This is a genomic window from Vibrio nitrifigilis (genome assembly GCF_015686695.1).
Lineage (GTDB): Bacteria > Pseudomonadota > Gammaproteobacteria > Enterobacterales > Vibrionaceae > Vibrio > Vibrio nitrifigilis.
Map to the genome: position 1 here is coordinate 1,903,161 of NZ_JADPMR010000001.1, position 230,686 is coordinate 2,133,846.

The 230,686-nt window shown below is 42.6% G+C and carries 195 protein-coding genes, 3 pseudogenes and 1 riboswitch (2 of these 199 only partly in view); of the genes and pseudogenes, 89 read left to right on the forward strand and 109 right to left on the reverse strand.

Features of this window, described 5'->3' with window-relative positions; all coding sequences use genetic code 11:
- The 5 genes from I1A42_RS08515 to I1A42_RS08535 all read left to right on the forward strand — a co-directional run.
- Nucleotides 1-1,027, forward strand: the 3' portion of a protein-coding gene (locus tag I1A42_RS08515) for an L-serine ammonia-lyase (RefSeq protein ID WP_196123218.1). It extends 335 nt beyond the left edge of the window; 1,027 of the gene's 1,362 nt are visible here — the last part of the coding sequence; the start codon falls outside the window, past its left edge; its stop codon occupies nt 1,025-1,027.
- 193 nt (nt 1,028-1,220) lie between these two features.
- Nucleotides 1,221-2,405: a macrolide transporter subunit MacA gene (gene macA, locus I1A42_RS08520; RefSeq protein WP_161155753.1), complete on the forward strand. Its 1,185-nt coding sequence runs from the start codon at nt 1,221-1,223 to the stop codon at nt 2,403-2,405.
- Nucleotides 2,405-4,363, forward strand: a complete 1,959-nt coding sequence (locus I1A42_RS08525; protein ID WP_161155751.1) for a MacB family efflux pump subunit — start codon at nt 2,405-2,407, stop codon at nt 4,361-4,363. Before macA ends, I1A42_RS08525 begins: the two co-directional genes overlap by 1 nt.
- 10 nt (nt 4,364-4,373) lie before the next feature.
- Nucleotides 4,374-5,795 carry an efflux transporter outer membrane subunit gene (locus I1A42_RS08530; RefSeq protein WP_196123805.1) on the forward strand — a complete coding sequence of 474 codons (1,422 nt, stop codon included), beginning with the start codon at nt 4,374-4,376 and terminating at the stop codon, nt 5,793-5,795.
- A 187-nt stretch (nt 5,796-5,982) separates the two neighbouring features.
- On the forward strand, nt 5,983-8,346 hold the full coding sequence (locus tag I1A42_RS08535; RefSeq protein ID WP_196123219.1) for a LuxR C-terminal-related transcriptional regulator: 2,364 nt from the start codon (nt 5,983-5,985) through the stop codon (nt 8,344-8,346).
- Between the two features lie 72 nt (nt 8,347-8,418).
- Here the strand turns inward: I1A42_RS08535 and I1A42_RS08540 are convergent, their stop codons facing one another.
- From I1A42_RS08540 to I1A42_RS08565, 6 genes are all read right to left on the reverse strand, one after another.
- A complete protein-coding gene (locus tag I1A42_RS08540) occupies nt 8,419-10,002 on the reverse strand; it encodes an ABC transporter substrate-binding protein (protein ID WP_196123220.1) in 1,584 nt (527 codons plus the stop codon).
- 85 nt (nt 10,003-10,087) lie between these two features.
- The gene (locus I1A42_RS08545) at nt 10,088-11,167 is read right to left on the reverse strand and encodes a DUF917 domain-containing protein (RefSeq protein WP_196123221.1); all 1,080 of its coding nucleotides are present in this window, start codon (nt 11,165-11,167) and stop codon (nt 10,088-10,090) included.
- Between the two features lies 1 nt (nt 11,168).
- Nucleotides 11,169-12,734 carry a hydantoinase/oxoprolinase N-terminal domain-containing protein gene (locus tag I1A42_RS08550; RefSeq protein WP_196123222.1) on the reverse strand — a complete coding sequence of 522 codons (1,566 nt, stop codon included), beginning with the start codon at nt 12,732-12,734 and terminating at the stop codon, nt 11,169-11,171.
- Nucleotides 12,735-12,751: 17 nt separating this feature from the next.
- Entirely contained in the window at nt 12,752-14,434 is a 1,683-nt protein-coding gene (gene nikE, locus I1A42_RS08555) for a nickel ABC transporter ATP-binding protein NikE (RefSeq protein ID WP_196123223.1), read from the reverse strand.
- 2 nt (nt 14,435-14,436) lie between these two features.
- The gene (locus tag I1A42_RS08560; RefSeq protein ID WP_161155738.1) at nt 14,437-15,351 is read right to left on the reverse strand and encodes an ABC transporter permease; all 915 of its coding nucleotides are present in this window, start codon (nt 15,349-15,351) and stop codon (nt 14,437-14,439) included.
- The gene (locus I1A42_RS08565) at nt 15,348-16,373 is read right to left on the reverse strand and encodes an ABC transporter permease (RefSeq protein WP_161155736.1); all 1,026 of its coding nucleotides are present in this window, start codon (nt 16,371-16,373) and stop codon (nt 15,348-15,350) included. The genes I1A42_RS08560 and I1A42_RS08565 overlap by 4 nt, the downstream gene beginning before the upstream one ends.
- A gap of 276 nt (nt 16,374-16,649) precedes the next feature.
- Between I1A42_RS08565 and I1A42_RS08570 the strand changes: the two genes are divergently transcribed.
- Together I1A42_RS08570 and I1A42_RS08575 are read left to right on the forward strand one after the other, a co-directional pair.
- A complete protein-coding gene (locus tag I1A42_RS08570) occupies nt 16,650-17,828 on the forward strand; it encodes a pyridoxal phosphate-dependent aminotransferase (RefSeq protein WP_161155734.1) in 1,179 nt (392 codons plus the stop codon).
- 232 nt (nt 17,829-18,060) lie between these two features.
- Entirely contained in the window at nt 18,061-19,017 is a 957-nt protein-coding gene (locus I1A42_RS08575; RefSeq protein ID WP_196123224.1) for a transposase, read from the forward strand.
- Nucleotides 19,018-19,392: 375 nt separating this feature from the next.
- Here the strand turns inward: I1A42_RS08575 and I1A42_RS08580 are convergent, their stop codons facing one another.
- Both I1A42_RS08580 and I1A42_RS08585 read right to left on the reverse strand, forming a co-directional pair.
- Nucleotides 19,393-20,679, reverse strand: a complete 1,287-nt coding sequence (locus I1A42_RS08580; protein WP_196123225.1) for a histidine-type phosphatase — start codon at nt 20,677-20,679, stop codon at nt 19,393-19,395.
- Nucleotides 20,680-20,699: 20 nt separating this feature from the next.
- Nucleotides 20,700-21,389, reverse strand: a complete 690-nt coding sequence (locus tag I1A42_RS08585) for an oligogalacturonate-specific porin KdgM family protein (protein WP_196123226.1) — start codon at nt 21,387-21,389, stop codon at nt 20,700-20,702.
- Nucleotides 21,390-21,977: 588 nt separating this feature from the next.
- On the opposite strand from I1A42_RS08585, the gene I1A42_RS08590 reads away from it, so the two are divergent.
- A complete protein-coding gene (locus I1A42_RS08590) occupies nt 21,978-23,942 on the forward strand; it encodes a TonB-dependent receptor domain-containing protein (RefSeq protein WP_161155726.1) in 1,965 nt (654 codons plus the stop codon).
- Between the two features lie 171 nt (nt 23,943-24,113).
- Nucleotides 24,114-25,115, forward strand: a complete 1,002-nt coding sequence (locus I1A42_RS08595; protein ID WP_196123227.1) for a LysR family transcriptional regulator — start codon at nt 24,114-24,116, stop codon at nt 25,113-25,115.
- A gap of 105 nt (nt 25,116-25,220) precedes the next feature.
- On the opposite strand, the gene I1A42_RS08600 is transcribed toward I1A42_RS08595, so the two are convergent.
- The 3 genes from I1A42_RS08600 to I1A42_RS08610 form a co-directional block, all read right to left on the reverse strand.
- Nucleotides 25,221-27,137: a RecQ family ATP-dependent DNA helicase gene (locus tag I1A42_RS08600; RefSeq protein WP_196123228.1), complete on the reverse strand. Its 1,917-nt coding sequence runs from the start codon at nt 27,135-27,137 to the stop codon at nt 25,221-25,223.
- Between the two features lie 129 nt (nt 27,138-27,266).
- Nucleotides 27,267-27,686 (reverse strand): GNAT family N-acetyltransferase, encoded by a 420-nt coding sequence (locus I1A42_RS08605; RefSeq protein WP_196123229.1) that lies wholly within the window; start codon nt 27,684-27,686, stop codon nt 27,267-27,269.
- Between the two features lie 315 nt (nt 27,687-28,001).
- Nucleotides 28,002-29,102 carry an alkene reductase gene (locus I1A42_RS08610; protein ID WP_196123230.1) on the reverse strand — a complete coding sequence of 367 codons (1,101 nt, stop codon included), beginning with the start codon at nt 29,100-29,102 and terminating at the stop codon, nt 28,002-28,004.
- A 253-nt stretch (nt 29,103-29,355) separates the two neighbouring features.
- Here I1A42_RS08610 and I1A42_RS08615 point away from each other — a divergent pair, with 253 nt between their 5' ends.
- Nucleotides 29,356-30,258 carry a LysR family transcriptional regulator gene (locus I1A42_RS08615; RefSeq protein WP_161158468.1) on the forward strand — a complete coding sequence of 301 codons (903 nt, stop codon included), beginning with the start codon at nt 29,356-29,358 and terminating at the stop codon, nt 30,256-30,258.
- A 127-nt stretch (nt 30,259-30,385) separates the two neighbouring features.
- On the opposite strand, the gene I1A42_RS08620 is transcribed toward I1A42_RS08615, so the two are convergent.
- From I1A42_RS08620 to I1A42_RS08655, 8 genes and pseudogenes are all read right to left on the reverse strand, one after another.
- Entirely contained in the window at nt 30,386-30,898 is a 513-nt protein-coding gene (locus I1A42_RS08620) for a Ppx/GppA phosphatase family protein (RefSeq protein ID WP_196123231.1), read from the reverse strand.
- A gap of 84 nt (nt 30,899-30,982) precedes the next feature.
- The gene (locus I1A42_RS08625; RefSeq protein WP_196123232.1) at nt 30,983-32,086 is read right to left on the reverse strand and encodes a mechanosensitive ion channel family protein; all 1,104 of its coding nucleotides are present in this window, start codon (nt 32,084-32,086) and stop codon (nt 30,983-30,985) included.
- Nucleotides 32,087-32,226: 140 nt separating this feature from the next.
- Entirely contained in the window at nt 32,227-32,799 is a 573-nt protein-coding gene (locus tag I1A42_RS08630; RefSeq protein ID WP_161158471.1) for a histidine phosphatase family protein, read from the reverse strand.
- Nucleotides 32,800-33,062: 263 nt separating this feature from the next.
- A complete protein-coding gene (locus tag I1A42_RS08635; protein ID WP_196123233.1) occupies nt 33,063-33,521 on the reverse strand; it encodes a YehS family protein in 459 nt (152 codons plus the stop codon).
- 121 nt (nt 33,522-33,642) lie between these two features.
- Nucleotides 33,643-34,176, reverse strand: a pseudogene (locus I1A42_RS08640) (GNAT family N-acetyltransferase).
- Between the two features lie 40 nt (nt 34,177-34,216).
- Nucleotides 34,217-34,636, reverse strand: coding sequence for a bleomycin resistance protein (locus tag I1A42_RS08645; protein WP_161158473.1), 420 nt, complete (start codon nt 34,634-34,636; stop codon nt 34,217-34,219).
- A gap of 131 nt (nt 34,637-34,767) precedes the next feature.
- A complete protein-coding gene (gene nqrM / locus I1A42_RS08650) occupies nt 34,768-34,968 on the reverse strand; it encodes a (Na+)-NQR maturation NqrM (RefSeq protein ID WP_161158474.1) in 201 nt (66 codons plus the stop codon).
- 127 nt (nt 34,969-35,095) lie between these two features.
- Nucleotides 35,096-36,289 carry an MFS transporter gene (locus I1A42_RS08655; RefSeq protein WP_161158475.1) on the reverse strand — a complete coding sequence of 398 codons (1,194 nt, stop codon included), beginning with the start codon at nt 36,287-36,289 and terminating at the stop codon, nt 35,096-35,098.
- Between the two features lie 175 nt (nt 36,290-36,464).
- Between I1A42_RS08655 and I1A42_RS08660 the strand changes: the two genes are divergently transcribed.
- A complete protein-coding gene (locus I1A42_RS08660; protein ID WP_196123234.1) occupies nt 36,465-37,355 on the forward strand; it encodes a LysR family transcriptional regulator in 891 nt (296 codons plus the stop codon).
- Between the two features lie 73 nt (nt 37,356-37,428).
- Here I1A42_RS08660 and I1A42_RS08665 read toward each other — a convergent pair whose 3' ends face one another.
- Nucleotides 37,429-37,779 carry a putative quinol monooxygenase gene (locus tag I1A42_RS08665; protein ID WP_161158477.1) on the reverse strand — a complete coding sequence of 117 codons (351 nt, stop codon included), beginning with the start codon at nt 37,777-37,779 and terminating at the stop codon, nt 37,429-37,431.
- A 544-nt stretch (nt 37,780-38,323) separates the two neighbouring features.
- Here I1A42_RS08665 and I1A42_RS08670 point away from each other — a divergent pair.
- Nucleotides 38,324-39,733, forward strand: coding sequence for a family 43 glycosylhydrolase (locus I1A42_RS08670; protein WP_202436554.1), 1,410 nt, complete (start codon nt 38,324-38,326; stop codon nt 39,731-39,733).
- Nucleotides 39,734-39,907: 174 nt separating this feature from the next.
- Here I1A42_RS08670 and I1A42_RS08675 read toward each other — a convergent pair whose 3' ends face one another.
- The 3 genes from I1A42_RS08675 to I1A42_RS08685 form a co-directional block, all read right to left on the reverse strand.
- Entirely contained in the window at nt 39,908-41,044 is a 1,137-nt protein-coding gene (locus I1A42_RS08675; protein WP_196123235.1) for a glycerate kinase, read from the reverse strand.
- A gap of 12 nt (nt 41,045-41,056) precedes the next feature.
- Nucleotides 41,057-42,325 (reverse strand): GntP family permease, encoded by a 1,269-nt coding sequence (locus I1A42_RS08680; protein WP_161158380.1) that lies wholly within the window; start codon nt 42,323-42,325, stop codon nt 41,057-41,059.
- A 138-nt stretch (nt 42,326-42,463) separates the two neighbouring features.
- Nucleotides 42,464-43,579, reverse strand: a complete 1,116-nt coding sequence (locus I1A42_RS08685) for a CdaR family transcriptional regulator (protein WP_196123236.1) — start codon at nt 43,577-43,579, stop codon at nt 42,464-42,466.
- 302 nt (nt 43,580-43,881) lie between these two features.
- Between I1A42_RS08685 and I1A42_RS08690 the strand changes: the two genes are divergently transcribed.
- A complete protein-coding gene (locus tag I1A42_RS08690) occupies nt 43,882-44,925 on the forward strand; it encodes a purine-nucleoside phosphorylase (RefSeq protein ID WP_161158378.1) in 1,044 nt (347 codons plus the stop codon).
- 63 nt (nt 44,926-44,988) lie between these two features.
- Here I1A42_RS08690 and I1A42_RS08695 read toward each other — a convergent pair whose 3' ends face one another.
- The gene (locus I1A42_RS08695; RefSeq protein WP_196123237.1) at nt 44,989-45,729 is read right to left on the reverse strand and encodes a dienelactone hydrolase family protein; all 741 of its coding nucleotides are present in this window, start codon (nt 45,727-45,729) and stop codon (nt 44,989-44,991) included.
- Between the two features lie 222 nt (nt 45,730-45,951).
- Between I1A42_RS08695 and I1A42_RS08700 the strand changes: the two genes are divergently transcribed.
- The 4 genes from I1A42_RS08700 (at nt 45,952) to I1A42_RS08715 (ending at nt 50,549) form a co-directional block, all read left to right on the forward strand.
- The gene (locus I1A42_RS08700; RefSeq protein WP_161158375.1) at nt 45,952-46,338 is read left to right on the forward strand and encodes a universal stress protein; all 387 of its coding nucleotides are present in this window, start codon (nt 45,952-45,954) and stop codon (nt 46,336-46,338) included.
- A 401-nt stretch (nt 46,339-46,739) separates the two neighbouring features.
- Complete coding sequence (locus I1A42_RS08705; RefSeq protein WP_161158374.1) at nt 46,740-47,453, forward strand: gluconate 2-dehydrogenase subunit 3 family protein; 714 nt, start codon at nt 46,740-46,742, stop codon at nt 47,451-47,453.
- A gap of 2 nt (nt 47,454-47,455) precedes the next feature.
- Complete coding sequence (locus I1A42_RS08710; protein WP_196123238.1) at nt 47,456-49,228, forward strand: GMC family oxidoreductase; 1,773 nt, start codon at nt 47,456-47,458, stop codon at nt 49,226-49,228.
- Between the two features lie 13 nt (nt 49,229-49,241).
- Nucleotides 49,242-50,549 (forward strand): cytochrome c, encoded by a 1,308-nt coding sequence (locus I1A42_RS08715; protein ID WP_161158372.1) that lies wholly within the window; start codon nt 49,242-49,244, stop codon nt 50,547-50,549.
- A 173-nt stretch (nt 50,550-50,722) separates the two neighbouring features.
- Here the strand turns inward: I1A42_RS08715 and I1A42_RS08720 are convergent, their stop codons facing one another.
- The 3 genes from I1A42_RS08720 to I1A42_RS08730 all read right to left on the reverse strand — a co-directional run bounded on the left by I1A42_RS08720 (nt 50,723) and on the right by I1A42_RS08730 (nt 53,650).
- Nucleotides 50,723-51,562, reverse strand: a complete 840-nt coding sequence (locus I1A42_RS08720; protein ID WP_161158371.1) for an alpha/beta hydrolase — start codon at nt 51,560-51,562, stop codon at nt 50,723-50,725.
- A gap of 231 nt (nt 51,563-51,793) precedes the next feature.
- Complete coding sequence (locus I1A42_RS08725) at nt 51,794-53,032, reverse strand: MFS transporter (protein ID WP_329604811.1); 1,239 nt, start codon at nt 53,030-53,032, stop codon at nt 51,794-51,796.
- Nucleotides 53,033-53,317: 285 nt separating this feature from the next.
- A complete protein-coding gene (locus I1A42_RS08730) occupies nt 53,318-53,650 on the reverse strand; it encodes an ATP synthase subunit e (protein WP_161158369.1) in 333 nt (110 codons plus the stop codon).
- Nucleotides 53,651-53,878: 228 nt separating this feature from the next.
- On the opposite strand from I1A42_RS08730, the gene I1A42_RS08735 reads away from it, so the two are divergent.
- Nucleotides 53,879-54,838 carry an alpha/beta hydrolase gene (locus I1A42_RS08735; protein ID WP_196123239.1) on the forward strand — a complete coding sequence of 320 codons (960 nt, stop codon included), beginning with the start codon at nt 53,879-53,881 and terminating at the stop codon, nt 54,836-54,838.
- Between the two features lie 153 nt (nt 54,839-54,991).
- Here I1A42_RS08735 and I1A42_RS08740 read toward each other — a convergent pair whose 3' ends face one another.
- The 3 genes and pseudogenes from I1A42_RS08740 to I1A42_RS08750 form a co-directional block, all read right to left on the reverse strand.
- Nucleotides 54,992-55,360: a VOC family protein gene (locus tag I1A42_RS08740; protein ID WP_196123240.1), complete on the reverse strand. Its 369-nt coding sequence runs from the start codon at nt 55,358-55,360 to the stop codon at nt 54,992-54,994.
- Between the two features lie 155 nt (nt 55,361-55,515).
- Nucleotides 55,516-55,745 (reverse strand): annotated as a pseudogene (locus tag I1A42_RS08745) (type II toxin-antitoxin system RelE/ParE family toxin).
- Between the two features lie 53 nt (nt 55,746-55,798).
- On the reverse strand, nt 55,799-56,080 hold the full coding sequence (locus I1A42_RS08750; protein WP_196123241.1) for a type II toxin-antitoxin system Phd/YefM family antitoxin: 282 nt from the start codon (nt 56,078-56,080) through the stop codon (nt 55,799-55,801).
- Nucleotides 56,081-56,527: 447 nt separating this feature from the next.
- Here I1A42_RS08750 and I1A42_RS25315 point away from each other — a divergent pair.
- A pseudogene (locus I1A42_RS25315) lies at nt 56,528-56,770 on the forward strand (hypothetical protein); the annotation flags it as partial.
- 167 nt (nt 56,771-56,937) lie between these two features.
- Here the strand turns inward: I1A42_RS25315 and I1A42_RS08755 are convergent.
- From I1A42_RS08755 to I1A42_RS08770, 4 genes are all read right to left on the reverse strand, one after another.
- Nucleotides 56,938-57,540, reverse strand: a complete 603-nt coding sequence (locus I1A42_RS08755) for a hypothetical protein (protein WP_196123242.1) — start codon at nt 57,538-57,540, stop codon at nt 56,938-56,940.
- Nucleotides 57,541-57,783: 243 nt separating this feature from the next.
- A complete protein-coding gene (locus I1A42_RS08760) occupies nt 57,784-58,404 on the reverse strand; it encodes a hypothetical protein (protein ID WP_196123243.1) in 621 nt (206 codons plus the stop codon).
- Between the two features lie 452 nt (nt 58,405-58,856).
- Nucleotides 58,857-60,842 carry a methyl-accepting chemotaxis protein gene (locus I1A42_RS08765; protein ID WP_196123244.1) on the reverse strand — a complete coding sequence of 662 codons (1,986 nt, stop codon included), beginning with the start codon at nt 60,840-60,842 and terminating at the stop codon, nt 58,857-58,859.
- 41 nt (nt 60,843-60,883) lie between these two features.
- Nucleotides 60,884-61,834, reverse strand: coding sequence for a substrate-binding domain-containing protein (locus I1A42_RS08770; RefSeq protein ID WP_196123245.1), 951 nt, complete (start codon nt 61,832-61,834; stop codon nt 60,884-60,886).
- Nucleotides 61,835-62,444: 610 nt separating this feature from the next.
- Between I1A42_RS08770 and asnS the strand changes: the two genes are divergently transcribed.
- The 5 genes from asnS to I1A42_RS08795 all read left to right on the forward strand — a co-directional run bounded on the left by asnS (nt 62,445) and on the right by I1A42_RS08795 (nt 69,352).
- Nucleotides 62,445-63,845: an asparagine--tRNA ligase gene (gene asnS, locus I1A42_RS08775; RefSeq protein ID WP_161158129.1), complete on the forward strand. Its 1,401-nt coding sequence runs from the start codon at nt 62,445-62,447 to the stop codon at nt 63,843-63,845.
- 309 nt (nt 63,846-64,154) lie between these two features.
- Nucleotides 64,155-65,345 carry an amino acid aminotransferase gene (locus I1A42_RS08780; protein ID WP_196123246.1) on the forward strand — a complete coding sequence of 397 codons (1,191 nt, stop codon included), beginning with the start codon at nt 64,155-64,157 and terminating at the stop codon, nt 65,343-65,345.
- Between the two features lie 206 nt (nt 65,346-65,551).
- Nucleotides 65,552-67,441, forward strand: a complete 1,890-nt coding sequence (locus tag I1A42_RS08785; RefSeq protein ID WP_161158131.1) for a DUF294 nucleotidyltransferase-like domain-containing protein — start codon at nt 65,552-65,554, stop codon at nt 67,439-67,441.
- 14 nt (nt 67,442-67,455) lie between these two features.
- Complete coding sequence (locus I1A42_RS08790; protein ID WP_161158132.1) at nt 67,456-68,172, forward strand: 3'-5' exonuclease; 717 nt, start codon at nt 67,456-67,458, stop codon at nt 68,170-68,172.
- A 223-nt stretch (nt 68,173-68,395) separates the two neighbouring features.
- Nucleotides 68,396-69,352, forward strand: a complete 957-nt coding sequence (locus tag I1A42_RS08795) for an endonuclease/exonuclease/phosphatase family protein (RefSeq protein WP_161158133.1) — start codon at nt 68,396-68,398, stop codon at nt 69,350-69,352.
- A gap of 47 nt (nt 69,353-69,399) precedes the next feature.
- Here I1A42_RS08795 and I1A42_RS08800 read toward each other — a convergent pair whose 3' ends face one another.
- From I1A42_RS08800 to I1A42_RS08810, 3 genes are all read right to left on the reverse strand, one after another.
- Nucleotides 69,400-71,283 (reverse strand): methyl-accepting chemotaxis protein, encoded by a 1,884-nt coding sequence (locus I1A42_RS08800; RefSeq protein ID WP_196123247.1) that lies wholly within the window; start codon nt 71,281-71,283, stop codon nt 69,400-69,402.
- A gap of 392 nt (nt 71,284-71,675) precedes the next feature.
- The gene (locus I1A42_RS08805; protein ID WP_196123248.1) at nt 71,676-73,559 is read right to left on the reverse strand and encodes a methyl-accepting chemotaxis protein; all 1,884 of its coding nucleotides are present in this window, start codon (nt 73,557-73,559) and stop codon (nt 71,676-71,678) included.
- A gap of 252 nt (nt 73,560-73,811) precedes the next feature.
- A complete protein-coding gene (locus tag I1A42_RS08810) occupies nt 73,812-75,383 on the reverse strand; it encodes a BCCT family transporter (protein ID WP_161158136.1) in 1,572 nt (523 codons plus the stop codon).
- A gap of 383 nt (nt 75,384-75,766) precedes the next feature.
- Between I1A42_RS08810 and I1A42_RS08815 the strand changes: the two genes are divergently transcribed.
- Nucleotides 75,767-76,243, forward strand: a complete 477-nt coding sequence (locus I1A42_RS08815) for a MarR family winged helix-turn-helix transcriptional regulator (RefSeq protein ID WP_161158137.1) — start codon at nt 75,767-75,769, stop codon at nt 76,241-76,243.
- Nucleotides 76,244-76,537: 294 nt separating this feature from the next.
- On the opposite strand, the gene I1A42_RS08820 is transcribed toward I1A42_RS08815, so the two are convergent.
- Nucleotides 76,538-76,927: a MarR family transcriptional regulator gene (locus I1A42_RS08820; RefSeq protein WP_161158138.1), complete on the reverse strand. Its 390-nt coding sequence runs from the start codon at nt 76,925-76,927 to the stop codon at nt 76,538-76,540.
- Nucleotides 76,928-77,159: 232 nt separating this feature from the next.
- Between I1A42_RS08820 and I1A42_RS08825 the strand changes: the two genes are divergently transcribed.
- Nucleotides 77,160-77,834: a DUF2982 domain-containing protein gene (locus tag I1A42_RS08825; RefSeq protein ID WP_196123806.1), complete on the forward strand. Its 675-nt coding sequence runs from the start codon at nt 77,160-77,162 to the stop codon at nt 77,832-77,834.
- 27 nt (nt 77,835-77,861) lie between these two features.
- On the opposite strand, the gene I1A42_RS08830 is transcribed toward I1A42_RS08825, so the two are convergent.
- The 5 genes from I1A42_RS08830 to gyrA all read right to left on the reverse strand — a co-directional run bounded on the left by I1A42_RS08830 (nt 77,862) and on the right by gyrA (nt 84,945).
- On the reverse strand, nt 77,862-78,515 hold the full coding sequence (locus I1A42_RS08830; RefSeq protein WP_161158139.1) for an MBL fold metallo-hydrolase: 654 nt from the start codon (nt 78,513-78,515) through the stop codon (nt 77,862-77,864).
- Nucleotides 78,516-78,649: 134 nt separating this feature from the next.
- Entirely contained in the window at nt 78,650-80,221 is a 1,572-nt protein-coding gene (locus tag I1A42_RS08835; RefSeq protein ID WP_230389360.1) for a L,D-transpeptidase family protein, read from the reverse strand.
- 368 nt (nt 80,222-80,589) lie between these two features.
- The gene (locus tag I1A42_RS08840; RefSeq protein WP_230389361.1) at nt 80,590-81,234 is read right to left on the reverse strand and encodes a GTP cyclohydrolase II; all 645 of its coding nucleotides are present in this window, start codon (nt 81,232-81,234) and stop codon (nt 80,590-80,592) included.
- Between the two features lie 357 nt (nt 81,235-81,591).
- Nucleotides 81,592-81,780, reverse strand: coding sequence for a hypothetical protein (locus tag I1A42_RS08845; RefSeq protein ID WP_161158141.1), 189 nt, complete (start codon nt 81,778-81,780; stop codon nt 81,592-81,594).
- Between the two features lie 510 nt (nt 81,781-82,290).
- Nucleotides 82,291-84,945, reverse strand: coding sequence for a DNA topoisomerase (ATP-hydrolyzing) subunit A (gene gyrA, locus I1A42_RS08850; RefSeq protein WP_161157264.1), 2,655 nt, complete (start codon nt 84,943-84,945; stop codon nt 82,291-82,293).
- Nucleotides 84,946-85,316: 371 nt separating this feature from the next.
- On the opposite strand from gyrA, the gene ubiG reads away from it, so the two are divergent.
- From ubiG to yfaE, 4 genes are all read left to right on the forward strand, one after another.
- The gene (gene ubiG / locus I1A42_RS08855) at nt 85,317-86,024 is read left to right on the forward strand and encodes a bifunctional 2-polyprenyl-6-hydroxyphenol methylase/3-demethylubiquinol 3-O-methyltransferase UbiG (RefSeq protein WP_161157265.1); all 708 of its coding nucleotides are present in this window, start codon (nt 85,317-85,319) and stop codon (nt 86,022-86,024) included.
- 447 nt (nt 86,025-86,471) lie between these two features.
- The gene (nrdA, locus tag I1A42_RS08860) at nt 86,472-88,757 is read left to right on the forward strand and encodes a class 1a ribonucleoside-diphosphate reductase subunit alpha (protein ID WP_196123249.1); all 2,286 of its coding nucleotides are present in this window, start codon (nt 86,472-86,474) and stop codon (nt 88,755-88,757) included.
- Nucleotides 88,758-88,878: 121 nt separating this feature from the next.
- Entirely contained in the window at nt 88,879-90,012 is a 1,134-nt protein-coding gene (gene nrdB / locus I1A42_RS08865; RefSeq protein ID WP_161157267.1) for a class Ia ribonucleoside-diphosphate reductase subunit beta, read from the forward strand.
- A complete protein-coding gene (gene yfaE / locus I1A42_RS08870; protein WP_161157268.1) occupies nt 90,012-90,290 on the forward strand; it encodes a class I ribonucleotide reductase maintenance protein YfaE in 279 nt (92 codons plus the stop codon). Before nrdB ends, yfaE begins: the two co-directional genes overlap by 1 nt.
- Before the next feature lie 88 nt (nt 90,291-90,378).
- Here the strand turns inward: yfaE and I1A42_RS08875 are convergent, their stop codons facing one another.
- A complete protein-coding gene (locus I1A42_RS08875; RefSeq protein WP_161157269.1) occupies nt 90,379-90,633 on the reverse strand; it encodes a 30S ribosomal protein S6 modification protein in 255 nt (84 codons plus the stop codon).
- A gap of 270 nt (nt 90,634-90,903) precedes the next feature.
- Nucleotides 90,904-92,139: a CinA family nicotinamide mononucleotide deamidase-related protein gene (locus tag I1A42_RS08880; protein WP_196123250.1), complete on the reverse strand. Its 1,236-nt coding sequence runs from the start codon at nt 92,137-92,139 to the stop codon at nt 90,904-90,906.
- A gap of 533 nt (nt 92,140-92,672) precedes the next feature.
- Between I1A42_RS08880 and I1A42_RS08885 the strand changes: the two genes are divergently transcribed.
- Nucleotides 92,673-93,188 (forward strand): glycine cleavage system protein R, encoded by a 516-nt coding sequence (locus I1A42_RS08885; RefSeq protein WP_161157271.1) that lies wholly within the window; start codon nt 92,673-92,675, stop codon nt 93,186-93,188.
- A gap of 351 nt (nt 93,189-93,539) precedes the next feature.
- A complete protein-coding gene (locus tag I1A42_RS08890) occupies nt 93,540-95,150 on the forward strand; it encodes a methyl-accepting chemotaxis protein (protein ID WP_161157272.1) in 1,611 nt (536 codons plus the stop codon).
- 80 nt (nt 95,151-95,230) lie between these two features.
- Here I1A42_RS08890 and nspC read toward each other — a convergent pair whose 3' ends face one another.
- The 7 genes from nspC to I1A42_RS08925 all read right to left on the reverse strand — a co-directional run bounded on the left by nspC (nt 95,231) and on the right by I1A42_RS08925 (nt 107,084).
- Entirely contained in the window at nt 95,231-96,364 is a 1,134-nt protein-coding gene (gene nspC, locus I1A42_RS08895; protein ID WP_161157273.1) for a carboxynorspermidine decarboxylase, read from the reverse strand.
- Nucleotides 96,365-96,453: 89 nt separating this feature from the next.
- Nucleotides 96,454-97,704 carry a carboxynorspermidine synthase gene (locus tag I1A42_RS08900; protein ID WP_196123251.1) on the reverse strand — a complete coding sequence of 417 codons (1,251 nt, stop codon included), beginning with the start codon at nt 97,702-97,704 and terminating at the stop codon, nt 96,454-96,456.
- A gap of 14 nt (nt 97,705-97,718) precedes the next feature.
- Nucleotides 97,719-100,607, reverse strand: coding sequence for a pyridoxal phosphate-dependent class III aminotransferase (locus I1A42_RS08905; protein WP_196123252.1), 2,889 nt, complete (start codon nt 100,605-100,607; stop codon nt 97,719-97,721).
- Nucleotides 100,608-101,312: 705 nt separating this feature from the next.
- Complete coding sequence (gene nhaA, locus I1A42_RS08910) at nt 101,313-102,482, reverse strand: Na+/H+ antiporter NhaA (RefSeq protein ID WP_161157276.1); 1,170 nt, start codon at nt 102,480-102,482, stop codon at nt 101,313-101,315.
- Nucleotides 102,483-102,833: 351 nt separating this feature from the next.
- Nucleotides 102,834-103,958, reverse strand: a complete 1,125-nt coding sequence (locus I1A42_RS08915; protein ID WP_196123253.1) for a lipocalin-like domain-containing protein — start codon at nt 103,956-103,958, stop codon at nt 102,834-102,836.
- Entirely contained in the window at nt 103,958-106,432 is a 2,475-nt protein-coding gene (locus tag I1A42_RS08920) for an ABC transporter permease (protein WP_161157278.1), read from the reverse strand. The genes I1A42_RS08915 and I1A42_RS08920 overlap by 1 nt, the downstream gene beginning before the upstream one ends.
- Nucleotides 106,413-107,084: an ABC transporter ATP-binding protein gene (locus tag I1A42_RS08925; protein ID WP_196123254.1), complete on the reverse strand. Its 672-nt coding sequence runs from the start codon at nt 107,082-107,084 to the stop codon at nt 106,413-106,415. Before I1A42_RS08925 ends, I1A42_RS08920 begins: the two co-directional genes overlap by 20 nt.
- 418 nt (nt 107,085-107,502) lie before the next feature.
- Between I1A42_RS08925 and I1A42_RS08930 the strand changes: the two genes are divergently transcribed.
- The gene (locus tag I1A42_RS08930; RefSeq protein ID WP_196123255.1) at nt 107,503-108,954 is read left to right on the forward strand and encodes a DUF2867 domain-containing protein; all 1,452 of its coding nucleotides are present in this window, start codon (nt 107,503-107,505) and stop codon (nt 108,952-108,954) included.
- A 129-nt stretch (nt 108,955-109,083) separates the two neighbouring features.
- On the opposite strand, the gene I1A42_RS08935 is transcribed toward I1A42_RS08930, so the two are convergent.
- The 3 genes from I1A42_RS08935 to rsuA form a co-directional block, all read right to left on the reverse strand.
- A complete protein-coding gene (locus I1A42_RS08935) occupies nt 109,084-109,743 on the reverse strand; it encodes a DUF2913 family protein (protein WP_196123256.1) in 660 nt (219 codons plus the stop codon).
- Complete coding sequence (locus tag I1A42_RS08940) at nt 109,743-110,942, reverse strand: Bcr/CflA family multidrug efflux MFS transporter (RefSeq protein WP_161157282.1); 1,200 nt, start codon at nt 110,940-110,942, stop codon at nt 109,743-109,745. The genes I1A42_RS08935 and I1A42_RS08940 overlap by 1 nt, the downstream gene beginning before the upstream one ends.
- A gap of 310 nt (nt 110,943-111,252) precedes the next feature.
- The gene (gene rsuA / locus I1A42_RS08945; RefSeq protein WP_196123257.1) at nt 111,253-111,948 is read right to left on the reverse strand and encodes a 16S rRNA pseudouridine(516) synthase RsuA; all 696 of its coding nucleotides are present in this window, start codon (nt 111,946-111,948) and stop codon (nt 111,253-111,255) included.
- A gap of 85 nt (nt 111,949-112,033) precedes the next feature.
- On the opposite strand from rsuA, the gene I1A42_RS08950 reads away from it, so the two are divergent.
- From I1A42_RS08950 to I1A42_RS08965, 4 genes are all read left to right on the forward strand, one after another.
- Entirely contained in the window at nt 112,034-113,791 is a 1,758-nt protein-coding gene (locus tag I1A42_RS08950; protein ID WP_196123258.1) for a DEAD/DEAH box helicase, read from the forward strand.
- A gap of 134 nt (nt 113,792-113,925) precedes the next feature.
- The gene (locus tag I1A42_RS08955) at nt 113,926-114,318 is read left to right on the forward strand and encodes a PepSY domain-containing protein (protein ID WP_196123259.1); all 393 of its coding nucleotides are present in this window, start codon (nt 113,926-113,928) and stop codon (nt 114,316-114,318) included.
- Nucleotides 114,319-114,321: 3 nt separating this feature from the next.
- Nucleotides 114,322-114,981, forward strand: a complete 660-nt coding sequence (locus I1A42_RS08960) for a response regulator transcription factor (protein ID WP_161157286.1) — start codon at nt 114,322-114,324, stop codon at nt 114,979-114,981.
- Nucleotides 114,971-116,329, forward strand: coding sequence for an ATP-binding protein (locus tag I1A42_RS08965; protein ID WP_196123260.1), 1,359 nt, complete (start codon nt 114,971-114,973; stop codon nt 116,327-116,329). Before I1A42_RS08960 ends, I1A42_RS08965 begins: the two co-directional genes overlap by 11 nt.
- Before the next feature lie 136 nt (nt 116,330-116,465).
- On the opposite strand, the gene I1A42_RS08970 is transcribed toward I1A42_RS08965, so the two are convergent.
- A complete protein-coding gene (locus tag I1A42_RS08970; RefSeq protein ID WP_196123261.1) occupies nt 116,466-117,200 on the reverse strand; it encodes a glycosyltransferase family 2 protein in 735 nt (244 codons plus the stop codon).
- Between the two features lie 375 nt (nt 117,201-117,575).
- On the opposite strand from I1A42_RS08970, the gene rplY reads away from it, so the two are divergent.
- From rplY to I1A42_RS24705, 5 genes are all read left to right on the forward strand, one after another.
- Nucleotides 117,576-117,854, forward strand: coding sequence for a 50S ribosomal protein L25 (gene rplY, locus I1A42_RS08975; RefSeq protein ID WP_196123262.1), 279 nt, complete (start codon nt 117,576-117,578; stop codon nt 117,852-117,854).
- Between the two features lie 654 nt (nt 117,855-118,508).
- Nucleotides 118,509-118,685 carry an Hcp family type VI secretion system effector gene (locus I1A42_RS24690; RefSeq protein WP_230389363.1) on the forward strand — a complete coding sequence of 59 codons (177 nt, stop codon included), beginning with the start codon at nt 118,509-118,511 and terminating at the stop codon, nt 118,683-118,685.
- Between the two features lie 26 nt (nt 118,686-118,711).
- Nucleotides 118,712-118,981, forward strand: coding sequence for a type VI secretion system tube protein TssD (tssD, locus tag I1A42_RS24695; protein ID WP_230389453.1), 270 nt, complete (start codon nt 118,712-118,714; stop codon nt 118,979-118,981).
- A complete protein-coding gene (locus I1A42_RS24700; RefSeq protein ID WP_230389364.1) occupies nt 118,978-119,232 on the forward strand; it encodes a hypothetical protein in 255 nt (84 codons plus the stop codon). The genes tssD and I1A42_RS24700 overlap by 4 nt, the downstream gene beginning before the upstream one ends.
- Nucleotides 119,233-119,247: 15 nt before the next feature.
- Nucleotides 119,248-119,694 carry a DUF4225 domain-containing protein gene (locus tag I1A42_RS24705; RefSeq protein ID WP_329604829.1) on the forward strand — a complete coding sequence of 149 codons (447 nt, stop codon included), beginning with the start codon at nt 119,248-119,250 and terminating at the stop codon, nt 119,692-119,694.
- 683 nt (nt 119,695-120,377) lie between these two features.
- On the opposite strand, the gene I1A42_RS08990 is transcribed toward I1A42_RS24705, so the two are convergent.
- Together I1A42_RS08990 and I1A42_RS08995 are read right to left on the reverse strand one after the other, a co-directional pair.
- Nucleotides 120,378-122,207: an FG-GAP repeat protein gene (locus I1A42_RS08990; RefSeq protein ID WP_196123263.1), complete on the reverse strand. Its 1,830-nt coding sequence runs from the start codon at nt 122,205-122,207 to the stop codon at nt 120,378-120,380.
- A 256-nt stretch (nt 122,208-122,463) separates the two neighbouring features.
- Entirely contained in the window at nt 122,464-122,733 is a 270-nt protein-coding gene (locus tag I1A42_RS08995) for a DUF968 domain-containing protein (RefSeq protein ID WP_230389366.1), read from the reverse strand.
- Nucleotides 122,734-122,909: 176 nt separating this feature from the next.
- On the opposite strand from I1A42_RS08995, the gene I1A42_RS09000 reads away from it, so the two are divergent.
- Nucleotides 122,910-123,407 carry a hypothetical protein gene (locus I1A42_RS09000; protein ID WP_196123264.1) on the forward strand — a complete coding sequence of 166 codons (498 nt, stop codon included), beginning with the start codon at nt 122,910-122,912 and terminating at the stop codon, nt 123,405-123,407.
- Nucleotides 123,408-123,542: 135 nt separating this feature from the next.
- On the opposite strand, the gene I1A42_RS09005 is transcribed toward I1A42_RS09000, so the two are convergent.
- The gene (locus I1A42_RS09005) at nt 123,543-125,510 is read right to left on the reverse strand and encodes a hypothetical protein (protein WP_329604812.1); all 1,968 of its coding nucleotides are present in this window, start codon (nt 125,508-125,510) and stop codon (nt 123,543-123,545) included.
- An 819-nt stretch (nt 125,511-126,329) separates the two neighbouring features.
- Here I1A42_RS09005 and I1A42_RS09010 point away from each other — a divergent pair.
- Nucleotides 126,330-127,613 carry a diguanylate cyclase gene (locus I1A42_RS09010; protein ID WP_230389367.1) on the forward strand — a complete coding sequence of 428 codons (1,284 nt, stop codon included), beginning with the start codon at nt 126,330-126,332 and terminating at the stop codon, nt 127,611-127,613.
- Nucleotides 127,614-128,380: 767 nt separating this feature from the next.
- On the opposite strand, the gene I1A42_RS09015 is transcribed toward I1A42_RS09010, so the two are convergent.
- Nucleotides 128,381-130,579, reverse strand: a complete 2,199-nt coding sequence (locus tag I1A42_RS09015) for a TonB-dependent receptor (RefSeq protein WP_196123265.1) — start codon at nt 130,577-130,579, stop codon at nt 128,381-128,383.
- Between the two features lie 660 nt (nt 130,580-131,239).
- Between I1A42_RS09015 and I1A42_RS09020 the strand changes: the two genes are divergently transcribed.
- Nucleotides 131,240-131,980, forward strand: coding sequence for an NADPH-dependent oxidoreductase (locus tag I1A42_RS09020; RefSeq protein ID WP_161158171.1), 741 nt, complete (start codon nt 131,240-131,242; stop codon nt 131,978-131,980).
- 237 nt (nt 131,981-132,217) lie between these two features.
- Nucleotides 132,218-132,439, forward strand: coding sequence for a hypothetical protein (locus I1A42_RS09025; protein ID WP_161158170.1), 222 nt, complete (start codon nt 132,218-132,220; stop codon nt 132,437-132,439).
- 37 nt (nt 132,440-132,476) lie between these two features.
- On the opposite strand, the gene I1A42_RS09030 is transcribed toward I1A42_RS09025, so the two are convergent.
- Entirely contained in the window at nt 132,477-132,686 is a 210-nt protein-coding gene (locus I1A42_RS09030; RefSeq protein WP_161158169.1) for a TOBE domain-containing protein, read from the reverse strand.
- A gap of 365 nt (nt 132,687-133,051) precedes the next feature.
- On the opposite strand from I1A42_RS09030, the gene I1A42_RS25190 reads away from it, so the two are divergent.
- Nucleotides 133,052-134,110, forward strand: a complete 1,059-nt coding sequence (locus I1A42_RS25190; RefSeq protein ID WP_196123266.1) for a GGDEF domain-containing protein — start codon at nt 133,052-133,054, stop codon at nt 134,108-134,110.
- On the opposite strand, the gene I1A42_RS09040 is transcribed toward I1A42_RS25190, so the two are convergent.
- A complete protein-coding gene (locus I1A42_RS09040; protein WP_196123267.1) occupies nt 134,079-135,014 on the reverse strand; it encodes a DMT family transporter in 936 nt (311 codons plus the stop codon). The genes I1A42_RS25190 and I1A42_RS09040 overlap by 32 nt on opposite strands.
- A 239-nt stretch (nt 135,015-135,253) precedes the next feature.
- On the opposite strand from I1A42_RS09040, the gene nikA reads away from it, so the two are divergent.
- From nikA to nikR, 6 genes are read left to right on the forward strand one after another with little or no spacing between them, the layout of a single operon-like run.
- Complete coding sequence (gene nikA, locus I1A42_RS09045) at nt 135,254-136,795, forward strand: nickel ABC transporter substrate-binding protein (protein WP_196123268.1); 1,542 nt, start codon at nt 135,254-135,256, stop codon at nt 136,793-136,795.
- 4 nt (nt 136,796-136,799) lie between these two features.
- Nucleotides 136,800-137,747 carry a nickel ABC transporter permease subunit NikB gene (nikB, locus tag I1A42_RS09050; RefSeq protein WP_196123269.1) on the forward strand — a complete coding sequence of 316 codons (948 nt, stop codon included), beginning with the start codon at nt 136,800-136,802 and terminating at the stop codon, nt 137,745-137,747.
- Nucleotides 137,744-138,577 carry a nickel ABC transporter permease subunit NikC gene (gene nikC, locus I1A42_RS09055; RefSeq protein ID WP_196123270.1) on the forward strand — a complete coding sequence of 278 codons (834 nt, stop codon included), beginning with the start codon at nt 137,744-137,746 and terminating at the stop codon, nt 138,575-138,577. Before nikB ends, nikC begins: the two co-directional genes overlap by 4 nt.
- A complete protein-coding gene (locus I1A42_RS09060) occupies nt 138,574-139,347 on the forward strand; it encodes an ATP-binding cassette domain-containing protein (protein WP_196123271.1) in 774 nt (257 codons plus the stop codon). Before nikC ends, I1A42_RS09060 begins: the two co-directional genes overlap by 4 nt.
- A complete protein-coding gene (gene nikE / locus I1A42_RS09065; RefSeq protein WP_230389368.1) occupies nt 139,344-140,141 on the forward strand; it encodes a nickel import ATP-binding protein NikE in 798 nt (265 codons plus the stop codon). The genes I1A42_RS09060 and nikE (I1A42_RS09065) overlap by 4 nt, the downstream gene beginning before the upstream one ends.
- A gap of 11 nt (nt 140,142-140,152) precedes the next feature.
- Nucleotides 140,153-140,557, forward strand: a complete 405-nt coding sequence (gene nikR, locus I1A42_RS09070; protein WP_196123272.1) for a nickel-responsive transcriptional regulator NikR — start codon at nt 140,153-140,155, stop codon at nt 140,555-140,557.
- Between the two features lie 64 nt (nt 140,558-140,621).
- Here the strand turns inward: nikR and I1A42_RS09075 are convergent, their stop codons facing one another.
- Nucleotides 140,622-140,780, reverse strand: coding sequence for a hypothetical protein (locus I1A42_RS09075; protein ID WP_161158161.1), 159 nt, complete (start codon nt 140,778-140,780; stop codon nt 140,622-140,624).
- A gap of 531 nt (nt 140,781-141,311) precedes the next feature.
- Between I1A42_RS09075 and cspE the strand changes: the two genes are divergently transcribed.
- Complete coding sequence (gene cspE / locus I1A42_RS09080) at nt 141,312-141,524, forward strand: transcription antiterminator/RNA stability regulator CspE (RefSeq protein ID WP_161158160.1); 213 nt, start codon at nt 141,312-141,314, stop codon at nt 141,522-141,524.
- 90 nt (nt 141,525-141,614) lie between these two features.
- Here the strand turns inward: cspE and I1A42_RS09085 are convergent, their stop codons facing one another.
- The 9 genes from I1A42_RS09085 to rhaB form a co-directional block, all read right to left on the reverse strand.
- The gene (locus I1A42_RS09085) at nt 141,615-142,169 is read right to left on the reverse strand and encodes a DUF3750 domain-containing protein (RefSeq protein ID WP_196123273.1); all 555 of its coding nucleotides are present in this window, start codon (nt 142,167-142,169) and stop codon (nt 141,615-141,617) included.
- Nucleotides 142,170-142,246: 77 nt separating this feature from the next.
- A complete protein-coding gene (locus I1A42_RS09090; RefSeq protein ID WP_196123274.1) occupies nt 142,247-142,579 on the reverse strand; it encodes a hypothetical protein in 333 nt (110 codons plus the stop codon).
- Between the two features lie 108 nt (nt 142,580-142,687).
- Nucleotides 142,688-143,665, reverse strand: coding sequence for a calcium/sodium antiporter (locus I1A42_RS09095; RefSeq protein WP_196123275.1), 978 nt, complete (start codon nt 143,663-143,665; stop codon nt 142,688-142,690).
- Nucleotides 143,666-143,999: 334 nt separating this feature from the next.
- Nucleotides 144,000-144,809 carry a helix-turn-helix domain-containing protein gene (locus tag I1A42_RS09100; protein WP_196123276.1) on the reverse strand — a complete coding sequence of 270 codons (810 nt, stop codon included), beginning with the start codon at nt 144,807-144,809 and terminating at the stop codon, nt 144,000-144,002.
- A 223-nt stretch (nt 144,810-145,032) separates the two neighbouring features.
- A complete protein-coding gene (rhaD, locus tag I1A42_RS09105) occupies nt 145,033-145,836 on the reverse strand; it encodes a rhamnulose-1-phosphate aldolase (RefSeq protein WP_196123277.1) in 804 nt (267 codons plus the stop codon).
- Nucleotides 145,833-146,147, reverse strand: coding sequence for an L-rhamnose mutarotase (rhaM, locus tag I1A42_RS09110; RefSeq protein WP_161158155.1), 315 nt, complete (start codon nt 146,145-146,147; stop codon nt 145,833-145,835). Before rhaM ends, rhaD begins: the two co-directional genes overlap by 4 nt.
- 12 nt (nt 146,148-146,159) lie before the next feature.
- Nucleotides 146,160-147,188, reverse strand: a complete 1,029-nt coding sequence (locus I1A42_RS09115) for an L-rhamnose/proton symporter RhaT (RefSeq protein WP_161158154.1) — start codon at nt 147,186-147,188, stop codon at nt 146,160-146,162.
- Nucleotides 147,189-147,282: 94 nt separating this feature from the next.
- Entirely contained in the window at nt 147,283-148,542 is a 1,260-nt protein-coding gene (locus tag I1A42_RS09120; protein WP_196123278.1) for an L-rhamnose isomerase, read from the reverse strand.
- Between the two features lie 13 nt (nt 148,543-148,555).
- The gene (rhaB, locus tag I1A42_RS09125) at nt 148,556-149,995 is read right to left on the reverse strand and encodes a rhamnulokinase (RefSeq protein ID WP_196123279.1); all 1,440 of its coding nucleotides are present in this window, start codon (nt 149,993-149,995) and stop codon (nt 148,556-148,558) included.
- Nucleotides 149,996-150,276: 281 nt separating this feature from the next.
- Between rhaB and I1A42_RS09130 the strand changes: the two genes are divergently transcribed.
- From I1A42_RS09130 to I1A42_RS09140, 3 genes are all read left to right on the forward strand, one after another.
- Nucleotides 150,277-151,479 (forward strand): DEAD/DEAH box helicase, encoded by a 1,203-nt coding sequence (locus I1A42_RS09130; protein WP_196123280.1) that lies wholly within the window; start codon nt 150,277-150,279, stop codon nt 151,477-151,479.
- A gap of 374 nt (nt 151,480-151,853) precedes the next feature.
- The gene (locus tag I1A42_RS09135) at nt 151,854-153,110 is read left to right on the forward strand and encodes an aromatic amino acid transport family protein (protein WP_196123281.1); all 1,257 of its coding nucleotides are present in this window, start codon (nt 151,854-151,856) and stop codon (nt 153,108-153,110) included.
- Nucleotides 153,111-153,592: 482 nt separating this feature from the next.
- Nucleotides 153,593-153,811 carry a hypothetical protein gene (locus tag I1A42_RS09140; RefSeq protein WP_161158149.1) on the forward strand — a complete coding sequence of 73 codons (219 nt, stop codon included), beginning with the start codon at nt 153,593-153,595 and terminating at the stop codon, nt 153,809-153,811.
- 117 nt (nt 153,812-153,928) lie between these two features.
- Here I1A42_RS09140 and I1A42_RS09145 read toward each other — a convergent pair whose 3' ends face one another.
- Nucleotides 153,929-154,177, reverse strand: a complete 249-nt coding sequence (locus tag I1A42_RS09145; RefSeq protein WP_161158148.1) for a DUF1289 domain-containing protein — start codon at nt 154,175-154,177, stop codon at nt 153,929-153,931.
- Nucleotides 154,178-154,332: 155 nt separating this feature from the next.
- Here I1A42_RS09145 and I1A42_RS09150 point away from each other — a divergent pair, with 155 nt between their 5' ends.
- Together I1A42_RS09150 and I1A42_RS09155 are read left to right on the forward strand one after the other, a co-directional pair.
- Complete coding sequence (locus tag I1A42_RS09150) at nt 154,333-154,764, forward strand: META domain-containing protein (protein ID WP_196123282.1); 432 nt, start codon at nt 154,333-154,335, stop codon at nt 154,762-154,764.
- 173 nt (nt 154,765-154,937) lie between these two features.
- Nucleotides 154,938-156,110 carry an ABC transporter substrate-binding protein gene (locus tag I1A42_RS09155; protein WP_196123283.1) on the forward strand — a complete coding sequence of 391 codons (1,173 nt, stop codon included), beginning with the start codon at nt 154,938-154,940 and terminating at the stop codon, nt 156,108-156,110.
- On the opposite strand, the gene I1A42_RS09160 is transcribed toward I1A42_RS09155, so the two are convergent.
- From I1A42_RS09160 to I1A42_RS09180, 5 genes are all read right to left on the reverse strand, one after another.
- Nucleotides 156,099-156,767 (reverse strand): adenosylcobinamide amidohydrolase, encoded by a 669-nt coding sequence (locus tag I1A42_RS09160; RefSeq protein WP_196123284.1) that lies wholly within the window; start codon nt 156,765-156,767, stop codon nt 156,099-156,101. The two genes, I1A42_RS09155 and I1A42_RS09160, sit on opposite strands and share 12 nt — an antisense overlap.
- A 51-nt stretch (nt 156,768-156,818) precedes the next feature.
- Nucleotides 156,819-157,430: a hypothetical protein gene (locus tag I1A42_RS09165; protein ID WP_196123285.1), complete on the reverse strand. Its 612-nt coding sequence runs from the start codon at nt 157,428-157,430 to the stop codon at nt 156,819-156,821.
- Between the two features lie 306 nt (nt 157,431-157,736).
- A complete protein-coding gene (locus I1A42_RS09170; protein ID WP_196123811.1) occupies nt 157,737-158,672 on the reverse strand; it encodes a class I SAM-dependent methyltransferase in 936 nt (311 codons plus the stop codon).
- Between the two features lie 57 nt (nt 158,673-158,729).
- Entirely contained in the window at nt 158,730-159,428 is a 699-nt protein-coding gene (locus tag I1A42_RS09175) for a TIGR01621 family pseudouridine synthase (protein WP_196123286.1), read from the reverse strand.
- Nucleotides 159,429-159,586: 158 nt separating this feature from the next.
- Nucleotides 159,587-160,921, reverse strand: coding sequence for a sodium-dependent transporter (locus I1A42_RS09180; RefSeq protein WP_161157651.1), 1,335 nt, complete (start codon nt 160,919-160,921; stop codon nt 159,587-159,589).
- A gap of 433 nt (nt 160,922-161,354) precedes the next feature.
- On the opposite strand from I1A42_RS09180, the gene cls reads away from it, so the two are divergent.
- Nucleotides 161,355-162,809, forward strand: a complete 1,455-nt coding sequence (gene cls / locus I1A42_RS09185; RefSeq protein WP_196123287.1) for a cardiolipin synthase — start codon at nt 161,355-161,357, stop codon at nt 162,807-162,809.
- Nucleotides 162,810-162,884: 75 nt separating this feature from the next.
- Complete coding sequence (locus I1A42_RS09190; RefSeq protein WP_196123288.1) at nt 162,885-164,072, forward strand: cystathionine beta-lyase; 1,188 nt, start codon at nt 162,885-162,887, stop codon at nt 164,070-164,072.
- 428 nt (nt 164,073-164,500) lie between these two features.
- Here the strand turns inward: I1A42_RS09190 and I1A42_RS09195 are convergent, their stop codons facing one another.
- The 4 genes from I1A42_RS09195 to pspA are packed head-to-tail and all read right to left on the reverse strand — an operon-like array spanning nt 164,501 to nt 166,393.
- Nucleotides 164,501-165,079: a DNA-3-methyladenine glycosylase I gene (locus I1A42_RS09195; protein WP_196123289.1), complete on the reverse strand. Its 579-nt coding sequence runs from the start codon at nt 165,077-165,079 to the stop codon at nt 164,501-164,503.
- A 17-nt stretch (nt 165,080-165,096) separates the two neighbouring features.
- Nucleotides 165,097-165,477: an envelope stress response membrane protein PspC gene (gene pspC / locus I1A42_RS09200; protein ID WP_196123290.1), complete on the reverse strand. Its 381-nt coding sequence runs from the start codon at nt 165,475-165,477 to the stop codon at nt 165,097-165,099.
- Nucleotides 165,470-165,703, reverse strand: coding sequence for an envelope stress response membrane protein PspB (gene pspB / locus I1A42_RS09205; RefSeq protein WP_161157656.1), 234 nt, complete (start codon nt 165,701-165,703; stop codon nt 165,470-165,472). Before pspB ends, pspC begins: the two co-directional genes overlap by 8 nt.
- A gap of 9 nt (nt 165,704-165,712) precedes the next feature.
- On the reverse strand, nt 165,713-166,393 hold the full coding sequence (pspA, locus tag I1A42_RS09210) for a phage shock protein PspA (protein ID WP_196123291.1): 681 nt from the start codon (nt 166,391-166,393) through the stop codon (nt 165,713-165,715).
- A 223-nt stretch (nt 166,394-166,616) separates the two neighbouring features.
- Between pspA and pspF the strand changes: the two genes are divergently transcribed.
- From pspF to I1A42_RS09250, 8 genes are all read left to right on the forward strand, one after another.
- Nucleotides 166,617-167,711: a phage shock protein operon transcriptional activator gene (pspF, locus tag I1A42_RS09215; RefSeq protein ID WP_196123292.1), complete on the forward strand. Its 1,095-nt coding sequence runs from the start codon at nt 166,617-166,619 to the stop codon at nt 167,709-167,711.
- A 169-nt stretch (nt 167,712-167,880) separates the two neighbouring features.
- On the forward strand, nt 167,881-169,464 hold the full coding sequence (gene sapA / locus I1A42_RS09220) for an ABC transporter substrate-binding protein SapA (protein WP_408063529.1): 1,584 nt from the start codon (nt 167,881-167,883) through the stop codon (nt 169,462-169,464).
- Complete coding sequence (locus I1A42_RS09225) at nt 169,464-170,426, forward strand: ABC transporter permease (protein WP_161157660.1); 963 nt, start codon at nt 169,464-169,466, stop codon at nt 170,424-170,426. The genes sapA and I1A42_RS09225 overlap by 1 nt, the downstream gene beginning before the upstream one ends.
- Nucleotides 170,413-171,300, forward strand: coding sequence for an ABC transporter permease subunit (locus tag I1A42_RS09230; RefSeq protein WP_161157661.1), 888 nt, complete (start codon nt 170,413-170,415; stop codon nt 171,298-171,300). The genes I1A42_RS09225 and I1A42_RS09230 overlap by 14 nt, the downstream gene beginning before the upstream one ends.
- The gene (locus I1A42_RS09235; RefSeq protein ID WP_161157662.1) at nt 171,300-172,286 is read left to right on the forward strand and encodes a peptide ABC transporter ATP-binding protein; all 987 of its coding nucleotides are present in this window, start codon (nt 171,300-171,302) and stop codon (nt 172,284-172,286) included. The genes I1A42_RS09230 and I1A42_RS09235 overlap by 1 nt, the downstream gene beginning before the upstream one ends.
- 5 nt (nt 172,287-172,291) lie before the next feature.
- A complete protein-coding gene (locus tag I1A42_RS09240) occupies nt 172,292-173,086 on the forward strand; it encodes an ATP-binding cassette domain-containing protein (protein WP_161157663.1) in 795 nt (264 codons plus the stop codon).
- Between the two features lie 229 nt (nt 173,087-173,315).
- Entirely contained in the window at nt 173,316-174,068 is a 753-nt protein-coding gene (locus I1A42_RS09245) for a substrate-binding periplasmic protein (RefSeq protein ID WP_196123294.1), read from the forward strand.
- A gap of 519 nt (nt 174,069-174,587) precedes the next feature.
- Nucleotides 174,588-175,385, forward strand: coding sequence for an ABC transporter permease (locus tag I1A42_RS09250; RefSeq protein ID WP_161157665.1), 798 nt, complete (start codon nt 174,588-174,590; stop codon nt 175,383-175,385).
- Nucleotides 175,386-175,759: 374 nt separating this feature from the next.
- On the opposite strand, the gene focA is transcribed toward I1A42_RS09250, so the two are convergent.
- Nucleotides 175,760-176,605 (reverse strand): formate transporter FocA, encoded by an 846-nt coding sequence (gene focA, locus I1A42_RS09255; RefSeq protein WP_161157666.1) that lies wholly within the window; start codon nt 176,603-176,605, stop codon nt 175,760-175,762.
- Between the two features lie 639 nt (nt 176,606-177,244).
- Here focA and I1A42_RS09260 point away from each other — a divergent pair.
- Entirely contained in the window at nt 177,245-177,475 is a 231-nt protein-coding gene (locus tag I1A42_RS09260; RefSeq protein WP_161157667.1) for a TIGR02647 family protein, read from the forward strand.
- A 231-nt stretch (nt 177,476-177,706) separates the two neighbouring features.
- On the opposite strand, the gene I1A42_RS09265 is transcribed toward I1A42_RS09260, so the two are convergent.
- Entirely contained in the window at nt 177,707-179,056 is a 1,350-nt protein-coding gene (locus I1A42_RS09265; protein ID WP_161157668.1) for a DNA repair protein, read from the reverse strand.
- Nucleotides 179,057-179,478: 422 nt separating this feature from the next.
- On the opposite strand from I1A42_RS09265, the gene I1A42_RS09270 reads away from it, so the two are divergent.
- Complete coding sequence (locus I1A42_RS09270; protein ID WP_196123295.1) at nt 179,479-180,309, forward strand: NAD(P)H-binding protein; 831 nt, start codon at nt 179,479-179,481, stop codon at nt 180,307-180,309.
- Entirely contained in the window at nt 180,302-180,949 is a 648-nt protein-coding gene (locus tag I1A42_RS09275; RefSeq protein ID WP_161157670.1) for a YdcF family protein, read from the forward strand. Before I1A42_RS09270 ends, I1A42_RS09275 begins: the two co-directional genes overlap by 8 nt.
- Before the next feature lie 71 nt (nt 180,950-181,020).
- Here the strand turns inward: I1A42_RS09275 and I1A42_RS09280 are convergent, their stop codons facing one another.
- Together I1A42_RS09280 and aspS are read right to left on the reverse strand one after the other, a co-directional pair.
- Nucleotides 181,021-181,599, reverse strand: a complete 579-nt coding sequence (locus tag I1A42_RS09280) for a thymidine kinase (RefSeq protein WP_161157687.1) — start codon at nt 181,597-181,599, stop codon at nt 181,021-181,023.
- Between the two features lie 195 nt (nt 181,600-181,794).
- Entirely contained in the window at nt 181,795-183,573 is a 1,779-nt protein-coding gene (gene aspS, locus I1A42_RS09285; protein WP_196123296.1) for an aspartate--tRNA ligase, read from the reverse strand.
- Nucleotides 183,574-183,856: 283 nt separating this feature from the next.
- On the opposite strand from aspS, the gene I1A42_RS09290 reads away from it, so the two are divergent.
- The 7 genes from I1A42_RS09290 to I1A42_RS09320 all read left to right on the forward strand — a co-directional run bounded on the left by I1A42_RS09290 (nt 183,857) and on the right by I1A42_RS09320 (nt 191,589).
- Nucleotides 183,857-184,732 carry a DUF72 domain-containing protein gene (locus I1A42_RS09290; RefSeq protein WP_196123297.1) on the forward strand — a complete coding sequence of 292 codons (876 nt, stop codon included), beginning with the start codon at nt 183,857-183,859 and terminating at the stop codon, nt 184,730-184,732.
- A gap of 269 nt (nt 184,733-185,001) precedes the next feature.
- Nucleotides 185,002-185,733 carry a carboxy-S-adenosyl-L-methionine synthase CmoA gene (gene cmoA / locus I1A42_RS09295; protein ID WP_161157673.1) on the forward strand — a complete coding sequence of 244 codons (732 nt, stop codon included), beginning with the start codon at nt 185,002-185,004 and terminating at the stop codon, nt 185,731-185,733.
- An 88-nt stretch (nt 185,734-185,821) separates the two neighbouring features.
- Nucleotides 185,822-186,793: a tRNA 5-methoxyuridine(34)/uridine 5-oxyacetic acid(34) synthase CmoB gene (gene cmoB / locus I1A42_RS09300; RefSeq protein WP_196123298.1), complete on the forward strand. Its 972-nt coding sequence runs from the start codon at nt 185,822-185,824 to the stop codon at nt 186,791-186,793.
- 188 nt (nt 186,794-186,981) lie between these two features.
- Complete coding sequence (locus I1A42_RS09305) at nt 186,982-187,743, forward strand: ATP-dependent zinc protease family protein (RefSeq protein WP_196123299.1); 762 nt, start codon at nt 186,982-186,984, stop codon at nt 187,741-187,743.
- Between the two features lie 9 nt (nt 187,744-187,752).
- Nucleotides 187,753-189,261, forward strand: coding sequence for an inactive transglutaminase family protein (locus I1A42_RS09310; protein ID WP_196123300.1), 1,509 nt, complete (start codon nt 187,753-187,755; stop codon nt 189,259-189,261).
- Between the two features lies 1 nt (nt 189,262).
- Entirely contained in the window at nt 189,263-190,243 is a 981-nt protein-coding gene (locus I1A42_RS09315) for an alpha-L-glutamate ligase-like protein (protein ID WP_230389370.1), read from the forward strand.
- A gap of 494 nt (nt 190,244-190,737) precedes the next feature.
- Nucleotides 190,738-191,589 (forward strand): SDR family oxidoreductase, encoded by an 852-nt coding sequence (locus I1A42_RS09320; RefSeq protein ID WP_161157678.1) that lies wholly within the window; start codon nt 190,738-190,740, stop codon nt 191,587-191,589.
- A gap of 76 nt (nt 191,590-191,665) precedes the next feature.
- On the opposite strand, the gene I1A42_RS09325 is transcribed toward I1A42_RS09320, so the two are convergent.
- From I1A42_RS09325 to cmoM, 5 genes are all read right to left on the reverse strand, one after another.
- Complete coding sequence (locus I1A42_RS09325) at nt 191,666-192,283, reverse strand: YagU family protein (RefSeq protein ID WP_161157679.1); 618 nt, start codon at nt 192,281-192,283, stop codon at nt 191,666-191,668.
- Between the two features lie 275 nt (nt 192,284-192,558).
- Entirely contained in the window at nt 192,559-197,013 is a 4,455-nt protein-coding gene (gene mukB / locus I1A42_RS09330; RefSeq protein WP_196123301.1) for a chromosome partition protein MukB, read from the reverse strand.
- Nucleotides 197,010-197,726, reverse strand: coding sequence for a chromosome partition protein MukE (gene mukE, locus I1A42_RS09335; protein WP_161157681.1), 717 nt, complete (start codon nt 197,724-197,726; stop codon nt 197,010-197,012). The genes mukB and mukE overlap by 4 nt, the downstream gene beginning before the upstream one ends.
- Entirely contained in the window at nt 197,707-199,044 is a 1,338-nt protein-coding gene (gene mukF / locus I1A42_RS09340) for a chromosome partition protein MukF (protein ID WP_196123302.1), read from the reverse strand. The genes mukE and mukF overlap by 20 nt, the downstream gene beginning before the upstream one ends.
- A gap of 11 nt (nt 199,045-199,055) precedes the next feature.
- Complete coding sequence (gene cmoM / locus I1A42_RS09345) at nt 199,056-199,838, reverse strand: tRNA uridine 5-oxyacetic acid(34) methyltransferase CmoM (RefSeq protein WP_196123303.1); 783 nt, start codon at nt 199,836-199,838, stop codon at nt 199,056-199,058.
- 115 nt (nt 199,839-199,953) lie between these two features.
- Here cmoM and elyC point away from each other — a divergent pair, with 115 nt between their 5' ends.
- Nucleotides 199,954-200,790, forward strand: a complete 837-nt coding sequence (elyC, locus tag I1A42_RS09350) for an envelope biogenesis factor ElyC (protein WP_161157684.1) — start codon at nt 199,954-199,956, stop codon at nt 200,788-200,790.
- Between the two features lie 79 nt (nt 200,791-200,869).
- Here the strand turns inward: elyC and torR are convergent, their stop codons facing one another.
- The gene (gene torR / locus I1A42_RS09355; protein ID WP_161157685.1) at nt 200,870-201,568 is read right to left on the reverse strand and encodes a two-component system response regulator TorR; all 699 of its coding nucleotides are present in this window, start codon (nt 201,566-201,568) and stop codon (nt 200,870-200,872) included.
- A 1,100-nt stretch (nt 201,569-202,668) separates the two neighbouring features.
- On the opposite strand from torR, the gene purR reads away from it, so the two are divergent.
- From purR to I1A42_RS09370, 3 genes are all read left to right on the forward strand, one after another.
- The gene (purR, locus tag I1A42_RS09360; RefSeq protein ID WP_196123304.1) at nt 202,669-203,676 is read left to right on the forward strand and encodes an HTH-type transcriptional repressor PurR; all 1,008 of its coding nucleotides are present in this window, start codon (nt 202,669-202,671) and stop codon (nt 203,674-203,676) included.
- 153 nt (nt 203,677-203,829) lie between these two features.
- A riboswitch (cyclic di-GMP riboswitch) is annotated at nt 203,830-203,928 on the forward strand.
- Between the two features lie 113 nt (nt 203,929-204,041).
- The gene (locus I1A42_RS09365) at nt 204,042-204,629 is read left to right on the forward strand and encodes a TfoX/Sxy family DNA transformation protein (RefSeq protein ID WP_196123813.1); all 588 of its coding nucleotides are present in this window, start codon (nt 204,042-204,044) and stop codon (nt 204,627-204,629) included.
- A 632-nt stretch (nt 204,630-205,261) separates the two neighbouring features.
- Nucleotides 205,262-205,588 (forward strand): putative signal transducing protein, encoded by a 327-nt coding sequence (locus I1A42_RS09370; protein ID WP_196123305.1) that lies wholly within the window; start codon nt 205,262-205,264, stop codon nt 205,586-205,588.
- 23 nt (nt 205,589-205,611) lie between these two features.
- Here I1A42_RS09370 and I1A42_RS09375 read toward each other — a convergent pair whose 3' ends face one another.
- The 4 genes from I1A42_RS09375 to topA form a co-directional block, all read right to left on the reverse strand.
- Nucleotides 205,612-206,406, reverse strand: coding sequence for an alpha/beta fold hydrolase (locus I1A42_RS09375; protein WP_196123306.1), 795 nt, complete (start codon nt 206,404-206,406; stop codon nt 205,612-205,614).
- Nucleotides 206,407-206,615: 209 nt separating this feature from the next.
- The gene (gene glgA, locus I1A42_RS09380; RefSeq protein ID WP_196123814.1) at nt 206,616-208,070 is read right to left on the reverse strand and encodes a glycogen synthase GlgA; all 1,455 of its coding nucleotides are present in this window, start codon (nt 208,068-208,070) and stop codon (nt 206,616-206,618) included.
- Nucleotide 208,071: 1 nt separating this feature from the next.
- Nucleotides 208,072-209,289 carry a glucose-1-phosphate adenylyltransferase gene (gene glgC / locus I1A42_RS09385; protein WP_196123307.1) on the reverse strand — a complete coding sequence of 406 codons (1,218 nt, stop codon included), beginning with the start codon at nt 209,287-209,289 and terminating at the stop codon, nt 208,072-208,074.
- Nucleotides 209,290-209,773: 484 nt separating this feature from the next.
- Nucleotides 209,774-212,398 carry a type I DNA topoisomerase gene (topA, locus tag I1A42_RS09390; protein ID WP_161157959.1) on the reverse strand — a complete coding sequence of 875 codons (2,625 nt, stop codon included), beginning with the start codon at nt 212,396-212,398 and terminating at the stop codon, nt 209,774-209,776.
- Nucleotides 212,399-212,728: 330 nt separating this feature from the next.
- Here topA and I1A42_RS09395 point away from each other — a divergent pair, with 330 nt between their 5' ends.
- Nucleotides 212,729-212,974 carry a YciN family protein gene (locus I1A42_RS09395; RefSeq protein ID WP_161157958.1) on the forward strand — a complete coding sequence of 82 codons (246 nt, stop codon included), beginning with the start codon at nt 212,729-212,731 and terminating at the stop codon, nt 212,972-212,974.
- Nucleotides 212,975-213,105: 131 nt separating this feature from the next.
- Here the strand turns inward: I1A42_RS09395 and aroA are convergent, their stop codons facing one another.
- Entirely contained in the window at nt 213,106-214,386 is a 1,281-nt protein-coding gene (aroA, locus tag I1A42_RS09400) for a 3-phosphoshikimate 1-carboxyvinyltransferase (protein WP_196123308.1), read from the reverse strand.
- A gap of 163 nt (nt 214,387-214,549) precedes the next feature.
- Complete coding sequence (locus I1A42_RS09405; RefSeq protein WP_196123309.1) at nt 214,550-215,017, reverse strand: outer membrane lipoprotein; 468 nt, start codon at nt 215,015-215,017, stop codon at nt 214,550-214,552.
- 30 nt (nt 215,018-215,047) lie between these two features.
- On the opposite strand from I1A42_RS09405, the gene aat reads away from it, so the two are divergent.
- The 3 genes from aat to infA all read left to right on the forward strand — a co-directional run bounded on the left by aat (nt 215,048) and on the right by infA (nt 216,785).
- Nucleotides 215,048-215,767: a leucyl/phenylalanyl-tRNA--protein transferase gene (gene aat, locus I1A42_RS09410; RefSeq protein ID WP_161157955.1), complete on the forward strand. Its 720-nt coding sequence runs from the start codon at nt 215,048-215,050 to the stop codon at nt 215,765-215,767.
- Nucleotides 215,768-215,781: 14 nt separating this feature from the next.
- Nucleotides 215,782-216,483, forward strand: a complete 702-nt coding sequence (locus tag I1A42_RS09415) for an arginyltransferase (protein ID WP_161157954.1) — start codon at nt 215,782-215,784, stop codon at nt 216,481-216,483.
- A gap of 83 nt (nt 216,484-216,566) precedes the next feature.
- Nucleotides 216,567-216,785: a translation initiation factor IF-1 gene (infA, locus tag I1A42_RS09420; protein WP_027252769.1), complete on the forward strand. Its 219-nt coding sequence runs from the start codon at nt 216,567-216,569 to the stop codon at nt 216,783-216,785.
- Nucleotides 216,786-216,922: 137 nt separating this feature from the next.
- On the opposite strand, the gene clpA is transcribed toward infA, so the two are convergent.
- Nucleotides 216,923-219,193, reverse strand: coding sequence for an ATP-dependent Clp protease ATP-binding subunit ClpA (gene clpA, locus I1A42_RS09425; protein WP_161157953.1), 2,271 nt, complete (start codon nt 219,191-219,193; stop codon nt 216,923-216,925).
- 46 nt (nt 219,194-219,239) lie between these two features.
- A complete protein-coding gene (gene clpS, locus I1A42_RS09430) occupies nt 219,240-219,560 on the reverse strand; it encodes an ATP-dependent Clp protease adapter ClpS (protein WP_161157952.1) in 321 nt (106 codons plus the stop codon).
- A 498-nt stretch (nt 219,561-220,058) separates the two neighbouring features.
- On the opposite strand from clpS, the gene cspD reads away from it, so the two are divergent.
- Nucleotides 220,059-220,280, forward strand: a complete 222-nt coding sequence (cspD, locus tag I1A42_RS09435) for a cold shock domain-containing protein CspD (protein WP_161157951.1) — start codon at nt 220,059-220,061, stop codon at nt 220,278-220,280.
- Nucleotides 220,281-220,630: 350 nt separating this feature from the next.
- On the opposite strand, the gene I1A42_RS09440 is transcribed toward cspD, so the two are convergent.
- Entirely contained in the window at nt 220,631-222,856 is a 2,226-nt protein-coding gene (locus tag I1A42_RS09440; RefSeq protein ID WP_196123310.1) for an NADP-dependent isocitrate dehydrogenase, read from the reverse strand.
- Between the two features lie 525 nt (nt 222,857-223,381).
- On the opposite strand from I1A42_RS09440, the gene rluE reads away from it, so the two are divergent.
- Nucleotides 223,382-224,077, forward strand: coding sequence for a 23S rRNA pseudouridine(2457) synthase RluE (gene rluE / locus I1A42_RS09445; protein WP_196123311.1), 696 nt, complete (start codon nt 223,382-223,384; stop codon nt 224,075-224,077).
- 52 nt (nt 224,078-224,129) lie between these two features.
- On the opposite strand, the gene hisIE is transcribed toward rluE, so the two are convergent.
- The 8 genes in view from hisIE to hisG are tightly spaced (at most 52 nt apart) and all read right to left on the reverse strand, a layout consistent with a single transcriptional unit that may run on beyond the window.
- On the reverse strand, nt 224,130-224,762 hold the full coding sequence (gene hisIE, locus I1A42_RS09450) for a bifunctional phosphoribosyl-AMP cyclohydrolase/phosphoribosyl-ATP diphosphatase HisIE (protein WP_161157948.1): 633 nt from the start codon (nt 224,760-224,762) through the stop codon (nt 224,130-224,132).
- Complete coding sequence (hisF, locus tag I1A42_RS09455; protein ID WP_161157947.1) at nt 224,759-225,532, reverse strand: imidazole glycerol phosphate synthase subunit HisF; 774 nt, start codon at nt 225,530-225,532, stop codon at nt 224,759-224,761. The genes hisIE and hisF overlap by 4 nt, the downstream gene beginning before the upstream one ends.
- On the reverse strand, nt 225,514-226,251 hold the full coding sequence (gene hisA, locus I1A42_RS09460; protein ID WP_196123312.1) for a 1-(5-phosphoribosyl)-5-[(5-phosphoribosylamino)methylideneamino]imidazole-4-carboxamide isomerase: 738 nt from the start codon (nt 226,249-226,251) through the stop codon (nt 225,514-225,516). Before hisA ends, hisF begins: the two co-directional genes overlap by 19 nt.
- 41 nt (nt 226,252-226,292) lie before the next feature.
- Nucleotides 226,293-226,904, reverse strand: a complete 612-nt coding sequence (gene hisH, locus I1A42_RS09465; RefSeq protein WP_196123313.1) for an imidazole glycerol phosphate synthase subunit HisH — start codon at nt 226,902-226,904, stop codon at nt 226,293-226,295.
- Nucleotides 226,905-227,978, reverse strand: a complete 1,074-nt coding sequence (gene hisB / locus I1A42_RS09470) for a bifunctional histidinol-phosphatase/imidazoleglycerol-phosphate dehydratase HisB (RefSeq protein ID WP_196123314.1) — start codon at nt 227,976-227,978, stop codon at nt 226,905-226,907. It lies immediately after the preceding gene.
- A 52-nt stretch (nt 227,979-228,030) separates the two neighbouring features.
- Complete coding sequence (gene hisC / locus I1A42_RS09475) at nt 228,031-229,071, reverse strand: histidinol-phosphate transaminase (RefSeq protein WP_196123315.1); 1,041 nt, start codon at nt 229,069-229,071, stop codon at nt 228,031-228,033.
- A 2-nt stretch (nt 229,072-229,073) separates the two neighbouring features.
- Entirely contained in the window at nt 229,074-230,369 is a 1,296-nt protein-coding gene (gene hisD, locus I1A42_RS09480) for a histidinol dehydrogenase (RefSeq protein ID WP_196123316.1), read from the reverse strand.
- Between the two features lie 4 nt (nt 230,370-230,373).
- Nucleotides 230,374-230,686: the end of an ATP phosphoribosyltransferase gene (gene hisG / locus I1A42_RS09485; protein WP_161157941.1), read on the reverse strand. The gene runs 584 nt beyond the window's last position; only the last 313 of its 897 coding nucleotides appear in the window; its start codon lies beyond the right edge, outside the window — the gene reads right to left on this strand; its stop codon occupies nt 230,374-230,376.

A 230,686-nucleotide genomic window follows, 5' to 3' on the forward strand; every position in this document is an offset into this window, starting at 1 on the left:
CATGAACTTCCACACCTCCAATTTGTCTCTGCACGAAAACGGCATGCAAATTCATGCATGGAAAGAAGAACAGTTACTGTATTCAAAAACCTATTACAGTATCGGTGGTGGTTTTATCGTGGATGAAGAGCACTTTGGTCAATCGCTTGAAACCGATGTCGCACTTCCTTACCCGTTTAGCAGCGCCGAAGAGCTCGTGAACCAATGTCATGAACATGGTTTATCGATCAGCACTTTGGTTATGAATAATGAAAAAGCCATCTATCAAGACCACGAAGTTAAAGACTATTTTGCCGCTATCTGGGACACGATGAAAGCATGTATTGAACGTGGGATGACCACCGAAGGCATTCTTCCAGGTCCATTGCGTGTGCCGCGCCGTGCTGCTGCCTTACATCAACAGCTGTTAACGTCAGAAAAGCTGACTAACGATCCGATGGCGGTGGTTGACTGGGTGAACATGTACGCCTTTGCGGTGAATGAAGAAAACGCAGCGGGTGGCCGAGTCGTTACGGCCCCCACCAACGGTGCTTGTGGCATTATTCCTGCTGTACTCGCTTATTACGATAAATTCATCCAAACGGTGAGTGAAAAAGACTACATCCGTTATTTCGCTGCGTCAGGCGCTATTGGCGGTTTGTATAAACAGAATGCCTCTATCTCCGGTGCAGAAGTAGGTTGTCAGGGTGAAGTAGGCGTTGCCTGTTCTATGGCAGCAGCAGGCCTTGCGGAATTGCTTGGCGGTAGCCCAGAGCAAGTCTGTATGGCGGCTGAAATTGCAATGGAGCATAACCTAGGGCTCACCTGTGACCCGGTTGCTGGCCAAGTTCAAGTACCTTGTATTGAGCGTAACGGCATTGCCGCCGTAAAATCCATTAACTCGACTCGTATGGCCCTTCGCCGCTCTTCGGCACCGCGTGTTTCGCTCGATAAAGTCATCGAAACCATGTTTGAAACGGGTAAAGACATGAACGCCAAATATCGCGAAACTTCTCAGGGTGGCCTAGCTGTCAAAGTCATTTGTTAAACCCACGTCATTCCTAGCCTAGTTAAGGTTAAAATTGAGTTAAAAAGCCTGAAATATTTCCTTTCAGGCTTTTTTTTCTTAGTGTATGTGCGATTTACCTAGATTTACCTCTAAAAAGGTTTGTTTATCTAGTCATTCGTTTTATAACTAATGTGTTGTAAATGCATTCACTTGAATTAGTTGACATTCCCTTATGCCTAAAATTTTAAAACCCAAGACTCTTGTCTCGATAGTTGCCCTACTGGCCGTTGCCGGTGGCGCAGCCTATTACTTTTACCCAAAACCTGAAGCGCCACAATTTGCGACAGAAGCAGTCCAGCGTGGCGATATCGAAGATAGCGTTATTGCGACCGGCATGCTTCAAGCGTCCAAATTGGTTGAAGTGGGGGCTCAGGTTTCTGGCCAGATTCAAAACCTTCCCGTTAGCCTTGGCGATGAAATAAAAAAAGGGTCGCTCGTTGCACAAATTGATAGCCTGACACAACAAAACAGTTTGAAAGAGGCAGAAGCGTCTCTCGCTAGCTTGAAAGCACAGCTAAGAGCCAAACAAGCTCAGATTCGTCAAGCTCAAGCAGAGTATAATCGTCAAAAAGCAATGCTCAATGATAATGCGAGTTCACGTTCTGATTACGAATCCGCAGAAGCTGATTTGTCAGTATACAAAGCCGAAGCTGATGAGCTCGATGCAGAAATTTCGCAAGCAAAAGTCAGTGTAGATTCCGCTAAAGTGGATTTAGGTTATACAACCATTACCGCACCGATGGATGGCACGGTGGTATATACAGCCGTTTCAGAAGGTCAAACCGTTAACTCCAACCAAGAAACCCCAACCATTATTGAACTGGCTCAACTTAACAAGATGACTGTCAAAGCTCAGATTTCTGAAGCTGATGTCGTCAATGTTAAACCAGGGATGGACGTGTATTTCACCATCTTGGGTAAACCGAATAAACGCTACCATGCAACGCTGAAAGCCATTGAACCTGGCCCAACGCTAATGGATGGTGATGATAGCGATCTCTCTGTCGACGACGACGAAGCTATCTATTACTACGGTTTATTTGATGTTGATAACCCAGACCGCGTACTACGTATCGGCATGACAGCCCAAGTCTCGATTATTCTCAAACATGCCGACAATGCCCTATTAATTCCAGCGCAAGCACTCGTGAAAAAAGCAGGTAAAGATGGTAAAAACCAATATCAAGTTCCTGTTTTAGAAAATGGCAAAGCGGTATATCGCAACGTAACCGTTGGCATTAACAATAAAGTTAACGCTGAAATCACTTCAGGTCTTAAAGAAGGCGACAAAGTCATTTTGGGCACCCCATCCGGTGATACCTTTACTTCGAAAATGCGCGGCCCAAGGATGTTTTAATGTCTGAAGCTTTACTTGAAATTAATCACGTATATCGATCGTTTGCCGCTGGTGAAGAAGAACTCACCGTCTTAAAAGACGTTAGTTTGAGTATCGAGCGTGGCGAAATGGTTGCGATTGTCGGTACATCAGGTTCTGGCAAATCAACCTTGATGAACATTTTAGGCTGTCTTGATCAACCTTCAAAAGGTGAATATTTCATCAATGGTCAAGACACGTCGAAGATGGATTCCGATCAACTTGCTCGTCTGCGCCGCGAATATTTCGGTTTTATTTTCCAACGCTATCACCTGCTAGGTGACTTAACTGCGATTGGTAACGTTGAAGTCCCTGCGATCTACGCTGGCTATGACAAGAAATCTCGCGCTGAACGCGCCTCCTCTCTTCTCACACGCCTTGGCCTTGATGATCGCATGGATCATAAGCCAAACCAGTTGAGTGGTGGTCAGCAGCAACGTGTTTCTGTCGCCCGTGCGTTAATTAATGGTGGTGATGTTATTCTTGCCGATGAACCTACAGGGGCATTAGACAGCAAGAGCGGTGAAGAGATGATGGAACTGCTGCAAGAGCTCCATCAAATTGGCCACACCATTATCATCGTTACCCATGATAAGAAGGTAGCGCAGTACGCCGATCGTATTATTGAAATCAAAGATGGCGAAATATTAAGTGACACCGTCACTCAAAAAACCGAGGTCGATTTAGACGCGGATACTGGGCCGGGTCATACACAGACAAACACGCTGAACTCAAGCAAACGTCTCTTTGATGGTTTCTGGGAAGCACTGAAAATGGCGCTCCTTGCCATGTCTAATCACCGTTTGCGTACCTTCCTTACCATGTTAGGCATTATTATCGGTATTGCCTCTGTGGTCTCAGTGGTGGCATTAGGTAACGGTTCACAACAAGCCATTTTGGCGAATATCAAGTCCATGGGGACCAACACTATTGATGTGAACCCCGGTACAGGCTTTGGTGACAGGCGTTCTGGGCGAGTGCGAACTTTAACCGATAAAGATGCGGCTGCACTGAAAAACCTCAAGTTTGTCGACAGTGTCACGCCATACATGAGCACCTCAGTGACCATTCGCCACTCGAACAAAGCCATTACTGCCACGGTACAAGGCGTGGGGCCAGAATACTTTCGTGTGCGAGGTTATGAGCTCGCCTACGGTCAATACTGGGACGATGATAGTGTCACCGCACTGGCTCAAGAAGCAGTCATTGACAACAACACATTGAAAGAGTTGTTCCCACATAGTAATCCGATCGGTCAGGTTATTTTTGCCGGTAATTTGCCCGTGCGCATTATTGGTGTGACGAAACCGAAAGAGAGTGCTTTTGGTAATAGCGATTCACTGAATATTTGGTTGCCCTATACGACGGTGAGTTCGCGTATGTTAGGCCAACACTACTTAAATCGTATTTCAGTGCGTATTGACGAAAACACACCAAGCGCTGCGGGTGAACAAGCCATTATCTCGCTGCTTAAAATGCGTCATGGTACGCAAGATTTCTTTACTATTAACACCGATACCATTCAACAAAACATTACTAAGACCACGCAAACAATGACGCTACTGATCTCAGCCATTGCGGTGATTTCATTGGTTGTCGGTGGGATTGGTGTTATGAATATCATGTTGGTTTCTGTCACAGAAAGAACTCGAGAAATTGGGGTACGCATGGCGGTGGGCGCGCGCCAAGCAGATATTCTGCGTCAATTTTTAATTGAAGCCGTTCTGGTGTGTCTCTGTGGCGGTGCGTTAGGTATCGCGCTCGCTTATTTAGTAGGTGTAATTATCTCTGCCAGCGGGAGTAGCTTTTCAATGGTTTACTCGACTACGTCAATCGTATCGGCATTTGTCTGCTCAACCTTAATTGGTGTGCTGTTCGGTTATTTACCAGCACGTAACGCAGCGCAACTTAACCCTATCGATGCATTGGCTCGGGAGTAAAATGATGACAATGAATACAATGAAAATCACGACCCTCGCCTTAACCATCGCGTTGGTCTCTGGGTGTGCCAACCACACCCAATTTTCGGTTCCAGACAGTCAGGTTCCGAATCAATGGCAACACACCAAAGAATCTTCACAAAAAGCCATTACCGATCAATGGTGGAAACAGTTCAATGATCCTCAACTTAACCAGTTGATTGAACAAGTGTTGAATACCAATAATGATCTTGCGATTGCCGCTTTAACGCTGCGTCAAGCTCGCTTAGAAGCTCGGTTAGACGAAAGCGATCTTTACCCTGATTTATCATCGACCACGTCGGTAGGAAAAGATAAATATCTTGATAGCGGTCAATCGTCCAAAAGCTATTCGACCGATCTCAGTGTCAGTTATGAACTCGATTTATGGGGTAAGCTTTCACGAGCTGCTGATGCCAGTGAATGGTCGGCGATGGCAAGTCGTGAGGATTTAGAATCAACCGCACAAAGTCTGGTTGCCACCACCGCTCAGCTCTATTGGCAGGTGGGTTATCTCACCGAGCGCTTGCAACTGAGCGCGAGCGATATCAAAGATGCTAAAGAGACATTGGCTTTAACAAAAAGCCAATATAAAAACGGCTCGGTATCGCGGTTAAATATTCTCGAAGCTCAACGTGCGTTGTCAGCGTTAGAAGCCACCCACAGTGATTATGTGCAGCAATTAACCGAAGCACATAACGCCTTGGCCATTTTGTTTAATCAGCCTCCACAAAAAATGGGGTTAGATATTCAAGCCTTACCTGATGGCAGCTTACCAGATATTGAGCCGGGAATTCCCGCGGAGTTACTGACTCGTCGTCCAGATGTAAAATCGGCTTTGTATAGCTTAAAATCAGCGTTAGCAACACAAGATTCGACTAACGCTTCCTACTTTCCCGATCTCACACTGACTGGCGCTTTAGGGGGTTCATCAACACAATTGCGTCATTTATTAAGCGACCCAATTGGTAGCCTAGGTGCAGATTTAACCTTGCCCTTCCTTAACTGGAATGAAATGCAAATTAATAAAGACATTGCCAAAGTGAAATACCAGTCTGCAATTGTCACGTATCGAAAAACGCTTTATGAAGCATTTGAAGATGTCGATAACGCTCTGTCGGCGCGTATCAACTATCAAGTCCAACAAGGCAAACTGCAAGAGCAGTACAACGCATCAGCCGAAGCCGAACGTATTTATCGTAGCCAATACCAACATGGGGCTATCGGCATTACCGATTTGCTCGACGCACAAGAAAACACACGTAGTGCCAAAGCGTCTCTACTGGAAAACCGCTACAACCAATTGGTTAACTTAACCACTATTTATCAAAGCTTAGGCGGCCCAGATGTAGTGAAAAGTGATAAAACGTTACTTAAAAACACCGCAACGCTCAAACCCAAGACTGATGAATAAATAATCACCCATTGTCTTATACCCCAATGACCTCAAGATGAAGTTTTGAAACAGTATCTTGAGGTTACTTGGGTATATAAGGTCACTCGGATATGTAAGGTCACTGAGGTGGCCTTTTTCGATCGCTCCTCACTCAACATTCATGCTAAATTAACGCCTTCACGGATGAAAGTTAGTTTATTACACCATGTTTTTAAGAATCCCTTTGCTGCATAAGCTCAGCACCTTTACTACACCTGTGGTTTTACTCAATGCCCTGCCCGGTTGTGGCAAATCCACGCTGTTAAAACAGCTAGCCGAGCAGCGTAGTTGTACGGTTTCCCATCACTTGCCCGATCCCGTTGACCATCCGATTGGAGAAGTACTGTTTTGGGACCCAGCAGGTTCTGGTTTATCCCAACATTTACAGCAGGTCATGGCGATAGCCCCGCAATTAGAACAGCGCCAGCAAACCCTATTTATGAGTGGTGCTTGGATCGGCAATAATGCGTGGATATCAGACGGATTACTCTATCAAAAGCTGACTCTGATAGAACAATCAGAACTGATGATGAGTGAACATGAAATCGCAACGTTTTACCCACAATCCGATGCAGAAACGATCTGGCGTCAAACAGCAGGTTGGCCTGTATTAGTTGCTAACTGGGATCGCATTCAAGATGAACGCTTCACACTGTCTTGGACCGATTATTTGCATAACCGTGTGTTACCGTTATTGCCTTTTCATACCCAACGTTTATTAGTCGCGCTCGCGTATGAAAACGTCATAACACAAGAAGCCATTACCAATGAACTCGAGCTCATCAGCGCGATAGAGCCACTAATCGAACTCAATGCACACGGTGAGTATCGTCTAGGTGTGCCGTTTTTACGACCAATATTACAGAGTATTGCGCAGCAAGAGCCGCGTCTATATCAAGACTCGATGCGCATTGTTTCTCGCCACCATCATAAGATGGGCCAACGTATGCGTGCTATCAATATCGCTCTTGAGTCCAGTAATGTAGATTTAGCGTTGCGCTGGTTTAAACAAAACGGCGGCGGTGTTTATGGATACCATCATGGCTTTGATGAACTAGAAAACATTCTTAGCCACTTTCCCACCATCATGCTGAGTCAAGATCTCCACTTAGCATGGGCAAATGTGATTTTGCTGTTTAAGCGCCAGCGCTTTTTGGCCGCTCGAAGTTTCATTGAAAATCTGCCCCAGCAACATAAAAACAGTTTTGAATCCGCAGAAGAGCGTGGCATTTTCACTCTGATCAAAAGTAAATATTTCGCCTATTTTCGCTCCCAAACTGAAGACAGCCAGCTTAAACAATTTAGCCGATTAGAGAGCCTGTTAAGTGATAACCCCGGGGCATTAATGAATTATTACGGCACCTTATCTATCTATCACAATAACTTAGGTGAATGGTTCCAAGCGGCAATATTGCAAGATAAAGAACTGACACTAGCAACGCGCTATGAAGTGCCTTATCTCATTTTTTATTGCCATTTTAACCTGACTCGTCTCAATTTGCGGATGGGTTATCCAGTCAAATCTCTACATCATATTCAACAAGCAGATATTGCACTAAAACGGACCAGTTTTCGCTCACACCTTACCTACGAATTAAACTTTGTCACCCTAGCTCAAGGTATGATTGCGATGTACCAAGGCGATGTCGTCACGGCACAAACGTATTGGAATCGCGTAGAGGTTCTACGTGCTAATTCAGAGATTTGGCCGGAATTTTTATCGCAAATTCATACCTATGGAATTATGACCTTCTTATTGCGTGACGATATTGATCGAGCCTATACGCTGCTCGATGAGTTGCGTTATGAATACTTCACAAGTTTTGCCGATGAACAAGCAGCCGTATTTTATAACCTGCTTACCGTTTTGATTTTACAACAACAAGAACGCTGGATTGATGCCCAAGAACATCTGCAAGATATTATCAACACCAACGATACCGTTCCCGGTAATTATCAAGCCATGTTTCAGTGGTTAACGGTTCGCAATAACGTGGGATTAGTGTGCATCCACCAGCATAAAAGCGGTCAAGAGATTCGAATTAAACACTCTCACTCCTACCCTTATCACGAAATACAGCACCAAGTGCAACAGTTGAAACTGCAATGGCACAAACGTGAATATGCTCAGATGACACGGTCACTCATTCACTTAATGCAGCGTTGCCATCAGTTGCAACTTTGGAGCCCAATGATGCTTGAACAACATTGGTTAAATAGCGCCATTCAGTGGGTATGGAAAAAAGAAAAGTATCGTTATACCAACACGCCATTTGAACATGCCGTAAAACATTGGCAACAACTCGAACAACAAATCACCCAACACCAGCAAAGCGACGAGTTAACCAACAAGCAATTACAGATTGTACAACGCTTAGCAGAAGGGTTATCGAATAAACAGATTGCCCAATATTGTGGGATCAGTGAAAGTACGGTGAAATTCCATCTGAAAAATTTATTCAAAACGTATGAAGTAAAAAATCGCCAAGCCCTACTCGGGCTGGCGAGGATCAAAAAGTGGATCAAATAACAGGAATAATGGCGTAACGACTTCAACCCCTTACCTCACGCCATAAAGAGATAAGGGGGTGGGACACCGGCACTATTTACGGGTTGGTACGCACTTCCAGTTGTATTTAGAAAAGTCGTAATAGAAACTCTGAATTGGAACAAACTGCATATCACTTAAACAGTTATTTACCGCCATGCGATAACGAGTCGTTTGTAAAAACGCATCAACTTGATTATCCACAATGTACTTTTGCAGTTTGTGATAAATCGCGTTACGTTTTTCAGTGTTCAGCTCACGACCCGCATCATCAATCCATTGATCGACCTTTTTGTCGTTGAGCCATGACATGGATGCCCAAGAGCCCGCAGATTTAGATGAATATTGGTTATAGAATACCGACTGCGGTGACGCATAAGTGGGACCAAAGAAAATTTGGTTCACATTTGGTGTCGTTTCTGGTTTCGAGGCAATCTGAGTGATGCGGCTCCACGGGTCGCCTTCAAGCTTCACTTTAAAGCCAATGGATTCCAAATTCGCTTGCATCATCAACGAAATTTCTTCTTCGTATGCAGAGCCCGCCACGTAACCTAACGTAATCGGAATTTTTTGCCCCGCATATTTAGAGAGTTTCACTTCCGCGGCCGCTTTTTTCAGATCATAGGTAGGGGTTTGCAATGAATCTAAATAAGCACCTTTGAAAAGTGACGATAATGGGCCACTCATTGTGTTGCCTGGGTAAAGCTCTTTATTGACTAGATCATAATCAATCGCTAGCGCTATTGCTTTACGAATATGTACATCATCGGTTGGCGCACGTTGGTTATTAAACTTAATGTAATAGCCCGTCGCACTGCCTAAATCTTGGATATGGTAGTTGGGTAGTTTACCAATCGCTTTGAGCGTTTCTTCCGCTTGGTAATCGCTACTTAAGTCAAGCTCACCTTTGTTAGCCAGCGCTTTAATGGTGGATTCGTCCGACGTCACCAACACACGCACTTTTTCCAGTGGGTGCTCAGGGAAGCCATAGAAATAATTATGGTTACGTTTAAAGACAATACGGCTACCGCGTTGCCACTCATCTAAGCTATATGGACCGGTACCTTCTGCGTGAGCCGCGAGGTATTTTTCTGCCCAACCATTTTTACCTTTATGCTGATCCGCAACACTCTTATCAACAACAAACAATAATGGGCTCATGCCCAAAAATGCCGAAGACGCTTCTTTAAGTTTGAATTGCACCGTGTGCTTGTCTACCGCACTCACCCCTTTCGGTTCTAGAATACCAGAAAAGAAGCCCGAAGGGCCTTGATTCAGTGTTAGCATACGTTGCACGGAGTAAACCACATCATCAGACGTGACAGCGTCACCATTTTGAAACTTAGCATCCGGAACGAGATGGAATGTAAAAGTTTTACCGTCTTTGCTGATATCCCAGCTTTTAGCCAGTAATGGAATAATTTTGCCGGTTTTATCGGCGGTAGTGAGGCCATCATAGAGGTTCACCGCCATCATGTATTCGGTGTAATCCGTAATTTTAGCCGGATCGATCGTACCGATTACTTGAATGACGTTCATTGTCGCCGTCAGATCATCATACTTTGTTTTCGTTGTGTCCGCGTACGCACTCTGAGCAACAATGGCAGCTAATGCCGTTACCATTAACGCTTTTTTCATAACAAACTCCCTTTGTTAACATTGGCCACAGCACCTCTTCATGGGCTGTGACCAGATAAATTGTCATGCCGTATAACGACATCAATTAATAAATTTCAAATGGCTTGTATTCTATATCTGGATAACCAAAGGCTTTCGGACCTACCACTTCCAACGCTCGGGTAGAACGCAGTAATGGGTGACAAGGAATGCCCAACACTGCCACTTTCTGTCCATAACGCAGTACTTCGGTTGTGATCGCGTGACCTGTTTCCACATCCAAAATAATGATGAGATCGGGCACCGAACATTTCACCTCTTCGCCAATACGAAACACCAGGTTTTCATTCTGAATATCAACAGACCCCTGTTGCTCAGCAAAATCACCAAAACCCTCTAATGAAGCGATACCGCGGGTAAAACCGGCGGCCATCTTGCGCTCAAGATCGGTGATCTTGCCGGTAAAGAGCACTTGACCATTTTCTTGACGACAAATCTGCTCAATAGGATCTAACTTCTGTTTGTTCGCATCCATCACAGCCAGACCTAAGTTGGTCGCTTGGGTGACTGTCCCCGGAACGGCATAACGTTTTACATAAGCGCCATTCATCGGCGCTTCCACCATACCTGCACCGCCTCCCATCTGAACAACACAAGCACGAGCTAAGCGTTCAAGCCACACTTCATCGATTAGATCTTTGAAAATAACCGTATTGCCATGCGAGTCAGACATCGCCGCTGGCATACTACAATGCCCGTAGATACTGAACGTGGTCATCTGCATTTCTGGGAAAGCGCGGCCCATCCCATCACCATCGACCATAGGTAGACCTGTAATCGCGGCAATGGCAGCCGGTCTTAAACCATTTGCTCCGCCAATTTCCACCGGAATAATCGCATCGACTTTTTTGCCGGTATTCTCTTCGATGGCTCGAATCGCACGAACAATCTCGTTACCTTCACAGATTTTTTCCATCGATACAGCCGGCGCACCAATATTACCCACGGAAATAACAACTGCGTCATCGTCGAGCTCATCTAAGCTGATCAAGCGCACTTTGGCACCTTGGCGCATTTCGTTTAAAGCGTGAAGTTTGCCGTAATAAGGATTACCGCCGCCGCCAGTACCCAAGATACCCGCACCGATTTCCATCGCTTCAATGTCTTTTTCTGTTAATTCTCGCATCTTAAAACTCCAAATCACCGACGACTTTGACACGAATACGCGTCGCATTCCCTGGCAAGTACGCTAGAGGGATATCTTCTTGATCAACAAGGCTAATTGTTTCTGCTTTTGCGCCTGCTGCTACTGCTTTTTCTGTTGCTGCTGCACGAGCTTGTGCGAGTGCATCTTCGCGCGTCATTTCAGCCAGACTAAAGATTCGATCGACTTCGCCACTCACTTGAGCAATCGCGGCACCGACTGCGTTCGCCACAGAGAAATGATTTGGTCGAATCGTCGTAAGGTCGCCAATCTTCTCAGGCGCGAGGATCGAGCCACCACCCACCACAATGACAGGAATTTGTGCGGCAGACAGGCGGTTTTTCTCAACCGTATCCGTGATCAGTTGATCGATACCGCTTAACGCTTTATTAAGGAGCGCTTTATCAACATCTTGCACATGGCTTACCTCTCCGACTTGCGCACGGCCACTTGCCACAGCGATATCCGTCGCTGTTAAAGTATCGCCACCAAACACCAAGGCTTTTTCAGTAATGCGATACCCTACGCTTTCTGGACCAATTTTGATGCTCGGTTCAATGCCTTCGTCATTGCTGGCGATTATCGTACCGCCCCCAAGACCAACACTGACCATATCTGGCATGCGGAAGTTAGTGCGAATACCACCCACATCGACTGACATTGCTGCCTGACGGGGGAATCCTTGCTGGACTAAACCAACATCAGTCGTCGTACCACCGATATCGACCACGATCGCATCCTGTTCACCTGACAAGAACACTGCGCCACGCATTGAGTTGGTTGGGCCGCTGGCAAAGGTTAAGACCGGGAAACGTTCAACGAACTCTGCACTCATCAAGGTGCCATCGTTTTGCGTAATGAAAAATGGACAAGTGAGGCCACGCGTTTCTAACGCGTTACCAAATGCCTGCACCGTTTTACGACTTAACGTGCGTAAGCTGGCGTTCAAGACTGCTGCACTTTCACGTTCAAGCAGACCAACACGCCCAACTTCACTGGATAACACAACGTCACATTCAGGATGCTCTGCGGCAAGCAATTCTCGTACGCGTTTTTCTGTATCATCATTGACCGGACTGAACACACAGTTCACAGCCACAGAAGTGATTTGCTTGTGTTTTAGCTCTTGGGCGATACGAATAATTTCTGGTTCGTCTAATGGATTAATTAATCGACCATCAAACTCATAACCGCCTTTGACCAAATAGCGGCCACCATCAACAAGCTCAAGAATGTCAGAAGGCCAATCAATAAAAGGAGGCACACTCAATGTTGCTGGTAGACAGACGCGAATCACTGCTGTTTTCGTTAAATGCTTACGTTCGACGACCGCATTGGTAAAGTGGGTCGTACCGATCATTACTGCTCGAACATCGCTATGCGAGATCCCAGACTCATTTAATACCGCTTGCAGCGCCTGTTGCACGCCAGTGGTCACATCTTCTGATGTTGGCTGTTTGGTGGCAGCTAGCACGGTATCATCGAGCATAATGACCGCGTCAGTGTTCGTCCCACCGACGTCGATACCGATTCGATAATTGGCACTCATATTCTACTCCTTGTCCATTACGCTGATTGCAGCATTACCGCTGCCTCACCGTCGCTTAAATGGGGTTTATGTTGTTCTTCCTCATCACTGATCACCGGAATGGCGCGAATCAATGTGCGGGTATAATCAGTTTTAGGGTGACGAAAGACTTGCTCTGTCGTGCCCTCTTCTAGTAGCTCACCGCGATACATCACGGCAACGCGATTACAAAAATGACGCATTAAGCTCAAATCATGAGAAATAAACAGATACGTTAGGCTCAATTCCCGCTGCAGTTTTTCCAGCAACTCAATAACACTTTTCTGCACCGACACATCCAGCGCGGACGTCGGTTCATCGAGCACTAAAATTTTTGGATTTGCCGCTAATGCACGCGCTATCGCGACCCGTTGTTGCTGACCGCCCGACAAACTGGACGGATACATCTGCGCGTACTCTTCGGGTAATTCCACCAGCGCCAATAACCGTTTTACTTCAGCCTCTACATCTCCCGTGTGGCCGATAAACTTCAGCGGCACCGTCAAGGTTTGCGCCACAGTACGTCTCGGGTTTAACGAGCTGGACGGATTCTGGTGTACCATTTGAATCGAATGGCGGTTTGCCACTTTACTGCGCCAAGTCTTAAGTGGTGTACTTTCAAGCAAAATATTGCCTGATGTGGTGTCGATAAGGCCCATAATCATTCGAGCTAACGTTGTTTTGCCTGAACCTGATTCACCGGCTAAGCCGTAGGTATCGCCTTGATAGATACTCAGCGATAACGGTTTCACCGCTTCAACACTTTGCACGGGTCGTTTACGCCAATCACGTTTGGTGACAAATGTTTTGCTTACCGACACCGCCTTGACCATGACTTTGTCGCTGCCCTGAGCCGGTTTTTGCTCTGAAGTGTCGTCATAAAGCTTGGGAACAGAATCGAATAAACGCTGAGTGTATGAATGCTGCGCGTTATCAAAAATTGCCGCTAATGAGCCAGTTTCTACCATGCGTCCGTGTTGCATTACATACACACGATCTGCCGTTTGCCGCACAACGCCTAAGTTATGCGTAATCATTAACAGCGCTAACTGCTCATCTTTCACCAATTGGTTAATCAGTTGAATGATTTCATCTTGCGTGGTGACGTCTAACGCGGTACCGGGCTCATCAGCGATCAGCAACTTAGTGGGATGTAAAAGAGCCATCGCAATCAATACGCGTTGGCGCATTCCACCAGAGAGTTGCCAAGGATACGCGTTATAAACCCGCTCAGGATCTGGTAATTTAACTTTACTAAGTACTTCAAGAATATGATGTTTACGCGCAGCTTTCGTGCGTTTTTGACCTGATGTTTGCTCCACAAACTTCATGATATCTATTAGATGGTCACGAATACGAAACACTGGATTGAACGATGTTTGCGGGTCTTGCTGAATCATAGACATCACATGCCCTTTCAACCCTTCTCGCTCTGGAGTACTCATTTGGGAAATCGGCTTACCTTCAATGAAGATATCCCCGCTTAAGATTTCCACCTGATCCATATTCAAGGTGCCAATCAGCATTTTACTGGTGACACTTTTGCCAGAACCCGATTCACCAATCAGTGCGACCCGTTCACCCGGTTGAATGTGCAGATTGATATGGTGCAGCACCTGACGTTGACCACCATACATCTTAAATGCGAGGCTAAAATCTTTAATCTCAACTAATGCTGTCATGCTTAGACCTCCACATCGAAAAAGTCGCGTAAACCATCACCAAGCAGGTTAAATCCTAAAATGGCGTATAAAATGGCAAGACCAGGCATTAAGGCTTCCCACCAAGATTCCGGCATGTAAGACGCCCCGGTCGAGACCATCGTGCCTAAATCTGGGGTTGGCGGCTGAACACCCAAGCCTAAAAAGCTTAACGTCGCGCCAAACAGGATGACGAAACCGGCATCCAACGTCGTTTTCACACTGATGGCCGCAATACAGTTAGGTAGTATTTCTTTCACCACAATGTGCCAATGACTCGCACCAGAGAGGCGTGCTGCTTCGACAAAATCTTCGGTCACGATACTTTTCGCTAAGCGATACACTAACCGGCAGTGCCAGTTCCACCATAAAAAGGCAATCGCAATCATGGCATTCACTAAGTTCGGCTCAAGAATGGAGGTGATGGCGAGTGCCAACGCCAAAGGTGGCACAGCAAGTAACATGTCGTTAAAACGCATGATTACCTGTTCAATCCAACCACCCGCGTAAGCTGCCACAATTCCTAAAATAACTCCGATAGGTACAGACAGTGCTAGCACACCCACAACCAATGACAATGAAATTCGATAGCCAAAGATAACTCGCGATAAAATGTCTCGCCCTACGTTGTCTGTCCCCATTAAATATTCAAGGCTCGGCGCGTGATGACGGGCGCGAAAGTTAACAAAGGTGCCTACATGTTCTGGATAAGGCGCAATCCAAGGAGCAAATACCGCGAGAATCACCACGCTTAACACGATGAGCAAACCGATCACTGCGGTTGGATTGCGTGAAAAGCGATACCATGCCTTTTGCAAGTTGGAATACTGTTTATCTGCTTTTGCCGGTGAAAATTCCTGCTCACCATTGGGTAGTTGGGTTGGTAATACTTGGCTCATGATGACAGTCCTTTTAATTTCACACGCGGGTCAACAAGACCGATGACAAAGTCGATCAACAGGTTAATCACGATAAAGAACACACCGGAAACCAGCACCACACCGATGACCGCATTAAAATCTTTGTGCAAAATAGAACGCACGCCATAGCTGGCAACACCCGGCCAAGAGAACACCATCTCCACCACAAAAGCGTTACCGATTAACGAAGCAAACTCCAACCCCAGAATGGTAAGTGGCGCGGACGCCGAAAGGCGCAGTAGATATTTAAAATTCACTTTTCGTTTTGAAACACCGCAAGCCCGCAATGTTTCAACGTGCTCACGATGACTAAATTCAATCATTGAAGAGCGAGTGATCCGCATCACCTGACTGATACCTGCGGCAGAAAGCGCGATGGCAGGCAGTAAGATATGTTGCAGCGCGTTAAGCCAGACATCCCAACGACCTTGTAGTGCACTATCAATGAAAATCAGGCCAGTACTACCTGGGTGATAATTAAGTGAAGCAGAGACACGTTCGGTGACCGGAAGATCGATCCAACCTAAGCTTGCAATCAGTTGTAGCACTAAGGCAATTAAAAATGACGGCGTCACTACACCAACGAGTGAGAATATTCGTGAGAATTGATCAAATACACCATTGGGTTTATAAGCCGCTAGAATCCCCAGAGGCATTCCGATAAAAGCAGTAAAGAATACTGAAATGATAACAAGCTCTAATGTTGCTGGAAGCGCTTGAATAATATCAGTCAAGACAGGGCGATCGGTTACCGTTGATTGGCCCATATCACCGTGAAATAGGTTAGTCACATAATCGAAATACTGTACAACTATCGACTGATCGAGACCCATTTTGATATGCAGAGCCTGCACCTGCTGCGGTGTGGCTAACGGTCCGAGGGCAATACGCGCTGGATCGCCGGGTACGAGACGAGCGACGACAAAAATAATGATCGATAATCCGACCAGTACCAGCAACAAACGCATAAAGCGCAGCCATAGGTAATAGGCTTGGTCCATGTATCTATCCTTGATAATCATTCCTTGCCTATTAAATCATCATAGCCACGCTCGACTCACAACCCCATAAAAGGGTAGTTTTTCGATTTTATGAGATAGTTTATTAATCAGAATTGCGTATTATTTAAGTATTTTAGTGTTTGCTTTTGTAACTAATTTGCTTTGACTACCCGTAAATAGGGTAAAACCATCCCTATAAGTTAAATACTTTTCTCATATCCCGTGAGATAGTAGACTCACTGCATAAAATACAGAAGAAAGGGAGGTATTCTTCACATGAGTTCATCTGCTGATCTCGACATTAGTCCAATTGCCCAGGGGCTATCTGAATCATCTATCCGTACCGTCGCAAACTACGGTATGACACTGCCTGACGTAGTACCGCTTTGGTTTGGCGAATCTGATATTCCAACGCCGAAATTCATTTCTGAAGCAGCGATCGCGAGCCTGCAACGCGATGAAACTCGCTACACTCCCAATAATGGTTTACCTCCACTTCGCCAAGCGTTGAGTGATTACTCCAACCGCTTATACGACCAAACATTTACCCCCGATAATATTGTCGTCACCGTATCGGGGACAGACGCCGTAATGCTCGCGTGCCAAACCTGCTTATCTGCTGGTGACAAAGTCGTGGTTATCACCCCCGTGTTTCCTACGTTATTTGCGACACCAGAGCTTTTGGGCGCTAACGTGGTTCCTTTTGCTCTAGAACAGTCCGAAAATCGCTTTGTATTAAATTTGAATGCTCTATTCGCAGAAGCTAAAGACGCCCGTGCGATTGTAATTAATAGCCCTAATAACCCAACGGGCTGGGCGGCATCGCAAGATGAAATCAAAGCCATCATGGAATTTTCTCGTGCCAATGGTATTTGGATCATTTCCGACGAAGTGTATAACCGTCATAGTTACGAGCAGGACTGTGCACCTTCGTTTGCAAATGAAATGCAAGAAGATGACAAGTTGCTTATTTGCAACAGTTTTTCTAAAGCGTGGTGCATGACTGGTTGGCGTTTAGGCTGGCTAACCTTGCCACAGCAACTCACACCCACCATCACGAAATTAATTGAATTTAACGTGTCATGTGCCCCTGCTTTTGTGCAACACGGTGGTCTTGCTGCAATCACTCAAGGTGAAGCATTTGTTCATCAAACTCTTGAGCGCTTTCGTCAAGGTCGCGACCTTGTACAACAATACCTTGGTGATATCGACGGCGTGACTTTGTATGACATGCCAGCAACCTTTTACGCCTTTATCAAAGTCAAAGGGTTAACAGACAACAGTCAGCCCGCTATTTTAGAGATGATCGAAAAACACCGTGTCGGCGTCGCCCCAGGTGAAGCCTTCGGCGCAGCTGGCGCCGGCCACTTGCGTATTTGTTATGGCAGTCATCCAGACAAACTCGAACAAGGCCTAGCCGGCATCCGAGACTATCTCATCAACTTCACCAAATAACCCCCAAAATCCCGCCCCGCGGGATTTTACCCCCTAACGGGGACAGGCACTTTAAGCCCCCTCCCTCTTATAAGGGCAGGCACCGCAATAGCCAAGTTGAGCTCGCCACTCCTCCTTTATAAGGACAGTCACTGTAATTATTGAAATGGCTCGCATTTAGCTACCTCATTTCTACCTTTTGTCGTTATTGCAAGACAGTATGAATCTCTCCCTCAACGACACAGAGTTCGTAATGACAATAGCCAGAAGCCAACAAGTCGACGTATCGATTACACCCTACTATCACTGTGTGTCACGCTGTGTTCGTCGCTCGTTTCTTTGTGGGGTAGACTCAATTACTGGGAAAAGTTATGAACATCGCCAACGTTGGGTAGAGCAAAGAATTCAACAGCTTGCAGTCATTTACTGTATCGATGTCTGCTCCTACGCAGTGATGTCTAATCACTACCATCTCGTCGTCCATATCAATCGAGAAAAAGCGCTCTCATTATCGAATAGAGAAGTCATTATGCGCTGGAGTCGTGAACATCAACTTCACCCTCTGATTATCAGATACTTAAACAACGACAAGTTAGATAAATCCAGTTTAGATAAATGCCATGAAATTACTGCCTGTTGGCGGGAACGCTTATTTTCTCTTAGTTGGATGATGAAAGAACTCAACATGTCGATTGCAGTCAAAGCGAATAAAGAAGACGATTGCACCGGACATTTTTGGGAGGGTCGATACAAATCCCAAGCTTTGTTAGATGAAAAGGCACTACTCGCCGCAATGACCTATGTTGATCTCAATCCAGTGCGTGCAGGAATTGCAACTACCCCCGAACATTCCAACCACACCTCCATTAAATTACGGACTTTGGCGGTAAAGACGCAAGTACCTGAGCGGTGCTTGTTTAAATTTACTGGTAATCAAGCCGCCAATTCACATCAAGGACTTCCCTTTTATCTGCACGATTATCTTCAGTGGGTCGATTGGGTTGGCAAAAACATACGCAAACCTAACTCCGCTTCGATTCCATCATATGAGCCAGGTATTTTACAAAGATTAGGTTTAGAACCACACGCTTTTATGAGTCAGTGTCTAGCCATAGAACAACGTGGAAGGCTATGGATAGGTCAAAAAGTTCAGCTAACTGCAGCGAAATCGAAACTCGGTAAATCGAGAATATGCGGTCTAGTTATTTGACCCACTATCTCATTTATAAACAATACCAGCCCCTCTTCTTTCGTAATCAGTTATACAGATTAGACCAATCATTTTTACTCTCTGGGCAGAAAATCGTTTAGAAATGCCCATTGATTAAAATCTTTTTACATTAGTAACGTCGATATTCATCGTGGTTTGCACTAAAAAATAAATAACTGCAGCTCTTGTCAGTTAGCTCACTCCCAATGGATATCGTCATTTCGCTTATTATGCCTGTCCTTATAAATTAGCCGATTAAAGTGTCTGTCCATTTAACAAGACCCTTACTATTACGCGCTAAACAAACAAAAACAGGCACTGCTAAGAGTGCCTGTCCTTATAAAGGTTTTTTTAATGTTTTATCAAGCTTGGGAGCTAAGATTTAAATACCGGTAGCTCTGAGCCATCTTTGACTAATAAATGCGTTGCTCGTTTTACAACCGCATCGATTGGGCAAAGTACACCGACATCGGTACTTTCACAGCCTTTGAAATTTAAATCAGCGTACGGTAGCGGATTACTGGCATTTAATGGAGCTAATGAGCGCCATTGGTCCAACGTTCTAGCGGTGAAGCGCACTCGTACAAACTCTTTATCACTGCCAGACTTGTGGAAACGAGCCATGCTCAATGTACCACCAGGAGGAATATCATTACTTGGGTATTGCGGTAACGACCAGCTAAAACCAAGCATGGTTTGGATCTCAGCAATATTACTGTCATGTCCGACTAACATGACAAGTGGACGCTCCAAGCGTTTATCACCGTGCCACTGTTTTGCCAATGGTGTGCCAGCAGCAATAGCAGACACCATTTGCTTCATCAGTAAAGAGCCACTATGAGCAGCAAATTCAGGCGTAGTCAGGGCTAAATCGTATTGAGCGGCATGAATACCCATTAACGCTTTGACTGACGCTGCATCTTTTCCATGACCAAATGCCACATCTTTAATTGGTAAGTTGTCGCTGTATTGCAGACGAATAGTTTCACCAATTGTCGCCCCAACTTTACCAGGACCTTTTAATGACGGCTTACCTGTATCTTTGAATTTTATGCCCCATTTTTTATCTAAAAACTCGCAGCTATATTGAGCGCAGACAGTGTGTCGTAGAGCTTCCACATCTTTTTGATATTTTTCAGCTGCTTGCTTAGGGTCACCAATGCGTGCCATGATCTGTTTTTTCATGACCGCAGGATCGGCATGCATCGCATGCAAATGATACAGTTCAAACAGTGGGCCATATTCCGCATTAACATGAAGCGGCGCGATACCACAGCCTGGGAACATTCCATCCGCCATCGCTTTACCCGTTGCAATAATACGTTGCGATGGGCTGGTCCAAAGGAAAACTTGCTCCTGTGACGAACAGTGATGAGTGATATTTAACCCTTCATCATTCCACTGCTTAAGCTGATATTTTGCCTGCTGCCAAATACCTGTATATCCATGGCCAGTCAGAGTGCCATCGGCCACTTCAAACTTAGGCCATGATTTACCAGTGGCTTTATCAAGCTTTTCAGTATTAGTTTGTGGCCGCACGCCATGGCGAGATAAAGAAACAACTTTATCCAGTGTCCATTCACTTGCAGATGCCGAAGAAATACTGCCCATTAGGCCCATCAGTAGCGCAGCTGCGATAGGCATTGCTTGCTTTATACTCATCAATTCAGTCCTGTTCTAGCCTAAATCTTATATTTCATACCAACTTCAAATTCAGTTTGACGTTGATCGCTGTCGTCACTTACTGATTTATTGGTAAAAGAAACAAATGGTGAGAAACGTTTCGTCACTTTATATTGAAATTCGACTTCTTGTTGATAATCATTTTTCTTATTATCAAACAACTCAGAATCACCACGATAATAGGTGTAGGTGTAACTGACTTTCAAATCATCGAACTTACGACTAAGGCCCGCATCAAAACGATTCTTATGGCGCGTTTCTTTATAGGCATAGTCTGTGATTTCATAGCGGTAGCGAGATGATAACTCCCAATTAGGCGCAAATCCGTATTTCAGTTTCAAATACGGTTTGTATTTGTATTTGTCTTGTTTTCGTGCCCAAGAAAAACCTGGTTCAATAGAAACTGTATCAGAAACATCGTAAGAATAATTCAACCCAATTGCCGTTTCATCCCAACGTAAATCATGGAATGCAATCCCTGCATCACCACTTTCTTCTTCTGCAGGTTGAAACTTCAATTTTAAAGAAGCACCAATACCGGAATCAAAATCTTGGCTCAATTTCACTTCATCGGTATGACCTTTCGATACATCTTCGTATTTATGACCATAAGAGAAGCTTGCTGCTTGTACTGATGAAGCCGCTGCCATTCCCAATAGCGCAATTGCTAACACGTTATATGGTTTCATTCTTTTTCCTTTTTGAATACACACCCTTTTCATTGCAAAGTTGATGAAAAAGAGAGTTAAACGGGCATACGCCCAACGCCTACATTTAAATTGCAATCAGGTGCTTATAAGAATCACCAAATTACATGAATTTTAATTATTAAAAATCATATAGTTAATTAGATAACCTCTGATTTATGGCGCTATTCTAGGTAGGTGATATGACAAAGCAGTGACAGATTTGCACATATGTGCAGAACTTTTTATGACAGAACCGTGACAGATACCGTCTCTGTATCGATGAAACAACTATATAAAATGCCGTAATTTTCTCCCTCTTTAGCGCTAACCGTCCACGTTTTTGCCAGCTCTCTTTTCGTCAATGAACAGTGCCTATCAATCTAAAAATGAAATACGGGAATAACAAATAACACTTAACTAATTGAGATTTATAACTTAAATTTCCACTCTAAGAATAGATGCATTTTTCAATTCGATTCGTGAATATGGAGTATTCATAAATCGAATGAACTTTTGATTGAGTTTCTAATCGTCATTCTTTCTAATGAAAATGAAATTGAGAACGATTCTTACTTAATGGATTCATAAATGCACCTTAATTCCCCTTTTATTCGTACCCCTTTAGCATTAGCGATCGGTTCGCTGATTGCCTCTGTCTCTTTCAACGCTCTAGCGGCTGATGATGCAAAAACGTCTGACAACGACAACACTCAAGAAGTCGTTAAAGTCTGGGCAACAAAAATCAGTAATGATTCATCACTGCTAACCGATGATATTGAAGCAAAACAAGCCGACCACTTAAGTGATTTATTACGTGATCAACCCGGTATCGATGTCGGTGGCTCGCACTCAACAGTGCAGTCATTGAACGTACGTGGCGTGGATGAATCAGACCTAGATATTACGATTGATGGTGTGACTCAAGCGAACAACATGTTCCACCACACGGGTAACCTTTTAATCAACGCAGATATTTTAAAAGCAGTTGATATTCAACTCGGTACAAACTCTGTTCTGACTAATGGTCTTTCAGGTGGCGTTGCTTTTGAAACTAAAGACGCGAAAGATCTCCTTCGCCCCGGCGAGAAATTTGGCGCTCGTCTGCACGGTAACTACGGAAGTAACGACTACTTTGCATCTTCTGTGACCTTGTATTCACAGTTGAATGATCAATTTGATGCAATGGCATACTACACACTAACAGACAAAAACAATCCGGATAATGGTGACGGCGATACCATTGAAGGTAACGAAGGTAAGATCAAAGATGGTGTGATCAAGCTGGGTTGGGATATTAACGACACTAACAGAGTAGAACTCAGCTACGACAAATATAAAGATAAAGGTGATTATTACCTACGCTCAAACTTCGGCAGTTCCTTTAACGTTGCTCGTGGTACGGCAACACAAGAGATTGAGTACACTCGTGAAACCATGTCTTTAGCGTATGAAATTGATCATGGCGACGCACTGAACTTACGTTCAACTTTCTACAACAACAAAATAGAATACGCGCCATCTTCTACCTCATCTGGTATTTCTGAACATACTGGTTTTAAAGTTTTGGCGGAATCAAATCTCACCCTGGCAGAGATGAACCACGATTTACGTTATGGGTTAGATGGCAACCACCAAACCTCTTACAAAGACAGTTCGACATCGACTGGTCAGAAAGACCGTGCAAACTCGTTTGCTATGTATGCTGAAGATGATATTCAACTGGCAGAGGGCTTTTATCTAAAACCAGGTGTGCGCTTTAACTATTACAACGTTGATATGTATTCAACCGATTCAGTAGAAGGCCTAGATAAAACTTATCAGCACTTCACGTTCGGTTTAGCCAGCCGTTACTTACTGAACGACCAATGGACAGTGAAAGCAAGTTCTACTCAGTTATTTAAAGGCCCAGAGTTACGCGAAAGCTTTGTGAAAGGTAATACCTCGATTGACCAAGATGTTAAAGCAGAAACAGGTCTTAACAATGAAGTCGGCGTTGCGTTCCAAGACAACGACCTATTCTGGATGGATCGTGTCGGCTTCTCGACTAACCTGTTCCGCACTCACATCAAGAACTACATTCAAGATTGGGCGAGCGGTAAAGGTGAATACACCAATGATGGCGACTACACCATTCACGGCTTCGAATCAGAGCTATCAGCACGTAAAGGCAACCTGTCAGCACGTCTAACCTATTCACACTCAAACTCTCGTAATGATGAGACTGGCGAGTCACTGCTTTACGAAGTGGGCGACAGCATTTCATTCGGTTTGAACTACCTGATTCCAGAGTACGATCTAACGGTTAACTGGACGACAATGATGTCTCTTGATCTGAAACCTGACACTGACGACGACACATTCAAAGAAGGTTACGATGTTCATGACATCTCGGTTACTTGGATGCCAGAACAATATGATCGCCTATCGGTCACTGCAGGTGTTGAAAACATCTTCAACGAACTGTACTACTCACAAGCTTCATACACTTCTGGTTCAATTAAAGATTACGAACCAGGCCGAAATGTAAAAGTATCTGTGGCATACACGTTCTAAACCACCGTTTTCTAATATAAAAGTCAGGCTAACTTACTGAAAGTGAGCCTGACTTTTTTATTTTGTAGCACTTTATTACAAATGATAATGGTTATTATATACATTATGCTTTACAGCATAATTCAGCCCGCTAAACTACGTCCGTCTCAATAAATTCATATTATTATAAAAATGATCAATCGTATTGATATCAACTTATTAGTAGTTCTAAATAAGTTATTAGAAGAAAAACACGTCTCCAACACCGCTTTTTCACTGAATATGAGCCAACCTAAAGTCAGTCGCTCATTACAAAAACTACGCGAACTCTTTGGCGATGAACTGCTTGTACGTACATCAAATGGCTATGAGTTAACCCCCAAAGCGGTAAACATTCAAAGCAATGTCAGTCACGTATTACACAATTTAAATTCACTTTTTCAAACAGATACGTTCATACCCGCAGAGAGTGACGACAAAATTCGCTTGTATGCGCTGCCTTCTACATCCAATTTGGTTATCCCTGATGTGGTTGCCAAAGCCAATCAGCTCGCCCCTAACATGGTGCTAGATATTAATTCTACGGCTAAAGATCACTTTGCAGCCCTGCTCTCAGGAGATATTCATTTTGCCATCTCGACCACAACACCTAAAAGTGGCGAACAAGATCTCTATCGCATTCCCTTATTTAACTGGGATCACTGCTTATTGATGCGTGAAGATCACCCGTTAGCACAGCAAGAATTGACAGTGAATAACCTGCTGGATTACCAATATGGACACATTTCTGTCAACAATACCTGTAAGTATTCGTTTGAAAACCAATTCAGCGAGTTAGGGTTATTAACTGGGCAACGTCAATTTAAGACGGTCATTCAATTAACCGATTTTGTCTCAGCGGCAGGAATCGCAGAAAAAACCGATATTCTGTTCTATGTGCCGCACCGATTGGCAGAGCAAGCTTGCATAGGAAGAAAACTGATCACCAGAAATGTCCCTGAAACGCTCAACTATCCAAGTGAGTCTGTCTATCTATATTGGCACAAGCGTTATCACAGTGATCCCATGTGTATTTGGTTTCGCTCGCTATTTAAAAAGCCAACTGAAAGCGAGCCACTGACCGTTGAACCGCAATGGAACGACATCAAATCTGATCACCACTTTATCTATTCGAGCAAAATAGCAAACGCTTAACGCCTAACTAAGATTTACATTATTCGCCTTTAAACAATGCCTTGCGGTTAATTGGGTATAAAAAAGCCGCTTGAATTAGCGGCTTAATCGTACATTATGGAAAAGTTAGCTCATCAATTGCTCTACAATTTGATTGACCTCAGCAAAAGGATATCGTTCCAGTTGACCAAAGCCATCCATTTTACTGGCTTTTAATTTTGTAATGAGTGGGTTACTAATACCACATAAGAACCGACTCACAGCTTTAGCTGACAATGGTTCATCACTGGCCGCCACAAACAATGGCTGAACCCATTGTTGTACTTGGTTAACATCAATATCAGGCAAGGTTTCGCGGGCCAATTTAGCCACTCGTCCGCTGCAGACGGAGCAATGACCACACTGCCGTGGCGCTTTATCATCCGAAAAGTAGCTTGCTAAGGTGTAACTTAAGCACTGCTCAGATTCAAAATAGCCCAGCATTGCTTGAATACGTTCAATTTCACTATGTTCTTTTTGCGTAAATAAGTGATATAAACGTTCAACGAGCTCGCTTTTTGGGATCTGTGTATTAAGCACTTGATAAACATCAGTAACTTGCTTGCTCTCAAGTTCAATCCACCCCTGCTCATGAAAATAATCGATAGCAGCAACAACTCGTTTGCGCTCCGCTTGATGTCCCATCCATAATGCATCGAAATCAACCGTCGACCACGTTTTTGCGCGAACAGAACACTGAAATATGGCTTCGACAAAACTGCGTCTTTCACCTTGGAAACGATGTATGATTGCCTCTGCCGTCTCAATAAATTTAAAGCGGTAGTTAGCAAAATAACTGTATTGAGATCGAATAACCTGATTAAGCTCAAGATAAACCAGTAACGTCTTGAGTGGTAACTGCCTTATATTACTTTCTCGAGACAGGCTATTCATCATAACCTCCCACTGCGCACCACTGGCATAAATTTCATCCACCACTGTAGCAATGGACGATTTATCTGGCGTATCACCATACACAAAGTTTTCTAACACATTGACATGATCAGTATTCGCCAACGTGATACAGCGTGAAGGTAAACCATCACGTCCAGCACGCCCGATTTCTTGCGAGTAGTTTTCAATCGATTTTGGCAGGTCAAAGTGAATCACACGGCGAATATCAGACTTATCAATTCCCATGCCGAAAGCAATGGTGGCGACGATACAGTTGCTCTCCCCTATCATAAAGCGTCGCTGAATATCTTCACGCACGTCACTTTTTAACCCTGCATGATAAGCCAGTGCTTTCACACCAGTATTGGCTAGTTGTTGAGCAACCCGTTCAGCGGTTTTTTGCAGTGTGACATAAACAATCGTCGGAGCTTGTGTATCGTCTTGAATTAGATGAATTAATTGATTGAGTTTATCCTGTTCACGGCAAGGAATAACGTCCAATTCAAGATTGTTACGATAAAAGCCAGTCACAGTGATGGCATCTTTACTGATGGCAAATTTATGGCACATGTCCTCAATCACTTGAGGCGTTGCCGTCGCAGTCAACAACAACACTTGCGGGATATTCAGTAGTTGACGATACTCAGGAAGTTTAAGATAGTCCGGGCGAAAATTGTGTCCCCACTCAGAAATACAGTGCGCTTCATCCACCACAAGTAATGAAATAGGTACGTGAGAGATGAATTCTCTAAAGCGTTCATTTTTCAGTCTTTCGACAGAAATCATCAGTATCTTCAATTCACCATTACGCACTTGCTGCATGACCGCTTGCGTCGTTGCTCGATCCTGAGTTGAATCAATACTGGCGGCAGCAATTCCTTTACTGTGTAGAAAATCCAGCTGATCTTTCATTAAAGCTAACAGGGGGGAAATCACTAAAGTAAGATGAGGTAACTGCAATGCAGGCAGTTGATAACACATAGATTTACCAGAGCCGGTAGGAAAAATTGCAGCCGCAGATTGACCATTAACAACATGCTGGATCACCTCATTTTGCCCCGGTCTTAACGAGTCAAAACCAAAATATTGTTTGAGTGTCTGTTCAATCATTGTCCTAACCTACTTATTTTCAATTCACTGCTGGCAATTGTAACAACTCTAAGCGTTAGCAGGCGACCTTAGACTGGAAAATGTATCGCAATACCACCACAAATGCCGACAATCTGAGTACTTTCCCTTTTAAGCCAGACACTTTTCCATAGATAGGTGCACAATTCCCGCTTCAACAAATTCATCGCCAAACGGTAAAAAACCAAGTTTAGTATAAAAATCAATGGCATGTTTCTGCGCACCTAAATACACACGCGGATAATCATGGCTCGCAGCATACTCGATTAACGAACTCACGACTTTCGCCCCGATACCAGATCCTCGATAGGCTTTTTTCACCGCGACTCGGCCAATATGACCATCACTCAGCATCCGCCCAGTAGCCGCAGGCTCGCCATCAACAATAATTAACGTATGGACCGCTTGATTGTCTAAACCATCAAACTCAATATCCGGATCAATTCCCTGCTCTTGAATAAAAACCTCATCACGAATGTGACGAATAAACGGCTCAGCATCCTGATCATATTGCACAATATTTACCTGCAACTTTTTAATCCTCAATGATTTATAACGAAGTAACCCCACATTAACACATAACTTCCGTTACAGGGACAGACACCTTAAAAATTGGCATTGTTGAATGACATTTATAAGGACAGACACTTTTACATACCCAGAATTTTAAATTTTCTAATAGGGACAGACACAATAACCAAACCATAAAAAAGCAGCTTACTTCTTAGTAAGCTGCTGATTTAACGAATGGCTAATAGTGCCTGTCCTTATAAGAAGAAACTGATTTATCAAACGACTAACAGTGCCTGTCCCCGTAATCGCGTCGCAAAAGCGTCGTAATCGCCTCTATTGGTCGAGGCGAGGATAATCGGTATAACCAATGTCGGTTCCACCGTAGAGGTTGTCACTCTTCACTTCGTTGAGCGCGAGATTATTAGCTAAACGATAAGGTAAATCGGGGTTAGCAATATACGGACGGCCAAAGGCCACTAAATCGGCGTAACCTTTATCTAATACCCAATCAGCCCGCTCCTTGGTGTAGTTACCTGCCACGATAATCATATTAGGGAAAATAGCGCGAGCGAGTGCGCGAAATTCCTCAGGGACATCAGGTTCTGCATCCCAATCCACCTCAGCAAAATGGACAAAACCAATATTAAGATCTGCCATTTTTTTCATTGCCAAAAGAACAGTCTCTGGCGTATCAGGATCATCCATACCGCGAGCTTGATTATGCGGAGCAAAGCGAACACATATATTGGATGGCGGAAAGACATCGACTAAACGAGCCAAAATTTCAGTGACAAATCGAATGCGATTTTCAGGAGAGCCACCATATTCATCCGTGCGTTGGTTAGAACTTTTACGCAGGAATTGGTCGATGAGGTAACCATTGCCGCCATGCAACTCTACCCCATCAAACCCAGCCAATTTTGCATTTTGAGCTGCTTTAACAAAATCATCTTGTACACGATGAATATCATCAATGGTCATTTCTTTTGGTGGTGTACATTCATGCTCTTGGCCGCCAATACCATTTTCATTAGCAATCCAAACACCAATCCCTTTTGGCGTTGGAATTGCAGAAGGAGCCAATGGAGCTTCGCCATGGTGAAACGTTTTGTGAGACATGCGACCGGTATGCCACATTTGTAGGAAGATTTGGCCGCCATTATCATGCACCGCTTGGGTCACTTTCTTCCAACCGTCGACTTGCTCATGAGAGTGCACGCCGGGAGTAAATGAATACCCTTGCGCATCTTCAGACACTTGTGTGGCTTCAGCAATCAGCAACCCCGCTGAGGTGCGCTGGGCGTAGTAGTCCGCCATTAATTGCGTCGGAACATTACCCGGCTGCGCTGATCGGCAGCGAGTCATTGGCGGTAATACAATTCGATTTTTTAAATTCAACTCACCAAAAGTGAGTGGTTCAAATAAATTACTCATATTTTTACCTTATTGGATGAGTCAGCCGAACAGATGGATTCACATAGCCAGCGACTGTTGTCTTTTCACACTCATACCATTAAATGTAATAAGTAAATCAAAATGATAACGACAAGAATTCGTCGATATATGCCGTTATCTTTGAACTTAAGCCCATTTAATCGTATGAATAAGTAAGTTTTAGTGTAATTAATTTTGCATATATTGATAATGGACAATATCACTAAGTCTGTATTTGGGATTTCTTAATAATATGGTGGAGTATATTTCGGATTTACGACTATTTTTAACCATAAGCCGTACTCTAAATTTTCGTGAAGCAGGTGATCGCTTAGGCTATTCGCCTGCAGTTGTGACCACTCGCATGCAACGCCTTGAATCTATGACAGGTAAAACTCTGTTTATTCGGTCAACTCGACACATCAAATTGACCGAAGAAGGTCATCAAATGGTTCGCTACGTTGAACAACTGTTAGATTTAAGCGAACTCATTAGTCGTTCTGATACCGATCCTGACGATACAAGCAATTTAAAAGGCTTGGTTCGTGTCACTGCGCCTCATTCATTTGCTAGAATTTTTTTACTCAAGCCAGTGCAGTTATTAATGGAGACCCACCCAGAGCTCACCATTGAGCTTATTTTGGAAGATAAGTTAAGTAAGATTGTTGAAGAAGAAATCGACATTTGTTTTCGAGTGGGAGGAGATCTCGAACCCCATATTGACAGCATTGACCTTTTCGCTGACAAGCGCATTTTAGTTGCATCGCCCAGTTATATTGAGAAAAATGGTGCTCCCCAAACGATTGGTCAACTTAACCAACATCAATGTTTGGGCTATCCACACGCAAAGTTTCTGACATTATTTGATAAGCAGCAAAAGCCAACTCGCGTTCCTTTATCAGCAGTATTAACCTGTAATACGGGAGACTTTTTGCGCCAATTAACCGTTGAAGGCACGGGCATCACCACGAAATCATCTTGGTCTATCTGCGATGAACTCTCATCCGGCCAATTAGTTCGTGTGCTTCCTGACTATACGGTTGATTCACAACGTATGGTACGTGCTCTGTTACCAAAACGAGATTACACCCCTACTCGGGTAACCCATGTACTTAACACGATTAAAGCCTATATCGATCAGCAAGGTATTGATTGAATATATATACCCAAACAACTTCAAGATACTGAAACTTCATCTTGAGGTTACTTGGGTGTAAAGCATATCGAGCATCACTATTATTAGCGCGCCTTTCCTTATAACGAAGGAATAAACTGGGGTAATGTCATTTTGAAATGATCGTGATCCGCTCGAATTTAAGGTGATGAAAATATTCACGAAAAATCAATAACTGCGCATAAAACACTGGCGATATATCAGGTTCATAAGAACGTGGCGGTCGCCCGGTGATAATTTCTGCGTATTCACCGAACAGACGTTCTAAATCGACACGGTTTAGAACCATAGTCTCAGCCTCTTTGACGAAACATTGCATGGCAAAAGAGCGGACAAACGCTAAATTCGTTACCCACTCAACCCCGAGATGAGGAATATTCGCTGCAACTTTCATGATTTCGTCTTCAATATAGTTAATCGCATATTCCAATTCGTCGGTAGTTGGCGGCTCTTGTGTAAAAAAGCGTTTCGCGACGAGTTGATATCCCACAGGAATAACAACACGTGTTGCCTTATCTTGTGCAGTGAAAAGAAATTCAGTTTCATCGCCCCCTATCGACATAACGACAGAATCACTATGCTGCTGCGCATAGTTCTCAAGAGGCGCACCTATTAATGTCATCTAACTTTTCCCATTGATTAAGTTCGATTTTTATTTTAGCACTTCGATAAGCTGCACTTTGCTATTCATGCAACATAACGCGATTTAATCAGGCTTAACCAGAGGAAACGCATGTTCATCTATTTCAGCTCGAACACGGGGTAAGCTAGTGGGATAGTGTTGTTGAATAAAATCAATCATTGCCTCACGCACCAAACAGCGTAAATCCCATGCCGTTGGTGAGTTTTTTGCCGTCATGAGTAGACGAATCGTCATAGTTCGCTCAGAGCAGTCCGTCACCTGAAATGCTTTGCCATCTCTATCCCAAAGGTCACAACCATCGAGTACCCGATCAAACTCTTTGCGTAATGGTTCAAGAGGTAATGTGTAGTCAACATATAAGGTCACTGCGCCCAGTATTTGAGCCGTAGTACGAGTCCAGTTTTGAAAGGGATGCTCAGTGAAATAGGTAATCGGCAACACCAATCGGCGCAGGTCCCAGATTTTGACTACGACATAAGTGAGGTTAATTTCTTCAATCCAACCCCACTCCCCTTCAACCACCACTGCATCGTCAATTTTAAATGGTTGAGTAAAGGCGATTTGGATACCAGAAAAAAGATTACCTAAGGTTTTTTGCAATGCGAAACCAATAATAATCCCAGCGACACCTGCCCCGGTTAAAATCGTGGTACCGTATTGACGCACACTATCAAAACTAAGTAGCACCGATCCGGTCGCGATAATCGAGATGATCACGACCGCAACCTTTTTGATGTACATAATTTGCGTACGAGCTTTACGGGCTTTGAGATTATCAGCGGGAGAAATATCGTAGCGACGATAAAGCATGTCTTCAACCACATTCACCAAACGAGCGATAATGAGCGCGATCGAAATAATGATAACAATCTGTAATCCTTGGCGAATTCTATCTATGGTTTCTGGGGAAAAGGCCAACCAGCCGACACTGATATGCAAAAGTATTCCGGGAATAAACAATAGCCACCGACCTTTCAAGTGACGTTGTAATGACTTAAAAAGTAAACGGTCGCGCTCTAGTGGTGTGTTTTCTTTAGCAGTATTGTACTTAAAAAATAGCAAGAGTAACCAGCGAGCGAGTGCGCCCACCAGCAAAGCAACGACGACGAGTGCGATTGCTGATAGGATCGGATAGGTTGAGAAATATAGATTCGGATCAAATTGCATATTAAAAGCGTACGCAACGAACAAATATTAATCAAATTGAGCGCCAAATATTGGGCATAATTTCACCCAATATTGACCTAACTGTTCACAACTTACTATTCCGACAGTACAGAAAATAAAGCAGAGTATTCATTTCTAACCTATTGAGTCACATCGATCATACGCACAAATTTGAACTGCTTATTTTCGTAGGTATATTGAAAAATGGCACAGTTAGGTATGCCATTTTTAATCACTTCACGATAATTGTCGTTCCATTGAATCAAAAACTGCTTGCAAGACCCCGAGTGCGATACGGCTAAAACGCATTCATGCTCAGGACGTTCCATTATGTCTGTACACGCTTGTACTACTCGCTCACGAACCTGTATTTTAGATTCACCGCCAAATTGCAGATAATAATCTTCCCGCATCTGCTCATTTGGGTGTAAATCTTCACTTTCGCCTTCATAAGTACCAAAGTTGATTTCTTTCAATCCCTTAATACGCTCATAAGGCATTTTATGTTGTGTGGCAATTTCTGCAGTATCACAAGCACGTTCAGAGGTTGAACTATAAAGGTGGTCGATATCTATATTGGCGAAAAATTTTGCTGCCGATTCCGCCTGAGTAATACCTTTTTCTGTCAGTGGCGAATCGCACCAACCTTGAATTTTTCGACGTAAATTAAACAGGGTTTGTCCATGACGCATGAGGTAAAATGTTTTAGCCATCGTTATTATTTCTCCTTATATGACTAGAAGTTACTCAAGATGCTGTTCAGCAAGAATGGTTTCGCTCTTAGGCAAAGCGATAATGTGAAGATAGAGTGATCGCTACGCTGAAAATCAGTCACACCACATCGGTGTGAATAAACTTACCATCTTGGGGTTATCTTTAGATTAACAAACCCTTGGTCCATCACCAATAAATAGTCACCAAAGTGAATAAAAAAACGCCGCTCAATGGCGACGCTCTTCATTTCGGTTGCAATGCATTACAGCAAACGCTGCCCTTCAACCCCGGTTAAGAAATCTTGTAAAATCTGGTCAGGGCAAGGACGGTAGTGCTTATTATCTGGCTTGCGGAAAAATGCACTGAGTTCATATTTAGTCAGCTCAACCCCCACCAATTCAAAAATATTCAAAATATCTTCTGTTTTTAAATTCAATGCAATACGTAATTTTTGAAACACCATATTATTGGTAAGATTAGCCTCTGGCTTTGGCTGCTCTCCATCGCGCTTACCACGTTTTTGGTTGATGAACCCATTAAGAAATGTAGAAAGTTCGACATCTTTCAGCTTCTTCGCGCCTTTTGCACTCTCATCTGCCAGCCACGCTTGGACTTGTTCCGGCGTTACGGTTGTCTCTGCTTGGGCAAAGATGGCAATGATCTGTTTATCTTTTAAATTAAAAGTGGTGCGCACAAGACGCAAAACGTCATTATTGTTCAAAATGGATCCTGATCTTAGGTAAGCCAGCATAATCAACGTGATTTCTGGAGTGCGGCGATAATAGCAAACTTATTGATGAAGCCCAATCTCTATCCGTTCTACCGATCCAACACATCAATCGCTAGTTATTTTTAAACAGCCCATACACTGCATGGTTAACGATACGCCCATTAAGATTTTCTGCGTTTGTAATTACCCCCTCAAGGGTAAAACCTAAACGTTCACACAGTGCGCGACTCGGCTGGTTTCCTTCTGCGGCATGAATTTCTACTTTTTCTAAACCGTATTGTTCAAATGCCAAGGCAATCATTTTCTAGACTGCACGCGTCATAATACCTTTGCCTTGCCAGTCATGACTCAACCAATAGCCAATTTCGGCTTTCTTTAATGAACGATGAATAGCATTAAAGGAAATATTGCCCACCAACTCATTTTGGTAAAATACTGAGCAGGTTAAAGACTTACCTTCTGCGTAATCTTGTAGTGAAGATTTAATAAAACTCAGAAAAAACTCTTCACCATACGCATTTTGTGGCCATGCCAGCCATTGGCTCAAATACTCGACTTGAGCACTAACAACACGATAGATCTCTGGAGCAAATGAAGGTTGCACCAACGCCAAACTGATTTCGTTATCGACCTTTAAACTGAACACATGAATTCCTTTTTAGTTTCTATTACAACTATTCACACGCCTATTTTCGTTTTTCACCAAGATACTGGCTAAATCGTAATAAATAGCCATCTGGGTCTTGAACCAAAAATTCTCGCTGCCCCGATAGCATTGCGCCAGTGTCATACCAGGTATCGCTTATAGAGCGAAACAAGGTGCAATTAGCAGCGACAAGTCGTTCATATACGGGTGTAATGTCTTCAAGCTCGATTTGAAAGTTTACCCCACGCCCTAACGGATAAGTAAGATCTGCTGTATTCCAACCCTGAGCATGAATTTCTTCTAACATGATATGGACTTGCCCATACACTAAATAAGCAAAGTGTGGGTTATCTCTTTGATTGCGAATCGAGAAACCAAGCACATCACAATAAAACTGCATTGAGCGCGTAAAATCCGTGACAGATAGCTCTGGTACCATAGGATTCCAATACTCTTCCATTTCTGTTTCTCTTTTGATGACTCGACCATTCATCCTACTTATTTTTGCAGACAATGACGAGGGGAATTTCTATTAAATAAAATATTAAGATATTGATAAATAGAAAAAAGGTGGAAAACCACCTTTATAACTCAGCAAGATTTCGTGGGCTCTTGTATCTGGTACAATTGGCGATGCTCATCACAAACATCTTCACACTGACACTCACGTTCAATTCCTAGGGTAGCCAACCCACCGCAACTCCCTTTGATACTCTTTCTCTTCATCAATACACCGATCGCCATCAGCGCTATTACCGCGAGAAAGACCAAAAATGTTATCAGATAAACCATAGTAACCTCCGTCATCATCAATTACGCCAAAGTTTATAGCATATGCTAATTACCAGCAACTAAAAAAAGGCAAACACAATACGGTTTGCCTTTCTCGATGCTCTTGCAGTGAGAATTTACAACAGACTTAAGATGTCACGTGAGAATGACGATGAGCCCCCAGCCATTGATACATCACAACGCACGCAATACAAATAGCCAATGCAATACGTGTTGCTCCTAATACACCTTGCCACCCCATGCTGCGATAGAAAGGCTCAAGCAAGAACACACCAAGGCTCGCACCTGAATAATAAAACAGACTGTATAGCGCTTGCGCACTTCCTTTTGATTTTGTCGCCGTTCGGCCGACTAAAGTACTGGCTTGAGCGTGACAGAAGAAAAAACCGAATGATACCAATACCATACCAATAATCATGGTGTATAAATTAGCCCAACTCATTAAAAAGTTTGCCAGCAGCATGATGCCAATACCCACAGAAATACCAGCAATTTGACTGTGCTTTTTCGCGAATTTACCCGCCAACGAAGAGCTCATGGTGCCACCAAGCAAGGTTAAGAACATGAAGCTACGAATATCACTCGGTAAATGATATGGATAGTCACTTAACACCATCATTAAGTAATTGGATAGATTAACAAACGTACCAAACGCTAAGCATATGAGAAGGTAAATAACCAATAATTGGGGTTTTCTTAAATGATGGCCAAATGCTTTGATACTTTTGCCTAATTTTAGTTCGGTCTTTTTAAAGTGACGCTGTTGCGGCAACAGATAATACACCACACCGTAGAGCACAGCCGTTAAACCCGCGATAACAAATCCACCATTTTCCCAACCAAAATGTTCTGCACTAATTCCACCTAACAGTCGGCTACATAATCCACCTAAGGTATTAGATGCAATGTAAAAGCCCACTGCGCCGGCAAGCCAGCTTTTACGTAACTCTTCCCCAAGAAGAGGCACGGCTAACGCGGGCGTTACCGCTAAAAAGACACCTTGGAGAAACCGCACCGTAAGAAAAAGTGGGTAATTTGAAATCAAAGGTAAAGCAAGAGATAAGACTAAGCCGATTGCCGTTCCACCCAGCAATATTTTGCAACGCCCAACCGCATCAGACCAACTGGCGAAAACAACTAATCCAACACCCATTCCCAGTAGAGGTGCTGACATGGCGAAGTTAGCGGCCAAAGAGCTAACACCGAAGTCTGCTCTTAAGACTGGTAGCAGTGGTTGCAGCCAATAAATGTTGGCAAAAGTGATCACGGAGAATAAACAAACACAAATAACAAAACGGGTGTAATGGGATAAATTTTTCACTGCTCTAGACTATAAATTATTCAAAGGGTTTAAAGTTCGACTGTTTACAAAGCAAAGAATAACCAGCATGCAACAATAAATAAAATATGTTGTATTTATCTTATCCATCGATAAAATTTATACCCTAATCATTGCTATTGACAAATCACAAAAAACAAGGATTAAACGCTTTCATATGGAACTTCGACAACTGCGTCATTTCGTCACAGTGGTAGAACACGGCTCAATTTCAGCTGCTGCTCGAGAACTGAACCTTGCCCAACCTGCAATAAGCAGCAGCATTAAAAAGCTTGAACAAGAATTGAATATGCCACTCTTCAATCGCCGAGATCGTGGTATAGATTTGACGATTGCGGGTCAGAAGTTTGTACCCCATGCCCGACAAGTATTAAGCCAAGCTCATGACGCAAAGTTAGCGATGCAAGCATTAGAAGGCCTAGACCATGGACAAGTAGACTTAGCCGTACCCAGTATGTTGGGTTCCTATTACTTTCCACCGCTACTCATGGCGTTTCGTCATCAATACCCCAACATTGAACTGAATATTTTGGATACGGGTACGCGCAACATCAAGCGCTTGTTATTGGAGGGAGAAGTCGAACTTGGTGTAGTGGCCAGTAAGGACTTAACACCTGAACTTGATAGCGGCCCGCTAATTCGTGAAAAAATGGTAGTGTGCATGGCGGTGGATCATCCACTCGCAGAAAAAGAAGAGATAGAGTACAGCGATTTCCTATCGCACGATTTAGCCCTATTTCGCCGTGGCTATTATCACCACCTACTCCTTGATAGGATCAGTCGCAAAGAAAATATCAAACCAAAAATCGCGTTTACCAGTAACCTATTGCCACTGATAAAAACCGTGATACGGCGTGGTTATGCCATTTCTCCAATGTGGCAGGTCGCCATTCAAGACGACGATGAAATTATCACTCGTCCTTTTGCAGATTCTTTTGAAGTTGATGTGAGTCTCGCATGGAGAAAAAACAGCTACTTATCACGAGCCAACCAAACTTTTCGTGACTTCGTATTGGATCAAGTGAACAGCCAAGAAGCGGCTCTGTAGTCATCATCAAACATAAAAAATCCCGCTTGATGCGATTGAATCATCAAGCGGGATCGTTATTAAGATGAGATATCTATTCAAACACTGGCGCGTCGTAATCGTAACCTTCATCGGTATAAGCGGTGACCTTAGCGTCTACAACTAAACCCGTTTCCGCCGCAACTTGAGTCTCAAAGAATTGCTGAATCTGCTTACGACGACCATGGGCAGCCCACGCAGCAGCATTTTGCCAAATTTCATTGAATACAATTGGATAATCGTTACGCGTGGCACTTGGGTGATCAATTTGGCGAGTCACCGTATATTGAACACACCCTTCTTCGCGATGAGCATCCGGTTCTAGTGCTTTCAATACTTCAAACAACTCCGCTTCTTTACCTTCTTTAGGTTTGAATTGCGCGAATACATACACTCGACTGGACATAACGTTTCCTTCTAATCTTCGTTGTTAAGCGGTGCTGATGGTAATCGAGTTGATTGTAATCCCATACACATTGCAGTCAAAGTTGTGATATTGATTCGGTTATGCCCTAGTAACCTGAAGATGCTGTTTCAGAGAGAATATATTCGCAGTTATCCCTGAGTGATATCCATATTAGCGATCACTATTCCAGCTTATATTGTAATTTAATACTCTAATACATTTATTTTGCATAAAATACCTACAAATATAAGAAACGATATCCGATAAAAATAATATTTTTATATAATAAAATAATTAAATATAGATAAATTAACGTCTTATGCTAGGACGCGACATGTCCACATTCAAATAAACTTGATATTAAAGTACATATTAATCATAAAGTTATTGAATCATCATCTCAGTTAATATGAATTTATTGATTTATTATGAAAAGAATCACTTTCTGTTAAATAAATAAGGAATATTATTTTAAAAATAATAAAAAATTTAATCATTTTATTTTAGCTAATTTAATACAAACGAGTTATACAAGGGAAACACAATGAAAACAATATATAAGGGTTTATTGCTATCCACTGCGGTGCTCACCACCCCGTTTGCGATGGCATTAGATAATGGGGTGTATACAATCACCTCCAAATACAGCAGTAAGTTATTGGAAACAACCAGCTGTCTAGAAGATGATGGGGATAACGTTGGTGTCTGGGAATCAACAGGTTACGACTGTCAAAAATGGCTCATCACTAACCAAGGTGATGACCAATATGCCATTATTAACTTAAATAGTGGCAAAGCGCTTGAAGTGTATGAATTTTCCGACGATAACGGCGCCAATGTTGATCAATGGGAATTCCATCATGAAACTGGCCAATTATGGACAATCGAAGAGAATGACGGCTATTACAGTTTTGTCAACGTAAGCAGTGGCAAAGCTCTAGACCTCTATGACTTCGATACCTCTAATGGTGCCAATGTTGACCAATGGACCTACACTGCCAACGATGCCCAATTGTGGACATTAGACAAAACCAAGGCGGTAGAATCAGAACCTTACGACCCTTCCGAAACCGGTGGTGATACTGACCACTGGGATTTATCGGGTAGCTTAGTCACTCACGATCCAACATTAACTTATGAAGATGGTATCTGGTGGGAATTCCAAACCAGTGATACAGGGATTGCAGGCAAGTATTCAACAGATGCATTAACTTGGTTTACTGCTGAAAACATCTTCGCTGATGGATTGGACTGGTGGACAACTTATGTGCCAGACAATGACGGTTTGAACGTATGGGCGCCAGATATTAAGTTCTATAACGGTACAGCGTGGATGTATTACGCCATTTCTACCTTCGGCTCCAACACATCTGCGATTGGTTTAACCTCGACAGACAGTATCGCAGGTGGGGACTGGGAAGATGACGGTATGGTCATCAATACCACAGAAGACGATGACGACTATAATGCGATTGACCCAGATTTGGTTGTTGCTCGTGATGGTTCACCTTGGTTAGTCTTTGGTTCATGGTTCTCAGGGATTAAACTCACCCGTATTAACCCTGAAACAATGAAACCATTTGGTCCCCTGTATGACCTTGCCTATCGTTCTGGTGGCATTGAAGCGCCAAGTATCATTTACCGTCAAGGCTACTATTACTTGTTCGTTTCGATTGGTATTTGTTGCCAAGGTGTTGATAGTACTTATCAAATTGCTTATGGCCGCTCAAAATACATCACAGGTCCATATGTCAATAAAGATGGCGATGAAATGCTAGATGGTAATGTTGAGATCTTCGACTCTGGTAACGATCGTTGGGTTGGTCCTGGCGGTGAGGATATCTTAAATACTGACGTCATCATCAGACACGCTTATGACGCTGATGATAGTGGTATCGCGAAAATGCTCATTAGTAAATTGAACTGGGATTCTGATGGTTGGCCAACATACTAACTCATGGTAAACCAATCCCCCCGCTACTTACTGTGATTAGAGGGCTCGCAATTCCATTTCGTTCCTAGCAGTAGTAACGACGTTTGAGAGTTAGGTTAGTGTTGCTTAACTCTCCTTTTTATTAAAAAAATGGGCGTCTTGTATAGCAAGACGCCCATTCATTATTAGCAATAATTAACGCTTAAATAGCACCATCATCGCAGCGATATTACGCGCGGTAAGTTCTAGGTTAGCCGCTGCATCTTTTAATGCTGTCGCCAAATCTGTTGCACCAGGAACGACATCAAATACCGCATCGATGCCGTGTTCATGCACAACACCACAGTCTTGTGACAAACATCCAGCCACACCGACTACTGGGATATTGACACTTTGGCATAGCTTAGCAACACCACTTGGTGTTTTACCGTGAATCGTTTGGCTATCGATACGGCCTTCACCAGTGATAACAACATCTGCACCTTCAATAGCTTGCGCTAGTTGAACCGCTTCGACAACGATATCAATCCCCGACTTCATGGTTGCTTTTAACAATCCATATAGAGAGGCCCCAAGACCACCAGCCGCACCAGCTCCAGGTACATCTTTCACATTCACATCAAGCTGATGCTGCACAATATCAGCAAAATGATTGAGGTTAGCGTCCAACGTTTCGACCATCTCTGGTGTTGCCCCTTTTTGCGGACCAAACACATGCGATGCACCTGTAGGACCACACAGCGGGTTATTCACATCACAGGCAACATCAATCGTTATATCAGCCAAACGAGGGTCAAGCGCAGATAAATCGATCTTAGCTAACTTATTCAGTTCACCACCGCCGAAACCTAACTCTTCACCCTGCTCATCAAGGAATTTGATCCCCAACGCTTGGCACATACCAACACCTGCGTCGTTGGTTGCACTACCACCAATACCAAGAATGATGTGTTTAACATTTAAATCTAATGCCGCTTTAATCAACTGGCCAGTACCATAACTGGTCGTTTTGAGTGGATTGCGTAACTCACCCGTCGCAAGATGAATGCCCGACGCAGAAGCCATTTCAATCACAGCGGTTACACCGTCGCCCATCAAACCGTATTCTGCCGCCACATCTTGACCAGTAGGGCCAAGCACGGTTTCAGTACGCAATGTTCCTTGGCTAGAATCAATTAAAGATTGCACCGTTCCTTCGCCGCCATCAGCCATTGGTACCTTTACAATCTCAGCATCAGGAATCACTTTACGGATGCCTCGTTCTATGCTGTTGGCGACTTCTAACGCAGTCAAACTTTCTTTGAACGAATCGGGTGCAATAACAATTTTCATTTTTCTCTCCAATTAAAGTCCAAATACGTTAAACACACCGAATAGCAATACAGACACGATAGTCATTACTAAACCGACTAATGATTCGTATGGGACCAATTTTAAACGTTGGCCAATGTTCATGTTCACAGCACCGCCCGTCGCGTGGAAGAAGCTACCGTGAGGCATGTGATCTAATACCGTTGCACCGGCATGAATCATTGCAGCTCCCGCTAACCCTGGGACACCTAGTTCTAAAATAGTAGAACTAAATACGTTGGATGCGACAGCCGTACCTGCAGTCGTTGACGCTGTAGCTAACGACATCATGGCACCAGAAATTGGAGCTAATAAATAAGAAGGCAGGCCTGAGCTAGTTAGAAGGTCAATCAAACCTGATTTTAAACCTGAATTCGCGATGATACCGGCCAGTGTCCCCGTACCCATCAACATAATCGCAACCGGTGCCATGCGAGACAGACCAGAGACAGCGAAGTTATTAATTTCTTTTGTCTTCTTCATGGCGATAGCACCAACCAAACCACCAAGCGGTAAGGCAATCATAGGATCCACGTTGATACCAGCAATTGGACGCAGTGACAATGTCACAATAGCTACAAGCGGTGCTAAAATTGAGCATGCGAAGCTTGGTAAGTCACCATGGGTATGAGCAATCACTTCTTGTTCTTGAACTTTATTACCGTGATTAACCAAACGGCGAGATAACCAGTACGCAAAAATTAAACCACAAAGACCCGGAATAACCCCTGCCATCATGACTGATGTTAAAGGAACATGGAATGCATCTGATGCTGCGATTGCATTTGGGTTTGGTGACATAATGTTACCCGCTTTACCACCACCGATCATCGCTAGCAAAATGGCTGTTTTCGATAAGTTAGCACGACGACCAATAGCAAGCGCAATTGGAGCAACTGTAATAACAGCAACGTCAACGAATACACCAACCGCAGTTAAAATCATGGTTGCGATGCCTAACGCAAGCAAAGCGCGTGTTTCACCGACTTTTCTTACGATAGTTTCCGCGATACGAGTCGCAGCACCAGATTCGATAAGAACACCAGCAAGAACACCGGCTGCGAGAATGCGCAATACGGCTGTCACAATGCCCTGAGCACCGTGAATCATTAGCGTCACCGTATCAGTCAGTGAGACACCGCCCACGATGCCGCCGACAAGCGCACCTAAAATCATGCCGTACGCAGGTGGAACTTTCTTCAATATCAATCCAATAGCAACAACAAGAGCAGCAAACGCTCCCAAGGTAGAGACTTCGGTCATGATTCTTTCCTTATTTTTATATTTAGGGATTTATGCGGGCGATGATATTGATTGGCTTATGGGAGCTCAATGTCAAAATTGACAGTAAGGGATGCATATTCACAACGCATTTTGTGCACCTGCACAAAATGCTGTGCTTTATGAATAATATGTTATCGCAGTGTAAATCTTAAATAAGTCATCTAACCTATTGAAATCTAAGGATATAACACTTTCTATTTTGGCTAAACGATAACGTAATGTATTACGATGAATACCAAGTTGTTTACACGTTTTAGGTTGATCACAATTCTGGCTTAAGTATGTCTTCATCGTGAGGATAAGCACCAAGTTGCTATCAACATTTTCTAATTGTGTCAGGGGTAAACGTAACTGATGACGTACCCACTCTTTGTCTTCTAGAGTACAAAATTGGTACTTGAAGACATTGTCATCGTACATCACCACTTTTTTACGAGAATCAATACGATTATCAAGCGCTAAACGCGCAGTCTGGTATGAAAGCGCAATGCCATTTAACCCAGGGAAAACACTGCCAAACGCCCCTCTGATCGATAGCCCCTTGTGATTTTCAAGATAACGAACCAACTCTTTTAGCCAAGTGTGTTTGTCTTTGTCATCATTTTTTAAAATCACAATTTCACGCTGAAATACCGACAATGTACTGACCAGTAGGCTTTTTTCATAGAGATAGATTTCCTCCACCAGCTCTTGAAACAGCGCTGTTGAAATAGGATCGGAACTGTTTATTTTTAATATTCCAACCACCTTAGCAGGTGAGAGATCGTATTTTACAAAGTCGGCAATATTGCTAACGTATTCTTTATCAGCATGTTTTTCTTGAATTAATAGTTCTAACAGGTCTTCTTTGTGTTTACTGACCGTATGAATTTTTGACATCAAATCCAAGTTTTCCAGAATGAGCTCGGTTGCCATACTCACTAAATGAGCGAGCTCTTCCACGACATCTAACGGACCATTAACCCCGATAACGCCAATAATGTCGCGTTTAAAATAGATGGGGATATTAATTCCCTCTTTGGCACCTTTACGTAACAACGCAGTATCACTGCTTAGTTTAACGACTTTTCCTGTCATCAATACTTCGAGTGCGCCGTCATGAAAAGTATGAACTCGGCTCACATCTGAAGAAGCAATAATCACCCCTTCATGATTCATCACATTAATGGGCAAGCCAACAATGGAATAAGACCGTTCGACAATTTTATTGGCCGTGTACTCATTTAATTGCAAAACAAACTCCCATTATGGTGGTAATACGTCGAACAGAGGATCGTTGTTCCCTGTCAAATCTGAGCGGCTGATAATATACGTTTCACTTGTGATAACCAATCTTATCCGCCCAATAACTGAGTAGTTTCTCATTTGTCTTGTTCATTTGGGAGATAAGTTCTCTGGTCTGGAACCTAGTTTGGGCATTTTTATTTGTTCGGACTTGTATTCTCCCTATTGAATATCGACACCGAACCATTCAAAATCAATTTATCAGTCAGCATGTTACGTGGTTAGCACCACTGCTTTTTAATAGGGATATTATGACATTTACATTTTCTAAACTTTCTCGAGCACTGTTTACCGTCGCCACTCTTTCTTCCTGTGCGGCTTTTACTGCAACGGCCGCACAAACGATCCCGACCATTACACCCAAGGTATTAGTTGTCACCATGTTCGGTAGTGAGGCGCAGCCTTGGTTAGAACATCAGCAACTGACGCAAAATTACGAGATCCCGGGTTTAAGCCGAGAATATCCAGCGTTACATTGCAACGAAACAGGGTTGTGCATGGTGACAACCGCGATGGGGTATGCCAATGCCTCGGCAACACTCACCGCTTTAGAATTCGCACCGCAAGTCGACCTCACAAACAGCTACATCATTATTGCTGGCATCGGTGGTGTCGACCCAGATCAAGGAACCCTTGGTTCCGCTCACTGGGCTCGCTACGCAATTGATGGCGGACTGACTCATCGCATTGACGCACGCCAAATGCCAAAAGACTGGACCACCGGTACATTTGCTCTCGGTTCCAATAAGCCCGGTGAAAAGCCGAAATGGAGCGCAGGGACTGAAGTTTTTCATCTTAATGATGCGTTAGTTGATAAGGCGTATGCCCTAAGTAAACACGTTGCCTTATTAGATTCTGATGCGGCTGATAAAGATCGCCAACAGTTTACCGATTCAGCCAAAGCTCAAAGTAAACCATTTGTCTCTATCTGCGATACAATCTCTAACGATACGTTCTGGGTGGGCTCGAAGATTGCGAAAGCGATGGACAATTACGCAGCAACCCTAACCGATGGCAAAGCGAATGTCTGTACCACCCAAATGGAAGATAACGCATCATTAACCGCTCTGCAGCGCGGGGCAGATGCAGATAAATTGGATTTTAATCGTATACTGGTGTTAAGAACGGCTTCAGATTTTGACCAAGAAGCACCGGGTCAAACACCAATTGAAGCGCTTGCAGCCAACGGTAGTGGCTATGAGCCAGCCGAGGTTAACGCTTATCGAGTTGCTAATGCTGTCGCAAGCAATATCATAATTCGCTGGGACGAGTGGCAAAATGGCACGCCCCAATAAATCTTAGCCATTAAACAATAACGAGGAGCCCTAGTGGCTCCTTTGATGATTAACTCGTCCTAGCTATGCTTTCGTCTGCGTAGATAAAAATCTCGTCAACGCCTGCCAAGATTTCTTATCCGCATCGGCTCGGTAACGATCACTACCAAATACAGTAAATGCGTGCGGTGCACCGCTATAGGTAATCATTTCATGCGGAACATGGTTTTGTTCTAATTCAGTGGCTAATTGAGCAAACTCCGACATAGGGATCGCGGTATCTGCGCTGCCATGTAATATCATAATGGGCGCTGTCGTGTTGGCATAGCTTTGTCCTTTGGGTGTGGCTAGCCCACCATGGAATGTGACAAAACCTTGCGCTTTCATGCCCGCTCGCGCCGATTCTAATACTGCAGCACCACCAAAGCAGTATCCCATCACCACCATATTATTGATATTACCGCCAAGCGCCGCAGCCTTTTCAACACCAGCGTTCATTAACGCTCTAAGCTTATCGCGGTTAGTATAAAGCTCTCCGGTATGTTGACGCTTGTCTGCCACCTTAGTAGGGCGAACCCCTTTGCCAAATAGATCTACTGCAAACACGTTGTAACCCAACTCATTCAACATCTTCGCTCGTTTCTCTTCATATTGAGTCAATCCATCCCAATCATGTACTAACACAACCAGAGGGGCATCATGACTTACTTTTGCCCAGTACCCTTGATACTGTTTACCATCCACTTTATACACCACATTTTCCCCAGCCAAAGCTAGTCCACTGATACAGGCAAGTAAGGTGATTGCAAATAATCGCAGTTTCATAATGACATCCTTAGTCTAACGAAGCGTATTGGTAATACGAGATATACCAAGAATAGCGCAGTGCAGTGATGACACAAGATGAGAACAAATCCATTGGTGTTTCGTGTTTGATCTTTACCGCTCACCGATCAACATCACTAATTAATGAGCACTTTCTGCATAAGTACCTCTTAATGACTAGACTCTAATTACGCACATAACATTCTCACTAGGAGACTCGTAATGAGCTATCAGCACATTTTAGTCGCGGTCGATTTAACCGAATCGAGTAAAAAACTCATTAGCAAAGCCGTAGAACAAGCCAAACCTCATCAAGCAAAACTCTCGATTGTCTATGTCGACATCGACCATATCATCAGTAACCCCAAGGAAGAACAGCACTACCTTCAACAATTAGATGAGCTTGTTGCTCATTGTGATTACCCGATTGCAGAGACATCTGTCGTCATTGGTGAACTGCATATGAAGGTTGCGGGGTTAGTTAAATCAGACAATATCGATTTGGTCGTCTGCGGGCATCACCATACATTAATGAGTCGCATGTTCAGCTCTGCCCCCAAATTGGTGAATAACGTCGATGCGGATTTATTAGTCGTTCATTTAGACTAAAAGCCACACGCATCGGCGGCGGCAATATAATTCGCAGTACGTAATAGCTCATCGGCCGAAACAACAGAGGAACGACGAGTAAATTCACTGAGTTGATGACGTTCCATCTGCCTAATAAGTCGGTGTGCGTTCGTGTGCCTGTCCTTATTAAAGCGATATCTCCCTTCTTTTATTCTCAATATAAATTCATTTACAAACTTATTATTCACACAAGAAATAACTAATTGAAATAATGTTAAATAGTTATTTATTTTGTATAAAATTTGTGACGAGTAGTTAATAGGCTTGAGTAAAATTGCGTTACCGTACTCCCACAGCGCAATGTTGATGTCGTCAATATTGGTCCGCTGAGATTCTACTATTTCTATAAAAATACAACTAAATACACTGGGAGTTATGAGATGAATTCTTCATCAACAGATACGTCCCGTCGTCGTTTTTTAAAAAATGCAATTATCACGGTATCAGCAACCGCTATCGGACCCAGTCTGATTTTTCCGGCCCTTGCGGATCCTATTACGCAAATTGACCTCGACGCATACAAACCTATTTTCTTTAGTGGTGACGAATGGACCTTCTTACTAGCAGCAGTCGATAAACTGATCCCTGCTGATGAGCATGGTCCTGGCGCATTGGAAACCAATGTGCCGATTTTTATTGACCGACAAATGCAAGGTCGTTTTGGTCAGGCAAAAGACTGGTACATGCAACCCCCCTTTGCCCCCAACGCGGCGCCAGAATTTGGCTATCAATCCCCTTTAACGCCCGCGCAAACCTACCGCCTCGGCATAAAAGCAACCAATCTCTACTGCCAACAACAGTGGAATAAACCCTTTGCTAAGTTAGCCGCCGCCCAGCAAGTTACGGTACTGACTAACCTGCAAAAAGGCATCATCAAATTTGATGATGTCAGTGCTTCTCAATTCTTCGCGTTTTTGTTGCAGAACACAAAAGAAGGCTACTTCGCCGACCCAATTCACGGTGGCAACAAGCATATGGCGAGCTGGAAAATGATCGGCTTTCCTGGTGCACGCGCCTCATATAAGAAATGGGTGACCCAACCTAACGTCGAATACCCGCTAGGCCCAGTTAGCATTGAAGGAGAGAGAGGATAATTATGGCACGTCAGGAAAAACCCGTAGATGTGGTAATGGTCGGTCTTGGCTGGACCAACTCTATTATGGGAATGGAATTGACCGATGCAGGGTTAGATGTACTTGCACTGGAACAAGGCGATGATCGAGATACTGTTCCCGATTTTTCATATCCAAAAATGGCCGATGAGCTCACCTACGGCGTACGTTATAAATTAATGCGCAAACCCGCACTCACGACCGTTACCGTGCGCCACTCTATCGATGAAGAAGCGTTACCCTATCGTCATCTCGGCTCATTTTTGCCTGGAGATGGCGTTGGCGGCGCAGGATCGCATTGGAATGGCCACTCTTGGCGTCCAATGCCAGAAGAGCTACGTTTACGTAGTTATGTTGAAGAAAAATTTGGTCAAGACATTATTCCCAAAGACATGACGATTCAAGATTTTGGCGTCACGTATGATGAACTTGAACCTCACTTTGATTTCTTTGAAAAAGTGATGGGGGTATCAGGCCAGGCCGGTAACATCAAAGGAGAGATTCAGCCCGGAGGCAACCCATTTGAAGGGCCGCGGCGAAATCCGTATCCATTACCGCCATTAGTTCGTACATTAAACGACAGCATGTTCGCGGCCGCTGCCAAAGAAAAAGGCTTTCATCCTTTTCCTCTGCCAGCAGCCAATGCATCTGAAGCATACACGAACCCTTATGGAATGCAGCTTGGGCCATGTAACTTTTGTGGTTTTTGCGAACGTTATGGCTGTATCAACTATTCCAAAGCATCACCACAAACCTGTGTGCTTGGCGCATTGAAACAACGTAAAAACTTTCACTACCGCACCCAATGTGAAGTGACCAAGGTTAACCTCGATAAATCAGGTAAAAAAGCGGTAGGAGTCACTTATATCAACGGTGAAGGCAAAGAAGTTTTTCAACCCGCTAGCATGGTGATTGTCGGAACTTTTGCCTATAACAATGTTCGCTTATTGTTACTTTCTGGTATCGGTCAACCTTACGATCCGGTCCGTAATACTGGTACTGTTGGTCGCAACTATGCCTATCAAATGACCGGTGGTGCAACCTTGTTTTTCAAAGATAAAGAATTCAACCCCTTTATCGGTGCTGGCGCAAACGGCGAGATCATTGACGACTTTGCTACTAACCGTATCGATTTTCGCAAAGAGGGCTTTATCGGTGGCTCCTATATGAATGCTGGAATGACGAATGGGCAACCAATTCGTAGTATGCCTTTGCCAACTGGAACTCCAAGTTGGGGGTCTGAATGGAAAAAAGCAGTGAAAGAAAACTATGGCCACGCGATGAGCATTGGTTCTCACGGCTCGAATATGTCGTATCGTGACTGCTATTTAAGCCTAGACCCTACCTATAAAGACCGCCATGGTTTGCCACTGCTACGTATGACATTTAACTGGAAAGACAACGACATCAAAATGACCCAATTTATGAAACGCCAAATTGAGTCGATTGTGGACGTTATGCATCCTGATAACGTGAAATACAGCTTTAAAGATTTTGGGGTTAAATACGATGTCCGACCTTACCAAACCACTCACAACGTGGGTGGCGCAATCATGGGAACGAATCCTAAAACCAGCGTGTTGAATCGTTACCTTCAAAGTTGGGATGTACACAATGTGTTTGTGATGGGTGCCAGTGCCTTTCCACAAAACATTCAATACAACCCTACTCTATTAGTTGGTGCACTTACTTATTGGTCGGCCAAAGCGATTAAGGAAAAATATCTGCCTAATCCTGGCCCACTGGTTCAGGCATAAGGAGGAACGACATATGAAAACACTCATTACATTAGGGTCGTTACTTTCTGTTCTTTCTGTGGCTAGTTATGCAGCAAGCCCAACGAATCCGGATAACCAGCAGATTAACCAAGGTGAATACATAGCGCGAGCCAGCGATTGCGTCGCTTGCCATACTGCAGAAGGTGGCAAGAATTTTGCCGGAGGTCTTGCTATTGAAAGCCCGTTTGGCAAAATCTATTCCACTAACATTACCCCTAGTAAAACCCATGGGATCGGCAATTATAGCTATGCACAATTTGAACAAGCGCTACGCCATGGTGTAAGAGCTGATGGCTCACATCTCTACCCTGCCATGCCTTATCCTGATTACGCTAAGCTTAAAGATGATGATGTAAAAGCATTGTACGCCTATTTCATGCATGGGGTTGATCCTGTCGATGAAGATGCACCGAAAACCGATTTAAGTTTTCCGTTTAATCAACGTTGGGGCATTCGTTTTTGGAATTGGGTTGCAGCCGATGCCTCGCCTTATCAAAATGATGCGAAACAATCAGAAGCATACAATCGCGGCGCTTACCTCGTACAAGGGCCTGGCCACTGTGGCAGTTGCCATACACCGCGCGGTTTAGTATTTCAGGAAAAAGGGTATGACCACAAAGGTGGGGATTTCCTTTCTGGCGGTATGATCGGCATTTGGCATGCACCAGATTTACGTGCAGGTAAAGGCGGTGCCCTAGAACACTGGTCAAAAGAGGATATTGCAGAGTATCTAGCCACCGGACGTAATGTTCACTCTGCCGTTGCAGGTGAAATGACATCGGTAGTCGAGCACAGTTTAAGCTATCTAAACGACAGTGACTTAGATGCAATCGCTACTTACCTCAAAACTCTCCCAGGCGATGGCACGACTAAAGCGATATCAACTAATGAAGATAACGCTACCACGGCCAAGCTGGTTAGCGGTAAATACCCAGTTAATTCAGGAGAACGGCTGTACGTTGATAACTGCAGTGCCTGTCACTTCAGTAATGCCAAAGGTGCACCGAGAGTCTTTCCTGCTCTTGACGGTAATTCGTTAGTCAATGCGCAAGACCCAAGTGGTTTGATTCACGTCATTCTTGCAGGGTCAACGCTGCCTTCAACACCTAAAGCTCCAGAAGCACTGGCAATGCCGGGATTTGGCTGGCGTTTAAGTGATGAAGAAGTAGCAAAACTTGCCACTTTCCTACGAAGTGGTTGGCATAATAAAGCCCCGTCGGTCAGTGCGGATGATGTAGCGACGATTCGTAAAACCATCCCTAAATCAGTATTAGAAGCCGATAAGCCCAACGTCGAATAGGTTTGCATCTAACGTAATAAAAAAGGACACACAACGTAAATAGTGTTGTGTGTCCTTTTTTATTTTTGTTAAGTATCTGTCCCATTGATGTCTATTTCGCTTTATTTCGTTTGCCCTACATTTGTAAGTACAGATAACTTAGCCATAAACACGGCACCATAGAGGTAATGTATTCAATGTATAAATTCAGTCATATCATTTAAAGCTGTCGCCTTACCCGGATAAAACCACATTTGGTTAGCCAAAATATCCACATGTCCAACCCCCGAGTAGATTTTGCTTTCTACAACAACGCCTTTTTGACGACACTTTTTAACAAGGGCATCAAGATTTTGCCGACCCACTTCTTTATCTTTATCCCCCCAAAGTAACAACATCGGCGGTTCTCTACCATCTATAAACGTCGTAACCTGCATTTGGGAATATTGCTCCGGTGGTGCAAAGATGGCTTTTAAATCATCAGCTTTAGGTACAAAATCGTAAGGTCCCGCTAGGCCAACAAATGCTGTAATGACCGAATGATGTTTCCCTAGGGCTTCTAAATAACGCTCATCAGCCGTAAGTAACGCTCCTATGTGGGCTCCAGCAGAATGACCAGCCACAACAATTTTGTTCCGATCGCCACCATATTCTTGGATATGATCATCGACCCAAGCTAACGCTTTCGCTCCATCTTGCACAAAGACCGGAAATCGCACTTGCGGATATTTACGATAGTCTGCGATCACTGTAACGAACCCTTTATTAGCGAGTTTATTTCCAAGGAATGCATACATATCCTTTGAACCCGACTCCCAACGTCCGCCATAAAAAAACACAATGACGGGGTAAGGAGACGATTCTTGTTTAGCTGGGATATAAACATCCAGCTTTTGCTTAGATGCATCGTCAAAAACGATATTTTTTATGATGCGGTTATCACTGAACTTTGCAGGAAGATTTGCCAACTGCAACCCCACCTTTGTACATGCAGAGAGCATTAATACGCTCATCACAATAAAGATTGCCCTCATATAACCCAACCATCTCCCATTGATAGCAGCCCGAACAGCACCCATCGCAAATGCCATACTAAGGTAATAGCAGACAATACCCCCAAATGCATCAACCACCTTTAATAAAATAAAAAAGACACACAATGTAAATGATGTTGTGTGTCCTATTAAAATCAACAAATTGGCTTTGATGTTAGAAAAATTTAAGACGGAACAAAAACGTGACTGTTCCGCTTACGTAGCTTGGGGTTAACTGACCAACACTTTTTCTTCACGCTGATGAATAGACACTATCGCAAACAAACTGACGCCAGAAATAAGGCCCAATAATGCTAAACATCCACTAAAAATACCCATTGAAAAGCTGTCTAAACTCAAATACCAACCGGTAATCCAATTACCAAGGAAAGCCATAACGCCACCAGCACACGCATAGAGCCCATAATAACTGGCCATTTCACGGCGAGGAGCGAAGTTCGGAATATAGGAATACATCACGGGAAACGAAAGCATAGTGCCAAAACTAAATAACGCCGCATACAAAATAAAAGGCAGTGCTAACATAGGTTCGTAATGCCACTGCAATGCCAAATAAGCACACCCCATCAAACTCATACCTATCCCCATCGAAGGCGCATCCCCAAGCCTGGTGACAATCCATTTACTCACCGGCAATTGGCAGAACACACCTAATATTGAGGTGGTCATAAATACCATGGTTAAGATCGATTCATTTCCTGTCATTACATGAATTTGATGCGGTACACTTAAATAGAGTTGATGAAACAAAATACTGTTAACAGAAGCGGCTAAAATAAACTTCATGAACATCGGCTTACGAATCATGCTGCCCCATTGTCTCCAAAAGGCAAAATCCGCGGTTTCCTCTTCACTCTCGGCACTAACCCGCTGCTCGGGTAAATAAAACCACTGTAATACCAATAGCAACGCAAAAATCGCAGCTGCAGATAAACCGATCGACATAAAACTCCAGCTTAGCAGAGTAAGGCCCGCCAACGGTCCTAATAACATTCCGCTTTCTCCGGCCATCTTTTTCAAGGAAAAGACTTGATTACGCACTCGAGCATCAGGATATTCCGAGGCCAAATACGCATCGCTGCTTGGAGTGAACAGAGCGCCTGCAAATCCAGTAAACATTGCGCCGAGAATTAACCATGCAAAGGTTTCGCCCATACCTAGCATGATAAACCCGAGAATACGCACCGAACATCCGAGTAGAATCAGAGGCTTGTATCCAAAACGGTCGCCTAATGTCCCGCCAATAAGAAACAGCCCCTGTTGGCTTAAAACACGTAAGCCAATAATGATTCCGACATGCCAGCTAGTCAGCCCTAATTGGTAGAGATGATCGGCTAAATATGGCAGTAACATATAGAAACCGAGATTAAAGGAAAAAGAATTAATAATCAGAACCTTAGAGGGTGCTGTTAGAAGAGAAAATGCGCTTAAGCGACGCAAGGAGAACACAATATAACCTCGGGATTAAACATGGTGCATACAATCGTACGCTGGGCCGATAATCATTGAAGTATTAATCAAGTGTAAACCAACGTAAAGGCCTGATGATAAAAATAATTTGCTCGTGATTAATCTAAAGTACCCGAGAATAAAATGGGGCTATAAACTGATATACCAAACTTCTATATAGGCTTGCATTTCTTATAATAAAAATGTGCAATAAAAAGGACACACAAGGTAAATGATCCTTTTGTGTCCTTTCTATATTCAATTTACATTGGCGAGTATGTGCGCTTAGGATTTCACTTTTTTCTTTTTGCCGTATTTAGCGTTATAGGCTTTTTTACTTAACTTTTTATCTTGCTCTATTTGATCGTCTTTGGATGCACGTTTTTTCAAGCGTGACCATTGGAACAGGCCATATAGCACACCACACAAAATCCAAATGATGGAAGCTTTAAGTAAATAGATACCAGTGAAAATGTTTTCAACATCCATGGTGTAAGTCAAAATGGTTTCCATGATAAAAACCGGTACGGTAAACAACAAAATACCACGGATGCCAATAAATTTATAAATACCTTGCTGCTTCGCTTGTGCCCAGCGTAATTGATCTGGCGTTTTCATCTTCTAGATATTCCTAACATCATAATTTATCGTTAATTTACCTCATCAACATGAAAAATTTAAGAGATAAGATCAAACATCTGCACATTGTAGTGCGTTTAAACGCGATTATTTTTTGCAATAATTACGAGCACATTTCCTTTGTCGTTCAAAAAGGGAATGTACCTAACACATTTATAGGGCGCTCTTTGTTAACGTAATCCTCTTCCTTTTGGCCGAGTAAATAACATGAAAACCCACCAGATAATTCGATGTTTAGGCTATACGATAACATTGGCAGCAAGCGCTTTGAGCTTACCTGCCTCGGCAGCAAACTTAACGGTATCGCAGCACTTTTCTATTTGGCCAAGCACGACTGCAAATACTACTACGACAGAAACGGTGATTGAACGTAGCAAATCCCCTTCCGTCCATGACCGTGCTTGGATCAATATTAACAAGACAGAACTTCTCTCATTTCCGACGCAAAAACCGAGCAGCTGCAGCATTATTATCGCCCCTGGTGGTGGCTACAAACGAGTGGTATTTGATAAAGAAGGTATCGATATGGTGCCCGATCTTAACCAGCACGGGTTAAACGTATTTATCTTGAAATATCGGCTTCCAAGCGACTCCGCTTCTGATCGTGAATGGCAACCGCTGGAAGATGCACAACGGGCGGTGCGTTATATTCGCGCCCATGCGAAAGAGTGGCAACTGAATAATCAATGTGTGGGTGTGTTAGGCTTTTCTGCGGGCGGACAACTAGCCTCTAGTTTAGCAACTCAATTTACCCGAAAGGTTTATCAACCCATCGATACCATAGATACTTTTTCTGCTCGGCCTGATTTTGTCGGCTTAATGTATCCCGTCATTACCATGGAAAAGAAATACGCTCACAACAGCACTCGCAAAATATTGCTCGGGAAGTCGCCAACCACAACACAAATTGACGATCACTCTGCTGAAAAATGGGTTAGTGACGCGACTCCCCCAACCTTTATTGGATTGGCGAACGATGACAAATCGGTGAATCAAATGAACAGCATTCTGTATTATGAAGCGCTTCATAAGCACCACATTCCAGTTGAAATGCATATCTTTCAGAGTAGTGGTCACGGGTTTGGTATTCGCAATGCCAAAGGAACCGCTAAAGAGTGGCTACCCTTGTTTAACCAATGGTTAAAACAAAACCATTTTGTTGGCTGATGAGCATGCCGGTTGTGTTATTGATATCAAAGCAACCAACTGGGAATAATGCCCCTCTCTTAGATTCATTATTCGACTAAAAGTAGGGGTGGATAATTTCTAGCATGGTATCGCTTTGGTTAGGAGATTAAAGATGAGTGTGCTTCTTATTTTTCATTGAAATTTTTGTTCGGTGACATTGCTGCGTAGACCAATTAAGTTTCCAAACGGATCTTCCAATTGGCACATAACTAGCCCATTTTCAATATCCATAGGGCCGCGATAAAGTTTTGCCCCTAGAGATTCAAAATGTTTGAGCGTCGCATCTAGTTCGAGTACCGACCAATATAGAACGGTTCCATATTTCCCAGCCCCAACCTTCTCATCAGCTTGAACTATTTCGAGCGAAAAACCGTCAAGATCAAGTGCAGTAAAGTCTGAGTCTGAATAATAAATAGGGATCGCAGACGGAAAGGCTTTTTTATACCAAGCGAGTCCCTGCGCTACATTTGGGACATGGATGAGAATAGCAATTGGATTCAAGTTTTCCTCCTGTCACCTAACGCAGCGTTAATAAGTAGTGAGCAACACTAACACTTTACCTAATCCATTGTACCGTAAACACAAAACCCAACGATGGAATGAAAATACATCAAACATTTAACGCTTGACGCCATAGTCTCTTGTTGAACACAATGTTACACGTCATCTTCCGACAACATTTGACGGCAATTACGAACTGTCGATATGCGGATTTCATGGCTTAAGCTATAGATAATACGATAGTGACCAAAAATGATTTCACGATAGTTAGTATTGGGCATTTCAGGAACAAATCGCCCATTTCAGGCGAACTTCCAAGTAGTTCAGTTTTATCAAAAACTTCGTTTACCCACATCTCTGCTGCAGCTGGATTATCCAAAGAAATAAATTCCGCTGCATCACCTAGCTTCTAAAGCGCTAATGGAGACCAAACTACTTTCATTTCTTAATGCGCCCCAATACTTGAGCACGAGCATCATCATTTGACACACCAAGGTCTGAAGCTAATTGAGCTTCAGCTGTACGCATTTCTTCGAATAACTCGATCTTCTCTTGCATTGCTTCATACTCTGCAACATCGAGAACAACAACTACACCTTTACCACGCTGTGTGATGACCAATGGACGGCGAGTCTCATTAATTTGTTTGATGTAAGAAGCTACACCTGCGCGAAACTCAGATAACGGCTGAATATCTTGATCGAAATGAATACGGCTCATATTGGACTCCATTTAGTACAAAATTACGTACAATAAATAGTTCAAATAGCCGTTTTGAGCAAGGAGTTGATTCTGTGCTAATCGCGGTAGGGCCCCCCATTACTGGGTTGAACCCGCACAGATCCAGACGTGCGGAATTACCGCATCCGGCTCCTCAGTGATACATACACTCGTGTAGCAATAACAGCCAATAAAACAGTCTTTATCCAGCAAGACTCGCTCCTTTATCGTTAGTTAGCTCGAAAAAAGAGCTCCGCTACATGAGCAACACTCAATACAGGTAGTTAACTAAACCCTTACTTGGTAAGCGCCCCAAACACGCTCATGATTATTATCTGTATCGAACAATTACGTCTGCCCATTAGAGCTATTACCGCCATTGATAAAGACAGTGCTATTTTCGATAGCTTCCCTGGTGCTGGCCCTCAATGAGCCCCAAGATTACTCGTCGCATTTGGGTCTAACAGACAACGATACAATAATACCGCTGAGCTACAAAAATATGCCGGTATTACCCCTGTAATTGAACGCAGTGGAAAAAATCATGGACTCACTGGCGATACTGTTGCCCTAAATTTTTGCGACAAACGTTTATCGAATGGGCAGGGCTTTCTGTCCGTTTTTCATTTTAGGCAAAAGCGTTTTATCAGCAACAAATCGAAAAAGGGAAACCACATAATACAGCGATAAGAGCACTCGCTTTTAAGTAAATTAGAATTGCTTTTCGATGCTGGAAAACCAGTACACCGTATGACGAAACTAAGTATTTAGAGTCTTTAAAAGCAAAGGGATCACAGCTTCTCACTTACGCATTAAAAGGCAATATTTTTACTTGTTGTCCATCTCAGGGCGTGTTGCTAGCTGTCGTCTCCCTCCCCCATTAATCTATTCGCAGCATTTAGATGACTATATTCTTGAAGACATAAGAATGCCATGAACCCAAATGAAGAAAGCCAAATAAAAACCACAAGTAACGAAGATAGTGATTTATCCGTAATATTTGAAACAAAAATGATTGGAAGAAACGCCAATGACGCATAGAAAACATAACCAATTAAATTCACCCACTTCACATTTTTCCTCTTTTTTTCATTGAAATATATCTTAAATCTTATTTTCGTTTTTTTAACGCCTTCTTCATCTACTTCATAGCACTCGACGTATCTAGTAGCTTTTTTATAGTCTTGAAACTTCGATAGAGGGTTTTTTGAGGTTAGTAGAAACCTAATCTCCGTAGCTTTAAGCTGAGTCCCAGATAACGCCCAGTACCCTCGTTCTAATAAGAAATCGTGCATATTTTTCCATTTATTATCAGCAATGATTTTTTCTGCAAAATCAAAATCAGATCTAAGCTTATCCGTTTTTCTCGAGGTTAGTTCATTAAATGCTTTAAAAGTTGCAAATAAACTGGCAATAAGAGCGATCAATTTCCCTGTCGATTCTAGTGAAATAATATCCATTTTCCCCTCAAAATTTTTATATTGTATTTTTACCAAAAATTTATATATGTAGCATAATTTAGTTTATGATAAATTATATTTTCAACAAGTTCCGAAAAATGCTTATAAGTAGCAACTAACGCCCAATTAAGTAGTGAGCAACGCACTACAAAAGCTACCGTATTACGCCATAAACGCAAAACTCACAGCAAACTAAAACTACCACGTGTTGCGAATCTGCTTAAATTTTTTGTTAAAAAGAGGCTACTCGATCCCCAACCCTCTTTTAAGAACAGCTTTTTGGCTAGCGTGTATGTTATTAGCATCAATCAATTTAAAAGCACAATTACCAAAACCTGTAAATTTATAAATCCAAGTTTGTTTGAACGCTAAAGCTGAAAATTCATCTTTAAATAAAAACTTTTTCTTTTCTTCGATCACAAGTATGACATTGGCAATGTTTATTAATGTATCAACAACAACTTTTGCACAGTTTTCTATTTCTTCGCTTTTAGAACACCTTTCGAAATGACAGTCATTAATTGCCTCATAGATACTCTTACCATTAAGTTTACGAGCAGGTTTATTGATCATACTTTCAAATTGCTTGGATATATTTTCCAAGTCTTCTGTTCTCATTTTTATCTCATCAAGCTTTTGAGAGTACTCATTAGCAATTTTCTGATTTTGCAGTGTTTCAGAAACAGCGATTAGTGCCAGAGCAGATAGAATTGGCCCCAAAACGCCTCCAATAAAGCAACCAAAGTCTGACCATTTTTGCGAATCAATAACGAATTTTTGATGTGAATAAAAGTAGAAGAAATATAGATATGTACCAAAAGTAACCAAAATCACCAATACCGCCATCGCTAAATACTTTCGCATATATCCTTACCTCTTTTTAACAGTTCTTATACAGAACCGCTCTCTCAGAAAGGCTCTGTATAATCTTCCTTCCCTACACGGTAGATAATTTAAGCATCCTTATTTCAAATCGCTATCGAACTCATTATCCACGTAAGTAAAAAATACCGAATAGTTCTTTTTTATCTATCCACAGAGCCCAGTTTTAAGTTTTGTATACAAGAACCATATAATTTGCTCGTTCACGCTACCTCATGTTTCAATTAAGAAAATGCTTATAAGCGCATACCGTTAACTTGCATATCGTTACATACTATTGACAGAAAACATATAGTATTTTTGCGTATTAGCAACCGCATGGCATTCATTTAATCAATACCGGACATAAATTGGGGGTTGAAGGGAAGTGCAGGCAATAAAAAGGAGCCATGATTGGCTCCTTGGTGGGGTTGATAAAGGTAGAATGCACGTGCTTACACGTGGAACTTCTCGATAAGCCCAAGCTGAGTTCTTGCTTGATCTTTTAGCGTTTCACTTGATTCCGCGTTGCTCACTGCACCGCGAGCCGTTTCTTCTGCTGAATCACTGATATGTACCACGCTTTGGCTGATCTCTTTCGCTGTAGAACTTTGCTCTTCTGTTGCTGTAGCTATCTGCATGTTCATTTCTACGATTTGGCCAATCAACGAACTCATTTGCACCAAGCCTTGGTCGGCTTGTTCGGCCACAGCAATGTTGGAATCATTTTTACTCAAGTTCACGTTAATGACATCCACAACTGCACGAATCAATTTTTGCATAATTTCAATCATGCTCTGAATCTCTTCAGTGGATTTCTTAGTTCGACTTGCGAGGTTACGGACTTCATCGGCCACCACTGCGAAGCCGCGCCCTTGTTCGCCAGCACGGGCCGCTTCGATGGCCGCGTTCAGTGCCAATAGGTTGGTTTGCTCTGCAATGTCTTGAATGGTTTCGATGATACTATCGATTTTTTCACCATACTCATTCAATTCAATTGCTGTGCGTGATGTTTTCTCAATCTGTTCGGCCTGCTCTTTAATGTTATCAATTGCTTGTTTAATACTTTGACCAACATCCGTAGTTTGCTCATGTGCTTGTTCTGCTGCCATCATGGTATCTTGGGCACGTTGCGCGACTTCGGCAACCGAGCTTTCCATTTCGGTCATGGCTGAAGCAGTGGTTTCAAGCAAGGTACGTTGGCTCGATACCGCAGCTGTTGTTTGATTGCTAATGGTCGCATTACTGTCCGCCACTTGGGTCAACTCTTGGGCAGAGCGACTTAACCCAGAGAAAGTCTCGCGCAAGTTACCTGCTAACCCATTTAAATAGCTACCAAGTTCACCAAACTCATCTTTTGTTTTTTGCTCAAATTCGACCGTTAAGTCACCTTTCGTCATTTGAATCAACGCTTGTTTAAAGTTCTTCAATGCTTTACGAACTGAAGAAGCAATCCAAGCCGGCACAAAAATCGCGATGGCCAATGCGATCGCACTGACGATAAACATGGTTTCTTTAATTAAGTTGATGCTTTCTTCACTGCTTTGACGTGCTTGAGCAACAATCTTATCCGACTCAACAATAAACTTGTCTAACGAATCTTGTAGTGCGGAGGTATTCGCTTTAATCGTTGCCATATTTGTATCAGTTTGCTCTTTGAGATCGTGGCGCACTTTGTAATAGGCAAACAGGCCATCAGGATTTTGTATTTCATCGACTAATGGGTTGATCATTAAGCTAAATAGCTTGCCTTTATCTGTGTCATAACGCTGGATTTCATTAAAGCGGTTTTTGAGGACAACACTCATCCCTTCCAAACTGCTCTCCAACATTTTTAAATTTTTACTCACCAAATAATGGTTAAATGCATTCAGTACTTGCTTGGTTTCACGCTGTAAACCAACAATGGTTAAGTTAAACTGTGGGTCGTCGGTAAAACGTCCAGTCGAATACTTCTGCAAGTAATAGGTTAAGCGTCTTTCTACGTTACTGATGGTTTTAAGATGCTCATCGATTTTGGCTTCATTAATCAGTGTCTTACGACGGATATCCATCAAATTTTTACCCGCGTTTGTGTAGCTTTTACGCAAGTTGGTGATTTGATCAATATCAGCAGCAAATGCACCACCTTTATTCAGGCTTGAATTACTGATGTCATTGATGGTGGACTCAATTTTTCCGTTCATGCCGGAAAAATCCTGCTCTAATTGGCTAATTTGAGCCGCATCATCGACCGCAAACACGCTGACCACGTAATTGTTTTGCTGCAAAACATCCGTTTTCAACGTGCCTACTGCTTTAGAGAGCGGTAAAGTTACACGTGTTACTTCTGATATATCCGTATTGATTTTATCGACCGAGAAGTAGTTTACGGCAACAAGAATTAACAGGAAGACCACCAAGACTGCGAAGCCGCCTATAATCCGAGAAACTAAAGACATAATATGTTACTCCAAAACCGTTATTACTGGCTTAAGCTTGGTTAATCTTTAACGAACTGTTGGTAGTTATCTTTGGTCACCAATTTAAATGGTACCCAGTGCGGCGATTTAACGCGCTCACCGTTTATCATTTTATAGGCCATTTCAACTGCAGCTCGCCCCTGTCCGACAGCATCTTGTAATACGGTCACGTCTAGATCACCTTTCGACATATCGATTAGCGCATCTTTGGTCGCATCAACGCCACCGGTTAAATATTTTTTCGGGTCTTTACCGGCATCACGTAAAGCCATAATTCCGCCAATGATCATTTCATCGTTGTTGCCCAATAAAATGTCAAAGTCGACTCCTTGTTTGATCCAATCAGAGACTATTTTATAGCCTTTATTACGCTGCCAGAATCCAGATTCACGTTTAATGACCGTCAGGTTTGGATATTTTGCTACCACGTCGTCTACATCTTGGGTACGAGTACGCGCCGCTTTATGATTCATATCCCCCATCATTAATGCGATTTTGCCTTTGTAACCCGCTAATCGCGCCAACTCTTCCATTTGCATCGTGCCGGATTCAAGTTCGTTAGACCCGACGTAAATCGTGTTACGCGGCATACCTTCGAGATCGTCAGTTGGTTCGGTGTTAATAAAAACCAGTGGCACTTTCTCAGCATATTTAAACAGGGATTCGTTTTGTTCCGGGGTACCACAAGGGAATATGATGATGGCATCCGCCCCTGCTTTAATGTAACTCTCTATCTGTTGCACTTGGACGGCAAAATTATTTTCTGCCGAGTCTATGTAAACGTCATCACGTCTATCATCGACCGCTTTTTCAATACTAGAGGACAATAAGTTACGAAAGTTATCTTCGGAACTTACGGTGACTGCGAGGAATTTGGCATTGGCCATTGGCACATGGAGCAACATACCACCGAGCAATAACGCGGCAGCAATATGAATTCCATGCTTAAAACGCAGTTTAGAACGATTCATAAAGTTCAACTCCATGTTTCCTAACTCACGGCTAAAAACTTGAAATAAGTATAGACGGCTTCTTCAAATAGCCAATTTGGCACGTGTTACAAAAAAACCTAACTTTTACAGAAACAAAATCAACAATAACAATGCCTTAACAATCTTTTTATGAATAATTCAGTTTATGTCGAAAGAATAAAAACAAGATCCAGATTGCAATTATTAAAATTGATTATTCACTCAGTTAAGTGATTTATTTTGAATAATTTATCCTCTGCCACTTTCGAGTAATCATCTCACTGCACATCCATTTTCTCTGTTTTGATGTGTATTCCTCTACTTCGATAGAACAGCGTTGGCATTTATTCCTTCACCTCCGCTAAATTTGCTGCTTTTTTTCTATTCGAAAAACCCTCCTTTTTATGATTTTTTACTCATCTAGAGAGCATTCGGATAAATATTGTTCACTTTCGGCACATTAAGGGTTGATGCTCGCAAATTGACAGGTAATATGTGGACTTGAAACTGTAAAATTCTCTACAACTGAATGTTTCGACTGTTTTTTGTTCAATGTTGAACAAATCGGGCATTGGGTTGAATTTTTACTTCTATGGAGACAAAACAAAACATGACTTACGCGCCTGTAACAGACGTATTAAGCGGAAAGCTCGCAGTAGACAGTGAAGTCACTGTTCGCGGCTGGGTTCGCACACGTCGTGATTCCAAAGCTGGAATCTCTTTCCTTGCCATTTATGACGGCTCTTGTTTCAACCCGATCCAGGCCGTGGTTCCTAATAATCTAAATAATTACAACGAAGAAGTTCTTAAGCTGACTACAGGTTGCTCTGTAGAAGTTACAGGTACTGTTGTTGCGTCTCCTGCAAAAGGTCAAGATTTTGAACTCGCTGCAACCAACGTAAAAGTAGTTGGTTGGGTTGAAGATGCTGATACTTACCCAATGGCGAAAACTCGTCACTCAATCGAATACCTACGTGAAGTCGCTCACCTACGCCCACGCACTAACGTAATTGGTGCTGTAGCGCGCGTTCGTAACTGCCTGTCACAAGCCATTCACCGCTTTTATCACGAGCAAGGCTTTAACTGGGTTTCAGCACCGCTAATTACTGCTGCAGACGCAGAAGGCGCTGGTGAAATGTTCCGTGTATCGACACTGGACCTAGAAAACCTTCCGCTAACTGATGAAGGCAAAGTGGACTACAACGAAGATTTCTTCGGTAAAGAAACCTTCCTAACGGTATCTGGTCAGCTAAACGCAGAAGCATACGCATGTGCGATTTCTAAAGTGTACACATTTGGCCCAACGTTCCGTGCTGAAAACTCAAACACAAGTCGCCACCTTGCAGAATTCTGGATGGTTGAACCTGAAGTCGCATTTGCCGAACTAGACGATGTTGCGAAACTGTCTGAAGAGATGCTGAAATATGTGTTTAAAGCTGTGCTTGAAGAACGCCGTGATGATCTTGAATTTTTCGCACAACGTATCGACAAAGAAGCCATTACTCGTCTAGAGAAATTCGTGGATTCTGATTTTGCACAAGTTGATTACACAGATGCGATCGACATCCTGATCAAATCAGGTAAAGAATTCGAATTCCCAGTTGAATGGGGCATTGATTTAGCTTCTGAGCACGAGCGTTTCCTCGCTGAAGAACACTTCAAAGCACCAGTGATTGTTAAGAACTATCCAAAAGACATCAAAGCGTTCTACATGCGTCTTAACGAAGACGGCAAAACTGTTGCTGCGATGGACGTTCTTGCTCCTGGCATTGGTGAAATCATTGGTGGTTCACAACGTGAAGAACGTTTAGACGTTCTTGATGCACGTATGAAAGAAATGAACATCGAACCAGAAAGCATGAGCTGGTACCGCGACCTACGCCGTTACGGTACTGTTCCTCACGCCGGTTTTGGTCTTGGTTTCGAACGCCTAGTGTCGTACGTAACAGGTATGGGTAACGTTCGTGACGTGATTCCATTCCCACGTACACCACGTAACGCAAACTACTAAGTTTCGTACTAGGTTCAATATTAAAAGAGTCATCTTCGGATGGCTCTTTTTGTGTTCTGGCAACAGATTTTAACGTACAGCTCATGCTATTTTTGGATGTGATTTAGCGTGAATTCCTTATGGTTAAATCCTCTATTGGATTACTGTAAATGCAGTTTTTTTGCATATTAACAACTAGGTATTCAACAGCTGTAACAGGTAAACAAAAGAAATTTGAATTTTTATGTTATGCCCTGTTGTCTCTCGTTAGCCAGACAGGTATAAATAGTAATTAATCACTTTCCACCCAATTACACATGGACGACCACTATGTTTGAAAAAATTGTCGCAGCACCTGCAGACCCTATCCTTGGCTTAACGGAAGAGTTCAAAAAAGATACTCGTACCGATAAGATCAACCTTGGTGTGGGTATCTACAAAAACGAAGCAGGTGAAACCCCTGTACTTGCGACAGTCAAGAAAGCTGAAGCAGCCCTACTTGATTCGGAAAAAACTAAATCTTATTTAAGTATTGAAGGGACTGCTGATTACGGTCTAGCGGTACAAAAGCTGCTTTTTGGTGCTGATGCGGATATCGTCGCTTCACATCGCGCTAAAACGGCTCAGGCTCCTGGCGGTACCGGCGCACTGCGTATTGCAGGCGAATTTATCAAACGTCATCTCGGTGATGTCAAAGTGTGGATCAGTAACCCAACTTGGGCAAACCACCATGCGGTATTCAATAGCTCAGGTCTAGAAACAGCTCAATACACGTACTACAACGCAGAAACTCACGATAAAGATTTTCCAGCGATGCTTGCCGATCTTGAAGAAGCGCAAGCCGGTGATGTGGTATTACTCCATGGGTGCTGTCATAACCCAACAGGGATTGATCCAACTAAGGATGAGTGGGAAACATTGGCAAAATTGGTTGCAGCAAAAGGCTTACTGCCTCTATTTGACTTTGCATACCAAGGTTTTGCCAACGGTGTAGAAGAAGATGCTGCGGGTCTGCGTTTGTTCACTCAATACAACTCTGAGATTTTGGTAGCAAGTTCGTTCTCGAAAAACTTCGGCTTATACAATGAACGTGTCGGTGCGTTTACTTTGGTAGCGAAGAATGAAGATACGGCAACACAAGCTTTCTCTCAAGCGAAGAAAATCATTCGTGCTATCTACTCTAACCCACCATGTCACGGTGCTGCGGTTGTTACTCATATCCTAAACGATGCCGCACTGCGCGCTGAATGGGAACAAGAAGTAACCGAAATGCGCGAACGTATTCATGAAATGCGTAGCCTGTTCGTGCAAACCTTAAAAGAACAAGGTGTGACTGAAGACTTCAGCTTTATCGAACGTCAAAATGGCATGTTCTCATTCTCTGGTTTGAACAAAGAGCAAGTACAACGTTTGAAAGAAGAAATGGGCATTTACATTGTTGGTTCTGGCCGCATTAGTGTGGCAGGTATGACGAAATCTAACATGCTACCGCTATGTAAAGGTGTCGCGGCTGTTCTTTAATAGCGAGTTCTAGCACATACCATGCGATAAATAATTGAAAACCGAACCGTTGCGTTCGGTTTTTCTTTTTTGATCGTTGGCACGATAAGCGATTTCCACCTATGCTCGAATCTGCGTAAACCAACAAAATAGTGTAAAATGCGCGTTCCCCAAACGCCATGCTCTGTCAATACACAGCATAAAAGACGTAACTTAAGGAGCCTTCAATGGAAGCTGAGCTGCTAGAAATAAAAAACTTTCTCAGCCAATATCCCCCTTTTAACGAGATGCCAGAGGAATCTCTGGATGAAATCGCGAGCCAAATTGAGATTGGCTACTACCGGGAGGAGACTCCGATTATCCATTTCGGTGATTACATCGAAGATTTATACATGATTCGCAGTGGCACGGTTGAGCTCTATCGCCGAAAAGGTGAATTGTATAACCGCCTGTCTGCGGGTGATTTATTTGGCCAAATGGGCCTACTGACCAACAATAAAGTTCGCTTTCCTGTGACAGCGGTTGAAGATACGCTGGTGTATTGCATTCCAGGCGAGCTATTTCAAAAATTGTACGACGAATACGATGTATTCGCCGACTTTGTCGAAGTAGCAGATAACGCCCGTTTACGTAATGCAGTATCAAGCAAAGCGGAAGAAAACGATCTTACGACCGTTAAAGTAACCAGCTTATTGACGCATGAGGCGGCATTTGTATACAAAAATGCCACTATCCAAGAAACAGCGATCAAAATGGCGGAAGAAAACATCTCGGCCTTGCTGATTATAGATCCAGAAATAATGGCTGATAATGAAGATGACGACTCCCCTATTTTGGGCATAATCACCGATCGCGATCTGTGTCGCCGCGTACTTGTCACAGGAATGGACCACGATTCTTGTGTCACTGAAGTGATGACAACAGATGTCATCTCGCTTGATTCAAATGCCTATGTATGGGAAGCCATGCTGACCATGTTGCGCTATAACGTGCACCATCTACCGGTAATTAAAGAGAAAAATCCTTTAGGTATTATCGAGATTTCCGACATTGTTCGTTACGAATCGCAAAACTCACTACTACTTGTGAGCAGTATTTTCCAACAACAATCAGTCGATGATCTCGCGCAAGTAGCATCACAGCTTAAAGATAGCTTTTTACGCATGGTTAACGAAGACGCCAACTCACATATGATCGGCACCGCAATGTCGACCATTGGCCGCAGTTTCAAACAAAGAATTCTTGAGCTGGCAGAAGAAGAGTTTGGCCCTGCCCCAATTCCATTTTGCTTCCTTGCTCTGGGTTCAATGGGACGCGACGAACAGCTCGTTGTTACCGACCAAGATAACGCTATCATTTTAGATGACAGCTATGATGAAACGCGCCACGGTGAGTACTTTGAAAAACTAGCCAAGTTTGTTTGTGATGCGCTCGACCAATGTGGTTATACCTATTGTACCGGCGATATTATGGCAACAAACCCAACTTGGCGTATGACTCGCCGTGAATGGGAAGAATGCTTCGCTGATTGGATTGATAATCCGAATCCAAAAGCCTTACTTAATGCTTCAATTTTCTTCGATCTTGATGGTGTGTATGGTCGCTTAAAATGGGCGGAACAACTTAACGGCTTTATTGTTCGTCGCGCTCGCCGTAATAATCGCTTCTTAGCGTGTTTGGCTCGTAATGCTTTAAATCGTACGCCACCACTGGGCTTCTTTAAAAACTTCGTGATGGAAAAAGATGGTCGTCATAACAACTCTATCAACCTGAAACGTCGTGGCACAGCGCCATTGGCGGATTTGATTCGTGTTCATGCACTTGCTGTGGGTTCTCGTTCGAAGAATTCATTTGAACGTTTAGACGATATCATTGATGCCGGGATTCTACCGAAAGGACGCGGCCATGACCTGCGCGATGCATTGGAGTTTATCTCTATGGTTCGTATTCGCCACCAAGCGATTGATATTGAGCAAGACCAAGAGCCAGATAATAACATCGAGCCTGAAAACCTATCGGACTTCGAACGTCGTAACCTCAAAGATGCTTTCCAAATCTTGAGTAACGCACAGAACTTTCTGAAATACCGTTACCAAGCGGGTAATAGCTTCAAATAATAGATGGGGTGACAGTGAAACAGATGTTTAAAACACCAAGCGTGGATTGGCCATATAAATTCAAAGCGAAATTGAAAGTCACCAAGCATCCGATGCTACGTGATTTTTACTCAGCAGAGTTGCCGGCAAAAAATACACCGATTGGCGAAGTCGAATTTCTCGCCATGGATTTTGAAACAACCGGTCTTGATACCAATAAAGATGAGATAATCACCATTGGTATGGTTCCTTTTACGCTCAATCGCATCTATCTTAACCGAGCAAAGCACTGGACTATTCGGCCAAGACAAAAGCTCAATGATGACTCAGTGGTTATCCATGGTATTACCCACAGCGATATTAATAATGCACCTGATTTATCTGAAGTAATTGAAGATGTGTTGCAAGCTATGGCTGGTAAAATCATGGTGGTACACTATCGTAAGATCGAGCGTGAGATGCTAGATAAAGCACTAAAGCGGCGAATAAAAGAAGGGATTATTTTTCCTGTGGTCGATACCATGGAATTAGAGAGCCAGATTCAACGTTATATATCTGGTGGATTGTGGAATCGCTTAAAAGGTAAAAAGCCCGGTTCAGTGCGCTTAGGGCAATCACGAGTACGCTATAGTCTACCAGCTTATACTCCGCACCATGCATTAACGGATGCCATCGCGACCGCTGAGCTGTTACAAGCTCAAATCGCTCATCATTTTTCAGATAAAGACCCGCTGCAAAACTATTGGTTATAACCCGTTATTTTCTCTGTTAAGCCATCTCACGATGGCTTATTGGGTTTAGCTCATCCCTATTTCATACTCATGACTCACTAATGACACATTCCGCGCTCACACTCAGATAATATACAACCAAGTGCATTATTGTTTTAATCGGTCCCTCACTGTATCTGCGGCTTATAACGGCATAAAAGCCATTAGTGCTGGGTCATATGATAAATCGAGTTAGGAGATTAGAATGGCTTCGCAAATCAGTTTCGCTTCATTTAATTTACAGAACTTTCAGGCCCCAAAACAAAACGTTTATCAAAAGCCAGTATCACAGCCTTTTTATGATAAAAAACTGGCGTGGACTGAGAGTATGTTTGCTCAGATCGATGCAGATATCATTGCATTTCAAGAACTGTGGAATAAGCAGTGTTTGTATGACGTTTTAAAAAATCATCCTGATTATACGCCCGTATTTATCGGAGATGAGTGGTACAACATCGCGGTTGCGCTCGCTGTTCGTGAGCCTTGGGTGGTGAAAAAATCTGAGGTAATCAAAGCGTTTCCCTTTGAACAACTCGTGAAAGTGGATGATAACGATGGTGAAGATGATGAATTCTCTCTGCAAATCAAACAGTTTTCTCGTTCGATTTTAAAAGTAGAACTGGAGAATAAACATTCCACTACCACACCCAATATTACCGTGTTCGCCTGCCACCTAAAATCTAAATTACCTAGCCAAACCCAGGGATTTGCCAGCCAGTATCAAACAGCGATTGGCAGTGCGATGTCAACGGTACGTCGCACTGCAGAAGCGGCCGCTCTGAGAATGATGTTAATTGATCATATGCGCCATAATGACCAACCCACCGTCGTGATTGGCGATTTTAACGATGATCCTCAAAGCAATACGCTCAGTATTGTTACCGATCAGCCCACCATGACGGCGGCATCGCGTGGGGTAGATTCAGGTCTATATAGCGCACTTTATCTTCAACAATTACAATCATTTCGTAACGTGTATTACACCTATGACCACCAGCACCATCGCGATGTGCTCGATCATATTTTAGTTTCTAAAGAGTTTTTTAATTATGCAAAAGATTCGATATGGGGATTAAAAGAAGCACGAGTATGGAACGACCATATTGATGATGGGCTTGATTACAGTACGGACCACGGCATTATTAAAGCAACGTTTAAATAAACAAAAACACCATGCCAAGGCATGGTGTTTTTTGTCTTCGCAGCAAATTACAGTTTAAAGCGGCTGATTTCACTGTGCAGTTGATGGGACAGCTCTGATAGGCCAGCGGCTTGTTCCGCCGCTTCATGGGCATCCGTTGCTAACTCTTCAGAGACATCGCGAATACCGGACGTATTACGAGTGATCTCTGAGGTCACCGAGGATTGTTCTTCAGCAGCTGAAGCAATTTGTGTCGCCATGTCGCTGATCATTTCTACGGCTTTTTGAATTTGAGTCAGGCTTGCTGCCGCCTCAGTTGCATCATCTACCGAAGTATCAGAAAGCTTACGGCTGTCGTTCATAATCCCCACTGCTTTGGTTGTGGTAGATTGTAGCGTTTCAATCATAGCCTGAATTTCTGTGGTCGAATGGTGAGTTCGTTGGCTCAATATACGAACTTCATCGGCCACGACTGCAAAGCCACGTCCTTGCTCGCCAGCACGCGCTGCTTCAATGGCTGCGTTCAATGCTAACAAGTTCGTTTGTTCAGCAATATCTTGGATAGTCGATAAAATGGTATTGATATTATTGGAATGAGTTTGCAACTCTTCAATCACCCCAGTTGCCACTACCACTTCATCGGATAAATTTGCAATCGAGTGTTGCGTTTGCGTTACTTGGCCAGAGCCATGTTTCGCAGCATCAACCGCTTCATTCGCACTACTTGCAGTATGATCAGCATTACCTGCAATTTCTTTGGTTGCTGCAGCCATTTCATTAATCGCCGTTGCCACCATATTGATTTCATCTTGCTGAACTCGAATACGTTGACGACGTTCTTCTGCATGCTCTGCTGTCGAATGCGCTTGAGTATTTAGTGATTGCGAGATTTGGCTTAAGGTCGTAATCATTTGATGCATGTTACTCACAAACACATTAAAGTTTTTCGCTAAACGCCCCACTTCATCATGGCTATCTGTGTTAATGCGCTGCGTTAAATCACCATCACCAGAAGCAATTTCTTCTAGTGCATCAGATACTCGCAGCAGATCTTTGGTTAATACGTTCACTAACCAGTACACACAAATAATCACTAATAAGGTAATGATGACACCAGTCCAGATTAAGCGAGTTAACATCTCGTGATAGGCGGAATATTCACTGTCATAATCAAGAGCCACAGCAAGTACCCAAGGAGTATCTGCCACAGCAGCAAAGTAGACGAGCTTATCGTGGCCATTAATATTGAGTTGCACCACGTCACCGCTGGCAATAGCCTGCTGAATATGTGCGATCGTCATATTCTGATCAAAATCAGTCGTCGATTTCAGAATTAAGTCTTTATTCGGGTGAGCTAATAATGTGCCATTGTTCCTGTCAATTAAAATAGCTTGCGCATTGTTACCCGCCTTGATGTTGATGACATTGGAAACCAGTTGGTCAATCAATACATCACCACCAAGCACACCTTGTAATCGACCATTGTGTTTGATTGGTTCTGCGACGGTCACCATTAACGCTTGGGTAATCGCATCACGGTAAGCGCCTGTAATGACTAATTTATTGGCATTAACTGCGTCTTGATACCAACCGCGAACTCTAGGATCATAACCGGCTTGATTACGTTCAGTTAACGAGCGGTGCATGTCTCCGTTAACCGTACCAAAGTACGCATCATCAAACCCACCCGCTTTGCGGGTTTGTGTTAAGAAGGGAAGCCAACCTTCATGCCCGACATTGTCTTCCGCCGCTTGCAGCACATCGATACGCTGTTCAATCCAATCGCTAATCCCCTTAACAGCTGTTGAGGCGATGCCACTGGCACGTTGCTTAATACCGCTTTGTGTTTCTTGCTCGAGTTGTGAGGCAGCCAACCACGTTAATGCCACTGCCATCACTATCACTGCCGTCGTGCTCGCAGTAATTAATTTTTGTTTTAATGATAGTTTCATGAAAAAGTTAATTTTTAGCAAAATGTATTATTGTTTACTGATATTACCCATATTAAATACTTTGTACAGATCAAAATGTAGATTTCATATCGGTTTGGATGCTTATTCCATATCGTTATCAATACACCTAAACTTTTTCATATATTTAAAACTAAATTCGATATTAAATTGACGATACGCCACAAAGTTGACTTATATTTTTACCAGTTAATATACTGTTTTTATTAGTAAACATTTGTAAAACTCATTAATTTGACTGCATTATATTTGGCAAAGTACTGAACGAGCCGATGTGATTATTGCTGGATAAAAAAATGGGATATCGAAGATATAAAAAAACCAGCCGAATTTGGCTGGTTTTGTCTATTAAGATGAGAATGCTAAGCGCGAATTTATAATTTAAACTGACGGATTTCTCCATCAAGTTGTTGTGAAAGCTCAGACAAATCGCTTGCTTGCTGCGATGCCTCATGAGCCTCCGAGCTTAGAGCATCCGATACATCACGAATGCCCTCTGTATTGCGAGTGATCTCTGATGTCACTGATGCCTGCTCTTCCGCTGCAGAAGCAATCTGCGTCGCCATATCACTGATGTTTTCTACCGCCTGTTGGATTTGCGTTAAGCTTGCCGCTGCGGCCACCGCATCCTGCACAGACGTATCAGAAAGTGATTGACTGTCATTGATCATACTCACTGCACGAGTTGTTGTCGCTTGCAGTGTATCGATCATAGTTTGAATCTCTTTGGTCGACGTATTAGTCCGCTGACTCAGCACTCGAACTTCATCAGCCACCACCGCAAAACCACGACCTTGCTCTCCCGCACGCGCCGCTTCAATGGCGGCATTCAGCGCCAATAGGTTGGTTTGCTCAGAGATGTCTTGAATGGTCGATAAAATCGTGCTGATGCTATTGGTATGAGTTTCTAGTTCTTTAATCACCTGAGCGGCTTCTAATACTTCATGAGCCAGACTTTCAATCGAATTTTTTGTCTGCGTAACCTGGGCCGTACCATCAATGGCGGCACTCACTGCTTCATTAGCGTGAGTTGCGGTATTGTCCGCATTACCCGCAATCTCTTGCGTTGCGGCTGCCATTTGATTGATTGCGGTCGCCACCATATTGATTTCATCTTGCTGCACCTGAATACGAGCACTGCGGTCTCCGGCATGTTCTGCCGTTGTGTTTGCTTGTTGACTCAAGCTACTCGAAACACGACTTAACTTCGAGACCATGTCGTGCATATGGCTGACAAAGGTGTTGAAGTTTTCTGCCAGTTTACCCACTTCATCATCGCTATGCGGACGCAGACGTTGCGTTAAATCTCCTTCCCCATTGGCAATTTCTTCAAGTGCACGGGAGACACGCATTAAATCTGAAGTCAGATAGCTGACAAGCCAAGAAGCCGCGACGATAACGATCAGAGTGACAACAATCGAAGCGATGATTAATCTCGTCATTAATGTGGATTGAGCAGCAAACTCACTATCACGATCGAGTTCTAACCCAAATATCCAAGGCGATCCTTCGACACGTGCAAAATAGAAAAATTTATCAGCACCGTTAATACTCGTTTCCATCAATTGATGCGAATCAGCGGCGGCTTCTACTGCAGAGAGTGATAAATCATTTGAAAATGAGTGCAAAGGTTTGAGCAGTAGTGATTTATTAGCATGCGCCAGCAAGGTGCCATTTTGCCCATCAATTAACATTGCTTGAGCATTTTGCCCCGCTTTAATGTTAATCACCCCTTCCACTAATTGCTCTATCAAGATATCGGCACCGACGACTCCGACAAACTGACCAGCATGTTGCACGGGCTGAGCAATGGTAATCATCATGGCTTGACTGCTCGAGCCACGATACGCTGGTGTAATGATTTGTTGATTCGCGGTACGCGCTGATTTATACCAGCCACGAACTCGAGGATCATACCCAGCTTTATTATGTGCAGGGTTTGAACGATACATATTCCCCTGCTCAGTACCAAAGTACATTTCATAAATACCGCCACCATTTGCAGCTTGCTGCAAATACGGCTCGATATTTTGTTCGGTGGTGTATTGATTAACGGTCTTCGTCACTAGGCGACGTTGAGCAACCCAATCGGCAATTCCTTTTACTGACGTTGCAGATACCGCGTGAGCACGCTGCTCGATATCATGCATGGTTTGTGTACGAATTTGCGAGGCTGACAACCAAGTTAATGCTCCAGCCATGAGGACCACGGCTGAAAGACTAGCTCCGATAAGTTTTTGTTTTAGAGTTAGTTTCATGCAAAAAACAATTATGTAAAGAATAGAACGCGGATAGTAACCGACTTTTCAATAAGATGCATTAATTACATACGCATTTAGGTGGGTATTAATTTGTTACTATTCATTAAGATGGGATGTAATGTCCTATCGCTAAATCGTTCTCTGCAGAGTATTTGTATATGGATGATACATGTCTGTGGTAGCAGGACCAAACGTAAAAAGGCCGGATGATCTCCCATCCGGCCTTATCTATCTTATCGAAGACTTAACTTAACGCTCTTCGGTACGCATACCTTTCACTAAGCTCACACACATCAGAAGCAAAATCACGGTAAACGGTAACGCCGTTGAAATCGCACCTGCTTGTAACGCTTGGATTGCATCACTACCACCAATCCACAATAGTGCGATAGCAATAGCGCCTTCAATCAATGCCCAGAAAATACGTTGTGGAACAGGAGCATCTAGCTTACCGCCAGCAGTAATGCTGTCGATAACCAGTGAACCCGAGTCTGATGACGTGATGAAGAACACCAATACCAGAATCACACCAACGATAGACAATACGTTCCCCATAGGTAGTGCTTCAAACATTTGGAACAATGCTAATGAAACATCCGTAATACCTTTATTACCCAGAACACCAATATGGTTAGCAATTTGATCGATAGCTAGACCACCGAATACCGACATCCATACTAAAGTCACGACTGTAGGAACAAGTAACACTGCGACCAAAAATTCGCGTACTGTACGGCCTTTTGAGACACGTGCAATGAACATACCTACGAATGGGGACCATGAAATCCACCATGCCCAATAGAAGATTGTCCAACCGTGCATCCAGCTTTCATCCGGACGGTTATGTGGATTACTCAAAGCAATAATATTCTCAATGTATGCCATTAAAGTTGTTGGAATACTTGAGAATGTGACTGCGTAGCCTAACAAAGCCACAGCAAGTAACAGTAAGAATGCGATGATCATGTTGATGTTAGAGATAACTTTAACACCACCATCAATACCACGAATAACAGAAATGGTTGCCAGAATAGTCACACCGACAATAATGGTGATTTGCAGACCAATCCCACCATCAATACCAAACACATGGTGAATACCACTTGCCGCTTGTTGTGCACCTAGACCTAACGATGTTGCCAGACCAAACAAGGTCGCAAGTACCGCAAGAATATCAACAATATGACCAGCCCAACCCCATGCACGATCGCCTAAAATAGGGAAAAAGATCGAGCGAATAGACAGTGGCAAGCCTTTGTTGTAGCAGAAAAATGCCAGTGACAATGCAACAACAGCATAAATAGCCCATGGGTGTAATCCCCAGTGGAACATCGTTGCACCCAATGCGGTACTTGCCGCTTCTGGCGTGTTTGCTGTCACAGCTAACGGTGTACCATAAGCTCCGCTAAAGTAACCAGCGGGTTCTGCCACACTCCAGAACATTAGGCCAATCCCCATGCCCGCAGCAAATAGCATTGACAACCAAGACATAAATGAGTGATCCGCAGTGGCTTCTTTACCACCAAGACGGATGCGTCCGTAAGGCGACACAATCAGAGCTAGACAGAAAATAACAAAAATATTGCCGGACCACATAAACAGGACATCAAAAGTATTTATGATCCAAGTTTTCACGCTATTTAGTACAGATTTTGCTGTCGCAGGATCAGACACTAATGTCGCCACCAAAAAAAGCAGAATAAGACCTGCACTAATACCAAATACCGGATTATGGACATCAAACCCCCACTTCTGGACGTTATCCTGACCGACCGTGTAATCAGTATTGTCTATACTGTATTTATCGATACCTTTCGTCATTTGACCTCTCTTTAGGTTATTCCAGATTGAACTCAATAACAGTGAGAACGAAACATTCGATTAATCGTTTCGAGTTATTTGTTTCGTGTTCATATAGATTCACTAAGTTCATCAAGGCGTATGATTATACATATACGGTTCTTTTAGTCCACCCATTGGTGAAAAATTCATCATAAAATCACCAATTTACTGCTTGATTGGCTATTCTATAAACATAACATGCCATAAAAATCCTTTGTATACGAAACATTCCACCTCATTCTATAGTGCGAGATCGACCGCAAAAATAGACAAAAAAAAGTATGTCCTCAACACTTTTCAACTGGCTTTAAGTGCGTTATTGTCCACGCTATATAAATACACCTCATTTGGACTGGAATACATTGGAAAAACATGAAGAAGTTCTGGTAGCCATCCGCCAGATCATTCGCGCCATAGACCTACATTCTAAACAGCTAAGCAAACATGCCGGTTTGACAGGACCACAACTGATTCTGATGCGCTCAATCGAGAGCTTGGGGCAGGTAACAATTCGTGAGTTATCAAAGCACACCAACATGAGTCAGGCCACTGCCACCACGATTCTAGATCGCTTAGAACGTAACGGTTATGTGCAACGCGTGCGTAGTGAACGTGACAAACGTAAGGTTCATGCTCACCTGACAGAATCAGGTAAAGAGCTACTTGATAAAGCACCTCAACCTTTACAAGATAACTTTGTTGCTCGTTTCCAAAAATTAGACGAGTGGGAGCAGACGTTATTGTTGTCTTCAGTACAACGTTTATCGGCAATGATGAATGCTGAAAATATGGATGTGGCGCCAATGTTAGAGCTTGGTAGTATTTCTAAGCATGAATGAGGTTGGAGGTTCAACAGTGCCCAATCTCTTAATTCCATACAGTCTGTAACTATTTAACAATAGCAACACTGGTCTTGTTGTTATCTCACAATATCTAGTCTTATAGAAATAGATAGGCCCCGGTCAATGACCGGGGCCTTAATCTTTTTACCGACCGCATTAAGAGCGCTCTACTTATCAATATCATCGATGTATTGTATCTACAAAGACTACTGATATCCGCCACCGAACGGCGACCAGAGCACGCATCTAAACCACGATGGGTTAATAAAGTGTCTACATCAAGATGTGAGATTAAATCGCTTTGTAGATAACTTTATTACCGCCTAGTTGCTCTTTCTCTACTAGGTTTTCTTGCAACAGTTTTTTCAATGCGCCAGTCGCCCATGAAGCCGCTTTTGCGTCTTCTTGGCCCGCAGCTAAACCGATCGATTTTGGATTGATACCTTCAGCGTTTGCTACCACGATATCTAACACTTGTTGCTGTTTAGGAGTTAAAGCAACGTCTGCTTTTGCTTCAGCGACAACTTTCGCTGCTGCTGGTGCTGCTTTTACTGTTTTTTCTGCAACAGGCTTCGCCGCTACTGCTTTTTTAGCTTTTGGCGCTGAAGATAGGTTAGCTACAATCGCTTTCATGCGTTTTTGCAGTTTTGACTGCACTTTACGCTTATGAGCAAGTCTCATTGAGTATGTCTCCATTTCACTGCGTGGGTGCAGTGGTGAAAATTGAAGCGCGATTTATACCAAAATTTCGCGTTCATTTGTAGGGCAATCCCCGACTTGATCACAAAAAAGAGGAATAAAACCTACGGATGACTACTATTTAACCATGAGTTATAGTGATCAAAAGCAAAAATACTGAGTATAAATACAGAGTTTTCAATCATTAACTAATATGGATAACATACTCAATCACATGCAGACTGTTCATTTATCCAATCATCGCTTTGATGTTTCAGCGCCATGGGTGCGTTGGATTTGTATATTTCTTATCACTCTCACCTTAATTGCAGCGATGTTTTTTGCCCAAACTATCTATCAGGCAATTGCCATCATTACGCTGGCACTGTGCCTTGCCCTCGTAACTCGATGGATATTGCGCATCAGCCAAGTCGATTACACCTTAACGGCCAGTCATTTTCAGCAGCACTTTGCCAAAGGTGGATGGGTCGTAAAGTGGACCAATATTAGCCGCATCGGGATCTGCGATTATCAACGAGCTGATGGCTGGAACCAGCCTCTTCCTTGGATTGGGATTCGCCTTAAATCTTACGCGCCGTATCTCGACAGTATTTGTCCACGACTCGCAAGCGACATTTTGATGAATCAGCGTGCCCTACTCTATTTAGGTGCTCAGCAACACCGTAAGCCGTTGGCGTTTGAAGATATTATTCTCGATTCAGAACCGTTCGTCGATGAAACAGGCACAGTGTATAAAGGACTATTAGCCATGTTAGCGAATAGGATGCGGTATCAAAGGGAGTTTTTCGGCTATGACGTGTTTATTTCTGCTGCCGATTTGGACCGTAGTGAAGAAGAGTTTGTTGGTCTGACTCGCCGTTACTTAGCAGCGGCCGAGCCAGACCAATAATACAGCGTTGAAATATAGAGCTAACTATTACATTGGCATTTCATCAGCGACAAATGGGTTGCTTGCACGTTCATGACCAAAAGTCGATTTAGGTCCATGACCAGGAATAAAGGTGACATCATTACCTAATGGCCACAATTTTGTTTTAATCGAATTGATCAAAGTATTAAAATCGCCACGTGGAAAATCCGTCCGACCAATGCTGCCGTTAAATAGTACATCACCGACAAAAGCTAAGCGTGCTGATTCACTAAATAGCACCACATGCCCAGGGGTATGCCCTGGCGTATGGTAAACTTTTAAGGTTTCATTGCCAAAGCTAACCTCATCGCCTTCGTCTAACCACTGTGTCGGTTCAAATGCTTCAGTAAGAGGGAAACCAAACATTTGGCTTTGCCCTTCTAGGCCTTGTAGCCAGAAGTTATCGTCTTTATGCGGACCGATCACTGGAATATCCTGCAGCTTAGCCACCAGCTCTTTTGTACCGCCTACATGGTCTAAATGCCCATGAGTAAGTACAACTTTAGTGACATTCACACCAAGCTCGTCGATCAACATTGCCAGCTGTTTTACGTCACCGCCTGGATCGATAACAATACCGTCATTGGTGCTATCACACCATACGATAGAGCAATTTTGGGCAAATGAGGTTACGGGAACCACCTGATATTGAAGAGACATAGTTTAGCCTTTACCGTTATACGAAACTGAGAGCACTATGACACTCTCTTTCAGGTTTGACAAGGCTTCACGGGCGGTGACAAATCTCGATCGTTGGTTGTTTGTACAAATTATTAGTATTTTTTATTGCGTGATCAAAAGGCATTTTGCGCATTATCCAGTTGATCGTAACGATAAATATCAGCTCGATAATGCAATTCCCCATTTTCATACCACACCGTTTGATAAATCATTCTGACAGGAATATGACTTTTCAAAGCAATCGACTGATTAGGTAGGCTTTCTTGCTCTTGAGTGGGCTGCTCGACCAACCCAGGTTGGTGCATTAACTTTTCAGCAAACGCTTTCGCATCTTCGACCCGAATACAGCCCGAGCTATACGCTCTGCGACTGCGGTCAAACAAGTTTTTATGCGGTGTATCATGCAGATAAATAGCTCTGCGATTAGGCGTGTTGAATTTGTACAGTCCGAGAGCGTTGTCTTTTCCAGCACGCTGACGCATCTTATAAGGGAATTGCCATCCTTGCTGGTCCTGCCAATCAATCGTGGATATATCGACGGGCTCTTTATCATGCCAATGTTGGACAACATCAATATTATTCTGTTGCAGGTATTCTTTATCTTGTTGCACATGAGGAAGAATATCTTCCACCATAATTTTACGTGGTACATTCCAAACGGGGTTAAAAATAAGAGAATCTAAACGGGTATGGAGTAAAGGTGTCGGGCGGCTGCGACGACCAACAATCACTTTAGAGGTAAAAGCTGGCTCGCCATTAAACCAATACACCATTTTAAATGCGGGGATATTGACGACGATCGAAGCTTGCTTATTGGTAGGCCAAAGTCGCATTCTTTCCGCATTCAGCGCTAATAGATGTTTACGTTCAACCATGGGCATATTTAGCCACTTTAACGTCGACCAGCCTATCACACCATCATCTTTTAACCCATGCATCCGCTGGAATGCTTTGATTGGTGCAACCAGTGTATTGTCATAGTCACTCTGCGCCAAATTAACTGGGCTGACATCAATGTTAGCTAACGCCAGTCTGGTAATCAGGTGCTGACGATCCTCCAGTGGATCATTAAGTTTTTTTACACCACTTTGCTGATATAAAGGCAATGACGCCACTTGAATTGAAGACAAAAACTGATGGGCTTTTACCAATTGGCGATATCCATCATCTTGCGGGGAGTAATCATGAATAAGAGCCCTTAAATGCTTCAGTTCGATTGCCATATTTAAATCGAACATCGCCTGTGCATTTGGTACAGGTAAGGGATGATTCAACTTGAGCTTAAAAAACCACGTCATACCATGCACCGGAGCTTGCTGCGCATAACTGAGATACATCAACAAGGTATCCGTCGCTAACAGATCGTATTGATACCAATCTTTACGTTCACGATACATCGTGAGATAGCGAAGTTGACGGTCAAACAAGGGACTAATCTGTGCATCTTTGATTAAAGTCAGCTGATATTCAAGTGCATCACCATCGCGTAAATCCAACCACAAACGACGGTCATGATAGGTGGAATAGATCTGTTTCAGTTGATCGGGATACTGAAGAAAAAATGTCACGGGTTCTTTGGGTTCTATCCAACCCAATTTAGAAAAGTGCTCTAAAGAATCTGCGTTGACAGGTTGCGTGAGCAACATCAACCCTAACCAACCCCACCAACGAACGCTCAACTTCATGCAATTCTCTACTTATTACCATGTTGAGTCATTTCTCTGGCCATCGCTCAGATAATGACGATTATGTTGGGTTAGTATGGCAAAGATTTACACCAAGTGTTAGTTGTCATTGATAACTTCGTTAAGATAATCAATGCATCAGAGCAATATTCACGGCTTAAATAGAAATACAAATGAGGCACTAATTGAGATAAACAAGGATGAAAATAAGGAATGAAATCCGTTTGAAGTAGAGATACCCAAATGATCTCAAGATACAGGATTCAGAGTGTTGTCAACGACGGCCAGTCGAGGCCAATGACAAAAGGAATGATCATTCCTTTTATCATTGGGCACAGCAAATGGTCGATGAGCTCTCGAAAGCGCGGTTAAGACAACTTAAGGTGGTGGTGACCGTGTGATACTTTTGCTTTTAGATAGTTCTCGTTACCGTCTTTTAAGTGTGCATCGGTATTAACAACATCAACAATTTCAATACCATGTTCTTTTAAATCATGCACTTTTTTAGGATTATTGGTCACGAGGCGAATTTTAGTGACGTTTAGTGCTTGCAGCATTTGTGCTGCTTCGGTGAAATCACGTAAATCATCAGCAAATCCGAGTTCGTTATTCGCTTGATATGTATCCATACCTTGGCTTTGTAAACGGTACGCATCAATCTTGTTGTACAGACCGATACCACGACCTTCTTGGCGCAAATAAAGGATAATTCCGCCCTGAGCGCCCATTTTAGTAATCGTTTCTTCTAACTGTTCGCCACAGTCACACCGTGATGAATGGAAAACGTCTCCAGTCAAACATTCAGAATGCATGCGTACCAAAGGAATATCTTGCGTTCTATCGGCATGTTTAAAAATCACTGCGACATGTTCTTTATCAGTTTTTAAACCGCGGAATGAAAGAATCTCTGCATCGATATTACTTTTCGCGCCTACTTTCAAGTCAACCCTGGCTCGTACTTCCGCCATATCTTCACTCACTTCTTTATTTGGTTGATGCATTTCGGTATGCATTTGGAATTCTATTAATTGTGATGCTAACTATGGGGTCAGCATCGCACATTTTCAACGACTACATTACATTTTACTAAGTATTCTAGCGCCGCTTGAGCTGAACATATGGCGTAATGTGTCTTTAGTGTGGCAATTATATACCTAAATCTGTATAAGAGGCAGATTAAACAAAGGAATGGCTTAACTTATTGATATATTGAGGATATTAACCCCACCTATCGCTGTAATACAGTGATAGGTCCAACATAAAACACAGGCACAATAATGATCAGAGACGAAAAAACCCAGCAATGGGGAGCTGGGCTTTCTAAATTCTTTTTAAGGCAAGGCGAACCAATTAAACTCTTTTGGCCTATTTCAATGACTCGATTTATTTTTCCACATCGTAAGCTCAACCCAAACTTGGCCAAGCTCTTTCAATTCTTCGTCAGTTAACAATGATAGGGTTGGATGATTCTGCGTCACAGTTTTTGATGCCGTTGCTTGGAACGCACCAATGCGCGCATAAAAATCCTTCTTCAATTGAGTTATCTCTTCCAGTTCCACTGCTATTCCCCATTACTTTAGCTAGTTCTCAAAAATAATACCATTTTTCATTGTTTTATGAATTTTTGATAAAAATTATGGAACCTTAATCACAAAAAACTGCTTGCAATACTAGAACCATTTAATTTTTTCCTCACCCATCTGACGACATATTAGCCACATGAAAGATGAATAATGGCTAAATAAAAGGTGCGGACTAGAACAATTAATATAATTATATATTACTTTAGCAAATGTAAATAATAAATTTAAAAAATTTATTACCTATCAAACAAACAACCAAAATAACCGAGCAATTAATTAATGATCAAATTATATGATCACATTATATTCGCATGATCATTAAAAGATCCTTTATTTGATCCCGATAATTTCTCTATTCTTGATAAAAGAAAAACAGCATCTATAGGTTATTTAACGCGCATTAAAAAGCCGGATTTTTAAATCCGGCTTTTATATTTCTTAGGCAAGAAAAGTTATCTAACCAAAATAATGGAAAGAGGTTTAATGCTATTCTTGCTCGTCTTCTGCATCAGAGTCATCACCTTCTTCAGGTGCAGCAGAATCTGTAGTTTCTTGAGAATCAACAACTTGTTCTTCCCCGTCCACAATTTCTTCTACTTCTTCTAACTCTTCAATTTCTTCGATGCGCTGCAAAGCAACCACTTGTTCGCCTTCAGATGTACGAATCAGTGTGACACCTTGGGTGTTACGACCGACTTGGCTCACTTCAGACACACGTGTACGAACCAGCGTACCCGCGTTAGTGATCATCATGAATTCGTCAGCTTCGTCTGCTTGGATCGCACCCACAACGGATCCGTTACGCTCAGAGACTTTGATCGAAACAACACCCTGAGTCGCACGACTCTTCGCTGGATATTGTTCTAGCTCTGTACGTTTACCGTAACCATTTTCAGTCACAGTTAGTACATCACCATCAGTCTTCGGTACGATGAGTGATACCACTTGGTCACCATCAGCGAGCTTCATACCACGTACACCAGATGCAGTACGACCCATTGCACGAACTTGATCTTCTTTAAAGCGTACTACTTTACCGAATTTCGAGAACAGCATGATATCGTTTTCGCCGTTAGTGATATTAACACCAATCAACGAGTCATCGTCACGCAGGTTAACAGCGATTAGACCGTTAGCACGAACATTAGCGAACTGAGAAAGCGTAGTTTTCTTCACAGTACCGTCGCCAGTCGCCATGAAAATATAACTATCTTCTGTGTATTCACTCACTGGAAGAATCGCAGAAATACGCTCACCTGCTTCAAGAGGCAAAATATTAACAATTGGCTTACCACGAGCGGTACGTGTTGCATGCGGCAATTGATAAACTTTCAAGCGATATGCTTTACCACGAGTAGAGAAGCACAGAATGTTATCGTGAGTATTTGCCACCAACAGACGATCGATGAAGTCTTCATCTTTCATGCGCGTTGCACTCTTACCACGACCACCACGACGTTGCGCTTCGTAATCACTTAGCAGTTGGTACTTAACGTAACCTTCGTGTGACAGTGTCACTACTACATCTTCACGAGCAATCAGCTCTTCTAGGTCGATGTCATGGCTCGCTGCAGTGATTTCAGTACGGCGCGCATCACCAAAGCTATCACGAACAATTTCAAGTTCTTCGCGAATCACTTCCATCAAACGAGTTGTGCTTGAAAGAATCAATAGATATTCAGCGATTTGATCAAGAAGACCTTTATACTCATCCAAGATTTTTTCATGTTCTAGACCAGTTAGACGGTGTAGACGCAAATCAAGGATTGCTTGAGCTTGTTGTTCAGTTAAGTAGTAAAGACCGTCGCGAATACCATATTCTGGTTCAAGCCATTCTGGACGAGCAGCATCTGAATCATCACCGGCACGTTCCAGCATCGCTGCAACATGACCCAGTTCCCAACCACGAGCAATTAAGCCTTCTTTCGCTTCTGCTGGTGTTGGTGCTTTACGAATCAGTTCAATGACTTCATCGATGTTTGCAAGAGCCAGAGCCAAACCTTCAAGGATATGAGCACGGTCACGCGCTTTGCGCAATTCATAGATGGTACGACGAGTCACCACTTCACGGCGGTGGTTAACGAAGCACTTCAGCATATCTTTCAGGTTGAACAACTGAGGTTGGCCTTCGTTTAGCGCTACCATGTTGATACCGAAAGTAGTTTGTAGCTGGGTATTGGTATAAAGGTTGTTTAAAACCACTTCACCAACTGCATCGCGTTTACACTCGATAACAATACGCATACCGTCTTTATCAGACTCATCACGTAGCGCACTGATGCCTTCTACTTTTTTATCTTTTACTAATTCTGCAATTTTTTCGATCAGACGAGCTTTGTTCACCTGATAAGGGATTTCCGAAACAATAATGGTTTCACGACCATTTTTATCTTGTTCGATATCCGCTTTAGAACGCATGTATATTTTACCGCGCCCTGTTTTGTATGCGTCAACAATCCCTTTGCGACCACTAATGATCGCCGCTGTTGGGAAATCAGGTCCTGGGATGTATTCCATTAGCTCATCGATCGTGATCTCTTCATTTTCGATGTAAGCCAAACAACCATTGATCACTTCGGTCAAGTTGTGTGGTGGAATATTTGTTGCCATACCTACCGCGATACCAGAGGCACCGTTAACCAGCAGGTTAGGAATTTTTGTTGGTAGAACAGCAGGAATTTGTTCTGTACCGTCGTAGTTATCAACAAAATCGACGGTTTCTTTGTCTAGGTCAGCCAGCAACTCGTGCGCAATTTTCGCCATACGTACTTCGGTATAACGCATTGCTGCTGCGGAGTCGCCGTCGATCGAACCAAAGTTCCCTTGACCATCAACCAGCATGTAACGCAGTGAGAAAGGCTGTGCCATACGAACAATAGTGTCGTATACAGCAGTATCACCATGCGGGTGATATTTACCTATTACGTCACCCACGACACGGGCAGATTTTTTATAAGGCTTATTCCAGTCATTACCCAGAACATCCATCGCGAACAAAACACGACGGTGAACCGGTTTTAGGCCATCACGCACATCAGGAAGAGCACGACCAACGATAACTGACATCGCATAGTCTAGGTACGAACCACGAAGCTCATCTTCAATGTTAACGGGCGTGATCTCTTTAGCTAGATCGCTCATAGAGCCATTATCCCTCTATAGTTTGATCGGTATATCTAAGTAAGAACAACATGTCATTTTATTAGTGGTATTTTTACCACAAAAAATGAGCAGTGCGGTTTTCTAGATATAATTGATACATATAAGGTGAAAAAATATAACACAAATTTCTGGGTGTAGGCATCACTTTCCTTGTCCTTTTATTATGTTGTGACCTCCGTTGAGATTCACTTGACGACAAATTATACATTCTTGACGTTTTGCTTAAATAAGCGCTCAAAAAAACATCACCCGGACCAGATTCAAGGATAAGCACTGGTGAACTTCTGATGCAGGGTTATAATGCATCCACAATTTAATTGGTTAATGATGAGTATCATAGGCAAATAATTATGGCTCAAACACAAAACGTCGACCCGAACGAAATACAAAAATTTGAAGATATGGCCTCACGCTGGTGGGACCTAGAAGGTGAATTCAAACCTCTTCATCAAATTAACCCTCTGCGTCTTAACTATGTATTGGACAAAGCAGATGGTCTATTTGGCAAAACCGTATTAGACGTTGGTTGTGGCGGCGGTATTTTAGCTGAGAGCATGGCACGCGAAGGTGCTAACGTGACTGGCCTTGATATGGGTAAAGAGCCACTTGAAGTCGCACGTCTACACGCGCTAGAAACTGGCACTAAACTCAACTACATTCAAAGTACAATTGAAGATCATGCACAGCAACATCCCCAGCACTATGATGTTGTTACTTGCATGGAGATGTTGGAGCACGTGCCCGATCCTCAATCAGTGATTGATGCCTGTGCAAAACTTGTAAAACCAAACGGTCATGTCTTTTTCTCAACCTTGAATCGTAATTTCAAATCCTACTTGTTTGCGATTGTTGGGGCTGAAAAGCTACTGAAAATTGTGCCTGAAAACACCCATGACCATGATAAATTCATTCGTCCATCAGAAATGATGAAGATGATTGACCACACTCCTTTGCAAGAAATGGGTATCACAGGATTACTTTATAATCCGTTAACTGACACCTATCGCCTTGGTCGAAATGTTGATGTGAATTACATCGTTCACACGCAATTATTCTAATCTGGATATTGATCGTGCAAGAACGTTCGTATGTGTAAATATTTACCGTACTTTGAACGGTTTTTGTGCGCTTGATTCCACTTTGTACAGTGCCTTTTTGAAGGTCATTTTCGGGCAAAGATCAAGAAGTTTTTTTTTGATCCTGGTTATCTATAAAACAATCTGAGAAATGGTTTTTTTTCACTTCAATCCTGCTCTTAGATCATCAGTAAGTAGACACTAACTGTTTTTTTTAGTTTTGTAAGTTATCCACAAACTGTCCAGAATCTCTCACTTGCAATAGCCCTCTGATGGCACTATCTTGTAATGCGAAACGACACAGACCCCTATATATAGTGTTTTGACCCATTATCTATAGGGTTTGCTTTTTGAGAAAAGTTCGCAAAATATTGACAACAACTACACAAAATGCCGCTTTTATCAGTTTTGTTAGGGAAATAAAGCAGAATGAACCAAGAACTTACTGTCACTAAGCGTGATGGCCGTAAAGAAAAGATCAATTTAGACAAAATTCACCGCGTAATCACATGGGCGGCTGAAGGTTTAGATAACGTATCTGTTTCACAAGTAGAACTACGCGCTCACATCCAGTTCTATGAAGGCATCACGACATCTGACATTCACGAAACCATCATCAAGTCCGCCGCCGACCTTATCTCTGAAGAGACACCAGATTATCAATACCTGGCTGCGCGTCTTGCTATTTTCCATCTTCGTAAAAAGGCGTATGGCCAATATGAGCCACCGACGTTGTTTGACCATGTTTCAAATATGGTTGAAAAAGGCAAATACGACCGTCACCTACTTTCAGACTACACTCGTGCAGAACTAGAGCAACTTGATAGCTTTATTGATCACCGTCGCGATCTGAACTTCTCTTATGCTGCTGTTAAACAGCTAGAAGGTAAATATTTCGTTCAGAACCGTGTAACAGGTCAAATCTACGAAAGTGCACAGTTCTTATACATTTTAGTCGCCGCTTGTCTGTTCGCCAACTATCCCAAAGAAACACGTTTGGACTACATCAAACGTTTTTACGACGCGACATCGACATTTAAGATTTCTTTACCTACGCCAATTATGGCGGGGGTACGCACACCAACTCGTCAATTTAGCTCTTGCGTGCTTATCGAATGTGGCGACAGCCTCAACTCAATCAACGCAACAGCAAGCTCTATCGTTCGTTACGTATCGCAACGCGCTGGCATTGGTATTAACGCTGGTCGTATTCGCGCACTCGGTTCAGAGATTCGCGGTGGTGAAGCATTCCACACTGGCTGTATCCCATTCTACAAATACTTCCAAACAGCAGTAAAATGTTGTTCGCAAGGTGGTGTACGTGGTGGAGCTGCGACTGTGTTCTACCCACTTTGGCATGGCGAAGCTCAATCACTCCTCGTACTGAAGAACAACCGCGGTGTTGAAGAAAACCGTGTTCGTCACATGGACTATGGTGTTCAATTAAACAAATTGATGTATCAACGCTTGGTTGAAGGTGGCAATATCACCCTATTCTCTCCTTCTGACGTTCCAGGGTTGTACGATGCATTCTTTGAAGACCAAGATGAGTTTGAACGTCTATACGTTAAATACGAAAACGATGCGAGCATTAAGAAAACCACTGTCAAAGCTGTTGAACTGTTTTCACTTCTAATGCAAGAACGTGCGTCTACTGGCCGTATTTACATTCAAAACGTCGATCACTGTAATACACATAGCCCGTTTGATGAGAAAGTCGCGCCTGTACGTCAATCGAACTTATGTCTTGAAATCGCACTACCAACTAAACCACTAGCCAATGTAGAAGATGATGAAGGCGAAATCGCCCTATGTACTCTGTCTGCATTCAACTTGGGCGAGATCAAATCACTGGATGATTTTGAAGAACTGTCAGAGTTGGTTGTTCGCGCTCTCGATGCCCTGCTTGATTACCAAGATTATCCACTGCCAGCTGCGCGTAAATCATCAATGAACCGCCGCACTCTTGGTGTGGGCGTGATCAACTACGCATACTACTTAGCGAAAAATGGTGTTCGTTACTCAGACGACAGCGCAGTCGGCCTCACTCACCGCACATTTGAAGCGATGCAGTACTACTTACTGAAAGCTTCTCTTGAATTGGCAAAAGAGCGTGGACGTTGCCCACTGTTTGATGAAACCAACTATGCGAAAGGCCTAATGCCTATCGATACGTATAAAAAAGATGTAGATCTTATCTGTGAAGAGCCGCTTCATTACGATTGGGATGCATTGCGTGCAGAAATCATGGAACACGGTCTACGTAACTCGACGTTGACGGCATTGATGCCTTCAGAAACATCATCGCAAATTTCAAATGCCACCAACGGTATTGAGCCGCCACGTGGTTACGTTTCAGTCAAAGCATCGAAAGACGGTATTTTGAAACAAGTAGTGCCTGAGTACACTAAGTACAAAGACAACTATGAACTGCTGTGGAATATTAATGGCAACGACGGTTACCTACACCTAGTTGGCGTTATGCAGAAGTTTGTTGACCAAGCTATTTCATCAAACACTAACTACGACCCAAGCCAATATGAATCTGGCAAGGTTCCGATGAAACAACTACTAAAAGATCTGCTGACAGCCTATAAATTTGGTGTAAAAACCTTGTACTACCACAATACTCGTGATGGTGCAAAGGATGAGCAGAGCGGTACAGTGGTACAAGCTCAAGATGATGATTGTGCAGGCGGCGCTTGTAAGATCTAAGCGAGACATCGCCTCTTCCCTTAATTATTCGTTGCGGCTTATGCCGCAACGTATTCTATTAAGGCTGACTCATTAATTGAACGTTCCTCCCCTCGGAGGGAACAAAACGGATGAAAGTGATATGGCTTATAGTACTTTTACACAAAATAAAAACGACCAGTTAAAAGAGCCTATGTTCCTCGGTCAGCCGGTGAACGTAGCGCGTTACGACCAACAAAAATACGAAATTTTTGAAAAACTTATTGAGAAGCAACTCTCTTTCTTCTGGCGTCCAGAAGAAGTCGATGTTTCTTCTGATCGTATTGACTACGCAAAACTACCAGAGCATGAAAAACACATCTTCATCTCGAATTTGAAATATCAAACACTGCTTGATTCGATTCAAGGTCGTAGCCCAAACGTCGCACTATTACCGCTGGTCTCTCTACCTGAACTAGAGACTTGGATTGAAACATGGTCTTTCTCTGAGACTATTCACTCACGTTCTTACACTCATATCATCCGTAATATCGTTAACGATCCAGCGGTTGTTTTTGATGATATCGTTGAAAATGAACACATCATTAAACGCGCGAAAGACATCTCAACGTACTACGACAAACTGATTCAGTTGACTAATGACTACCACCGCTTTGGCGAGGGTGTACATGAGCTAAATGGTGAGAAAGTTGAGGTTAAGCTTCACGAGTTGAAAAAACAGCTTTACCTATGTTTGATGTCAGTGAACGCACTTGAAGCGATTCGTTTCTACGTGAGTTTCGCGTGTTCATTCGCGTTTGCTGAGCGTGAGCTCATGGAAGGTAATGCTAAAATCATCAAATTGATCGCTCGCGATGAAGCATTGCACCTAACAGGTACCCAGCATATGCTGAACCTACTACGCAATGGTATGGATGATTTTTCATTTATTCAAATCGCAGAAGAAGCAAAACAAGACTGTTTTGATCTATTCAAAGATGCCGCGGAACAAGAGAAAGAATGGGCAGAATACCTATTCAAAGATGGTTCGATGATTGGCCTTAACAAAGATATTCTAAGCCAATATGTGGAATACATTACCAATATCCGTATGCAAGCAGTGGGTCTTGAACCTGCGTACCCAGGTGCTGATACCAACCCTATTCCATGGATCAATGCTTGGTTGTCTTCAGATAACGTTCAAGTTGCCCCACAAGAAGCTGAAATCAGTTCTTACCTTGTTGGTCAAATTGATAACCAAGTTAGCTCTGATGATTTTGAGGGCTTTGAACTGTAATGGCTTCTGTCAAAATCAACAATCAAGTGACCATCGAATCAAACGCCTCTGATACTTTGTTAGAGACGATGGAAAAAGCAGGCCTAGAACCAGAATATAATTGTCGTGATGGTCATTGTGGCGCATGTCGCTGCAAACTCAAAGCTGGGTCTGTCGAGTATGTTGGTTTTGCCATGGCGTTCACTCAGCCAGACGAAATCTTACCGTGTATCTGTAAAGCAAAAACAGCGTTGGAAATTGAAGAAGTTCATTACCAACCTAAAGCAAAACGCGCCTAATGGCGCGTTTTAGTAACAATTCTGAACCGGTGTTACGCTCCTAGTTTTCATCCGATGAAGACAGGGAGAACAGATAAAAAAGCCAGAGCTACGCTCTGGCTTTTGTCATTCCGGATAGAATTTCATCTACAAGTCCAACAGAGATAGGCTTAGCCGCTACCTCTCGACCATCTGCATCGAAAAGAGAGAGACGGTAACCTAAATGACTCTTGTCTTCCTGATCAGTTGGGACGTGACGCCAAAGAGAAGCAATGTCATAAGCACCACTGCTAAGTGCCTCTCCTAGTATCACTTTTTGACTCGATACTTCATACCAAACCAATAATTTAGATTGGTTAAACATACCAGCCTCCTGCCGAAATATCCTCAATGGGAGCTTTCAGTGTACTGGTAAAATCGATCAAAAAAAGCGCAATTTTGTGTTTTTTCCCCCGCACTTTCTAAATCAGATGGTTACACGTTAGATAATTTGAGCATATGTAATAGAATTTTCCCTTACCGCAGAATAAGTCTAGCCATCATGGAGTTAGGAAAGAGGATCTGTTTTGGTACGATCAAAAAATACAGCGTAATGAAGCGAGATCATCACCACGCTGTATAAAAGGGGAAATTATTACAGAGCACTGGTTGGTATAAACAGTTCTTTCACTTTTAGCGTTGCCCCATATTCAGTGAAGACGGGTTTACCTGATAGATAACGACGTAAAATATCTGCTGCTAACGTGCCAATAATCTGTTTTTGATCCTCAATGGTATACTGCCGAGTAAAACGGAAAATTTGTCCCCATTCCCCTTCTGGCGCCGAGAGTGCAACGGTAAATTCCCCATCTTTAATTGGTCCAGTAACAAGAGAAAGGTCAGTGTTACATTTCTCTTTCGTTGCCCCGGCGAGAGCGAAAATCGACGCTAATGGATCTTGCACACCTAAATCGGCGGCGACTTTAGGACTGAGCACCCAACTGTGTCCACAGCGCTGAGCGACGTCCACATTGCTCAGCAACCAGTGCGATAACCAGCCTTTGGTCGATTGCTCCGCAATTGATAGGCTTTGTCCTTTGTCTTCAAGTAAATGTCCTAGGTGATCAAGCATAGGTTCATCGATACTGACAATATAACGCTCTAGATGTTGATATATCATACTCGAGAGTTTCATCCGTTTCTCAGTATCCCTTTTAGGGCCAAACAACTTCACTTCGATAAACGGTAAATATGAACGATAACCCAATGAATACCCTTCAGGTAACTGCAGCTTATCCAACTTCTCACCAATGCCAGACTCTGAGGAACCGAATGTATAAAAATAGCTGCATTCTAAACCAGCCTGCTCGGGATAGCTCTTGCGCAGATCTGGCACAATTTGCTCTTTCACCATTCGCTTAAACTCGCTTGGTACGCCCGGTGTGAAATAAAACCAACAGTCATTGATTTGCAATTTAAACCCGCAAGCGGTACCGATGGGATTATCAATGATAATAGACTTAGCGGGAAGCATGGCCTGCTTTATATTGTTTTGCGGCATCTGGCGCTGGCGAGTAGCGAAAAATGCTTCCATCTGGGTCACCCATTCAGGAAACAAAATTAATTCTTGTTCAGAAACTTCAGCGGCGGCTTCTGCACTTAAGTCATCAGAAGTAGGCCCTAACCCACCATTCACGATGACCACATCGGTATTAAAGCTAAGCATCATTAATTCTTCTACTAATGCAGCTTTAGTGTCTCCAACAGTCGAACGTTTGGCTAGCGGGAAACCGTGTTCAAAAAACTCACGCCCTAACCATGCTGCGTTGGTATCGACGATATCGCCATGTAGAACTTCTTCCCCGGTACTCAACATCGCTATTTTTAGCATTTCTTACCTACCTGTTCTTTTCATTCCGACTGCCCAACGGTTGCTTACAATACAAAGGTGACAGAAAACTCCTAAAGAATATACCTAAAATAGCACGAGAGGCAGAATTTCGAGTCTAAGTATCGGCCATGTAAATCAGTGATTATGTCTTACAACCGGGACATCATATAGCCCAGTTATCGCTGGGTATATATTTGATACTCTACTTGTGCCCATTAGCAAAAATCAACTGTATTTTTAATATCTTATACCCAAGTAAACTCAAGATGCTATTTCAGTGAGAATCGTTTCACTCTTAGGGCAAGACAATGATTTGAAAACATAGTGATGCTACATTAAAAATCAGTAACACATCCTAGGATAGAATAAAACGCGTCCATCGGATTTAAACGTTTAAGGATGCGTGATTGGCTTACTACCTCTTTAGAGGGCAATTTACCTCAGGTGATAGATTTTTGAACATAATCATAACTAAATTTATTCAAATCTATACACTTGTAACCTGAGTATAAAAAGAAGTTTGGAGACTCAGTATGATTCGTAATTTCGTCATCAGTTTTATGGGTAAAACAACCCCTTCTACACTGAAAACTTTAGCCGCAATTACTAACGAAAACGAGGGCAAATGGCTGATCAGTAAAGTCAATTTCATCGATCAACAAGTGGCAGGTATCATCAAAGTAGAGGTGCCGATGGATAAAGCTGATATAGTAAAAGACGCTTTCCAATCTTTCCCAGAACTCAACGTCAGTATTGTTGACACCGATGTGGCTCCCCATGATGAACAGACCATCTTTAAATTACGCCTAGATGCCACCGACCGAGCAGGTATCGTTAATGATATTACTCACCTCCTCGACTCACAGGGTATTAGCTTACTCGATATGGATTGTAACCGCGTATTTATTGCTGACGTTTCTGGTGTTCAGTCCTCGTTATTTACCGCCAATATATCGCTGCGCTTACCCGCCGAAAGACAAATCGATGACTTAGCAAAAGAGTTAGAATCTTTATACGAAGACACCAAAGTCATTGTACATTCCCACTAAAAAATATTGATGAAATAAATCAGTGGAGGTATTAAGCCTCCACTTTTATTATCCGCAGTAAAAAAAATCTTGAGCTAGTTAACATTCTGATTTTTTAAAGTAGAAAATTTAGCCTTATCGACCACCCTTAATATGTCACTTTATGAGTACTCATATAGTTTCACTACAAAAATACACTTTACTTTGGCATGCTATCCCAACGATTTAGAAACTAAGACGTTTAGCAGCCTCAATTCGCTTGATAGAGTCAAATCCCCCAACCCTATCGACCTATTGTGACTGGAGCGCCCCCTTCTGCGTTTTGCATAGTGTGTTATTGGGCACCGTACTAGTCGCTAGGTGGTATACGTAATGTTTCAGCTTAAGAACATAAAAGTGGGTCGCAAGTTCACGTTAATCATAGTTGCAAGTATTATTGGCTTTATTTGTCTGCTGTTAATCGCAGCCAATGCCTTAGAAGATAACCTCAAATATGAACGTCAAGCTCGGTTGAAAGCCGTGGTACAAAGCACCGTTTCACAAATCCAACACATCAGTCAAGAGTACCCTCAAGACCAAGCCCAAAGAATGGTTGGTCAGCTTATCAATCATTTACGATTTGATGGTGATAATTATGTGTTCGTTATGAATGAGGACCGCAAGATTATTATCCACCCTAGCCAACCCAACTTGGTCGGCAAGGTGATGGGCAGCAACCCATCAGATGAATCAAGCAAAATTTGGTATGACGCGGTAAACACCGCCAAAGGCGGTCAGCACGGAGTGATTGAATACAACTGGAAAACTGACACGGGTGAAGTAGGCGATAAAATTTCCTTTGTACAAGGTTTTGCCCCTTGGAAATGGGTGGTTGGCGCTGGCATGATGATTGATGATATTCAATCTGCGGTGTATAAGCAGTTTATTTCCATGGGGATAGCGGCATTAGTTGTCATTGCCGTTATGATCGTTCTTGGTGTTGTGGTACGTAATTCTATCGTACACCCTCTCAACTCCATTATGGACACCATGAAACTCATTGCCAAAGGAGACTTGACCGCACGTGTCAGTTACGATGGCAAAGATGAAATTGGCATACTTGGCAAACGTGTTAACGACAGCATGATAGCGGTTCATCGTGCTCTCTCTGATTCAGTCAACTCAGCCAATCAAGTGGCCGAAGCAGCCATTCGCATTGCGTCCTCCGCAGAAGAAACCAGCCAAGCCGTTGGCAGCCAGCAAACGCAACTAAATAGCCTTGCAACGGCAATGAACGAAATGAGCGCCACCGTTTCAGAAGTGGCTCGACACGCTGAAGATACTGCACAAGATACCCAAGAAGCCAGTCATGAAGCCAGCACCGGTGATAAAGATGTGAACGCCAGTGTCGATAGTATTAAGGCGCTTACTGATGAACTGGAAACCGCGAACAACAACGTGAACAAACTCAAAGAAGGCGTGATGGAAATTAGCGAGGTCACAGCGGTTATTAGCGGTATCTCTGAGCAAACTAACTTGCTGGCGTTAAACGCTGCCATTGAAGCTGCGCGTGCGGGAGAACAAGGCCGAGGGTTTGCGGTCGTGGCTGAAGAGGTACGTAATTTGGCTAGCCGTACTCATCACTCTACCGATGAAATTCAAACCACAATTAATCGCTTGCAGCAATTGGCGGTTACATCCGTTGCTTCAATGGAAGCGAGCCAAAAATTGGCCTACGACAGTGTGGAACGCGCTGAAAATGCAGGTAATGACTTAACTCAAATCGTCAACCACATTCAAAAAGTCAGTGACAATGCTACTCAAATTGCGACGGCAGCTGAAGAGCAAAGTGTGGTAGCAGAAGATATGAACAAAAACGTCAGCGGTATTAATGAATCAGCTTATGAAATGGCTGATGCTGCCAACTATCTTGCTGAAGAAAGTGAAAAATTGGCCGAGCTTTCTCGTCAATTAGATGAAGAACTTAAACGCTTTAGACTCTAGGTAAAACCACTGCCCAATGGGCAGCCAACAGAAAGGTCGGCATTATAGCCGACCTTTTTTTAATAGCGCTGATTCGTTATCTATTGCACAGACCATTGCGAAAGTGCACGCTTAAAATCTTGGAAATCAAATTCATTGAGCTTTTGAAGCTCACCATTTGCGCGCTCACAATACACGGTTGGCATACGTAAGCCATTGAACCAATTCAATTTGACCATGGTATAACCGGCACTATCCATGATGTGTAATTTCTGGCCAATTTCTAGTGGTTCAGCAAATTTAGCTACGCAGAACTGATCGCCCGCTAGACAAGAACATGACCCAATGACATATTCATGTTCACCGTTCTCATCCGCTTCCATAATAGAGGCAGGCTCATTATAAATTAGCGTATCTAAACGGTGGGCTTCTGTCGCTGAATCGACAATAGCGGTTTTCATACCGTTTTCCACGACATCGACTACCGTCACCACAAGATCCGTGGTTTTAGTAATAATCGCTTCACCTGGTTCTAGGTAAACTTGAACACCGTGTTTATCAGAAAATGCTTTTAATGCTGCTGCCAATTTTTCAATTTCATAACCCGGCCAAGTGAAAAATACTCCACCACCTAAACTCACCCACTGCATGTTATCAAGATAACGACCAAAACGGTCCGAAATCGAGTTCAGCAAAGTAATAAAGTTATCTGCACTTTTGTTCTCACAGTTCATGTGGAACATCACACCATCGATAGAGCTAAAGACTTCCTCATCGATATGGTCAGCTTGTACACCCAAACGCGAAAATTGACGTGCTGGATCCGCTAAGTCTTGACCTGCGCAACTCACGCCTGGATTTAAACGCAAACCAATCGAGGCTTTATCTTCAATCAAATGTCGATAAGCTTTGAGCTGTGACTGTGAGTTGAAAATCATTTTGTCACACATATCGGCGACAGCTTTTACGTCATCTTCGCTATAACCCACACTGTAAGCATGTGTTTCACCACCGAAGGTCTCATAACCAAGCTGAACCTCGTAAGGACCAGAACTGGTGGTTCCATCAAGGTATGGTTTGATGATGTCAAACACGCCCCAAGTTGAGAAACATTTCAATGCTAGCACCAATTTGACACCCGAAAGCTCTTTCAAGCGTTTCGCGATTTCAAGGTTGCTGATTAACTTGGCTTCGTCAATCATGAAATATGGGGTTTTCAATTCGTTCTTTTGCATGATTATCTCTCGGTATAAATGCAAAAAACAGCCATAGCAAGCTATAGCTGTTTGAGCGCATTACTCGTCATAAAATGACTGGCAATCCATTACTTGTTTAGTGTGTTAATCACTGGTGGAATCGCTGGATCTAACTCCAACACATCCCAGCCTAAACCGATTGAAGGCATCGTTTCTAGGAACGGGTCTGGATTCAGCTGTTCAATGTTAAAGATACCTTTATCTGCCCACTCACCACGGAAGTATTGAAGTGCTGCAGTAATTGCAGGTACACCAGTCGTGTAAGCTATTGCTTGATGCTCAACGTCTGCATAAGCAACTTCGTGATCAGCGTTATTGTAGATAAAGACACTACGTTCTTTACCCTCTTTCTTACCACGAACCCAAGTACCGATACAAGTCAGTCCTTTATAGCCTGGTGCAAGCGAAGTTGGGTCAGGGAGCAACGCTTTTAGTACGTGTAGCGGCTGTACCACAGTACCATCATTGAGTGTCAACGGATCAGGACTTAAAAGGCCGATATCGCGCATGCAATTAAAGTAATTCAGATAACGGTCACCAAAGCCCATCCAGAATTCGATACGTTTTGCTGGAATAAATTCCTGCAGTGAACGTACTTCATCGTGCGCCATTGAGTACACTTTATGTGAACCACAGTTAGGAAATTCAAATTCCATCATACGGGTGTGACACGGTACTTGTTTCCAAGCTTCATTATCCCAGTAGAAAGAATCACCTTGAATTTCTAGCATGTTGGTTTCAGGGTCAAAGTTAGTCGCAAACTTTTTACCATGATCACCAGCGTTTACATCCATTACATCGATGGTGTCGATCTCATCAAATAAGTGCTTAACTGCATAAGCAGCAAACACGCTAACTACGCCAGGGTCGAAACCAGCGCCTAGAATACCGGTGATGCCAGCTTCGGCAAATTTCTCTCGGAATGCCCATTGAGGGTCATAAGCTTCAGGAACTTGTTGACCCTCAGAACATAAATCCACAGCGACAGATGTGTCTAAGTAAGAAGTTTTCGTGCGGTAGCATGCTTCCATAATAGAAACGTTAACCCATGGAGGACCAGCGTTAATCACTAAGTCTGGTTTCACTTCTTCAATCAATGCAACAAGTGCATCAATGTCATCAGCGTCTAGAGCACGAGCTTCTAACTTCTTAGTCGAATCTTTAAGGTTATTTTTACCTTTAATTGATTCAATGATCTTCTCACACTTCCCGATAGAACGAGAAGCTATGGTAATATCACCCAGCACGTCATTGTTCTGAGCTGCTTTGTGTGCAACAACCCAGCCAACGCCGCCCGCACCAATCTGTAGAATTGACATTTATACGATTACCTTTAGTTCGCTAGCTCTTGAGCTAGAGTTTCAATGTTAGCCAGTAGAGATTCGAAATCCGAAATCTTCAAGCATGGGTTCAAGATTGTGAACTTCAGTGCAGACTGACCATTCACAACGGTTTCGCCTAACACAGCGATACCTCTTACTAACGCTTCTAGACGCACTTGTTGATTTAGTTTGTCTAAGTCTGAAGCGTTAACATTTACGGCACGGAACAATACCGTAGATAAAGCAGGCTCTGCCAACAGTTCAAATGCCGAATTGTTGCGAACCAAATTAGCCACTTGCTGGGTTTGAGCCAACAGATGGTCATACATAGCACCAAGCTGTTTTGGACCAACACTTTGCATCGTCATAAAGACTTTAAGTGCATCAAAACGTTTGGTTGTCGCGATAGATTTGTCGACCAAATTTGGTAACGTATCGTGCTCACGATTTAGGTAATCCGCATGGTGTAGTAGGTATTTCAAGTTAGCACTATCGTTAACTAACAATGCACCACAACTAATTGTTTGATAGAACAATTTATGGAAATCAACACTGATTGACTGAGCTCGCTCAATACCAGCAAGGCGATCTTTATGGCTGCTCAGAATCAGAGCACCGCCATAAGCACTGTCAACGTGCATCCACAACTCATTGGCAGCAGCTACATCAGCAATCGCGTTCAAATCATCGATGGCGCCATGATCGGTCGTGCCCGCCGTACCCACAATCGCAAATGGAATTAAACCTTCTGCTTTAACCCCTGCAATCACAGATTCAAGTTTAGACACATCCATTGTACCGTTTTCATGGGTTTCAACGGCAACAATTGCTTTCTCACCTAATCCCATCCACGCAGCAGATTTTTGCACTGTGAAATGAGATTTGTCTGAACAGATGATACGTAACTTGTGAGCGTATTCTGGTAGGCCAAATTTTTGGATAGAGTGACCGGATAGCTTATCTGCAATCCAATCACGCGCTAGCATTAAGCCCATTTGGTTACTTTGCGTACCACCACTAGTAAAGATGCCATCCGCTTTATCAGATAGGTCAAACTTGCCACATAACCAGTTCACAACTTTCTGCTCAACATAGGTTGCAGCTGAGGCTTGATCCCAAGAATCCATGGATTGGTTTAATGCACCAATCATTGCTTCAGCAACCACAGATGGCATTAATGGTGGCGTATGCAAGTGCGCAATAGTATGAGGGTGCTGAACAATGATGGAATTTTTACCCACCAATTCCGCGGTTTCTTCAATCACATCTTGCAACGACGCGTGTTTGTTATCCAAATCAACGGCATTAATCGCTTGTTCTAGCTGCTCTGGGTTCAAACCTGAATAAGGCGCACCAACTTCTTCAAAAACTTCACGCAAAGCTTCCGTTGTTTGGTTCATCGCACGAGCGAAATCTTTTGCACCCAATGCACCGGTATGAATGAAGTGTTGTTTCCACTCATCATTCTGCGCATCTTCTTCAGCGCGTTGACCACCACCAGCAGCAATGATTGCTTGTTCAAATACACGCAAAGCAAAATCAAGCTGTTCAAATGAAATAATAATTGGAGATAGGAAACGAATTACTGCTCCTTCGCGGCCACCTTTTTCAACAATCAAGCCACGTTCCAATGCCGCGTGTTGAATCGCGAGCGTTAACTTAGAATCGGCTTGCGGTTCACCAAATTTATTTAACGCACCACTTGGGTCTTTGATTTCAACACCCAGCATTAAACCTTTACCGCGCACGTCGGCAATACAGTTCACGCGAGTCGCAATTTTTTCCAGACCCATGCGTAAATATTGGCCGGCAATATTGGCGTGCTCAACCAATTTATCACGTTGAATGATTTCAAGCGCTTTGGCACCTGCGATCATCGCCAATTGGTTACCACGGAAAGTACCTGAGTGTTCACCTGGCTTCCATGTATCGCAGTTCTTGTTGATGACCAAAAGGGACATTGGCATACCACCGCCAATCGCTTTTGATAAACACAGTACGTCAGGCACAATACCCGCTTCTTCAAACGCGAAGTTATAGCCGGTTTTACCTACACCGCACTGAATTTCATCGAAAATTAGCAGGATACCGTGCTCATCACAGATGCGGCGCAATTCACGAAGCCAGAACGCAGGAGCAGGAATCACACCACCTTCACCTTGCACTGGTTCAACAATGATCGCCGCTGGCTTCGCCATACCTGCTTCATCGTCATTCAACAGACGTTCAATGTAACGAATGCCCGCTTTGGCACCTTCATCACCACCAAGACCAAACGGACAACGAATATCGTATGGGAATGGCATAAAGTGTACGTCAGACATCAAACCAGTACGACGCGCTTTGGTACCTAAGTTGCCCATCATGCCCATCGTGCCGTTCGTCATACCGTGGTATGCACCGCGAAAAGCAAACATTGTGTTACGACCGGTGGTCTGCTTAGCAAGTTTGATCGCCGCTTCCACACAGTCAGCACCAGAAGGACCACAGAACTGAATCACGCAGTTATCACCAAGCTCTGATGGTAAGAAACCTTTCACAGCTTTGATGTAGTTTGTTTTTGCTTTTGTTGCGATATCGAGAGTTTGATATGGCAATCCCGCATCCAACTGATCTTTCAACGCCTGATTAATTTCTGGATGGTTATAACCCAAAGCTAACGTACCAGCGCCAGCTAAACAGTCTAGAAACAGTTGACCACGAGTATCCTCAACCAAGCAGCCATGAGCTTGCTTGATTGCAATTGGTAAGCGACGTGGGTATGAACGAACTGCGGACTCATTTTCTGCTTGGTCAAGCAAAACTTGGTCTGGTGTAAGATCATAGATACCTTCAACAACAGGTACCTCATTAGAAAAAATAGTCGAGATAGTGTTTTCGACTTCAAAGGCTGTACTCATTTTATCATCACCTTGAATACAAAATTTTAGTTCACTCCCCCACCCACGCGGTTTGAGGAGACAGACAAATAGCAAACAATCCACTAATGTAAAAACAAAAGTGGTACAACAGCTGCAATGTGGCAGACAAGGCCACAAGAATTAACTTCAGAAAATCAAGGTTCTGTTATGCTCCGGTCTTCTAAGACTGGACATAGAGGAAGTACAAAGCTGATTAATGTGTGCAAGTTACGTGAGTTCAATGTTGGGTTTCCCATTCGTTTGCTGTATCCGCAGCAAGAGTATCCCGTCTACTAATAAAAGGATTTATCAGTACCTACCCTACGCAGTGTCCCAATCAGCCTGATGGTCACTACGCGTATCCCCCAGAAACAACGTCCGAGATTGTTGCGGAAATTAACATAAAAAGATCCACCGGCGCAATCACTTTTCGATGACAATTGACCATAATGAGAGGATTTTATTTTGGGACCAAGATCAAAAGACGTGTTAGATAGTCTTATTTGCAACATGTTGTATATTTACTTCCAAATTTATAAATTTGGTACTATATGTTGTATTTAATTAGTTTGTTGACATGTAATTCTAAATTAATTCTTTATGGTTAGATGCATGGTTAAATTTCACCCAATACGCCTATTTTAATAAAACAAAAAAAAATGAAGCGACATTGCGCTTCATTTTAATTTAGTGATAGAGGTCATTTTATTCAGTAACAGACGCTTCTGCTGTTACTTTTTTGGGCAATGACGCACTTAATAGAAAATAACCAATCACAGCTGCTGATGTTGAGCCCATTAAGATGCCTAAACGTGCATAGGTATCGTAACTTTCTAATGCAGTACCAAACGCAAGTGATGAGATAAAAATCGACATCGTAAAACCAATACCGCACAAAACAGAAACAGCAAATATCTGTTTAAGCTGCACACGGTCGGGCATTTTTGCTAACCCTGTTTTTAGCGCAACCCAGCAGAAGGTGAAAATGCCCAGAGGTTTACCAATAAACAGCCCTAACGCAACCCCCATCGGCAACGTTGATGCTAAACCACTTAATGAGACCCCCGCTAGTGAAATGCCTGCGTTTGCAAAGGCAAACAAAGGCAATATCCCATAAGCAACATAAGGATGCAGCGCATGCTCTAAATGCTTGAGTGGGGAATGCTCACCTTTTTCTCCTTTTAATGGAATAGCAAAGCCAATCACCACACCTGCTAAAGTCGCATGTACGCCAGATTTCAGTACCGCAACCCATAAGATTGCACCAACGATCAGGTATGGCGCTAAGTGGGTAACTTTCTTCGCATTTAATAAAAACAGCAATGCGGTCATAGCGAAACCGACAGCCAACGCTACCGTTGATAAATCACTGCTGTAAAATAGCGCAATAATCACCACCACGCCAAGGTCATCAATGATCGCCAAAGCAAGCAAAAACACCTTCAAGCTGGTTGGCACCCGACTCCCCAATAACGCCATAATACCAAGAGCAAATGCTATATCGGTGGCAGCGGGAATCGCCCAACCTTGAATAGCCTGTGGGTCTTGCATGTTAAAAAGTGAGTAGATTAACGCTGGAGCCAGCATACCACCGACCGCAGCAATGGCTGGGAAAATGGCCGTCTCTTTTGATTTCAGCGCTCCAACCATCAATTCACGTTTGACTTCTAAACCGATTAATAAGAAAAATACCGCCATTAAGCCATCGTTAATCCAATGAGATAAAGACATACCAAACACATAGGTATGCAATGTACTTGAATACGCTTTGGCAAGAGGGGAATTAGCCACAAACATTGCGATAATCGCAGCGATAACGAGTAGAACTCCTCCAGCTGACTCCATTTGAAAAAACTTCTTTACAGATGCAACCATCCAATTCACCTATTCATTATTAGTTTTGTAACATGATGATAACTAAAGTGTAGCTGCTTAATAGAGCGGTGAATAATCGCTTGTAATGAACTTAAACCTCGGAATAACCGATAAATAAGGCCATATATTACGATATTTATACTGGTTTGATTAAATTCCCATCAAAGCAGATGGCTGAGAATGAGTAATATCAGGTCAAAAAGTAATAAAAAGGTGAGATTTTATTGGGTATTATAAACAGTTAATTATTAATAACTGATTACACTATGCTTAACCAATAGTTGAGAACAAGACGCTATTATCGACAATAGCGTCATTAATACTTGAGTAAAAAGTGGGAGGAGAAGCACATTAATAACCGGATAAGATCATGAATCCACGTGCGTTGTGGGAACCGCTTACATTAACAGGACCTTCCCAGTATGGAACAACATATGGAAACCACATATTGGCGTTCACAGCAGTTGCTGTAAAATTAATATGATATCTCGGGACTTTGATATGCCATTGGGTCGGCACTAAATGACCGTTTGTCGTCGTATTAAGTGTTGGTATCATAGACATATCGTCTTGAGTCAGCGCGATACTCTCTCCTTGTGGCGAGGTGATCGTGCCAAAAAATCTTGGTGCCTGATCCTGTTGACGAAAACGCGTCACGGTTAGTGTCATGCCATTTTGGATATGAAAAACTAACCAATCCCAATGGCGATTAGATTCCAACACAAAATTATTACCCCAACGCTTACCTATCCAAGCAACACCATGAACCCTTAGAGCTTTGCGCTGTCCTTTGATACGAATTTTGCCTGCAACAGCAACTTGAGGAACATCAAATCCATACAGAGCAGCGGATAATGACGGCTCAATATGTTGGTATCCTTGTTCGCCCGGAAGTTGAATCGGCTGTTTTAAAGCCAAGCCGAGCTGAAGAGATACCTGATCGGTATTCGTATTTAGTTCACCGGGAAACGGATTGGCTTCTTTACCGTTTAAAGACCAATTATCAATCCAAAGTTTAAACGGCTCACGCTGAAATCCTGCTTGGCCAATACCGCCACGTGCCAATTTCTGATCGAACCAAACCTGATGTTTATGGGAAATAGCGACTTGTGCCAAATACAGTTGAGGATGATCCCAACTTACTGATTTACGATCATCATGAGCTAGGCGCATCAAATTCCAGTGCACTCCATAGCGGTTACCTTGCTCATCTTCCACATTAGCAACAAAAGACCACCACTCATTTTGAAAACTGGGATGAAACGCAAAATCGTCCGGCAGAACCACAGGATGATCGGGCATCACTTGTTGATAGTGCTGCTGGTCTAAGAAAAAACTTTCTGCCTTCTTAGAATGCAAAGATCCAGTAAGAAGCCCAGCCCCTGTTGACCACAGTAAATAAGCAAGAGCAACAAAAAACAGAACGATGATTCCGATAACCACAGGTACGCAGCTATTACGACGGAAAAACTTCATTAGAGAGCGTCCCTTAGTGAGGTCATCGGCGATTTACGGACTAAACGTAAAACAGGCAAAGCACCTGCGACAAGTAGAGCTAACATGGAAAATAACGCGGTTTCGATATATTTACTGGTCACTAACTGTACTTGCATGGTCCAGCCAAAAGAATCTCTAATGAGTACATCGACCATCAGGTTAGCTAACATTATCCCAAGAGGCACTGCAATAAGTAACGCAATCGCCCAAAAGACAAATAACTGCAGTGCTCCAACAAAAACTAACTCTTTCGCTGAAACGCCTAAACAACGCAAAAGAGCCACATGCCGTTGGCGCGATACTTCTCCGGCTAAAGTGGCGAAAAAAATGCCACATACTGCAATCAATAACGTAATGTTGCCGAATGTATCAGTTATAACGAATGTGCGATCAAATACTTTCATTGCTTGCTGATGGATATGCTGATTGCTATAGACTCGCTCAACATCGTAATGAAAACGAGCATACAACCTCTGTTTGAGTTCTTGCATATCGGCACTACGGTCATCTTTTGCGCTGTCTGGCTGAGTAACAACAGCGAGTGAAATATCCCCTACGCCAGTGAATACAGACATCCATTGGTATTGAGACATCATAATTTGACCATATGGATTACCGTAATCGTAATACACACCAGTGACTAACCAACGTGGACCGAGTGGTGATGGTAAATCGATAAAATCACCTGGCCGGATATGATTTTTGATCGCCATTGATTCACTCACCATCAACGCTTTAGCTGAATGAGTGAAATACCAATACTGCGGAATTGCAGTTTTAATGGTCAAGGAGCGGCGTTCTTGCTCAGAGTTACCCGTACTCACCACTTGAATCGTGCCCGTTGAAGTCGCGACATCTTTCTTCCAACGCCACCAAACTGCTTTAACCTCTGGCTGTTTTTCTAGCCAATTGCTCACTTGAGTCGCACTGTTGTTGGTAGGATAGATATATAGGTCTGCCGCTAATCGATCACTTAACCAATGGTCTGTAGTGTTACGAAAGCTGCCAACCATGGTTTCGACACCAATGTTCGCCGCCATAGCAATCATAAATGCCATTGTGGCCACACCACGATAACTCATACTTGCAGCGGCATCAGCAAAAAACCAACGCACTTTCACCCAAAAAAGCCGGTAGGAAAGGAAATCGAAAATCTTCCAAACCACATAGGGAGTAAATAGAGCGACACTTAATAACACTAAGCCAATTAGAACAAATCCAAGTGCTTGAGTTTTAGGAGCTTGATAAACAGCAAAAGCCAACATTGCCAGAACAACGGCGAGAATCGCTTGCACAGTAAATTCGGCTCCAGCAAAACGAACTAAAGAAAGTCGCGCTGTTAGGCGAATCGGTTGCGACTTTAATAGGCGCCACAACGGCCAAGCACATGAGCCAAGCGCACCAATGACAGCCATCACCAAACTATATAAGCTCCAGCTCCATTGCCAATGGATCGCGAGGCCAACATTGGCACCGTACAAATCATGTAAACTGGCAGATACTGATGGAATCAGGCGATTAGCCAGCATTAAACCAAACATATTACCGCATATCCAGCTCACCAATATCAGCAAAGACAACTCAACAAGTAACGCTTTGGCTAACTGAAAATCCGTGACACCAGCTTGACGCAACATCCCAACCAAAAGTTGGCGCTGAACAAACGATAAAGACATCGCTTGATAAAAAATAAAGATCCCGACCAAAAATGACAACATGCCCATAGCAGTTAAATTAAGATGGAATGCGTTCGTGAGTGCCGATAATTCGGTTTTTACTGTGCGGGAAAGCACCATGGTTTCAGGTATTTGCTGCTTGAGTGATTCCAACTCAGCCTTGGTCATCTCTCCACAACCAATTTCGGATAGACCCATATGATGTTTGTAATGACGGACCAATGACATATCCGCCACCATATGAGTGCCTTTAACCAAACCGACAGTATCAATCATGATGGGGCCCAATTGGGTACCATCATCTAGAGTAATAAAATCGCCATCTTGCCAACTTTGTAGTTTAGCTAGGTCGGCACTCACCAAGATGGGATGTGGTGGATACATTAACTGCAGTGTGGATAAATGGTTTAACGACAACCCCTTCTTTAAGGGCACCATCGCCACCGGATCAATACCCACTAAATTGATGTCGACACCTTTACGAGTCGTTAGCGTCGCATTATCAAAAGGCACACATTGACTAAAACCTGCTCGGCGCAAATTAACGTAAAGGTCTTGTGGCACACGTCCGGCCAAATAACGAGGACGAATACGGTATGGTAAAGGCGTTGCAAAAAGTTTTTCACCGTGTTCGTAGGATTGCTTGGCGTATTGATTAATTGCGGTAACGCCGGACAACAGTGACACACCTAAAGTCAGTCCGAGCCACACCAAAATGATTTGCAGGGGATACCGGCGGTAGTGACCCAGCAGCGCTTTAACTACTGGCCATAACATGTAACTGACCTCCCTGCAGCTTAATGCGCCCGTCCATATGTTTGGCCACTTGTTCACTGTGAGTGACTAACAAAAGTGTACATTCCACTTCTCGTGCCAGATTAGTCAGCAGACGCATCACAGCTTCAGCGTTACGCTCATCTAAACTGCCTGTCGGTTCATCAGCGAGCAAGATACGAGGCTCCATATACAATGCACGTGCTATCGCTGCGCGTTGCTGCTGACCACCAGAAACTTCTTCAGGATAACGTCCTAATAAAGGCATGAGATTGAGAGCAGTAAGAATTTGACGCCACAACCCCGCATCATGCGGTAAACCTTTTAGCTGGCGGCAAAAGCGAATATTATCTGCGACATTAAGTGTTGGCAGCAGGTTAAACTGCTGAAAGATATGGCCAATATTATTACGACGAAATTCGGTTCGCTTCTTTTCAGATGAAGAGTGTAAGGCAAAATCATCAAACCAAATCTCACCTGCATCGGCGATATCGAGACCAGATATGAGATTAAGCAACGTACTTTTTCCAGAGCCGCTTTCACCCATTAGTGCAATTTGATCGCCTCGGTTTAATGTTAACTGAGCCCCCTGTAGCACTGGATGAAATTCATCGCCGTCTACATATCCTTTGGATAGGTCCTTTAGTTGTAACATTAATACTCTCGCAATCTGATTTAACGGGTGCAGAATCTACACCAAATTACGTTTCGGAGAAAGTAATTTGCAGTCCAGATCACATTATATGCAATATTTTGCACTTAAGTGGAAAAATATTCGCCATTTATAGGGTCTATGCCCCATTTTGTGTCACGACCAATGTAGATTACAAAGTAGTTCGGGTGCCTTGCTAGCTACTTTGGCTAGCAATGATCATTGAGCACAAATCCTAACATACTTCTCCTTATCATGGACAAGGAATTAGATTACCTTTATCACTTATTGACACCTTTTCAATGAGGAATTGCTAAATAACAAACGAATCAAGCAAGATACTGATTTGTCAGTAATAGATTCAATAGTGCGTGCTACACTGATCACCAAGCGGTGAGATTTGGCAACACAAGGACAACGAATGAAACGAATATTAGTACTCGGTGCCTCAGGATATGTAGGATCACAGTTGGTCCCGCTCCTCATTGAACAAGGTTACAGGGTCACAGCTACTGCGCGTAATGTTGCTTTTCTTCATGGGCGATTTCATGCCCACCCTCGCCTAACCATTACTGAGCTCGACCTTGCCGATAAACGCGCTGTTGATAACACCATCATGGATTATGATCTGGTCTTTTTTCTCGTTCATGGCATGGCCAAAGGTTATGACTTTTTGAGTTATGAGCTCTCACTAGCGCAAAATGTGCGCGATGCGCTCGCAAAAAGCCAAATCGAGCATGTGATTTACCTAAGTGCTATTCAGCCTCCTTCAGGTTCATCAGAACACATTCAAGCACGTAAAGAAACGGGCAATATTCTACGCCAAAGTGGCGTTAAAGTGACCGAATTAAGAGCGGGAGTCATCATTGGCCCCGGATCCGCTGCCTTTGAAATCATGCGAGATTTTGTTTATAACTTACCCATCCTTATCGCGCCTAAATGGGTTGATTCTAGAGCAAATCCGATTGCGCTTGATGATCTCAATTACTATCTCTTATGTTTAATCAATCATGTTCCCGAAGAGAATAAAATTTTCGAAGTTGGCGGTCCAGAGGTGCTTAGTTATCGTGAGCAATTCGCGATTATTTGTAAACTCGCTAACCGACCGTTTCGTTTGTGGTCAACTCGATTATTAACCCCTAAAATGGCCTCTTACTGGCTATCTCTCGTTACATCCGTGCCCAAAAATATTGGTAGCGCATTACTCGACGGGCTGTCGCATGATTACATCGCTGATTCGCGCCCGATTCAAGAACGCTATCCTCAACCTCTTACTACCTATCGCGATGCCGTAAAAGCGACCATTGAAAAAGAAGGATTGTTCGTGCGCAGCAAGGTGTGGGGATACGATCCAACAGCTTTGACACGTTGGCAATCTGGGTTCGGCTTCTATCCTAAACAAGCCGGGGCAACACTCACTACTTCAGCGAGCACTGAATCATTATGGGAAGTCATCCAGACAATTGGCCACCCAAATGTGGGTTACTTTTTTGCCAATATTTTGTGGCGTACTCGAGAATGGCTCGATCTTTTTGTGGGCGCTGGCCGTCCGGTAAGACGTACACCACCAGGGCCAGAATTACAGGTCGGTGACTTTATTGACTCTTGGAAAGTGATCCGCTGTGAAAAAAATGCCTTTCTATCGCTCTTCTTTGGTATGCGAGCACCGGGATTAGGCCGGTTGGAATTTCGTATCGATAACAAGGAACAGCAGCGCAGTATAGATATTCGGGCGTGGTGGCACCCAAAAGGTTTTTTAGGCTTATTGTATTGGTTTGCTATGATGCCTGCCCACTTATTTATTTTCCGCGGCATGGTCAAAGCCATTGAGAAAAAAGCATTAGCGTTAGACAAAGCCAAATCACAGCGATAAAAATGCCGCCAACATATGGCGGCATCATATACCAGTCACCTCAAGATGCTGTTGCAGTAAGAATGTATTTGAACTTCATAAGCTCATCAACAAGCGTATTTCTGCTTCTTAACGTCGTTTGGGAACGGTTTACTTAACCTGAAACCCTAGCGGGATTTCAGCTAACTGCAAACCTTGGTTAGCAGGGTAAACAACATATTCACCGTGATATTTTACGTTTGATTTGTAATCAGTGCGCTTGTGCACCATAAAGCCAGCTTGTGAGGCCAACTCAATAAATTGATTATGATTGCCACGCACAAACCAACTCATCGGTTTAACCAAACGTTCACCATCAAAACATGATTCACATTGGTCGGCACACAGTGCCAGAGAGTTTTGTCCTGAGGTAAATATTTGTACTTTGCCCTGCCCGACAATCGGTTCAGATGTAGACACTTCCCAATCAGCACTTTCCATCAGATCAAGAAAGGCTTCAATCTGTTGATCAGTAACGATTGTTTCTGCTGCATTAGCAAAAAACTGTGCGTAAAAAGCGGCAATTTGCTGAAATGTCGGTAACAAGTTGGCATCGTTACCTTTTGAGCGCCCTGCCTTTTGCCAGCGAGTTAAATCATCGCCGACACAACGATGGAAACGTTGTCCTTTAAGCGCTTTAGTCACCCAACGCACTAAAAAATGATTATTTGCTACAGGTGCATTCGCCAACTTACCTGATTGATGCTCTGCATCAAGTTCAGCTAAGGCAGTGTTGACCACATTTTGAATTTCTAAATAATACTCTGTCACTATGCTTTTCTTCCAAATATCCAATAGCAAGTTACTGATAAAACTGAACACCCAGCCATCACAAACACCATAGGCCAAGTGGTATGGTCGGGCATGGCGGCCACTAATGAGCCAATCAATGAACCGGTACCAAAACGTAACGTACCAGCGAGAGAAGATGCCGTTCCGGCCATACGTGGATAACCGCTCAATAGTAGCCCCATTGAATTACTGCCAATGGTTGAGATGGTTCCAATGAACAAGACAACAAAAGGAACCGTCCCCCAAATACCAGCGCCAAGCCACCAGCCAATAAATAGGCCAATACCTGCGAGCAACTGTACCGTCAGGCCAAATCTAAGCATGGCATGAGAACCGACTTTTTTCACCAAACGTCCGTTGATCATCGTCATCACGATCATCGCAATGATATTGGAACCAAATAAAAAGCCAAACTCTGAGGGCGTGACACCGTAGATATCGATATAGACAAAAGAGCCCGCGGTTAAAAATGCAAACATTCCGGCAAAAGAAAAGGCGCCAGAAAAAATCAGCCCCATCGCTTCTTTATTACGACATAAACTGAAATAATTTTTCAGTGTACTGCCCAAATGCAATGGCAACCTATTCTCTGGTTTTAATGTTTCTGGGATCTGCCACAGAACAAGTACAATCACTAAAAATGCAAAGATCACCAGCGCCCAAAAAATAGAACGCCAACCAAACCAAATTGCAAAATACCCACCAAGCATTGGTGCTAATAACGGTGCTAATGTAATCGTTAAGGTCACAAAAGACATCGCGCGGGCAAAATCTTCGCGATCAAACATATCACGGACAACAGCCTGAATAATGACAGCTGCCGCAGCACCAGCAAAACCTTGTGCTGCGCGAACCCAAGTCAGCTCATAAATGCTCGTTGATGTCGCACTAATAATTGCGGCCAACGCAAAGAAAAAGATCCCAGCAATCATCACTGGGCGACGACCATAACTATCAGCTAGAGGCCCATGAATCAATTGGCCAATTGCGAACCCTGCGGTATACGCAGTCAGCGTTACTTGAACAGCACCGGGGCTCACGCCAAAGTCTTTTGCAATGGCAGGCATTGCTGGTAAATACATATCGATTGCAAGTGGAGTCAGGGCGCCAATAGCCCCCAGTGCAATAAACATTAACAACCCAATATGGGAGTGAGAATCAGAAGTTGTTGAGCGCATAACTCTCCATTGTGAAAAAGAAGCGAAATAGTGAAACAACGTCACTTCGCTGAGATTGAGGTGTTCCTCAATATTGCATGACTTTATGGGGCGACTGGCTAAAGCAATCGTCCCTTGTATAAAAAGGTGTTGTTATAATTATACCCAAGAGCTCTTTAGATCGAGGATTCAAAGCCTTATTTAAGGCTAATGTATTCTCGCTGAAACAGCATCTAGAGACTACTTAGGTATATTATTATTTATTAAATGAATTGAAACCGTTCAGCTTGGTTAAGTTATTCGAACGATTCGAACAACATAATATTTGTGGTTATTTCCAGACCGAAGCAATTTCGTCTTCGGTAAGATACCGATACTCGCCCGGCTCTAAATCTTGGTCGAGAACAATATCACCAATCCGTTCGCGATGTAGCCCAACGACTTTATTACCTAAAGCGGCAAACATGCGTTTTACTTGATGATATTTTCCTTCATGAATGGTGAGTAATACTTCTTGTTCATCAATGACTTCAAGTTCCGCAGGCAATGTGTTTTCACGTTCATTACGTAACTCAATACCCTCTTGGAATGCTTGGACATAGTTGTCTTGCACAGGATCAGCCAACCAAACACGATATGTTTTATCGCATTTATGTTTTGGCGATGTAATACGGTGAGACCATTGACCATCATCAGTTACAAGGACAAGGCCTGTCGTATCAGCATCCAAGCGACCCGCAAAGTGAAGATCTTTATCATTCACTTCATCTAACAACAAAAATGCCGTATCGTTATAGTCATCAACGCGAGTACACACGAAACCTTGTGGTTTATAAAGCATGATATAGCGCGGTCCAGACAAAACCAGCTCGCGGTTTTGCCACATCACTTCATTATCATCGCTTAGTTTGGTGGCACCTTTTTTCTCAACGCTACCATCAACCTCGATTTCACCACTTTTTAGTAACTTAGTGGCTTCTTTGCGGGTAACACCTAGGGCGTCACATAAGAATTTATCTAATCGCATGCATACCTCATTTGCTTTGAGTCGGGTATTATACAGACCCAAACTTAATTAGTTGAGCTATTTCACATAAATATTTACGAGGCACATGTATACACTTCGCCCTTATCAAAGCGACTCCGTTAAAGCCGTTATTCACTATTTTCGCCAGCATGACACTCCTGCTGTTATCGTATTACCCACAGGTGCTGGCAAAAGCTTGGTGATAGCAGAACTCGCCCGCCTAGCGCGTGGTCGCGTTTTGGTGCTGACTCATGTCAAAGAGCTGGTTGAGCAGAACCACGCCAAATATGAAAGTTACGGATTAAAAGCCGCTATTTTTTCAGCCGGTTTAGGCCGTAAAGAGACGGATGAAAAAGTCGTTTTTGCCTCGGTGCAATCAATGGCAAATAGCCTTGATGCCTTTGCCGAAGAATTTTCTTTGTTGGTCATTGATGAATGCCATCGCGTACCAGACAACGAAAACAGTACCTATCGAAAAGCCATTGCGCATGTCCAAGCCGTTAACCCCAATATTAAAATTCTCGGCTTAACGGCAACCCCTTATCGCTTAGATATGGGCTGGATTTATAAATATCATACCCGTGGACAAGTACGTACTGAGCAAGACCGGTTTTTCCGCGACTGTATTTTCGAATTACCTATCCGCTATTTATTGGACGAAGGCTTTCTCACTCCCGCCCGAATCCTTGATATGGCGATCATAGGTTATGATTTTTCCAGCATTCGCCCCTCTGCCAATGGGTACTATCGTGAAGCGGATTTGAACTCGGTATTGCGCAAATCTGAGCGAGCAACACCGGCTATCATCGAACAAGTCACCGAGTACGCTCAAGATAAACAGGGCGTGATGATTTTTGCTTCTACCGTCGATCATGCCAAAGAAATCATGAGTTACTTAACGGATGAAAATGCAGCTTTGGTGATTGGTGATACATCGACGGATGAACGCGACCTTATTATCGAATCGTTTAAACGCCAAGAAATTAAATACTTAGTCAATGTGTCGGTGTTAACTACTGGATTTGATGCCCCGCATGTTGATCTCATTGCGGTATTACGCCCAACAGAATCCATCAGTTTATATCAACAAATTATTGGCCGTGGCTTACGGTTGGCCGAAGGTAAAAGCGAATGTTTGGTGTTGGAATACGCCGGAAACCATTACGACCTATTTCAACCTGAAGTGGGCGAACCTCAACCTGATTCAGATAGCGAAATCGTCACCATCCCATGCCCTGCCTGCGGCTTTAACAATAACTTCTGGGGCAAACTCGATAGTAACGGCTTTTTAATTGAACATTATGGCCGACGCTGCCAAGGCTATTTTGAAGATGAAGACACGGGTGAACGAGAAGAGTGCGGCTACCGCTTTCGCGCTAAATTTTGTGCCGAGTGTGGCGCCGATAATGACATTGCGGCTCGACGCTGTCACGAGTGCGACGCCGTCTTAGTGGACCCAGATAAAAAACTCCGCGAAGCATTGAAGTTAAAAGATGCGTTGATTATGAATTGTGTCGACTTACGCATGGAACCAGGTAAAAACAAATTCGGTAAACCTCAGCTAAAAGTCACGTACGTTAGCGACCAAGGGGCCGAAATCAGTGACGTTTGGCAACTGACTAATAAAACACAAAAAAATGAGTTTCTCCAACGGTTTGTGAATCCTCATCTAGTGGATAGGCATCGCCCGTTTACCGATACCGCACCAACCAAAATCGCCGCACATGAACATCGTTTTCGACCACCAGAAATCATCATCGCACGCAAAAATGGTCGATTTTGGGTGATTCGTGACAAGTTGTTTGAACGCCCGAGTGATGAATCTCTATTACATCGTCAATAAGCGTTTCGCTAAAATGACTCTATAGTTCAGCTCCTATTCATATTTACGGCGTTAAACTGAGGTTAATAATTCAGCGTCACAGATTTCATGTTGTGGCGCAATACCGTTTAATCCAATGAATAACCGGGGTTTTTATGATGAAGAAAACAATCGCCTCCTTGTCGTTCGTTGCGGTGCTAACCAGTTTATCGCTTCCCGTTTGGGCGGAAGGTGCAATGCCCCCTCCACCACCTGCACAGAACATTCATCCCCCAGGAGCTCAAGTCAACATTGATGAGCAGCAGCGCGAAGTGTATCAAGCGGTGCAAGAAGGGAAAATTAGACCGTTCTCTGAACTTTACCAAACGGTCGATGCGCAACTCTTTGGTCGTGTGATAAAAGTAGAGTTAGAAAAAGAAGGTCACCTTTGGGTGTACGAATTAAAGCTTGTCTACCAAAATAAGGTATACAAAGTGGAATATAACGCCCGTAATCTGGACATGATGTCGATTCGTGGCAAAAACGTTATTGAACTAATAAAAAGATAAACCATGAAGATTTTAGTTGTTGAAGATGATGTTCGTTTAAGCGAACAAATTATACAAACTTTGGAAGGAAACGATTGGGTTCCTGAACTCTCACAAGATGGGATCGATGCTTTGTATCGCGCTACGTCCGAGGAATGGGATGTCATTGTTCTGGATCTCGGTCTACCAAAGCTCGATGGTTTAACGGTATTAAAAAGTATTCGTGATGAAAATATTAATACGCCAGTGGTTATTTTAAGCGCACGCGATAATCTGACTCAACGCGTCGAAGGTTTAAACGCTGGCGCTGACGATTACCTTACGAAACCATTTGAAATGATGGAGCTGATTGCTCGCATTCGGGCACAGTTACGTCGTGCCTCTGGTAATGCGTCTCCGGTATTGCAAGTAGGAGCGTTAAGTTTGGATACACGCAGTTCTAAAGTCTCTTGGCAAGGCCAGCCAATCAGTCTTACGGCTCTAGAATATAAAGTCATCGCTTATTTTATGCACAACCCAGATAAAGTCATTTCGCGCACAGAGCTGGTTGAACACATTTACAAACAAGATTTCGACCGCGATTCCAATACTATTGAAGTGTTTATTGGGCGCTTACGAAAAAAGCTTGCCCCTAATGTCATCAAAACCGTGCGCGGTTTAGGATATCAATTGCATGCAGAATAAAACTCAAGCAAAACGTAAACATCAACTCAGTATAAAAAGCCGCCTCCTATGGGCGGCTGCTTTATGGTTAAGCGTTATGTTAGTGGCTGCGGGTTACCTTATCCCTAATTTGGTAAAGCACTATTTGGTACAAGATGCTCAAGACCAAATGAGCCTAGCGATGGATGAGATCACCGCCAATTTAGGCGCGAATGATAATGGCCAGCTTACCCTCCCCGTTCGCCTTTCCGATCCTCGTTATAGTCAGCCATACAGTGGGTTATATTGGACTATCCATATGGGGCATGACACCCTTCGCTCACGTTCTCTTTGGGATCAAACATTAACCACAGAAAAAGACGGATTGAAAACGGTTACCAAAGGTGCGCGGAATGAACCGTTGATTACATTAAACCGTAGTATTTACTTACCCGAATTTCGTCACGCGATTAATATTACCGTTGGTATGGATCAAGCCCCACTGCAGAGTACGCTGCAGCAAGTGATGGGCCAGCTTTGGATTATTTTAGGCCTACTGTTTATTGGCATTTTAGTGCTCATCAGCATCCAAGTTTCATGGTCTTTATTACCGCTAAGGCGTATGCAAAGAGAATTGGCTGCGCTTCGTAAAGGTGAGCAATCAGAGTTAAACGACACGTACCCACAAGAAATTTCGCCATTAGTGAATGACCTCAATGCTTTACTCTTTCACTATCAAGAACTGCTGGATCGTGCCCGAAATCACGCAGGTAACCTGTCACATGCTTTGAAAACACCGCTCTCAGTGCTTAAAAACGAAGTCGACCGCTTGGATGACGATCAATACCAGCGTCTGTCAGCGCCAGTAGCGCAGATTCAAGGACAGATTGACTACCACTTAGGGCGAGCACGTATGGCAGGCTCGACCAACATTTTATCGGTCAAAACAGCCCCCAGTGAACGTATTGATGCTATTTCAATGGCCTTCGATAAAGTGTATGCCGAAAGAGAAATTACATTAGTCAATGAGCTAGAATCTGAATTGCAGGTCGCGGTGGAAGAATCCGATCTTGATGAAATGGTAGGTAACTTACTGGAAAACGGATACAAATGGTCTCAATCTCTGATCCGTGTTTACAGCGAAGACACGGAGCAAAGCGGTTGGGTCAACATTTGTGTAGAAGATGATGGCCCAGGTATTGAAACAGAAGCGATGGAAAAAGCGATGCAGCGTGGTGTTCGGTTGGATGAAACTACTCCAGGAACGGGATTAGGATTGAACATCGTCAGTGAAATGGCACATAGCTATCGCGGCAAACTCACACTAGAAAAAGCCAAGCTCGGCGGCTTAAAAGCGACGTTACGTCTTAAGTTAGCAGGCATCAAATAAGCAGATATAAAAATCCCCCAACAACTGGCAGGTTGTTGGGGGTATCTGCACGGTCAATCAACGTTTGTGGACGACCAATAAAAGAGCACACTCAATTATCGGTTTGTTTGACGCTTTGTGCTGATTCGGTTGCGGTTTATGATTCGCGATAGTGGCCAAACTCATATGGAATCTCTCCATTACGCATTTCACCAAACACCAAACGACGTAAGTTTGCTTTCAAATACAGGCCGCCGGTTTTTAAGTAACCATCTTGGTCTAAACGTCTTGGATCAAACTGAAATGCAGTCGGCATTGGCAACATACGGTAACGCCAGGTTTTCGATGCGCGTTTTACGTAATCACAGTCTTCACAGAGCTCGATGTTTTCATCAAATCCGCCCAGCTCTTTATGCGCTCGCTTAGTCGAAAATAGACAAGCACCAACCGCTGTTGGGAAAAAGTACTGCGTGCTAAATAAACCTAAATTGAACAAACTGTACCCTACTTTATAGCGTACGGGTAGTTTTTTAGCACTTCGATATACCCCGGCAACTTCTAATCCATTATTGTCCAAGGAATCAACAGCATTAGCTAAAAAATCAGGTTCTAGTCGTACATCTGCATCCAAAAATAGTAAGCGATTATGCTGAGCAAGCTTTGCCCCGGTATTACGGCCAAGACTTACCCCACGTTTATCCATTTTATGAATAGTCATTGCAGGCAAATGTGGCTGATAGCCTTTTGCCACATTAATGGTCAAATCATCACTGTTTGAATCGACCAATATCACTTCAAAGTTACGATAATTTTGTACCACCAAGTCACTCAATAGGCGGCCAATCCGTCTTTCTTCATTAAGAGTAATGATCACAATACTTAAAGGCTTCATGTGGGCTCCTTGTTGGTTTATCCACGATTTGGATTAATACTAACAACAGCCAACTGAACCATTCATGATCCTAATGTTCAGATTCCGTTCATCTTGTAATTACGTATTTTTCTCTCATTGCTATTAACCCGATGTATAATTCCCAAATACTGAATTAGCTGTTATTAGCACTAGACGTTAATTTGGTTAGTAATACGCCAAACAGGTAGAAGACCTAAGTAAAACCATAATTTCTATTGCTCAAAAAGACTTTGAATGATAGTATCCGCGCTCGTTTTGATGTTGCTGATTATCAGTCATCGAAGCTTTACCACAGGAGGACAAGGTCGCATTGTTCACTGTGAAGTCTTTTTTACTATTTTGAGAGTAAATACTATGAAATTTGAAGCAGTAGTACGTACTGAACTAGGTAAAGGTGCGAGCCGCCGCCTACGTCGCGCAGGCAAAATCCCTGCTATCGTTTACGGTGGTGAGGCTGCGCCTGTATCTATCGAACTAAACCACGACGATATCTTGAACCAAATGGACAAACCTGAATTCTACGAAGCAATCACTCTAGTAGTTGATGGCCAAGAAGTTCAAGTTAAACCTCAAGACGTTCAACGTCACGCGTTCAAGCCAAAAGTTGAACACATGGACTTCATCCGCATCTAATTCCCTACCAAGGAATTATTGAGGATTTAATCCAGCCTTTTGCATAAAGATTATCGGCCTTACCAACCGAGATATCTAAAAATTCGAAACCCCGATGCTACCAACATCGGGGTTTCACCGTTTTTAAAGCCCGAAAAAGCCAACTAATCAATATTTATCAATAACTTATAATACCTGACTAACCAGTGGGTGTATTTGGGGTGTAGTTAGGGTGTAGTTATACAGTAGTCAGATCTAAGCCGATTTCTTGCAGTTTCTGCCCTATCCCACCAGCATACTGAATATAGGTTTCTTTATTTTTCTGACCAAAGGTAAATATTTATTCCTTTCTCTTATCAGGTGGCCAAATTCACTATGCCACTACAAACTCACTAACTTTAGTGAGTGGTACAAGGTAAATCGCTCTGTCCAATAAGCATCTTAAACTGGTGTAAAAGAAATTTAATATAGATAATTTGTCATACCTACTGGCAAGATAAACATTAATGGTTTTTAATTCAATAACCTGTATAAAGACCTTGTCAGTTCCTTTCCCCTTGAACACTCAATATGTGTCGCTAATATGATCTTACTACCAAAACTATGCATGTCTTTTCGATTTTTAATCCGTTAACAATATAATCTTTTTTATTTTGTGAATAACGGCAAAACAATATGGCTCATACAGCATACCTCTCTATCATTGGCAAAACACAAGGTTGTATCTCTTCTGGTTGTAACACAAAAGATTCCATTGGCAATAAAGCGCAAGAGTCTCACAGTAATGAAATCACCGTTCTAGCTTGTAATTACACCCTAAGCAAGCACGGTGGTCCTGCAGAACTAGGATAACCAAACCCATAGATAAGTCGTCACCACTGCTTGGAAACGTTTTTTCTAAACAAGAGCATTTACAGTGCACAATCAATTTCTTCCGTACCAATGAGCAAGGCTATAACGAAAACTTCTATTCCATTGAGTTAGTAGATGCCTTAATTACCACTCTGTCTTTTGACCAACCTAACGTACTTAGTTCAGGCGATGAAGATATGTCCGAAGTGCTTCACCTTTCTTATAGAGACATTATTTGGAAACATAAAATAGCTGGTACAGAAGGCTATGAGACGTGGGAAAGAATGGCAGGATGAGAGACACAAACAAGCCCGATACATGGAATGTTAGACAGGTAGAAAAAGCCGGTAAAGGCCTCACCATGCAAGCTGTTACGCTTTCACATCGCTACATTTCAAATGGCAGTTTCAAGATGCAGTTTGTTAGGGAGGTCGATCGCTTTGAACAATGCCTTGTCAATGACTTTAAGAACGGAAAGAAAGACAAAGCAACCGTATTCAAAGAGCTTCGAAAGGAAAAACAAAGTCTGATAGAACAAGGTAGTTAGATTGCCCCAAAAGGGATCGGTTTTATAGCAGGTGTCATGCAAGTAACGGCTGGCGCTGGGATATGCTATGCCTCCGCGACAACCTTATGCTTAATTGGTGCACCAATGATGGCTCATGGTGCCAATAACATGTATGAAAATGGCAAATATTTTTGGGACGGTGATGAGAATGCCACCGGGTTAGTGAGAGAAGGTTATCAATATGCAGCAGAATCGCTAGGTTATTCCAAATCTTATGGGGACATTGCATACTACGGCGCTGATTTAGACATGTCGGCTTATGGTTTAGCTGCTAAAAGCACTACTGCTAAGGATGCCGCAGAGGCTTATCAAATTGCCTCTAAACCTAACTTAAAAGCGATGCCATGGACAAAAACGCCAAAGGCCAAACAATTTAAGCTATTTAGATACAGCTCTGAGGACTATCTAAGGGGTTATCAAGCAATGAGTAAAGGAGCTTGAGCTCTTGAAACTGGTGCAGATGCTATAACAATAAAATCATTAAACAATGAGCTTGAAAATGATTAGCCAAATAACTTTTATAACAATTTCAGTAATCGCTGTAGTTCTAATTAAACAACTAAGTAAACGAAGGTCAAAAGGAATAATCTTTTTTTTAAAATACTCCATTATGCTTACAACAATGGCTCAATTTTATTCAATATTCCTTTACGGAAGCGACATAAAAGGAGCACCTGCAAGCATATTATTCTTCGAGAACGTTATTGTAAATAATTTAAATTTACCGGGGAATATACAATTCGTAGCTTTACCTATATTCTTATATCTAGCTTTTTTCTGTCATCCAAAGCACAAAAAATAACGACGAGTAGGATAAATGTGCCAGAAGCTAAACAAATTAAGTCATTTAGATACAGCTCCGAAGACTTCTTAAGAGGCTACCAAGCATCAGGTAGAATATCGCTCATTACAGGAAATTCCTCAGAACTATCTATGCTCATCGACATAGAGTTACATAATGAATTAATTTAAAACTTACTATTGATAGATATTATGGAAATATCACAATAACGATAATTGATGCTCTCTTCGCTGGTCTTCAACATATAAAAAAGCCTCACCAATTAAAGTGAGACTTTCGAATAAAGTGTTCAGAAAAGTGTTGTTAATCAGCTTTAATCTGATTAATACATATATACTGCCCCTGAATCTGTTGCGGTTCCAGTGTCTGTTGTTTCTGAGCCATCGGTAATCACCCCAGTGGCACTGTTATCTTCACCAAGAGCCCCAACAACCAAAGTATCGCCATCAGAACTTAAATCTAAAGAGGTGCTAGAAGAATTAGGTATGCCACCAAAATAGTCACCCTCACCAGTGTTAGAAGCTTTAATATACGCAGTCTGTGACCACGCATTATCCTCTTCGGTAAACAGATAGACGGCGCCGGAGTTTTCGGCTGTTCCTGAGTCACCATTCGCTTCAGACGTATCAATAATTACTCCAGAGGCACCGTTATCTTCCAATCCTGATGAGATAGCCAAAGTACTGCCGTCACTGCTTATGGCGATACCAGACCCAAAACCGTCTTCTTCACCAGTGTTTGAGGCTTTAATATACGCTATCTGTGACCACGCATTATCCTCTTCGGTAAACAGATAAACAGCGCCGGAATCTGTTGCGGTTCCACTGTCTGTTGTTTCTGAACCATCGGTAATAACCCCTGTAGCACCATTATCTTCATTTGTAGCCGCAACAGCCAGAGTACTACCATCGCTGTTTAAGGCCACCTTGACACCAAAATAGTCACCCGCACCTGTATTAGACGCCTTTATATATGCGGTTTGTGACCACGAGCTGCCATCTTGGTTAAACAGATAAACAGCCCCAGACTCACTGGCCGTACTGCTATCGGTGGTTTCAGAATCATCAGTAATCACCCCTGTAGCCCCATTATCTTCTCTACTGGCTCCGACAGCCAGAGTGTTACCATCTCCACTTAAAGAAACGCTATAGCCAAAATAGTCACCAGCTCCAGTATTGGAGGCCTTCAAATAGGTGTTCTGTGCCCAGCTGTCATTGGTTCTACTAAACAAATACACGGCCCCAGAACGAGCGGCCGTGCTGCTATCGGTGGTTTCAGAACCATCGGTAATAACCCCAGTTGCCCCATTATCTTCATATTGAGCCGCAACAGCCAGAGTGTTACCATCACTGTCTAATGACACACTCCAGCCAAAATAGTCACCTTCAGAAGGATTAGATGCTTTAATATATGCTACCTGAGTCCAGCCAGTTGCCTCTTCATCGTGATACACATAGACTGCGCCTGATTTTGTTAATGTAGAACTGCTGTCCGGGACATCGGAACCATTGGTGACTCCTGTGGCATCATTATCATCATCAACAGTACCAATAGCCAAATAACTGCCATTACCACTTAACGCAATATCAGCAACTACCGAAATATCAGTGCCAACATGTGCGGTTTGCGTCCAGCCATCATTATATTCAAACAGGTAGACACCAGCTCCATCTGCGCCAATCGCTAAAGTATGGCCGTCGTCACTCAACCTCACATAATCGCCAAAATCATCACCCGCAGTGGTATCCGAGGCTTTAATATAGCCAATCATCTTAGTAACCGTATCTGCAGTTAGGGACGCTTCAGACGAAGATTCGCTATTTTCACCCGCAGTGGCGAGAATAAAATAATCAGCAGAAAGTGCACTAACCAGACTATCGACAGTAATAGAGGTGGATAAAGAATCTTCGACAGACCCCAATGCCAAGCAATCATTATCTTGTGAAGTATCTTTTTGGCAGACCGTGTAAGTAACGCCTGAAGAGTCCGACGCTGACGTCCAAGTTAGCGTCATGGTTTTTACATTACCGGATGAGGCGCTAATATCAGATAAATTAAAAGAAGACAAAGAAACTGATTCTGATTTACAACCGGTTAGAGCCATCGAAAAAATTAGCGGGACGATATACATCGACTTAGATTTAAAATTCATAATTAAGCATATGCTCGTAATAAATTGGTAAGATTGAATTTATAGACATAACTATCATTAGCAAGCTATTAAAGAAACCTTATTTATTATATTCCTTATTTTTAATAAACCACTCCAAATTGAAAACATTATCGGTATCAATTCGGTATCAATTCAGTATCAATTCAGTATCAATGCGACATCAAAAAAATATTTACAAAAACATTAATAAAGCATTTTAGGTATAAACAACATAAATAAATGACAAATGCATCATTTATTCAATCACCAGCACACCAATATCTAACGCTTTCTTAATCGTCTGCTTAACATAATAGAGCTGGGAGCCATTCATTGACTCCCAGCCTGTTGGATCATCATGAAAATTCCGATATTCATCAACATGCAATGGCATCGTGAATAAATCATGAGCTTTACTTCCCATCTTCCCCTCACTATGCCCAATAAGATGATGAGCAGCGATATCTACATTTTTATCACTACGGGGTATTTCACGAGTTTCCGTACACCAACTAATGTTCCACATGCTACCCATGCATCAACATCTAATTTAGATATGATTTATTATCATATATTTATTTAAAAAATGTTTTTTTGTGTGCAATGATTCCCTTAACATATAGGAAGACGGAGGTTAGGTGGCTTTTCGGTCTTCTTGCCTTCTTAATATTAAAACTATTATTAGCGTGGCTAGGAACTACGATGGATTGGATAGAAAGTGAAATGGCGAAATACACCAAAGAGCGAGATGTAATGCTCAGAAAGCGTTGGTATACATTGAAAAGCTGGGTATTTCGAACATGTACCAGAGCAAAATATGATGAAATGGAACGCCTTATTAAAATTGAAAAAGAATTTAATCTTCAATGGAAACGTCGGTTAAGATATGTAATAAACCAAAACAGCCTCACAAGTATAGATATCAATGATGCAAAAACTATTATTGATACTCACAAAGTCAAACATTCAGAGCGCGATTTCTATTTGATATTAGTTGGCGTCATTTTCGTTATGACGATGAAGATGTTTGACAGCCGTGACTTATTTAATATTTCCATTTTGCTATGTGCATTTTTTGTTGGTTATGAACGTATTTTTGGCAGCACAACTAGCTCTAGTGTCTCCGAGTTCAAGTTACTTTTAGAATCTGTAGAGAAAGACATGCAAGATCACCGCTCTATCATTAACTCGCCCCTTTAATACACAATTTTAAGTTAATGAAATAAAAATACCCACTTTTTACAGTGGGTATTTACTACCTAACCTAAATTGATAATACCAATAAAAATCGAAATCAGGCCTTGTTGGGATGACTTAAATAAGTTTTATCTGCCATTAGTACAGATAAACCGCACCTGAATTAGTGACTGTGGTTCCCTCATCGACAGTACCAATTTGGATACCCGTTTCGCCGCCATCTTCCGATGGGGCATCTACTGCCAGTGCCGAACCATCACTGCTTATTGATAAGTTCCTACCAAAATAAGCATCATCCCCCAGATTAGACGCTTTAATATAAGCACTTTGTTGCCAACTGCTGGTGCTTTTAGCACTAATATCAAATAGATATACCGCTCCAGATTCAGTCACCGAAGTAGTACCTTCATCTATGGTTGTGCTTGTCTGGATACCCGCTGTACCACCATCTTCATATGGAGCACCCACTGCTAATGTCGAGCCATCATTACTTAAAGCAACGCTAAAACCAAATTCATCGTCGTCTTCAAGGTTGGACGCTTTAATATAAGCACTTTGTACCCAATAACTGCTGTCACTATCGCTTAGGTCAAAAAGATAAACCGCCCCAGAATCAGAGCTTTCAGAGCCTTCATCTATCGTGGTGCTAGTTTGAATACCGGTTGTACCGCCACTTTCACCCGACGCCCCCACAGCCAGTATCTGGCCATCTCCACTTAAAGAGACACTTTTACCAAAATAATCATAATCTTCCCCGTTAGAGGCTTTGATATAAGCACTTTGTTCCCAAGAACTGCTGTCGCTATCACTTAGGTCAAAGAGATAAACCGCGCCTGAGTCAGTCAAACTCGTGTTCTCACTGTCAGTGAGAGTGGTGCCTGTTTGGATGCCTGACTCACTACCATCTTCCAAAGGAACCCCGACAGCTAAAGCCGAACCATCCGTACTAAGAGATAAATTGCTACCAAATTCGTCTCCAGAACCAACGTTAGAAGCTTTAATGTAAGCGTCTTGAGTCCAGTTATCACCGTCTAATTTAAATAGATAAACGGCACCAGATGTGGTCACAACACTATCATCAGTAAAATCCGAGGATGTCTCGATTCCGCTTAAATCATTATCCTCAAAAGGTGCACCAACGGCCAGAGTAGAACCATCTCCGCTTAACGCTAAATTCAGGCCGAACTCGTCAGATATACCTAAATTACTGGCTTTGATGTAAGCACTCTGAACCCAATTACTGCTGTCACTATCACTTAAATCGAAGATATATACAGCACCTGAATTACCCGTGCCATCAGAATCAGTAATTGGCAGTTCAGTCTGAACACCAGCTTGATCACCATCTTCTCCCCAAGCGCCTACGGCTAAGGTTCCGCCATCACTACTTAACGCAATGCTATAGCCGAACACATCATTAGACTGTGCATTTGATGCTTTTATGTAAGCCGCTCGCGACCAAGTGTTATCCACTTTTTTAAACACATACACCGCCCCTGATTCCGCTGCATCACTATTATCATTAAAAGAGCTGGTTGTGATTCCTTGATAATCGCTATCGTCAAATGGCACAGCAATGGCTAACGTTGTACCATCTTGGCTCAAAGCAACATTTACAGCGTTTGTACTTGAAATATCGTTGTCATAAGAATCGTCTTCATCCACATGATCCGCTTTAAAATAGCCAATCATCTCGTTGGCTGTTTCGGTCGTTAAACTATCCTCATTGGAGCTGACCGTACTTGAGCCGTTTGATGCTAAGATAAAATAATCTTGAGCGAGTGCTTCCACTAAGCTATCCACTGTAACGGTGGCCGTTAAGGTATCTTCAACGGTATCTAACGCTAAACAATCATTTTCCTCCGACGTGTCTTTCTGACATACTGTATAACTAATCCCCGTTCCACTTGCCGCCTTGGTCCAAGTTAACGTCATGGTTTTAACGTTGTCTGTAGAAGCACTGATATCTGTAACATTAAAAGAAGATAGCGTGGTAGAGGTAGAACTCGTAGAACTGGGTAGATCACCAGAACGAGAAAGACAACCCGTTAAGCCTGCAGCACTTAGAAGTGCTACTGCATAAATAGACTTATTTTTAAAAATCACATTCGAACCTTTCGAAAATAATAAATAGCAACATGAGAGAAGAGTTTAATCTCAGATATTAACTACCTATAAAAATCAATAACAATCATTAATAATCTAAAATTTTTTACTTTCTTAATTAATTTATTCTTATTTACCATTATCTAATTAAAACGGACAATTTATAAATCCATAGCCCTATCGGTCAGTAATATGGGTACTATAAAATAGAATTAATCACCAAAAATATAAAAAAGCAGCTTACTGTAAAAATAAATGCATTGCTAAAACAATAGATTAATTAATAATCAAAATATTTAAAATATCAATAATGAAAGACTCAGTAAATCTGTCTTATTTTTAAGACGACAAATAGCACGAATTATCTAACATTAAGAAATAAAAGAGAGTGATACTTTATCCAATCAAGACATAATGATGACTACCTACAGATTTAATATGCCTTTAGTAGCCTAAACGATATATTCTTATACTCATTAACTTGCTTATTATAAATATCCTCAAATGACCTCAAGATGCAGGATTTAGCATCTTGAGTTTAATTGGGTATCAGAATAGTTTCATAACACTATGTGGTCCAAACTAACAATCTCCCCCTATCACTGCAATTTTTGCAGTATAAGTCGTTAAATACAGCAATATTACTGTGTATTCACACTATCATTACCTCAACTTGGTCTACAATGAACAACAGATAATCAATCATTTAGTGTATCTAGTGCGAGAGTCGATTTGTTAAAACAGTTTAAATGCAGCCCTTCAACCTTTTGCCTGCTTACGTTAATTTATGGCCTGTTCAGTTTTATGGTGGTAAACCTCATGACTGATCGATTTGTCGATGAGCAAATTCAGCAAGCTAAATCGTCTATTCAACATGATCTTGCACTCGTTAGATACAGTATTGAAGCGAATATTTACCGCGATGCCTATCTCGCTGACAGTTTTTCCACATTGGTGGCCCTCAACCCTGAATTTGCAAAGAAAAACTGGAACTCATTAGCAGAGCAATTTCTGTCTAAATCTTCTTTTGTGCGTAATATTGGCCTTGCCCCAAATGATGTCATCTCATACATGTATCCGATAAAGGGGAATGAAAAAGCGATAGGGTTAGATTTTAGAACCGTTCCTGAACAGTACAAAACCGTCCAACTTGCGAAAGAAAGCAAAAAAGTCTTTATTGCTGGACCGTTAGATCTAGTGCAAGGAGGTCGAGGAATTATTGCCCGTTACCCCATTTTTACCGACCTGCCTCATATGAATGATTACTGGGGTACGCTCAGTGTAGTAATTAACTATGAAGCACTCATTAATGCGTCGAAGCTTCATACACTTAAAGGCGCTCAAATTGCACTCGTAGCAAACGACAATAACAATACAAATGGCAGATTGATTGAAGGTGAACAGTCTGTATTAACTGAACCGGACCTCGATTATCCTATCTATTTACCTAACAAAAGTTGGCGTTTATATGCTAAGTACGGTGACTTTGATGAAGTAAAAAGTGTGAGTACTTTCAAGAGTCTATTCATATCATTCGGAGTTATTTCCTTTTCTATCGGTTATATTTTATTGCTCTTTATTTTGAATAATTACCTGAAAGTACAAAAGCTTTCCTTACATGATGAACTGACACATTTGCCTAATCGGCGATATTTGCTCAATACCATGAATCAAGTCATGTCTAAATCGGGCTCTGCGGTACAATTTTCGGTGTTGAATATTGATTTAAACAGCTTTAAGAAAATTAATGATTCCTTTGGCCATGATGCTGGTGACCAAGTACTAAAACATGTTGCTGCTGCTCTGACTCACTGTTTAAGAGCATCTGATTTTATTTCCAGAATTGGTGGCGATGAGTTTGTGGTGATTTTATTTAGAACCAATAAGAATAGCGATATCGAAAAAATCATTGAGAAAATTCATCTGTATTTACAATCTAACCCGCTACCGTGGAAAGAAGAGTACATACAGATAACCGTAAGTATCGGCTATTATAGCTTTATAGGGGAAGCTGATCCTTTCCTCATCGACACAATCTTATCTTCGGCAGATAAGAGTATGTATGAGCAAAAAGCGCGATTTAAGCATCAATCCAGCGAGTAGAGGCTCAGGATCAATCAACAGTAAACCTGCGCCCTACATTGCACTCTTATCACCGCCAGCCAGAATTTTTTACTCTTCACCTCTAATTGATACCAATTTGATACCTTTGTGAGACCAATTTGATACTAATTATCACGTTACTTATCATTAAAATGGATGTTGCTCACACAAAGATGAATTGCATTATTCATGCATTACATCAGTATTCAATCTTAGTCACTTCAGTTAAAGAGGCGATATATGTCCAGGCCAAACCCAAACAATTTTAATGGCTTATTTGAAAAGACAGGCACATCCACTTGCCAAATAATTTTTGGAGAAAAACACTACATTCCGGATGAAAATACGTTAATCAATTTATACGGTTCCAATGATTTAACTTATACGGCAACGAATTTAACGACCAATATCCCTAGCCTATTACAATCGGGAGCATGTCTAGCAAGCGGAATAAATTCCCAGTTTTTATACCTAATTACAAATCGACGCAAATATCGAGTAGAGAGTCATGATGTGATGGTTCAATATAATTTTTTTAGGTCGTATTCATCCAGTACCAGACATCATTTTAGAAAGTATTCCATCGGGTAAAGACATCACGCTAGGAGGAGGACCAAAGCCATTAGATTAAACACTAAGGTACTTAGAAAAATACAGCAATCTGATGGGTCGTGCTACAGTAAATTTGAAAGGTTAATAAGCTCACCCGCTGCTTTCACAGATGATGAGCTTAGTTATTTAGTCAGTTAACTATTTAATGTATGAAATTAGAATTTCATCGATGCGGTTAGATGTGCTTGTAAAGGTGCTCCCAAAAAGGCCATAGCTCCAGCACTAGAATCACCATATAACGATCTAGGGAATGACGCAGCCCAGTAACGTTTATTGGTCACGTTATCGACCGACAAACTCAATGTAAGCGGTTTGTTATAAAAACGTTTTGTGATGTATTTTGCACCAAGATCCAATGTCGTATAAGCACTCATCCACACGTCATTATCTGCGTTGCCAGCGCGTTTCCCGACATAATGAACATTAGCATTGATAGAAAGTCCAGGCACAACATCAAAATCGTATTCAGTCAGCACATTCGCCTGCCACTCAGGGACACCGACAACGCGTTTACCCTCAGTTGAATCACTATAAGAATCGGTTAACGTCGCATCTAACCAAGTGGCATTCGCCATGATTTTTACTTGGCGCGTAACATTGCCGTTTAGCGCCGTTTCAATACCATAGTTGCGCTGCATACCTTGGACGCGATAAATGCTATCACTACTGGCGTAAGCGAGAGGTCGCTTGATACGAAACGCTGCGAGAGACGCATCCAATGAACCTAGGTCCTGTTTTAAACCAAGCTCAATCTGTCGACTCCGATAAGGATCGAGTGTTTCGCCATCATTCTTATAATCGTCGTCATCCACGACCTGACCAGCTTCTAATGTATCGGAATACGCCACATAAGTCGTCGTTTCTGGAATAGGCTTAAAAATCAAAGCTTCAGTACTACTAAAACCATCATCATGATAATTGGCTGAGTCGACATTTAATGTATCAAAATGGTTATAACTGCCCACGAGTAGCGTCGACCATTGCTCATTCCACTTAATCATGTCACCTAAAATAGCTGATTGGGTTATATTCTTTGAATTAAGTTCAATATCCCCATCGGTATAAAATACGGGTTGAGAAAAGGTTTGGGGATCGTCAATATCAATATTATTACCTAAGGTGACCTTTGAACCTGATGAATTAGCAATTGAATAGGTATTCCAAGTATATCCTGTTGTACCAATGGTTACTTGATGCTCGACTGAACCTGTATCGATATGTCCATTTAAACGAGCTTCATTACTGATCAATTTAAAACGTCGCGCGGTTTTTTTTGTGGTTATCGTCTGTGTAAATGTACCATCACTATTCAATTTATTGGTCACACTCATCAATAAACGGTCTACTTTTTGCCCAAGAATGCCGACTTCGGCTTTCCAATTGTCATTGATATCATGTTTAAGTTTAAAACTTCCGGTCGTCGTTTTTAGATCACTACCAGCAAAACTTTGACCATAGCCCTTTTTAGTCGCATCTAAAGCACTGGGTAAGCCGGTCGAGCTTGAGTAATAAAAACCACCAGGATAGCCATACTTTTTGTAGCGATAGTAACTCGCATTCAGCTCAATAGTGGTTTTGTCTGTTGGGTGGAGATCAAATGCGGCGCCAACAGCCTTACGGTCTATTTGAGAACCTGAGACATAACCGTCTCCCTGCTCTTTGATAACATTAATACGATATCCCATGTATTGATTTGGCGTTCCCCCCAAATCAACGGTCGCTTCTCGCGCCCCATTACTGTCTAATCCAATAGATACATCGTTCAGATAGTCCAAAGTAGGTCGCTTAAATTCATAGTTAAAATCACCTGCTGGTGTCGCTGGGCCATAAAGTGCGCCAGTTAAACTATGAATAATTTCAAGCCGCTCATAAAGCTCCATTGGTTGAGCCGTTGTGACGACGACATTCATACCATCTAGGTGAGAGTTAGCCACAACGCTCCCCTCAACCCCACGACTTTGTGGACGTCCGACATCGACACCACCACGCGCTTCCATTTGGGTGGAAGAATCATATTTCAGAGCATCGAATAACCCTTTCACATGTCGATCTTTTAAAAAAGCGCTATTCATTACTGCGGCCGAATATGGGAGATCACTTAAAGCCAGCTCACCTAAAGGATCAACCGTTAGCACATCAGGTCTAAACTCAGTCTGTGTTTCATTTTCTCCATATACAACGACGGTATTATCAGCGTTTACTGTCGATTTGGTTGAAGGTTTGCGCTTACTGGAAGAAGAGTGGGATTGAGATGTGGTTACTTGATCATTTGCTAAAGACGGCATAGAAACGATATTACCTAGACACAAAGCACCAATAATAGCCGCTAGGTTATTGCGTTGAATTTTTTTCATTGACATTGTCCGAATGTAATTAGTAAAGACTAAACACCACCAACACTGATGATATTTATGATTACAAAGACGTTCTGTTTATTAAAATTACGACTGGAATTAATAATTGAAGAATAATTAGGGATATATTTTTATTGATTTAACTCAATCCGACACCATTAATATAATTAAATCTATTATTTACCATTTAATTAACAGCATCTGTTGCATTTAGTTTCAATAGTTTATAAATCAAAGTCAATTTGCTTTACAGTAACTGACATATATAAATAAAAATAACCCTTATAACATGAGAAAAATAATTTGATAAAAATGAAAATTAATTCTATTTTTTGGTTTTTGAGCAAATTAATACATAAAAATCACAAAGCATTAACGATTGGTTATGTTATTTAAAATAAAATATATACAATTAAGACAATTACGAAAAAAACACTTAATGTTAGTAATTATAATATCTGTATATATTGTTAATGAAAATTATATTCATTGAGATTATTTCAAATAGGTTAATTCATTATTACTATAAATTAATATATTAATCCTTTCCGTTAAAATTCTCCTAAAGAGTATATTTCTAGTTGGCGTTTTTGATAAACATAGATAGAGTAAAGTTTGCACATCTATCAATATTTGTCCCGATGGAGAAAGGAGAAATACATGAACGACGTACTTAAAACCTTATATTCACATAAAAGTGAACGTAGTTTTTTAACTAAGCCTGTCCCAGATGACGTATTGGACAATGTTATTCAATCGGCATATCAAGCCCCCACGTCAATCAACTCACAACAGGTATCGGTTTTAGTGGTGCGTAATGCTGAACGTCGCCAACGTTTGTCTGAGTTATGCGGTGGGCAACCTTGGATTGCCAAAGCGCCAGTATTTTTGGTATTTATCATCGATATGTATAAAACAGAACTTGGCATGAAAGCGGTCAGTGAGGAACAAAAAGCAACAGAAAGTATTGAAAGTATCATTTCAGGCTCAACTGATGTAGGTATTGCTTTAACTAGCGCATTAATTGCAGCTCGCTCGCAAGGTTTAGGTGGCGTTCCTATTGGTGGCGTACGCTTAAATCCTAGTAAAATGATCGAGGAACTCGACCTCCCCCATCATACCTTCGCCGTCGCCGGGTTATCTCTTGGTTATGTTGATAAACCTGCACACATTAAACCACGCTTACCAATGGAAACATTTCGTCATGAAGAACAATATCGCAGTGATGGTATGAAAGATAACATCGAGTACTACAACAAAAAAATTACTGCGCATTGGGAAACGATTGGTCGAGCTGATGGTGAATCTTGGAGCCAATCGATTTCCGGATATTATAATCGTATTTACTATCCCGATGTTGCTTCAACTTTAATTAAACAAGGTTTTAGTAACAAATATTAACCTGTTTAATACTAAATTATTTCAACGCCTCACAGTTCGTGGGGCTTTTTATTCAATAAGTAGCTTATAGATCTCTATTCCCCTACGTTAATTTCACACTATCTTTTAATTTCCGTGACATGAAAGAACACCGTTGGGTTAGATTACACCTAACCACTGCCTAAAAAATAATGAGTAATCACTGGCAGATAATAGAACGTTAATACAGAGGTAACTGTCAATAGTTGGCTGAATATTATGACGATACAAACTTTTATAGCACGTAGTAAACAGAGCTTTGACGATTTTATTGAATCAGGTTTTGCGCAACAGCGTTGTAGCATCCATTGCCAATTCTCTCGTCAGCAATTAAATGAATTAGATTTGTGCCGTTTGGAAAGAACGAATGTGGTTACTTTGTCTTTTTCTATCGATGGTAAAATGTTTAAGCAGGGCCAAGCATGGTCAAAAAAACATTAGCCTAAGATTGGGGCCAACAAATGGCCCCAACGCAGAATTATTCGACACCAACCATAACATTAGATGCTTTAATAATTGCAGTAGCAGGCTTACCTACCTCAATCCCTAACGAACGTACTGCACCAAGCGTAATAACTGAAGCAATCACCAAACCATCCGCCAATTCGATTAAAATTTCGGCATTAACAGCCCCTTCATCGATGGCTTTAACTATCCCTGTAAATTGGTTTCTAGCGCTAATTTTCATAATTATTCCCTTATAATCATGTTGTTAAAATAAATGTATATTATGCTTAACCTAGTAATCAGAGCTCATCTACTTGTCATCGCTCAAGCTCAAGTAGGGCGTATATGCTGATAAGCACATATTGATACTATTGAATAACCTTAACAAAAACAAGTGTTAATGATATTAGAGGGGATTTCTATAAGTACGGTGATTGTTATCGATGCAACAAATAATCCCCCTAAACAAGTGGGATAGATCAGATTTTGACAAATTTAAAGTAAAACACCTAATTAGGGTAATACCCCCTAGTAACGGTCTTGATTATCATGTCGGTTTAGAACAGCTCTGTCACAGGACACGATCAGATGGGCCTAGGGTTAACAGTGTCATCACCATTCGAAGATTGGTTTTTTAAAAGCCGTATTCTCCAAGTACGCTATACCATGATGTGTACTGCAATTCTGTACATAATTTATTGTTTTATTGAAGAAACAATGGAGCTTCCCGATGGATTATTTCGTTGCTTACTGCATGGTGTGATAGTTCCGATTGGATTATTCATCATAACGGCCCTGACCTTTTTCCCAAACGCTTATCCCGTGATGCGCGTTATGCTCTTCACTGCGCCGATTACCACTATTACAGCTAACCTCTATTTTAATTTACATACGGAATCCTTTGCTTATTTAGCACCAGAAATTTACCTTAATGTTTTATGGGTCTTTGTTATGTCTGGCTTATCTTTAACATTAGCCACCTTCAGCATCCTCATCTGTTTTCTCATTACGATATTTATAACTCTCAGTGAGAGTTATATGCCGAGTATTGATATGGCATTGCATTATCTTTGGATGGCATCTGCAGCTGTATTTGGAATTATCACATACACATTATTACGTCACTCCAGCCATCAAATATACTTGAATCAGTGTCACTTAGAAGAAAAAGCCTCTTCCGACACAATGACTAATGTATGGAGTCACGATTCTTTGGCTCGTTTTTTCGATGAAATGAGACTCTCTGATACACAAAACATTGCGATAATGATGGTCGATATTGACCATTTTAAACGCCTCAATGATCGACTTGGTCACGTTGCAGGACATTATGTGCTCGTCGAATTTGCTGCGTTATTGAAAGAGAATTGTCGAGGTTATGATTATGTTGGCCGCTACGGTGGGGAGACGTTTTGTATTTTACTGCCTAAAACTCCGCTTAACCAGGCTAGACTCATTGCCGAATCACTTCGTGCCATTATCGCCGACCATAAATTTAGCCAAAGTATTTCTTTAACTGCTAGTATTGGTGTCGCTATGGTAGAGCCTAATCACGATTTCGATACCATTGTTGAACTCACCGACCAAGCTTTATTTAAAGCCAAACACGATGGCCGCAATAGTGTTGTGATGGTTAATGAAGACCACCAGTATCAGCTGATTTAATCTGGTTGATTAACGGAGTTTTTTTGATAACTGTCGGTTGAGACAACGATTGCAGCGCCAAGCAGATGGCAATACTTACAATCCCGACCCATCCATACCACCCGAGCGTTTCTTTCACAATGGTCACAGCCAGTACCGTTGCAACAACAGGCTCGAACAAACTGAGTAACGTTGCTGAACTGGCGGTAACCGTTTTTAACCCATAGCCAAAAAGAAGATACCCTAACCCCATAGGGATAAGGGCCATATAGCCTCCGACAAATAACGAAGACATTTGAGAGAACAGGGTATCTCCGGTAAGAAAAAGGCTTGGCAGTAATAGCATCGAACTAAGCCCAAACAAAGTGCCGATGGCGGCTCTAGAGGGTACCCCCTGGTCAATTAACTGCTTTGCTACCCATGTATAGATCGCATAGGCAGTGCCACCTAAAATACCAACGCCAATTCCCAATAACCGGTAAGGATGTGAGCTAAACAAGGGCTCATCATGTTGACCAAAGATAAGAAAACATATTCCCACAACGCCAAATAAAAGGCTCATCAACCACCCAATTGAGATATTGACTTTACCACCAACAAGGTGCTCTAAAGCGACAGAAGCAAAAGGCGCGGACGCGATACAAACTACCGTACCGACAGCGATTCCAGCTAAATGCATCGATGAATAAAAGGCTAACGGGTACATAGCGACGGTGATGCCACCTACCAAACACAGGGTTTTATTATCCCATAATCGCCGGTGAGATATATGGAGCGATTTCCAGGCGATAGCAAACTGGATTATCCCGCCAAAGCCAGTAGCAAATGCACCAATCGCTAACGGGCTAACTTGGGGGATAAAGGCAGCAAAAATTCCAGAAGTTCCCCAGAAAAAAGACGCCAGCAAAATGGCTAATATACCCATAAAACAAAATCCATCTATCGAACCCTTCTCATCTAACGGTTATAGTCAGCGTCTGAAAATACCAAACCTTTGCAATTTGTTGAATATTTATTGATATAGATCGATGTCTTGTATGAACTTTTTTATAAAATTTCATACCACATCATTCTAGATAACGGACCATCGCTTTGAATTTTCACCACAACTGGTGTTCTCAACCGCTTAAAACCAGCATAAGTTCTAAATCATATGCGCAATTTATGTCGCTCATTTTCTTTGTTGTATTCACGCCCATTTGTTTTGCGACTCATTTAAATTTTGCTTGGCCTCTCAATGTTGGGCCACTCAACCCTCACCTTTATTCACCTAACCAAATGTTTGCTCAAAGCATGGTGTATGAACCATTAGTCAAATATCAAAGTGACGGCTCGGTCAAACCTTGGCTGGCAAGTCATTGGACGCTTTCAGCAGATGGCCGAACCTATACCTTTACCCTGCGCCACCATGTCACCTTTTCCAATGGTGAGCCTTTTAATGCTCAGGCTGTGGTTGATAACTTTCGCACGGTGATGGATAACAAAGATCGTCATGCATGGTTAGAATTAACCAACCAAATTGAGTCTTATAAAGCGTTAAATGATGACACTTTTCAACTCACACTAAAACACCCTTACTACCCTGCTTTACTCGAACTTTCTCTTCCTCGTCCATTTCGCTTTATCGCTCCTTCTCAATTTATCGATAACGAAACGAAAAACGGCATTAAACACCCTATTGGTACCGGTCCTTGGATATTGACGAAAACTCGTTTAAACCAATACGACGAATTTAAACGCAACGAACAGTATTGGGGAGCAAAACCTGCGATAGAAAGCATCACCGTTAAAGTCATTCCAGACCCCACCAGCCGTGCTTTAGCAGTTGAAACCGGCGACGTTGATTTAATTTACGGTGTCGATGGCAGTGTTTCTCCTGACACATTTGAGCGCTTTAGTCAGTCACATCAATACACCACCGAGCTGTCGCCCCCGATTGAAACCATTGATCTTGCATTAAATACCAAACACAGCCCAACAAAAGAGTTAGCCGTAAGGTTGGCGATTAACCATAGTGTCGATAAAGAGGTTATGATCAAAACGGTACTTTATGGCACTCAATCTAAGGCAAATACGCTATTCGCTCCTACCGTTCCTTATGCCAATATCGGTTTAAAACCTTACCGTTATGATATCCAATTAGCGAACTCGCTGCTTGATAAAGCGGGCTGGCAACGTTCTTCTGTACAGGGGATTCGTTATAAAGGCAAACAACGCCTTAATATCAATCTGTCTTATGTAGGGACGAACCCTGTAAGCAAATCTATGGCGGAAATCATTCAGGGCGATTTGTTTAAAGTGGGGATTGAAGTCAATCTGCTCGGAGAAGAAGAAGGTTCTATTTATCACCGCCAAAAAAGCGGTGAGTTTGATATGATTTTTAACCGTACCTGGGGCGCGCCCTACGATCCTCATGCTTTTTTAAGTTCCATGCGAGTACCTTCGCACGCCGACTTCCAAGCTCAGCAAGGCCTTAAAGATAAATCCCTTATCGATCAAGAAATAGAACAAGCTTTGATCTCCACTGACAACAAGAAGCGCCAAGCGCTGTATCGCGATATTTTAACTCGGCTACATAAAGAAGCCGTTTACCTACCACTCACTTGGGTACAAATGTACGTGGTAGCAAACCCAAAATTTGGCCCTATCCCATTTAGTGCAATACCCAGCCATATCCCGTTTGAACATATTTTAAAGCAGAGATAATCCTATGTGGCAGTATATTTCACGACGTTTACTGATGCTTATTCCAATACTGCTGGCTGCCTCAGCCACTATCTTTTTTTTATTGCGACTTGGGCCAAACGATCCAGCCATGGAATACCTGCGTTTATCAGGCCTCCCCCCAACCGACCAATTGTTACAAGCCACCCGTATTGATCTCGGTTTAGATCAGCCGCTTTGGACCCAATATGGGGTTTGGCTAAAGCACGTAGTTCAACTCGATTTTGGTCATTCCTATGCAACGGGTCGACCCGTTTTACAAGAGCTTATGAGTTTTGTGCCAGCAACTGCATTACTTGGGGTCACAGCGCTTGCTATGATTTTGTTCGGTTCAATCCCTATTGGGATGCTCTGTGCGAGATATCGCAACAAGTTTCCCGATTACCTGCTGCGCCTCATTCTATTTTTGGGCGTCAGCATGCCCAACTTTTGGTTAGCCTTTTTGCTAGTGATTCTATTTTCAACTCATCTCCATTGGCTGCCTGCACTTGGCTACGGTGGCATTAGTCACTTATTGATGCCGGCTTTTTCCATCGCGTTTATGTCTTTATCGATAAATACGCGTTTGATTCGCACCAACATGTTAGAAGTCTCTGGCCAGCGCTATGTCACTTGGGCGCGCCTACGCGGTGTCAAAGAGTCTAAAATTCAGCGCAATCACATCTTTCGTAATGCAATGCTCCCAATCATCACCTCGCTTGGACTTCATATTGGCGAATTGATTGGAGGCACACTGGTAATTGAAAGTATTTTTGGTTGGCCTGGCGTCGGGCGTTACGCCGTCACTGCAGTATTCAACCGCGATTTCCCAGTGATTCAGTGTGTTACCTTGCTCATGGTCGTCGTTTACGTACTGTGTAACCTGCTGGTCGATATTGCCTGTGCTGCATTAGATCCACGCGTACGTCGCTTGTCTATCGAGGGAAACGTATGAACCATTTTTTCCAGCATAAAAGTCACCTTGGACCATTGATACTGGTATTCACACTACTGTTCATGGCTATTGTCGGCCCCTACTTTTTACACTACGACTCCAATGCCATCGACCTACCAAACCGGTTGTTACCCTCTTCGACACAACATTGGCTTGGTACCGATCATTTAGGCCGGGATACTTTCACTCGGTTAGTCGAAGGAGCACGAACCTCATTAAGCGCCGTCGCGTGCGCAATAGCGTTAATTATTTGTATTGGTGTGACAACTGGCACAGTCGCTGGCCTTATGGGTGGCAAAGTCGATGCAACTCTAATGCGTATTACCGATATTTTCCTCACCTTCCCAACCATGATTCTGGCACTGTTTTTAGTCGCGGTATTAGGGACGGGGATCACCAACGTGATTATTGCCATCGCCCTGTCTCACTGGGCTTGGTATGCACGTTTAGTACGTAGCATTGTGCTGGCTCAACGTAACAGTGATTTTATACTCGCTGCCCGTTTATCGGGAAACCAAGGCTTCGGGTTATTCAAAGATCATTTTATGAGCCCCATCATTTCTCAATTAATCGTGCTGGCTACCATGGATATTGGCCATATGATGCTGCATGTTGCCGGAATGTCTTTCTTAGGGCTTGGCGTTAAATCCCCGACTCCTGAATGGGGCGTCATGATTAGTGATGCTCGCCAATATATCTGGACTCATCCGAGTCTTATGTTCTGGCCTGGCTTAGCTCTATTTGTCAGTGTCGTCGCATTTAACTGGTTAGGTGATGCGTTGCGTGATCATCTGGATCCATACCTACAATTGGAGCACGTCCACTCATGAGCCACACTCTTGCACTCAACAACTACACCATCTATGCCGGACAAACTCGATTGATCCATAATATTTCGCTGCAAATTAAAACCGGTGAAATTCTTGCACTTATTGGTTCCAGTGGTTCAGGTAAATCGTTGACCTGCTGCGCTGCATTAGGTGCACTCCCTCACGGATTGCATCAATCTTCTGGCTCTGTAATCTTTGATGATCACCAAATAACTCATGAACAACTTCGCGGTCATACCATATCGACGATTATGCAAAATCCTCGCAGCGCATTTAACCCCGTTCATACAATGAAACAGCATGCGTTAGAAACATTAACGATTGGAAAACAGATAAAAACCGATAGTTATTCAGACGTTATCGTAAAAACCATGCGTGAAGCTGGTTTAGATCAACCTGAAAAAATTCTTAGCTTGTATCCTCATGAAATGAGCGGTGGCATGCTCCAACGTATGATGATTGCTCTCACTATGCTCAGTGGTAGTCCATTTTTATTTGCAGATGAACCCACCACCGACCTTGACTTAGTGATGCAATCCAAAATTTTGGAGTTATTGAAATCGCTGGTAGATAAACAACAATTAGGCATTTTATTGGTCACCCATGATATGGGCGTGGTAGCAAAACTCGCTCACCGTGTTGCCGTTATCGACCAAGGGCAGATTGTTGAACATAATTCAATTTCTACCATATTTACGCGCCCAGCCCACCCCATCACTCGTGAACTGGTCAACGCCCATCTTTCTCTGTACAACATGGCACTTGAATGATGACTTTACTTTCCACTTATTATGTCTCACATGGCTACCAGCGTTTTTCCCTACTGGGGAAGAAACCCTATCAACCCGTTCTTAAAGAGATCAATATTCACCTCTATCCCAATGAATCTGCTGCTTTATTGGGTAATAGCGGCTGTGGCAAAAGTACACTTGCGCGGATGCTTTGTGGATTAGAAATCCCTAAAGAAGGTGAAATTATATTTGAAGGTCGAACGACCAAACAAATGAATCGAACTCAACGGCAAGCCATGCATCGTGACATCCAAATGGTGTTACAAGACTCAGTCAGCGCCGTTAATCCTCGTAAAACTGTCGCGTCCATTATTCAAGAACCGCTCAAATACCTCACTTCTATGTCTAAGTCAGAACGAATGGATAGAACAATTCAACTGCTTAACCAAGTAGGATTGCCCGATTCTATGCTCAATAAGCGCCCTCCTCAGATAAGTGGCGGTCAATTACAACGTGTCTGTATCGCCCGCGCATTAGCCTCAAAACCCAAACTCATTATTCTTGATGAAGCGTTATCCAACTTAGATTTAGTACTTCAGATAAAAATGGTGGATATGCTAAAAGAGATTCAACATCAAACCGGTATTGCTTGGCTATTGATTACTCATGATATCCGTTTAGCGAAACAATTTTGCCAACGTATCTTAGTTATGAATAACGGTAGTATCGTCGAAGAAGCCGATATGAAAGCGGATCTTTGTTTTCTCCACCCAGCAGCACAAGAGTTGGAAGACGCTATTTTACCCCCCTTGCCTGCCATATTAACGGAATAGAGGACTCTGACATGCAAAGACTGACTATCACCATGGACGACGATTTGGTCGATTACCTCGATAACTTTATTCAAGAGAAAGGGTATACCAGTCGTTCAGAAGCCGTCAGAGATTTAGTCCGTGATTCACTGAGCACAGAGAAAAGCCAACGGAATGAAGAATGTCTCGGTGTACTTTCCTATCTTTACGAGCATGAGACTCGCGAGCTGGCGCGTCGTCTAACCAATACTCAGCACCATCATCACCATCTTTCTGTCTCAACGTTACATATGCACATTTCAGAAGAACAGTGTCTGGAGGTCTCTATTTTACAGGGAAAACGTCATCAGTTAGAAAACTTAGCAGATAGTCTTATTTCTCAACGCGGTGTTAATCACGGGTATTTACGCCTACTGCCTAAACCCAAAGATGAGTAAGACCTAAATTGCACATAAAAGTAAGCCCTTCTTTACGAAGGGCTTAGTATTCAGATAATGGGTTTTAACAAGGTCTTTGTGGGCCACAGGCACCCGGTCCTGCTGCTGGCGCAGGTTGTGCGTGAGGAGGACCAGGCTGAGCATGGGGATGATCGGCTGGCGGAGGAAGAATACAGCCGCCTAGCAATAAAGCTGCCAACAGTGACAAATAACGAATTTTCATAATCAATCTCCTCAAATCGTTTCCATCAGTGTACTGATATAGCAGTTCGGTTCGTCAGATCATGGTCAAGGTTTGGTACAGCTTTGATACACAAATCAGCTAATGACCCATAGCTTCACTGCTTAAACTGAGTATCTCTATCAAGTGTGGCGCTACGCCATCATCCGTCTCTTGCTCGTAAGCGTAGTGAACAAATCACCAAATAGGTCTGATAAATAATTGTTCATTTTCATATTCTCACTATGGGTGTGATTGAAATAACAATTTGATCACAAACAATGCCACTTTTTGCGTATTAATACTCGCTATTCGATGAAAGGCGAGTATAGTGAATTAAGGCTCTTACAGAGCTGTTAATGTTTTAATCGGGTAAAAGTTCCTGTCAATTTCGTTGCTGTGCAATGTCTTACGTCGACAATAACCTTCTGCTTCGTTCCACATTAATACCCTGCCAAGAGTCATATATGCCCAGTCGAATGGTACTCGATGGGTATAAGTGTTTATTTAGGAAGTTATTAACAGAGGTTAGACATGTCAGAGAAAGTGACAGGTTCCGTTAAGTGGTTTAACGAAACAAAAGGATTTGGTTTTATTGCTCAGGATAATGGTGGAAAAGACGTATTTGTTCACTTCCGCGCTATCGTATCTGATGGTTTTAAAACCTTGTCAGAAGGCCAAAAAGTTAGCTTTGTAGTTGAAGATGGCCCTAAAGGGCTTCAAGCTAGCGAAGTCACTCCACTGTAATCCATCGACATCATTCGATCGACAGATTTTATATCAGGGCTGATGGTTAACGTCAGCCCTTTCATTTTCACTCTAACCCCCATCATTAGGTTAGTCCGCATAACCGCTACCTATCGCACTAAACGGCAAATCTAGACCTAAATCAGGAATCTGCTTAGCTATCCATGCTGGAAACGTATTGCTATTGGGACCCGGAAATAACGTGTACTGTTCAGCCCACGGATAATGTTCTGCCTGAGATTCTATTTGTGGGATTAATTGCGCCGCTTTCTGCCCTCGAAGCTCGAGTAATTTTTTAGGTTTAGACCCATACCAAAAGCGGTCCGGCGTTGATGTTTGATAATGATGAAGAGCCGGCAAACCTCGTTTGAGGCGCCAACCAACCACTTCATAAACAGTATATTCTGCCGCTTTTTCTGGCTTAACGGCAATCCAAGTATGAATAGCAAACCAACCACGCCAGCCGTATGTATCTGCGCCATAGACTTCAATCACAGCTTCTTGGTGTTCTGAAGGAGAAAGCGCGATTCCAGCCGGTTCACGGCTTGCCGTTTTCCAACCATCGTTACTACACGCGGCAATTAATATCGTAAATCCAACAATCAAAAAGCGGCGACATAAGATGAGTAAATTATATTTGTGCATTGTTCCTCCCTGAATATCTAAACCATTACAAGCTGGAATTAACACTCTATACCCAAATGACCTCAATGGATATGCAACTATTGAGATTGGCGTTGGCGATTCATTTTGATCCAAAATGTTTCTTGGCAACGATTAGTAAAGATCTTCTTACGCGGGGTAATATCGGCAGACTGCGGCTGTTCCATGACTTCGTAACTGATCCAACATTCTTGGCATACTTGATCATCATTAACGGGTTCATCAAATTCGACTTGTTGACGAATCAACGCGCCGTTGGTAAATCGATACCAAGATTCTTCTTCAGGTACGTCACCATCAGAGTCATCAACCGCATTGTGCTCAACGGTAGAAATAAAGACTGAGGAAGGCTGTGATTTCACTGCAGCAATATAGTCGAAAAGTGATGTCATAACGCCTCCTTATAATACGGGTACCCATTATGACTCACTACTGATAACGATAAAACCCCACCGGAGTGGGGTTTTATCTCAATATGATTCTAATCGAATCGCTCGTTGTTAAGCTTGAATCACATTTGAAATGAGGTAGGTGTTATACCCAATGTAAAACAACAATAGGATCGCGCCTTCCCAGCGAGTGATACGACCATTTTTGCCTTTAAAACCAATGGCTGCCGCAAACAAAACAATGGTAACCACCAGCATTGTCATCCAGTCACGCCAGAAAATCTCTCCACCAATGTTTTCAACAGGTTTAATCACCCCTGCAATACCAATTACCGCCAAAATGTTAAACATGTTTGAGCCAATAATATTACCTAAAGCGATATCATGTTCGCCTTTTTTCGCGGCAATAATAGTCGCGGCTAACTCTGGTAACGATGTGCCTAATGCCACAACGGTTAAACCGATAATTAAATCACTGACACCTAACGCATGCGCAATATCGACGGAGCCCCACACCAACAGGCGCGAACTTCCCATCAAAATCAGCAAACTCACAACCAACCAAATAATGGCGGTTTTTGTGCTCATCGTATTCGATTTGATTTCATCAATGGCTTCTGGCTCAAGATCGCTAGCATCACCTTTCATACCACGATAGATTGACCAAAATACAAAGCAGAAAAATCCACCTAGCAATAGCCATGCTTCTACCTGTGAAAGCGTGCTATTCCAAAGCATAGCACCTAACACAATAGAAATAATGAGCAATAAAGGCAGTTCTTTTTTGACGATTTTAGATTGCACAGACAAAGGGGCAATCATCGCAGCTAAGCCAAGCACTAAACTGATATTAACCACGTTTGAGCCCAACGCATTGCCCAACGCCAATGCTGGAGAACCTTCCATCGCAGCCATCGCCGACACCACCATTTCGGGTGCAGAGGTGCCAAAGCCAACAATGACCATACCGATCAATAATGGGGGCATACCTGCATGAAACGCGGTAGCTGAAGCGCTTTCAACAAATTTGTCTGCACTCCAGACCAACAAAACAAAGCCAAAAATAATGGCGAGTATCGATAGCAACATTCGTACTTCTCTTCTTATCGTAATGGTTTAACGTCATCATAAAATGAAGCACAAGGCGAAAGGACATAACGTTATCCAAGATTCAAGAAGACTGCGTTTTACATCAACATAAATGCAATGTCAGATTGTTGGTCTTGAGGAAGGCGATTATAGATAAGGGGCTGAAGGAATACAACGTTGAAATCAATTCAACATCATCACTGACAATTTATTCTGTTTATCAACCTAATATCGTTCAACCTCTAAGCAAAGGTATAGCAACGATACCAAGCTAAATATCAGGCTATTACTGAGTGATAAAAGAAATTTTTATGACATCTAGCATAAAGTCAGATCAATTCACCAATGTTTGTTTACGAAACGCACTTGGATTTATCCCTGTCACCGTTTTAAATTTTGAGCTGAAGTAATTGCTATCTGTATAACCACACTCAAAAGCGACGCTGGTGACACTCTCACCTTGACGTAAGCGCCCTATCGCATGACGAATCCGTAAGTGATTGATAAAACGGTTGGTGGACATTCCTGTCAATTGAGAAATTTCTTTTGCTAACGCTTTTGGTGTTACTTTAAACTGCTCACACACAATAGCAACAGACAAATCAGGATCCGCATAATGATTAGCTAAATATACCAACGCATTGATAACCGGTGAGTTTTCTGTAACGCGGCTATCTAGCCTTTCAATACACAACAGAAGTTGCTCAAATAATAAATTCACCATGACTTTGGTATTTTTTCTCTGATTGTTTTGCTCTTTTTCTATGGCTAGCGCCAAATTAAAAATCGGCTGAAAAGCAGATTGAGTAATTAAAAAATTATTCTGTTCACTCTCTAGTTTTTTAATTACATCAACGCAGCATGAATGGATATTCAAATTCGATTTGCTATATAGCACATTAACTAAATGGACATCTTTCGTATCCAAATATTGATGATAGTCTCTTTCACTTACACAACAGATGCTATTTGGCAATAAAAGGCTTTGCTGACCATTTACAATATGGGTGCCACTACCATGGCAAACTAAGACAAGTTCTGAAAAATCATGGCAATGCTCAGGGTAATCCACTTGAGGCTTACGCCCCAAAACTCGGATATTACTCTCATTTCCAACATATTCATCATAAGTTAGATATAACATGCTAATTCCTCGTCTTTATCCCTCCTATATTGTGACCTTTTGTTTTTATTAAGCTGAGAGTTCCTTCTCAGTATAAAACCATCCATTTGATCAATGTTTTAGTTTGTTAACAGGGTCACTAACCTATTTAAAGCATGAGCATAATCAACTAAAAATCAATAAGTTAAATAGAAACAGCGAGTGTACATACTCGCCGTTTTTAATCTTTTATCAGTGTCACAAATTATAGGTTAAATTCTCGTTTCAGGATTTCCATATTTTCTTTTGTTACCCCTTCAGGCTCATAACCTGATGCAAGGCACATAAGATAAAGTTTTGCTCCCTTGTTCGCGACATCAATAAAGTCAAACGCTTGCAGAACATCTTCGCCCGATGCTGTCGCACCGTGTTTTTCCCAGACCGCAACATTATTCTCTAATAACGATGCGGTTGTACGGTCAGCTAGCTCTTCAGAAGATGGCAAACAATAAGGAATCATCCCGACACCTCGCGGTACAAAAGCCCGTACTTCAGGCAACATTTTCCAACAAGTTTGGGTAAAAAGCTCACTGCTAGAAGAAATGTCGGGATGGTGCGATAACGCGATAAGTTCCAGCGGGTGCGTATGTACCACAGATTTATCTGTCGCACCGCTAGCGCGTTTAGCTTCTAGTATCTTTATATGGCTAATAAATTCAGAAGTAGGAGCAAAAGAAACGGATGCGTTACCTCCCCATAGAATTTTATAACCATTAGCCTTCTTATTAAGTTGTAAAACACAACCTGCATATGAAGGGTCTCGTAACTCACGAATACGTTGTCCAGTCCCTTTAACGAAATAAATCCGTTGTGCCGCTGAAATCGGTAATTGTAATGGCAGATCTTTTTCCACCAAGGTACTGGTATCACCAACCGGACCATAAATATCGGTTAAATCAACAGAAATATTGCCACCATTACGTTCAGCCCATTCACGTTGCCAAAGGCATTGCGATACCTCTTGCACCTTATCTATTTCATTTTGAACCGCTTGATTAAGAATACTCATTTTAAATAAAACACCTCTGTTAATGGTTTGCATACGGGTGAGTTATCGGCGTTAGTCGCCATGACATCTTGCATATAATCCCACCATTCTCGGCAGATTTTCGTGTCACTCACCGCTTCCCATTGCGCTTCGCTTTCTATTTCCACGTAACCAAACAGTAAATTCTGTTCAGCAAATAAATGAATCGAGTAATTGTGTCCGCCATGGCTTTTTAATACGTCTTTCATTCCTTTCCATAATTCTGCGTGACGACGTTGATATTCTTGATGGCAATCTGGATTAACGTACATAACAAATGTTTTGCGAATCATTGTATTATCTCCTTACTGCGCCATGCCCAAGCCCACAATGTTGGCAGCACCGATAATGACCAATAGTCCAGCGATTAGAATACGGACAGGACGAGTGCCTACTCCTTTCCATTCCGCCATGATCAAACCGATAATGCCGCCGAATAAGACATAACAAGACATGTGCAACATCCAGTTAATGTAATCTAGGCGAGCTGGCACGGATGCTTCACCCCACCCATAGAAGAAGAACTGCAAGTACCACATGATGCCGCCCATTGCAGTGAACAGTAGGTTGCGAGCGAGAAGAGAACGTCCAAGTGTTAAATCATGGCGAACTGAAATCTCTTTTTTATGCAAGATGTTGTAAGCACAGAACAAGAAATTAACAATGGCACCGCCGCCCATGATGAAGCCATATGCAGGCATCGCTACATAAAGATAATTGATACCCAACGCTTCAGATTGCGCTTTGATTGGACCCGCAGCATTTAAGCCAAAAGCAAACCCTGCTGAGAAAATGCCGCATATAATGGCTAAAATGATCCCTTTTTTGAGGTTGAATTCTTCGGCTCGTTCTCCCATCACTTTTTCTTTTTCATTTCCGGCATAGGCCACAACTGCGATACCGACCAACGCAACCGCAATGCCTATCATGGTTAAAGAACCGCCAGCGGATTCAATAAGCGCCCCTAATTGCCCCTTCAAAAATGGGGGTAACAAGGTCCCCACAGCTAAGTTCAATCCGATAGCGATCCCAATCCCCATTGACATACCGAGATAGCGCATGGTCAATCCATATGTGATGTTGCCAATTCCCCACATCGCTCCGCAAAAGATCAGCATCGCAAACGTCGAGTTCGGGATATGGGAGTAAAACTCTCCCAGGTTCGGCACTAACATCATGGTGACGAGCCAAGGCATCAAGACCCAAGAAAACACACCACCAATTGACCACATTAATTCCCAAGACCAACCTTGAACTTTTTTATAAGGTGCATAGAAAGCGGCTGCGGATGCAGCGCCTACCATATGCCAACCTATACCAGCGATAACAGACATAAAATTTTTCCTTATTATATGTAGGGTATTCCCGCCTTCCCCTGTCTCAATAAGGCGAGGAAGACGAGTGTTTCTTATTATTTTTTTGACTGGATTAACGCGCTGCCAGTACGGTTGCTTCGTAATCTTTTACCAGAGGAAGCCACGCTTGACCGACAGGTACATCATTGATTTGGCAGAAGTAATCCCATACTGCGTTCCACGGCATTGAATGGGCTTCCTCGAGAAGAGCGAGTCGAGTGGTATAATCAAACGCCTGCTCTGCTTGCTGCAATTGTTGATAAGGTTCCAGATAGGCTTTCAATAGGGCTTTTTGTGCATTACGGGTACCAATAACCCAAGCTGCAATTCTGTTAATAGAGGCATCAAAGAAGTCTAAGCCAATTGACACTCTGTCTTGTAAGTCATTACGCACAATTTCACGCATAATAGATTGGGTTTCATCGTCAAATGAGACCACATGGTCAGAATCCCAACGAACCGGGCGAGTGACATGCAGCAACAAGTGCTGAACATAGAGAGAACATGCAGAAATTTTGTCACTGATGACTTCTGTTGGATGAAAGTGGCCAGCATCCAAACACAGTGCTGTACCACGAGTGGCGGCATAACCGAGATAAAATTCGTTACTACCAACGGTGTAGGCTTCTGCACCAATCCCAAACAATTTACTTTCGACTGCATCAAGGTGATAGTTAGGATCAACCTTTTCAGCGATTGCTTCGTCAAGTGCGCTGATCAAACGTTCGCGAGGAGCAAGGCGGTCTATAGTTTGATCTTTCATGCCGTCAGGTATCCAGATGTTCATGACCGAAGGCGTGCCTAACTCTTTACCAAAGTACGCAGAGATTTTGCGACATGCTTTTACGTGATCAATCCAGAAACGACGTACTTTTTCATCTGGGTGAGATAACGTAAAACCATCATCAGCCAGAGGGTGAGAAAAGAGCGTTGGGTTAAAATCTAAGCCAATATTTTGCTCTTTGGCCCACTCGACCCACGAAGCAAAATGTTTGGGTTCAATCTGATCTCGTTCAACCTTTTCATCGGTATCTAGGTAAATGGCATGTAAATTCATCCGCTTTTTACCCGGAATGAATTCAAACGCTTTTTCCATATCAGCCCGCAATTGAGATGGTGTGGTTGCAGCACCCGGATAATTACCAGTGGCTTGAATACCACCGCTAAGTGCGATATCAGGTGATTCAAACCCTTTCACATCATCCCCCTGCCAGCAGTGCATTGAGATAGCCGTTTGAGCGAGTTTTTTCAGTGCCTCCTCTGTATCTACACCAAGTGCCTGATAACGTTGCTGAGCTTGGCGATATGCCGCAGTAATTTGTTCATCTTTCATGGTTGTTACCTTCTTATTTGAGCAGTGCAAACTGCGCTTTTATTTGTTCTAAACCTTCAATGTGAGAAGGTTGATAATGTTTCACATCAGAGCATGCTTCGATGATTTGTCGGCCTTCTTCAAGGCAAGAGATTGCATCGAGAGCAATAAATTGGTTCATCACATTCCCCAAAGCGGATGCCTCGGTAGGCTCAGTGACAACAGGGATTTGGCACACATCAGCGCACAATTGGTTAAGGAAATGATCTTGGGTGCCTCCACCCACAATACGTAGTGCTTCAATGGGGCGTTCTAGTGCACCAGACAGTTGATGTAATCCAGCGCTATAAGCCAACGCTAAACTGTCGTAAATACAACGCACAATCTGGGCTAGGCTAGTCGGTGCAGGCAGATCTCGAGTAGTGAACCACTGCACAATGGCTTCTGTCATGGAGTTAGGGTTGAGAAACGAATCATCATTTGGATTACAGATAAACTCAAATGGCGTGGCGTTTTGCGCGAGCAATTTGACATCACTAAAAGCCAATGATGGATTTTCTGCTTTAATTCTCTGGATTAGCCACAAACCCATGATGTTTTTTAAGATGCGATAACGTCCATCCACACCACCCTCATTTGTCAGGTTATACTCAAAGGCCTTTTCATTTAGACATGGCGTTTGGCTTTCCACCCCAATCAAAGACCAAGTGCCAGAACTTAAATACGCACAAGATTCAGATGACAGCGGAGTAGCGGCGACCGCAGAGGCTGTGTCGTGACTGGCAACGGAACACACGGGAATTTGGATGTCTCCGTGCTGATATTGACCAATCATGCGGTTAGGCATTTTAGGTGGTAAGAACCAATTGAGGTTCGCCCCACATGCTTTGACTAATGTGCTGTTCCAAGTTTTATCTTGGCAATCGAGTAACTGGCTGGTTGATGCGTTGGTATATTCACAGTGCTTCACTCCGCATAACTTGTAGTTGAGGTAATCCGGAACAAAGAGCAGCGTATCAATTTGGTCAAACCATACTGGGCGTTCATCAGCGATCGCCTTTAACTGATAAATCGTGTTAAAAGGCAAAAACTGAATACCACTGATGGTGTATATGTCTTGAGGTGAAAAGTGATTTTCTTGTTGCAGGGTTTGTTGAACCCCTTGAGTTCTCGCGTCTCGATAACTGACAAAGTTACCTAAGTGTGTACCGTATTGGTCGAGCAAGACAAAGTCGACCCCCCAAGTATCGATACCTAATGAACAGACATCATGATATGTCGCGACAACGCGATTAATCCCGACTTTGATCTCTTCTAAAATTGAATACAAGTCCCAGCAGCTGTGTCCATCGCGCTGTACTTGTTGGTTTGAAAATCGGTGCGCTTCTTCTAAACGAATGCGCCCTTCATCGAGATGCCCGGCCATTACTCGACCACTTGATGCACCTAAATCAATTGCTATCACTGTTTTCATTGGCGTTCGTCCTCATTCATCATGAGTGTTATTAAAGCCAATGTTTTCAGTCAAAAACTTAACAAATCTGCCCGGCGTGTTTTGCTCGAGGCCAAATTTTTAAGATAGCGCTGTTGCGCTTCAAAATTTCCGAATTTGTTCGATGCCCCTCCTTCATCACCTTAACCAAAGGCTAAGTTGATCATTCGTACCTAGGCAAAATAACCGAGCCTTGTCGGCAAATGTGTTATAGTTACGGTCTATTTATTGCCGACACTTCGGACTGTTTCTAGAGTAATTTGATGTCTTTTGAACAACTTGGATTAAGCCAACCCATTATTCAGGCACTACGTGCACTGAATTACCAAAAACCGACCCATATTCAAAATCAATCGATCCCTGTGATTTTGGAAGGTCGTAATTTAATTGCGGCCGCACAAACTGGTACAGGTAAAACGGCAAGTTATTTATTGCCGATTATCGAACGTTTGCGTGAAGCGACGACTCAGCGTAAAAAGCGCATCCGAGCGCTAATTTTGGTTCCTACTCGCGAGCTCGCTGTGCAGGTAGAAAAAAGTATCAGTGACTATGCACTATTTACCCAATTAAAAGGATTGGCAGTATTCGGTGGCGTGGACGATAAGCCGCAACGAGAAGCGTTGATTGATGGTGTGGATGTATTGGTTGCGACGCCTGGTCGTTTATTAGATTTGTATGGCAAACATGCCGTACATTTTGAAGAAATTGAATATCTTGTACTTGATGAAGCTGATCGAATGCTCGACATGGGCTTTATCGACGACATTAATAAGATTTTAGATCGTGTCCCAGAAGACGTTCAACAACTGCTCTTTTCTGCAACGCTGTCTAACAAAGTCCGCGATCTTGCCAAATCTGCCGTTAATGATGCCTTCGAAATTAGTATTGCCGCTAAAGCCGCATCTAAAGCGAACACTGCGCAATGGCTGATTACGGTCGATAAAGATCAAAAATCTTCGCTGTTAAGCCACCTAATTAAAGAAAACGAATGGAAGCAGGCGCTTATTTTTATTGAAACGAAAAAAGGGGCCGCTAAGCTGGTAACACAATTAGAAAAACGTGGTATCTACGCCGAAGCATTTCACAGCGGTCGTAGCCAAGAAATTCGTAATCGACTGCTTGAGCAATTTAAAGTGGGCGAGATTCCGTTTTTGGTCGCAACAGGTGTCGGTGCTCGTGGTATTGATATTGATAACCTAGAGCGCGTCATTAACTACGATTTACCTTTCCCGGCAGATGATTACGTTCACCGTATCGGTCGAACAGGTCGTGCTACGGCCACAGGTGAAGCCATTTCTCTGGTATCGAAAGATGACTTTAAAAACCTATGCATGATTGAAAGTCGACTTGGACATTTCATTGAACGCCGTGAAGTTGAAGGATTTACCCCGCGTAAACCAGTGCCCATTTCTATTCTGAACTACGTACCTAAACACAAACGTACCAAAGAGCAACATGATCAATAACGTACACGATTGAAGAGTTATCCCTACCTAACGCAGATAACTTTTCAGTCGCTGTCACTCGAGGCAGAGTTAAGCTTAACTCTGCCTTTTTAAATGGACGAATCGACGTCCGTTCAACATTCTTGCCCACAGAACAAACAGCCTACCTTTCGTTGAACATTAAACCATCAAACTAAAAAGTAACAAAAATTTAGTTTAAAACTCCAAATTATAATTAAATAATAGATTTAATAACCACAAATAAAACACAACACAGTTAATATAACTATCGTTTGTTTTTATAACCAGTGATTAGCACTAGTATGCTAATGTGATCAATTATTCTGATAAGCGTATTATTTTCGACATTAAATTTCACATCATGCGGTATTTCAGTGAAAGACACTCAAGAATTACAAAAAATTAGCATTTCACTACAAAACAGATCATGGACTAAACATGATACTCATTGGCTACTGAGTTTATTCGGCACTGCTGTCGGAGCAGGCATCTTATTTTTACCCATCAATCTTGGTATTGGTGGGTTCTGGCCACTCATCATCATGGCGGTCATTGCATTCCCGATGACTTACTTTGCACACAGAGGCTTAGCCCGTTTTGTTTTATCCTCTAAAAATGAGCCCACTGACTTTACGGATGTCGTTGATGAGCACTTTGGCACAAAAGCTGGCCGCTTAATCTCTTGGCTTTACTTTTTATCCATATTTCCAATTCTACTCATCTACGGCGTAGGTTTAACCAATACCGTTGATAGTTTCCTTGTCCACCAAGCGAATATGGCCTCACCGGCTCGTTGGTTACTTTCTGGCGCACTCGTTTTCACATTAATTGCAATCATGCTTGGTGGCGAAAAGATTATCCTACGCGTGTTTGCGGCTATGGTTTATCCCCTTGCCGCAACCTTATTGGTACTATCCCTATATTTGATCCCCTATTGGCACGCTCCTATGCTCTCGATGCCATCATTGGATACGTTTGGATCGACAGTCTGGTTAGCCATTCCAGTGGTTGTGTTCTCATTTAGTCATGCTGCTGCCATTTCTAGCTTTGCTAACGTGCAGCGTCGTCATTACCGAGAGCGAGCGATCGAAAAATCAGAACAAATATTACGTAACACCAGTGTGCTACTCATCGCCTTTGTACTGTTGTTTGTGTTTTCATGTATTTTTGCATTAACACCAGCAGAGCTAGCCCAAGCCAAAGCACAAAACATATCGGTGCTCACTTACCTGGCTAACGTGACCGACAATCCATTTATTGCCAACCTCGGTCCTCTCGTTGCTTTTGTCGCAATTACCTCATCGTTCTTGGGTCACTTTTTAGGCGCTCGCGAGAGCCTAAACGGTTTGATCATTAAACATTGTCACATTTCTGCTCGTGCTGCAGACAAACTCTGTATTGCTATCCTATTTGTTTCTATCTGGGCTTGTGCGGTTTTTAACCCAAGTATTTTAGGTATGATGGAAGCATTTTCAGGGCCAGTTATCGCGATGATTCTATTCTTAATGCCCATGTTAGCGGTATATAAAGTTCCGGCAATGAGCAAATATCGTCGCCATTTAAGTACCTACTTTATTTTGTTAACGGGAGCGTTAGCTGTCTCAGCGATTCTTTATACCATGCTGAAATAACTCGGGTAGATTTCCCTTTCTGTATCACGAGAGGGAAATCTGCTTAGTAACAACATAACATCACTATATGGATTCTCCGTGTAACGCTCTTCCAGAGTGCTTCTGATTCACGATTTCACAGCAACGTTGCGATATAAATGTCGTACTATACTCAATTTTATTCATTCAATTGCAGTAAAGTCTTGTTACTTTGGGCACAAAATGTTACTTGTTTGTAATAGCTACAAAGCTAAAATATCACCCCAAATGCACTATTAATGTGCACATTCCTTACATTCACTCACTTATTTGGTGAGATAACACCCTCTATTAATAGTAATATTGACAAAAAAGTAATCTGAAACTGCCTAAATAACCGCCCTTAACGACTACTTTGTCGCCAGTTCACATTAGAAAATATACAGGTATGCCTGTGTTGACCTTCAACGCTGATAGATCTAACTTTTCACGTAGTCGTCTGAGCCAATGTGGAGGTTAATGAAATGAAACGCGCAAGCAAAACTTATCGTCTTCAAATGATTAAAGAAGTGGCAACAAGAGCACAAACCCCTCATTCTGACCCAATGGCCGATTACATCTATCACATAATGACGAATCCAGAACAAAAAGTTCAATTCAGTGAGCCTAAAGCTCAATTCGCCGGTGTCCATTTTGATGAAAAAATCGGTGGTTGGGTAAGTGATCGCTGGAATGCGAAATAAACCTGTAAGTTAGTGAGAATAAAATGTAATGGCCGTTACACCGTCGTAACGGTCTCCCCTCTTGTACTGTCCCTCCCACACCACATCCTGCTAAAAACTTGAATCTCTCCCAAATTTTTAAAACAAATCTTGTTGTGGATTAAGAGTTTCGTTAGTTTGCTCGAGTTGACGTTTTCCTTGCGCCATTTTGCGTCGATAACGTTGCTGACAGAGCTTGATCACGTGGAGCTGCTGCGTAGGAGTCATTTGGAGCCAAGTAAATCGCTCGTCTCGTTTACGCATACACCCTTTGCAATACCCTTTCTCATCGACTGTACAGATACCAACACATGGACTGGGGACTGTAAAAAATTCTAACTGTTCCATCCTATGACCTGCTCTTAAGCACTATCTTATCTGGATAAGTTCTGTCTGTTTCATGAACGGCTAGTCATGAAAAACAAATTGAATAACGATACACTGACAATTTGACGAATGCATTCAGTATACTTGTCAGAGTTCCTGTATTTGGAGTAAATATAATGAAGCTTAGTTCAAAGTCATTACTTGCCGCAACGGTTAGCGCTATCGTTTTGGCGGGTTGTGCAAGCCATAAAGAAAAACCCGTCACAAGTGAAGATTTACAAAGTCACCGCTGGGAATTGGTAAAAATCGACGACAAAGCAGTTAAAACCGACGCCCAATCTCCAACTCCATTTCTTCAAATTGGCGACAAGATGACCGCAAGCGGTAATGCTGGTTGCAACAATTTCTTTGGTCAAGGTTTAGTAGAAGACAGCAAATTCCGCATTGAAAAGTTAGCCTTAACCATGAAACTTTGCCTCGGCGATGTGATGGATAGTGAAACTATCGTGCAGCAAAGTTTAAGTGAGTGGAACAAACTGTCATTAAACAAAGACACGCTAACTCTAAAAAATAGTGCCCACACGCTAACGTATAAAATGGCCAAGTAACGGCATTCTACGATACCTAGCACCTTCTCGAGCTAGGTATCCTATTTATCCTCAAATAACCAGACACGAACACTCCATTGCTTGTCACAAATACCACCTTCTAAACTAGCGACTTACATGACTAGCTAATACTATTAATGTTAATTAACGGCATTCATATGTAGGATCGATTGGTGCACTCAATTATTCAACGAGCTCTAACTGTCATAAGTTTGATGGCCATCTTGTTCAGTATGGTCGCGCAGGCTCGTTCTTGGAAAGAAATTGAGAAATCAGCACAGCAACACACTGTTCATATGTACCTTTGGGCTGGCAGTGCCGGTGCTAAAAACTACCTTGAATGGGCAATTCCGACTCTGAAGCAGCGTTATCAAATTACGCTCGAGCCCCATTATGTGACAACCTTAGATCAAATCATCGATTTGGTTAGACACAATAAAAACTTAGTAAAAAGTGCAAGAACACCGATCGATTTAGTCTGGCTTAGCGGACGTTATTTCCATCAACTGAAAAGCCACGCTCTTTTATATGGGCCATTTACTGAAGATTTACCCAACTGGAGTTATATTAACCCCAATCTCCCGTTCGATACCGACGGTTCCGAAAATACTTTAGGTCTAGAAGCCCCTTGGGGGGTTGCGCAGCTCAGTTTTATCTATAATCAAAATCAACTCTACAATCCTCCGGAGAACTACCGACAATTACTCAGCTATGCCAAGGCATTTCCAGGCAGAGTCACTTATCCAAAACCGCCCTATTTTATGGGCAGTCTAATGCTACAATCGATCCTTATCGAACTGACAGGTTATGCCCCCGAATTGCGAGAGCCAGTATCCTCCAATACCTTTGCTAAGGTGACACAGCCCTTGTGGGATTACCTAGATGAGTTGCATCATTACTCTTGGGCTCAGGGCCGTAAGTTCCCAGCAGATATTTCTCAGCTTCACGCACTGTTTAATAAAGAAGAGATCGATTTGATACCGACTTATGGAGCCAATATGCTTTATTCTGCCCAAGAAAAAGGGCAACTTCCCTTCTCGGCCCGAGGTTACGGAATGAAAACTGGCTCACTCACCAATATGCACTTTCTCGCTATTCCGCAACAATCTACCAATACAGCGGGAGCATTAGTCGCCATCAATTTTCTGCTAAGTCCAGAAGCTCAAAGTCGCAAGGGGTTAGTCAGTATATGGGGAGATCCGCCAGTCATTCGCTCTGAATTTCTTACTGGCTCAATTAAAAACATGCCGGTCTATAACGCTGTGCATATGCCCGACCCAACATGGGATCAAGCGCTGAGCAAAGCTTGGATGAAGCGTTACAATAAAACATTATTAGACGAATGAAGGCGACCAAGATAACGAATGCTCAAGACTTAATTGACATGCTTCAATAACGGACTTACCAATTAACTCCCCCAACTTGGTATGTTTACCACAGTACGAATAGGTCGCAGGCTGCACCGGGCAAAAGACGGCGTGGCTATCTGTTCCCGTACCACTCGCTGGTAGCGTTGAAATCGGGCTGACAATCCCCAAATCACGGATAACCGTCACTTTAGCTTCGGTCAATAACATCATGGCTTCAACGAGTGCTGCTGGCGTTAAGGGTTGATGGATAGCTAATAAGATGTTGATGGTGCCAGCCACAGGGGTTTCATCAGCAATATCTCCGACTCTACGGGTATTACTCAACCCTGATGTGACCCAGCATTCCACCGTAAGCGTATCAGTCATCTGCTTTGAGTAGCCAAGTGATGCCATTGAAGCTGCTGTCATCATTCCGATCGTATTCGGTGGTAATAACAGTTCGGTCGCTTTACATTGCAGCGTTTCTTCAGGTGGAAGCCAAGGAGGAGGGGTCTGTTTACCGACTTTCAAATTGAGAAAAGAATTTGCTTCAGTGAGTCCACCATTTAACACTGCTGAACTAAGCACAGTGCATCGATGAGATGGAAGTAATACCAAATAATTGTCATCTTCTATTGAGCCTACTGAAAACATGCAAAATCCCAAACGTCCCTTAATTAAAGGGCATTATACCCAAATTAGGGTTTACTTTTGGATAATATGAAAGATTTCTTCGGCGATTTGTTTACTTTCTTTATCTTTGCTCAAGCCATAATTCTCATTTAATTGATAAGAAAGAATACGGATTTTAGCCAGTGTTCCAGATAAAGAAATCAACAAGTTGGCACAGTCATCGGTAATATTAAATTCTTTTCTAAATGGAAGAATAAGATCAAGCTGTTCCAAATAAGAATATATGATATCCACACCGTGCAAAATAATGTTATGATGAATGGTTAAGGTATCTGTTTCTTTAAAATTTTCTAACTGATTAAATAGAGATAATTTTTCTTCTAGAGAATCACTTTTACCTAGTCCCCATGAGGGGTAATCATAAATTGATTGGTTGATATCTTCTTGTAACGAACTTTCTAAGTCATGGTAAATATGACTTATCTTATCAACAACAGATTGATTTCTCGGTTCAATTTTGTCTAGGTTTAACTCTATCGTTTCTTGAAATATATCATCAAGAACCTCATGAATAATAGCGAACGTTTCAGACTCAAGAAAATGTATCAAATCTTTCGCTGCAGATACGTTTTCATCCACTTCCTTCTGAAGTGCATCAATCTTGCGTTTAGCATTGCTTCCCATTCGGCTACTCTCATGTTTAAACAAGCGATAATGAAATTATGACTTAATTTTATATCAATTTAAACAAAGCGATAGACAGGAAAAATAATAAAAATACGCATCCATTTAATTAAATTTTTTATTTTGATAATTAAAATAATTTAACCTATTAATTTATAATAAATAAAAATTAATTATTCACCAGTAAAACTCATAACGTTTTATGCAAGAATTTATTTCTTAGTATAACTTTCAATTTAGAACCATTAACCGAGATCACGTTCCCTGCAACCTCGGTTAACATCTTAATCATTGAGTGCTAATGTTTTATCGACTAAATACCAGCGCCTTCAAAGAAGCTTGCTCATCAATATCTTTATATTCCGGTGGGTTCTCAAGACGGTATTGAAATAAAAGCTCGGGGGCTTGCTCTTTCATTCCATCAATGAGGAAATCGCAAGTGACTGCCGGAGAGTTAACACAAGCCAACACAACCCCATTCTCACTCAGTAACTTTGGTAAACGGCGTAGAATTTTTTGGTAGTCTTTCGTCAGGGCAAAACTGCCTTTTTGGAACGAGGGTGGATCAATGATAATTAAATCATAAGGTCCCGATTTAGTAATCTTACCCCACGATTTAAAAATATCATGTCCCCAAAACTTCACCTGCGCCAAATTATGCTCATTGAGTTGATGGTTATCACGACCTTTTGCTAAGGATGATTTTGCCATGTCGATATTAATGACTTGGTCTGCGCCACCAGCAATTGCTGCCACAGAAAATCCACACGTATATGAAAAGAGGTTTAATACATTGGCGTCTTGCGCATGCGCTTTTACCCAGTCACGGCCTAAGCGCATATCCAAAAACAGGCCCATATTTTGATTACGGCCTAAGTCGAGTTGATATTTTAATCCCGACTCAATCACTACTGGACGCGAATCAAGCTCACCCACCACGACTTGAGATGGCGCTCCATTGGCATAGCGATGTTGTAATAAAATTGCCATCCCATTACGTTGTAACCAAATATCACTTTGAGCAAACTGTTCAAGCCCTGCGATGAGTTGTGCGGAAAAATCCTCATCTACGGCTTTAAACAAGCTAACGACTAACTGACCTTGCAACCAATCACAGGTTAGTTGTTCTAAACCAGGCCAACAACGACCACGCCCGTGGAATAAACGACGAACTTCGTCAGGAGCCTCTCCCAGTTGCTGCGTAATATGAGCAAAAAAAGTCGGTAAGGCGCTAGTCTGCATGCCTTCGTCGGTATGAGGCAGATCGTGCATAGGTGTTCCTTTATTAAATAAATACGTTTAGGCGTTTTTGATTTGAGGCCAGGGTAAATCCCATGGTGTTAGCCACTGATTAAGCCCCTCATTGACCACACTTTGATGCCACAATTGACCACATTGAGCAAACTCTCTTGGATCACAAATGAAAGATAACGGCTGGTTTTGATACACAAAACGGATGGCAAAAGCATGAAGGTAACCGCGTTCAGCATCACTCGCAGGGTTATAAATGGGGTCGCCTACAATGGCAGATCCGACTGATTTCAGTGCAACGCGAATTTGATGTGTCTTACCGGTATGAGGTTTACATAAAAACAGGCGCTGACCATTATCAGCGGCCAAAGAAAAAAACTGTGTAATCGCGGGGTTATTGTGAGAGGCACTTAACTTCCAACTTGAGCGACGTGAACGCTCCATATCACCTTTCACTAATCCCTGTTTCTTCTTCGGCTTTTTACTACCAATCGCTAGATAGAACTTTTGAATTTCACGATTAGCAAACTGCTGTGCTAACTCACTTGCCGCAGTTGAAGAGCGAGCCAACAAAAGAATACCAGAGGTCATTTTATCGAGACGATGTACCAAATAGAGCTTTTTATCGCCGGTGTACTTCGCTACTTCTTGCATGAGCATAACGTCACCGTCGTCTTTATGAACTGAGACGCCTGGATGTTTATTGATAACGATAAAATCGCTATGGGTATAAATAATATCGAACATAGAACCTCTTAATAACAGCGCGCCAATTATACCCAAATGATCGCAATATGCGAGACAGCACATGCTAATGTTCGTTTGACTGCATGATGCACCACAGCCAAGAGCAAAAAAAGCTGCCTTGTCAGACAGCTTTTGGATTTGTGTCGCTCTACTTACCGTTAAGCGAAAAATACCAACAACATCAAAATTGGACAAACAACACGAACGTATGTTGGCCAAATCTTCCAGAACAAACTTTTTTCGATTTCTGGGTAGCCTTGTTTTAGCTCAGTTAAAATCTGGTTGCGGTTCCAAATCCACCCCACTATTAACGTAATTAATAATGCGATAATTGGCTGTGAATAGACCGTTGTGAAATTAACCACGAAACCAAATAGCAGGTTAAAGTTAGTCACAATCGCTGCTGATGCAATAATCACGACCCCACCAATAAGTAACACTGCTTTATTCCGACTGATCTTTAACTCTTCAGTCGCACAAGAAACTGGCACCTCAAGCATCGAAATTGACGATGTTAATGCTGCGATAATCATCAGTAAGAAGAAAACTGCGCCGACCACAGCCCCCATCTCTCCCATCGTATCGAACAGCGCAGGCAGTACGGTAAACACGAGCGTGTCTGAGTTTAAAAGTGTGCCGCTATCTGAGAAAATTTGTACACCATGATGTTTAGCGACAAACATTGCAGGGAGAACCACCAAGCCTGCGATAAAAGCAACACCTGTATCGATCAATGCCACTTGAGCAGCCGTTTTAGGAATGTTGGTGTCTTTTTGTAAGTAAGAGCCATACGTAGTCATGACACAGACACCCAGTGACAACGAGAAGAAGGCCTGCCCCATTGCACTGACCACCAACTCAGGCGTCAAATGCGAGAAATCTGGAACTAAATACATTTTTAACCCTTCAAGCGAACCGTCTTGAGTGAAAATGTACACAGTCAGTAAACCAAATAATACAAACAGCAGTGGCATTAAACGCGTGGACCATTTCTCAATACCATCAGCGACACCACTGCGAACCACATGCATGGTCAGCAGCATGAAAATAACCATTAATACTAAGTTACGTTCAGTACCAAATGTCGTTAGCCAATGGCTTTTATCCGCCAAGCCCACCAAGTTCAATGAACTATCTGCGAATGATCCCATCAACCAGCCAGCAACGATTGAGTAAAAGCTTAGGATCAATGACACGACGATCAGTCCACCAATTCCGAGAACAATCGCAAAGGCTTTACCTTTAGGCCATGCACTTCTAAATGAACGAATCGCGTTCGATTGACCATAGCGACCAATAGTCAGCTCAGCGACCAACATCGGAAACGCTAACAAAAAGACCATGATAAGATAAACAAATAAAAACACTGCACCGCCGTTACTGGCTGCCTGAGTGGGGAATCCCCATACATTTCCCAGACCAACAGCCGATCCTGCAGCTGCCATTATAAAACCAAATCTTGAAGAAAATTGGCTTCTCGAACTACTTGCCATAAGTGTTACCAAATAGGTTGTGTTTGTAAGTAAAAGTGGATGAGAGTGCTGAAATTTTAAGTGTATACTATTTTTTACACCTTAATTAAAAAGGAGTCGCACTCCGTAGGTGGTAAGTAGAACAGTTAGTCGATAGAATTGGAAGCCCACTCTTTATATTTTTCTGTTTATATCCACAAAAGACAGTTTAATCGCTGGATTTTTACACATTACCGATATCAAACATTGCACTTAGCCTTTTTAGCAAACACATTATTTGGTGCAAAAATATAGTCAACCTACTCCATACTCACCCAGTATCAGTAGCTATTTCAACTCAGTATCACAACCTAAATACTGAAACTGGCGTAAGTTGATATACTCACGGTAGTCTTCCTCTACTATAGTATTGGATTTACTATCCTAGTTTGGACTCACATGAACATCGGAATGCATGGATAAGATTTATCACATACTGACTTTGGTCGGAATCGCCATCTATTGGCTACTCGTTGCCGGTGTAACATTACGCGTCGTTCTTAAACGCAAAGCGGTTAGTGTTTCATTATCATGGCTAATGATTATCTATATTTTGCCGATTGTAGGGGTGTTTTGTTACTTCCTATTTGGCGAACTGAATCTTGGACGTAAAAGAGGCGAACGAGCCAAAGTCATGTTTGCACCTTTCGAAGAGTGGTTTCGTTCGCTCTCAGATTGCCAAGCTCACTTGCCCCAAGGCATGGGCGCCCATATAAAAAAAATCGATGAGCTTTGTACTCACCGCATGGGGATTCCGGCACTAAGTGGGAATCATCTGACGTTACATAATTCCCCCAATGACATCCTCTACTCGATCATTCATGACATTGAATCTTCGACGAGTACTATCCATATGGTTTTTTATATCTGGCACCCGGGAGGATTGACCGATGCCGTAGCATCTGCATTAATTCGAGCAGCCAAGCGGGGCGTTGAAGTTAAATTACTACTTGATTCAGCAGGCAGTGCTCGCTTCTTTCGCAGTCATTGGGTAGACATGATGCGCGATGCAGGAATTCGCCTAATTGAACAGATGCAGGTCAGCCCTTGGCGCATTTTCTTAAACCGTTTGGATCTACGTCAGCACAGAAAAATCATTGTTATCGATGACAAAATTGCGTATACAGGGTCTATGAACATGGTTGACCCAGCTTACTTCAAGCAAGATTCTGGAGTTGGGCAATGGATAGATGTCATGGTCAGAATGACAGGCCCTGCTGTAAATGTGCTTGCCGCGATTCATGCTTGGGATTGGGAGTTTGAAACAGGTGAACGTCGCTTACCCAAAACACCAGAATGTTTAATTGGCCCGAGCGATCCCCACCACCCAATTCAAGTGGTGCCATCGGGTCCAGGTATGCCAGAAAATTTGATCTCCCAAGTGCTTACTTTGGCGATGCATCAGGCAAAAACATCAGTGTGCATTACCACACCTTATTTTGTCCCGAGTGCAGATTTATTAGCGACACTAAAAATGACCGCCCAACGAGGCGTCTCTGTCGATATTATTCTGCCTGAAAAAAATGATTCATTTATGGTCAAATGGGCATCTCGCTCATTTTACGGTGAGCTGCTTGATGCGGGAGCGACCATTCATGAGTTCAACGGTGGATTACTGCATACAAAATCAGTCGTTATTGATCAAAAGTTTTGTTTAATTGGGACCGTCAATATTGATATGCGTAGCCTGTGGCTCAATTTTGAACTGACGTTAGCGGTTGACGATAAAAGTTTTACCCAAGAACTCTATCGTCAACAACAAGAATACATTAAACAATCGCATCAAATCGAGTATTCCAAGTGGCGTACTCGCTCTTTGGGCCACCGTTTTTTGGAGCGCCTCTTCTATCTATTTAGCCCATTATTGTAATTGGACTTGCATGTCTGGCGACACCATGTTTTAAATGTTCATTATTTTCACTTATTTATCAGACAAGGATCGCAAATGTCAGAAGGCAAAAAGACTCAGTTCGTCACCGCAGGCCGCAATAAAAAATGGACTAACGGTGTAGTCAACCCGCCTGTACAGCGTGCGTCTACCGTTGTGTTCAACACAGTAGCAGAGAAAAAACACGCCACCGTAAACCGCGCAAACAAGACCCTATTTTATGGACGTCGTGGCACAACGACTCACTTTGCTTTGCAAGAAGCAATGACAGAGCTTGAAGGCGGCGCGGGTTGCGCACTTTTCCCATGTGGTGCAGCCGCGATCACTAACACAATTCTTTCTTTTGTTAGTGCTGGTGACCACATTCTAATGGTCGACACTTGCTACGAACCAACCCGTGATTTCTGTGAAATCATGCTGAAAAAATTAGGTGTAGAGACCACTTACTATGACCCATTGGTAGGTGAAGGCATTCGCGACCTCATCCAGCCAAACACAAAAGTATTATTTACTGAATCTCCTGGCTCTATCACGATGGAAGTGCAAGATGTTCCCGCACTAGCCGCTATTGCACACGAACACGATGTTATTGTCATGCTCGATAACACATGGGCTGCCGGTGTGAACTTTGACCCATTCGCCCACGGTGTCGATATCTCTATCCAAGCAGCAACCAAATACATTGTTGGTCACTCAGATGTCATGCTTGGTACGGCTGTCGCGAGTGAAAAATACTGGGATCAACTACGTGAACAAAGCTACTTAATGGGTCAGTGTGTATCTCCTGATGATGCTTACCTTGCTCTACGCGGCATCCGCACGTTAGGTGTTCGCTTACAGCAACACGGAAAAAGCAGTTTAGAGTTAGCACAATGGTTAGCTGAGCGTCCTGAAGTGGACCATGTTCGTCATCCAGGTCTTGAAAGTTGCCCAGGGCACGAGTTCTTCAAACGCGACTTTAAAGGTGCCAATGGTCTGTTCTCGATCGTTTTAAAACAAAGCGATCCAAAAGCGACGACAGCACTGTTAGATACCGTTGAACATTTCAGTATGGGCTATTCTTGGGGTGGTTTCGAAAGTCTGATTCTTGCCAATGAACCAAGTAGTTTTAACGCGCTGCGTACACTATCTAATCCAAACTTTGAAGGTACGTTACTACGTATTCACGTTGGTTTAGAAGACCTTGATGATTTGAAAGCGGATCTAGAAAAAGGCTTCGCGGCATACAATGCTGCGCTCGCATAAAGACCAGTAATATCACTTCATCTATATACCCAAATGACCTCAAGATGCAGGATTCAGAGCTTCATCAACGAGCCTAGGTCAAGCTCAATCACGGCAGGAATGGTCATTCCCTTTTAACGTGATTGGGCGTAGAAATAGGTTTGTTGATGAGCTCCCAAAGGGCGAGTTGTATTCGCTCCTAGGCGGTGTTACTGATTTTCAACGTAGAATGACTATGTCTTCAAATCAGTGCCTTGCCTAAGAGCGAATACATTCTCGCTGAAACAGCATCTTGAGGTTACTTGGGTATACATAAAAATAGCGCCCTACATGGGCGCTATTTTTAATACTCGACGATTTTCAACTTAGGCTGAACCTGTCTTAACACTAGCTCCCTACCTCGCAACGAAGAGAGCCTCGTTGACTCAGTACCTTAACGAATATCGCTACTATTCACGGTGCTTACATGGACAGCCCACTAAATGGTCATTGACCATGCCAGTTGCTTGCATGAGAGAATAACAGATGGTTTCGCCCACAAACTTAAAGCCGCGTTTTTTTAAAAACTTGCTCATCTGTTTCGAAACATCAGTAGAGGCAGGTACTTGTTCCATTGTGGTCCACTGATTGACAACGGGTTCACCATCAACGAATTGCCATAAGGCATTAGCCAGTGAACCAAATTCCTGTTGTAAAGATAAAGCCGCTTTTGCATTAGTAAATACGGAAGCAATTTTAAGGCGATGCTTTATCACATCATAGTGAGCAATAATCGAATCGATATCTGCCTCACCCATAGCCGCTAATACAGTTAAATCATAATCTTTAAACGCTTGTCGATAACCTTCGCGTTTTTTTAACACCGTAATCCAGCTTAACCCAGCTTGAGCACCTTCTAAGGTAATAAATTCAAACAAGGTTTGGTCTTCAAATACTGGTTTACCCCATTCTTGGTCGTGATATTCGCGTTCTAGCGGATGTTTCATCGCCCACGCGCATATCGAGGACGAGGCTGATTCTTGTGACATGAAAACCTCACTTTTGACTACAGTTTATTAAACTCGCGATTCACTTTATAAGCATCAGAGGTGAGATAAGCTTCGAGTTCTTGTACTTTTTTTTCCACATCAATGAGATCAGCGTCAATCGCTGTCAGTAATTGCTTTGCGGTTTTCCCTTGCTCCCAAGGCTTACTCTTAATGGTGTGCTCTTGAGCATAAATCGGTTCACCATAAGGCTGTTTTTCTAACATCAGTGACAAAGCAATATAGAGCAGAATAATTAAGAAACCACCGCCGAGTAACGTTGCAGATACGACAAGAATACGTACTAACCATATCTCTAAACCAAAGAAATTGGCGACACCAGCACAAACCCCAGCAATTTTTCCATGGCGAGAGTCTCTATACAGTGAAGATCTACTCATAACGAGATCTCCAGTTTGGTGTTTCTACATCTAAAATTCGCTCTAGTGTTTCGACCCGCGTTTGCAGTTGACGAGCTTTATCTGTTAGTTGATGAAGCTGTTCATAATCTTCATGGCTCAACGCATCATTAAAATTACGTTTGCTGCGGTAATGCAAAAATAGCCATAATGGCGCCACAATTAACAGGAACACCATCAAAGGACCTACCATAAATACCGACACCATATCTATCCCCTATTCCCCTGGTTGCGCTGGTTTGTTATTCAGTTGTTGTTTGAGTTTCGCCAGTTCATTATCAATCTCATCTTGAGCTTGCAGTTCTGCAAATTCTTGATCTAACGTTTTTTTGCCCGTTGAATGATAAAGGTCAGCTTCCGCTTCAAGTTCGTCTATTCGTCGTGAATATTGATCAAATTTAGCCATAGTGGCTTGCGCCTTTTCGGCCGTTAGATGCTTCTGTACATCGCGACGACTATGAGCCGTTTGATTACGAACGATGAGCGCCTGTTGCTTCGCCCGAGTCTCAGTGATTTTACTCTCTAATTTACTAATTTCACTGGTCAATTTATCAATATTATCCTCGACGAGCGTATATTCGTTTTTTAATCCTTTTAATACTTCTTCCAGTTTCTGCTTCTCAATAAGTGCACCACGTGCAAGATCTTCACGCTGCTTCGACAATGCCAAGCATGCTTTTTCTTGCCATTGTTCAATCTGAGTGGCCACATTATCAACTTTACGTTGCAACTCTTTTTTATCAGCGATTGATCGTGCTGAATGTGTCCGCACTTCAACCAGCGTGTCTTCCATTTCTTGAATAATCAAACGAATCATTTTTTCAGGATCTTCTGCTTTATCCAGCAATGCACTGATATTGGAATTCACTATGTCGGCGAAACGAGAAAAAATACCCATAATACGGCCCTCTGACAGGTTTATGAAACAATCGAACAAAGAACAATCAAGTTATGTGCCAATAATAAAATCATCATAAAATCAATGTATTAAAAACTACTACTTGTATTTCTCTCTATAGCTAGTAACTTAATTGACCATTAAATGGTCAAATTAACCATATAATTGGTTAAATTTACCATATTCGCTAATTTCCCTTTTGATCCTAGATAAGGAGTTCACGATGCAGCAAACTCTGGTCGGTGAATCACCATTATTTCACGAGGTATTAGATAAAGTTTCTCAACTGGCTCCAGTAGAACGCCCAGTACTCATTATCGGCGAACGCGGCACAGGTAAGGAATTAATTGCCCAGCGGCTGCATTACTTATCCAAACGTTGGCAATCTCCACTGCTCACCTTAAATTGTGCCACGTTAAGCGAAGGACTGATTGATTCAGAACTATTTGGTCACGAACCTGGTGCCTTTACCGGCGCCAAAGGACGTCACCTTGGTCGATTTGAACGTGCAGAAGGGGGATCATTATTTTTGGATGAACTCGCCACAACGCCAACCATAGTCCAAGAGAAATTACTGCGAGTGATCGAATATGGCGCCTACGAACGTGTTGGCGGTCATACGCCTTTAACCTGCGATGTACGACTCATTTGCGCCACTCACGCAGATTTACCCCAGTTAACTCGTCAGGGCCGTTTTCGGGCTGATTTACTCGATAGGTTAGCGTTTGACGTTATCAACCTTCCTCCACTCAGGACGCGACAACAAGACATTCCACTGTTGGCGGAGCATTTTGCGATCAAAATGTGCCGTGAATTGGGGCGATCATATTTCTCAGGATTTAGCCACAATGTAATGGCAGAACTCCTACACTATCCATGGCCCGGTAATATCAGAGAACTAAAAAATGTGGTAGAGCGCGCCGTTTATCAACACACGGATTTTGATACTCCGGTTAACCAAGTGGTCTTCGATCCATTTAAAACCTCTTGGCTCGCCCCTTCTTCGGCACATTGCTCTGAACCTACTGTTCGCTCTCAGTCAATCACATCCACGGTGAACAATATGGAGCCACCATTAACGGTATTTGAAGATGACAAACCGCCAATGCCAACTCTGCCTTTATCTGACCAAGCAAGTGATGATTTGCCTGTTTTACCGGTAGATTACAAACAGTGGCAAAGGAACGCAGATATCCGTATTGTTAATCAAGCTCTCAAAATGGCTAAGTTTAATCAAAGGCATGCCGCTGATTTGCTAGGTCTGAGCTATCATCAGTTTCGAGGGATGTTAAGAAAATACCAAATCAAAACAGATTAATGGCGATTTTCAGGCAGTGGATCAGCTTTCAACTAATTCACTTGGTTTCATGGAATAAAAGATGGTAAATTAGCGAGATTTTGGGGCAATATTGTAAAGTAACGCCTCGTTTCTCATACGTATTTTCGATATGAAAGCATTAATAAAACTGACGTTAAGTATCTGCATCATTGCGTTATTAGCAGGATGCGATACCAAAAATAGCCACAGCGGCATCCGTAAGAGCGGCTTTATCTATTGTGGACAAAGCAATTTGACCACGTTCAATCCGCAACTGGTCGATAGTGGTGTTACTGTTGATGCTCTCAGCCCACAAATTTATAACTCGTTATTGACGTTAGATCCTGAAACGCTGCAACCTAAACCAAGTCTGGCAACAAGTTGGTCAGTCAATAAAGACGGCACGGAATACATCTTTCACCTTCGTCACAATGTCGCCTTTCAAACGACAGATTGGTTTACGCCAACACGGCCAATGGATGCTCAAGACGTATTATTCAGCTTTCGTCGTATTATTGATGCCATCAACCCTTACCATTATGTCAATGACGGAATCTACCCTTGGTTCACAGGTTTAGATTTTCAAAATTTGTTAGTTGATGTCCAAGAACTCGACAAATATACCGTTAAATTCACCTTAAGCCGTCCAGACAACAGCTTTATTGCCAATATTGCCACACCGCATGCCGTTATTCTCTCGGCGGAATATGCGCAACAATTGCTGCTGAAAGACGAGAAACAACAAATCGATAGCCTCCCAGTTGGCACTGGCCCTTTTTACCTCGATGATTATCAACCGCACGATTATGTTCGCTTAAAACGCAATCCAAACTATTGGAATGGCGTCGCTAAAATGAAGCAGGTTGTATTTGATATTTCTCAACGCGGTACGGGAACACTGGCCAAACTGTTACGTAACGAATGTGACGTGCTAAACGCACCGATTGCTAGCCAAATTCCGACCATTAAGAAACAAACGGATGTGACTCTCACGTCTAAACCAGCGATGAATGTGGCGTTTATTGCGGTCAATACCTCTCACCCTGCGTTAAATGATGTGCGAGTGCGCAAAGCCATTAGTTACGCCATCAATCGACAAAATATCCTCGATTCCGTGTTTTATGGCACAGGCAGTATTGCTTATAACATCTTGCCGCCTAACTCTTGGGCATACCAAAAAGACAGTTCACAAATTCGCTATGATAGGAATTACGCGTTGGGATTATTACGCGCCGCAGGTTATGAAACAGGCTTAGAATTAACAATGTCTGTACCTTTAGAGCCACGTCGGTATAATCCCAGCCCACGCAAAGCGGCTGAGTTAATCCAATCAAATTTAGCCGATATTGGCATAAAGCTAACGTTGATACCGGAGGATCGCCTCAACAGAACCGAAATCGCCGACAAAGAGAATATTGATCTGTTCTTAACAGGCTGGGAGGGCACCACCAGTGATCCTGACAGTTTTTTAAGACCTCTGCTTTCTTGTGATGCAAAACGCGCAGGGCTCAATTACTCTATGTGGTGTAATAGCGACTTCGATTTCTTGTTAGATTTGGCGTTAGAAGTCAATCGTCCCCGCTATCGTCTCAACCTGTATAAACAGGCACAAAACATATTAAATCAAGAGTTTCCCGTGATTCCTTTGGCCCATGGCATGCAATTTAATGCCTACAATAAATCCTTAACTGGACTGCATATGACTCCGTTTAGCGTCGAACCCTTCAACACTGTTGAGAGGATAAGTAACTAATGTTTATTTATGCCGTTCGACGCTTCAACCTGTTCATTATTACCCTGCTAATCCTAACGTTGGTTGGGTACAATTTATTGCGCCTTGACCCCATTTCGCCTTGGGCACAGCAAAGCTTCTGGTCTGGATGGGCGATGTATGTCACTGAATTAACCCATCTCAATTTTGGTGTAGCGAAAAACGGTGAGCCGATCGTCTCTCAACTGGCAATGGTTTTCCCAGCTACGCTAGAACTGTGTGTTATCGCCTTTTTATTTTCGCTTTTTATTGGCATTCCGCTCGGAACAATTGCTGGGATGAAACAAGGGAAATGGGTCGACACTGTCATCAAATTTATATCAATGTCGGGCTATTCTGCACCTATTTTCTGGGTCGCGCTGATGATGATCATGGTGTTTTCTTTACAGTATCAATTCTTCCCTGTCTCTGGTCGTTATGATCTTTTGTACGACGTGAAACGAGTGACCGGTTTTTCGCTGATTGATGCGTTTCTAGCCAGCGGAGAATTTCGTAATTACGCGTTACAAAGTGTTATCGAACATATGATTTTGCCGTGTTTAGTGCTCGCAATTTCACCGACAACCCAGGTGATAACGCTAATGCGTACTTCAGTATCTGAAGTGATGTCGCAAAACTATATTCGTGCCGCTCGAATTAAAGGTTTATCGAATTTTGAGATAGTGACTCAACACGTGTTACGCAACGCGATTCCACCTATTGTCCCTAAATTTGGCGTGCAGCTTTCGAGTATGCTCACACTGGCTATCGTAACCGAATCTATCTTCGATTGGCCCGGCATTGGCCGCTGGCTATTAGATGCTTTGTCGAGCCAAGATTACGTTTCTATCCAAGCTGGCGTTATTGTCATCGGGGCATTAGTTCTCACAGCCATTATTCTGTCGGATTTGATTGGTGCTATAGTAAATCCGTTAGTAAGGAAGGAATGGTATGCTAACAAATAACGTCTACCAAGAAGAGCATATCCCAACGCAATTTCAGCGTTTCTGGCGTAGCTATCGTAACGATAAACTCAGCATGTTCGGCCTGTGGGCTTTTTTACTCTTGGTGTTAATTACTATTGCCTCTTTTTGGATTACACCTCACGACCCTCATGCACAAAGCAGTAACTTATTGCTACCACCATCATGGGAACCCACTGGAACAGTGGATTATTTCTTTGGTACCGACGATTTAGGGCGTGATATCTTATCACGTTTGATTGATGGCACTCGCCTCACGTTTGGCGCATCGCTGCTGATGACCATATTGTCGGCCGTGATTGGCTGTAGCATTGGCTTCTTAGCAGGTATGACACGCGGTTTAATTTCTAGTACGTTAAACCACTTATTTGATACCGTTATGTCTATCCCTTCGTTATTGCTAGCGATTATTTTTGTTGCTTTCCTTGGCTTTGGTGAATTTAACGTCTTGCTCGCTATTGGGTTGGCGCTGATTCCCCGTTTTATCCGTTCGGTTTACATCGCGGTGCATAACGAAATCGAAAAAGATTACATCATGGCTGCGCGGCTTGATGGGGCAACCGATTTTTATCTTTTCTGGCACTCCATCTTACCGAATATTTTGGCCTTGATTGTCGCTGAATTTACCATGGCAGTGACTGTGGCTATTTTGGATATTACGGCACTGGGCTTTCTCGGGTTAGGCGCACAAGCACCAAGCACTGAATGGGGGGCAATTCTAGGAGATTCCGTGGAACTGATCTATTTAGCGCCATGGACAGTGACATTACCCGGCATCGCTATTATGGTCACTGTTATTATCATCAACTTGGTTGGTGATGGCGTTCGTCAATCTATTAATGCAGGAGTCGAATAATGCCAATCCTTGATATTCGTCACCTTACGATTGAAATAGACACTCCCCAAGGCATCGTTAAAGCGGTCGACCGAATGAGTTTGACCATGACGGAAGGAGAAATCCGCGGTCTCGTGGGTGAATCCGGTTCAGGGAAAAGCTTGGTTGCAAAAGCCATTGTTGGAGTGACGAAAGAAAACTGGCGTGTGACGGCCGATCGGATGCGATTAGGTAATATTGATTTACTCCAATTAACGGCCAAAGAACGTCGCCGAGTCATCGCGCGCGATATCGCGATGATTTTCCAAGAACCATCAACCTGTTTAGACCCTTCCGATGAAGTCGGTAAGCAGTTGATCGAGTCTATCCCCTACCGCACTTTTGCAGGTCGGTGGTGGAAGCGTTTTGGCTGGCGTAAAAAACAGGCCATCGCTTTATTACACAAAGTGGGGATTAAAGACCACAAACGAGTGATGGAAAGTTATTCCTATGAGTTGACCGATGGTGAATGTCAAAAGGTCATGATCGCGATGGCGATTGCAGCCAAACCCAAACTTTTGATTGCAGATGAGCCGACTAATGACCTTGATCCTATTACTCAATCGCAAATTTTGCGCCTTTTGAGCCGGATGAATCAGGTCAATAACACCTCAATTATGTTGATTGGGCACGATTTAAATACCATTACGCAGTGGGCGACTCGCATTACCGTTATGTATTGTGGCCAATCGGTCGAATCTGCAGAGACTGCGCATTTATTAGAATACCCTAAGCATCCCTATACCGTTGCTTTACTAAAAGCGATGCCTGATTTCAGCGATTGGATTCCACCAAAGCAAAAATTGCAGTCGCTTCCTGGTTCTATTCCTCCTCTCCAACACTTACCGATTGGTTGTCGATTAGGTCCTCGCTGCCCTTACGCTCAACGACAGTGTGTTGAAGTTCCGCAAACTCAATGGGTGAAAAATCATAAGTTTTCTTGCCACTTTCCACTGAATATGGAGTAACTAACGTGAATATTTCTTTACTCGAAGTGGATAATCTATCGAAAGAGTTTGTTGTTCGCCAAGGGCTATTTCGTAAACGTGTTTATGAAGCTGTGAAACCAGTGAGTTTTCGCTTAGAAGCAGGTCAAACCGTAGGTTTTATCGGCCAAAACGGCTCAGGCAAATCGACGCTTGCACGTATGCTCGCAGGAATGATCGAACCCTCTAACGGAAATATTCGTGTGAATGGTGAGTTACTCGAACATAAAGATTACTCGACTCGCTGTAAGCTGATTCGTATGATTTTCCAAGATCCGAATACTTCGCTTAATCCGCGTCTGCAAATTGGGCATATCTTGGAAGGCCCACTAAAACGAAATACCAATATGTCTCCCGAAGATCGCATAAAGCGGGTTAGAGAAACATTAATACGTGTCGGTTTATTGCCGGAACATGCGTATTTCTATCCGCAAATGCTTGCAACAGGGCAAAAGCAGCGCGTCTGTTTAGCCCGAGCACTGATTCTTCAACCATCAATCATTGTTGCCGATGAAGCCCTAAATGGCTTAGATATGGCAATGCGATCGCAGATCATTAATCTGTTCTTAGAATTACAAGAAGAGATGGGTGTTTCATTTGTCTATGTTTCACAGCATATTGGCGTGGTAAAGCACATTACAGATAAAGTCATGGTCATGCATGAAGGTGAAGTGGTTGAATTTGGTGAAACTCAAGAGGTGTTATCTAACCCACAACACCCTATCACCGAACGTATGATTGAAAGCCATTTTTATAAAGCACCAAGCTTCAAAAATAAATAATCACCATGCGACATAGGGCATCACCTTCGGTGCCCTACTCTCGTATATCTGCGTTCCATTCTTTCCGTGATTGCTTCGACTTAGGCTCATTGACGAAACTCTGAATCCTGCATCTTGAGGTCATATGGGTCTGTTTAGCAGTAAGGCCAGTTAAAAGATTCGTACTGATTATGCAATTTCCACAATATACAACTACACTTTACTGCAAAAACGCCATGTAGGATTGTCAGTGCGAAAACTTGTGTATTTTCTGCTAGTTATTACTCATTCATTCTTTAGTCTGTCTGCCTTCAGCCAACAGTTGACAGCGGTAGTCGGTTTGCAAAATGGCTGGCCACCGTACGTTATTGATGCTGAGCGACCAACAGGATTATCGGTGCAAATCGTGTCACGCGCTTTTGCTCTATCCGGATACTATTTAGACTTACGCATCACACCATGGTCGCGAGCTTTAAAAGAGGTGCAGCGAGGAGCCGATGCCGTATTGATTGCCGCTTGGTATTCAGAAGAGCGCGAGCAATCCATGATTTTTTCCGATCCTTACCTGTTTAACGAAATTAGTTTTATTACTTTGAGGAAAAACCCCGTTGATTGGGGGACTTACCAAGATTTAGTTGGTAAAAGTGTCGGTGTTATTCGCAATTATGCCTATGACGCTGATTTTATGTCGACCGATAAAGTTAAGAAAATCCCAGCCGCCGATTTAGTCACAAATATTCGCAAACTCCAAACTGAAAGAATTGATTTGATCATAGAGGAATACCGCGTTGCTCTATGGACAATGAGACAGCACAATATCCCGACCAACATATTTCAAAAAGTTTACCCTAATGTGTCCTACAATGGGCTTTATGTGGCAGCAGGGAAACTAAATCCCAATGCACAGAAATACATAACAGCTTTTAATGCAGGTCTTAAACAGTTGATCGATTCTGGCGAGTTACAACACCTTATTGAGCAATTTGATGAGGTAACGAATTAGTCGTTGCCCCAGTATTCAACAGTTTCCTTTTATGAACATCAGAAAACTTTATATATGAGTATACCCAAATGACCTCAAGATGCAGGATTCAGAGCTTCATCAACGAGCCTAGGTCAAGCTCAATCACGGCAGGAATGGTCATTCCCTTTTAACGTGATTGAGCGCAGAAATAGGTTTGTTGATGAGCTCCCAAAGGGCGAGTTTTATTCGCTCCTAGGCTGTGTTACTGATTTTTAACGTAGAATGACTATGTCTTCAAATCAGTGCCTTGCCTAAGAGCGAATACATTCTCGCTGAAACAGCATCTTGAGGTTACTTGGGTATATAATGAACGTATTAAATTCTATGTGGAATGACTAATCCTTCAGCTCAGTACATGCCTAATTGCGGATACATTCGCTTTGAACTGGCATCTTGAGGTTATTTTATTATACATTTCGATAAGTTTGCCTTACTGACATTATCACTCCACCATGTTCACTTGTAGGAATACGTCTCTACATTTTCCCGGGATTTTTTATGAACAATGCAATCGATATATCATGGTGGCAATTAGCTCTATTTGGTTTGATTTTGTCCATTCCACTAGCCATCAATGCTTATCATCAGCTTGGACTCGCCAAAGACATCGTTATTTCCATCGGCCGCATGGCGATTCAGCTCTTTTTAGTTGGGAGTTATCTGCAATATTTATTTAATCTTAATAACCTATGGATCAATATTGCCTGGATGCTCTGTATGATCACGGTTGGGGCGAGTTCGATTTTATCTAAAACACACTTACCGAAACGATTGCTCTTATTACCCATCACGTTAGCTCTAGGGATCGGTATGTTCCCTACACTAGCCATCATTTGTCTTACCATGGTGCAACCTACCCCTCTTTACAGTGCCCAATATATGATCCCACTAGCAGGGATGCTGCTTGGTAACACTATCAGCAGCAATATTATTGCACTACAGAACCTATTTAGTTGCTACCAAAGACGGAAGGGAGAATACGAAGCAGCCATAGCCTTAGGTGCAGCACCTACGTACGCATCACGCTCCTTTGTTCGGGAAGCGTTACAAAAAGCCTCCGCACCATTGTTAGCCTCTATGGCTACTATTGGTTTAGTCACTTTACCAGGAATGATGACAGGTCAAATCTTAGGTGGCGCCTCACCTATGATAGCGATTAAATACCAGTTAATGATAATGACCGGTATTTACGTCACCATGAATGTGTCTTTAGTCTGCACCGTTCATTTGAGCCTAAGAAAAGTTCTGACTCGCGAAGGTCGAATACTTGTCGAGCTCACTAAGCTGAACAAATAGTCACCAAAAGTGTGAGTTATGCCCATCGCGCGGATCAAACATAACCTGTGGACAAGATCATTATTAATTTGGAAGATCACAGTTCCCTTGTTCAATAACTGTAAACGATGCAAAGTCGCTATAAGAAATAGCCAATATTGTTAAGTGAAAGTTATTATTGAATGAGAAAAATGACACTTGCATGTTGCACGAAAAACGTGCGTTTTTTGCACTATTTTTCATCACCTTAAGTTACACACGAGATTTAAAACAGGTTATCCACAGAAAATGTGGATAACCTTAAATGATCACAACGTACTTATAAGCTAACGTCGAAATGCAGACATAAAAAAAGCGATCGTAATGACCGCTTTTTAGAACAATAAATTGAACGCTTAGTGTTTTTTCAAGAACACAGTCCAGTACAGAAGACCAACAACGATACCGCCACCAATCATATTACCAATAGTCACTGGAATTAAGTTATTCACAATGAATGTTGCCCAGTTAAGGTCAGCAAAATTAGCAATATTGGCACCAGTCACTTGCCAAAACGATTCAGGAGCAAACGCTTTGATACCAATCGCCATTGGTACTTGGAACATGTTAGCAATACAGTGCTCGAAACCTGAAGAAACAAACATAGCGACAGGTAAAACCAGAAGCAGCACTTTATCAGACATAGAGCGAGCACCGAATGTCATCCATACACCAAGACATACTAATAGGTTACACATAAGACCAAGTGCAACGGCTTGAATAAATGTGTGGTGCAATTTGTGTTGTGAGATGTGCATTGCGTTAATACCCAGCAAACCACCGTCGCTCATGTATTGCTTGGTCGTTAGCATAATGACAACCATTAACATAGAACCAAAGAAGTTACCGGCATAAACAATCGCCCAGTTTTTGAACATCTGTTTCCATGTGATCTTGCCGCATGCTTTTGCCACTAAAGTAAGCACTGAGCTTGTAAACAGTTCACCACCAGTTACAACCACTAAGATTAAACCTAAGCTAAATGCAAGGCCACCCATTAACTTACTAAAACCGAAAGCCACATCTTGAGTACCAGTGGTAACTAAAGTGTAAAAAACAAAGGCGATACCAATTTGGATACCTGCAGAAACAGCAAGTAAAAATGATTTATAAGCAGGCTTAGTCGCCTTACCTACACCAACTTCAGCGGCACGTTCAGCCATCTGTTGTGGGGATAATGCGTCGATTTGGTTAAGTTCCATAATTGATTTACGTTTTGATACAAATTTAAAGTGATGCGATAATCGCCTTATTTCTTATTCAGTTCAAGTTGTATTTATAATATTTAACAAAATAAATCACTTTATTATCTAGTTAGCTAAATATATGTCCCATCCCTTCACCTTTTTGAACAAATAACACCAGAATTATTTATAATCTGTTCATAATTTTTATTCTCTTAATTGCACTTCACTTCTGTTCATCTTTAATTAATCAAAATCTTTATTTATTACTATTAGTTAATTTAAACAAAATTTAATTAACATTTAGCATAAAGAGAATCCCCATCTAACTGCCCTGCTGTATGAACACTTGTTTACACGATAAGACTCATTGTTTATTACCCAGTGAACATCAAACTAACTCACTGATACAATTCAATATTAACGTCAAAATGTTGATAATTACCCCGTTAAAGTGGTCTAGCTAACAGATTCGTTTTTGACTTATTGCGACAATGGCAGGGCAAGCTATCTTGTAATGGTGTTATGAATTACAAGATGGTATTGAGTATCGTAATAGGGAGCTTTATACAATCAGTCACCCATTATTGTAATTGAAGATGATGATGTGAATTGCGGATAATTAATGTTAACCAATTATTAGGTAGGGGTAACACAATGAAATTTCAGCCAAACCAAATCGAAGAATTAAACTTAATTCTCCAGTTTGACTTAAGCAGTACCGCTAATGGAATTAAGGTTCATAGTGACGCATTACCAGCCATACAAACTGCGGTGCAAAACCTATTTGAGAAAGGACTTTGTACCCAGCCTGACGGTGGATACTTGACCCACGAAGGCATTGAACTAGCCGAATGTATCCACAAAATTCATCGAATTCTCGATTGATTCATCATCTATGTATATATACCCAAGTAACCTCAAGATACTGTTTCAACGAGAATGGTTTCACTCTTAGACAAGGCACTGATTTGAAGACATAGTCATTCTACTTTAAAAATCAGCAATATATCCCTAGGAGTGAATACAACTCGCCCTTCGGGATCTCATTTGGGTATACCTATAAAAAAGAGTGCTTTCGCACTCTTTTTTATTCACCACAACACAAGAACAGCTGATTCACTGTTGTGCTGTCTCATCAGTTGTAGTAGAAGTTGTCACAGACGTATCCGTTGCAACGGCAGGTGTTGCAACCGCGGTAGGCTCGACAGGAGTGTCAACTTTATTACTCACTTCTTTGTTGCTTTCAGATGGAGCAATCGTGCTATCAGCCGCATCATAAGCTGCTGGAGACGGTTTGCTATTTAGCTGTTGTTCTAAACGTTCAATCAACTTGGTTTGCTGCTCAATTTGATTTTGATACGCACTAGACAAAGTATGCTGCTGTTTTAGTTCAGCAGTTAACTTATTATTATCGCTCAACAACTGTTCTGTTTTTGCCTGGCTCTTATTTAATTTTTCGAGTAACAGATCGGTTTTATCCGCACTACGTAATTTCTTGACCTGCTCTAGAACTTTTTCAGCTTGCTCGCGAAAAACAACGTCGCGGAAATCTGAACCATCAATCGCTTTTGAGATAGTCAGTAATTGATTCTCTGTATCGAGTACATAGTTTTCAAACTGCCCATCTTCAATCGCAGCCAATACTTTTACTTGATGAGTCACTTGTTTAACATGTTGTATTTCAAAGCGAGCTTTCGCTACAGCCGCTTTAATGGCTACTTTATCACGAGGGTTGCCCGCTACCACGTTGGACGCTAACTGAATTTCACTCTGTGCAGCGCTAAATGTCATAGGAGCAACCGTATTAAACTCTTCACGTTTAAGTACATATAGCTCTTGCTCAAGTGGCGAGATATAAACCTTGTGTTCCACTTTTATTTCGAGCTTGCGGCCATTGGCTAAGAATTCTACCTGGTTCTCCTGGGCATCTTCTAATTCATCATCCGCAACATCATCAAACAACTCTTCATAGTCAGAGAGCAACGAGCGGTACTCATCAGGGAAATGACGATTAGCAAAAATAGCATCAAGCTGATTCATCTGCGCAATAGAATCGGCTAAAAGCACATCAGCTTTGGCTTTTAGTTGTTCTAATTTTTTATACGCAGCATCCACGGCGATAATTTTTTCGTTGTACGCTTGCGCATAGCTTTGACTGGAAAAGAAAGAGCGATCTTCAAGTGTTACGGTAGGATTTTTTTCCATCACTTTGTAAAGATCGGAGGCTTCGTTCCACGCTTTTAACAACGTTTTGTACGTTGTAGGCGAATAAATTTTAAGAGCGTCAACATGACTAAGGTTTTTAGTCCAAGTAGTATGCGTATCTTTCACTTTCTCGAATTCAACATTCGCTTGTTGCTGTTCTTGATTCGTTTGACTTGCTTGCTGCGGCTCTTTAGGCGTACTTTGACACCCCATAAGAGCAACTAACACAGAAGCCACTACTGTCATACGTAGTTGATTCATACTTGGTCCTTTATGGCGATACTCGGTTTGTTGACGAGTAGGTATTCGAATAGACAATAATGTCATTATTATCAAAAACGAGAAATTATGACATTAGTTCGACTATTTTATTACAAATCTAAGTTTAGGTTAATCTGAAATTCAATTAAATTCAGGTGGTCTATCTGCAGCAGTTGAATCAATCGCGCCACAGATAGGTATCGTTCACACATGCAAAGTATAGATTAAATATGCCACAGTGCTCGCAGAATACGATTTGAAACGTTATGATCATAGGGTTTAACCACCTAGGTTTATTAGCCGTAAGTACTTAGATAACATGCTGATATACAACATTGTTATTTGAGTAACAACACGACATTTCATTGTGAAATTAGCCGTAAAGGTTAACGCAGCAGGAGAAATTCAAAGGAAGCAATATTATGAGTCGAGTGGTGATTATCGGTGCAGGTTGGCTTGGTCAGCCATTGGCCCAATCTTTGTTAAAGCAGCAAATGAAAGTTAGCGTCACTAAAACCCAAATGGCTGGTGTTGAGATGCTTGCCAAACAAGGGATCCCAAGTTTTCTTTGCAATCTCACAACACCCGATGCCCTAACAGAACAGCTGTTTCAACGTCAGTGTGACACTGTTATTGGTTGCTTTCCCCCTGGTTTTCGTCGCGGTAACGGCGACGAATACGCTCATTACTGGGGTAACTTAGTGACACACGCTCATGCGGCGGGTGTAAAGAAAATCATCATGATCAGTTCAACATCGGTCTACCCTAACCTTGGTCAAATTATGCATGAAGAAGATGCCAGTTACAGCCTAGCGCTAAACAATGACACCTTCACCGATAATGCTCGCATCCTATTAAAAGCAGAACAGTGTGTGATCGATTCAGGATTAGACTATGTCATTATTCGTTGCAGCGGCCTGTTTGGTGCCGATCGTCACCCAGCTCGTTTTGCAACACGACTAAAATCTGTGAGTAGCGAGGCACCAGCCAATATGTTGCATCAGAAAGATGCGATAGGAATTACCGAATTTTCTCTGCGCCACCTTTCACGTCAAGTTATCAACGCGACGACCCCTAATACGGTGAGTAAGGCGCAATTCTACCAAGCTGCATTAGACATCATTGGATCAAAAGAGCCACTGCCACCAATCAATGATCTACCATTTAAACAGATAGTCAGTGATAAATTGATCCGGCTTGGGTATTCATTCCATTATACAAATACTCTGGAGGCACTGTCCGATAATGAGTAAACATCTATATCAACATTTAGAGACTTTATGGCGCTATATGCAGCTTGATCATCAACTGCAACCCGCCGATGTGATCATCACCATGGGAAGCAACGATACTCGTGTTGCCGAGCATGCCTCTAACCTTTACCTACAAGGATTAGCACCGTTGATTGTATTTAGTGGTCAACATGGTCGTCTTACCCGAGGAGTCTTTGATACACCGGAAGCAGAACGTTTTGCCGAAGTGGCGATTGACGCAGGCGTTCCTCAAGAAAGTATTCTGCTTGAAAAGCGTGCGCAAAATAGTGGCGAAAACGTGCGTTTCAGTTACGAACTATTGAGCGAACATGGTATTGCTCCCAAACGGGTTATTTTGGTGCACAAACCTTATAAAGAACGTCGCGCGTACGCGACTTTTATGAAGCAATGGCCAACGGCGGTCGATAGTTTACAAGTCACATCATGTACCAACGACTTTTTTGAATACCTGACTGAAGATATGACGTTAGATCTGGTCATTGAACAACTGCTTGGCGATTATGAACGTATCGTTAACTATCCGGATAAAGGATTTCAAATTAGCCAACCCATCCCAGAAGAAGTCGCTCAAGCTTATCAAGCGTTAATCAAGATCTTTGGTAACGACGCAGCGGCTTAATGTTGTCTTTCACAGAATGCAGAAAGGGAGCCGACGCTCCCTTTCTTTTATTACGCTGTGACCACTAGCCATTAAATGCCTAATGCTTCTTTATAGTGCTTACGACAGACTGACACATATTTGTCGTTACCGCCGATAGCAACCTGATCACCTTCTTTAATTGGATTGCCATGCTCATCAGTACGAATCACCATGGTGGCTTTACGGCCACAGTGACAAATGGTTTTTAACTCGACTAATTTATCCGCCCACGCTAACAGATATTTACTGCCTTCAAACAATTCGCCCTGAAAATCGGTTCTTAATCCGTAACAAAGTACAGGTATGCCTAATTTATCAACAACTTCTGTTAATTGATGAACCTGCTCTTTAGTCAAAAACTGACACTCATCAATCAAAATACAGTGACGTTTTTGTTGGGTATGAATCACGGTAATATCTGCCAAGAGATCCGAATTTTCATGATAAAGATACGCATCGGCTTCTAGGCCAATTCTTGAACTGACTTTACCCACACCAAATCGATCATCAATCGCTGCGGTAAAGATCGCAGGCGTCATACCGCGCTCTTTATAGTTAAATGCCGATTGTAATAACGTCGTAGATTTACCCGCATTCATTGCTGAGTAATAAAAATACATCTGAGCCAAAAGAACAATTCCTACATTTTGCTGGTCGACCACCAGCACAAATAGCAACATTGAATCCATCGTCAATAATGAACGACTTGGATAATTGACCAACATTGATATAAAAAATAAGTGGCGCGCATTGTAACAAAAAAGCGACCTATTGCGGTCGCTTTTCTTATTACTTGATCACTTTTCAGTGCAAAACTAAAACGTTTATGCGTCTTGGTCTTCTTGCGCTGCTTTAACTGTGATAGCTAGCTCTTCCAATGCAGCAGGATTTGCGTAGCTTGGCGCGTTCGTCAATGGACACGCTGCTGCAGTTGTTTTAGGGAAAGCAATCACATCACGGATATTCTCAGTGCCACACAGCAGCATCACTAAACGGTCAAGACCAAATGCTAAACCAGCGTGTGGTGGTGTACCATATTTAAGAGCATCTAGTAAGAAACCGAATTTTGCACGTTGTTCCTCTTCGTTAATACCCAACACATCGAACACAGCTGACTGCATTTGTGCATTGTGAATACGAACAGAACCACCGCCCACTTCGTAACCATTTAGAACCATATCGTAAGCATTTGAGTTCGCAGCTGATGGATTAGCTTTCAGTTCTTCTGGTGTTACGTTAAGCGGTGAAGTAAATGGATGGTGCATCGCTGCGATGTTACCTTCGTCATCACTCTCAAACATTGGGAAATCCACAACCCATAGTGGTGCCCACGCTTCAAGATCCGTCAGCTCTAAATCAAGACCCACTTTTAGACGTAGCGCGCCTAGAGCATCCGTCACAACATTGGCTTTATCGGCACCAAATAGAATGATGTCACCCGATTGAGCGTTAGTACGTTCTAACAGAGCACCGATCACTTCTTCATTTAGGAACTTAGCCACTGGCGATTGAATACCGTCAAGACCCGCTTCACGATCATTCACTTTCATCCACGCTAAACCTTTTGCACCGTAAACCGACACATACTGAGTGTATTCATCAATTTGTTTACGAGTCAGTTTAGCGCCACCAGGCACACAAAGTACGGCTACGCGGCCTTTTTCGTCGTTCGCAGGACCAGCAAAAACTTTAAATTCAACGTCTTTAACGATGTCAGCCACATCAACAATTTCTAGCGGGTTACGCAGGTCTGGTTTATCAGAACCAAAACGGCGCATTGCTTCGCTATATTCCATGATTGGGAAATGGCCTAGATCGACATCGAGTAACTCTTTCCACATATCACGAACCATGGTTTCTGTAACACCACGTACTTCTTCCGCCGTCATGAATGACGTTTCGATATCAATTTGAGTGAATTCAGGCTGACGGTCTGCACGCAAATCTTCATCACGGAAACATTTAACGATTTGGTAGTAACGATCAAAACCAGACATCATCAATAGCTGTTTAAATAGCTGAGGTGACTGTGGTAAAGCGTAGAATTTACCTTTGTGTACACGGCTAGGAACTAAGTAGTCGCGCGCACCTTCTGGCGTTGCTTTCGTCAATACTGGAGTTTCAATATCTAAGAAGCCTTGCTCATCAAGGAAACGGCGCACGAAACTTGATGCTTTAGCACGCAATTTGATGCGATCGCTCATTTCAGGGCGACGTAAATCTAAGTAGCGGTATTTTAGACGCTGCTCTTCTGAGTTCTTTTGATTCGAGTCAAGTGGAAGCGGCTCTGAACGGTTAATGATTTCCAACCCTGTTGCCAAGATTTCCACTTCACCTGTTGCCATGTCTTTATTGATTTGGCTGTCTGGGCGAGCACGAACTGTACCAGTCAATGTAATACAGAATTCGCTGCGCAGTTGGTTCGCAATTGCAAACACGTCAGCCATATCTGGATCGATAACTACCTGAACGATACCTTCACGATCTCGCATATCAATGAAGATAAGACCGCCTAAATCACGACGACGGTTAACCCAGCCGCTCAGTTCCACAGTTTGTCCAACGAGGGACTTGTTCAGGTGACCACAATAATGGCTACGCATAATAAATTTCCCAATCTCTTTAATTTATCATTCAACTTTACGCTGCAGTTATTTCAACTATCTGCAGTACAAGATGTCATTTATACGCTGAACGGTCGGGAAAATCGACCTTACAGCAGATAAAATCCGTTCATTTATTCCCACTTGACTATTTTTGGTACAATATTCAGCCAAATCAGCTATCAAGACGAAAAAATTGCGGTCGATTATAGCGCTAAACTGTCTTCGGTTACAAAGCGATGTTAGAGTCTATTATTCATTAAGTTATCAAATGGAATGTCCGATGCCCTCACCTACTTCTCGGTTATTAAGACTAGGTTTGACTATGTGGTCACACTCGGGATGGCAGAGTGAATTTTATGGAAAAGGGACTCAATCGAGTGAGCGACTGGCTAAATACGCCAGTGTATTTAGCACTGTAGAAGGTAACACGACATTTTATGCTTCGCCTTCAGCACACACCGTCTTAAACTGGCATGATGCAACACCGGATGAGTTTCGTTTTACCTTCAAATTACCGAAACAAATCACCCATCAAAATGCGCTACGGCATAGTCAACAAGACGTCGCCGATTTTTTGCAGCTCATGTCCCCACTGGCAGAAAAAATTGGCATGTGGACCATTCAATTACCGGCCAATTTTGGACCCGATGATTTTGCAGCATTAGTGCAATTTTGCCAGCAATTTCCCAGAGACATTCCTTTAGGGGTCGAAGTACGCCATCCCGCATTTTTTGCGAAACAAGACGCCGAAAAACAGTTGAATCAATGGCTGTTAGAACAAGGTATCAACCGTATCATTATGGATAGCCGACCCGTTTTTGCGGCAAAAGCAGACAATGAAGTCATTATCGATGCGCAGAAAAAGAAACCTCGCGTTCCTGTACACGCCATTGCAACCGCTCACTCGCCGATGATTCGATTTATCGGCCACCCCGATCTCGATGCCAACTTAGAATTTTTTGCACCTTGGTTAAGTAAACTCCCTGCGTGGATAGCTCAAGGGAAACAACCCTACTTAATGATCCACACGCCAGACAATGTGTTAGCCCCTCAATTGGCGGTTAAGCTATACCAACAATTACAGACTCAGCTCGACTTAACCACACTACCCAGTTTTCCAGCAGCAGTCGATCAACAGCAACTGTCTATGTTTTAATGGCTGCAACGTTTTAATAACTTCAGTGTGTTAGTTGCCTCAACAATGTCTTGACTAAACCGAATACATTGTCGTTCCCCCTACCTTGCGCTGACTTAGAGTTACCGATAAAAAGCACGATTCGATAGGTAGAGCCAATCAATTACCTTTCCGAATCATTTCCTTTAGTTCATCTAATGACACCAGCAGGAATTTTTCATAAAATACGCGCCTTTCAAGATCTCAGTGACGTGAATGAAACTGAGGTTATTTGCAGTAACGAGGTCGTAATGCCTAATAAAGACACCATATTTTCAGCTCCAATCGATAAGATTGGTGATTTTACTTTTGACGAACGTGTCGTCGAAGTATTTCCTGATATGATTCAGCGCTCAGTGCCTGGTTATAGCAACATTATTTCAGCGATTGGTATGCTCGCCGAACGCTTTGCTAAACCAAACACGAACGTTTATGACCTTGGGTGTTCTTTAGGTGCTGCCACGCTCTCGATTCGTCGCCATATTGAAGCTCAAGAAGGTTGTCAGATCATTGCTGTCGATAATTCTCATGCGATGGTTGAACGCTGTAAATTGCACGTCAATGCCTACCGCTCAGATACACCGGTTAACGTTATTGAAGCCGATATTCGCGACATTAACATAGAAAACGCGTCTGTCGTGGTCATGAACTTCACGCTGCAATTCTTATCTCCAGAAGATCGCTACGCTCTATTAGAAAACATTTACCAAGGATTGCGCCCAGGCGGGATATTAATCCTGTCAGAGAAATTCGTTTTTGCTAACGACAAATCACATGAACTTCTTATCGATTTACACCATGATTTCAAACGAGCGAACGGTTACAGTGAACTAGAAATCAGTCAAAAGCGCAGTGCAATTGAAAATGTGATGCTGCCCGATTCCATCGATACGCACAAAGAACGCTTTGCTAAATTGGGCTTTAGTAGCTTTGAAGTTTGGTTCCAGTGTTTCAACTTTGGCTCAATGTTCGCCATTAAGTAATTGTTTAGGTTAGAGTGATATCGACTAGTCCCGATAACCTCATTAACACCACGTTATACTCGGACTAGTTAGTTAGGTAATCGTATTCATGTTTAATTTTGCTCGCATCTATCAGCTTATTGCTGAGGACACTCGTCTTCAACCATGGCTGAATGTTCTTCCTCAACAGCTGACAGATTGGCAAGAGCAGCCACACGGCGATATCGCCCGCTGGTTTCGTGCCCTTAAAAAAATTCCTGATACTGCACCTGATGTTATTGATATCAAAGACTCGGTAACTCTGCATAACCATGAGCCTCTGCCACATGGCGAACAACAGAAGCTAGAAAATCTGCTAAAGACGTTTCACCCTTGGCGTAAAGGACCTTATTCAGTTCACAACATTCATATCGATACTGAATGGCGTTCAGATTGGAAATGGGACCGTCTTGTTCCTCATATTTCTGACCTGACAAACCGCACTGTTTTAGATGTAGGCTGTGGTAACGGTTATCATATGTGGCGCATGTTAGGCGCCGGTGCAAGGCAAGTGTGGGGCATTGATCCATCTGAGCTATTTTTGGTGCAGTTTGAAGCGATTCGCAAACTCATGGGTAACGATGAGCGCGTCAACCTCTTACCATTAGGCATTGAGCAACTTCCAGAACTAGAAGCCTTTGATACAGTATTTAGCATGGGAGTTTTATATCACCGCCGCTCTCCAATTGATCACCTTATCCAATTGAAAAATCAACTGGCTTCAGGTGGTGAGTTAATTCTCGAAACCTTGGTGATTGAAGGGGATGAAAATGCCGTACTGGTGCCATTTGATCGCTATGCTCAAATGCGCAATGTCTATTTCTTCCCTTCTGCTTTGGCTTTAAAAGTATGGTTAGAAAAAGTCGGTTTTATCGACGTTAAAATTGTCGATGAGAATGTCACTTCCCTTGATGAGCAGCGCACCACGGAGTGGATGACGCACAACTCATTACCGGATTATATTGACGCAGAGAATCCAGCCTTGACCGTTGAAGGATACCCTGCGCCGAGACGAGCGATTTTGATAGCAAAAAAACCATAATTGACATAGTTTTAACTATCTTTTGCTTTCATAAGGCTAAGCTATGGGTCGAAAGCTCATAGCTTGCTTAATAATAACTCTATTTTTTGGTTGTTTAGCCCATATTACAAGTCTGTTTTTCATGGGGTTATTAGACTAATTAATAATAAAATAACTAACACTACTTAAGAAATTAAATAAGGTCGCAAATGTTTAAGCGAATAGCACCCGTTATTGCACTCAGTATGCTTTCAGGTTGCACTATGATGAACGGTGATGAACATCATCAAGCTACGCTAGCTGCCATTCAACACTCTGAATCTCACATCGATAACCATCTCACCAATTTGGAATTACAAATCAGTAATCAAATGGACTATATCGATAGTTTAGAAAGAGAAATCACTTCCTTAAAAAAACAAGTTCGTAAACTAGAGCACACCGCATCGGAAATCGATGATCAAACCGGGTTAGCGGCCAAGCAAGATGATCAGGTTCCTACTCTGGCTGTGCCAGAATCCTCGGTAGCGGCACGCCATCAACAAGTGCTCGGCTCTTTAGAGAAAGTCACTATCGATTCCTTGGACAAAACCTTTACTGCCCGTGTCGATACCGGTGCAGCCTCTTCGTCATTGAATGCTGTTGATGTTCAAGAATTTGAGCGAAATAGCAAAAAATGGGTTCGATTCCATTTAGTCGCAGGTGACGATGTGGCAAAAGATGCAAAATGGATAGAAGCACCTATAGTGCGTTATGTGAGAATTCTCCAAGCCAATAGTGAGAAAGCACAACGCCGTGCAGTTGTTCAATTATGGGTTAAACTTGGTGATATTCATGAGAAGACACCATTTACCTTGGCCGACCGCTCACAGATGAGTCACCCAGTACTGCTGGGAAGAGATTTTATTCGTGATATCGCCGTAGTCGATGTCAGCAAACAATACGTTCAAACTGGTAAAAATACTAAGTAAAGGTCATTTATGACATCAAAAGTCCCGTTTTACATATCCATCCTGCTCTTAATTATTGCAGGGATAACATTAAGTGTAATGCGTCACCAACAATACGGAGTGCCTTGGACTCCTGGCGAAACTCGCCAAGTCTGGGATCTAGAAGCTCGTATTGAATTTTATGCCAATGACAAACCCGTTAAAGTCTCTTTAGCTGCTCCAGCAACCCAAGATGGCTTCACTTTAATTAACGAAAGTGCCTCATCGCCAGGTTACGGTGTCTCTTATATTTCTAGTAATTCTGGCCGCCGTGCTGAATGGTCTATCCGTCATGCTAAAGGTCCACAAACGATTTATTACAAAACCCAGTTTTTAGTGGATCCTAATGCACAATCAACCCCAATTCCTCCTGTTGGCGAGATTCAAAAACCGACCTTCGACGGTCCAGAAGAAGCGGCAGCGGTAGCATTGATCAATCGAGCTACCCGTTTATCGGCAGAGCCGGTCAGTTTTACTCGTGAGCTGATTAAAACCCTTAACGATCCTGAAAGTCAGAACGCATCACTACTATTAAACAACATGACCAAATATGAAGCAACGCAAAAATTGTTGTCTTATGCAGGCATGCAAAACAAAGTCGTGGGTGTTATTCAACTCGAAGATGGCCGTCGTCGCCAATCGATTGAGATGATGAACGAAATCTGGAATGGCGAAAAATGGGTTCTATTTAATCCAGAAACAGGCACGCAACCGACTCACCCTAACCTATTGGTTTGGGACGAATCAAATGTTTCTCTGCTTGATGTTGTTGGTGGTCGTAACAGCCAAGTTTACTTCAGCATGATTTCGCAAGATATGTCCGCTCAGCAAGCGACGAATAGTAAAGTTGAATCAGATGGCCTACTTAACCTATCTATTCACAGCTTACCGCTGGAAGAACAGGCAATGTTCAAAACGATTATGTTGATGCCTATCGGAGCATTAATTGTGGTGTTCTTGCGTGTGATCGTTGGTCTGAAAACATCAGGGACCTTCATGCCAGTGTTGATCGCGGTAGCGTTTGTACAAACGCAGTTGATGACTGGTATTATTGGCTTCCTCTTGATTGTCGGTACCGGTTTGATTATTCGTAGTTACTTATCTAAGTTGAACTTATTGCTGGTTGCGCGAATATCAGCGGTGATCATCGCGGTTATCTTGATCATCTCTATCTTTACTGTTGTGGCGTTTAAGTTAGGGTTAACGTCTGGCTTAACCATCACATTCTTCCCGATGATCATTTTGTCATGGACCATTGAACGTATGTCTATTCTTTGGGAAGAAGAAGGTACCAAAGAAGTCTTCATGCAAGGTGGTGGTTCGCTCTTTACTGCGATCCTTATCTACTTAGCAATGACTAACTCTTACGTACAGCACTTAACGTTTAACTTCATTGGCCTGCAGCTTGTGGTAATGGCAATCATTCTGTTATTGGGTACCTATACGGGTTACCGCATTTCAGAACTACGCCGTTTTAAACCGCTTGCAGAGGAAGATTAATATGCTGTTTTCACTCTCTGAATATACATCGCCATTCAAACTCCGTAAGAAAGGCATTATGGGGATGAATCAGCGTAATCACAGCTATATCGGTCGCTATAATGACCGATCTAAATATCCACTAGTCGACGATAAGTTAAAAACTAAACTGATTGCGCAACGTGCGGGCTGTACTGTACCCAAACTGATTGGCGTCATTAGCGACCAAGGTGCGGTGAAAGACGTCCATGAGATGGTGAAAGATTGGCCTGGCTTCGTTATCAAACCCGCTCGTGGTAGTGGTGGTAAGGGTATATTAGTCATCACATCCCATAAAGACGGCAGTTATACCAAGCCTTCAGGTGCGCAAATTGGTAATGAAGATGTGGAACGCCATATCAGTAACACGCTGGCAGGCCTATTCTCTTTAGGCGGTAAAAACGACGTTGCTGTGGTCGAGAACCTTATCGAGTTCGACGATTGTTTTGACGGCTTCAGTTATGAAGGTGTACCTGACGTCCGTATTATCGTATTTAAAGGGTACCCGATCATGGCGATGATGCGTTTATCTACTTCTCATTCAGACGGTAAGGCCAACTTACACCAAGGCGCTGTTGGGGTGGGCATAGATATCGGGACGGGGAAGGCTGTGAAAGCGGTGCAATTTAACCGCCCCGTCACTCATCATCCGGATACCGATAAAGACCTATCGACTTTGCAAGTTCCGCACTGGAAAAACTTGTTAACTCTTGCCGCCAGCGCATGGGAAATGACGGGTCTTGGCTATATGGGGACCGACATGGTGTTGGATAAAAAAGAAGGCCCGATGGTACTTGAACTTAACGCTCGTCCTGGACTCGCTATTCAGATTGCCAACGGTTCAGGGCTATTACCTCGCCTTCACCATCTAGAAGCATTAGAAACACCACTTATCTACCCTTCCGCAGCAGAACGCGTTGAATACGCGATGAAGCACTTTGCTGTCGAAGATGACCACTTCTAGTTTCCAGTAACATCAGAAACCAATAAAGCCAGTCATTCGACTGGTTTTATTATTTTACTAACCCAGCAGTGGGAACTTAGCCATCATATTTTTTATTTAAATAAGCAAATGGTGCAAGGTCAACCAAGCAATCACCAGTAATGAAAACATTTCTATCGGTGTTAGGTTGTACTAAATACAAGCACAAACATCAAAACACCATGAATAGCCGAGCAGAAGAACACGACTGTTTTCCGGCCCAATTATCGGATAACTAAGGCATAATGATCATGTCTAGTGCACTACCGCCTCTCCCAACTGGAGATGATGATACTAACACTAGATAACGTTAGTTTGACAACTAGATACATCGGAGAATAAACGTTCCTCAACAACTCGGTTATCGCGACTATTTTTGAAAAAATGACACTTACAAAAAAGTACGTACTTACTTTTAGTGAGTTTAAATGGCAAGCTAAGTCGTATAGATTAAACCCATCCAATAAGGAACGATTATGATTGCTGTAACAGGTGCTACCGGACAACTGGGTCAACGAGTTATTGACCATCTATTGGCTAAAACAGAAGCGAACAATATTGTGGCTTTGGCTCGTGATACAGCTAAAGCCGTATCTCTTAAGGACAAAGGCATCGATGTTCGTCAAGCAGACTATAGTCAGCCAGATACCCTGTCCGATGCCCTCCAAGGAGTTGATAAACTATTACTCATTTCATCAAGCGAAGTAGGACAACGAGCCGCACAACATGCCAATGTGATCAATGCAGCGAAACAAGCAGGGGTAAGCCTTATTGCCTACACCAGTATTTTACACGCAGATACATCACCATTAGCGCTTGCAGCGGAGCATATAGAAACCGAAGCCTACCTAAAACAGGCCAATATTCCCCATGTACTACTTCGCAATAGTTGGTATACCGAAAACTATCTACTTAGCGTTGCGCCTGCCATCGAACATGGTGCATTTATTGGCTGTGCAAGTGATGGTCAAATCAGCTCCGCCCCCCGAGAAGACTACGCAGAAGCGGCAGCAGTAGTATTAACAAGCGAGCAACCACAAGCTGGAAAAGTCTATGAATTGGCAGGTGATGAAAGCTATACCTTAAGCGAACTTGCCGCACTGATTAGTGAACAATCAGGGAAAAACATTCCTTATATCAATATGCCAGAAGCCGACTATGCGAAAGCATTAGAAAGTGCCGGTATTCCAGCACCGTTCGCTGCGATATTAGCCAATTCAGATACAGGAGCGTCACAAGGCGGATTATTCGATGATAGCCATACGTTAAGTAAACTTATTGGCCACCCAACTCAGTCTGTATCTGCCATGATTAAGTCATTCTTATAAATATATTCCTGCATAAAAAAGGCCGCTTGATGCGGCCTAAAAGCTTTAATGGGAATGGAAACTTTATGATTTTTTATTAACGCACTGCACCGTTTAGTGGTACTTCTGCATCCGGTTCTTTAGTGATGCGGTTACGTAGGTCACGGCGGATAATTTCAATTGACCAGAACCATACTAGGTGACCAAAGATTTCTGACACATTTTCATACCAAGGTAAGTCCCATAGTGGAGGAGTTAATCCCATAGTAGTGAAAGAAATCCAGTGAACAGCAACTGTCGCTAAGAAGCCAGCTAGTAAACCTTGCCACAATTTAATTTTTGGAAAAACTTCAGCAACGATACAGTAACCAACGGCAAACACGATAGAGAATGTAATATGTGTCACACCCACCCAGTTAAACACATGCCCAGCAAAAGTGTATACCGGAGAGTTAGGATCGGTCACATGTAAGTAATCACGTAAAAATAGGTATGGTGGATTTAAAAAGTTACGTGAACAGTCAATATTGGCAGCAGCACGAATTAAGTGTTCTGGAGCACAAGCGGCTGTAAATATATCACTCGGACTGCGCGGAGGTAGTGGAACCTCGCCACCCCATTTAACGAAAGCGGACACAATACCTGCAATTAAACCTATAAAAGCTGCTAGACCGTAGCGGCGACGAGAGCTTGGAGTTTGTTCGAATAGATTCATGTGATACCCATAACTGTGTATGAAATTGTTGATATAGAAAGTAGCACCCTGAAGCACGTCAAATACGGATCTAGATCAATTTCAGGTCGGGTTCTTATAAATTACTGATATCAATATTGATCTAGACCATGATTTTATCGATGAATATTCCCACACTAGTACACAACGGTGCTCAATTACCGACTTTCCGCTTTTATCTCAGCAATACCACTGAAAAACTAAACGGGTGATAAGAAAAAAGCGCCTGACGGCGCTTTTAATTAGAAAGATTTAGACTATAGCTCTTCGAGCAAGGATTGCTGAAGCGACTGTTTGGGCTCTTGCCCAAACCCACGTAACCCAACCACGTGCACGTGTTCATGATCTTTAAAGACCTTACGAACCAATTTATAGGTTGTGCCCTTTTCTGGACTAATATTCTCGGGAGCCGCGATCAGTAGTTGCATATCCAATCGTTCACATAATTCGAATAATGTTGCGATCGATTTACCATCCAAACGTGCCGCTTCATCTAAGAACAATAAACGACAAGGGATAATGTCTTTACTGCGTAAGCGGCGCGATTCTTCTTCCCAGCTCTGAATAACCATCAATAAGATGGATTGACCGGTACCAATCGCTTCACCAGTAGACAGTGCACCGGATTCCGCTTGCAACCACCCATCAGAGCCACGGTTCACCTCGACACTCAACTCTAAGTAGTTGCGGTAATCCAATAGCTCCTCGCCCAGCACTTGTGGAGAACGCTGCCCCATATCGATATGTGGGTTAACACGCTGGAACAATTTCGCCATTGCTTCCGAGAAGGTATATCGGGTACTCTCAAACAGGTCACGATGCTGATCTTGCTGATCAGAAAGTCCTAAAAGCAAGGTTTCATGACTTTCGCGCACTTTCACGTTCAAACGCACACCTTTCACCTGACCAAAACCAATATTAGATAGGCCTTGGTTAAGCATTCGAATGCGGTTCTCTTCGCGTTGAATCGTTTTACGAATGATGCTTGAAACGGATTCAGAACTGATTGCCAATCGATTTTCCCGTTGGGTCAATTCCTCGGTTAAACGAGCCAGTTCAACCTCCATCTCTTCAATGGCTTCAACTGGATCATCGGTACGAATAATATCTTGGCGAATACGTTCACGTAGATGTTGGTAAACGGCAATATAGAACAATACCTTACGTTCTGGATGAGCATTGTCTTCAGACAAGCGTAATGCATCACGTAAATCATCATTGTTTGCCACCGCTAAACGCAGCGCACCTAATGATTTATCTGACATAGAGCGCAGTTCATCGGCAGACAAATAAGCGAGTTCACGCTTATGTAAACGACGCTCAACGTCATTTTCACGCGCAAGACGCAATACCGAGCACCAACCGGCTTTTGCATTCACGACAAATAAACGTAAGTCTCGATATTCCTTCTCTAATTTCTTCAAACGCTTCGCTAGAGATTTCATCTCGAGTTCACTGGATGTCACGATACGTTCACATTCGCTCTTGCGATTACGCATTGCATGTAAACGCTCTTGCAGCTCATTACGGCGATACTGTGCTCGTTCCAGAGCTGATTCATCAGCTTGAACACCCAACTCTTGCAGTTCTTGCTTAAACTCTTGAACCGTCTCTAATTTCGCTTGATGAGAACTTTTCAGTGATGCCAAGACCTGATTGTATTGGTTAATCTGTGTTTGCGCTTGTTTTAGTGCTTCACGGCTACGAGTTCGCTGAGTTTCAGCTTGGGCCAATTTAACTTTAAGCTGCTCACTGAGCTGACTACTTTGATTCGATAAATCAACCGAATCTGAGTAGCTAAAATAGTGACGACGCTCAACCAGATCAGATAAGGCAAAGATTTGTGATTTCAAGGTTTGCAGTGCTTGGTCTGCGGCTTGATAGTCACGTTCTAACGCATCAAATTGTTCAGGGTCACCATCTAGCGACGTTACGACAGCCTCTAGCTCTTGTGCCGCTTTACCGTGTTTAGCAATGAAGGTTTTTGCCAGATCTAACTGCTCAATTTTTTCTTCAATTTCAGCCAAACGCTCGGTAAGCGTATCGTCTTCGATCAATGCCATATTAGGCACGATTTTATCCAGCGCTGACAATGCTTGCTTACTGATCTGACGTTGAGAACGTTGCTGATGCTCTTGATTCTCAAGTTGAGACAATTCACGTGTCACTTGGTTACGACGATCGCGCGCAGTATATAAAGCTTGCTCAGGATCTTGTTGGAATGCGACCTGGATATGCTCAGCAACAAATTGGTTCAACGCTTGGTATAAACGCTGCAATTTCTGGGCGTCAAACGCGGCTTTCGCATGCTGCTCTACTACTTCTTCACGCTCTTCACGCAATTTTTCTAACCGTTGATCTCGTGCAGCACGACCAAACAGTGGAATCTCAGGTAAACGAGAGTAACGCATTTGGCGATCGTTAAATTGAACGCAAACGGCCCCTTCTAACTCTTCAGCATCAAACGAGCTATCATCGAATGCATCAACATCACCTTCAATCAGGTAAAGATCTTCAGGGCAGTCATCGAGTTCTACCAAACGTTCTTTAATGCCACTGAGATCAGAGACAACAATCGCATGACGAGCCGGGCCATACATGGCGCTAAAATATGGTGCATCCGCAATCGTAATATCGTCATAAATCTCAGACAGTAGAACGCCACCAAGCGTATCAGCCAATCCTTTCAGACGTGGATCATTCGAACCACCAGGTGAAGAGAGACGAGAGATTTCACTCTCTAGTTGCTCACGACGCTCAGCCAACTTGTCTTTTTCAATCGATTGTGTTTTTTCTTCTTCTAACACAATCTGCATCTGACTCATTACCGACTGACTATCGGCTAATTCCGCCCCACTCTGCTCACGTAGGCTTTCAAGGGCATCATTGGCTTTAATCCAGCTAGGTGCTTGTGTTTCTAAGCGAGAGATTTCACTGCTGAGGTCTTGCTCTTGCTGGCGAAGAACACTGCGTTCTTCACGTAGCGTTTCATAAGACACATCCAACTGTTCAATTAACGCATTATGACGTTCGTACTCTTGTTCTGCAGTAATTTCATCTTTTAATTCAACATGATGAAGTTGCTGGTATTCATCAACTAAACGACGTATATGGCTTTGCTGCTCTGCGCGGCGAGAGAGATCACGTTGCTGGGATACCCACTGATGTTCGTTGCTAACGGTATGGCCTGCATCACGAAAAGCACTCAGCGCTGATTTCGCTTCTTGCGCCGCATCACTGCGGGCTACATCACCTTTAATAGTTTTAACTAACGCATATGCTTTCTCAAATTGCTCAGCCGCTGCCGAAGACATATCCAAACGATGTTTCAGCGATAATAGGGTTTGAGTTTGAGAATCTTGCTGTTTACGTAATGAAGAGACCGCTTCGATGGCTTTATCAATGGTCAGGTCATCATCACCCAATAATTGACGAGCTTTATCCAGCGCTTGAACCGCTTGTTGATACTGCAACGCACGTGTTTGCTGTACGTCTAATGCTTGTTGGTAATCGGCAAGTTGCGTTTTTAAGCTATCCACTTCTTCTTCAGAAATGGTGGCTTGTTCTTCTGCCATGATTAAGCGCTCTTGCGCTTCTTCAACGACCATCATTTGCTCTTCAAGACGAATATTTAGTTCTTCTAAATCATCTTGATAGCGTTCAATTTTTTCTTGTTGGCGCAACGCATTTTGCACTAATTGTAAATGGTCAGAGGCACCTTGATAATCTTGCTCTAGCGCCCCTTCTTGCTCTGCAAACTGTCCCAGCTCTTCTTGAACGCGGTTTAACACCTCATTATGTTCAATTAAAGCGCTGCGTGTTTCAAACAATTCACGGCGCAACGTCAATGTATGATCCACTTTGTTGCGACGCTCATTGGCGTGACGCATATAGTCTGCCGCAACATAGTTAGTCGATTCAGTGATCAAATGCTTGAACAGATCACGGTCGGCTTGCGTGGTTTTAATCGCTTCTAATGTCAGACGGTTTTCACGCAATGCCGATTCCATATCTTGGAAGGCTTTTTTGACTCCACCGTTTTGTGGCAACAAGTAGTCACGCAATGAGCGAGTAATGGCGCTCGAAATACCACCGTATAGTGATGCTTCAATCAAACGATAGAACTTAGAGCGATCACTGCTGTTACGCAGTTTCTTAGGAATCACCCCAGACTCGAACATTTGGCTATGGTAGTCGACAACAGAATTAAACGTTTTAAACGTCACACCTTCTAAAGCGGCTACTGCGTCTTTTACTTCGTTAATCTGACGAACGCGAGCTTGGTGCTCAGATACCGTTTCAATTAACACATCTGTCGGTTTCACATGACTTGGTAGGCCTTGGATAACAAAAGGTTTGATATCGACTTTTTTATCGCGCCCTGCTACTTGCTGCAATTTAACCGCAAACAACAGGCGTTGTTTACGCGAGTTAACGACATCAAGCGCCGCATAACATGTACCTGGCTGTAATTTACCATATAGCCCTTTATCACGTGAGGACTGCGAACTGCCTGCTTCTGTCGTATTACGAAAATGAAGTAAGGTTTGATCCGGAATTAACGTGGTAATAAAAGATGCCATGGTGGTCGATTTACCTGCACCATTACCACCAGATAGCGTGGTGACCAAGTTATCGATATCAAATGTCCGGGCGAAAAAACCATTCCAGTTGACCATGGTCAGTGATTGATATTTACCTCTGTCAATCATGCTTCACCTTCTAATTCAGTCTGTTCATCATCATAATCTTGTTCATCTAGCAATGTCGGCTGATTAGGCTCTTCATGATAGACCACTGCTTCACCATCGCGGATAAGGCGCAATTGTGCTTCACGCATATCATCACCGACACGTACGTCAGCACCAAAGCGAAACACCGCTTCGGTAATACGAAACTTCATGGTTTCACCGACGTTAATAATCATGCCTAAACGACGTAAACGGCGCAGCGATGTGCGAACTTTATCGAACAACTTTTCTTTATCGAGATCTGAGCCACTGGCACGATTTGTCACCAGTTTCATCAATTTCTTTTCGTCGGCTAATTGCATGAGCTCTTCATACAATTCTTGGTTAGTAAAAATACCTTCCTGTGCCAAACGCTCTGGACTTAAATAGAGAAAACACAATACCTTACCGACAAGCATATCCAACTCAGATAACACACTACGGCTAATCAACGAGGTTGAACGGGGACGAAGATAGAAAAAACCTTCAGGTGCGCGTACGAGTTCCGTGTTATAGCGCTGGTAAAATAGGGCTAAATCTGTTTCGAAATCACACAAGAAAGTGTGGTTATCCATATCATCACTTGAGATATGACGTCCCGCACGCAATAAGCTGTCTAGTTGCGGGAAAAGCGGATTTGCAATCGCTTTGGCCAGATTATCTGGCATGTATTCATTAGTATCGGTCAATGACATTTGCTTGTACCTTTGCACCAAATTCGTTAATCGCTTTCCAATCGGGCTGCACTGCTTGATAATCAGAATCTGAATATCCTAGGCGCACCGCTTGATCGACAACAATTCTGGCTAAATCAAAATGGTGAGTTCGCGGATGTTCTGCGAGGTAATCACGTAAGACTGAACCCAAATCAATCGGTTTATTATGGTCTTTAAATTCTTTCAGCATTACGCCGACGCGCTCGGCAAGCTCATCATTAATGCGTTCAAACTCTTCATACTCTACTTCTTCAGGTACAATCCCGGTCACTTCATCATCACGTAACACTAACGCTTCATCACGCATATCACGTAAGCGCTCTGCATCAGCAAAAGTGAGGAACCAAGGTTGCTTGAAGAAATCGGTAACAGATTGGCGTAAGCGCTGACTAAAGGCCCTATTTTGGTCCATGTCGATCGCTGTACGAATAAACTTATGAACATGGCGGTCATAACCAATCCATAAATCAATCGCCTGCTGGCCCCAACTGATGATTCGGTCGAGTTTCATCTGTAAACCAAATAAGGTCTCTGCTATAAACTCTAGTTCATCATTACCGTAGATGGTCTCTTGAATATCAAGAATTTGGGTTTGCAATTCATCCCCAGCGGCTTGCAAAGTATCTTGCAATTCTCGCAAGGTTTCTGACGTTTCAGATAATAACGTTTCACAACTTGAAATCGCATCGCGCCAATCTTGATTTAACAGTTCAGCAATTTGGTCTTTCACTAACTGCTGCTGTTCATCCATCACCCGCTGGTTGAGGTCGATTTGATCGAATATTTCGCCCACGGAGTACTTTAATACCCCATAGACATTTTTGCGCCATTCTTGTGGAGTGCCACTTTGTGTCGCCGCTTCAACCGCTTTACTCATTTCTCCAGCCACCATTGAAAGCTGGATAGAAAGCTTGAGTTTAGAAAATTCACGGTGGCGCACATAGTAATCGGTGATACCAATGGCCAAAGGAGAAAGCCGGTAGATACTTGCGCCATCGGTCACTTCGCTAGTGAAACGCCGAATCAAACGCTGTGCTACCAATTCATTAATTGCATTGTTGGCACGAAATGCAGAGGCTTCACCAGTCTCTTCGAACATTCGTGTCACAATTTTAAATGCATCTTGCAGCTCACCTTCCCCTAACTCTTCATCAAAGCGTTCACTACTCAACACAGAGATAGCAATTAAAAACGCCAGACGCTCAGATGATAGGTTCAGTGAGAAATCGTGCTGTTTCACCCAACCGACTAATTCATCAATCGGCAGTTTGTCAGCAGTATGAGTCAACTCACTCATTCTTATTCCTGTTATTGTTTCTTCTTAGCCCACACATGAATGTATCGGCCTAATGAGAGGTACGGCTCTTGTCGGCAAAATTTTCGTTCTAAAGCCAGTACATCTTCATGTTGGTATTCGCCCATGTTTTGCATATTACCAATATAATCACTAAAACAGCGAATTCCGGTCTTACCACAAATTTCGAACCCTGATTGTTCTATCCATTGGTAAACATCTTCAGGGACTAAGCCTTTCTGCGGTTGTAACTTAAATCTCTTCTTATGGGGCATCCCATTGAGAATGTGGGGAATATTTCCGCACACGGCATTTTTGTACACCAGACCGTGATAGTTATAGAACATAATCGATGCCATGCCACCAGGTTTCACTTGATTAAGTAAATTTTCCAGTGCAGGTCTAGGTTCTGCTAACCATTCCATCACGGCATGGAACATTAACATATCAACCGGGCCGGCCAAATGCTCCTGAACCGATTGAACTGGTGAATGGACCAAGCGATATTGCTCAAGTAGCCCATTTTTTTCAATGTCCTGCTCAGCCAAACGTAACATTTCCGAAGATAGATCACACAACGTCACCCGATGACCCAATTTGGCTAATTTTTGGGACATTTGTGCTAACCCACCACCAGCATCTAGAATATCTAAACACTTGTCAGCGACGGGCAAATGAGTTAACAATTGTTCTATGTCTTCCCAAACAATGACTTGGCGGATTTCACCTTTGTCTGAGCCATAGATGTTTTTTGCAAATTTGTGGGCAATATCGTCGAAATTGCGATCTTTAGTCACGGCAGCTTGAGTTATGATAACGAATCGTTCTGCTATTCTGTCATAGGAATGGCAGGAATAAAGAGAGTTTCGTGTATTTTACTGTCAAGTGCTGTTTTTTCGGACTATTTTGGATATGTTTGAGCTGAAAAAAATCATTTCGTCCCTATTTATGCCGCTACCAGCCCTGCTGATAATCGGATTTATAGGCTTATTACTGATCATGTTTACATCCAAACGTAAGAGTGGATGTTTCATTGTGTTATTTTCTCTTACTGGCTTGTTTTTAATTTCATTCCAACCTGTGTCATCCCGTTTGTTGATGCCATTAGAGCGCCAGTACACTGCGTTTCTTCCTGTCGATGAATCCATCGATTACGTTATGGTTCTTGGTAGCGGTCACGTTGTTGACGACCAAATTCCGCCAACATCGGAACTAAGCAGAACGGCTCTGATGCGATTAACCGAAGGCATTCGTATTATGCGCATGTATCCCGGTTCTAAACTGATTTTGTCTGGTTATGCTGGTGGCAGTGAATTTAGCCATGCTCGCATGTTAGCCCAAGTTGCGCTCTCATTAGGAGTACCAAAATCTGAAATAATTTTGTTGGAAACAGCGAAAGACACGTGGGAAGAAGCTCGCCAAGCCGCTGCATTCGTCCAACAGAAAAAATTAGTTTTAGTGACTTCTGCCGCTCATATGAAGCGAGCTTTGTATGAATTTCATTCAGCGGGACTTTCCCCTCTTCCTGCGCCAACCAACTATTTGGCGCAGAAAAACATCGCTCAGCCATGGGAAAAATACACACCTAAAGCACGTTATTTAGAACAAACGGAACGCTATTGGCATGAAACCATGGGCCATTTATGGCAAATTTTACGTGACTGGGTCACTGGTTATCATACACAGGCAATTGGGGCTGCAACCAATACCGATGCCGAACCCGTAGCACCGAGCAGTGACGATAAATAAAGTCGTGTACTGAAATAACATTTATAAAAAAGCCCACAACTTGAATTGAAGTTGTGGGCTTTTTATTCACATTATTACATCAGTTGCCAGCGAACATATAACCTTCTCCATGCACTGTGACAATAATCTGTGGTGTTTTAGGATCCTGTTCCATCTTCGAACGAAGTCGACGAATCAATACATCAATCGTTCTGTCATTAGGTGCATCAACTCTGTGACTGATCATATTTAATATCGCTTCTCGTGTCAGTACTTGATGAGGATTCGATGCTAATGCCACCAATAATTCATATTCAGCTTTGGTTAATTTTATCGGTTCACCATTTTGACTCAATAATCGACGTTGAATATCAAAAGACCAATCGCCAAAATGTATTTGTTGCTCCGACTGGTCTGCACCACCTTCTCGAGCTTTACTCACACGCCATATTAAGTTTTTCACTCGAACTAATAATTCGCGTAATTCAAAAGGACGAGCGATATAATCGTCAGCCCCCATTTCTAAACCAATAATACGATCGATGCTATCTTCACGACCATTAACAAGAATAATGCCTACATCTGAATGACTGCGTAGTTCCCGAGTGAGCATTAGGCTATCGTCCCGAGCTAGATGAGCATCCATTAATACGACATCAACCAACTGGTGTCTGAGGATTTCACGCATATCACCGCCAGTCTCTGTCTCTGAGACGTGATAGCCTTCTTGTTTGAAGTAATCGACCAGCGTTACACGCGTGTCTGCGTCGCCTTCTACGACTAATAAGTGATAACTCATAGACGTCACTTGATTCCGGTAAATTTAATACCAGTTCATTCTATTCATAGTTGGTAACAATTCTAGAGTTCCTCTACAAAACCTGCTGCTTTATTGATTCAAAACAAGCTTATATAAAGTTTTAGTTTCATTACAATACTCTAAATTGAATATTTAACAGGATGAAACACAACCTTTAACTATTTATATTTGACTCGACTGTAAATAACGGTCACATCCATAGATAAAAACAAAATATTTTAAATAGTTGTTCATATTTAATAGAATGATTTTTATGTTTTTTATTTTTAAGAAATTTTCAAATAAGAGGTTATACCCAAGTAACCTCAAGATGCTGTTTCAGCGAGAATGTATTCGCTCTTAGGCAAGGCACTGATTTGAAGACATAGTCATTCTACGTTGAAAATCAGTAACACAGCCTAGGAGCGAATAAAACTCGCCCTTTGGGAGCTCATCAACAACCCTATTTCTGCGCTCAATCACCTTGAAAGGGAATGACCATTCCTGCTGTGATTGAGCTTGACCTAGGCTCGTTGATGAAGCTCTGAATCCTGCATCTTGAGGTCATTTGGGTATATAAGCGCCGTTGATAGGGGAAAGTGATAAAAAGTGCCTTTTACCTCTACTTTGTCCGTCCTAATCCTCGGTTCTGCAATCAAACTTCTCATGACTTACCTATTTTAGGTTAGTTATCATATGTGCATTATTCGTTAGCACATCATGAAACAACGTGAGCTCTCCCGTAGAGTCTAAATGTCATTTATACGCTTAAGCCGTCCATTTTACATATTGATAAAATATATTGATAACCCAGCAATCTGTCGCCATCATGTAGACAATGAGTCGCAAGCATAAGAAAAGTTGGCGAGATCAGTTGAGATTAAATTATGAATTTTTCGTTGCGGTGATCGCCAGAGCAGTCTAGAATCTTGGATGCTAATAAATACTCAAACTAATTGTCAAAAACCGCTTTCTTGTAGCGGTTTTTGTGTTTTTACTACTATTCCCGCTTTTTGCACTAAAATAAAGCGAAACCTGACTGTTCAACATTATCATCACCAATGTACTTTCAGGTTATTTGATACCAATGGAAATCACCTATGGCGACAATAAAAGATGTAGCACGCTTGGCTGGCGTTTCTACGACCACCGTATCACATGTCATCAACAAAACCCGTTTTGTGGCAGAAGCAACTCAAGAAAAAGTGCTATCTGCTGTTAAGGAGTTGAACTATGCCCCTAGTGCAGTTGCCCGCAGTTTAAAATGCAACACAACTCGAACCATTGGCATGTTGGTCACCCAGTCCACGAACCAATTTTTCTCCGAAGTCATCGATGGTGTCGAAAGCTACTGTTATCGCCAAGGTTATACGTTGATCCTATGTAACACTGGTGGCATTTATGAAAAACAGCGCGACTACGTACGCATGCTCGCAGAGAAACGCGTTGATGGCATGTTGGTTATGTGTTCGGATATGACGCCTGAATTGATGCAAATGCTCGAGAGCCATTCCGATATTCCTAAAGTGATCATGGATTGGGGATTAGAAGACTCCCAAGCCGATAAAATCATGGATAACTCAGAAGAAGGTGGCTATATCGCCACTAAATACCTTATCGATCATGGTCATAGCCATATTGCCTGCTTGAGTGGCCACTTAAACAAAATTACCTGCCAAGAGCGTATTCAAGGTTTTCGTCGCGCAATGAACGAAGCAAACTATGATGTGAACGAAGATTGGATTCTTGAGGGTAACTTTGAATGTGATACCGCCGTTCTTGCTGCTGACAAAATTTTGGCGATGGATGAAAAACCGACCGCTGTTTTTTGTTTCAACGATACGATGGCACTGGGCTTAATGAGTCGCCTACAACAGAAAGGCGTAAAAATCCCCGAAGAAATGTCAGTCATTGGTTATGATAATATTGAACTATCCGAATATTTCTCTCCACCGTTAACCACCATCCATCAGCCTAAGCGCCGTGTTGGTAAAAACGCATTCGAAATCTTGCTTGAACGCATCAAAAATAAAGAGCATGAACGCCGTATTTTTGAAATGCATCCAGAGCTTATCGAACGAGAGTCGGTAAAAAGCATTATAAAATAATAACTTACATTGCTTTAGCTCTGCCTTCTTTACACTTTTATTGATGAATTTATCGTTTATTATTAATGCAGTCATTTTTGTGAGCAATATCACATAGAAGCAATTTTTATGTGATTTATGTTCAAGTTTAAGATTACTCTAATTAACGAAATGTCACGCACAGGGCAAACCATCTGTAAAGGTGGGACGCAAAGCTTCCGGCCTGAACCCCAGGTGGTACAGATGTTCTGGGTAGGTAGCGGGGTTACCGATGGCAAAAATGCATATGATGTTAACTTCTTATTGACACGGTCTTTGCATTCTTTTGCTACATTCTCGGACCTGGATTTTGGTGGCGTATGTTCAAATACACCGAGACTAAAGGCATGGATAAACCAATAATAAAAAACTCAATGCGACTCTTTGAAAAATTAGGTCGCGTAAAATCTCGTTCAATGTTTGGCGGCTTTGGAATCTTCGTAGACGACACAATGTTCGCGTTGGTTGTTAACGATATGCTTCATATCAGAGCTGATGATTCTTGTTCTGAGAAATACAAACAACAAGGCTTAGAACCATACGTTTACAAAAAACGTGGTTTCCCAGTGGTTACAAAATATTTTGCTCTTCCAGAATCGTTTTGGGATACACCCGATACTATTTTAGATGAAGCAAAATCTGCGTTGAAGATCGCGAAACAAGAACGCGAGACTCAGGCAAAAGCTAAACCTAACCGATTGAAAGATTTACCTAATTTACGTTTAGCTACAGAACGTATGTTGCGTAAAGCGGGAATTGAATCTGTCGAAGAGTTACACGATAAAGGAGCGGTTGAAGCGTATAAAGCAATTCAGCAAACTCACTCTACCGATGTAAGTCTAGAGCTTTTATGGGCTCTTGAAGGCGCAATCGAAGGCAAGCACTGGTCTGTTATTCCACAAACTCGGCGTGACGAGTTAATGCAGAATCTTTAGCCAAATTTGTTGCTAACAAGGCTTGTTGCTGAAAGCACCCTCTGGGGTGCTTTTTTATGCGCGCTATAACGCACATATGAGCCATTTAGATACATTTTAGAGCTATTGCTCACCTAAAAGATAAAACCCGCCATACTTGCTTGTAGACTCATCAGAGATATCAACAACATCACTATCGCGAATCATTCTTGCTAGACTCGTCTTTTGGCTTTACCAGTCGTGTATGTGCATAACCCTTAACTCATTTGTCCCAAGGCTATATCTAGATAAATAACCGTTAGTTAACCTATAAATCTGCTAATAATTTTGCGGTTTATCACCGAATTTCCAACTCATAATGTTTTAGAATAGTAGTAATAACTAAAATAGTTGAGACTATAGATTACAATTATTCGCCATGAGATAGATCAATTTATGCTTTAAATTGCATAAATAAATTTTTACTCATTTTTCTTAAATGGTATTATTTTGTGATAATTATCACAAAAACATTGTACGGTTATTACATTGATTATTATAAAAATGTGACAGCCATATTTAGTCCTTAATTGGGACATAATATGACATCCAATTTGAAACACTGTTCATTTACATAATCTTGGTTAGACTGTGACCACTCAAGGTAATTGATATTGAAACTTTATATCGCAAATAACCCAACTGAAGCTCATATACTGTGCGGACTACTCCAGCAGTCAAACATCAAATGCGAAGTCAGAGGGGAACAGTGGTTCGGGTTAAGAGGAGAGATTCCTGCCGATGACCAATCAGCGCCATATATTTGGCTATTTAATCGTCTAGATGCCGATTATGCATGGGAACTTATTCGTCAAACCCAAACCGATAATAGTGGTATCCATTATAAAAATTGGGTCTGTTCTAATTGCGGGGAAACCAATGAAGGTCAGTTCGCTGTTTGTTGGAAATGTGGGAAACCTGATCACCAAGGGTGTGATTAATATTTTCTGAATGGGAACCGTATTTATTGGTGCAAGAGAAAGCGAATCGAGTGGTGATTAAAGGCCTCAGATTGCTCGATATTGCAAACATGACCACAATTGGATAACTCTATCAACTGACTACAGCGGTGTGTACTGAGCATTTTTCTAATGGCAGGAAGGAATAGATGATCGCGCTCTCCCATTAAGTATAACGTGGGAATAGGTAACTCTGTTTCTCTAAAATGTCCCATCAGTGCATGGGCTTCAGCGGTTAAACGATACCAACGTTTAAACTCTTTTTGACACAGCTTTTTAGCTTCTCTTATAAAGAGGTGACGTGATTCTTTTTGATGTTTATCAGGCATTACGACATGGGCAAAAAGTTGGTATAACCACATGTATGGGACGATATTTTTACACCAATCCCCAATTTTAACCAATATCCGAGAACGTAGATTAAACTGCATCACCGCTCCCCCCATCACCATGCTTTCGACACGCTCAGGGACAAGTTGGGCAATTGTTCGTACAATAATGGTTCCCAAAGACATGGCAACAAAGTGGGCTTTTTCAATGCTAAGATGATCAATCACGTGAATGACATCTTGCGCGACATCAGCGAACTGATAAGGTTTGAGTAACCACTCTTTAGGACCTCGATTTGATTTACCATGACCACGAAGATCAACCAGAAGCAAATTAAAATGTTGTCGATACTCCTTGATTTGCTTAAACCACAAAGACGAACTGCCCCCAGCGCCGTGAATAAATACGACCCATTGTTGACTGGTGGGATGTGAATACACTTTATGGAATAACATCAGTAAGTAAGCCATTTTGCTCCAAATTAATAGCGGCGCAAGTCTACCACATTGATAAAGTCAATATCTTCCCCTTTCAAACAAAATCACCCTGATGCGTTATTGACCCAAGTCACCTTATTGGAACGCACAATATCAAATGTCCTTTTCATTGTGTTAATCGATAAAAAAAGCGGAGAGTGACACTCTCCGCTTAGTAAAGTACATCGATGGATGGGCAACGTTTAGTCAAACAATGCCTGTCTATACATCTTAATGTATTCTTGTGCTGATACTTCCCAACTAAAATCTATGCGCATCGCTCTTTGTTGAACTTCGAGAAATTGAGCAGGTTGCTGCAGATAGAACAGTAACGCACGCTGCATAATAATTAAAAGTGCCTCTGGCGATGGCTCTAAAAAACCAAAGCCGGTCGCTTCATGAGGATCTTTATCGTAATCCACTACGGTATCTTTCAATCCCCCTACTTCTCTAACAATAGGTAAAGTACCGTAAGCCATACTATAAATTTGATTTAATCCACACGCTTCAAACTCTGATGGCATCAAAAAGAAATCAGCGCCCGCTTCAACCCAGTGCGCCAACTTATTGCTATAAGTTTCAACAAATGCAAACTGTTCACTGTATTTATCAGCCAGTTTACGTAGACGCCCAGCAACTTCAGGCTCTCCAGTCCCCACAATAACTAATTGCACATCATTACGCAGAAATGCCTCGATGATAGGGAGTAAGTAATGAAATCCCTTTTGGTGCGTTAAACGGCACACCATACCAAACATGGGCACAGAGCGAGTCGGTAAGTGCACTTCTTCTTGTAAAGCGAGCTTTGCGGCTTGTTTGCCCGCTTGTAAAGAGGCCGCGTCATCACTATATGTCTGTGGCAAAAACTGATCTGTTTTAGGATCCCACTCCGAATAGTCACAACCATTAACAATACCGTGCAAATCACGCGCACGCCGAACAAAATCATCGACCAACCCATGCGATCCTAACGGTGTTAGCAGTTCACATGCATAGTTTGGACTAACTGCATTAATTTTGTCCGCATAAGCAATCCCTGCTCGAAGCATACTTACATGATCGACACCATAACGTAAAAACTCCATACCATTGAGATTCAATTCCGGAATAATTTCCAATTCATGGTAAGAAAATATGCCTTTAAAAATCGCATTATGAATGGTTAAGACACTTTTCATACCTTCATAATACGCATCATAGCGATAGCGGGTTTTTAATAAGAAAGGGATCAGTCCTGTATGCCAATCGTTCGCATGAATAACATTGGGTTTAATCCCCAACTTAGGCAGAACATCTAAGCTTGCAGCAGAGAAAAAACTGAACCGTTCGCCGTTATCAGCGTAAGCTTGATTCTGCTCTGCATACAGTTCTGGACGGTCAAAATAGTGATCATTATCGATCAAATAAACCGGCACACCATCTAACTCTGTTTGCCTCACTTTATAGGATGAGTGAGGCCAATGTGTGAGATCGGTTTCCAAGACCACAGGGAGTGAGTTTTTATCAGGAATACTACGATAAGCAGGTAGCACAATGGCTACCTGTTGTCCTAATTGAGAGAGAGATTTAGGTAATGCTTTCGCTACATCAGCTAAACCACCACTCTTCACTAAACCTTGCGCTTCTGAAACGGCAAACCACACACTGATTTGCTCCATTTTAGAATCCAACTTTTGTTCCTTTAGCAATGACTACGATACCACTTGGTGAAACATGAAAGCGTTGTTTATCTAATTCACTATTTTCACCAATGACCGTGCCGGCTGCGATTTCAACGTCTTTATCAATAATGGCGCGTTTAATCGTACAACCTGCACCTATCTTCACATCACCTAAGATAACAGATTCACTAATACAAGAACCAGCAGCAATATTGGTTCTATAACCTAAAACCGATTTATAAATGCTTGATCCTTGTATATAACTCCCACCAGAAACCAAACTATCGGTTAACTTAACCTTTTGCGCATCAACATCAACAAACGTTGCTGGCGGTAAAGGTGGATAATACGTATGCAGAGGCCAACTGCGATTATACAAAGAAAACTTAGGGTCTTTGCCAAGGAGATCCATATGCGCTTCCCAATACGCTTCAATAGTACCAACATCGCGCCAGTACCCTTCAGGCCGTTCACCCTTGATCATGTTATCCGAAAAATCATAGACGTACACATCCCCTTGTGGATACATAGTCGGGATAACATCTTTACCAAAATCGTGACTAGATTGTGGGTTATCTGCATCAGATTTTAACTCAGAATAAAGTGTTGGCGCATCAAAGATATAATTTCCCATCGACACAAGCGCACACTCTGGCTCACCCGGAATACATTTAGGATGAGCGGGCTTCTCTTCGAATCCAACCATCCGCCCTTCTCTATCCACTTCGATAATCCCAAATGATGATGCTTGGCTGACGGGCATGCGGATAGCAGAAACGGTGAGCTTGGCACCTTTACGGCGGTGGTAACCCAGCATCTGACGAATATCCATTTTATAGATGTGGTCAGATCCAAAAATACATACTTCATCAGGTGACGACAATTCTATAAAACGTAGGTTTTGGTATATCGCATCAGCAGTTCCTTCATACCAACGCTTACCATCTCGCATTTGGGCAGGAATACAATCGATAAAGCGGTCAGTAATACCAGCCACATTCCAGCCTTTTTTCATATGTAGATACAGTGATTGTGACTTAAATTGCGTTAACACATAAATCCGCATTAAATCCGCATTAACGAAATTGTTTAATGCAAAATCGACTAGCCTATAACTGCCTCCAAATGGGACAGATGGTTTACTCCGTGAAGCCGTTAAAGGCATTAAACGAGTCCCCTCGCCTCCAGCCAAAATCATTCCCAGTACACCAGCCATTAAGGTTCTCCGTTATTTATTGTTTTCAGTGCCCACCAGTAGATTTGATAAACACTGTTCTTCCATCGAAGCATCATCCCCACCGCGACAAATGGGGCAAAAGGCCATCAAGTAGGTCAATACTGGCTGCAAATTAATCACTGACCACTTTACCCACCGGTTGCGTACACCAGTGTAATATCAAGAGCGACACTCACACACTGACCAACGTTTAATAAACAAGTACATCAATCTTTATCATTCATTAAACATCGTGATTTAGAACTGGATACGCAATGCCTTTATCCGAGCAGGTTTACGACAAACCGTACTTCGTTTACAAGCTCCTATAAAAAAGATAGTCAACATATTGAATAATGAGAACAAATAATTGGGAATTTAACAAAATATTCAACACTGTTTTAGAAAACTGAGAAATAGCCAACAAAATAAAAAGGCAGCTCGTAAGCTGCCTTTTTATTCATGGTTTGTTATTGATAAATCACTATTTTTTCTTGCGTTTATCCGTTACTTCCCATTTACCGTCGATGTATAGCGCCGTCCATCCAGATGGTTTTCCATCATGTTCGGTACGTACATAATGCTCTTTCGATTTACGGCTAAAGCGTACTACAGCACGTTCACCATCAGGATCTTTCGCTGGAGCAGTTGCTAGGTACTTGAATTTCTCAGGTAAGCGGTCTTGATATTTTGCTAGCTCTTCCACTAACGGTGCGCGTGTCTCACGCGATTTAGGGAAATTACTTGCCGCAAAGAATAAGCCAGACGCACCATCGCGCAGCACAAAATACGCGTCAGACTGTGTGCAAGGTAGTTCTGGGAAATGGACCGGGTCTTCTTTTGGCGGAGCAACTTCACCGTTTTTCAAAATCTTACGGGTATTGCTACAAGATTCATTGGTACATGCCATGTACTTACCAAATCGGCCATTTTTCAGAACCATGTCTGAGCCACATTTATCGCACTCAACAACAGGGCCATCATACCCTTTCAGTTTAAATTCGCCGTGTTCAACGATATAGCCTTCACAATTTGGGTTATTACCACACACATGAAGCTTACGTTTTTCATCAATCAAGTAAGCATCCATTGCAGTGCCGCAAATTGGGCAACGTTTTTTAGCGCGTAGTGCTGCGGTTTCAACATCTTCTTCTAAGACATTGATAACACCATCTTCATCACCAAGATTGATGGTTGTCTTACAACGTTCTTTCGGCGGAAGTGCATAACCAGAACACCCTAAGAAAACGCCAGTAGAAGCCGTGCGAATCACCATTGGACGACCACAAGTTGGACATTCAATATCTGTTTGCACCATGTGGTTAGGCTTCATACCACCTTGTTCTTCATCTTGCTCGGCTTGTTCAAGGTTTTGACTAAAATCGGCAAAGAAGTTGTCTAATACCCCTTTCCAATTAGCATCACCTTCGGCAATTTGGTCGAGTTTTTGTTCCATACGTGCTGTGAAGTCATAGTTCATCAAATCTTCAAAACTATCATCCAGACGATCTGTAACAATTTCGCCCATCTTTTCCGCGTAAAAACGACGTGAATCGACTTTTACGTAACCACGATCTTGGATGGTAGAAATAATCGATGCGTAAGTAGATGGTCGACCAATCCCACGTTTTTCTAATTCTTTAACCAATGCTGCTTCAGTATAGCGAGCCGGTGGCTTAGTAAAATGCTGTTTAGGATCTAACGCTTCAAGGGCTAGTTCATCCCCTACTTTTACTTCAGGTAAAATTTGGTCTTCATTCTTACCAAGTGGACGTTGTACACGTGTCCAACCATCGAATTTGAGAATACGGCCTTTTGCTTTCAACGTGTATTCTGCCGCCTTAACACTTACAGTTGTAGAAGTGTATTGAGCAGGCGTCATTTGACACGCCACAAACTGATTCCAAATTAAGTTATACAATTTGTGCGCATCCGCATCCATACCTTGCAAATCATCAGATTTAACATCAACGCTAGAAGGACGAATCGCTTCGTGCGCCTCTTGGGCATTTTCTTTACTGCCGTAAACATTTGGCTTACTTGGTAGGTATTTATCACCAAATTGATCAGTGATGAAATCACGAACAGAGGCAACCGCTTCTTGGCTCAAGTTGGTTGAGTCAGTACGCATGTAGGTGATGTAACCGCCTTCGTAAAGACGCTGCGCTAGCATCATGGTTTTCTTAACACCATAACCTAAGCGAGTACTTGCCGCTTGCTGCAATGTAGAGGTAATGAATGGCGCACTTGGCTTACTCGTTGTAGGGCGATCTTCTCGCTTACAAACTTCATAGCGCGCTTTTTCCAAAACACTGATTGCTGCTTTGGTTTCTTGTTCGTTAGTCGGCTTAAATGCTTCGCCATTTTGTTGCGCGACCAGCAAACGGAATTTGTCATTTGCACTGGTTTTGGTATCGGCGTTGATATCCCAGAACTCTTCAGGGGTAAACGCTTTGATTTCACGCTCACGTTCCACAAGTAGCTTCACTGCTACAGATTGAACACGTCCTGCGGATAAACCACGCGCCACTTTTTTCCATAGCAACGGAGACACCATAAAGCCCACAACACGGTCCATAAAACGACGTGCTTGTTGGGCGTTAACACCATCCATATTTAGGTCACCAGGCTGCTTAAACGCCTGTTGGATTGCTGTTTTAGTGATTTCGTTAAACACAACACGTTTATATCGCTCTTCATCGCCACCGATGATCTCACGAAGGTGCCAAGCGATGGCCTCTCCTTCGCGGTCCAAGTCGGTTGCGAGATAAACGCTGTCTGCGTCTTTCGCTAACTTTTTAAGTTCATTTACTACCTTTTCTTTACCCGGCAGTATCTGATAATTCGCTTCCCAACCATTGTAGGGATCGATACCCATCTTCTTGATTAAAGATGAACGCTCTTTTTCTTTCTTAAGGCGAGCTTTTTCTTCAGCACTAAGGCCTTTAGTCGACGTCGGCGCTGCTTTTTTGGCACCAGTTGATTGACCGGCAGTTGGCAGATCGCGGACATGACCGACACTAGACTTTACGATAAAGTCTTTGCCAAGATATTTGTTGATTGTTTTGGCCTTGGCTGGCGACTCCACGATAACGAGTGATTTACCCATAATTTGATTCAAATGTCCTTAACCACTTTGCGACTGGTTTTATCGCATTATGTTCTTAAATATTGCTTCTTTTTTTACTATCGAGGTAGATAACCAGAAGATCAACTTGTTTTTTTAAAAACCGGCTTATTTGCTCGACAAATCGACGAAATGCTAAGCGCTCCAGAAAACTCGCACATAGTAATGACAGTCTGGACAGAACGCGAGGTAAAACAAGTGAATTTTGCAATAAATCACAATTTTAGTTTTTACTGAGCTCGATCATTGTCTGATATTATGCGCTCAATACACTAGTTATCACTGCCAAACAAAATAATAAAAGGAAACATTATGGCCGATAAAAAGCCCATTTCAAAAGTCGACTTACTCATGATAGCGAATCAACTAATTCAAGATCATGAACATTATGTTGAAGGCATGAAAGCTACTCAAGTTGAAGAAAAAGCAGGCATTTTAGTATTTAAAGGTGAATATTTCCTTGATGACAACGGACTGCCAACCACAAAAACAACAGCGGTATTCAACATGTTTAAATATTTAGCGCACCACCTATCATCAGAATTTACTCTCGAATAGTGATTGATGGCTAAATATCTAAAGTGTCAAGCCTAGTGTATGAGTATTATATATGGTGACCATCAGCAAATTACATTTACACTAAAAATAAAGCCTCGGAAGAGGCTTTATTTCATCATAACGTTGACCATTTAATGACTTAATGCGGCGAATTTATCAAAATAATCTGGGAATGTTTTTGACGTACATTTTGGATCATTAATCGTCACACCAACGTCAGAGAAAGCCACTAACGAAAAACACATTGCCATGCGGTGATCATCATAAGTATCAATGGCTGCATGGATGAATTTTTCTGGCGGAGTGACCGTGATGTAGTCTTCGCCCTCTTCTATTTCAGCGCCGACTTTACGTAGCTCTGTCGCCATAGCCGCTAAGCGATCGGTTTCTTTCACGCGCCAGTTATATACATTGCGAATGGTGGTGGTCCCTTTAGCGAACAAGGCTGCAGTTGCAATAGTCATGGCTGCATCTGGAATATGGTTAAAATCCATATCGATGGCATTGAGTTCACCGCGACGAGCAATAATATATTCATCACCCCACTCAATTTCTGCCCCCATTTTTTCTAACGCGTCAGCAAATTGCACATCACCTTGGATGCTTTTTTTGCCAATCCCCGTCACTTTCACACTGCCGCCTTTAACCGCTGCAGAGGCGAGGAAGTAAGACGCTGATGATGCATCACCTTCCACCATAAAATGTCCTGGTGCGACGTAGCTTTGCCCTGTTGGTATCACGAACTGTTGGTAGTCGTTGTTAATAACATTAACACCGAACTGTTGCATGATCTGCAAGGTAATATCGATATAAGGTTTTGATACTAACTCACCCACAATATTGATGGTGATGTCACCATCAGCCAGTGGCGCAGACATGAGAAAAGCCGTCAAAAATTGACTAGAAATAGAACCATCGATGGCGACAGTACCCGACTTGAGACCAGTGCCTTTTATCGACAGTGGCGGGTAATTCTCATTTTCTAAATATTCAATTTCTGCGCCAGCTTCACGCAGCGCATTGACTAAGTGACCAATTGGGCGTTCTTTCATGCGAGGTTCGCCAGTCAGAACAAACTCACCTTGACCCAAACACAGTGCTGCCGCAAGTGGACGCATTGCTGTACCAGCGTTACCCAAAAACAGTTCTAATGGCGTGTCTGCCGAAAATGGCCGGCCTAAACCTTCCACTTCACAAACGGTTTTATCATCAGAAAGTTGATACTGAACACCCAGTTTAGTAAGGGCACTGAGCATATGACGAATATCATCACTATCAAGTAAGTTAGTGAGGCGCGTCTTCCCTTTTGCTAGTGCAGCGAGCAATAAAGCTCGGTTAGAAACACTTTTTGAACCAGGAAGATTCACTTCTCCATCAAATTTTTCAACAGGTTGTAACGTAAGGCTTTCCATTTAAAGTTGTGTATCCTTGCGCCGCCAACATCATTCATCAGTGAAAAATGGCGACGAAAATTCTTCGTATTTGCAGACTAACGAAAAATTGCCCTAGGCGCTAGTGTCAATCACAGGATTTCTCACACCAACACTTACAAGGATAAAGCGCATTAACGTTACGTTACATTTCGCGATCTACTCTCACGCCATCATCAAAATAGAGAATTCGCACCTGATCGCCTGAACCAAATAGCATTTCCGGATCAACATCTTGAATCACATCAACCAATTTACCATCGTCAGTTTTTATTAGTAATTCAACCAATTTATATTGTTCACGGTAAATGGGATCAGCGCTATTAGCCGCATGTGCAACCCCAGCCCCAGCCGCGGCACCAACGACAGTCGCGACCTGACGACCATGTCCACCTCCGAATTGATGGCCTATCACCCCACCAACGACGGCTCCCAACAATGTTTTCCAGCCATCATCGTTATGTTGTGCATGGTGAATTTGCTGTTGAGAAATGTATCGAACTGTTTCTACCGAGCCAAATACGACGTTATTCACAGGTCTCGCTTGATTCCTTTGATAAGCTGCATTGGCAAACAATGGAAAAATCAATAAGATCCATATCCACTTTTTCATTTTCTGTCTCCTATAAGGCATGGGTTGGCTATGACGATTTACCTTACCGAACTCGCACCGGATAATTTTCTCTTTCCTTCTCCATTTGAAGCGTTGGAAGAGCCAAATGGCCTATTGGCCTTTGGGGGTGATCTCAATCCACAACGAATACTCAACGCTTATCGACAAGGGATATTTCCATGGTATGGACCAGGTGAACCTATCCTCTGGTGGAGTCCATCGCCACGAGCCGTCTTTTATCCTAAGACATTTAAACCGAGTAAAAGTGTTAAAAAATTTCAAAGAAAGCAAAAATATGACATTAGCCTCAATATGGCGACGGAAAAAGTTATTGAACAGTGTGCAGCTCTAAGGCCGCCAGAAGAAACTTGGTTAAATAACGACATGAGAATGGCTTATAAACAACTGTCTCGAATGGGCAAGTGCCATTCCGTTGAGGTGTGGGAAGACGAGGAACTGGTCGGTGGCCTTTATGGTCTTAGTATTGGTCGACTTTTCTGTGGTGAATCCATGTTCAGTATCGCGGATAACGCCTCCAAAATAGCTCTATGGTATTTCTGTCATCACTTTACACAACATCAAGGAGAACTCATTGATTGTCAGGTCATGAATCCTCATTTGGCTTCCCTCGGTGCAACAGAGTTACCAAGATCACAATTTATGCAAACATTGCTATCCTTAAAGGAGCAAAACGTCAGCGCAAGCTGTTTTGAACGCCAATGGTTAAGTTCGCCCATCGACGTATCGTAGATAGAGGTTGAAGAATGAGTTCTGATATACACCAAATTCGTATCGGGTTAACGAACAACCATCCTTGTAGTTATTTAGACGATAAGTTAGAGCGTGTCGCCGTTGCTATCGATCCACAAATGCAATCCGCTGATAATTTTGAAGTACTGCTTGCTAATGGTTTTCGCCGTAGTGGCGACACCATCTATAAGCCTCATTGTGACCACTGCAAAGCCTGTCAGGCCTTACGTGTTAATGTGGTCGACAACATGGCTAGTAAAAGTCAAAAACGCCTGCTAGCGAAAGCGAGAGACGATTTTCATTGGGTACTAAAAGATACCTTAGATGATAATTGGTTTGATTTATACGCTCGCTATATTCGGACACGTCACCGCAATGGCACCATGTTCCCCCCACAAAAGGACGAATTTTTGCGCTTTTCACTGTGTGAATGGCTTAATACTCAGTTTCTACACGTTTATCAACACGATCAATTGGTCGCTGTTGCTGTGACTGATGTGATGAGCCAATGTGCTAGCGCATTTTACACCTTCTTTGATCCAGACATTTCCCTTTCACTTGGCACCTTATGTATTCTTTATCAGCTTCAAATGTGTAAAAATGAAGCAAAACAGTGGCTTTACTTGGGCTATCAAATTGATCAATGCCCCGCAATGAACTATAAAGTACGCTTTCATTCTCATCAAAGGCTAGTAAATCAGCGTTGGCGAGGGTAAAATACGCCACAACTTTACTTATTGTACTTTTAACGGCACAATTCCCTCCGTTAAAATATTGCCAAGTTTCTAAAGAGGATTAAATGGCTAAAGAAGACGTAATTGAGATGCAAGGCACTGTCCTTGATACTCTTCCAAATACTATGTTCCGTGTTGAGCTTGAGAATGGCCACGTGGTAACAGCACATATCTCCGGTAAAATGCGTAAAAACTACATTCGTATCCTTACTGGTGACAAAGTAACTGTTGAGTTAACTCCATACGATCTATCTAAAGGACGCATCGTCTTCCGTTCTCGTTAATCTATTACGTATGAGCGAATATTGAAAAGGCGGGAAAGCCCCGCTTTTTTTGTGCGTCAGCGTCTCCAGGAGAAGCGGCACAGATAGAAAAAAGGCACTGCTCTGCAGTGCCTTTAGTATTTATAGGTTAAGACTTATTAAGAAACCTGAGCTTCCTCTTTTGAACCAAGATATTCAAAAGTAAGTTTGTCACTATCAAGCCCAACCTTCACTGTACCGCCATCAACAAGTGAACCAAACAATAGTTCATTCGCTAATGGTTTCTTCAGTTGATCCTGAATGACTCGAGCCATTGGACGAGCCCCCATTTCCCGGTCGTAACCACGATGAGCTAACCAGTTACGTGCATCTTCTGACACTTCAAGTGACACACCACGAACATCCAACTGAGCTTGCAATTCAACAATGAACTTATCAACCACTTGAGCAATGACCGTTTCATCTAAGCTATTGAACCATATGATATGGTCTAAACGGTTACGGAATTCAGGAGTAAAGACCTTCTTAATTTCCGACATGGCATCATGGCTATGATCTTGTTGAATCAAACCAATCGATTTCTTCACTGTTTCCGCAACACCTGCGTTGGTAGTCATAACCAGAATCACGTTACGGAAATCCGCTTTACGCCCGTTATTGTCAGTTAACGTCCCATTATCCATCACTTGCAATAACAAGTTAAAGATATCAGGGTGCGCCTTTTCGATTTCATCCAAAAGCACAACACAGTGCGGATTTTTAATGACGGCATCAGTTAATAGTCCGCCTTGGTCATAACCAACATAACCTGGAGGCGCACCTATTAAACGGCTCACCGAGTGACGTTCACCATATTCAGACATATCGAAACGCAGGAGCTCAATACCCAGTAACTTGGCAAGCTGCACCGTCACTTCTGTTTTACCAACCCCTGTAGGGCCAGCAAACAAGAATGAACCGACAGGACGATTCTCTGCACCAAGGCCTGCACGAGTCAATTTAATGGATTCAGATAGAACATCGATCGCATTGTCTTGTCCGAAAACCAACATTTTCATCTTGCTATCGAGTTTTTTCAGAATGTCTTTATCAGATGATGACACTGATTTCTCAGGGATACGGGCCATTTTGGCCACCATGGATTCAATCTCAGCAACACCCACGGTTTTCTTACGCTTACTGACAGGCAATAAACGTACTCTAGCGCCCGCTTCGTCGATGACATCAATGGCTTTGTCAGGAAGGTGACGTTCATTGATGTATTTAGCTGACAATTCAACCGCAGCTCGTAACGCCTTATTGGTGTAACGCACCTCATGGTGAGCTTCGTATTTAGGTTTCAATCCCATTAAAATCTTCGTGGTATCGTCTAACGATGGTTCCACCACATCGATTTTTTGGAAACGACGAGCCAATGCGCGTTCTTTTTCAAAGATCGTGCTGTATTCTTGGTAAGTCGTTGAACCAATACAGCGCAACTTGCCACTACTTAGTAGAGGTTTAATCAAGTTAGCAGCATCCACTTGGCCGCCAGATGCTGCGCCAGCACCAATAATGGTATGAATTTCATCGATAAACAGAATCGCGTCTTTTTCTTTTTCAAGCTGCTTCAGAATCGCTTTGAAACGTTTTTCAAAGTCACCTCGATACTTAGTGCCAGCTAACAGCGAACCGATATCTAAAGAGTAAATAACGCTATCTTTAATGACATCAGGAACCGTGCCTTCAACGATTCTCCATGCTAACCCTTCAGCAATAGCAGTTTTACCTACCCCTGCTTCGCCAACGAGTAGCGGGTTATTTTTGCGACGGCGACAGAGTACTTGAATCGTACGTTCAAGTTCTTTGTCACGTCCGATTAGCGGGTCAATTTGCCCTTGTTTTGCCAGTTGATTGAGGTTACTTGCAAAACTTTCTAAACGTTCGTCAGTACTGACTTCTTCACTACTTTCTGGACCGAAAGAGTCTGAAGAAGAGTCTTCACTCGCGCTGGAAGCTTTTGTAATACCATGCGAAATATAGTTAACAATATCGAGGCGGCTAATGTCATTTTTCTTCAACAAATAAGCGGCGTGAGATTCTTGTTCACTAAAAATCGCAACTAAAACATTCGCTCCGGTCACTTCGCTACGACCAGAAGACTGAACATGGAAAACGGCTCTTTGTAGCACACGCTGAAAACTCAGGGTTGGTTGAGTTTCACGGGTTTCATCGTTGTCTGGAATCAGCGGGGTGGTTTGATCAATGAATGTGTCAAGTTCACGACGTAATGTCTCAATATCGGCCTGACACGCGACTAATGCTTCCTTCGCAGCGTCATTTTCCAACAACGCCAGTAGGAGGTGCTCTACGGTCATAAACTCATGTCTTTTGTCACGAGCCCGCGCGAATGCGCCATTTAAACTCGATTCTAGTTCTTTGTTAAGCATAAGGCCTCCTTAAGAAACAACCACGGTTTTCGCATGTGCTATCGTGTTACGCCTGCTCTAATGTACAGAGCAACGGATGCTCGTTTTCCCTCGAATACATTGTCACTTGCATGACTTTCGTCTCTGCTACCTCTGCAGTAAACGTGCCACATATTGCTTTGCCTTCGTAATGTACTTTAAGCATCACCTGAGTTGCCCTTTCTATATCCATAGAAAAAAACCGCTCTAGGATTTCTATAACAAAGTCCATCGGGGTGTAATCATCGTTCATTAACAGTACGTTATACATCGCCGGTGGCTTTATCGCTGTCTTTTCTTCCTCCAGCAAATCTGAGCCTGGAGTTACCCATTCAAAATTCTTACCCATGACGTTTTGATTTCAGAGTGTTTTAAATATCTATTGTGCTCTGTACTACCGGTTCATGCAATGCTCATATTTATTCATACGTAACATGCTGTGTGTTCAGGTGAAAATCAGCCCTTACTTAAGAGACTAATCCACCAATGAAGCCGCTGCAAATAAAAGATTGCGATTATGATCACTGACCTGCGTAACCGCACAAAACTTAATCGCAATTATACAAATGATTTCACAGAATGCGTCGCTATTTGCAAATTAAAAATACTAATAAAAGAATAAGTTGCAAGCTAAACAACATTCTTACAAATGTGACTTGATTATAAAAGCAACACTCTTTATGCGATTTTACTATTGACTGTCCCACTCTATTAGCTAAATTGGTCAATTAGTGACTAACTATTTAGCATTAGTTAAATGGATAATCACCAATGGTTGGGACAGGAAGGGTTCCTGTGATACCCCACCTTTACACATCAGTAACAAAATGCATGAGGGATGTATAGCATGGCTACAGGTACAGTAAAATGGTTCAATAACGCAAAAGGATTTGGTTTTATTTGTCCACAAGGTGAAGATGGGGATATCTTCGCACATTATTCAACCATTCAGATGGACGGTTACCGCACGCTTAAAGCGGGCCAAACGGTATCTTATGAAGTTGAAGAAGGTCCAAAAGGCTATCATGCGAGTTCTGTCGTACCTATCGAAGGGGAACAAGCTAAGTAACGACTTAGTGTCTGCGCAACACTGATATAGATGAATACCTCAGGTTATGAACCATTAGGTTCATACTGGTCAGATTATATATCAATGCATGCCATTTCTTGCTAGCAGGGCGCATCCTTTGCGAATAAGTTGACGTTGCTATCTTTAAACATAGCGATAGTTTAGTCGCCTACTCTTATTTCACCCACGTTAGCCTAAGAATGGCCATAGCAGTATCACCTTTGCAATCTAGGTAACGTTGATCTCAACGCTGCTGTGATTGACATAAAAAACCCGCTAGCGCGGGTTTTATTGTTTTTACTCAATACCCATGCAGTTGTAACCGACAATGAGTATTTCATTAACACTAATCAAGCATCAATAATACTGTTCAACGTTGCACTAGGGCGCATTAATGCAGCCGCTTTAGCAAACTCAGGTAAGTAATAACCACCTAAATCGCCAGGAATACCTTGTGCACCATTAAGTTCAGCAACGATGGTAGCCTCGTTTTCAACCAGCTTTTCAGCAATTGTTTTAAACTGTTGTGCTAATTCTGGATCTGTGCTTTGAGCCGCTAACGCTTGAGCCCAATACATTGCTAGATAAAAATGACTGCCTCGGTTATCTAACTCACCCACTTTACGCGATGGGGATTTATTGTTATCGAGGAACTCACCTGTGGCTTTATCTAATGCATCTGCCAATACTTTCGCCTTAGCATTGCCCGCAGCATCGCTTAGATGCTCCAGAGAAGCCGCGAGAGCGAGGAATTCACCTAATGAATCCCAACGTAAGTGATTTTCTTTTTCAACCTGCTGAACGTGCTTAGGCGCAGAACCACCAGCCCCTGTTTCAAACAAGCCACCACCATTCATTAATGGCACGATAGACAACATTTTTGCTGATGTACCCAATTCTAAAATTGGGAATAAATCAGTCAGGTAGTCACGCAGTACGTTACCTGTTACAGAAATGGTGTCTTTACCTTCTTTGATGCGTTTTAGTGACAGCAATGTTGCGTCCACTGGAGACAAAATTTGAATATCCAGTCCCGCAGTATCGTGTTGTGGCAGGTACTCATTAACTTTCTTGATCAGTTCAGCGTCATGAGCACGAGCGCTGTCTAGCCAGAATACGGCTGGTGTTTGGCTAGCACGGGCACGATTAACCGCCAGCTTAACCCAATCTTGAATAGGCGCGTCTTTTACTTGGCACATACGGAATATATCACCTGCTTCAACAGGTTGTGCCAGTAGTACCTGACCTTCAGCATCTACGATCTGCACTTCGCCCGCTGCATCAAGAATAAAGGTTTTGTCATGTGAACCATATTCTTCCGCTTTTTGTGCCATCAAACCAACGTTAGGCACGCTACCCATTGTGGTTGGGTCAAATGCGCCATGTTCTTTACAAAAATCGATGGTTGTTTGGTACACACCTGCATAGCAGCGATCAGGAATCAATGCTTTGGTATCTTTCTGCTTGCCATCTGGTCCCCACATTTGACCCGATGAACGAATCATTGCAGGCATAGAAGCATCAACAATCACATCGCTTGGTACGTGAAGGTTGGTAATCCCACGATCCGAATCCACCATAGCTAATTCAGGCTGAGCTTGATAAACAGCGGCAATCGCATCTTCAATTTCTTTGCGTTTGGCGTCGGGAAGCGTTTGAATCTTCGCGTAAACATCACCAAAACCATTGTTTACATCAACGCCTAATTGGGTAAATAAGTCTGCGTATTTATCGAACACATCTTTGAAATACACTTTGACAGCGTAACCAAAAATTACCGGGTCTGACACTTTCATCATGGTCGCTTTCATGTGCAGTGAAAGCAACACATCTTGTTGTTTAGCCTCGGCAATTTGTTGTTCAAAAAAGCTAACCAACGCTTTTTTGCTCATCACCGACGCGTCGATGATTTCTTTATCTTGCAGTGCAAAAGACTTTTTCAGTACTTTTTTCGTACCATCTTTTGCTACAAATTGGATAGTAACATCGGTGGCTTTATCTAACGTCACAGATTTTTCTGAACCAAAGAAGTCATGCTCAGCCATGCTAGCAACATGAGATTTAGAGTCTTTACTCCAAGCCCCCATGGAATGGGGATTTTTCTTCGCATAGTTTTTAACTGATGCAGGCGCACGACGGTCAGAGTTACCTTCACGTAATACAGGGTTTACCGCACTACCTTTAATTTTGTCGTACGTTGTTTTGATTGCTTCTTCATCGTATGAGCTTGGCTCATCTGGATAATCAGGAAGATCATACCCTTTGCTTTGTAGCTCTTTGATTGCGGCGCGCAATTGAGGAACTGATGCTGAGATATTTGGCAGCTTAATGATATTAGCTTCAGGAGTTTGAGCTAAATCACCAAGTTCAGCTAGAGCATCTGCAATACGTTGTTCAGGTTTAAGATGCTCGGGGAAATTAGCAAGAATACGTCCAGCTAGAGAGATATCTCGAGTATCTACATTAATCCCGGAAGATGCTGTAAAAGACTGAATAATAGGCAATAAAGAGTATGTTGCCAGTGCCGGTGCTTCATCAGTGATCGTATAGATGATCGTTGGTTTTTTTGTAGGCATGAACTTTCCCTATATGTTCTAATCACACGACACAGAAACTGTCGTGTTTTTGGCGGTTCTGGTGACTGCACATGATTTTAGGATATCGAAGGTCATCATGAACGGATCACAATAGCCAAGATAGGCAGATGAAATCATGTATTTCACCAGTGTGTGTCACTCTTGATGATTTTAGTTTAGAACAATATGAATCGAATTATCGTCCTTGAGTGCACACGAGACGTTGTGCTCTGTGCAAATAGTTTGCACGCCGAGTATACATTGAATGATTTCGCACTGAAACCATGCCAATACATGGTATGATTTATCGAAATTTCGCCGCATCAGTCACTTTTCATAGGTAACTTGATGAAGTGCGATTATACCCAGTATCTTTAGATTTGTGGGAATATAAATAACGAATTCCGATGCCGGAGTCCATTAGCTTTCGCATCACACCCGTTTTTGTGCATGAAATCATAACGTAAAGTTCGATAGCAAAAAACGATCGCAGTGAAAAATTTACATTTTTGCAAGGTAGTTAACATGTCATCTCGCCCATCCGGCAAACGTTCAAAAACTGCAGTAAGGTCCTCCACCCCAGCTCGTCGCTCTCATTCTAACGACAAAAAACGTTACACTAAGCCTCAGAATAAGCGTCCTTCTCAAACTAATAGAAAACCACGCATTAGTCCTGATGAACAAAAAGTTATTATTTTCAACAAACCATTTGACGTATTGAGCCAATTTACTGACGGAGATGGACGTCAAACCTTAGCCGATTTTATCCCAGTAAAAGAAGTGTATGCCGCTGGTCGTCTTGATAGAGACAGTGAAGGATTAATGGTGCTAACTAATGATGGTGTTTTGCAAGCACGATTAACCCAACCAAAATCTAAATCACCCAAAACATATTGGGTACAAGTCGAAGGTGCCCCTAGAGAACAGGATTTAGATCACTTGCGCCAAGGGGTTGAGTTAAAAGACGGCATGACATTACCTGCTGAAGTGAACATCATTGACGAACCCACGTCACTGTGGCCTCGTAACCCACCGGTACGTTTTCGAGCGGCAATCCCAACCACTTGGCTGGCGATTACCATTATTGAAGGACGTAATCGGCAAGTCAGACGAATGACCGCACATATTGGCTATCCGACGCTGCGCTTGATTCGCTATTCAATGGGTGACATTACATTAGGCGACTTAGCCAACGGTGAGTGGAAACAAATTCGCCCTTAGCAGAACATTCTCCTAAGGGCGATTCATATAATCTTTTGTCAGCAAAAGGACGTTATTTATGACGTTCTTTTAATTTATCAACCACATCACTCATGGATAAATCTTGGTCATTCAACAATACCAATAAGTGGTACATCAAATCGGCTGATTCACAAATCAATTCCTGCTTGTCACCCGCCGTTGCCGCAAGCGCAACTTCAACGCCTTCTTCACCGACTTTTTGCGAAATACGTTTGGTGCCACGGGCGTATAAACTGGCGGTGTAAGAGCTTTCGGGATCGGCCGATTTACGTTCGCCAAGCAGAGTTTCCAATTGATGAAGCCAAACCATTTGTGACTCTTCTTGTGCGTCGCCATCAAAACAGGTTGTCGTTCCTAAGTGGCATGTTGGGCCAATTGGGTTTGCTTTTACTAATAAGGTATCTTGGTCACAATCCAGCGCAATATTCTTTAACTGCAACACGTTGCCAGAGGTTTCACCTTTGGTCCATAGACGCTGTTTGGTGCGTGAGAAGAAGGTAACCTTTTCAGTATCAAGCGTTTTTTGCAATGCTTCTGGGTTCATGTATCCCATCATTAATACTTGGCTTGATTTGAAATCTTGCACAATCGCAGGGACTAACCCATCGACTTTTTCCCAATTCACTCTTTCGACTAGTGACTGACTTGTTGAATCTTGACTCATAGTCTTACCTCGATCCCTTCTTGTTTTAAGTATTGTTTTAATTCGCCAATATTAATGATTTGCTTGTGGAATACAGACGCGGCGAGTGCGCCATCCACATTTGCTTTTTGGTAAGCATCGCGGAAGTGAACCATTTCACCAGCGCCACCAGACGCTATCAACGGAACTTTACACACTTCACGCACCATATTAAGTTGGTCTAGATCGTAGCCATTGCGCACGCCGTCTTGGTTCATCATATTCAGTACGATTTCTCCGGCGCCACGTTTTTGTACTTCTTGGACCCAATCTTTCGTTTCCCAACGCGTCGCTTTAGTGCGATGCTCATCTCCGGTAAATTGGTAGACTTGGTATTTACCCGTTTCTTTATCAAAGTAAGAATCGATCCCCACCACAATACACTGCACACCGAAGCGATCAGCCAGTTCAGTAATCAAGTCTGGGTTAGCGAGCGCGGGTGAATTGATCGAAACTTTATCTGCGCCAAATTCCAGAATACGCGCACAATCTTCAGCGCTACGAATGCCACCAGCCACGCAGAAAGGAATATCGATGACTTCAGCAACACGTGATACCCAACTTTTATCCACCACACGGCCATCACTTGATGCAGTGATATCGTAGAATACCAACTCGTCGGCGCCCTCTTCTGCGTAACGTTTCGCTAGTGGAACAATATCACCAATGATTTCGTGATTACGAAATTGAACCCCTTTCACCACTTGTCCATCTCGAACGTCAAGACAGGGAATTATACGTTTTGCCAACATGCGAATGCCTCCTCAGCGGTGAATTTACCATCTAGTAGTGCGCGGCCGACAATCACGCCCGCTACGCCTGTTCCTTTTAACGCTTCAATATCCGCTAAACTGCCGATACCACCTGAAGATTGGAACTGTACCTGTGGGTATTGTTTACAAAGGTCAACGTACAACTCAACGTTAGAACCCGCTAACGTCCCATCGCGGGAAATATCCGTACACAACACATGTTGTAGGCCAACAGTAAGGTAATCCTCAATCAGCGCTTCGATGGTGACACCAGAATCTTCCTGCCAACCAGAAATAGCGACGTTACGTACCCCTTGATCATCAATATTGATGTCTAAAGCCAGCACGATGTGTTCCGCCCCATATTTTTGCATCCAACCTTTTACCATCTCTGGTTGTTTTACCGCGGTCGAACCAATCACAACGCGTTCTGCTCCAGCCTCAAGCAAACCTTTTACGTCAGATTCTGAACGAACCCCTCCGCCTATTTGTACATTAGCAGGGGTACTCGCTATTAACTTGGCAATAAGGTCAAGTTGACGCGCTGAGGTATCTTTAGCACCGGTAAGATCAACAAGGTGTAACCAGTTCGCTCCGGCTTGGTGATAAACAGCGAATTGTTCGGCCGGATCAACTTTGTATTCTGTTACTTGGCCATAGTCACCTTGATAAAGGCGCACTACCTGACCTTCAATTAAATCTAATGCGGGAATGATCATTTACACATCCTTTCACCCAATCCTTGATTCGGTGGTTATCCTTATAAATTCAGAAAATTAGCAATCAATTTAGCGCCAGCTTTAGAAGAGCGCTCTGGGTGAAATTGCACACCGTAATAGTTGCCACTTTGAATAGCAGCACTAAAAGGGTTGCCATAGTCGCCTTGGGCGATAGTGTAATCCCCGACAGGCATAGCAAAACTGTGGACAAAGTAGAAATGCTCGGTCTCTTCAATACCCGCGAACAACGGGTGCTGGTCAACCACTTTCACGGTATTCCACCCCATATGAGGGAGTGGTAGACCAGCTGTATCCATTTGTTTTACAACACCTTGACACAACCCTAAGCAATCCACTTGCGCGGTAGCATCAGAACGTTTTTCTTCAGAACGCAACCCGAGTAATTGCATACCCAAGCAGATGCCAAGAAGCGGTTTTTCCACTTTTTTGACTAACTCAATCAAACCACGCTCACGCAGGTTTTTCATCGCTTCGGTCGCCGTGCCGACACCAGGTAAAAACAGCTTATCAGCAGCAAGCACAACTGCAGGATCCCGAGAAATAACAGCGTCATAACCTAGACGTTCAATCGCAAAACGTAGCGAGGAAATATTGGCGCAGCCGGTATCAATAATCACAACTTTTTGGGTCATTTATAGAACTCCTTTGCTGCTTGGCAATTCATTACCTTCCACTTTAATCGCTTGGCGTAATGTACGACCAAACGCTTTGAATAAGCTTTCGATAATGTGGTGATCGTTTTCGCCGTTAGACGACAGGTGCAATGTACATGCTAATGTGTCAGTTAATGAACGGAAAAAGTGATACACCATTTCCGTTGAGAAATCGCCCACTTGCTCGCGGCTAAACTTCGCATCGAATTTCAAATAAGGACGACCAGATAGGTCGAGTGCGCACTGAGCTAAACATTCATCCATTGGTAAAGTAAAACCAAAACGGCCAATACCACGTTTATCACCTAGCGCTTCTTTTAGTGCTTGACCTAGCGCTAGCGCGGTATCTTCGACCGTATGGTGATCATCAATATGTAGATCGCCCGAAACTTGGCACACCATTTGGAAACCACCGTGAGTAGCAATTTGATCCAACATATGATCAAAGAAGCCAAGTCCTGTTGAGATTTGATTGCCACCCTGCTCATCTAAGTTAACGGCAACTTTAATGTCCGTTTCTTTTGTTTTACGCACCACTTCAGAGATACGCGGTTTAGTGGTGAGTAATTTTACAATGGCTGGCCAATTAAGCGTTTCTGGGTTGTACTGAATGCCTTGCACCGCCATATTTTGCGCTAATTGCATGTCGGTTGCACGGTCACCAATAACAGCTGATTGGGTAAAATCAATTAAGCCACCTTGGAGATAGTCTTTAACTAGCCCCAACTTAGGTTTACGACATGAGCAATTATCTTCTTCGAAGTGTGGGCAAAGTAATACGTCATCAAACTTAACCCCTTGTGAAGCAAAGATCTCCATCATCATATTGTGCGGCGCATCAAAATCTTCTTGTGGGTAGCTATCCGTTCCTAAACCATCCTGATTAGACACCATCACCAGACGGTATCCAGCGTTTTGCAAAGCAAGCAAGCTAGGAATGACAAAGGGTTCAAGCTTCAGTTTATCGAGGCGATCCACCTGAAAATCGATGGGTGGTTCAACAATTAACGTGCCGTCACGGTCAATGAAGAGAATTTTTTGTTGTTTACTCACAGAAAGTTCCTTTTCTAAGAGGAAGCGTATTCTCTTCCTCTCATATAATCAGTTATTGGTAGTAATTACGAATAAAGGCCAGTGTTTTTTCGCACTCTTCACGATTCCCTGCACTAATACGTACACAGTTTTTAATGGGTGAATTGCGTAAAATAATGCCTTCATTCCAAGCGGCTTTAAACAGCGCGTCACCATCAGGGAATTCAATCAGAATATAGTTACCCCAGCCATCAAATACGGTAACACCTTCAATCGCACTTAAACCCGCCTGCAAATAGGCTCGGTTGGCTGAAATATCCAATACCTGGAATTTTGTTCGCGCTAGACCAGCTTCGGATAAAGCTTGAACCGCAATTTCTGCTACGGGAATTGGCACAGGGTATGGTGCAATCACTTTCAATAGCACTTGGATTAATTCAGAATTTGCTAAGGTAAAACCACAACGTAACCCCGCCAGTGCGAATGCTTTTGATAACGTACGGAGAATCGCAAGGTGCGGATAGTGCGCTAATAAATCAACCGTGCTCGCTTCTAAACAGAAATCGATATAAGCCTCATCCATTACCACGATTGCGCGATCTTTGGTCATCTCTAGTAACTTAATAATATCGTTACGGTTAACCAAATTACCTGTTGGGTTATTGGGACTACACACAAACACCAACTTAACATTATCCAGATTACGTTCGATTTCCGGTAAGTTCAGTTGCCAATCGTCAGTCAATGGTACGGTTTTACGTTCCACTCCAAATGTTTCCGCACTAATTGCGTACATTCCATAGGTAGGAGGACAGTATAAAATAGCGTCTTCACCCGCTTCACAAAACGCGCGCACTAATAATTCAATACCTTCATCAGAACCACGAGAAGTGAGCACTTGTTCCGGTTGTACGCCAGCATAACTTGCATAAGCATTAATCAATTCAGCCGGCTGACAATCACTGTAACGGTTTAAGTTATTGAGTGATAAATTGTATTCATTACCAAATGGCGATTCATTGGCGTTCAACCACACATCACCGGAGCCACCAATACGACGTGCAGAAAGATACGGAGTTAATGCTTGAACTTGTTTACGAGCTAACTTTTCCATGTCTATTGCTCCTTTTGCAGTTTTTCTACACGGATGGTGACGGCACGACGGTGTGCGTCTAACCCTTCCGCATTGGCAATTTCAACCACGGTAGGGGCAAGGCTTTGCAGGCCTGTTGCTGACAACTCTTGCACTGTCATACGTTTACTAAAATCTGCTAATCCAAGACTTGAATAGGTTCGAGTGTAGCCATACGTTGGTAGCACGTGGTTAGTACCTGAAGCATAATCACCCACTGATTCTGGTGACCAATCGCCTAGAAAGATTGACCCTGCGTTATCAAACAGTGGCACAAGCTCTCGTGGATTTTTAGTCTGTACGATTAAGTGCTCTGGGCCATAAAAGTTGGAGATAGATACGGCTTGGGTCAAAGACTCGGCGATAATAATTAAACTCGATGCCAACGCTTTTTGTGCAATCTCTTTACGCGAAAGTTCAGCTAACTGCTTTTGCACTGCATCGGTGACTTGGTCAGCAATCACAGGTGACGGCGTCACTAGAACCACTTGTGAATCTGGTCCGTGTTCAGCTTGGCTCAGTAAGTCCGCAGCAATAAAGTCAGGGTCAGCGTTTTCATCAGCAATCACCAATACTTCTGATGGACCAGCAGGCATATCAATCGCGGCACCACGGAAATCATTACTCACTTGACGTTTTGCTTCTGTCACATACGCATTACCGGGACCAAAAATCTTGTCCACTTTGGTGACCGATTCTGTACCATAAGCCATCGCGGCAACAGCTTGACCACCGCCTAAATTGTACACTTCATCAATATTACACAATTTAGCGACGTATAAAATTTCATCCGCAATAGGTGGTGGAGAACATAAAATCACTTTACGACAACCCGCTATTTGTGCTGGCACACCAAGCATAAGTACAGTAGAAGGCAGAGGCGCACTACCACCCGGAATATATAGCCCCACTTTGCTGATTGGACGAGTCACCTGCTCACACATGACACCAGGCATCGTTTCGACTTTTACTGGTTGTGGCTTTTGCGCTTTGTGGAATTTACTGATATTCGCATAAGCCTCTTCCAGTGCTTGTTTCATTTCTGGTGTTAAACGAGCGCATGCTTGTTCAATGTCTTGCTCTGACACGCGCAAAGAGTCTGGTTTTACACGATCAAATTTTTCCGTTAATTCCCAAAGGGCTTTATCCCCTTCGGTACGAACTTTATTAATCACTTCAGAAACAGCAGCGGTAATATTCGCGCCTTCAGTAATAGCAGGACGCTCTAAAATAGTATCTTGTTGTTCTTCACTTAGGGATTGCCAAACGACTGTTCTCATTGTCTTACTCCATCATTTTTTCAATTGGTAGAACAAGGATGGAGCTGGCACCTAACGCTTTGAGTTGCTCCATAGTTTCCCAGAAAAGATTTTCTGCGCTGACTAGGTGTACTGCCATACGAGATTTGTCTGCAGAAAGTGGTAGTACGGTTGGGTCTTCAGCACCTGGTAGCAATGCGGTAATTTCAGCTAAACGTTCAACAGGAGCATGTAGCATAATGTATTTTGATTCTTTTGCCTGTTGAACCCCTTGCATACGAGTCAAAAGTTTATCGATTAATTTCGCTTTATCCGGCGCAAATTCACCCGCACGCTGA

Bases quoted from the DNA above. Each gene is read 5' to 3' on its own strand.
- rplY (WP_196123262.1), top strand. From the start codon at position 117,576: ATGAAATTTGAAGCAGTAGTACGTACTGAACTAGGTAAAGGTGCGAGC.
- nikC (WP_196123270.1), top strand. From the start codon at position 137,744: ATGAACCATTTTTTCCAGCATAAAAGTCACCTTGGACCATTGATACTG.
- I1A42_RS08995 (WP_230389366.1), bottom strand. From the start codon at position 122,733: ATGTGGAACATTAGTTGGTGTACGGAAACTCGTGAAATACCCCGTAGT.
- I1A42_RS08585 (WP_196123226.1), bottom strand. From the start codon at position 21,389: ATGAAACCATATAACGTGTTAGCAATTGCGCTATTGGGAATGGCAGCG.
- I1A42_RS08750 (WP_196123241.1), bottom strand. From the start codon at position 56,080: ATGAGCCGTATTCATTTCGATCAAGATATTCAGCCGTTATCTGAGTTT.
- macA (WP_161155753.1), top strand. From the start codon at position 1,221: ATGCCTAAAATTTTAAAACCCAAGACTCTTGTCTCGATAGTTGCCCTA.
- I1A42_RS08710 (WP_196123238.1), top strand. From the start codon at position 47,456: ATGGCACGTCAGGAAAAACCCGTAGATGTGGTAATGGTCGGTCTTGGC.
- nhaA (WP_161157276.1), bottom strand. From the start codon at position 102,482: ATGGTTGCATCTGTAAAGAAGTTTTTTCAAATGGAGTCAGCTGGAGGA.
- I1A42_RS09375 (WP_196123306.1), bottom strand. From the start codon at position 206,406: ATGGCTTACTTACTGATGTTATTCCATAAAGTGTATTCACATCCCACC.
- I1A42_RS08705 (WP_161158374.1), top strand. From the start codon at position 46,740: ATGAATTCTTCATCAACAGATACGTCCCGTCGTCGTTTTTTAAAAAAT.
- aat (WP_161157955.1), top strand. From the start codon at position 215,048: ATGACGATTTACCTTACCGAACTCGCACCGGATAATTTTCTCTTTCCT.
- I1A42_RS08615 (WP_161158468.1), top strand. From the start codon at position 29,356: ATGGTGGAGTATATTTCGGATTTACGACTATTTTTAACCATAAGCCGT.
- I1A42_RS09090 (WP_196123274.1), bottom strand. From the start codon at position 142,579: ATGACATCACTTTTCGACTATATTGCTGCAGTGAAATCACAGCCTTCC.
- I1A42_RS08955 (WP_196123259.1), top strand. From the start codon at position 113,926: ATGATGAAGAAAACAATCGCCTCCTTGTCGTTCGTTGCGGTGCTAACC.
- I1A42_RS09095 (WP_196123275.1), bottom strand. From the start codon at position 143,665: ATGTTGCTATCGATACTCGCCATTATTTTTGGCTTTGTTTTGTTGGTC.
- I1A42_RS09165 (WP_196123285.1), bottom strand. From the start codon at position 157,430: ATGGGAAGCAATGCTAAACGCAAGATTGATGCACTTCAGAAGGAAGTG.
- cspE (WP_161158160.1), top strand. From the start codon at position 141,312: ATGTCAGAGAAAGTGACAGGTTCCGTTAAGTGGTTTAACGAAACAAAA.
- I1A42_RS09405 (WP_196123309.1), bottom strand. From the start codon at position 215,017: ATGAAAAAGTGGATATGGATCTTATTGATTTTTCCATTGTTTGCCAAT.
- I1A42_RS09015 (WP_196123265.1), bottom strand. From the start codon at position 130,579: ATGAAAAAAATTCAACGCAATAACCTAGCGGCTATTATTGGTGCTTTG.
- I1A42_RS08905 (WP_196123252.1), bottom strand. From the start codon at position 100,607: ATGAGTACAGCCTTTGAAGTCGAAAACACTATCTCGACTATTTTTTCT.
- yfaE (WP_161157268.1), top strand. From the start codon at position 90,012: ATGGCTTCTGTCAAAATCAACAATCAAGTGACCATCGAATCAAACGCC.
- rhaB (WP_196123279.1), bottom strand. From the start codon at position 149,995: ATGAAAACAGTGATAGCAATTGATTTAGGTGCATCAAGTGGTCGAGTA.
- nrdA (WP_196123249.1), top strand. From the start codon at position 86,472: ATGAACCAAGAACTTACTGTCACTAAGCGTGATGGCCGTAAAGAAAAG.
- I1A42_RS08720 (WP_161158371.1), bottom strand. From the start codon at position 51,562: ATGAGGGCAATCTTTATTGTGATGAGCGTATTAATGCTCTCTGCATGT.
- I1A42_RS08580 (WP_196123225.1), bottom strand. From the start codon at position 20,679: ATGAGTATAAAGCAAGCAATGCCTATCGCAGCTGCGCTACTGATGGGC.
- hisD (WP_196123316.1), bottom strand. From the start codon at position 230,369: ATGAGAACAGTCGTTTGGCAATCCCTAAGTGAAGAACAACAAGATACT.
- I1A42_RS09315 (WP_230389370.1), top strand. From the start codon at position 189,263: ATGCTGTTTTCACTCTCTGAATATACATCGCCATTCAAACTCCGTAAG.
- I1A42_RS08835 (WP_230389360.1), bottom strand. From the start codon at position 80,221: ATGAAGTTGAGCGTTCGTTGGTGGGGTTGGTTAGGGTTGATGTTGCTC.
- I1A42_RS08735 (WP_196123239.1), top strand. From the start codon at position 53,879: ATGAAAACCCACCAGATAATTCGATGTTTAGGCTATACGATAACATTG.
- nikE (WP_196123223.1), bottom strand. From the start codon at position 14,434: ATGACAGCATTAGTTGAGATTAAAGATTTTAGCCTCGCATTTAAGATG.
- infA (WP_027252769.1), top strand. From the start codon at position 216,567: ATGGCTAAAGAAGACGTAATTGAGATGCAAGGCACTGTCCTTGATACT.
- pspB (WP_161157656.1), bottom strand. From the start codon at position 165,703: ATGGTGTCGGTATTTATGGTAGGTCCTTTGATGGTGTTCCTGTTAATT.
- I1A42_RS08960 (WP_161157286.1), top strand. From the start codon at position 114,322: ATGAAGATTTTAGTTGTTGAAGATGATGTTCGTTTAAGCGAACAAATT.
- I1A42_RS09175 (WP_196123286.1), bottom strand. From the start codon at position 159,428: ATGTTCGATATTATTTATACCCATAGCGATTTTATCGTTATCAATAAA.
- rhaM (WP_161158155.1), bottom strand. From the start codon at position 146,147: ATGATTCGCAAAACATTTGTTATGTACGTTAATCCAGATTGCCATCAA.
- I1A42_RS08545 (WP_196123221.1), bottom strand. From the start codon at position 11,167: ATGCGAGAATTAACAGAAAAAGACATTGAAGCGATGGAAATCGGTGCG.
- glgC (WP_196123307.1), bottom strand. From the start codon at position 209,289: ATGGCTGGTGTACTGGGAATGATTTTGGCTGGAGGCGAGGGGACTCGT.
- I1A42_RS08920 (WP_161157278.1), bottom strand. From the start codon at position 106,432: ATGTTATGGCCAGTAGTTAAAGCGCTGCTGGGTCACTACCGCCGGTAT.
- torR (WP_161157685.1), bottom strand. From the start codon at position 201,568: ATGAGTTATCACTTATTAGTCGTAGAAGGCGACGCAGACACGCGTGTA.
- I1A42_RS09020 (WP_161158171.1), top strand. From the start codon at position 131,240: ATGAACGACGTACTTAAAACCTTATATTCACATAAAAGTGAACGTAGT.
- I1A42_RS08535 (WP_196123219.1), top strand. From the start codon at position 5,983: ATGTTTTTAAGAATCCCTTTGCTGCATAAGCTCAGCACCTTTACTACA.
- I1A42_RS08620 (WP_196123231.1), bottom strand. From the start codon at position 30,898: ATGACATTAATAGGTGCGCCTCTTGAGAACTATGCGCAGCAGCATAGT.
- topA (WP_161157959.1), bottom strand. From the start codon at position 212,398: ATGGGTAAATCACTCGTTATCGTGGAGTCGCCAGCCAAGGCCAAAACA.
- nqrM (WP_161158474.1), bottom strand. From the start codon at position 34,968: ATGGTTTATCTGATAACATTTTTGGTCTTTCTCGCGGTAATAGCGCTG.
- I1A42_RS08875 (WP_161157269.1), bottom strand. From the start codon at position 90,633: ATGTTTAACCAATCTAAATTATTGGTTTGGTATGAAGTATCGAGTCAA.
- I1A42_RS08900 (WP_196123251.1), bottom strand. From the start codon at position 97,704: ATGTCAATTCTACAGATTGGTGCGGGCGGCGTTGGCTGGGTTGTTGCA.
- I1A42_RS09415 (WP_161157954.1), top strand. From the start codon at position 215,782: ATGAGTTCTGATATACACCAAATTCGTATCGGGTTAACGAACAACCAT.
- I1A42_RS08630 (WP_161158471.1), bottom strand. From the start codon at position 32,799: ATGGCTAAAACATTTTACCTCATGCGTCATGGACAAACCCTGTTTAAT.
- I1A42_RS08560 (WP_161155738.1), bottom strand. From the start codon at position 15,351: ATGAGCCAAGTATTACCAACCCAACTACCCAATGGTGAGCAGGAATTT.
- I1A42_RS08965 (WP_196123260.1), top strand. From the start codon at position 114,971: ATGCAGAATAAAACTCAAGCAAAACGTAAACATCAACTCAGTATAAAA.
- mukF (WP_196123302.1), bottom strand. From the start codon at position 199,044: ATGAGTGAGTTGACTCATACTGCTGACAAACTGCCGATTGATGAATTA.
- I1A42_RS08540 (WP_196123220.1), bottom strand. From the start codon at position 10,002: ATGAAAAAAGCGTTAATGGTAACGGCATTAGCTGCCATTGTTGCTCAG.
- I1A42_RS09010 (WP_230389367.1), top strand. From the start codon at position 126,330: ATGACTGATCGATTTGTCGATGAGCAAATTCAGCAAGCTAAATCGTCT.
- nspC (WP_161157273.1), bottom strand. From the start codon at position 96,364: ATGCAAAAGAACGAATTGAAAACCCCATATTTCATGATTGACGAAGCC.
- I1A42_RS08765 (WP_196123244.1), bottom strand. From the start codon at position 60,842: ATGTCTTTAGTTTCTCGGATTATAGGCGGCTTCGCAGTCTTGGTGGTC.
- I1A42_RS08675 (WP_196123235.1), bottom strand. From the start codon at position 41,044: ATGAAAATTGTTATTGCACCCGATTCGTTCAAAGAAAGTTTGACTGCG.
- I1A42_RS09180 (WP_161157651.1), bottom strand. From the start codon at position 160,921: ATGGCAAGTAGTTCGAGAAGCCAATTTTCTTCAAGATTTGGTTTTATA.
- I1A42_RS08610 (WP_196123230.1), bottom strand. From the start codon at position 29,102: ATGAGTAATTTATTTGAACCACTCACTTTTGGTGAGTTGAATTTAAAA.
- clpA (WP_161157953.1), bottom strand. From the start codon at position 219,193: ATGCTTAACAAAGAACTAGAATCGAGTTTAAATGGCGCATTCGCGCGG.
- I1A42_RS09250 (WP_161157665.1), top strand. From the start codon at position 174,588: ATGAACAATGCAATCGATATATCATGGTGGCAATTAGCTCTATTTGGT.
- I1A42_RS09190 (WP_196123288.1), top strand. From the start codon at position 162,885: ATGTCAGAAGGCAAAAAGACTCAGTTCGTCACCGCAGGCCGCAATAAA.
- I1A42_RS08550 (WP_196123222.1), bottom strand. From the start codon at position 12,734: ATGAGTGCCAATTATCGAATCGGTATCGACGTCGGTGGGACGAACACT.
- cmoB (WP_196123298.1), top strand. From the start codon at position 185,822: ATGTTTAATTTTGCTCGCATCTATCAGCTTATTGCTGAGGACACTCGT.
- I1A42_RS09310 (WP_196123300.1), top strand. From the start codon at position 187,753: ATGACATCAAAAGTCCCGTTTTACATATCCATCCTGCTCTTAATTATT.
- pspC (WP_196123290.1), bottom strand. From the start codon at position 165,477: ATGAGTAGATCTTCACTGTATAGAGACTCTCGCCATGGAAAAATTGCT.
- elyC (WP_161157684.1), top strand. From the start codon at position 199,954: ATGTTTGAGCTGAAAAAAATCATTTCGTCCCTATTTATGCCGCTACCA.
- mukB (WP_196123301.1), bottom strand. From the start codon at position 197,013: ATGATTGACAGAGGTAAATATCAATCACTGACCATGGTCAACTGGAAT.
- I1A42_RS09225 (WP_161157660.1), top strand. From the start codon at position 169,464: ATGTTTATTTATGCCGTTCGACGCTTCAACCTGTTCATTATTACCCTG.
- hisF (WP_161157947.1), bottom strand. From the start codon at position 225,532: ATGTTGGCAAAACGTATAATTCCCTGTCTTGACGTTCGAGATGGACAA.
- I1A42_RS09150 (WP_196123282.1), top strand. From the start codon at position 154,333: ATGAAGCTTAGTTCAAAGTCATTACTTGCCGCAACGGTTAGCGCTATC.
- I1A42_RS09305 (WP_196123299.1), top strand. From the start codon at position 186,982: ATGTTTAAGCGAATAGCACCCGTTATTGCACTCAGTATGCTTTCAGGT.
- I1A42_RS08890 (WP_161157272.1), top strand. From the start codon at position 93,540: ATGTTTCAGCTTAAGAACATAAAAGTGGGTCGCAAGTTCACGTTAATC.
- cls (WP_196123287.1), top strand. From the start codon at position 161,355: ATGGATAAGATTTATCACATACTGACTTTGGTCGGAATCGCCATCTAT.
- I1A42_RS08795 (WP_161158133.1), top strand. From the start codon at position 68,396: ATGGCTTCGCAAATCAGTTTCGCTTCATTTAATTTACAGAACTTTCAG.
- I1A42_RS09115 (WP_161158154.1), bottom strand. From the start codon at position 147,188: ATGTCTGTTATCGCTGGTATAGGTTGGCATATGGTAGGCGCTGCATCC.
- I1A42_RS09030 (WP_161158169.1), bottom strand. From the start codon at position 132,686: ATGAAAATTAGCGCTAGAAACCAATTTACAGGGATAGTTAAAGCCATC.
- I1A42_RS08820 (WP_161158138.1), bottom strand. From the start codon at position 76,927: ATGAGACTTGCTCATAAGCGTAAAGTGCAGTCAAAACTGCAAAAACGC.
- I1A42_RS09230 (WP_161157661.1), top strand. From the start codon at position 170,413: ATGCTAACAAATAACGTCTACCAAGAAGAGCATATCCCAACGCAATTT.
- I1A42_RS08730 (WP_161158369.1), bottom strand. From the start codon at position 53,650: ATGAAAACGCCAGATCAATTACGCTGGGCACAAGCGAAGCAGCAAGGT.
- I1A42_RS09000 (WP_196123264.1), top strand. From the start codon at position 122,910: ATGGATTGGATAGAAAGTGAAATGGCGAAATACACCAAAGAGCGAGAT.
- I1A42_RS09085 (WP_196123273.1), bottom strand. From the start codon at position 142,169: ATGCACAAATATAATTTACTCATCTTATGTCGCCGCTTTTTGATTGTT.
- mukE (WP_161157681.1), bottom strand. From the start codon at position 197,726: ATGTCATTGACCGATACTAATGAATACATGCCAGATAATCTGGCCAAA.
- rhaD (WP_196123277.1), bottom strand. From the start codon at position 145,836: ATGAGTATTCTTAATCAAGCGGTTCAAAATGAAATAGATAAGGTGCAA.
- nikE (WP_230389368.1), top strand. From the start codon at position 139,344: ATGATGACTTTACTTTCCACTTATTATGTCTCACATGGCTACCAGCGT.
- I1A42_RS08600 (WP_196123228.1), bottom strand. From the start codon at position 27,137: ATGATTGAACAGACACTCAAACAATATTTTGGTTTTGACTCGTTAAGA.
- I1A42_RS08825 (WP_196123806.1), top strand. From the start codon at position 77,160: ATGCAGACTGTTCATTTATCCAATCATCGCTTTGATGTTTCAGCGCCA.
- I1A42_RS09170 (WP_196123811.1), bottom strand. From the start codon at position 158,672: ATGCAGACTAGCGCCTTACCGACTTTTTTTGCTCATATTACGCAGCAA.
- pspA (WP_196123291.1), bottom strand. From the start codon at position 166,393: ATGGGTATTTTTTCTCGTTTCGCCGACATAGTGAATTCCAATATCAGT.
- I1A42_RS08695 (WP_196123237.1), bottom strand. From the start codon at position 45,729: ATGAAACTGCGATTATTTGCAATCACCTTACTTGCCTGTATCAGTGGA.
- I1A42_RS08645 (WP_161158473.1), bottom strand. From the start codon at position 34,636: ATGGAAGAGTATTGGAATCCTATGGTACCAGAGCTATCTGTCACGGAT.
- I1A42_RS08625 (WP_196123232.1), bottom strand. From the start codon at position 32,086: ATGCAATTTGATCCGAATCTATATTTCTCAACCTATCCGATCCTATCA.
- I1A42_RS08940 (WP_161157282.1), bottom strand. From the start codon at position 110,942: ATGCGCTCAACAACTTCTGATTCTCACTCCCATATTGGGTTGTTAATG.
- nikB (WP_196123269.1), top strand. From the start codon at position 136,800: ATGTGGCAGTATATTTCACGACGTTTACTGATGCTTATTCCAATACTG.
- I1A42_RS08950 (WP_196123258.1), top strand. From the start codon at position 112,034: ATGTATACACTTCGCCCTTATCAAAGCGACTCCGTTAAAGCCGTTATT.
- I1A42_RS08970 (WP_196123261.1), bottom strand. From the start codon at position 117,200: ATGAAGCCTTTAAGTATTGTGATCATTACTCTTAATGAAGAAAGACGG.
- hisH (WP_196123313.1), bottom strand. From the start codon at position 226,904: ATGACCCAAAAAGTTGTGATTATTGATACCGGCTGCGCCAATATTTCC.
- hisC (WP_196123315.1), bottom strand. From the start codon at position 229,071: ATGGAAAAGTTAGCTCGTAAACAAGTTCAAGCATTAACTCCGTATCTT.
- I1A42_RS08575 (WP_196123224.1), top strand. From the start codon at position 18,061: ATGACAATAGCCAGAAGCCAACAAGTCGACGTATCGATTACACCCTAC.
- I1A42_RS08805 (WP_196123248.1), bottom strand. From the start codon at position 73,559: ATGAAACTAACTCTAAAACAAAAACTTATCGGAGCTAGTCTTTCAGCC.
- I1A42_RS09140 (WP_161158149.1), top strand. From the start codon at position 153,593: ATGAAACGCGCAAGCAAAACTTATCGTCTTCAAATGATTAAAGAAGTG.
- cspD (WP_161157951.1), top strand. From the start codon at position 220,059: ATGGCTACAGGTACAGTAAAATGGTTCAATAACGCAAAAGGATTTGGT.
- I1A42_RS08590 (WP_161155726.1), top strand. From the start codon at position 21,978: ATGCACCTTAATTCCCCTTTTATTCGTACCCCTTTAGCATTAGCGATC.
- asnS (WP_161158129.1), top strand. From the start codon at position 62,445: ATGACTTACGCGCCTGTAACAGACGTATTAAGCGGAAAGCTCGCAGTA.
- I1A42_RS08810 (WP_161158136.1), bottom strand. From the start codon at position 75,383: ATGACGAAAGGTATCGATAAATACAGTATAGACAATACTGATTACACG.
- nrdB (WP_161157267.1), top strand. From the start codon at position 88,879: ATGGCTTATAGTACTTTTACACAAAATAAAAACGACCAGTTAAAAGAG.
- I1A42_RS09440 (WP_196123310.1), bottom strand. From the start codon at position 222,856: ATGCCTACAAAAAAACCAACGATCATCTATACGATCACTGATGAAGCA.
- I1A42_RS09290 (WP_196123297.1), top strand. From the start codon at position 183,857: ATGCCCTCACCTACTTCTCGGTTATTAAGACTAGGTTTGACTATGTGG.
- I1A42_RS08570 (WP_161155734.1), top strand. From the start codon at position 16,650: ATGAGTTCATCTGCTGATCTCGACATTAGTCCAATTGCCCAGGGGCTA.
- I1A42_RS09025 (WP_161158170.1), top strand. From the start codon at position 132,218: ATGACGATACAAACTTTTATAGCACGTAGTAAACAGAGCTTTGACGAT.
- I1A42_RS08690 (WP_161158378.1), top strand. From the start codon at position 43,882: ATGACATTTACATTTTCTAAACTTTCTCGAGCACTGTTTACCGTCGCC.
- I1A42_RS08780 (WP_196123246.1), top strand. From the start codon at position 64,155: ATGTTTGAAAAAATTGTCGCAGCACCTGCAGACCCTATCCTTGGCTTA.
- I1A42_RS09270 (WP_196123295.1), top strand. From the start codon at position 179,479: ATGAGTCGAGTGGTGATTATCGGTGCAGGTTGGCTTGGTCAGCCATTG.
- I1A42_RS08915 (WP_196123253.1), bottom strand. From the start codon at position 103,958: ATGAAGTTTTTCCGTCGTAATAGCTGCGTACCTGTGGTTATCGGAATC.
- I1A42_RS24700 (WP_230389364.1), top strand. From the start codon at position 118,978: ATGAGAGACACAAACAAGCCCGATACATGGAATGTTAGACAGGTAGAA.
- cmoA (WP_161157673.1), top strand. From the start codon at position 185,002: ATGCCTAATAAAGACACCATATTTTCAGCTCCAATCGATAAGATTGGT.
- I1A42_RS09365 (WP_196123813.1), top strand. From the start codon at position 204,042: ATGGATAAACCAATAATAAAAAACTCAATGCGACTCTTTGAAAAATTA.
- I1A42_RS08800 (WP_196123247.1), bottom strand. From the start codon at position 71,283: ATGAAACTATCATTAAAACAAAAATTAATTACTGCGAGCACGACGGCA.
- hisA (WP_196123312.1), bottom strand. From the start codon at position 226,251: ATGATCATTCCCGCATTAGATTTAATTGAAGGTCAGGTAGTGCGCCTT.
- I1A42_RS08990 (WP_196123263.1), bottom strand. From the start codon at position 122,207: ATGAATTTTAAATCTAAGTCGATGTATATCGTCCCGCTAATTTTTTCG.
- hisIE (WP_161157948.1), bottom strand. From the start codon at position 224,762: ATGAGTCAAGATTCAACAAGTCAGTCACTAGTCGAAAGAGTGAATTGG.
- focA (WP_161157666.1), bottom strand. From the start codon at position 176,605: ATGGAACTTAACCAAATCGACGCATTATCCCCACAACAGATGGCTGAA.
- I1A42_RS09075 (WP_161158161.1), bottom strand. From the start codon at position 140,780: ATGAAAATTCGTTATTTGTCACTGTTGGCAGCTTTATTGCTAGGCGGC.
- I1A42_RS08665 (WP_161158477.1), bottom strand. From the start codon at position 37,779: ATGTCCAGTCGAGTGTATGTATTCGCGCAATTCAAACCTAAAGAAGGT.
- I1A42_RS08525 (WP_161155751.1), top strand. From the start codon at position 2,405: ATGTCTGAAGCTTTACTTGAAATTAATCACGTATATCGATCGTTTGCC.
- I1A42_RS08930 (WP_196123255.1), top strand. From the start codon at position 107,503: ATGAAACGAATATTAGTACTCGGTGCCTCAGGATATGTAGGATCACAG.
- I1A42_RS08885 (WP_161157271.1), top strand. From the start codon at position 92,673: ATGATTCGTAATTTCGTCATCAGTTTTATGGGTAAAACAACCCCTTCT.
- I1A42_RS08565 (WP_161155736.1), bottom strand. From the start codon at position 16,373: ATGGACCAAGCCTATTACCTATGGCTGCGCTTTATGCGTTTGTTGCTG.
- I1A42_RS08660 (WP_196123234.1), top strand. From the start codon at position 36,465: ATGGAACTTCGACAACTGCGTCATTTCGTCACAGTGGTAGAACACGGC.
- I1A42_RS08760 (WP_196123243.1), bottom strand. From the start codon at position 58,404: ATGCGAAAGTATTTAGCGATGGCGGTATTGGTGATTTTGGTTACTTTT.
- ubiG (WP_161157265.1), top strand. From the start codon at position 85,317: ATGGCTCAAACACAAAACGTCGACCCGAACGAAATACAAAAATTTGAA.
- I1A42_RS09260 (WP_161157667.1), top strand. From the start codon at position 177,245: ATGAAATTTCAGCCAAACCAAATCGAAGAATTAAACTTAATTCTCCAG.
- I1A42_RS09120 (WP_196123278.1), bottom strand. From the start codon at position 148,542: ATGAAAGATGAACAAATTACTGCGGCATATCGCCAAGCTCAGCAACGT.
- aspS (WP_196123296.1), bottom strand. From the start codon at position 183,573: ATGCGTAGCCATTATTGTGGTCACCTGAACAAGTCCCTCGTTGGACAA.
- I1A42_RS09040 (WP_196123267.1), bottom strand. From the start codon at position 135,014: ATGGGTATATTAGCCATTTTGCTGGCGTCTTTTTTCTGGGGAACTTCT.
- I1A42_RS08755 (WP_196123242.1), bottom strand. From the start codon at position 57,540: ATGGATATTATTTCACTAGAATCGACAGGGAAATTGATCGCTCTTATT.
- gyrA (WP_161157264.1), bottom strand. From the start codon at position 84,945: ATGAGCGATCTAGCTAAAGAGATCACGCCCGTTAACATTGAAGATGAG.
- aroA (WP_196123308.1), bottom strand. From the start codon at position 214,386: ATGGAAAGCCTTACGTTACAACCTGTTGAAAAATTTGATGGAGAAGTG.
- I1A42_RS08770 (WP_196123245.1), bottom strand. From the start codon at position 61,834: ATGAATCGTTCTAAACTGCGTTTTAAGCATGGAATTCATATTGCTGCC.
- clpS (WP_161157952.1), bottom strand. From the start codon at position 219,560: ATGGGTAAGAATTTTGAATGGGTAACTCCAGGCTCAGATTTGCTGGAG.
- I1A42_RS08880 (WP_196123250.1), bottom strand. From the start codon at position 92,139: ATGCTAAAAATAGCGATGTTGAGTACCGGGGAAGAAGTTCTACATGGC.
- pspF (WP_196123292.1), top strand. From the start codon at position 166,617: ATGCAGCAAACTCTGGTCGGTGAATCACCATTATTTCACGAGGTATTA.
- I1A42_RS08670 (WP_202436554.1), top strand. From the start codon at position 38,324: ATGAAAACAATATATAAGGGTTTATTGCTATCCACTGCGGTGCTCACC.
- I1A42_RS09265 (WP_161157668.1), bottom strand. From the start codon at position 179,056: ATGAATCAACTACGTATGACAGTAGTGGCTTCTGTGTTAGTTGCTCTT.
- I1A42_RS08925 (WP_196123254.1), bottom strand. From the start codon at position 107,084: ATGTTACAACTAAAGGACCTATCCAAAGGATATGTAGACGGCGATGAA.
- I1A42_RS09060 (WP_196123271.1), top strand. From the start codon at position 138,574: ATGAGCCACACTCTTGCACTCAACAACTACACCATCTATGCCGGACAA.
- I1A42_RS09145 (WP_161158148.1), bottom strand. From the start codon at position 154,177: ATGGAACAGTTAGAATTTTTTACAGTCCCCAGTCCATGTGTTGGTATC.
- I1A42_RS08680 (WP_161158380.1), bottom strand. From the start codon at position 42,325: ATGACCGAAGTCTCTACCTTGGGAGCGTTTGCTGCTCTTGTTGTTGCT.
- I1A42_RS09275 (WP_161157670.1), top strand. From the start codon at position 180,302: ATGAGTAAACATCTATATCAACATTTAGAGACTTTATGGCGCTATATG.
- nikA (WP_196123268.1), top strand. From the start codon at position 135,254: ATGTCGCTCATTTTCTTTGTTGTATTCACGCCCATTTGTTTTGCGACT.
- I1A42_RS09160 (WP_196123284.1), bottom strand. From the start codon at position 156,767: ATGTTTTCAGTAGGCTCAATAGAAGATGACAATTATTTGGTATTACTT.
- purR (WP_196123304.1), top strand. From the start codon at position 202,669: ATGGCGACAATAAAAGATGTAGCACGCTTGGCTGGCGTTTCTACGACC.
- I1A42_RS08785 (WP_161158131.1), top strand. From the start codon at position 65,552: ATGGAAGCTGAGCTGCTAGAAATAAAAAACTTTCTCAGCCAATATCCC.
- I1A42_RS09235 (WP_161157662.1), top strand. From the start codon at position 171,300: ATGCCAATCCTTGATATTCGTCACCTTACGATTGAAATAGACACTCCC.
- nikR (WP_196123272.1), top strand. From the start codon at position 140,153: ATGCAAAGACTGACTATCACCATGGACGACGATTTGGTCGATTACCTC.
- I1A42_RS09325 (WP_161157679.1), bottom strand. From the start codon at position 192,283: ATGAATCTATTCGAACAAACTCCAAGCTCTCGTCGCCGCTACGGTCTA.
- I1A42_RS09320 (WP_161157678.1), top strand. From the start codon at position 190,738: ATGATTGCTGTAACAGGTGCTACCGGACAACTGGGTCAACGAGTTATT.
- I1A42_RS24690 (WP_230389363.1), top strand. From the start codon at position 118,509: ATGGCTCATACAGCATACCTCTCTATCATTGGCAAAACACAAGGTTGT.
- I1A42_RS08830 (WP_161158139.1), bottom strand. From the start codon at position 78,515: ATGTCTCTTCAATATCAGGTGGTTCCCGTAACCTCATTTGCCCAAAAT.
- rsuA (WP_196123257.1), bottom strand. From the start codon at position 111,948: ATGCGATTAGATAAATTCTTATGTGACGCCCTAGGTGTTACCCGCAAA.
- I1A42_RS09395 (WP_161157958.1), top strand. From the start codon at position 212,729: ATGGCCGATAAAAAGCCCATTTCAAAAGTCGACTTACTCATGATAGCG.
- glgA (WP_196123814.1), bottom strand. From the start codon at position 208,070: ATGGAGCAAATCAGTGTGTGGTTTGCCGTTTCAGAAGCGCAAGGTTTA.
- I1A42_RS09130 (WP_196123280.1), top strand. From the start codon at position 150,277: ATGTCTTTTGAACAACTTGGATTAAGCCAACCCATTATTCAGGCACTA.
- rluE (WP_196123311.1), top strand. From the start codon at position 223,382: ATGTCATCTCGCCCATCCGGCAAACGTTCAAAAACTGCAGTAAGGTCC.
- I1A42_RS09195 (WP_196123289.1), bottom strand. From the start codon at position 165,079: ATGTCACAAGAATCAGCCTCGTCCTCGATATGCGCGTGGGCGATGAAA.
- I1A42_RS08595 (WP_196123227.1), top strand. From the start codon at position 24,114: ATGATCAATCGTATTGATATCAACTTATTAGTAGTTCTAAATAAGTTA.
- I1A42_RS08700 (WP_161158375.1), top strand. From the start codon at position 45,952: ATGAGCTATCAGCACATTTTAGTCGCGGTCGATTTAACCGAATCGAGT.
- I1A42_RS09100 (WP_196123276.1), bottom strand. From the start codon at position 144,809: ATGTTATATCTAACTTATGATGAATATGTTGGAAATGAGAGTAATATC.
- I1A42_RS08840 (WP_230389361.1), bottom strand. From the start codon at position 81,234: ATGCATACCGAAATGCATCAACCAAATAAAGAAGTGAGTGAAGATATG.
- I1A42_RS08530 (WP_196123805.1), top strand. From the start codon at position 4,374: ATGAATACAATGAAAATCACGACCCTCGCCTTAACCATCGCGTTGGTC.
- I1A42_RS08715 (WP_161158372.1), top strand. From the start codon at position 49,242: ATGAAAACACTCATTACATTAGGGTCGTTACTTTCTGTTCTTTCTGTG.